We start from the raw sequence: 230,686 nt of genomic DNA on the forward strand, positions 1-230,686 counted from the left end.
GACTTCACCTGGCTGTACGTGTACCGCTTGAGCGCCATACCATTTGGCATCGCTTAACCCAGACACATCCAATTGATATTCTTGTATTTGTTGGGTCTTGTTGATCACTTTTAAGGTGTAAGTGTTCTCAATCAGCCCCTCACTGTTGGTTTTGAATAGCTGGTTGCGATCTCTAAGAACAGTCAAACCGGCCGGATCAACACTGATAACTTGGAATACAAATAGGCCTAGCATGGCAAGGAGCACGACTCCGTAGCCAATGAGTTTTGGTCTGACTACTTTGGTGTGATTACCGGCCAAGCGGTGTTCCGTGGTGTAACTGATTAAGCGAGTTGGGTAACCCATGCGTTCCATGGTTTTGTCACAAGCATCAATACAGGCACCGCAGTTAATGCACTCATATTGCAGCCCATCGCGGATATCTATACCCGTTGGGCACACTTGAACACACAGGTCGCAATCGATGCAGTCGCCAAGGCCTTTCTCTTTCGGATCGGCTTTGCGTGAGCGAGGGCCGCGTGTTTCGCCGCGGTTATTGTCGTAACCCACGATATACGTGTCTTTGTCGAACATTGCTGACTGAAAGCGCGCATAAGGACACATGTGTAAACACACGATAGATCGCATCCACCCGGCATTGGCGTAAGTACAGCCAGCAAAAAAGAGCACCCAAAACGCAGGCCAAAAGCTCGTGTTAAAGGTGACAAAATCCACGACTAGATCGGTGACTGGTACAAAATATCCAACGAAAGTTAACCCAGTAGCAATGGAAATACCCCACCAGGCGAGGTGCTTTAAGGTTTTCCTTACAGCAAGCTTTGCCGTGAGCTTACTTGCATCTTGTTTACGCCGTTTATTGGCTGAGCCTTCTAGCTTTTCTTCAAACCACACGAACATAAATGTCCATACGGTTTGAGGACATAAAAAACCACACCAAACTCGCCCTAAAAAGGTGGTAAGAAAAAATAGGCCAAATGCTGCGATCATAAATAGCAAAGCAAGCAGAGTGAGATCTTGTGGGTAGAGAGTAGTACCGAAAAAGCTAAACTGTTGTTGGCCTATATCTAGCAAAATGGCTTGTCTTTCACCGTATGGAATCCAAGGCACAATCGCAAACATGAGTAGCAAAAACCAACCACCGTAACGGCGTAGTTTTTGGTATGCCCCTTTACTTTCTCGGATATAAATTTGATTACTTGGGTTGAATCTGTCCTTTTTCCCTTTGTGTGTTTTCGGGTTAAAGGTTTTTGGAGTCACATCTTTGATATCGATTTTGTCCTGACTCATACAAAACGGTCCTTATTAAGCTAAGCGAGAAGGTACATTGCCTTCTGGTTATTTATTCCGACATTACTTTCTGCCTGACATGGCAATAGGGAAGTATAACGCTGCCATTAAATAAATTTCTTTAGCGCTATCAAGATTTAGCAAAAATGTTAGTAATCATGAGGAAAGCGTGGTGATTAGGTATATAGAACTGTTGCATTAATGAGAATAAGCAACAAAGCGGTGAGGGGCACCGCTTTTTAGAACGAACATTTCGTTATTCGATGATACCGCGAGCTCTTAAAATGGCGGTCTTAAAATCATCTTCCTGGTCTTTGGCAAGGCCTGGAATCATTTCTTCTTTCTGACTATTGCGCATTTTTAGGTGATAAATGAGTACATCGTCAGTCAGATCTTCGAGTTTTCCCTCGTAGCCAGCTTCTTTAGCGAGCGTTACGATGAATTGCAGTAAGTTCATGTCTGAATCTTTTTGCCACTCAGGGTGGATCAGTTCTATTAACTCATTTACGCGGTGACACTTCATTTTCTTTCTCCATGGACATGATTGCCAATTTAGCGTTAGCAAAGCGGTGTTAGTTTCAGGCAATGCGTGCTTTGGCTATTTGTAAATTTATCTTTATTGATAACTTCATATCGGCGGGTTGAGCGACCCTAGTATGAATGGGGGTAAATTAGCAGATCAATAGAAAAGAAAAAAGCGCAGTATCAAAGACCGCGCTTTTTTATTATGCCGCTTGAGTTACTTTGTTTTGTGTCGGGCTGGTTAGAGCCGTTTGCTTAACTAAGTTTACTTGTGGCGTTGCTTTAGCTGCTACTGGTGCAGCAACAAAGCTGCTACGACGGCGTGACGCACTACAACGAGTGTGCGAAAACCTGACGGAAGTTGGGCGCATTAGTTTACCTAACAGTCAGGCATATCCTTTGCCAAATTAATGGCCTAATTATCGCGTGAGATAAATCTCTTCTGGCAAGTGCCAATCCAAACCATAATTAGGTGTTTAGATATGAAATCATATCCACTAAATAGACTAGCACTTTCAAGTAAATAGGGCGACCGTTTACCCTATTATTTTGTTGGTTTTTTGAACACCACATTAATACTATGCGGGAATGGATTGAACTTGTTTGTTCAACATGCTTAATATGAAGGAGGAAATTAGCTGATCACTGCACTCTTCATCTCGGTAGTGAATTTATGGTGTCAAAACAGGAGTCTTAAATGTCTTTTTTTAAGAAAACGTTAGCCAGCTTTGGAATTGGTAGTGCCAAGGTTGATTCGGTCTTGCAGCAAGAATTTTTAGTCCCTGGCGGGAAAATTAATATTAAAATTCACGTCTATGGCGGCTCTACTGACCAAGCTATCGATAACATTGACCTTAAGTTATGCAGTCAGTATGTGGAAGAGGTCATCGACACTTCTGGCAATGATGATCGCCAAAATCGAACAAAAAGAGTAAAAGTGAAATATGCGCTGGCCAGCTGGACTTTGCCTTATGCATTTACTATTGAATCAGGAAAAGAACGAGAATTTGATGTCGAGCTAGATGTGCCATTAAACACGCCGGTGACCATTGGTGATGCCAAAGTATGGCTTGAAACCAGCCTTGATATTTCTATGGCAGTAGACCCAAGTGATAAAGACGAATTAACCGTTAGACCAGAACCTATGTTAGACGGAATTTTTACCGTTTTAGAAGATCAAGGCCTACGTATTCGCCAAGTGGAGTGTGAAGCTGCAAAAGGGTTCGAATTACCATTTGTACAAGAATTTGAATTTGTACCAACCACTGGGCCTTTCCATGGTCGTTGGCGTGAGCTAGAAATCATTGCCTACCGAAATGAAGAAAAGCTATCGCTTTGGTTTGAAATTGACAGACAAAAGAAAGGGCTTGGTGGCTTGGTAGCAAGCTTACTGGGAACCAGTGAATTGAAGAGACAACTGGATCTGCCTGTTGATCTCAGTGGCGAAGAAGCTGGAAAGCAGGTACTCGAGTTTCTTGACTCAACCAGCGGCTAAACTTGAAAGTTTAAGTGCGTAGATTTGTAAAATATTTCAGCTTACAAGTGTACTCTGAATATGTCATACTGCCATTTATTGAGTTTCAACTCTAGCTTTTAGGGCGTTTATGACAGAGCTATCCATTAATGAATACAGTAAAAAAGAAGAGCTCGCTAATACGATAACTCACGGGGTGGGTTTATTGGCCAGTGTGATTGGTTTGGTTCTTATGTTGGTCAAATCTTTCAGTTATCAAGCGGATATGCTAACGATTTTTAGCATGACGGCTTACGGTAGCAGCATGATTTTACTGTATCTTGCTTCAACGCTTTACCATGCCAACACCAATCCGTCGGCAAAGAGGTGGTTAAAAACTCTCGACCATTGTGCAATTTATTTGCTAATAGCAGGCAGTTATACTCCGTTTCTACTTGTTGGGTTGCGAACACCACTTGCGATGGGCTTAATGGGTGTGATCTGGTTGATTGCACTCGTGGGCATTATTGCAAAAATGGTATTTATCTATCGCTTTGAGCGTTTGTCGCTATACAGCTACCTGACTATGGGCTGGTTGTCACTGATCGTCATTTATCAACTGGCAATTACGATTGATATCGGTGGACTGGTATTGCTCGCTTTAGGTGGCGTGGTGTATTCGTTGGGCGTGATTTTTTACGCAAATGACCGAATTCCATACAACCACGCCATTTGGCATGGTTTTGTATTGGCAGGCAGCGCATGTCATTTCTTCGCTATTTATTTGTTTGTCACACCGATTTAACGACGCCAAAAGGCTGGGAAGAAAAGCACCAGAATGGTCAGTATTTCCAGCCTTCCCATCAGCATTCCTATGCTTAATACCCATTTTGCGCTGTCTGGCAAAGGGGCAAAATTCCCCGTTGGGCCGATGACATCTCCCATTCCAGGACCCACATTCGCGACCGCAGTCACCGCCCCTGAAATGGCGGTAACAGAATCAAGGCCTAGCCCGCTGAGAATAGCGGCAATGACGATAATGGTAATAAAAAAGGTTAAACCAAATGCGACGAGAGACCGAACAATGTCATCGTTAACTTGGCGCTGATTGTACTTTTGTACAAACACACCTGACGGATGAATAAGCCTCATCATTTGTTTGTTCAGTAGGGTTAATGCAATTTGAAAACGAAAGACCTTAATGCCACCGGAAGTCGATCCTGAACACGCGCCAGCCATCATAATAAAGGCAAAAATAACGGTAGGCAGTGCGCCCCAAGCTGAAAAGTCTTCTAAGCCAAACCCTGTCGTCGTGACCACCGAGACGATGTTGAACATAGCGACACGCACAGCATCGATGAAAAGGTAGTTGTTGTGGTAGGTGAGCCACAGTGCCACGATTAAGGTGGTGATGATCACTAGATAGAAAAACCCTCGAACTTGTGCATCACGCCATAGAGCCTTAACTGTGCGCTTTTTAAGAGCGACCACAAACAGCAAAAATGGCAGGCCACCAAGGAACATAAATAGAGTACCTACCCACTGAGAACCGTGAGAAAAGTGATTCATTGACCCATCAGACGTTGAATAGCCGCCTGTCGATAGCGTGGTAAAGGCATGATTGATGGCGTCAAATAAGTCCATGCCAGTCGCGAGATAGCCAACGATACACAGTGCCGTTAGCGTTAGATAAACGTACACAATGTTAATTGCCACGTTTTTCATTCTTGGAGAGCTTTTATCTGACCAATCGGACGATTCGGTTTGGAACAGTCGCATGCCTCCAACATTGAGCATGGGTAAAATCGCGACGCCCATGACAATAAACCCGATGCCCCCCAACCATTGTAAAATCGAACGCCACAGTAAAATGCTTGGTGCCATTGAGTCCAAACCGCTGAGTACGGTCGAACCTGTTGTCGTTATGCCCGACATGGTTTCAAAGTAAGCGTCGGTAAAACTAATATGGTTGATGAACACAAATGGCAGAGCGGCAAACGCACTGGCGATCGTCCATACTAAGGAGGTAATGAGAAACATATCTCTTACCCCTAGCCGAAATGTTGCGGTTCGGCCAATGGTTAAACAGGCAAAAGCCGCCACATGCAAGATGATCAGTGACTTACCAAATTCTAAAAACCCACCGGTACCCGTGATAAATGCAACGATGGTAGGCACGTACATAAACAGCGCTAACTTTGATAGCACAAGTCCAATTACGAATAAAATAGGGCGTAGATTAACCATAACGATTGTTCACCAGCAGGCTTGTTGGTAGTAACTCTAACGCAGGGTTACCACCCCAAAGCATAGCTCGATTATAGGAAGAAAGGACTCGGTTGGAATAGACGTTCAACATCGGGTACGTATTTTTTATCGACTAAGAACATCACAACGTGATCGTCTTGTTCAATAACGGTTCTGTCGTGGGCAATGAGCACCTCTTCACCACGAACAATAGCACCAATGGTCGTGCCCGGAGGAAGTTTAATGTCGCCTACGGCACGGCCCACTACTTTAGACGTGCTTTCGTCACCGTGAGCGATGGCTTCGATGGCTTCTGCTGCGCCACGTCGTAATGACGATACGTTAACAATATCGGCTCGACGAACATGAGTCAGCAGGGCTGAAATAGTTGCTTGTTGTGGTGATATGGCGACATCGATAACGCCACCTTGAACCAAATCAACGTAGGCACCACGTTGGATCAGTACCATTACTTTTTTAGCGCCCATGCGTTTTGCTAGCATGGCAGACATGATGTTGGTTTCATCTTCATTGGTGAGAGCGATGAACACATCAACTTGGTCGATATTTTCTTCTAGTAGCAGTTCTTGGTCAGCGGCGTCGCCACAAAATACGATGGTGTTTTCTAATTCTTCTGATAATTGCTCGGCACGATGAGTGCTGCGTTCGATCAGCTTCACGCTGTATTGCTGTTCAAGTCTTTTGGCAAGGCTAGCCCCGATATTACCACCACCTACAATCATGATGCGACGGTATGGTTTCTCTAGTCTTTGAAGTTCACTCATTACTGAGCGAATGTGATTACTGGCCGCAACAAAGAAGACTTCATCATCGGCTTCAATGATGGTTGTGCCTTGAGGTCTGATAGGGCGACCTTGACGGAATATAGCCGCTACACGAGTATCTATGTGCGGCATATGTTCACGCAAGGCAGATAAAGCGTTACCGACTAATGGGCCACCGTAATAGGCTTTTACCGCAACTAGGCTGACTTTACGTTCAGCAAAGCTGACAACTTGCAGGGCTCCAGGGTATTGAATCAAGCGTTCAATATAGCTTGTGACCAACTCTTCTGGCGCAATGAGGTGATCAACCGGGATGGCACCGGATTGAAATAACGCGTCTTTTTGAGCAAGGTATTGCGGTGAACGAATTCGAGCAATACGGTTTGGTGTATTAAATAGGGTGAACGCCACTTGGCAAGCGGCCATGTTGGTTTCATCGGCATTGGTTACAGCAACCAGCATATCGGCATCTTGAGCGCCGGCTTCCTGTAGCGTATCGGGATGGCTGGCATAACCATTAACCACGCGAAGGTCATACTTATCTTGCAGCTCTCTTAAGCGTTCACCATCGCGGTCAACAACAGTAATGTCATTGTTTTCACCCACCAAGTTTTCTGCCAGTGTGCCGCCGACTTGTCCTGCACCAAGTATGATGATTTTCATCGTTCACCTATGTTATTCGATCAGCGCGAGCTTATGCCCGCTCTGTAGTCTTAGTTGTACTTCGTTGTTTGGTTAGCTGTCTGCACGCTTAGTTAGGACTGCGTAGTAGAAACCATCCATATCTTCATCGCCAGGTAGAATCTGGTAGCCTGGGTTTTCAGGATCAGAGCCTTCTAGTTGTGCATCTTCAGTGCGCTTTAGGAAGGCGATCACTTGGTCGCGGTTTTCCTGTGGAGTTACCGAGCAGGTCGCATACACCATAGTGCCACCTGGTTTCAGCTGGCGCCACATGGCATCAAAGATTTCACTTTGTAATTCAGCCAACGCTTCAATATCAGAAGCACGACGTAGCCATTTGATGTCTGGGTGACGACGTATTACGCCAGTGGCTGAACATGGAGCATCCAGTAAAATTCGGTCAAACTGACCGCCAGTCCACCACTCTTCAGGGTAACGAGCGTCGCCACAAATTACGTCAGCTTTTAGTTGTAGGCGATCTAGGTTGTCGTAGACGCGATCTAAACGATTCACGTCACAATCAATCGCAACCACTTCAGTGTCGTTGGTGTGTTCAAGAATGTGCGCAGTCTTACCGCCTGGAGCGGCACAACAATCTAGGATTAGCTCGCCATCTTGTGGTGCTAAGAAGTCTACAGACAGCTGAGCGGCTGCATCTTGAACCGATACCCAGCCTTTATCAAAACCCGGTAGCGTCATGACATCACAAGGCGCGGCCAATTTTATGGCGTCCTTTGCTTTAGAATGCGCGACGCATTCAATGTTTTCGTTTTTAAGCAGTTCCATATACTCATCACGAGTATGGTGCTGACGGTTCACACGTAACCACATTGGTGCTTTTTGGTTATTGGCTTCTACAATGCTTTCCCACTTATCAGGGTAAGCTGCTTGTAGTGACTTCATTATCCAACCAGGGTGACCATATTTGCCAGCACTGTGGCTAACCGAAATTTCGTCTAATTGTTCTTGGCTACGTTGGTAGTTACGTAGTACCGCATTAATTAGGTTCTTTAAGCGAGGACCACGTAGGGTTTCTGTTGCTTCAACTGTTTCACCCACCGCTGCGTGAGCTGGGATTCGCATGAAGCTGAGTTGATAAATACCCACCAAGATTAGGTGATGGAATACGCGCTGTTTACCTTTTAATGGGGTGTCCATCAATTCATTGGCAATGGATTCTAAGCGAGGTAAATAACGCAGAGCACCGTAACAGATCTCTTGAAGCAACGCGTGATCACGTGGCTTGATGGTTTTCTGCGCCGCTGGAAGAGCGTGAGAAAGAGAGTGGCCTTTGTCTACCACTTGGAAAAGTACGTTTGCTGCTGCTGCGCGAACATTCATGATCAAAACCTAAAATAAATCTAATTGAGATAGGCCAGTAAACGCTGGCCTAAATGATAATGGTAATTTATGGAGCAGGTTTAGCCTAATTGGCTGCCCACTTCAAACCAAGCGGCACGGGAGTTTAAAATATCCTGTACTGACATGGCTTTCTTGCCCGGAACTTGTAATTGTTCAAGGACTAATACGTCTTTGCCTGTCGCGATATAAATACCGGTTTTGTCCGCTTGAATAATGGTGCCCGGCGCTTTGTCGCTAGTGGTGTTTTCTACACGTGTTTGCCACACCTTGATGGTGTTTTCTGCCACCGTGAAATGGCTCATTGGCCACGAATTGAAAGCACGAACACAACGCTCAATGAAGGCTGCGTCTTGCGTCCAATCGATTTTTGCTTCTTCTTTACTTAATTTTTTCGCGTAATTTGCCAGTGCGTCGTCTTGCTTGGTCGCAACGGCTTTACCTGTAGCAATATCAGCAACGCAATCAATCAAAGCTTGCGGGCCAAGATCGGCTAGCTTGTCATACATACTTGCACTGGTATCCGTTGCTTCAATTGGCAAGGTTGCAATTTTGAGCATATCACCAGTATCAAGACCAATGTCCATCTGCATAATGGTTACGCCAGTCTCAGCATCGCCAGCCCATATAGAGCGTTGGATAGGAGCCGCACCACGCCAGCGAGGCAAAATAGAACCATGCACATTGATACAGCCTAAACGAGGGGTATCGAGTACGGCTTGTGGCAGTAATAGGCCGTACGCCACAACAATCATTAAGTCGGCATTTAAGTCAGCAAGTTGTTGCTTGGCTTCATCCGACTTGAAGTTTTCAGGTTGGAATACCGGAATATTACTTTCAAGTGCGATATTTTTAACCGGGCATGCGGTCAGTTTTTTGCCACGACCTGCAGGGCGATCTGGCGGGGTGTAAACACCGATGATTTCGTGCTCCGAAGACAACAACGCCGCCAAATGACGGGCGGCGAAGTCCGGAGTACCTGCAAAGACAATTCTTAATGACTGGCTCAAGGTAACCTCGTTTCTATTTGTTTTTAGCGTTGCTGCGTTGAATTTTTTCTAGCTTATCTTTAATGCGCTTACGTTTTAGAGGCGAAAGGTAATCGACAAATAGTTTGCCTTCTAAATGGTCAAGCTCATGTTGAACACATATTGCTAGTAATTCGTTGGCTTCAAAGCTGAATTCTTTACCATCACGATCAAGTGCCGTAACAGTGACTTCGGCAGCACGCTCTACCAATGCACGAGCACCGGGAACAGACAAGCAACCTTCTTCAATACCATCTTCACCGCGTTTTTCAGTGATTTCAGGATTGATAAGCACCATTGGTTCATCGCGTGTCTCAGACACATCAATCACCACAATGCGTTGATGGATATCGACTTGAGTTGCCGCAAGGCCGATGCCTTCTTCGTCGTACATGGTTTCAATCATGTCATCGACGATTTTTTGGGTCTCTGATGTTACTTCCAACACGGGCTTGGCCACGGTGCGTAAGCGGTCATCTGGGAAAGTTAGTACTTGTAATACAGACATATACACTCGAAATATTGAACTGTGCCGAAACAGCTAAAACCTGGTTGGGTCAATTCTAGACATTTTATGACCTAAATGACAGCATCCTAAGCAAAGATTCACAATGGAGTAGTGGTATGAAAGGAGGATTTTTAAAGACAGCTCTGGTTATTTGGACCGCTGTTTCATGCTTTGCTGTCAGCGGTGTCACAGTGGCTGAAAACTTAGAGCTAAAAACAAATGCGCCATCGGCTTACAAAGTAGTAAAAGGCGATACCTTGTGGGATATCTCAGCACTCTATTTAGATAGCCCATGGTTGTGGCCAAAACTATGGCGAGCAAACCCAACGATCAATAACCCTCACCTCATTTATCCTGGAGACAAGCTGACGCTGATCTGGCGTGATGGACAACCGACGATTGAATTAACACCCGCAGCTAAATTAGACGGTCAGGCAGAAAGGGATTCAGAAAATCAAGCGGTCCCGACTTTGGCTAAATCATTACTGCTACCCTATTTACAGCAAGATAGGTTGCTCTCGGTTGAGGAGCTTCAAGCCGCGAGCAGAATTATTGGTTCTGAAAGTGGTCGTCATTTTTTAACAGCCCAAGACAATATTTATATTCAAGTGAACAATCAAAGTCGTGAATGGGGAGTATACAAAGAAGTTGAAACGCATTATCGCAAGTCAATAAACCAAAGTGCGATTTCATTAAAGTTAGTTGCGTTGGCAAAAACAGTCGAGCAGCCCGCTAATGCGTCTACTGTCAGTGCCATGACAACGCTGAAAATCATGAATCAAACTCAAGAAATCAAAGTGGGCGATATCGTCTTAAGCCAAGAACATCATACGAGTAATCGCTCTTTATCTTTCTTTCCTTCTCCGGCTCCGGTTGAACTCTCATCTTCTCATGGCCAACATTACCCTGCAGAGATTGTAGGCATGATGAATGGCAGTCAGTTCGCTTCGAAAAATGATGTGGTGATCATCAACCGTGGTGAGCAAGATAATCTGATCAAAGGCAATATGTATCAAATCGAGCGTGCGGGTGCTGGGGAGTGGCTTCGCCATGATGGCAAGCAAGAAAATAAAGTAACGCCACCTGCGACGCATATTGGTCAACTCATGGTAATACGAACTTATGAACATTTTAGTTTGGCCATGGTCACTCAAAGTAAAAGGCCGATTGATCGTCGTGTCCGTTTAACTTCTTTGTTAAATACCGTGGTAAGGTAAGTGCATGTCCGATCAAGAGCTATCGGCTTGGCTAATACTCACTAACACCCCGAAAATAGGGGCTGTGGCATTGGGCCGTTTACTGGCATTTGATAGTGCAGTGAATATTGTTGGATCCGATGAAGAGCGTCTGCAGTCTTTTGGACTCACGGCCCCACAAATCTCTCACATTCGTAAAGCTCATCATGAAAAAGTGGACGCTTGTTTAGAGTGGCAAATGCATGACAGCCACCATATCGTAACCTTATTGGATGACGCATACCCTAATCTTCTAAAACAAGTATCGTCACCTCCTCCTGTCATCTTTGTGAAAGGTGATATTGCATCACTTTCAAATCCCCAAATAGCCATGGTAGGAAGTAGAAATGCCAGTGTTGATGGGCTTCGACATGCGACCAATTTTGCCTACGCATTGGCGGAAAGTGGGTTGATCGTAACCAGTGGCTTAGCATTGGGCATTGATGGTCATGCTCATAACGGTGCGTTGCAAAGTGGCAAAACGATAGCGGTGCTAGGTTCAGGTTTGGATTGTATTTACCCGGCTCGTCATAAGAAATTAGCCAGTCGTATTATCGAACAAGGCGCGTTGGTTTCAGAGTTTCATCCAGAAACAAAGCCTCACCCGACTCATTTTCCGCGGCGAAACAGAATTATCAGTGGCTTATCCGTAGGCGTATTTGTGGTTGAAGCGGCGCAACGAAGTGGATCATTAATAACGGCTCGTTACGCAGCAGAGCAAGGGCGAGATGTGTTTGCACTACCCAGCTCAATCGATTCGCCAAATAGCAATGGTGGTAATGGTTTAATTAAGTCTGGTGCCTGCTTAGTTTTGACCCCGCAAGACATTATTGATGAAGTAGAAACGTTGGTTTCATGGTCACTATCGCAACAAACAACTATATTTACATCAGAGACCGAGCAAGAAGCATTGCCATTTCCAAAACTAATGGCTAACGTAGGACAACAAGCAACACCCGTTGATATTCTTGCACAGCGGACCCATATACCTGTGCATGAAGTCATGATGCAACTGCTCGAGTTAGAACTCTCGGGTCGCGTTGCTGCAGTACCTGGTGGCTATATTCGAAAGGGGAGGGGCTAGTTATGATGGACATATTGATGTATTTGTTCGAAACCTACATCCACAGCGATGCAGAACTGATGGTTGATCAGGACGAGCTCGAAGATGAGTTGGTTCGTGCTGGTTTCCACCAAAAAGAAATTTATAAAGCGCTTAATTGGCTTGAAGAGTTAGCGGCATTGCAAGAAAGTGATGGCCAATCTGCGATTACGACGAACTCAACGACTTCGGTACGCATTTATACCAACACAGAAATGCACCGTATTTTTATGAAATGCCGTGGTTTTTTACTCTTTTTAGAGCAGGTTGGTGTGCTTACAACCGAAACTCGCGAAATGGTGATTGATCGAGTGATGGGGATTGAAACAAGCGACTTTCATCTTGATGACCTCAAGTGGATTGTGTTGTTGGTCTTGTTCAATGTTCCAGGAAATGAAAACGCTTATACGCAGATGGAAGAGCTGTTGTACACAACCGAAACCGGCATCCTTCACTAGGTCAGTAGACCTTAATAATAGGCATTTTGTAATTGTCATATGAGCAATAAAATCGATCAGCAGCTTTTTTCGAATCATGAGCATGCACTAGAGCATGAGTCTTGCCCTAAATGTAGTAACGAAGAGGGCGGTGAACTGTCGTTAAAACACGGCAAACACGGCCCGTTCTTGGGGTGTAATCGATACCCTGAGTGTGACTTCATTAAACCACTGCATCAAAACGATGGTCACATCGTTAAAGAGTTGGGGATCCCTTGCCCTGAATGCAGCCATGAAATGGTGTTGCGCCAAGGTCGATATGGCATGTTTATTGGCTGTAGTGCCTATCCTGTGTGTCATCATATTGAATCAATGGATAAACCGACTGAACCGCAAGAGAAGCAGCCGCTATTTGCTTGCCCTGATTGCGGAAAGGGACACCTAGTAGAGCGAAAATCGCGCTACGGAAAAACCTTTTACGCGTGTGATAACTTCCCTAAGTGCAAGTTTGCGTTGAATCAGCCGCCGTATAAAGGTAAATGCGAGTTATGTGGCTTTCCGCTGTTGATTGAAAAAAAATTGGCCAGCGGCGATAAAATTCAATGCGCTGATAGAAAGTGTCAGCATACTCAAAGCGATCTTTCCCTCCAATAATCCCGACTAAATTTAAGTTTGGTCGAAACCTAAGCATCGTCGGAATAGTTGAGATACTGAATGCACAAGTCGTAGAAAGCTTGTGCCTGCGGTGAGATGGTTCTTTCTGCAAGCCGAAATATACCGATTTGACGCTTAAGAGGAGGATCAATCAAAGGCAGCCAGATTAAGCGAGTTTCATTCGTTGGAAAGGCTAATTTTGGTAATGTCGTTACTCCTATTCCTAGCTCCAGCACTGAAAATAATGATGTGATGTTTTCTACTGAGTAGAGGGCCTGCTTACTTAATGCTCTTGCGGGTGTTGGATCAAGTAAGGTGCAGGTTCCATTACGTATAAAGGGTTGTTCAAGTAATGTGTGCCATTCGATGCCCTCTCGTTTGGCGGCAATGGGGTTGTCTCGTAGGCAGACTACTCCGATAGGGTCGGAAATCAGCGGTGTGAAATCGATGACGCCATCGTCGACCTCAGAACAATTGCCTAAAGCCAAGTCTACCTCTCCCGACAACAACCTGGTTTCTACACCGGCTGCGTTATCGTCAATTAAACTCACCTCTACATTTGGGTACTTTTCACAAAAAGCACCAAGTACGCTGGGGATCAATTTAGCGGCTACAGAAGGGACACTGGCGATGCGAACTCGGCCTTGTTGACCTGCTGCCGCGGCTCGTAAGTCATTATCTAATGCTTGATAAACATTAAGAAATTGCGTGACTTTGGGTAAACAAATCTCACCAAATGGCGTTAATTTTGACGTATTGCCAGATTCAAATAGTGGCTGACCAAGTGTTTTTTCCAGTTCCTTTAAAGAGGTTGAAAGTGCCGCTTGAGAACGATTAGCTCGATTAGCCGCGGCGCGAAACCCACCTTCTTCGACTACCATCACAAAATGACTTAATTGTTGGAGCTTGATGCTCATGGGGTTATTTCCTTGTCAGCCCTTTATTCACCTTATGTTTGATAAGGTGATAAGTTTTAATTATCAAATGAACAAAATTTACCGTTAGATTTATCATATCTCAAAGCGCATTATTTAACCATATTGAAACATAGTTGTTACAAGGTTGGATAAGACGTGAATGCCCAAACAATAAAACACCCAGTCAAAACTTCTTTATTTGCTTCTAAGGCGCCACTTGAGTGGGCGATCGTAAATAACGGTACGCTTTATACTGCGCAGATACCGATTGATGAAACCGGTGCTGTTGTCGAGGGGGGGATTGAGGCGCAAACCAGACAAACGTTCAACAACTTAGTACACACATTAGAGTGTGCGGGTGAATCGTTGGACTCAGTTCTTCAAGTTCTTATTTATGTTACCGACCGTGAATATCTTAAAACAGTGAACAGTGTTTACGCTGAGTACTTTAATGCACCTTATCCTAATCGTGCGGCGATGATCGTTGCCGGTCTTGCTCGAGAAGAAATGCTGGTTGAATTTGTTGTGTATGCCGCGTCTTCTGCATCTGAGTGATGCCGTAAACGAAAGAATAGCACTCTCCCAATTTTTACGACTGCCTGACTCAACTGCAGTCCAACTGTTACAAGGAAAGAATGATGACTCATGCAAACAATATCCCATCTGAAAATGCGCTATATATCGCTGGTGAATGGCAATCAGGTGTTAGCACTATCGAAAACATTAACCCATCGGACATTAGTGAAAATTTAGGTCACTTTGCTCAAGCCAGTGAAGAGCAAGTCCATCAAGCTATTTCGGCGGCGAAAGTGGCACAGCCTGAATGGGAAAAAACGCCCATTGAGCGTAAGCAAGCAGTATTGCAAGCCATTGGCGATGAACTGATCGCCCGTTGTGATGAGTTAGGTACTTTGTTGTCTCGTGAAGAGGGCAAACCATTTGCAGAAGGGCGCGGCGAGATATATCGAGCTGGGCAGTTTTTCCAATATTTTGCAGCTGAAGTGCTTCGCCAAATTGGTGACAGTGCGGATTCCGTAAGGCCAGGGGTTTCTGTTGAAGTGACTCGAGAGGCGGTTGGAGTGATTGCTATTATTTCTCCATGGAACTTTCCGACAGCAACAGCAGCTTGGAAAATTGCACCAGCGCTAGCGTTTGGGAATAGCGTGATTTGGAAACCAGCCAATTTAACCCCTGCAAGTGCGGTTGCGCTAACGGAAATTATTCACAGACAAGGGCTTCCAGCAGGCACATTTAACTTGGTGCTGGGCGGCGGTTCTAAAGTGGGCAATACCTTAATCAACTCGAAAGAGATCAATGGGGTGAGCTTTACGGGTTCAGTCGAAACCGGACGTAAAGTGGCGACCGCGACCGCGCCTAATTTTGTCCGTTGTCAGTTAGAGATGGGCAGTAAAAATGCGTTAGTGATTGCCGATGATGCAGATATTCAAACGGCAGTTGATGCGACGATAGCAGGATCATTTTCAGGTGCCGGTCAGAAATGTACCGCTTCATCTCGTTTAGTGGTGATGGATGGTATCCATGACGCCTACGTAGAAGCGCTGATCAAACGCATGAGCGAATTAAAAGTCGGTCACGCTTTAGAAGACGGTGTGTTCATGGGGCCTGTTGTTGATAGTAACCAATTGGAATCAAACTTCAATTGGATCGAAAAAGCCCGCCAGAGTGGCGCTGAACTTGCCTTTGGTGGAGAGCGCTTGAGCCTTGAACATGAAGGTTATTACATGTCACCAACGCTATTTCTAAATACTCAAAACAGCTGGGAAGTAAACCAAGAAGAGGTGTTTGCGCCGATGGCGAGTGTTGTCCGAGTGGCGAACTTGGAAGAGGCCATAGCGACCACCAATGATACGCGCTTTGGTTTAACGGGCGGCATCATTACACAAAGTCTTCGTACTAGTGCCATGTTTAAGCAGCAAGCTCAGACTGGCTGCGTGATGGTTAACTTACCGACCGCTGGAACGGATTATCATGTGCCATTCGGTGGCCGCAAAGAATCAAGCTTTGGACCAAGAGAGCAAGGCCAATACGCGAAAGAATTTTATACCGTTGTGAAAACGGCTTACCAACGTCCTTACTAAGGTCGATTGGCCTGATGGATGAACCATTAGGCCTTTCCAAATAACCAAAGTTATCAAAAGGAGCGGCTATGTATCAGCAACGGATTGTGATTGATGGATTGCAGTACTGCAATTGGAATCGAGAGTACTTTCAAACCCTAAAAGCGAGTGGGATTACTGCGGTGCACGCAACGATGGTGTACCACGAGAATACGCGTGAAACCCTAACTCGTTTTGCTGAGTGGAATTTACGATTTGAGCAGAACTCGGATCTCATCATGCCGATTCACTCAATGGCGGATGTAGAGCTTGCAAAACAAACAGGAAGAGTGGGCATTTTCCTTGGCGCTCAAAACTGTTCACCGATTGAAGATGAAATTGGTTTGATAGAGGTCATGCGCCGCCAAGGGCTGCTTATCATGCAGTTGACTTATAACAACCAAAGTCTACTAGCAACTGGGTGTTATGAACAGAGCGATAGTGGTATTACCCGTTTTGGGAAGCAAGCCATCGCTGAAATGAATCGTGTTGGAATGATCGTTGATATGTCGCACAGTGCTGAGCGTTCAACACTAGAAGCTATCGACCTTTCTTCAAGACCCATATGCATTAGCCATGCTAACCCAACCTTTGCTCATGACGCCTTACGTAATAAATCAAATGAGGTGATCAAAGCACTGACCGCTCGTGGTGGATTGATTGGGTTCAGCTTGTACCCATTTCACTTACCTAATGGTAGCCAATGTACGTTGGAAGACTTTTGCCAAATGGTCGCAACAACAGCAGAAATGGTCGGTGTTGATCACTTAGGTATTGGCAGCGATTTGTGCTTGAACCAACCGCAAGAAATCTTGGAATGGATGAGAAACGGTCGATGGTCAAAAGCCATGGATTACGGTGAAGGTTCCGCAAACAACTCTGGTTGGCCTGATGCATTGCCATGGTTTTGTGGAAGTTCAGGTATGGAAAATATTTATAACGGTTTAATGCGTCACGGATTTAACGAATCTGAGGCGGGCAAAATTCTGGGTGAGAACTGGTTCAATTTCCTACAACAAGGATTAGAGCCTATTTCGTAAAGCTGTAGCCCGAACAAGGAACAGCCTACCCAGCACAACAATAATAGGGTAGGTGTTAAATACACTGCTTGCTGTTGCCACTTAGGTGATAGTACAAAACTCTGGAGTCAGAGCATGTCTGATTTAACCAATAGCGCGAAAGCTTCTAACTTGGCGACTGCATCGAATAGTGCGCAGTCATCAAATAACCAAGCTGCAAGTGAGAAGAGCCTATCCACCTCTAATAGCAATTCCGACAAACTTGGATTGAGTAACCCTGCCTTTTGGTATAGCGGCGGTTTTATTGCTCTTTTCGTCATGATTGCTTTGTATGACGCTAAGTTACTCTCGAGCCTTGTTAACTCGGGGTTTGCTTGGTCGGTCAAAGTGTTTGGCCCTTACTGGCAAGTCCTGTTGTTGCTGACGTTTCTGATTGGCATCGGTCTTGCTGCAGGGCGCACAGGTAAAGTGATACTGGGTGGTATTGATAAGCCCGAAATGGATGCATTTCGTTGGATGGCGATCATTTTCTGTACGTTATTAGCCGGTGGTGGTGTCTTTTGGGCTGCCGCTGAGCCTATCGCCCATTTTGTCAGTCCTCCACCCTTATATGGTGCTCAAGATAATGTTCAGCAAGGCGCGGTGAATGCACTTTCTCAATCATTCATGCATTGGGGGTTTTTAGCGTGGGCGATTGTTGGCAGCTTAACGTCTATTGTTGTGATGCATCTTCATTACGATAAAGGACTGCCGCTTAAACCTCGTATTTTATTGTATCCAGTGTTGGGCGAGCGAGCATTAAAAGGGCATGTAGGTGCGCTGATTGACGCTTGTTGTATTGTTGCCGTTGCTGCGGGAACCATTGGACCAATTGGCTTCTTGGGCTTACAAGTCAGTTATGCACTGAATGCGTTGTTTGATATTCCTGATGGCTTTACCACTCAACTGATCATCATTCTATTTGCCATTGTGCTGTATACCCTATCTGCGTTAAGCGGGCTTAATCGAGGCATGCAGATGCTAAGCCGTTATAACGTTATTCTGGCGATGGCTCTGATGGTGTACATCCTTATTTTTGGCCCTACGAATTTCATTTTTAACGGCTATATTCAAGGTGTAGGTAGCATGTTGGATAACTTCATCCCGATGGCAACATATCGTGGTGATGAAGGTTGGTTGAGCTGGTGGACGGTGTTCTTCTGGGGCTGGTTCCTAGGTTATGGGCCGATGATGGCGATCTTTATTGCTCGTATCTCTCGGGGCCGCAGTATTCGTCAATTGGTGACGACAATCAGTGTGGTTGCGCCATTAGTGACTTGTTTTTGGTTCACGATTGTTGGCGGGTCTGGCCTCGCATTTGAAATCGCCGACCCTGGTAGTGTGAGTAAAGCTTTTGAAGGCTTCAATCTTCCTGGTGCTCTGCTTGCTGTTACACAACAGTTGCCGTTCCCAATGCTGATATCCATCTTGTTTTTGGTTCTTACTACGATCTTCATTGTGACAACCGGTGACTCAATGACCTACACCATCAGTGTGGTGATCAGTGGAGAAACAGAACCTAACGCTGTCATAAGAACATTTTGGGGAGTAATGATGGGGGTAACAGCTTTAATCCTGATATCTCTTGGTTCGGGTGGTATTTCTGCACTGCAATCCTTCATTGTGATTACAGCCGTACCTGTGTCGTTGATCTTATTGCCTTCGCTTTGGAATGCGCCACAAATAGCGATCAAAATGGCAAAAGAACAAGGGCTATAAGCCAATAGACACATCGATAAGGGTGAGCGTACTCACCCTTAATTGAACATTACTACTCTTATAATTAAAAATGGTGGTGAGCAAGATGGATGCACATCGTTCTACTTACACTGAAACGTCTTTGCGAAATGCTGATGTTGTCATGTCGCCAGAAAGGCTAGGTGCAATGCACCAATCTCGAATTAGCTTCGTGAGAACCATGATTCGAAAAATGGGACAACAACAATGGAAAGTCTCTAAGCATCAATGGCAGCTTAGCCCTGATGGGTTTGGCCATGTCATCTACAAACTGGCAACGCCAAATCATACTTATCACTTGGTCGTGTTTTGCGATGAAATTGCTGATGATGAGCGTAATGATCGCGTCATTGCGGAAAAATGGGATGTAACCTTTGCATTGGTTGACGGAGATGTTGATGTCAGCCTATTGGAAAAACTTCGAGCGAACGTCCCTTTGCAAGAAGCAGGTAGAAACCCGAACAATGTGCTGGTGCTGGCACGAGCCAATAAAAGTGTGCGTGTCTTTGACCACATTGTTAGTCGGTTAGCCGACGGCGAGCAACCGAGTTCGAAAGAATTAGCCGATGTGGGTTATATCCTACGTACTACTGCAGTATATGGTAACGGTAAATTTGGCATTGCCGATTTTAAACTATTGGAACGCAATCCGGATTTTGAACAATCTTTCAGTGCCCAAATGTGTGCCGTGTATTTGCTAAGAGAATTCAGCCTCGATTGGGTTAATTATTTAGCAAAACAAAAAGGTGGCGCACAATCGGTGAGTCTTCATCGTCAATTGCAGCGCTATTTAGGGGTCGGTAATGCGACGGGGTTGGGGATGGCTCCTTACTTAATTAACCACCCATGTATCGTTGATCAATGGCTTACTACGCGAGAAAAAGCGTTGTCATCGGTATTAACTTGCACACCAGAGCTGAGCATACAACAATCGTTTCAAAACTTACTGCTTAAAGCGGTCAGCCACCTTCAACAAGTAGTGACGATTAATGAGCAACAAAAGAAACTCAATCAAACGGCAGTGGCCGACTTAAATCAGTGGTTAAAGCAAGAGTTGCCCACCTTGTTAGAGTCGCGTCAAACATGGGCACAAGTCGTAGAACAATCTCAGGGCATGAGTTTAGAAGCTCAAGAAGTGTTATTGGTTTGTTTGTTAGAGTTGTACCCAGATCGTGTCGATGCATTTCAAGAAAAAATGAATTGCGATGAAACACTGTTTATTCCTAGTGGCAAAAAAGTCCAAGATCTACTCGTGACCTTGGAGCAAAACTACCGTTGGGCGATTGATACGGATTTCACTCAGGCCGAGAATAATTATTGGTTTTGGTATCGCTCACAAGATAAAGAAGAGCCACGGCTAGGGGTTCGAGGTGAAGAGCCAGGCGAAGACAGAGAGTTGCCTTTGGATATTGGTCGGCAGATCTATCGTTTACATCAAGCCCTGCAGTCGTTTTCTCCTGACGTGTCTTTGGCTGAGTTTTTTGTTTTACAGCCACAATATCGAGCGATATCCCGTCGAGCCTGGACTCTAGGAAATAAGGCGATGGGTGACATACAGATGAATGTCTTGCATCGGTCTTCATTACCAATGCATTTGCTGCGATGTAAGTTGGCCATATTTGGTGCAACTAAATTTGATCCTCGATCTGATCGCTGGGTACAAGTAACGTTTTTCCAAGGTGCTCCGCTATTGGATGAAATTGAAGATGAATGTCAGCAAGATAATTGGATATTCCCGCTTTTACCTACCGAGAGCGAGTTAATAAATACGCGCAGCACCACAGAAGGAGAGAAGTCATGATTGTTTCTCATAATGAATTAGTGGCTTCGGTGAATAAGGCTTTTCTTGGTATGCGCCGTTGTTGTGGAGAAGCAGATGTTATCGCCACCATGGTAGCAGACCTACAAATGGTCGGCTTGCATGGGGTTCGCCACTTTAATAATGCGAGCCGTTTTATAGGGCTAGAAGAAGATTACCCCGTCGACATTAAACTCGCGACGAGTAAAGGCGTCACGGTTCAGGTTGATTTGCATAAAAGTAGCCTAGCGTGTCATTTGCCGGTGATCATGGATTATGCCGTTGAAAAAATGGTAGGGCATAAGACGCTCAAGGTTGAACTGACAAACTGCCATAATAGGTGGTTAGCTTATAGTGAGTTAGTCAAACTCGCGGCTAAGGGGATTGCGTGTACAGCGAAGTGGAGTAATGGCACTAGCCCTAACCGTATTTTGTATATCTTGAATCGTGGCTGTGTTTCCCCTGAGCTTTTTTACTCTGAGTTAAATGATGTAGCAGAAGAATCACTTCATGACATGACGATAGAGCTTTCAGTCCATGACTTTGATATAGCGTTACTTTCACAACAGTACCCCGTTCATATTACTTCGGAAGAACTATCCCAATCACAAGAAAATGCCTGGCAAAAGGGCATTGAAGTAGAAGACGCAGAATGGGCCGCATTAAAAGAAACGGCCACCGCTATTTTGGTTGAAAACAGTGAACAATCAAAAATGGGGGCTGGTGAGTTAGTATAACTTTCCATCTTTTGTAAAATACGAAAAGGCCGCAGATACGTTTATCTGCGGCCTTTTATTGTTTGGTGTTCTGTAGGCTAGATATTCTTCAGAGCAGGAAACGCATGTTCATCTAGAGTATTTGCCAATACACGAAGTGCTTCAGTGAGTGCTTCATTGCTGTTCGCACAAACATTAATATGACCCATTTTACGACCAGGGCGTTTTTCTTTGCCATACCAATGAACGTGACAACCATCCATCGCAAGTACAGACTCTGGTAATGTATCTTCACCAAGAATGTTGATCATTGCGGTCGGGCGGATGAGTTCGGTGCTGCCTAATGGCATATTGCATACCGCACGCAAGTGGTTTTCAAATTGGCAAGTTTCAGCGCCTTGCTGAGTCCAGTGACCAGAATTGTGTACACGAGGTGCAATTTCGTTAACCAGAAGCTGACCTTGCACATCAAAGTATTCAAGGGCTAGCACACCAACGTAGTCTAGGCTTTCTGCTACAGCGGTGAACATTTGCTTTGCTTGTTGTTGAAGTGCAGGCTCTACAATGGCAGTGGATAAGCTTAATACACCATCGGTGTGCACGTTTTCAGCCAATGGGTAAACAGCGATGTCACCCTGAGCATTACGAGCACCGACTAATGATACTTCGCGGTCAAAAGAGACAAATTCTTCGGCCACAATCGCTTGTGTCGCAGTGGCTGCAATACAGTCTTGCATTTCTGACCAAATATCGTCGGCATTGTCAGTGTCTTTTAAGCGCCACTGGCCTTTACCGTCGTATCCACCTAACGCGCTTTTTAGCACCATAGGTACGCCAACATAGGCTATTGCGGCATCGAAATCTTCACGAGTTTCAATAACGGCGTATTTAGCATTTTTTACGTTGGCATTATCAAGTAAGGCTTTTTCAATGCGTCGATCACCGCCAGCTTTAATTGCATCGGTAGTAGGAAAGAATTTTCCGCTCTTTTCACAGACATCGAGTACATCGTGAGGAATATGCTCGAACTCTGCTGTGATTACGTCCGCTTTCTCAATGGCGTTTTCAAGGCCGTGGCCAAGTAACTGCGCCGTGAGAGGGTGCACAATATTTTCACTGCCAACATCAAAGGCTGAAATCTCAATATTGAGTGGAGCACCGGCTAAAGACATCATGCGAGCAAGTTGGCCCGCACCTAACACCAATACGTGCATGGCGATTAATCCTCTGCAGGGTTTGGGTTAGCTAATACCGTTTCCGTTTGTGTTGCACGGAAAGCTTCAACCTTTGACATCACTTCTTCATCATGAGTACCTAGGATTTGCGCGGCTAAAATGCCTGCGTTTGCCGCGCCAGCTTCGCCAATAGCGAGAGTACCAACAGCAATACCTTTTGGCATTTGAACAATCGAAAGCAGAGAATCCATGCCTTTAAGCGCACGAGACTGAACAGGAACACCTAATACGGGAAGGCTAGTAAAAGCAGCCGCCATACCTGGAAGGTGCGCTGCGCCTCCGGCACCAGCAATGATCACTTTAATTCCGCGATCTTTAGCGCCACTTGCGTAATCGGCTAATAACTGAGGAGTACGGTGTGCAGACACCACTTTGGTTTCGTAAGCAACGCCAAATTGGTCTAGCATTTCTGCTGCTAGTTTCATTGTTGGCCAATCAGACTTAGAACCCATGATAATACCGACTTTCATCTCAAACTCCTTCAAGTGCGTAAATTAGGTGAGCGGATATTTTGCGCGCATTATACGGGTAAAAACGCTTAAGGAAAACGTTTGCGTCGCTAGTGGATGAATATTGATACATTTTATAAACAAATAGCTTTGGGCAACGAGAATGATAGTTTGTACACTTAGCTCATAAAGTGTATTCATTAGGAACTCGGTCATGGACAATTTTAAACATACAATCTCAACCCTACAGGCAGGGGAAGTCATTGCGTACCCGACAGAAGGGGTGTTTGGGGTGGGCTGTGATCCTGATAATATTCACGCAATAAATAAGCTTTTGGCGCTAAAGCAGCGCCCTGTTGAAAAAGGGCTTATCCTTATTGCATCCGATTATGCCCAGTTGTTACCCTATATTGATGAAGCTCAGCTTAATGAAGAGCAACTATCTAGAGTGAAAGCCAGTTGGCCTGGGCCAGTCACATGGATAATGCCTGCTAGCCCAAAAGTCTCACGTCATGTGAGTGGCCAGTTTGACTCAATTGCGGTTCGCGTGACCGATCACCCTTTGGTGCAAAAACTATGTCGAGAATTCGGTAAGCCAATTACTTCCACAAGTGCTAACTTAACGGGCTTGCCCCCGTGCATGACAACACAGGAAGTCCATCAGCAATTAGGTGATAGACTAAACGCTATACTGGAAGGCGCAACGGGTGGTCGAGATAAGCCAAGTGAGATCCGTGACGCAAAAACACTGCAATTGATCCGACAGGGCTAACCTCAGCAAGGAAAACTATGTCTCAAATAGATAAACAAGCCGTAAAAACCTTTTTATTGTCGCTACAAGACAGCATTTGTCAGGAACTAGAACAAGCTGATGGTCATGCCAAGTTTGTTGAAGATGCATGGCAAAGGGAGTCAGGTGAAAAGCTAGGTGGTGGAGGTCGTACGCGTGTGATGAAAGGAGGCCATGTTTTTGAGCAAGGTGGCGTTAACTTTTCTCATGTGCAAGGCCGACAAATGCCTGCGTCTGCTACAGCACATCGACCAGAGTTAGCTGGACGTAAGTTTGAAGCTATGGGGGTTTCGTTAGTGATGCACCCAAACAATCCTTTTGTGCCAACTTCTCACGCTAATGTTCGCTTCTTTATCGCAGAGAAAGAGGGGGAGACGCCCATTTGGTGGTTTGGTGGTGGGTTCGACCTAACTCCATTTTACCCTTTTAAAGAAGATTGCCAACATTGGCACGATACGGCAAAACAGTTGTGTGCGCCATTTGGTGTATCGGTATATGACGATCATAAAGCTTGGTGTGATAAATATTTTTTCTTACCTCATAGAGACGAGACCCGCGGTGTCGGCGGCCTGTTTTTTGATGATTTGAATGAATGGGGCTTTGAGCGCAGTTTCGATTACATTAAGGCGGTTGGGCTTGGATACACTCAAGCGTATCTACCCATTGTAGAAAAGCGCCATTCAACTGAGTTTGCTCAGAAACAACGTGACTTCCAACTATATAGACGTGGCCGTTATGTTGAATTCAACCTGGTCTATGACCGAGGTACACTATTTGGATTACAAAGTGGCGGTCGTACTGAATCAATCTTGATGTCTATGCCACCTTTGGCTCGATGGGAATACCAATATGAGCCGGAAGAAAATAGTGAAGAAGCGAAACTTGAACAATACCTAAAGCCGATAGACTGGTAAGGGTTTTTTCATTGCTTATATAGTGATAGGGTCATTAACAGTGACCCTTTTTACATAGAGGCAAGGACATGGCCCACCAAAATGATCAATACGCCGTTTTTGGCAATCCTATTTCCCAAAGTAAATCCCCATTTATACATACCTTGTTTGCCCGTCAAACGAATCAAAATATAGAGTACACAGCTCAAAGTGCACCTCCTGAAGAATTTGCAGCCGCTGCAAATGCGTTTTTTGAGCAAGGTGGTAAAGGGTGCAATATTACTGCCCCTTTCAAAGAGCAAGCTTATCAGTTCGCCGATCGCTTAACAGAGCGAGCAAAATTAGCAGGCGCTGTGAATACCTTAAAAAAACTTGATGATGGTGAAATTATTGGTGATACCACCGATGGCGCTGGGCTAGTTCAAGACTTGCTTTCGATGAAAGTGCCATTAGAAGGTGCTCGTATCTTACTTATTGGTGCTGGTGGGGCGGCGAGAGGGGTTATTCAATCCATCTTAGAGCAAAAGCCTAAGCTGCTAGAAATTACCAATCGTACTTATGCTAAAGCAGAACTCTTGGCCGATATGTTCCAAGCTTACGGGGCTGTTTCATCTATCGAGATGTCTAAAGTAAAACAACCTTACGATTTGGTTATTAACGCTTCTTCAGCTGGCTTGCAGGGTGATTTACCAAACATAGAGCCTGTCATTTTTAGCACCAGTACCATTTGCTATGACATGGTGTATGGCAAAGGAACCACTCGTTTTAATCAGTGGGCATTAGATAATGGTGCATTAATCGGATACGACGGACTTGGTATGCTGGTAGGGCAAGCGGCAGAAAGCTTTATGCTATGGCGCGGCCTTAGACCTGGCGGTAAGCAAATACTAAGAGAATTACGCAGAAATTTAGAAGGGCAGTAATGAACCAATCAATTTTATTTCCGGATATACAAAGCTGGAAAGCAGACAGCCAACAAATTAGTTTTCCTGCGCAGCAAGCAGGAGCCTTGATTGAGTGTATTGTCCATCAATCGGTTCTTGCCCGTATGTTTGATGGTGAGGTAGCTAATGAAGAACAAGCATTAGCCGCTTTCAGCCAACTTCGTTTTGATTTAGAAGATTTGGCTGAAGAGCTAATAGAAGAAGAGAACTTTAACGGGCTCGGCCAAATAGAGATTATCTAGCTTTCACTTCGTGTACACATACAAGGTAATCGTTTTTGTTCTGTACATAGTTTTTAGCGGACTGTTTTAAAAAAGCGCGTTCTTTTTCTGTTAAGGGGCGCGCCTGCTTTACAGGGCTACCAACATAGAGAAAACCACTTTCAAGCCGCTTATTGGGTGGTACTAAGCTACCCGCACCAATCATGACGTCTTCTTCTATATAGACACCATCTAAAACAATGGCACCCATACCCACTAACACTCTGTCTTTTATCGTGCAGCCATGCAACATAACCTTATGGCCAATAGTAACGTCATTCCCTATTAATAGAGGATAGCCCTCAGGGTTGTCGTCATTTTTATGGGTAACATGCAATACACTGCCGTCTTGTACGTTACTGCGTTTACCAATATGGATATGGTTTACATCACCACGGGCTGCAACATGTGGCCAAATGCTGGAATCATCGCCAATTCGGATGTCTCCAACGACGACGGCGCTGTTATCTATATAGACCCGCTTGCCTAATTTTGGCTGAATGCCTTTATAGCTGCGTATTGAAGTCATGATTATCTCCTTAATCTAGACTCATAATGGCGTGATACTGATGATTTTAGTAGCAGAAATAGCGGTATTTGTTTGAAAAACGCCCAAACGATAAAAAAATGCAAAATATCGTAAAAAAGGGCTTGCCAATGTGACGCTGATCTCTATAATGCGACCTCACTGACACGGAGCACACATCGAAAGATATGAGCAACCAATCAGTAAGGTCTACTAGCTAAGCCAAGTGCTTAAAAAGTTTTGAAAAAAAGTGGTTGACACTAAAACTTAAATCGCTAGAATGGCCGTCCGATTCAAGCATAGCTTAAATCGAAACGCTCTTTAACAATTTAAACCTATCAATCTGTGTGGGCACTCGTTGATGATAATCAAAACGTTTTTACCTCGGTAAAAACAGTTTCTTCGGAAACAACTTTGGTTTCAATGAACTGAGTGACCAATACGAAATTAAGTTTACTTAATTTTGGCACAGTCAATTCATTACCATTCTGTTGGAATGGTAATAGCTTTAATTTACTAAGGTAATTTAAAGTCAGTATTCATTGAGCCGACAAAATCTTAAATTGAAGAGTTTGATCATGGCTCAGATTGAACGCTGGCGGCAGGCCTAACACATGCAAGTCGAGCGGAAACGAGAAGTAGCTTGCTACTTCGGCGTCGAGCGGCGGACGGGTGAGTAATGCCTATGAAATTGCCCTGATGTGGGGGATAACCATTGGAAACGATGGCTAATACCGCATAATGCCTTCGGGCCAAAGAGGGGGACCTTCGGGCCTCTCGCGTCAGGATATGCCTAGGTGGGATTAGCTAGTTGGTGAGGTAATGGCTCACCAAGGCGACGATCCCTAGCTGGTCTGAGAGGATGATCAGCCACACTGGAACTGAGACACGGTCCAGACTCCTACGGGAGGCAGCAGTGGGGAATATTGCACAATGGGCGCAAGCCTGATGCAGCCATGCCGCGTGTATGAAGAAGGCCTTCGGGTTGTAAAGTACTTTCAGCAGTGAGGAAGGGGTGTACGTTAATAGCGTGCATCCTTGACGTTAGCTGCAGAAGAAGCACCGGCTAACTCCGTGCCAGCAGCCGCGGTAATACGGAGGGTGCGAGCGTTAATCGGAATTACTGGGCGTAAAGCGCATGCAGGTGGTTCGTTAAGTCAGATGTGAAAGCCCGGGGCTCAACCTCGGAACTGCATTTGAAACTGGCGGGCTAGAGTACTGTAGAGGGGGGTAGAATTTCAGGTGTAGCGGTGAAATGCGTAGAGATCTGAAGGAATACCAGTGGCGAAGGCGGCCCCCTGGACAGATACTGACACTCAGATGCGAAAGCGTGGGGAGCAAACAGGATTAGATACCCTGGTAGTCCACGCCGTAAACGATGTCTACTTGGAGGTTGTGGCCTTGAGCCGTGGCTTTCGGAGCTAACGCGTTAAGTAGACCGCCTGGGGAGTACGGTCGCAAGATTAAAACTCAAATGAATTGACGGGGGCCCGCACAAGCGGTGGAGCATGTGGTTTAATTCGATGCAACGCGAAGAACCTTACCTACTCTTGACATCCAGAGAAGCCAGCGGAGACGCAGGTGTGCCTTCGGGAACTCTGAGACAGGTGCTGCATGGCTGTCGTCAGCTCGTGTTGTGAAATGTTGGGTTAAGTCCCGCAACGAGCGCAACCCTTATCCTTGTTTGCCAGCGAGTAATGTCGGGAACTCCAGGGAGACTGCCGGTGATAAACCGGAGGAAGGTGGGGACGACGTCAAGTCATCATGGCCCTTACGAGTAGGGCTACACACGTGCTACAATGGCGCATACAGAGGGCAGCCAACCAGCGATGGTGAGCGAATCCCAAAAAGTGCGTCGTAGTCCGGATTGGAGTCTGCAACTCGACTCCATGAAGTCGGAATCGCTAGTAATCGTGAATCAGAATGTCACGGTGAATACGTTCCCGGGCCTTGTACACACCGCCCGTCACACCATGGGAGTGGGCTGCAAAAGAAGTAGGTAGTTTAACCTTTCGGGGAGGACGCTTACCACTTTGTGGTTCATGACTGGGGTGAAGTCGTAACAAGGTAGCCCTAGGGGAACCTGGGGCTGGATCACCTCCTTATACGAAGATTTTCACGATGAGTACCCACACAGATTGATATGGTTTAGAAAAGCAAAAGAGAGAAGAACTCCCAAGTTCTTCAAACAAATTTGATTCTACTTTTTAAAGTGGAAACAAACTTAGTGTCCCGTTCGTCTAGAGGCCTAGGACACCGCCCTTTCACGGCGGTAACAGGGGTTCGACTCCCCTACGGGATACCATTGGGTCGTTAGCTCAGCTGGTAGAGCAGTTGACTTTTAATCAATTGGTCGCAGGTTCGAATCCTGCACGACCCACCATTCTTTCTCCGCGAAGGAATTAAAACTATCGTGGGCGATTAGCTCAGTTGGGAGAGCACCTGCCTTACAAGCAGGGGGTCACTGGTTCGAGCCCGGTATCGCCCACCATTCTCTAAGTATTTTTGGAAGAGATAATCCAAACCACTCGCTGGTTGGATTTTTTGTCGCCGAAAGTCTTTAGAAAATGTGACTTCTTAGGAAGAAACTTTTGCTCTTTAAGAATTTGGAAAGCTGACGAATAACAATGTGATTTCATTGTTATTCAAATTTAAAAGTTCTCAAATCCTATGACTCTTTAAGAGTGATAGGTACCAACACACATTCAAGTGTTCTTGGGTTTTCATGCGAATGAAAACATATTTGAGTCCGGCAAAATCGAACGTCTCTCACTCATAAAATAGAGAGACAACCTTGGTTGTTTGCCATACGCTTGTTTGCTTTCACTTTTCAAAGTGAAGACAAAGAGAAACCTCTTGGGGTTGTATGGTTAAGTGACTAAGCGTACACGGTGGATGCCTTGGCAGTCAGAGGCGATGAAGGACGTATTAACTTGCGATAAGCGTAGATAAGGCAGTAAAAGCCACTTGAGTCTACGATTTCCGAATGGGGAAACCTGGCCGCATAAGCGGTCATCTCTTAGTGAATACATAGCTAAGTGAAGCGAACTCGGGGAACTGAAACATCTAAGTACCCGAAGGAAGAGAAATCAACCGAGATTCCGAAAGTAGCGGCGAGCGAAATTGGATTAGCCCTTAAGCTTTTAATGATGCAGACGAAGACTCTGGAAAGTGTCGCAGTAAAGGGTGATAGCCCCGTAGTCGACGCATCATAATCAGTGAAAACGAGTAAGGCGGGACACGTGATATCCTGTTTGAATATGGGGGGACCATCCTCCAAGGCTAAATACTACTGACTGACCGATAGTGAACCAGTACCGTGAGGGAAAGGCGAAAAGAACCCCTGTGAGGGGAGTGAAATAGAACCTGAAACCGTGTACGTACAAGCAGTAGGAGCCCACTTGTTGGGTGACTGCGTACCTTTTGTATAATGGGTCAGCGACTTAATTTTAGTAGCAAGGTTAACCGTTTAGGGGAGCCGTAGGGAAACCGAGTCTTAACTGGGCGCTCAGTTGCTAGAATTAGACCCGAAACCAGGTGATCTAGCCATGGGCAGGTTGAAGATTGAGTAACATCAATTGGAGGACCGAACCGACTAATGTTGAAAAATTAGCGGATGACTTGTGGCTAGGGGTGAAAGGCCAATCAAACCTGGAGATAGCTGGTTCTCCCCGAAAGCTATTTAGGTAGCGCCTCGGACGAATACTATTGGGGGTAGAGCACTGTTAAGGCTAGGGGGTCATCCCGACTTACCAACCCTTTGCAAACTCCGAATACCAATAAGTAATATCCGGGAGACACACGGCGGGTGCTAACGTCCGTCGTGGAGAGGGAAACAACCCAGACCGCCAGCTAAGGTCCCAAATTACTACTAAGTGGGAAACGATGTGGGAAGGCTCAGACAGCCAGGATGTTGGCTTAGAAGCAGCCATCATTTAAAGAAAGCGTAATAGCTCACTGGTCGAGTCGGCCTGCGCGGAAGATGTAACGGGGCTAAGTAGTAAACCGAAGCTGCGGCTGCACACTTTTGTGTGCGGGGTAGGGGAGCGTTCTGTAAGCGGTTGAAGGTGGTCTGTAAGGGCTGCTGGACGTATCAGAAGTGCGAATGCTGACATGAGTAACGATAAAGGGAGTGAAAAACTCCCTCGCCGGAAGACCAAGGGTTCCTGTCCAACGTTAATCGGGGCAGGGTAAGTCGACCCCTAAGGCGAGGCCGAAAGGCGTAGTCGATGGGAAACGGGTTAATATTCCCGTACTTCTTATAATTGCGATGGGGGGACGGAGAAGGCTAGGTGGGCCTGGTGATGGTTATCCAGGTTCAAGTGCGTAGGCGGATGGTTTAGGTAAATCCGGACCGTTATTAACGCTGAGACACGATGTCGAGCAACTACGGTTGTGAAGTCATTGATGCCATGCTTCCAGGAAAAGCCTCTAAGCTTCAGATTATAAGAAATCGTACCCCAAACCGACACAGGTGGTCGGGTAGAGAATACCAAGGCGCTTGAGAGAACTCGGGTGAAGGAACTAGGCAAAATGGTACCGTAACTTCGGGAGAAGGTACGCTCTTGGCGGTGAAGTCCCTTGCGGATGGAGCTACTAGGAGTCGCAGATACCAGGTGGCTGCAACTGTTTATTAAAAACACAGCACTGTGCAAAATCGTAAGATGACGTATACGGTGTGACGCCTGCCCGGTGCCGGAAGGTTAATTGATGGGGTTAGACTTCGGTCGAAGCTCTTGATCGAAGCCCCGGTAAACGGCGGCCGTAACTATAACGGTCCTAAGGTAGCGAAATTCCTTGTCGGGTAAGTTCCGACCTGCACGAATGGCGTAATGATGGCCACGCTGTCTCCACCCGAGACTCAGTGAAATTGAAATCGCTGTGAAGATGCAGTGTACCCGCGGCTAGACGGAAAGACCCCGTGAACCTTTACTACAGCTTGGCACTGAACATTGACCCTACATGTGTAGGATAGGTGGGAGCCTTTGAAACTTCGTCGCTAGATGGAGTGGAGGCAATCTTGAAATACCACCCTTGTATGCTTGATGTTCTAACGTCGGCCCCTTATCGGGGTTGCGGACAGTGCCTGGTGGGTAGTTTGACTGGGGCGGTCTCCTCCCAAAGAGTAACGGAGGAGCACGAAGGTGGGCTAAACACGGTTGGACATCGTGTGGTTAGTGCAATGGCATAAGCCCGCTTGACTGCGAGAATGACAATTCGAGCAGGTGCGAAAGCAGGTCATAGTGATCCGGTGGTTCTGAATGGAAGGGCCATCGCTCAACGGATAAAAGGTACTCCGGGGATAACAGGCTGATACCGCCCAAGAGTTCATATCGACGGCGGTGTTTGGCACCTCGATGTCGGCTCATCACATCCTGGGGCTGAAGTCGGTCCCAAGGGTATGGCTGTTCGCCATTTAAAGTGGTACGCGAGCTGGGTTTAGAACGTCGTGAGACAGTTCGGTCCCTATCTGCCGTGGGCGTTGGAAAATTGAAAGGGGCTGCTCCTAGTACGAGAGGACCGGAGTGGACGAACCTCTGGTGTTCGGGTTGTCATGCCAATGGCATTGCCCGGTAGCTAAGTTCGGAATCGATAAGCGCTGAAAGCATCTAAGCGCGAAGCGAGCCTTGAGATGAGTTTTCCCTGGCACTTTAAGTGCCCTAAAGGGTTGTTCAAGACTAGAACGTTGATAGGCAGGGTGTGTAAGTGCTGCGAGGCATTGAGCTAACCTGTACTAATTGCCCGTGAGGCTTAACCATACAACACCCAAGGGGTTTTGATTGGACTCAAAGCAAGAACATAATTGAATGTGTAATAAGAACTTTTAAGCAACAGCTTTCCGAATTAAAGAATTTGCTTGGCGACCATAGCGTTGCGGACCCACCTGATCCCATGCCGAACTCAGAAGTGAAACGCAGTAGCGCCGATGGTAGTGTGGGGTTTCCCCATGTGAGAGTAGGACATCGCCAGGCTTTAAATATCGTTTTTAGATTTACATCTAAAAACAAAACTAGATAAAGCACTCAATAAGACTTTATTTAGTAACAGTTTGTGGAGAGATGGCTGAGTGGTCGAAAGCACCGGTCTTGAAAACCGGCAGTCGTTTGTAGCGGCTCTAGGGTTCAAATCCCTATCTCTCCACCACATTAAAAAAACCGCTAATTCGTTAGCGGTTTTTTTTCGTCTCAAGAACGTGTATATCGCACAATGCTATCCGCATCCCATAAAAACTCTCTTCATTAATAAAAGTTAATCTGAGCAAAATCGTGGCTTGACCCTCATTCACGTAGTCTAGTTTCATTGTTAAATATCGAACGAGGACGCAAAGTGAACATACTAGGATATCTACAAAAAATAGGTAAGGCACTGATGGTGCCAATTGCCGTATTGCCTGCGGGCGGCTTAATGCTCGGTTTGGGTTATGCCATTGATCCCTCTGGCTGGGGAGCAAACAGTGCTTTAGCCACCATACTGGTGTATGGCGGTAAAGGTATTATGGATAATCAGGCATGGCTGTTTGCCGTGGGTGTGGCGTATGGATTAGCAAAAGATAATAACGGCGCTGCTGCATTATCCGGCTTACTAGGATTGCTGATCATTGAGATGATTGTAGGAAATGTAGCCGTTATTTCACAGATCACCGGTGTGCCAGTCGATCAAATGAGTAGCTCAGAGTTGATCGCCTCCAAGGCATCTGTCAGCGCATTCACGGGAATTGTGATTGGTATAGTCGCAGCAACACTTTATAACCGATTCCATACCATCAAATTACCTGCCGTATTGGGCTTCTTTGGCGGTCGGAGGTTTGTTCCGATTGTTACTTCACTTTCCGCGATCGCTATCAGTTTGGTTATGGTCTACGTTTGGCCTGCGGTATATGGTGCTTTAGTTGATTTCGGTATTGCGATTTCTGAAATGGGAGCTGCGGGAGCAGGCTTATATGGTTTCTTTAACCGACTACTGATCCCCGTTGGTCTTCACCATGCACTTAACCAAGTATTCATTTTCGATCTCGTGGGAATAAATGACATTTCCAAGTTCTGGTCTAGTACTGGTGAGTTAGGTGTGACGGGTATTTATCAAGGTGGTTTCTTCCCTGTCATGGGTTATGGTTTACCAGCGGCATGTTTGGCAATGTATCACTGTGCTAAGCCAGAGAATAAAAAGAAGGTTGGAGGTATCTTAGGTGCTTCGGCGTTAACTGCTATCTTGACTGGCGTAACGGAACCCATTGAGTTTGCGTTTATGTTTGTTGCTCCAGTTCTTTATGTGATTCATGCCTTTTTAGCGGCCTTATCCTTGTACATCGCAGCTAGCATGCAATGGATTGCGGGCTTTACTTTCAGCGGTGGCTTAATTGATTTTGTTTTATCGTTCAATTTACCATTGGCAGTGAAGCCGTATATGTTGATTGTACAAGGGCTTTGCTTTGCAGCGATATACTACTTTATTTTCCGATTTGCGATTCTTAAATTTGACTTGAAGACGCCGGGTCGAGAAGACAAAGAAGTTGCTGAAATAGATAAACTGGATACGAATGAAAAAGCCGCACAATATCTAAAAGCGTTAGGTGGACATGAGAATTTAACGTCGATAGATTCGTGTATTACTCGTTTGCGTCTTACTTTAAAGGATACGTCTATCGCCAACGAATCGATGCTTAAAGCCATTGGTGCTATGGGGATCGTGAAGATGGGAGATAATAATTTACAAGTGATCATCGGTACGGAAGCGGAAGAGATTGCACACGCAATGAAGCAAATCCCAAAAGATGAAGATCTTACCCAGGTTCCGGCTCCAAATCATTAGGAGATAACAGGCTGAATAACAAAAAAGGCCAAAGCTGATTTTGCTTTGGTCTTTTTTGTTTCTATGACTGGGTCGGTGATGGTGCTTCGAAGAGTCTTAGCCGTTGAAGAAGATCCTAGCTCTAAGGCCGGGCTTATTGTCCCGAAAGATTAAATGAGCATTGTGTTGGCTTACAACGGCATCGACCAAGGATAGACCTAATCCGTTTCCTTGTTCTGAGCGACTTTTGTCTGCTCGATACATTGGGCGGCAAATATGCAGTTTGTCATAATCAGAGATACCAATACCATCATCAGTAACGACAACCCCAAAGTGATCTATGATGACTTCAATTTTGCCTTGGGTTGGTGTGTATTTCACTGCATTTTCTATTAAGTTAAACAGCGCTCTAAACAGTAATGAACGATCACCAATAACCTGACATGGATAATCCTGCATGAATATTAAGGATTGTTGTTTTTGTTCGGCAATTGGGGAAATGAATTCTAACGCATCTTGTGCGACTCTTCCTAAATCGACCTTCTCTGTTTCAATACTAACTTGGCCACTGTTGAGCTTTGCTATTTCTAACATACTATTGAATAGAGAGAGAATAAGCTCAAGTTCATCATGACAGGCAGAAAATTGATGTTGTTGCTTAGTGCTGAGATCCGGTTGAGATAACACCTCTTCTAAACGTAGTTTTAATCGCGCAATCGGCGTGCGCATATCGTGAGCAAGGCCAGTTGTCAGCGATTTTAAGGTTGTTTCATTTTTTGCCATTTGCTCGATCATAAAATTCAAATGAATAGCCAATATATCAAATTCATCATCACGTTCTGATACCGAGATCTTGACGTTTCTTTCCCCACAAAGGACACGATTCATTGCTTTGTTCACTCGTTCTAATCTTTTGAGTATCAATACGGTGAAGAAGAACGCAGCGACTAACATGACTGCAATGGGTAAAATGATGCCTGTAAACACGATGGGAATGAGAGTACTGCGATAGGCATCGATGATCTGAGCATCGACACCAACTTCTAATTTAAAACTGTTACCGATAATAATGTTGGCGGTATCACTGGGTAAGGCACTGATAGGGTAATACTGAGTATTCAAAACCGGCTCGACATGATCAAGTAAACGGTAGTAGAAAGGTGTTTCTGACGCTTTTTTTGTTCGCAACAGCTTTTCTACTTCTTCGCGACTTTGAGAAGCAACGTAATTGAATTCGAGTATCTCTTCATTCAATTGACGAGTAAGTTGTTGACGGTGGAATGCATCGGAATCTTTATATACTTGGTGAATGACGATGATATTAGCCGTGGTTACTAGCAAAAATAACCCAACCAAGGTACGAAAAACGGAAGAGCGCGTCAGCGTGTAATCATCGGCGGAGGACATAACCGGCCCCTCTGACGGTATGGAGTAAGTTTGGGCAACCGGCGTCTTCGAGTTTGCGTCTAAGGTTGGCGACATGAACATCAATCACATTGGTTTTTGGATCGAAATGGTAACTCCAGATGTTTTCAAATAATCTCATGCGAGAGACGACTTGTTCGCTGTGCTCTACGAAGTACTGAATTAGTTTAAATTCTTTTGGCTGTAAGCTGACTTCTTGTTGATGGCATGTGACGCGATGAGCGCGTAAATCGATTTCTAAGCAGTCGTATCGGAGTTGGCTTTGGCTAGGGGCGTGCCAGTTACTGCGGTTGATTATGATGTCTACTCGAGCAATAAGCTCCGCTAACGCAAATGGCTTGATCAAATAATCGTCACTGCCAGCTTGTAAGCCATCGACTCTATCGGCAACACTATCCATGGCGCTCAATATTAAGACAGGCAGTTTTGCTTCTGTCGCTCTAATTGCAGACAGCACTTGCATACCATTAAGGTAAGGCAACATTCTATCCAAGATGACCAGTTGATACTCACTACTCAGTGCCATCATCAAGCCTTTTTTACCGTCTTCGGCCTGATCAACGGTATAACCATGTTCTTGTAAGCCTTTACTGACAAATTCACGCGTTGTTGCATCGTCTTCGATGATGAGTATTTTCATGGTAGACCCCTCTGTGTGGTGGATTATTTTAACGAAATGGAGACGTGAATTAACTGGAAAAAGATCGGCTCGCGTGACTAATGCGAGCCAACACGGCTTTTTCGGGGGATGAGCAGCCATGAATGTAGTTACAGGTATTGTTATGTTTGTCATGACTACTATGACTTGCTCTGCATTGAGGGCAGGTTATGGAAAGATTAAGTATTGTTAACCTTTGAAGCTGTTACGGGATGAATTTGTCTTCGGCTAATTCCCACAGCGCTTTGACTAATGGGTTGTTCATCTGTGCTTGCTGGCAGCAGATACCCAACTTAAATGGTTTAATTGAACTGGTTTTAAGTCTGATTATTTTTTCTCTTACTGGGCTATTGTTTATCACCACATCAGGGGCGATGCCAACACCACAGCCAAGAGCGACCATACTGACAATCGCTTCATGACCTGAAACTTGTGCATATATGTTTGGCTTGATCTTCATCGCTTTGAACCAAGTATTGGCTCTCTCTCTTGCCGTTCCGGATTCTGGAACAATAAAAGGAATATTCGCCCAATTAGGTGGATCTTGTTGCAGCTCTAAAGCAAAGGTATGAATACCGGCTGGTGCAATAACACTTAACGGGATGTCGCTGATGGTTTCAAAGGCCAAACGAGCGGGAAGTACATCCGGTTTGGCTGAAATGGCGATATCCGCTTCATCTTGTAAGACTCGCTCTATGGCTTGTGCGGGATCTCCGGTCGATAGTTTTAGTTCTATATTCGGATAGAGAACACGAAAGTCGCTCAATAATTCGGGTAAATGACTATATGCCGCAGTTACGGAGCAGAAAAGTCGTAGTTCGCCACATAATTCTTCTTCACGTCCAGATAAACTGGTTTGAAATTGTTGCCAGTCGCTGATCATATTGAGTGCGATGGGCAGCAGTTTTTTACCTGCGGGCGTAAGGTCAACACTTCGGTTATCTCTTACTAGAAGATTTTGCCCTATTTCATGTTCAAGTTTTTGAATTTGACGACTTAGAGCCGAAGGACTGATGTGCATTGCTGACGCCGTTTTACTGAAATTTCGGCTGCTGCATAAATGTGTAAAAAGCTGTAATGATTTTATATTCATGATGTTAGTCTGCTGTGTTGCAAATAACGCAATTACTAATTGTGAATATATCACTTTTCGCAAGCTTACGCCTGAATTAGTATGTGGTTATACGGTTTGAAACAACCGACCAACGGAAGAATACTCAAGGAATTAAAAATGGCTAACTACTTCAATACTTTAAATTTACGTGAGCAACTAGACCAATTAGGCCGTTGTCGCTTTATGGACCGTGAAGAATTTGCAACAGAAGCAGATTACCTGAAAGGTAAGAAAGTGGTTATCGTTGGTTGTGGTGCGCAAGGCCTTAACCAAGGCTTGAACATGCGTGATTCTGGCTTAGATGTATCGTATGCACTTCGCCAAGCAGCAATTGATGAGCAACGTCAATCGTTTAAAAACGCACAAGAAAATGGTTTTGAAGTAGGCAGCTACGAAACTCTAATCCCACAAGCGGATCTAGTCGTTAACTTAACGCCTGACAAACAACACACTAACGTTGTTGAAACGGTAATGCCATTGATGAAGCAAGGTGCTGCTCTGGGTTATTCTCATGGTTTCAACGTTGTTGAAGAAGGCATGCAAATCCGCTCTGACTTAACCGTTGTCATGGTTGCACCTAAGTGCCCAGGTACTGAAGTTCGTGAAGAGTACAAGCGTGGCTTTGGTGTTCCAACACTGATTGCGGTTCACCCAGAAAACGATCCACAAGGTGAAGGTTGGGATATCGCAAAAGCTTGGGCGGCAGGTACAGGTGGTCACCGTGCGGGTTGTCTTGAGTCTTCTTTTGTTGCTGAAGTTAAATCAGACCTAATGGGTGAGCAAACTATCCTATGTGGCATGCTTCAAGCGGGTTCTATCGTATGTTATGAGAAGATGATTGCTGACGGCATCGATGCTGGCTACGCGGGTAAACTTCTTCAGTTCGGTTGGGAAACCATCACTGAAGCACTGAAGTTCGGTGGCATCACTCACATGATGGACCGTCTATCTAATCCTGCGAAAGTGAAAGCGTTTGACCTTTCTGAAGAGTTAAAAGACTTAATGCGTCCGCTTTACAATAAGCACATGGACGACATCATCCAAGGTGAGTTCTCAAGCACTATGATGGCTGATTGGGCTAATGATGACGTGAATCTGCTAGGTTGGCGTGAAGAGACAGGCGAAACAGCATTTGAAAACTACCCAAGCACAGACGCTGAAATTTCAGAGCAAGAGTACTTTGATAATGGCATCCTAATGGTTGCGATGGTTCGTGCGGGTGTTGAATTGGCATTTGAGGCAATGACGGCATCAGGCATTGTTGACGAGTCAGCTTACTACGAGTCTTTGCACGAGCTGCCATTGATTGCAAATACGGTTGCACGTAAGCGTCTATACGAGATGAACGTAGTAATTTCTGATACTGCTGAGTACGGTAACTACCTGTTTGCTAACGTAGCAACACCACTACTGCGTGAGAAATTCATGCCATCAGTGAATACTGACGTGATTGGTAAAGGTTTGGGCGAGTCGTCTAACTACGTAGATAACGCGAAACTGATTCAAGTGAACGACGTTATTCGCAATCATCCTGTTGAATACATCGGTGAAGAGCTACGCGGTTACATGACTGACATGCAACGTATCGCCGTTGGTGGTTAAGTTCTACCAGTAGATTAAAAAAACCCGGCTAATTGAGTAAATTAGCCGGGTTTTTTAGTATCTGAAATAGTGAATAGCAATACGTTATGATCATCAATTCTTGATTGTGTTAAACATAAGCTATTGAACAATAAGAAAAGCCCCGATACTTGCGTATCGGGGCTATAGTCTTACTCGCAGCAATCCGGCTACTAAAGATGCTCCATGCATCAAATCCTTGATAGTTGCCAAATCCTTTAGCTTATTCCGTTCTTCGCTATCCTAGCGGTGTCCTAGTCTTCCTGACAACTAACTATCCTAGTTAGTTCACTTCACTTGGTCCGTGAGCGGTGTCCTTTACATCATCCTGATGTTTGTTCCATGCCTCATCCAGAGGTGTCCATTTCAATCCTTTGTCGCTACCATCCTAGTAACGATTGAATCCATTCATTTCCACTTCCATGAGATTGTTCATCCTGAGCAATCTTTCTTCATCCTGAAGAGTCAAAAATCCGTTAACTTCCTAATCCATGTCGATGTCCTGTCGACAAGGAAGATATTACGCTGATCCGGATTTATCACAATGCAGTTTAAGTAAAAAAAGAACCGTGCATACGTCACATTGTATATTTATCTATTTAAAAACAGTAGCTTGAGATTGTTGAGGTGTGTATCGCTACAAAGAAAAGCGCTGTGGCTTACACCTTTGTGAGATATCTCTTACAAAGCCAGTATCTAAAGGCTCAGAGTGCGTTTATGACGTGAAAACGGAAGCCAGTATTCCGCCGCCAATAAGGCAAAAAACCACACCACATAGGCCATCTATATAAATAGCAGCTTGCATCATTTTCTTTTGTAATCGAGCAGTAGAGAGCAACCACGCCAATGCGCTAAACCATGCGAAAGAAAGTGAAAACAAGATCAATAAAGCGAAGAACTTGCCTGTTAACGACATGCCAGCAGGAACTAAGCTCGACATTAAGCTGACAAAGAAGACGACGGCTTTCGGGTTGAGGATATTGGTGGTGAAACCTCGTAAAAATGCCTGGCGTTTGTTCTTGAGTAACTTCTGAGGTTGTTCGAGAGGGTTACTTCGCTGTTGCCTCAAAGACCGCAGTGCGCCAATACCTAAATAGAGTAAGTAACTGCCGCCAATCAGTTGTAGGGCAGCAAAGAGGGTTGGATGTTGGTGAACAATATAGCTTACCCCAGTTAGGCTTAGCAGTGAGTGCAATAAAATACCAACAGACAATCCAGCAGCAATGGCAATCCCTGTTGAGCGGCCGTGACGACTAGCATTTTGTACCACTAAAGCAACATCAGGTCCTGGGCTCATAAGAGCAATAAAGTGAACACTGGCTAAAGTAGCCAAGATGGCGAATTCATTCATGTAATTTCCAAAGGATTAAACGATAAGGCAGCAGTGTGCCAAGGTCGGCTAAGCTTTGCTTGTAAATTTATGACACTCATACTTTTGGAGGTAGGTGAGCGGGGGATTAGACTTGGGAAGGGGTAATACCATAACAAGTCTTAAATGCTCTAACAAAATGAGCTTGGTCATAAAACCCGACTAACATAGCCACATCGGTACTGCTTCTTCCTTGTAATAATAAACTGAGCGCTTCTTCCATTCTAAGGCGGCTCAGCCAAGCGTAAGGAGGCATTGCCATCTTACTTTTAAACTGGCGTTGAAATTGTGAAGGGCTTAATTGGCACAAAGACGCTAGCTCATTTAATCGAATAGGCTGATCTAAATTTGCCATGATGTAATCACGTAAAGACTCTATCGATTGGCTGCCTAATGAAACGGATTGTTTTATTTTACTGTTTGCGTATCGATCTACGATCATTTCGAAACAATCTAAAGGCAGGCAGTCTTGAGTTAATTGGCTGTATTGACTACTAATCATTTGACCATGAAGAAAGTTCAAGCGAGTAAATAGCTCTGAGTCATCAATGATCAGTTGTTGAAAATCAGGAATAGTCTGGATAGACGGTTGATCTAGATAGTCGTTAAACCACTGAGGATCGATGCTAAATACTTTGGTTTCATAACCTTCGTCGAGTTTTGTTTGCCCGTCGTGCAACTCGTCAGGAGGCATAATAACAAATTGACCAGCATTAGCATGATGCTGACTTCCCTTGAAGATAAAATCTTGGCTGCCTTTTGTTATCAGGCCGATATGCACATCAAGATGATAATGGCGATGGAAAGCAAACTCATGGTAATGAGCTTCAATGAGTTGGATGCCATCGTATTGGCTTTGAAAGAACCGAACGTTTTCCACAAAAATACACGACTAAAAAAAGGTTATGCTGACTACAACATAACCATTCTGGAAGGTCTTGTAAAAAAATGACAGTAGAGAATTAACGGTTTTTCTTACGGCTATTACGAATACCATCAAAACTAAAGACCACTAGAGCGCCCCAAATAAACGCAAAAGTAACCGCTTTGTCAGCCGTGAAGTTCTCACCGTATACAATAACAGCCAGCAAGAACATCAGGCTTGGGCCTATGTATTGGAAGAACCCTAAAGTAGATAACTTCAAACGAGTTGCTGCACCAGTAAAGCAAAGTAGTGGCACGGTTGTGATGACACCAGCCGCCAATAGTAATGAATTCAGCTGCATTGAATTTACAGATAGATCGGACGTGGGTGTATCGGCAATAAAGCCAAGAAATATAGCGGCAACAGGAAGTAGGACTAGAGTTTCAATGAATAGTCCAGTTTGAGCATCCAAGTTAACTTTTTTACGCAATAGTCCGTAGAGACCAAAGCTGCATGCCAAGGCAATAGCGACGACAGGAACAGAACCAAACACAAATAATTGAACAAGCACACCAGTGGCAGCGAGTGCGACAGCAAACCACTGTAATTTCCTTAGCCTTTCGCCGAGAAAAATCATCCCAAGCAAAACATTGAGTAGTGGGTTGATGTAATAACCTAAACTGGCATCTAACATGTGATTGGCATTGACCGCCCAGATGAAAATAAGCCAATTGCTACCAACTAAAAGGCTAGTGCAGATCAGAATAAGCATTTTCTTTTTATCTGCCATTGTCTTGGCGACAGAGCGCCAACGGCGACCAAGAAAAAGTAAGCCCGACAAAAAGACAAAAGACCAGATAACCCTATGGCTTAAAATTTCTAACGCACTGACACCTTCTAGGGCTTTAAAATAAATAGGGGCGATCCCCCACATGGTGTAGGCCAAGATTGCTAGAATTACGCCTTTTTGTGCTTGTTGTTGCTCGTCTGTCATATTAAAGATCGCTTATACGACATCATGTCGCTTGGTTTATTGCATAAAGTGCGAGTATATCGGGCTACAAGCACTAGACCTAATAATTTGCGGTTTTATTCACCATCAAACCCCACTACAATGTGACGCCTTGCCATCACCTGTTGGTAGAACCGCGAATAGGAACCTCATGACGAACACTTTGTTAGCCGAACAACTCGATACACCACAGCCAGATGCCAAGCAGGTACTGAGTGAGGTATTTGGTTATCAAGAATTTCGTGTTGGTCAACAAGAGGTGATCGAAGCTGCAAACGCAAACCTAGATAGTGTGGTGATCATGCCGACTGGAGGCGGAAAGTCTCTTTGCTATCAGATCCCAGCTTTGATCAAAGAAGGTCTAACGCTCGTTATCTCTCCTTTGATTTCCTTAATGAAAGATCAAGTTGATCAGTTGAAAGTAAATGGTGTGGCTGCCGATTGCCTTAATTCTACTATGGATAGGGATGACGTGATCTCAGTGTATAACCGCATGAATGCGGGTACATTGAAATTGCTGTACGTTTCACCAGAACGAGCATTAACGCGTGACTTTTTAGATAGACTTGAAGATATAAAGTTAGCACTGATCGCTATTGATGAAGCGCATTGTATTTCTCAGTGGGGTCATGATTTTCGTCGCGAATATGCCGCTCTCGGAGAACTGAAGCAACGTTTTCCATACGCCCCAATGATGGCGTTAACGGCCACCGCCGACGATGCAACTCGAAAAGACATCATTTCTCGCTTGCAGCTTGAAGAACCGCTTGAGTACTTGGGCAGCTTTGACCGCCCTAATATTCAATACACCTTGGTAGAAAAGCATAAACCCGTTTCACAAGTGATTCGGTTTTTGGGTGACCAGCAAGGACAGTGCGGCATCATATATTGTGGAAGCCGCAAGAAAGTAGAGATGCTAACAGAAAAGCTATGCGCTAATCATATTCGAGCTGCGGGTTACCATGCTGGTATGGATCATGATGAGCGTGCTTATGTGCAGGAAGCGTTTCAGCGTGATGATATTCAAATAGTGGTCGCGACGGTTGCCTTCGGTATGGGGATTAACAAATCTAATGTGCGTTTTGTATTGCACTTTGATATCCCAAGAAACATTGAATCCTATTACCAAGAAACTGGAAGAGCGGGAAGAGACGGTTTACCAGCAGAAGCGGTAATGCTGTATGATCCTGCCGATATGGCGTGGTTGCGCCGTACGGTAGATGAGAAAGAAGACGGCCCGCAAAAACAAGTTGAAGCTCACAAATTAAATGCGATGAGTGCTTTTGCTGAAGCACAAACTTGCCGTCGTCAGGTATTGCTCAATTACTTTGGTGAGTACAGTGAAAAGCCATGCGGAAACTGCGATATATGCTTGGATCCACCGAAACATTTTGATGGAGTGGAAGCGGCGCAAAAAGCACTGTCATGCGTTTATCGCGTTGAGCAAAGCTTTGGTATGGGATACGTAGTCGAAGTTTTACGTGGGATGCAGAACATTCGTATTCGTGAAAACGGACACGATCAACTTACTACGTACGGCATAGGCCGCGAACACAGTCATGATTACTGGGTCAGTATTGTGCGTCAGCTTATCCATAAAGGGCTGCTGACTCAAAACATCACGCGTAACTCAACACTCCAATTAACACCAGAGTCTCGACCTGTTTTACGTGGAGAGTTGCCTTTGCAGTTAGCGGTTCCACGTTTAGATACGTCCGTTCGTAGTGCGAAAGCAGAGAAACTGATCAGTCGTCATTACGACAAAAAGCTGTTCGCCAAATTACGTAAATTACGTAAGTCGATTGCCGATGAAGACGGATTACCTCCATACGTGGTATTCAGTGATGCGACATTGATTGAAATGGCTGACATTTTACCAACTACGAATGGAGAAATGTTAGCGGTTAATGGCGTAGGGCAGCGTAAGTTAGATAAATATGCCGACGCTTTCCTTAATTTGATACAGGAGCACTTAACTGATCATGGCTAGTTTTGGTTTACAGCAGTACATATCAGAGAAAGGAATGTTGATTCTTCAAGCGCCATCATTTGATTTTGATAGCTTTCCACTGTTAGGGGAAACATTGGTCGATCTACTTTCGGCTTCTGTAGTAGAAAAGCAGACTGACGCCGATGTGCACTCTTGGCTTATTGATTTTGAAGGATGTCAGTTGTTCCTTCGAGCAGAGCATTACAGTGAGTGTATGTGGCTTGAAGCTCTCGACGTCACTCGCAGTAGGGAAGAGTTGGATTATCTGGCTCAGCTTTTTGAGCGTGGCTTTTAAGCCTAATTTGAATAGTTTACAAAATAGTATAAAAAATTGGTTGACTAAACGTTTGCGTATTAGGAGGCCGTTGCTCGTTAAATTGATTAATGTATAATCAGCCGCCGCTCCTTTGAGCATTTATCGATCATTAATCAGAAGCATATTGCTTCAATTTGGGTTCCCTCGCCCCCAAAACAAACCAAAAAGGTACAATATGAGTAACTTTACCCCTGCGCAAATGCGCAAAGCGTTAGCATTGCTAGCGGCGTTCCACCTTACTATTATTGCTTCTAGCAATTATCTCGTTCAGCTCCCATTTACCATTTTTGGTCTCCATACGACTTGGGGCGCATTTACCTTTCCTTTTATCTTCTTAGCAACTGACTTAACCGTTAGGATTTTTGGCGCGAAAATGGCAAGAAAAATCATTTTTGTAGTGATGCTGCCAGCTCTTGCGGTTTCTTATATGTTGTCGGTGCTGTTTTTTGAAGGTCAATTTCAAGGTTTTGCCCATTTAGGTGAATTTAACCTTTTCGTTGCTCGAATTGCGGTGGCCAGCTTTATGGCTTATCTATTGGGTCAAATTCTCGATGTGCATGTGTTTAACCGTTTACGCCAAAAGAAAGCGTGGTGGGTTGCTCCGACTTGTTCAACATTATTTGGTAACGCATTGGATACCTTAGCTTTCTTTGCTATTGCCTTTTATCAAAGCCCAGATGCTTTTATGGCGGAACATTGGACTGAGATTGCCCTAGTCGATTATGGTTTCAAATTGATCATCAGCTTAGGTTTGTTTGTACCGATGTACGGCATGTTACTTAACTTCTTGATTAAAAAGATCACGTCAGTAAACCCAGACTTTAAAGCTCAGGGGATGCCAGAAAAAGGCGCAGAAGCGTAAATGAGAGAGAAGCTATTCAGCTAGCAATAAAAAAGCCTCGCAGATGAATGTGAGGCTTTTTTGTATTTGGTTGGTGATGGTTTAGGTCACAATGCTCGTTAGCAAGCATTAATGGTTAAAGGCCACCCCATGTCCGATTGACGGTGAGCTTCTATTTCTAATTCAGCTCGGGTCAGCGGGTTTTGTTCTAGCCACGATTTAGCAACGCACAACGATAAATTATCAGCTTCTGCTTTTAATGTGACCACGGGTTGCAATGTTGATGAGCGTCTATGGGTTAGAAGTACTGCAAGGCGTAATAGCCTAAGTACTCGTTTCGCGCTAGATCCAGAAAGTGCATGTTGTTCTGGCAATGAGCTTAGTTGCTCTTTATAGCGACGAGTCAGTTCGCCAAGTAGATGCTTTTGGGCTCGAGTGTAGCCAGGTAAATCTAAATGCTGCAATAGATACGCACTGTGTTGACCACCTTGCTTGTAGTCAATCGTTAGGCCTATTTCATGCAATTGAGCTGCGCTTGATAACAAATATTGAGCTTGTGGTTCCGCTATCCAGTTTTCGTTACCGCATTGGTTGAATAATGCCAAGGCGAGTTTTTCAACTAACTGGCCGTATTCAACATCTAATTGGTAGCGAGTTTGCACGCTTTGGATAGTGCGGCTACGAATGTCATCTTGACGCATCTCATCGATCATCTCGTAGGCGAGGCCTTCGCGTAGCGCACCACCTGCAAGAGTCATGGAATCGATTTCGAGTAACTCAAAAATAGCAATTAAGATAGATAGCCCACTAGGGAACACTAATGCTCTTTCTAGAGTCAAGCCATCTATCTCAAGTTCTTCTAAGTGATCGGCGAGCATCGCTTGTTTTTGTAAGCGCTTGAGCTTGGCATGAGTGATGATCTCATCCATACCCTGTGCCAGCATAATTTCTTGTAGCGCTTGTGCTGTACCACTGGCACCAACACACACATCCCAGCCTATATTTCGATACTGCTCTAAAATAGGTGCAACGGTGATTTTAGCGGCTTCAATTGCCCGATCAAAATTAGCAGCACTCAGTTGTCGATCTTTAAAGTGCTGCTCTAGCCAAGTAACACAACCCATCTTCAAGCTAGTGAGCGCTTTGGCGTCAAAACCCTCTCCAATGATGAGCTCTGTACTTGCTCCACCTATATCAACCACAAGGCGACGGCCTAAACCGCCCGAAGTATGTGCGACACCCTTATAGATGGTTGCCGCTTCTTCTTCGCCTGCGATCACTTCAATCTTGTGTCCTAGTATCTGGTTTGCTTTTTCCAGAAAAAGGTCGACATTGGTAGCGGTTCTTAGTGTTGCAGTTCCGACAATACGGATATTTTGCGCTTCAATATCTTGTAAGCGCTCAGCAAACAGACTCAAACAGTCCCAACCTCGCTGCATGGCTTCGGCACTAAGTTTATTATCCTTATCTAACCCAGCGGCTAATCGAACCTTACGTTTGATTTTGGCCATGGTTTGAACGCTGCCATCAATGTGACGCACAACGAGCATATGAAAACTGTTCGACCCAAGGTCGATTGCAGCGTACAAAGGCGATGATCCTGTCTGACTCATTATTTACTAATCCAATCCCTATTGTGGACGTGGTGCTCTTGGGCGACGTTTGCGGTTGCCACCTTGCTTGTTGCCACCGGTGTTTGTACGACGATTTTGTGGATTACGAGGACGCATGCGTAATGGCGCAGGTAAGTCTTCAAGTAATGCTGTTGCATCGTAGTCTGAAACCGGAACAACGTGCTCGATGTACTCTTCAATCGCCGTTAGGTTGATTGCGTAGTCTTCACAAGCAAAGCTGATTGAGTGGCCACTTTCACCGGCACGACCAGTACGGCCAATACGGTGAACGTAATCTTCACAGTCATCAGGCAGGTCGAAGTTAAATACGTGAGTCACTTGAGGAATGTGTAGACCACGAGCCGCAACATCTGTTGCCACTAAGATATCAACCATACCTTGAGTAAATTGCTCAAGAATACGTTCACGTTTCTTTTGTGGTACATCACCGGTTAACAAACCAACACGGTGTCCGTCAGCAGCCAAGTGGCCCCAAACTGATTCACATTTGTGTTTTGTGTTAGCAAAGATGATTGCACGATCTGGCCATTCTTCTTCAATTAGCGTTTGAAGTAGCGGCATTTTGTGTTCATTTGAAGGGTAGAACAACTCTTCTTGAATACGGTGACCTGTTTTACGCTCTGGCTCTACTACAACATGCTCAGGGTTGTGCATGTGTTCGAATGCCAACTCTTGAACACGGTAAGAAAGCGTTGCTGAGAACAGCATGTTCAAACGCTCTTTTGGTTCAGGCATACGGCGGAACAAGAAGCGAATATCTTTAATGAAACCAAGATCAAACATACGATCGGCTTCATCTAGAACAACTGCTTGAATGTTGTTTAGGTTAAAGATCTTTTGCTTGTAGAAATCAATGATACGGCCAGTAGTACCGATCAGGATATCCACACCTTGCTCTAGTGCGGCAAGTTGCTTATCGTAGCTTTCGCCACCGTAGGCAAGTGCTGCTTTAACACCAGTGCTTTCTACTAAAGGCTTAGCATCGTTATAGATCTGAATCGCTAATTCGCGAGTCGGAGCCATAATGATTGCACGCGGCTGGTTATGCTTGCGGCCTTCATGTTCCGGTGTTGTCAGTAGGTGATTAAAAGTAGCAGTGAGAAACGCTAAGGTTTTACCAGTGCCCGTTTGGGCCTGGCCTGCAATGTCTTGGCCGGTGAGCAGTACCGGCAACGCCAAGGCTTGGATAGGGGTACAAAATTCAAACCCTTTTTTGTCCAATCCTTCAATGATTTGGGGGTGTATTTCCAAATCGGCGAACTTTTGCTCTGTGATATGCGTCTTTTTCATGACTATAGAATATCAGCTTAAGCTTGCAATACGAAAGTAAATACATTCCAATAGGGCATCTATTTACTGGTTATCATCCAACCAGTTCCTAAAATACACTTTGGAGTGGAAGATGAGTGACAAGATTTTGCAGCTAACAGACGATGGTTTTGATAACGATGTAATCCAAGCTGCAGGCCCAGTGCTAGTTGATTTTTGGGCTGAATGGTGTGGTCCTTGTAAAATGATAGCGCCAATTCTTGATGAAATCGCTGATGAATATGAAGGCAAACTGACGATCGGTAAGCTGAATATTGACCAAAATGCGGGTACACCACCTAAATTTGGTATTCGTGGTATCCCTACATTGCTTCTTTTTAAAGATGGTAGTGTTGCTGCGACGAAAGTTGGCGCACTGTCAAAAACTCAACTTAAAGAGTTTTTGGATGCAAACCTATAATTAGGTCTGCACTAAAAAATCAAAAAAACCGTGCACCAAATCTATTTGCACGGTTTTGATTTTTTTAAAATCTAGACTAGGCTTATTTTTAGTGCTAGTTTATCGCACGATATATAAACAAATGTTCATTTCTTGGTCGACCCTGTGACCAAATCCCTCTAACTAACCACAACGATCCTATTTTGACTAATAAAGCATCCACAACTATGAACCTAACTGAACTTAAGAACAGACCTGTGTCTGAACTTGTGAAACTAGGTGAGAGCCTTGGTTTAGAAAACCTAGCGCGTCTACGAAAACAAGACATTATTTTTTCCACACTAAAAGCGCACGCGAAGAGTGGTGAAGATATATTCGGCGACGGGGTTCTGGAAATTCTTCAAGATGGATTTGGTTTCTTACGTAGCGCCGATTGTTCATATCTTGCAGGTCCTGATGACATTTACGTATCACCGAGCCAAATTCGTCGTTTTAACTTACGTACAGGTGACTCAATAGCCGGGAAGATTCGTCCACCTAAAGACGGTGAACGTTATTTTGCCCTTCTAAAAGTCAACACTGTCAACCACGACAAACCAGATAACGCTCGTAATAAAATCCTTTTTGAAAACTTAACACCACTTCACGCTAACGAACGTATGGTTATGGAAGTCGGTAATGGCTCAACAGAAGACATTACTGCTCGAGTTCTAGATTTAGCATCGCCAATTGGTAAAGGTCAGCGTGGTCTGATTGTTGCTCCGCCAAAAGCGGGTAAAACCATGTTGCTGCAAAATATCGCTCAAAGTGTTGCGCGTAATCACCCTGAATGTGAGTTGATGGTTCTACTGATCGACGAACGTCCGGAAGAAGTGACAGAAATGCAGCGCTTAGTTAAAGGCGAAGTGATTGCATCTACGTTTGATGAGCCAGCGTCTCGTCACGTACAAGTTGCAGAAATGGTTATCGAGAAAGCAAAACGCTTAGTTGAGCATAAGAAGGATGTTGTTATTCTTCTTGATTCAATCACTCGTCTTGCTCGTGCATACAACACCGTTATCCCATCTTCGGGTAAAGTGTTGACTGGTGGTGTTGATGCAAACGCACTTCATCGTCCAAAGCGCTTCTTTGGTGCTGCACGTAATGTCGAAGAGGGTGGTAGCTTAACCATCATCGCAACGGCGCTAGTTGATACGGGTTCTAAAATGGATGAAGTCATCTACGAAGAATTTAAAGGTACAGGTAACATGGAACTGCACTTGAACCGTAAGATTGCTGAGAAACGTATTTTCCCTGCTATCGACTTCAACCGCTCTGGTACTCGTCGTGAAGAATTGCTGACAAAATCTGATGAACTTCAGAAAATGTGGATCCTACGTAAAATTGTTCACCCTATGGGTGAGTCTGACGCGATGGAATTCCTCATTGATAAACTGGCAATGACGAAGACGAACAACGAATTTTTTGACGCAATGCGTCGTCAGTAGTTGATACTGGTTTAAAATTTTAAACGCCACCCACTTCGGGTGGCGTTTTTGTTTGGCTTTCCTAAGTTCTGCAACCATAATGACTACAGGCTAGATAGATTGTCACGGAACCGACAAGCACTTAGCCGTTTTTTTTCATTTTAAGGAATACACTATGCGACACGGATTGTTAGCATGCCTCATTTCTCTTCCCTTATTGTTGAACCCCATAGCAAGTTGGGCGAAAGAGATCACCGAACAACAAGCGTCAAAGTGGCTTGAAGACAGTTTAATTCTGGATCGTGCTGATGATATGTATCAACTGATCTTGGCGGATGATATCAGTAGTTTGGAATTTTCATTGCAACGACTAGCGCTTCCTCAACAAGAGGTTGTCCGTTACCTGTTACTTCAGCATATGGAAGACCAAGAGCTGATTTTATCTGAACCTGTGGCTCGGTTTGTTCAAGCTCAGCTCGGTGTCATTGCTACTTACCAGATCAAAGAGCAAGGTGATGGTTATGAAATAGTGGTTCCTGCCTTTAATAGCAGTGTGATTGCAAGTCGGCTGATAAAACGCCGAGAAAAAGACAAAGGGGTACTCGACTTTATTCTCGCCGCAGAACAGAAAAAATTGAACCTAGAACATTGGCTAACGGGTGAGGAATATCAAGTTAGCGAAAAAGAGAAACTGCTGATTGCAGAGTTGGATGGTTTGTCGCCAAGAGCGCTTGATGCATTAACTCAGCAATTAACCCAAGAAGCGATCACTCACTGGCTTCCATCTAGCTCTGTTGTAACTCGTATGGCACAGGTAAGCAAAGATCCTGAAATGTATGCGCTGCTCTGGCGAATGCGAGCGGATAATTACAGTCACAATGAGATTAAGAGGCTAGGCAAAGAAGCTGATCCATTCTCAATAGAGCAATTACTTGCCGCAACAAGTAACCCTTCGTTAAAAGCGCAAGCTACAGCAGAACTCACCAAGCTAAATCCGTTACCGATAGAAGTAAAAACCTATCTAGTGAACGAATTGAGACTTGAAGAAGACGAGCAGACCCAATCTATTGCTAGGCAGCTGGTGGATCATGGGCATCGCTCTTGGCTTGAGCAGGTTGTGAGCAGTAAACGAGGCGTGAATTCAAATATTTTGTTGCAAGTATTGTCGGTAAGTAAAGAGAACTGATCGATTTCTCTACTTTTTGCTATACTACGCGCAGTTTAATTAGCCATTAGAAGCCCTATGAGTTTTAAGGATTTGCGCGATTATGTCGATCATTTAGAGAAATCTGGTCGGCTCAAACGTATTACTCACCCAGTTGACCCTCATTACGAAATGACGGAAATCAGTGATCGTACTTTACGAGCTGGTGGCCCTGCCTTGTTGTTTGAAAACCCAATTGGTTACGACCTTCCAGTACTGACCAATCTTTTTGGTACCGCAGAGCGTGTCGCCATCGGGATGGGAAGATCGGAGGTGAGTGAACTGCGTGAGGTTGGAAAGTTACTCGCTTATCTAAAAGAGCCTGAACCACCGAAAGGCTTTAAAGATGCCATCGATAAGCTGCCAGTATTTCGCCAAGTTTTAAACATGCCAGCAAAAAGGCTAAGAAAAGCAGCCTGTCAGCAAGTTGTTTGGCAAGGTGATGACGTCGACTTAGATAAAATTCCCGTGATGAGTTGCTGGGCGGGCGATGTTGCTCCTTTGCTTACTTGGGGGTTAACCGTTACGAAAGGCCCCAATAAGAAACGCCAAAATCTGGGAATATACCGCCAGCAAAAGTTAGGCAAAAATAAAATCATTATGCGCTGGCTTGCCCACCGTGGTGGTGCGCTCGACTTAAGAGATTGGATGGAAACGCATCCGGGTAAACCTTTTCCTGTGTCTGTTGCTTTTGGCGCCGATCCAGCGACGATACTTGGCGCAGTGACACCAGTGCCAGATACCTTATCTGAATATGCCTTCGCGGGCCTATTACGTGGCAGTAAAACAGAGGTCGTTAAATCTCTTAGTAACGAGCTAGAAGTGCCAGCAAGTGCAGAAATCGTGATGGAAGGGTATATCGACCCTGCTGAGTTTGCCGACGAAGGACCATATGGTGATCACACTGGCTATTATAATGAAGTAGAAAAACATCACGTCTTTACCATTACGCACATTACCATGCGTAAAGACCCGATTTATCACAGTACTTACACTGGTCGCCCGCCAGATGAGCCTGCGGTTCTTGGTGTCGCACTTAACGAAGTGTTTGTTCCTATATTACAAAAGCAGTTTCCTGAAATAGAAGACTTTTACTTACCACCGGAAGGGTGTTCCTATCGGATGGCTGTTGTGACCATGAAAAAGCAATATCCTGGTCATGCTAAAAGAGTCATGATGGGAGTTTGGTCTTTCCTAAGGCAATTCATGTACACCAAATTTGTTGTTGTGTGTGATGAAAGCGTAAATGCGCGAGATTGGGAACAAGTGACTAAAGCGATGAATGATCACATGGTACCCGCTAGGGATACAGTGATGATTGATAATACCCCGATAGACTCTTTAGATTTTGCTTCCCCGGTGGTTGGTCTTGGCTCAAAGATGGGCATAGATGCGACGATAAAATGGGATGCTGAGTTAGCGATCGCAAATCACATCAGTGCAACGCTGCCTTTATGGGAAAGTGAAACCATAGTCGATGTCTGCTCGCAGATAAAAGCAGAGTACCCTGAAATAGTAGAATTGCACATTCCATCAGCTGAAAGTTCAAGTAAGTTAGCTGTCGTGACAATTTGCAAAAGTGTCGAAGGGCAGGCTATCAAAATTATGAAAGCCGTGTGGTCTCGTTTGCACCAGTATGCTTACATCAAATTTATGATCGTTTGTGATGATGATGTTAGCGCGAAAGACTGGAATGATGTTATTTGGGCTATTACCACTCGCATGGATCCTTCACGCGATACGATAATGCAGGAATCTGAATACGGTTCTCAAATGGGAATGGATGCGACCAATAAAATGGGCGCTGAAAACCAGCGTGAGTGGGGAACTCCTATAAAGAAAGATCCAGCGGTAGTCGCTAAAGTAGATGCCATGTGGGATGAATTGAATATCTTATGAGTTATCGAGTGACTTTGCTACCTAGCAATATAGAATTCGAAGTACAAGAACAACAAACGATACTGGAAGCGGCGCTCAATAATAACATTAGCTTCCCGCATCGTTGCCAAGTAGGTGCATGTGCTATGTGCATGTGCCGCAAAATAGAAGGCAAAGTTAGCTATAAGCTAGAGCCTATGCTCACAGAGAAGGAGCAGAGACGAGGATGGATATTTCCTTGTCAGGCGTTTGCCGACAGCCATTTAGTACTTACTTTTGACGAGTAAGTTAGAGGAAGACCATGACCATAAAATGTAAAGTGAAGTCGATAGAGCCTTTAGCATGTAATACCTTTGAAATTCTATTGCATCCTGAAGCTCCCGTAGCCTTTCAAGCAGGGCAGTACCTGTTAGTTGAAATGGGTGAAAAAGATAAACGCCCATTCTCTATTGCGAGCAGCCCTTGTCGCCATGAAGGTGAATTAGAGCTTCATATTGGTGCTGCTGAAGAAAATGCTTACGCACATGAAGTCGTGGAAGCAATGAAACAGGCGTTAGCAAATAATACAGATATTAATATCGATGCCCCACACGGTGACGCAGCAATAGTCGATAGTTCTGAACGACCAATGTTATTGGTCGCTGGTGGTACTGGATTTAGCTATGTGCGCTCTATATTAGATCACAGCATTAGTCAAAATAGACAGAACAATATCTACCTCTACTGGGGAGCTAAAGATGAATGTCAGCTTTACGCTAAACAAGAGTTGCTAGATATCGCGAATAGCCATAGCAACATTCACTTTATTCCTGTGGTTGAGCAAGCTGCAAAAACCTGGACAGGTAAAGTAGGTAATGTGCTGCAAGCAATAGAAGCAGACTTTGAAAGCTTGGAAGATTACGACATATATATAGCAGGCCGCTTTGAAATGGCAGGTGCAGCGCGTGAAAGATTCGTCGAGCACCGTCAGGCGAAGCGTGAACATATGTATGCGGATGCGTACGCTTTTATTTAGTTGTAATTAAAATGTTGCCCAAAGGAGAGTATTTATACTCTCCTTTGTCGTTTTTGGTCTAAAAAACAGCAAACAAACTCTTTTTGGTGAAATCTACAAAAAAGGGGTTGCGCCTGCAGTGAATCTCCCTATAATGCCCAACTCCAGACAGCGAGGGCTTATTATAAAAGGCTTCGCAGGCTGAGAAAGATTTCCCGGTGTTTTGTGATTAACTTCAAAAAGTGTTTGACACGACGAGTTAACTCGCTAAAATGACCGCCTCTTCAACGAGAAAGTCGAAAGGCTTCAAAGTTAGAAGAAAAGCTCTTTAACAATTTAAACCTATCAATCTGTGTGGGCACTCGTTGATGATAATCAAAACGTTTTTACCTCGGTAAAAACAGTTTCTTCGGAAACAACTTTGGTTTCAATGAACTGAGTGACCAATACGAAATTAAGTTTACTTAATTTTGGCACAGTCAATTCATTACCATTCTGTTGGAATGGTAATAGCTTTAGAATTACATGTTTACTTCGGTAAATATTAGTTTTGAAGTCAGTATTCATTGAGCCGACAAAATCTTAAATTGAAGAGTTTGATCATGGCTCAGATTGAACGCTGGCGGCAGGCCTAACACATGCAAGTCGAGCGGAAACGAGAAGTAGCTTGCTACTTCGGCGTCGAGCGGCGGACGGGTGAGTAATGCCTAGGAAATTGCCCTGATGTGGGGGATAACCATTGGAAACGATGGCTAATACCGCATAATGCCTTCGGGCCAAAGAGGGGGACCTTCGGGCCTCTCGCGTCAGGATATGCCTAGATGGGATTAGCTAGTTGGTGAGGTAATGGCTCACCAAGGCGACGATCCCTAGCTGGTCTGAGAGGATGATCAGCCACACTGGAACTGAGACACGGTCCAGACTCCTACGGGAGGCAGCAGTGGGGAATATTGCACAATGGGCGCAAGCCTGATGCAGCCATGCCGCGTGTATGAAGAAGGCCTTCGGGTTGTAAAGTACTTTCAGCAGTGAGGAAGGGGTGTACGTTAATAGCGTGCATCCTTGACGTTAGCTGCAGAAGAAGCACCGGCTAACTCCGTGCCAGCAGCCGCGGTAATACGGAGGGTGCGAGCGTTAATCGGAATTACTGGGCGTAAAGCGCATGCAGGTGGTTCGTTAAGTCAGATGTGAAAGCCCGGGGCTCAACCTCGGAACTGCATTTGAAACTGGCGGGCTAGAGTACTGTAGAGGGGGGGAGAATTTCAGGTGTAGCGGTGAAATGCGTAGAGATCTGAAGGAATACCAGTGGCGAAGGCGGCCCCCTGGACAGATACTGACACTCAGATGCGAAAGCGTGGGGAGCAAACAGGATTAGATACCCTGGTAGTCCACGCCGTAAACGATGTCTACTTGGAGGTTGTGGCCTTGAGCCGTGGCTTTCGGAGCTAACGCGTTAAGTAGACCGCCTGGGGAGTACGGTCGCAAGATTAAAACTCAAATGAATTGACGGGGGCCCGCACAAGCGGTGGAGCATGTGGTTTAATTCGATGCAACGCGAAGAACCTTACCTACTCTTGACATCTACAGAAGCCAGCGGAGACGCAGGTGTGCCTTCGGGAACTGTAAGACAGGTGCTGCATGGCTGTCGTCAGCTCGTGTTGTGAAATGTTGGGTTAAGTCCCGCAACGAGCGCAACCCTTATCCTTGTTTGCCAGCGAGTAATGTCGGGAACTCCAGGGAGACTGCCGGTGATAAACCGGAGGAAGGTGGGGACGACGTCAAGTCATCATGGCCCTTACGAGTAGGGCTACACACGTGCTACAATGGCGCATACAGAGGGCAGCCAACCAGCGATGGTGAGCGAATCCCAAAAAGTGCGTCGTAGTCCGGATTGGAGTCTGCAACTCGACTCCATGAAGTCGGAATCGCTAGTAATCGTGAATCAGAATGTCACGGTGAATACGTTCCCGGGCCTTGTACACACCGCCCGTCACACCATGGGAGTGGGCTGCAAAAGAAGTAGGTAGTTTAACCCTTCGGGGAGGACGCTTACCACTTTGTGGTTCATGACTGGGGTGAAGTCGTAACAAGGTAGCCCTAGGGGAACCTGGGGCTGGATCACCTCCTTATACGAAGATTTTCACGATGAGTACCCACACAGATTGATGTGGTTTGTAAAATCAAAAGAGTTTGATTGTTGGGGATGTCGCTCATCTGGGTAGACCGCTCGCATGATGAGCGGGAGGTAGGTGGTTAGAGTCCACTCAGACCCGGCCATTTCTTTCTCAATAGTTATTGGCAATGACGTTGTAGATCCGGGGCTATAGCTGAGGTGCGAGAGCGCCGACCTCGCCCGCAGGAGATGTGCGGTTCGATCCGGCACAGCTCCGCCATATTTTTAAGCATAAGTGATAGCGTTTTTAAAAAGAGTTTCGATTAGAAACGTTTACTCTTTAACAATTTGGAAATCTGAAGAATTACAATAACTTGTTTGTTTACATGAAAGGATGTTAATTAAATTTAAAAGTTTTCAAATTCTAAGACTTTTTTAGAATGATAGGGACCCACCCCCCTTCAAGTGGTTTTGGGGTTTCAAGGGAAAGAAAACATATTTGAATCCGGCAAAATTGAACGTTTTTCCCTTATTAAAAAAAGAGACCACCTTGGTTGTTTTCCAAACATTAAGACCTCTTGGGGTTGTATGGTTAAGTGACTAAGCGTACACGGTGGATGCCTTGGCAGTCAGAGGCGATGAAGGACGTATTAACTTGCGATAAGCGTAGATAAGGCAGTAAAAGCCACTTGAGTCTACGATTTCCGAATGGGGAAACCCGGCCGCATAAGCGGTCATCTCTTAGTGAATACATAGCTAAGTGAAGCGAACTCGGGGAACTGAAACATCTAAGTACCCGAAGGAAGAGAAATCAACCGAGATTCCGAAAGTAGCGGCGAGCGAAATTGGATTAGCCCTTAAGCTTTTAATGATGCAGACGAAGACTCTGGAAAGTGTCGCAGTAAAGGGTGATAGCCCCGTAGTCGACGCATCATAATCAGTGAAAACGAGTAAGGCGGGACACGTGATATCCTGTTTGAATATGGGGGGACCATCCTCCAAGGCTAAATACTACTGACTGACCGATAGTGAACCAGTACCGTGAGGGAAAGGCGAAAAGAACCCCTGTGAGGGGAGTGAAATAGAACCTGAAATCGTGTACGTACAAGCAGTAGAAGCCCACTTGTTGGGTGACTGCGTACCTTTTGTATAATGGGTCAGCGACTTAATTTTAGTAGCAAGGTTAACCGTTTAGGGGAGCCGTAGGGAAACCGAGTCTTAACTGGGCGCTCAGTTGCTAGAATTAGACCCGAAACCAGGTGATCTAGCCATGGGCAGGTTGAAGATTGAGTAACATCAATTGGAGGACCGAACCGACTAATGTTGAAAAATTAGCGGATGACTTGTGGCTAGGGGTGAAAGGCCAATCAAACCTGGAGATAGCTGGTTCTCCCCGAAAGCTATTTAGGTAGCGCCTCGGACGAATACTATTGGGGGTAGAGTACTGTTAAGGCTAGGGGGTCATCCCGACTTACCAACCCTTTGCAAACTCCGAATACCAATAAGTAATATCCGGGAGACACACGGCGGGTGCTAACGTCCGTCGTGGAGAGGGAAACAACCCAGACCGCCAGCTAAGGTCCCAAATTACTACTAAGTGGGAAACGATGTGGGAAGGCTCAGACAGCCAGGATGTTGGCTTAGAAGCAGCCATCATTTAAAGAAAGCGTAATAGCTCACTGGTCGAGTCGGCCTGCGCGGAAGATGTAACGGGGCTAAGTAGTAAACCGAAGCTGCGGCTGCACACCTTTGGTGTGCGGGGTAGGGGAGCGTTCTGTAAGCGGTTGAAGGTGGTCTGTAAGGGCTGCTGGACGTATCAGAAGTGCGAATGCTGACATGAGTAACGATAAAGGGAGTGAAAAACTCCCTCGCCGGAAGACCAAGGGTTCCTGTCCAACGTTAATCGGGGCAGGGTAAGTCGACCCCTAAGGCGAGGCCGAAAGGCGTAGTCGATGGGAAACGGGTTAATATTCCCGTACTTCTTATAATTGCGATGGGGGGACGGAGAAGGCTAGGTGGGCCTGGTGATGGTTATCCAGGTTCAAGTGCGTAGGCGGATGGTTTAGGTAAATCCGGACCGTCATTAACGCTGAGACACGATGTCGAGCAACTACGGTTGTGAAGTCATTGATGCCATGCTTCCAGGAAAAGCCTCTAAGCTTCAGATTATAAGAAATCGTACCCCAAACCGACACAGGTGGTCGGGTAGAGAATACCAAGGCGCTTGAGAGAACTCGGGTGAAGGAACTAGGCAAAATGGTACCGTAACTTCGGGAGAAGGTACGCTCTTGGCGGTGAAGTCCCTTGCGGATGGAGCTACTAGGAGTCGCAGATACCAGGTGGCTGCAACTGTTTATTAAAAACACAGCACTGTGCAAAATCGTAAGATGACGTATACGGTGTGACGCCTGCCCGGTGCCGGAAGGTTAATTGATGGGGTTAGACTTCGGTCGAAGCTCTTGATCGAAGCCCCGGTAAACGGCGGCCGTAACTATAACGGTCCTAAGGTAGCGAAATTCCTTGTCGGGTAAGTTCCGACCTGCACGAATGGCGTAATGATGGCCACGCTGTCTCCACCCGAGACTCAGTGAAATTGAAATCGCTGTGAAGATGCAGTGTACCCGCGGCTAGACGGAAAGACCCCGTGAACCTTTACTACAGCTTGGCACTGAACATTGACCCTACATGTGTAGGATAGGTGGGAGCCTTTGAAACTTCGTCGCTAGATGGAGTGGAGGCAATCTTGAAATACCACCCTTGTATGCTTGATGTTCTAACGTCGGTCCCTTATCGGGGTTGCGGACAGTGCCTGGTGGGTAGTTTGACTGGGGCGGTCTCCTCCCAAAGAGTAACGGAGGAGCACGAAGGTGGGCTAAACACGGTTGGACATCGTGTGGTTAGTGCAATGGCATAAGCCCGCTTGACTGCGAGAATGACAATTCGAGCAGGTGCGAAAGCAGGTCATAGTGATCCGGTGGTTCTGAATGGAAGGGCCATCGCTCAACGGATAAAAGGTACTCCGGGGATAACAGGCTGATACCGCCCAAGAGTTCATATCGACGGCGGTGTTTGGCACCTCGATGTCGGCTCATCACATCCTGGGGCTGAAGTCGGTCCCAAGGGTATGGCTGTTCGCCATTTAAAGTGGTACGCGAGCTGGGTTTAGAACGTCGTGAGACAGTTCGGTCCCTATCTGCCGTGGGCGTTGGAAAATTGAAAGGGGCTGCTCCTAGTACGAGAGGACCGGAGTGGACGAACCTCTGGTGTTCGGGTTGTCATGCCAATGGCATTGCCCGGTAGCTAAGTTCGGAATCGATAAGCGCTGAAAGCATCTAAGCGCGAAGCGAGCCTTGAGATGAGTTTTCCCTGGCACTTTAAGTGCCCTAAAGGGTTGTTCAAGACTAGAACGTTGATAGGCAGGGTGTGTAAGTGCTGCGAGGCATTGAGCTAACCTGTACTAATTGCCCGTGAGGCTTAACCATACAACACCCAAGGGGTTTTGATTGGACTCAAAAGCAAGAACATAATTGAATGTGTAATAAGAACTTTTAAGCAACAGCTTTCCGAATTAAAGAATTTGGGGGGCGACCATAGCGTTGCGGACCCACCTGAACCCATCAAAAGGGGTCAGAAGTGAAACGCAGTAGCGCCGATGGTAGTGTGGGGTTTCCCCATGTGAGAGTAGGACATCGCCAGGCTTTAAATTTGAGAAGCCCGTTGGAAAACGGGCTTTTTTCAGTCCATTTGACTGAACAGCAAAATTAAGTGTGCTGGTATGGCTCAGTTGGTAGAGCGCACCCTTGGTAAGGGTGAGGTCCCCAGTTCGACTCTGGGTACTAGCACCATTTATTTTGTTTGGCGACCATAGCATTGTGGACCCACCTGATTCCATGCCGAACTCAGAAGTGAAACACAATAGCGCCGATGGTAGTGTGGGGTTTCCCCATGTGAGAGTAGGACATCGCCAGACTTCTATTTCGTTTTATCTTTTTTAAAGATAAACAAAAAATAGCGATAAGCTGAATAGACACTGCGGAGTGGTAGTTCAGTTGGTTAGAATACCGGCCTGTCACGCCGGGGGTCGCGGGTTCGAGTCCCGTCCACTCCGCCACTTATATTAAGCCCAAGTCTTACGACTTGGGCTTTTTTACGTTTGTGGTCTTCTATTACGCTACCTTGCTCGAACGGGTCGAAATTGCAGTAGCAACGGCATCTCCTAGTTCTTGAGTAGAAGCGACTCCTCCCATGTCTCTAGTCCGAAGTTTTTCGTGTTGAGTAACGTCTTCTATTGCATTGATTATACTGTCGTGTACCGAAGTAAGCCCAAGATGCTCCATCATCATAGCGCCTGCCCATATCGCACCTATTGGGTTTGAGATGTTTTGGCCGTAAATGTCTGGAGCTGAACCATGAACGGGTTCAAACATACTAGGGAACTCACGCTCTGGATTGACATTAGCGGAAGGTGCAATGGCGATCGTCCCTGTGCAAGCCGGGCCAAGATCAGACAATATGTCTCCAAAGAGATTTGAGCCAACGATAACGTCATAACTTTCCGGTTTAGTCACTAAGTTTGCGGAAAAGATATCGATATGGAATTTGTCGGTTGTTACTCTTGGGTAGTCTCGGGCGATAAGATCTACTCTGGAGTCCCAATAAGGCATACTATGAAACAAGCCATTTGATTTCGTTGCTGAACTCAGGTGTTTTCTCTGACGTTGATTCGCGAATTCAAATGCATATCGAATAATCCGGTCTGTTCCTTTCCGGGTAAATATACTTTGTTGGACACAGACTTCGTCATCGGTACCTTCATATTGAATTCCGCCAATATTTGAGTATTCACCTTCCACATTTTCTCGGATCACATAGAAATCAATATCACCGGGCTTTTTGTTGGCAAGTGGAGACTCGATCCCCTTAAATAGGCGTACTGGTCGAATATTCGCATATTGATTAAATGCTCTTCGAATCGGTAATAACAACCCCCAAAGTGATATGTGATCGGGCACTCCGGGGAAACCAACGGCGCCGAGATATATAGCATCAAAGTGGCTAAGGGTTTCAATGCCGTTATCTGGCATCATTTTTCCCGTTGAATGATAGGTTTCGCAACTCCAATCAAAGTAAACCCATTCAATGGTGATTGGCATATGGCTGATCGCAGTTTCAATTGCTTTTATGCCTTCAGGGATAACTTCTTTGCCTATACCATCACCTTCAATGACTGCTATTTTAATATGTTTCACTTAAGCCGGTCCTTATAGATACATGTTTGTTATATGATGACTTTTAATAAAAATATAGCGTTCAAAAAAACAGACAAGCCACATTGCCACGAACTATTTGATGGGCAATGTGAACTCGACTGATTTATTTAGTGACTATTTTAAGTGGTTGTTAATTCAGCGACTTTCTCCGTGTGTTGTTCTACCTCAACCACCACCATTCCTTCACCATCCAGCACAACGTGCTTTTGGGTAGAAATTTCAGGGAAGTCTTGTTTAAGCATTCGAAAGAAAGAGACGACCATAATCAATATCACAGGGATCATTGGAAGCGCTGCGACCAAAGTGGATGTTTGCGCTGACTTTAAGCCACCTACCGTCAGCAAACCAACGCCGACAAATGCTAAGGTTAATGTCCAAAACGCACGATTCATTCGTGTTGGTTCTTCATTAATCTTAATTTTTTTGGATGTGATTAGCGCCAATGTATAGGCTGAAGAGTCGACGGTTGTCGCCAGGAAAATGAAACATAAAATGATGAATAATGGCGCAATTATTGATGACCATGGCAAGTTGTTTACTATGGCCGTTACGGCTTTCGGTATGCCCTCTGAATTTAAAATATCGGCGACAGCAAGGGTGCCAGTCATATCTAAATGCAAAGAATACCCGCCCCAAACCATAAAGAACACGCTCGTTCCAGCGGCACCCCAAAGTACTCCGTTTAAAATAAACTCACGAATGGTTCTGCCTTTAGAAATCGTAGCGACAAAAATACCCATCATAGGTGCATAAGCGACCCACCACGCCCAATAGAAAATAGTCCAGGCACTAGGGAAGGAGTCCTGATCTATCGGTGAAGTCCAAGTGTTTACTCTGAAGAAGTTATCGAGAAACAGACCTAAACTATTGGAACTCAGTTGTAGGATAAATAATGTTGGTCCTGCAAATAAAACAAAGGCCAATAGCAGCAGCGCTAATACCATATTGATATTAGATAATATTTGTATTCCTTTACCTAGTCCTGAATAAACGGACCAACCGATCATGACAATCCATGAAGCCAACACCATGAATTGAACAAATAGAGAGTCGCCAATACCAAACATTGAATCAAGCAAACTGGTTACTAAAGGAACCGATAAACCTAGTGAGGTACCCACAGCACCAATGATTGATATGATCACAATCAGGTCGATGACTTTTCCAATAGGGCCATCGACTAAGCCTTTTAAAACGGGTCTACAGGCTTCACTAAATCGCATGATAGGCACACGTCGAACGTAAAAGTTATAGGCCATCGGTAGTGCAGGAAGAAGATAAATAGCCCATGGAACCACGCCCCAGTGTAGTAATGGATACATCGCACCCCATTCAATTGCGGCTGATGTGCCTGCTTCGATATCAAGTGGTGGCGAGGCCATAATATAAATTGGCTCAATAAAGGCCCAGTTACACAGTGAAATGCCGATACCTGCGCAGAACAACATTGATATCCATGAAGACTTTTTAAAGTCCGGAGTATCATTTTCTCTTCCCAAGCGTATGTTCCCATAGCGAGAAAATGCGAGATAAAGCATAACGCCTAAGCAACTTATTCCGGTTAAAAGATAAAGCCAGCCAAAGTTTGATGTGACCCAGCCAAACAGTAGGTTGATGATCTCACCAGCAATCATGGGGTTCATTGCTAAATAAGCGCAGCTTGAAAATACAATGATAATAGAGGGTATGAGCAAGCTCACGTCCATGTTCCACTTACTAAAAGATTTCACTTTTATCTCCGGTTGTTTGTTAACTGTTAATTTACAGATTTGAAAATAACGCAACAAAAGTCAAATTTGATCGAGTTTGGGATTTCTCTCGAAATAATTATTTATTTATTTGATTTATATAAGTTTAATTGGTTTTTAGATGTGTCTTTATGGTGTTTTTATGGTGAATTTAGTTAATAAATTGTTAATAATTGTGATTGTCATCGTCTTTTGGTTATTGCTTGTTAAGGGGAATAAACCGTATATTGCAAACCACTGGTTAACAACTTTGAGTTTGGACATAACATGAAATTTTCAACCGATATCATTCCTGAGCACCATGAAGATCTGGCTAATGCGTGGACAATTCCTTCAAGGTTTTACACTGATGAGTCTATCTTCGAGAAAGAAGTCGAAGCCTTTTTTGTGAATAGTTGGGTTTGTGTGGCTCACGTTAGTGAAGCGAGTAGCAAAAACAGTTTCATTCGTCGCGAAATGTTTGGAGAAAGCCTCGTAGTGGTACGCGGTAGAGACTCAGTGCTGCGCGGGTTCTACAACGTATGTCCCCATCGTGGGCATCAATTGATATCGGAAGAAAGTGGAAAGACGAAGAATGTTATTACGTGTCCTTACCACGCATGGGCGTTCAAGCTTGATGGCGAGTTAGTTCATGCGACTAACTGTGAAAATGTGAATAAATTCGAAAAAGATGTCTTGGGCTTATCCGCCTTTCATGTAGTGGAATATGCCGGCTTTATATTTATCAACTTATCAAAAGAAGAGCCGAATCCAATTGAAGAGCAGTTACCGGGTTTGGAAGAAACGGTACTAAAACACATGCCTAGAGTGCATGAACTCAAGCGAGCAGCTCGTTTTGTCTCTAAAACACCCGCCAACTGGAAGTCTATCGTAGATAACTATATTGAGTGTTATCACTGCCCAACCAATCACGTTAGCTTTGCTTCATCCGTTGACGTTACACGTTATACACAAGAGTTTAATCCTAACTGGACCTTACAAATTGGCCATGCTGTTTCTTCTGAGCAGTCGTTCAAATTTAATGAAGGCACGATCGATCCTAAGTTTCTTGGGTATTGGTTGTGGCCATGCACCATGTTTAACATGCCTCCGGGCGGTGACTTTATGACGGTTATCTACGAGTTTCCGATAAGCGCGAATGAGACGCTTCAATTTTATGAGATCTATTTCTTTAACGAAGTGCTTACGGATGAACAGAAAAAACTGGTCGATTGGTATGAAAACACATTTCGACCAGAAGACCTGAGATTGGTTGAAAGTGTTCAAAAGGATTTAAAATCAAGAGGATATCGAGGTCAGGGGCGCATTATGACTTGTTCTGAAGGTTCGGGTATTACCGAAGAAGGTTTAGCATATTTTCACAAAACCCTAGCAAACAGATACCTAGAAGAGGGTGGTTTCAATGATTAATCAACTCAAAGATCGCACGCTTTTTAAGCAGGCTTGTTTTGTCAATGGTCGCTGGGAGGACGCGACTTCGGTGACCAAAGTGACGAATCCAATTGATGACAGTCTGATCGGTTATGTGCCTGATTTAAATAAGAATCAAGTGCTTGAGTCGATAGAACTTGCCTCAAAGGCAATGGCGACTTGGAGTGCAACGACAGCTAAAGAAAGAAGTTCAATACTGCAACGTTGGTACTCGCTTATTATCGAAAATGTGGACGATTTGGCGTTAATCATGACATCGGAGCAAGGTAAGCCTTTATATGAAGCTCGTGGTGAAATTACGTACGCGGCGTCGTTTATCCAATGGTTTGCAGAGGAAGGGAAGCGCATTTATGGGGATGTCATTCCCGCTACGATTGCCTCGAATCGTATCCACACGATTCAACAGCCGATCGGTGTGTGTGGGGCGGTTACCCCATGGAATTTCCCTGCGGCCATGATTACTCGTAAAGCGGCGCCTGCATTGGCCGCTGGTTGCTCTATCGTCATTAAGCCAGCCACAGAAACCCCTTTTACTGCTCTGGCATTGTGTGAATTGGCGTCACGAGCGGGCTTACCGGATGGGTTGATCAATGTCATTACGGGCAATTCTCGAATGATCGGAGAACAATTAACAACACATCCTTTGATTGCCAAATTCTCATTCACCGGTTCTACGGAGGTCGGTCGCATACTTCAGGCTCAATGTGCATCCACAATTAAGAAAACGTCGATGGAACTAGGGGGCAATGCGCCTTTTATCGTATTCGATGATGCAAATATTGAGAAAGCCGTTGATGGCCTAATGGCAGCGAAGTTTCGTAATGGCGGGCAAACATGTGTTTGTGTGAATAGAATTTATGTCCATGAGAAAGTCTACGATGAATTCTATCAAGCGTTTAAAGATAAAGCCTCACAACTTGTTGTGGGTAAAGGGACGGATATCGGTGTGACTGTTGGCCCGATGATCAATCAAGCCGCCATAACCAATATGACGAGTCTGCTAAAAGATGCGCAGAGCAAGGGCGCGACTGTTGAGCCCGTTGGTATCTTACGGGAATCGGGCGGAAACTACTTTTCTCCCGTCCTTGTTTCCGATGTGACCGACGACATGAACCTAGTTCACGATGAAATCTTTGGCCCAATCGCATCCATTATAAAGTTCTCTGATGAAGAAGAAGTCATAAAGCGCGCCAACAATACTATTTTTGGGCTCGCGGCTTATTTCTATACCACAAATATCAATCGAGTTTATCGTGTTTCCGAGAAAATAGAGTCGGGTATGGTCGGTGTAAATACCGGAATCATATCCAACGAAGTTGCGCCTTTTGGTGGCGTCAAACAGTCAGGTTTGGGTAAGGAAGGCTCTAAGTATGGAATTAGTGACTATCTAGAAATCAAATATGTCTGTGTGGATTTAGAGTAAATAACGATGAAAAATACAGTTAGAGTAGCCGAGATTAATGATGTCACTGAGCAGGTTAGGCAGTTTACATTACAACCAACGGCCGGTGGTCCCATCTCGTTTAGTGCCGGTGGCCACATAAGTGTCACGATGAAAGAGGGCATTACGCGTGCCTATTCATTGATTAATCATGAAACAGATGGCCACTACCAAATTTCGGTTCAATTAGAAAAGGAATCGAAAGGTGGCTCGAAATATATGCATGACTCTGTTGCGGTTGGCGATGAGTTGGTCATTGAGTCCAGTGACAATTACTTTCCATTGCAGAATGCCGCTAATGACAAGCATGTTTTTGTCGCGGGAGGGATTGGAATTACGCCATTTTTATCCTATTTGGCGCAGCCCTCTCTGGGTGAGTTGAATTACGAACTGCATTTTTGTTACAGCAATGCGCAGCATGCACCTTACTTAGCGCAGTTAAGAGAAAAGCTGGGAGATAGGCTATTTACTTACGAAAGTTGCCAAGATGAACGGCTAGATGTAGAGGCACTAATGACGAGTCAACCAGCGTCTACTCATGTTTACGTTTGTGGGCCAGAGAGGCTGATTAACGCAATCGATGAACACGGTTCCAATGCGCTAGGTAAGGAACGTATTCACTTTGAGAGCTTCACAGAAGCAACCTCATCAGGTGAGGCTTTTGAGGTAGAACTCCATCAGTCTGGCTTTACTCTGCGGGTAGCAAGCGATCAAAGTATCTTGCAAGCCATAGAGGCTGACGGCCGAATCAGTGTTGATTGTATATGTCGAAATGGCGTATGCGGCTCGTGTGAAACCGACATTATTGAAGGTGAGGCGGACCACAGAGACAGCTATTTTGATGAGGAAGAAAAAAACGCGCAAACCTCTATGCTGGTGTGCGTTTCAAGAGCGAAATCAAAGAAAATTATTCTAGATTTGTAAGGCTGTTGTGTTGCTCATCTAAGGGGGCGCACAGTGAGATCGGCGAAAGAGCCGGTGGTCTATTTAGAATAATGAATGCCCAGTTTTTCTGGGCATTCATTTTGGTTAGGTTTCAAAGTAGAAAACAAATAGACCATCACATTGAGTTATGACTGCGTTTGTCCCGTCCCAAATCATGGTGTGTTCATCGGCGGGTGAACGTTCAAATTGGCTAACAACGGACTTAAAATGATTAGCGATTAACGACTCGAACCGCAGCTTTTGTTCCAGGTAATCTTGGTTAGCCGCTTTGAGATTACAGTGGATAAATTCGCCGTTCTTACTTGTAATGAACACCGCGTGAGGGTGTTTATCGAGGATGAAAAAAAAGAGTGTTTGATATCGGCTTGCCTTGTACTCAGCCTCAACCCTCATCGTATTATCCATACTGATACCAACGATTTTTTTTATCAAATCATCTTCTGTAATACCGGTCGCTCGTGACGTGATCCATTTGGATTCGTTATTCACTTGGATCTGAAAGTCCATTTCAGTTGATCCGCCAAACTGAATAAGGCGTTCATAGATACGATTAACTTCTTCTTTATCACTTGGTTTGAGCAGTGAAAAGAAATCGTCATTACAGTGGATATCTATGCCATAGACTTCTTTTACGTTGTCAGAGTAACTCACGGTATTATGAGTAACATCCCACTCCCAAGAAACAATCTGGGCCGCATCTGGGTTGATAATAATGGATTCTATGCTTTTTTCGTCGGTATTGTCGGCGACACTAAAAGCGGTTTCTCCGTACCTTAACCAGTTTGGGGTGACCGAAAAGAAACTCGCAATTTTGTCGACATTAGATTCTTCAATACTGCCCCCCTTCACCCATTTGCTCACCGCGGCACGAGATACCCCACAGGCTTTGGCTAAATCGGCTTGAACGATTTGATTCACTTTGATGAGGTGTAAGATTCGGGTGGAAATACTATCCATTGTCATGCTGTGTCGTTCTCTAAAGGAATAAATAATCGATCCATGAGTGAATGAAATTCCTGATTATTCATTCGATTACTGGCAAGTTTGAAGCGGTTAAGATACCGAGATAGGAACACAAAAGATAGTCGCGCTCTGGCATTTCTCTTACTATTAGACGTTTTGGGAGGCAGTGCTCTTTGCGTCGTGGTGGTATTGAATGTTGTGAAGAGGCACAAAGGGAGAAAAAAGCCAGTAGGTTTTTCTACTGGCTTATCAGTGACGGAGAGTTAGGTGGTTTCCATTAACGCTAACGCTTTGCGTGAGACATCATTCGCCGCTTGGGTCAGCTTCTGTTTTTCTAATACATCAGCTAAGTAAGCGTAGTCCGAAACATGAGGGCGTTGCTTCAGAGCATTTTCAAGATGCTGTTGAGCTTCCGGCCACTTTTCTTGGCGCATCAGCAACTGAGCTAAGGTACTGTGTGCTGCGGCGTTATTTCCATCTTTTTGCAGTGCGGCTTGTAGAAGAACAATGGCAGGGTGTATATCCGGTAAGTTCATCTCTGCAATAACATGGTAAAGCTCATCACTTTGATATTTCTTAAGGCTATCACGAACAACGATATAAGCTTGAGAGTCAGCTTTACGAGCTATTAACTGCTTCACTAAGCATAAAATCAGTTCTGGCTCTTGTTTCGTTTTACGAGGGAGGCGATTCCAGTGTGCTAATAGCCCTTCACTGCCTTGTTGCTCCGAGATCTCTTTCATCGCTCCGCCTTGAGCCGCTAGGTTGAGCTGATCAAATTCTTGCTGCGCGATGAGTTTTGATTTTTTAAGCTTAGGTAACAATTGAGTGAGAAGTTGCCACTTGCCTAGGTTTTGGTAAGTGACTTTTAACAGCTCTAGCGTGATTGGGTTATCTGGAGTATCAGATTGCAATTCATCTAACGTAACCAGAGCAAGATCATATTGGCTATCTGCAACCAGCAGTTTGGCTCTTGTTAGAGCAACGGCTAGTTTTGAATCTTGTTGCTCAGCAGCCAGTTCTAGGTATTGATCTCTTTTTGCTCTATTACCAGAGCCTTGAGCGGCTTCAGAAGCGATCAGGTAGCACAATAACGGCATATCATGGTGCTTAGCAGAGCGCAGTACTTTCTTTTCTGCACCTAGCCAGTCACCTTCGAGTAATAAAACCATACCGTCATTAGTATCTTTACGAGCTCGTTTCAGTTTTCGGACACCAAACCAATTCCATGTTGCACTGCTAGCACGTAGAACCTTTTTAATAAGATACTCTAAGCCGAAAAGAGCGGCTAATAACGCTACGATAATGAGAACTAACGTAGTGACACTCATTTCTATCGTTTTGTTTGCGATTGAAATGAGCACATAACCTTGCTGACCTGAAAACTGCGTACCTGCGTAAAGGCCAGCACCGATTAGAATGAAGAGAATTATCAGACGAATCATTATTGCTCCTCCGATACTAAGGTGGTTACTTCTCTACGAAGGCGGTCAGTGATTACGTCCGAAAGTTGCTGCTGAGTCTCAAGCTTTTGTGGGTAATTCACGTTTATGTTTTGTTTTGAGAGTTGCTCTAGGCGTTGTTGGAATTTGGCAACACTGGCGTCGTCTTGAGTGAAGAACATATGAGACCATTCATTCGCGACCTTAACGGCGGTTTGGTAGATTTCACCTTGTTCAACGTAGACGCCTTTAATTGCAGTTTCCAATTTGGCTTTGATGTTTTCTCTTAAATAAAAATGTTGCTCTGGTGAAAGAAGCGGAACGACATCGCCGTCACGAGTTCGGAAGGTAATAAACTGCTCGGAGAAATCTTTCAAAGAGGTTGTTAGGTTATTTTGCCAATCATTGATGTCTTCAGATACAACCTGTTCTATCACTTCGGGCGCATCCGGTAATATAGCATTAGCTAGTGGTAGCTTATCGACTTCTTGCTGAAGACTAGTGAGCGCTAGAACTAAGCCTTCACGGTCGATCAATGGAAGTGAGCGTAGTTGGGTAATGTCGTTGGCCATTGATTTACGCAGTGTCACTAGACTCGGGTCATTTAACGCAGCAATTCGCTGATCGGCGCTCTCCATTAAGCGAGTTGCGCTCACAACATCGTGCTCTAAAAACAGTTTTCTACCTGCCAATTTAACTAAGTAATCAGCTTCAGCAAGTAGCCAATCATTCGGTCTTCGGCCTTTTACGTCAGCAAGAGCAACTTGTAAGCTCTCTATACTGGTTTGTTGTTGATCAAGCAAGACTTGGCTACGGTGTACCATTTGCTCGGTTTGAGTTAGCACATCTTGTTTTACTGAATTCAGCTCTTGATTGGTACTATTCGTTAATTGCGTCATTTCGCTTTTTAGTGAATTGATCAACGCTAAGTGTTTTTCGTTTTGCTGTTGGATGTGATAAGTCAGCCCGCCACCAAACAGTAAGCTCAAAATAATGGCGATGGTGCCTAGTTTCTTACCGCCATCTTTTTTCTTTTCGGTTTCATTATTATCAGATGACGATTTAGATATAGAGGATTCTTTTGAATCGGTTACTTTTTTCTCTGTAGGAGTATCGGTGGCGTCCACGGAGGCGTCAGCAGAGTTAGAAAGGGTTGAGGTTTCTTCAGGTTCAATATGATCATTATTGTTTTTTTTACTTGTCATGCTCTTGTCCTGTTATTAACGGTTACTTAGTGCCCTAAGTAAGTCTGGGTTTGCTGCGCCTTGTGAATTAATAATATGTTGAAATCCATGTCGTTGGGCCATCTCTACAATCCTTTGACTTGGTACAACTAGGCACAATTGTTGTAGCCAGGCTAAATGCTTTGGAGAAAGGCTACGGACAAACTGGTTTAATTGTTCTCCGCTGGTGACTACGAGTGTGTCGATACCGAACTGTTGCCACTGCTGAGTGGATTTATCTACATTGAAGGCGACGTCTATACGTTGGTAAGCTTCGCAGTGTTGAACCAAAGCTCCGTGTTCTGCCAAAGTGCTGTAGATCAAATCACGACCGCCATTACCACGTAGGATCAGTACTTGTTTTTGCCCTACATCGGTAAGTTCGGTCATAGCCAGAAGATGTTCACTGTCGCTGACTTCTGGATATTGTACTTTTTGTTGTGATGCTTTGCTTAATTTGTGTGCTGTTTTTTGACCGATGGCAACATATCTGCTTGAAGTTGGCCACTTTTGTCCCACTTTTTCAAGAGCATGATTTGCCCAATAGACGGCATGTTGGCTTACGGCGATGATGATTTGAGCTTGTTGGATCAGATCAACAAGCTCAGAATATTGGCGACCTGCTTCAATTCTAATGAGCGGTTGGTGTAATGCTGGGATTCCATATTCGGATAGCGAATTACACAAATTTTGGCCTTCAGGTGAAGGTCTCGTCACTAAGCAGGTCGGCATTATTACTCATGCTCTTGATATAGTTTTTCCAGTATTTCTTTTGCGCCTTCACTCAGGAGTTGTTGTGCGAGTTCGACGCCCAGTTTCTCGGCATCGGTACGCAGACCTGATATCTCTCCTCGAATAATTTCAGAGCCGTCGGGCTCGCCAACCAGTGCGCGTAGCCAAATCTTATCGCCATCGAGCAATGCATAGCTTCCGATTGGAACCTGGCAACCCCCTTCAAGCGTTAAATTCATGGCGCGTTCACACATTACACGGTCTGCCGTATCGGCGTGGTTCAGTGGTTCGAGTAGTTTTATCAGTCTTTGGTCATCTAAACGACATTCAATCCCAACAGCACCTTGACCTACCGCAGGTAAGGATTGCTCAGGTTCTATATAGCTTTGAATACGTTCTTCAAGTTCTAAGCGCTTTAGACCAGCAGCCGCTAAAATGATCGCATCGTAATCACCATTGTCTAGCTTTCCTAGGCGCGTACCCACATTGCCGCGCAGTTCTTTGATGATGATATCGGGTCTGGCTTCTTTAATTTGGCATTGTCGGCGTAAGCTACAGGTACCAACAATAGAGCCTTCTGGTAATTCATCTAGATTGTTGTAGGTATTGGAAACAAATGCATCTCGCGGGTCTTCGCGCTCGCAGATGGTGACAAGTCCAAGGCCTTCAGGAAAATCGACGGGCACATCTTTCATTGAGTGAACAGCAAGATCGGCACGACCTTCAAGCATGGCTACTTCAAGTTCTTTAACGAATAAACCTTTACCGCCCACTTTTGCTAATGGTGTATCTAGGATGATGTCGCCTTTGGTCACCATTGTAACCAGTTCCACTTCGAGGCCCGGATGCGCAGCTTGCAATGCGTCCCTGACATAATAAGCTTGCCAAAGAGCTAGAGGGCTTTTTCGTGTTGCAATTCGAATTGGAGAGCTGTGTGACATAATGGTTCCATCTGAAGTAAATAACTGACTAATCCTACCACCGAGCAGGCCAAAGTATTACTGTTTCATCGCACGGCAATGCTATCAAGTTCAGATTCTTAGGATTGAGAAAAAAATATGTGAGCAACGTCCCAAATGTAGAGTGGTCTATTATTAGTATTAGGTGAAAAAGGAAGACACTATGGGCGTTGCCATAGAAGTGTCAAAGACGGTTAGGATTGGACGCTTCTCACGCTATTTCTTTACCCTTGTGATTAAAAGTGTTAAATTGATCACGTTTTTAAAGTTATTGTGAACACACTTTAAGCGAAAACATCAAATTAATCAGAGATCAAGGATCGCCCTTTGCCGGCATTTACTCAAACATTGATACATCGATTAGACTCGCTTAACCAGCAGCGAATCGAGCGTGCACTTGCCTTAATGGACGTGCAAGGCCAGCGTGTATTCCAGTTGTTACCTGTTCTCCTACATTATAATCACCCTTCTATTCCGGGTTATTACGATCGCACGGTTCCTTATGGTGTTGTTGATCTAGAGCTGACTGCTGAGCAGCAGCAATTTGTCGATGACACTGAGTTAACCAGCGGTGGTCCGCTTGCTACCTTAGAACAGCCCGCTATTCTTGGTTTGTACACCATGGGAAGCACTTCCTCTATTGGTCAAAGTACATCAAGTGATTTGGATGTTTGGGTATGTGTGTCACCTTCGATGTCATCGAATGATCGCTCCAGCCTTAGCAACAAGTGTTTACTGATCACTGATTGGGCAAAAAACATGGGTGTTGAAGCGAACTTCTTCCTTATGGATGAAGAACGTTTTCGTAGCAATCAATCGGAAGAAATGACCGGAGATAATTGTGGTTCTTCACAGCATCTACTGTTATTAGATGAGTTTTATCGTTCCGCAGTCAGGCTAGCAGGCCAACGTCTTCTTTGGCAGATCGTTCCTCCAGAGATGGAAGAGTGCTATGACGATTATGTCCGTCAATTATGCGAAGAAGGTAAGATAGACTGTAGCCAGTGGATAGATTTTGGGCAAATAGACCGAATTCCCGCTGAAGAGTACTTTGGTTCAAACTTGTGGCAGCTCTACAAGAGTATTGATGCGCCGTATAAATCTGTTCTCAAAGCTATCTTACTTGAAGCGTATTCTTGGGAATACCCGTCTACTCAGCTTCTTTGTATTGATTCAAAGCGCCGTTTTTTCTCTCATGAGCCTGATTTATATGGGATGGACGCCTATTATTTGATGCTTGAGAAAGTAACGCGCTATCTTGAACGAGTGCAAGATGAGAAACGTTTGGATTTGGTGCGTCGCTGCTTTTATTTGAAGACTCACGAAAAACTATCTCGAGTGCCGGATGTCGGTTCTGTCGCATGGCGACGAGAAGCGCTAACGGATATGGTACAAAAATGGCAATGGTCCGATGCGGTTATTGAAGAGTTAGATGATCGTCGTAATTGGAAAGTGGAACAAGTTAAAGTTGTCCATGACCAATTGCTTGATGCGTTGATGTTGAGCTACCGAAATCTGATTCAATTTGCTCGTCGCAATGAAATTACCTCTGCGATTAGCCCTCAAGATATCAGTATATTGGCGCGTAAATTGTACGCGGCTTTTGAAGTATTACCGGGTAAAGTGACACTGCTTAATCCTCAAATCTCCCCTGATTTGCATGAGTCAGACTTAAGCTTTATCCAAGTTGGAGCCGGACGCACTAACCGTGAAGGTTGGTATTTGTATAAACAACCGATAGATCCTGTCAGTATCTTAGGTCGCCCATATTTAGAACATAACGAATACTTGAGTAAGCTAGTGGCATGGTCATTCTTCAATGGCATGATCACGGAGTCAACTCGCTTACATTCGGTTGTACGTCAAGCTGATCTCGACATTGATAAGTTTTATCAGATGGTCAGCGATCTACGTAATACCTTCTCGTTGCATAAACGTCGCCCGAGTATGCAAGCTTTGGCCAGTCCATGTGAGATTAGCCAATTAGCGATGTTCATCAATTTTGAAAATGATCCGACGACAAAATTGCATGGTAAAGCACTAAAAGTTGATCTGAAGAATATCGATATATTCAGCTTTGGCGAAGAAAACTTGAGCCTAGTGGGCAGTGTTGATTTGGTGTATCGAAATTCTTGGCACGAAGTACGTACTTTACATTTTACTGGTGAAACCGCCATGTTAGATGCATTAAAGACGGTGCTTGGAAAAATGCATCAAGACGCGTTGCCTCCTGAGTCGGTGGATGTGTTCTGTTATAGCAAGAACTTACGTGGTGTGATGCGTAACTTGGTGTATCAATTGCTCGCGGAATGCATTGAATTGCGCTTGAAACCACTAGAGCAAGAAAAACGTCGTCGTTTTAAAGCGATCCGTATTAGTGAACAAGTTTACGGCCTGTTTTTTGAGCGTCGTGGTGTTTCGGTACAAAAACTTGAAAACTCAGTCGACTTTTATAGCAGTATCTCGACGAATAAATTGAATGGTTCGCCTTTGATGATGCTGGATAAAGACCAAGATCATCCATTACCAGAATTGGTAGACAGTTTTGCGAGCGAAGGACTGATTCAGTTTTTCTTTGAAGATGTTAAGAACGGTTTCAATATCTATGTATTAGATGAATCAAATCGAGTGGAAGTGTATCACCAGTTCAGTGGTAACAAAGATGAAATGGTTGCTAGCGTAAATCGGTTTTATACGTCTTACCAAGATGATCTAGAAATTAGTGCGACCTTCATTAATTTCAATTTGCCGCAATACTATCAAATTGTCACCCCTGAAGAAGGCAGTAGCTATGTCGTTCCGTATCGCAGTGATACTTCTCATCAGCAACGGGCTCGAGCTGTAAATCTGTAGCGAGCACTCTTCTTATTCAACTTGACTAGAATGTTAAAAAAAGGCGCCTTACTCGGCGCCTTTCTTGTTTTTATGTTGTTAAACCCAGTCAATCTTTTCTTGAGCCTGCTTTTCACATTCAGCTTTCACTAGGCTGATCAGTTCCGACCCTGTTTTAGAGCAAATCCATGCTTCTCCGTTGTGCTTGAAATGAAACCCACCCGATTTTGAGGCTAGCCATACTTCATGCATGGGCTCTTGGCGGTTAATTATAATTTGGCTACGGTCTTCAAATTCCAGAGTCATCACATTACCAGATGTCTCAAAATCAATATCCGCGCCAGAGTCATCAATGGCTTCTTCGATGTTTTGTAGAGTGACATCGACCAATTGATGAAATTCAGTATCATTCATCGTGCTCTATCCTATTGCTTTTCCTGATTGTGGTGCGATTATAGGAGGCATTGAGTTATTAATCACGAATTGCAAAATGAAAAAGTCACTTATCGCACTTTTTTTGTTGTCCATACTCGGTTTAGCGGGTTGTGGGCAATCGGGCGCACTTTATTTGCCGGACGAAGCTCCACCAACAGAGCAGCCTCAACAGTAACTATTTAATTACAGGGAATGAACATTGGACTACTTTAACTATCAGGATGATGGCCAACTTTGGGCCGAGGGTGTTGCACTGACCGAGCTTGCTCAAAAATATGGCACACCACTTTACGTGTATTCACGAGCAACGCTAGAGCGCCATTGGAAGGCATTTGATAGCTCTGTTGCTCAACATCCGCACCTTGTATGTTATGCCGTTAAAGCGAACTCAAACATAGGCGTATTGAATGTGCTTGCACGCTTAGGCAGTGGCTTCGATATTGTGTCTATGGGTGAGCTAGAACGTGTATTAGCCGCGGGAGGCGATCCAGCGAAAGTCGTCTTCTCTGGTGTCGGCAAAACAGCGCTAGAAATGAAGCGAGCTCTAGAACTGAATATTAAGTGCTTTAATGTAGAATCCGAACCTGAATTAGAGTTGCTTAACCAAGTTGCGGGTGAAGTGGGTGTGGTTGCGCCAATTTCTTTACGAATCAACCCAGATGTCGATGCAAACACGCACCCATATATCTCAACCGGTTTACGTGATAACAAATTTGGCATTGCCTTTGATCGCGCTCCAGAAGTTTACAAGTTCGCACAAAGCTTACCGAACCTGAACGTTCAAGGTATTGATTGCCACATTGGCTCTCAACTCACTGACATTGAACCGTTTATCGATGCAACGGATCGTCTGCTTGCTTTAATTGATGAATTATCAACGCAAGGTATAAAAATCAAGCATCTTGATGTTGGTGGCGGCCTTGGTGTTGTTTACAAAGATGAGTTACCTCCACAACCGTCGGATTACGCTAAGGCACTGCTTGCGCGTCTTGATAAGCATCCAGAGCTTGAATTGATTTTTGAGCCGGGTCGAGCGATTGCGGCCAATGCCGGTATTTTAATGACTCAAGTTGAGTTCTTAAAGCATACTGAGCATAAAAACTTTGCCATTATTGATGCGGCGATGAATGATTTAATGCGTCCTGCCCTGTATCAAGCGTGGCAAGACATTGTTCCTGTCGTGCCTCGTGATGGTGAGGCGACAAGCTACGATTTAGTTGGACCTATTTGTGAAACGGGTGACTTCTTAGGTAAAGATCGTGAGTTAGTGTTAGAGCAAGGTGATTTACTTGCTGTACGTTCCGCCGGAGCTTATGGTTTTGTGATGTCTTCAAATTATAATACTCGTGCGCGAGCAGCAGAAGTGATGGTTGATAACGATCAGTCTTATGTTGTGCGTCAGCGCGAAGAACTTGCTAGCCTTTGGCAGTTAGAGCAAGTACTACCGGAGTAAAGTGTCTTACTATGCATTTTCATTTCTCTAAAATGCACGGGTTGGGTAACGACTTTATGGTCGTAGATTGTATTACCCAGAACGTGTTTTTTTCTCCAGACCTGATCCGTCGCTTGGCGGATCGCAATACCGGAGTTGGTTTCGACCAACTCTTGGTCGTTGAAGCACCATACGATCCTGAAAGCGACTTTCACTACCGAATTTTTAACGCTGATGGCAGTGAAGTAGAGCAATGTGGCAATGGCGCCCGTTGTTTTGCACGTTTTGTTCGCATGAAAGGCTTAACCAATAAGCACACTATTAACGTCAGTACCAAAAAAGGCAAAATGGTGTTGTACATTGAAGATGGCGATATGGTCACCGTGAACATGGGGGAGCCAGTCTTCGACCCTGGAAAAATTCCGTTCAAAGCGAAACAGGTTGAGAAAACCTATATTCTTCGCGCTGGTGAGCACACCCTATTTTGTGGTGCGGTAAGCATGGGCAATCCACACGTTGTTACCGCTGTTAGCGAAATCAATGAAATGGACATGGAAACTCTTGGGCCATTATTGGAATCTCATGAACGTTTTCCAGAGCGTGTTAATGCTGGTTTCATGCAGCTACTCTCTCGTCATGAAATTAACTTACGTGTGTATGAGAGAGGAGCCGGGGAAACTCAGGCTTGTGGCAGTGGTGCATGCGGCGCCGTAGCGGTTGGGATTCATCAAGGCATTCTGGATGAAGAAGTTACGGTACATTTACCGGGCGGCGATCTTGAAATTCGCTGGAAAGGCGTTGGTCATCCACTATATATGACAGGGGCTGCGACATACGTTTATGACGGCCAGTTAAGTTGCTAGTGCATGAGCTTAACCAGTAAAACAAAGAAATAAGAGGAAGAGTTTTGTCACACCCAGAGGCTGATGCCCTAACGGCTCAAGTGGTCGCCGATTATCTGCGCGACCACCCAGATTTTTTTCATCATAACCAAGACTTAGTTGCGCGTTTGTCCATTCCTCATAGAGAGCAGGGCGCAGTGTCCTTGGTGGAAATTCAATTAAAACGCCAACGCACGCGCATTGAAGAACTAGAAGAAGAAATCACTCAATTGATGTCTTTAGCGGCGAATAACGATCGAACGTTTCATGACTTTATGCAGTTGCAAGAGCAAGTCTTAGGCTGTTCTCAGTTGAGTGATGTTGTGGCTTATGTAGAGCAGACCGCACGATCACTGGGTCTAAAAGGTTATTTAAAGTTGTTCGATGCACCGACAGATGCGAATACATTGAGCAGAGAAAGCTACAGCCGTTTTGCAACCAATCACTTAAATGGTAAAGACGCTTATCTTGGCCGTATGAAAAGTGCCGATCGAGAGCTTCTTTTTTCTGGTCAAAAAGTACCAGAGTTGGGTTCTTTTGTGGTATTGCCTATTATTAGAAAGAAGCCATTAGGTATAGTGGCTTTTTCCAGTGACGATGGTGGTCATTTTCAGCCTAATTTGGATACGTTATTTTTACGCCACCTTACCTTAGTGCTTAGCCAGTTGGTGGAGCATTTGCCTTGGCACAAAGAATCGGAAGCTCATGTCGTCTGCACCTCTGCCTAGTGATCTAGCGAAACCGTTAGAGCGTTTCTATCAATATCTCCATAGTGAGCGAGGGTTGAGCTTGCACACCCAACGCAACTATAAACTGCAGTTATCTCATATGGCTGGGCAGTTGGTTGAGCTGGGTGTGAGTGACTGGAAACAAGTTGATGCTGGTTGGGTTCGCCAGTTAGCCAGTAAAGGCATGCGTGAAGGAATGAAGGCGAGCAGCATTAGCACTCGTTTATCATCGTTGCGTAGTTTCTTTGATTTCCTTATTTTGCGCGGTGTTTTACAGGCTAACCCTGCAAAAGGGGTCTCAGCACCTCGTAAACAGCGACCGTTACCAAAGAACATCGATGTGGATGAAGTCGGTCAGTTGTTGGAAGTGAATGAAGACGATCCATTATCCATTCGTGACCGAGCGATGATGGAATTAATGTATGGGGCAGGTTTGCGTTTGGCTGAACTGGTCAGCATTAATGTGAAAGACATTTCCTTAAGCCGCGGTGAGTTGCGAGTTATTGGTAAAGGAGATAAAGAAAGAAAAGTTCCTTTTGCTGGTAAAGCTCGTGAATGGGTAGGCCAATGGCTCAAGGTTCGTAATGAACTTGCAAGTTCTGATGAAGCCGGTTTGTTTGTGTCTAAGCTGGGCCAACGGATATCACATCGTAATGTGCAAAAGCGCATGGCCGAGTGGGGGCAAAAGCAAGGGGTTTCTAGTCATATCAGTCCGCATAAATTACGTCACTCTTTTGCAACGCATATGCTTGAATCTAGCGGCAACTTAAGAGCAGTTCAAGAGCTATTAGGGCATGAGAACATTTCTACTACTCAAATCTATACTCACTTAGATTTCCAGCACCTTGCGCAGGCTTACGATCAAGCGCACCCTCGAGCCAAGAAAAAATAACGAATAACTAAGGTTTCTATTTATGCGTTTTTACCGTCGAGTTCCTACCATCAAAGCCATGACATTTGATTTGGATGATACCTTATACGACAACTATCCAGTGATCATGCGGGTAGAAAAAGAAGTCGCGGATTGGCTAAAAGCGCAATACCCTCAATGCCAGCAGCTCAGCATGGCGCAATGGCATCACATTAAAAAGCAGCTAATCATTGAAGATCCAGCCTTAGCTCATGATGTGACATTATGGCGTTGGAAACAAATAGTCACTGGGTTGGTCTTATCGAGTTATACCGAATTACAGGCGAAAGATGCGGCTAATGAAGCCATAGAACAAGTTCAGTATTGGCGTAATTTAGTTGACGTCCCGCGTAACACTCATGATGTGTTAGAGCAGCTTGCCCACGCGATGCCTCTCATTGGTATTACTAATGGCAATGTTGACCCTGAAAAAATAGGTTTAAACCAGTATTTTTGCCATGTGTATCGAGCGGGCCGAGATGGCCGTTCAAAACCTTATCCTGACATGTTTCAACTCGCTCAGCAGCAGCTAAATATTCATTCTTGTCATATTTTGCATGTTGGCGATCATCTTCGTAGCGATGTGTTGGGCGCCAAACAAAGTGGTTACTCCGCTTGTTGGCTGCCTTACGGCGCTCAGTCTCTTAAACATGCAGTGACATTGCCTGATGTAGAAATATCGGAATTGAGCCAACTTTTAAACTTTATCCGGTAACGAATAATAATTCACAGAATAAGAATAACCTCTGTTTTATAAGGCGTATTCAGCCAAATTGTTTCAAATACTAAGCTCAATATACGAGCGGCCTCACAACACGGCTATTTGGTTTGGGCTAAATGAGCAAAAGTTGATCATAGGTGTTTTTCAGTCAGTGACTCTGGCGCTATAGTGATTCACCTTAAATTCTGTTCATAATATGTAATATGCGCTGTCACTCAATATTGGTACAAGACTTACCACAACTGCATGCCGAATTAAAAAGCTTCGCGGTGGATAATAATGCCACTTATTTAGTACAAATATTTTCTACACAATCGGCCGATATTGCGGTTGAGTACAGTCGCGTCTTAAATCAGACTTTCGAACGGGTCACCGTTATCGGTCAAAGCTCCACGCACACCATTAAAAATAGCAGCGTCGTTAACCTAGGCACATTGATTATTATTACAGAGTTGATGGCGACTCATATTACCTCTAGTGCCGTGTTTTATACTGGTGATCAAAAGCGAGACAGCCAACATTTGGTTGAACAATTATTAGTCAATCGAACCACAAAAGTCGCGATCAGCTTCGCTGATCAAGTGGATGCTAACGACTACCCGCTATTCAGTGCATTCAATCAGTTGTCTTTTGACCTTCCTGTTGCTGGTGGCTTATCACATGCGAATTTATTTGGCCGTTGGGTCATGCTTAATCAGCAAATCTATCAGCATGCATGTGTTGCGGTAGCGCTGCACAATGAAAACTTACAAGTGTGGCGTAATGCTTATGCAGAGTGGAACCCTGTTGGTCGCAAGTTTCGGATTACGGAAGCGAACAATGGCCGACTTGTCAGCCTAGACCACAAGCCCGTCCAAGAAATTTATAATCGATACTTAGCTGACGGTAACGCGGTGACTTTCGAACAGCTGCAAGATTTCCCTTTAATGCGCGGCGAGCAAAGTCATCAGTCTGTCCACTTACCAAGGGAGTTGTACTCTGACGGTAGCATTGAATTTAATGCAGATTGGAAAGTAGGCGATGAAGTGCGTTTTTGCTACAACCACCCTTCCTTGACTCAAGAGCAGGTGCGTTTAGGGGCTGAGCAACTATTCGTGCACCATCCTGAGAGTGTTTTTATCTACAATTGCGCATCTCGACTCGATTTTATGGACGGTGCCGATGAACTGACGCCATTTTCTGAATTTGCTAACGCGAATGGTGCTTATTGTATGGGAGAGCTGTTCCGAGATGATAAAACGCAGCTGATCATGCACCACAGCTTAACTTATCTCGCGATGCGAGAAACAGCGCTAGAAAAGCCTACGCTTGAACACATGAAGCGCCATCAGCCTCACTCTGTTTCCCCTTTATTTTCTTTGATCCGTAATGCCATTGCAGATGTGGATGAAATGAACAATAACATGGAGCAGAAGCTGTTAGAACAAGCGCACAAGCTAACGGAAAGCTATCGTTTTGATCGCCGAACCGGTTTGCTTAATCGTACCGTTTTAAAAGAGCGGTTAACTAAGATAGTACAAAGCGAGCACTTGCTAACGCTTAAACTGACTAATTTTAATCAGGTGAATGAAAAGTATGGTTATCAAGTGGGTGACCAATTACTTCAGGACTTAAGTCAGTATTTTCAAGAGCAGTTATGGCAGCGCTTTGGTGGCAGTTCTGAACTGTATAGTATTGGCATTGGTGAATGGGCTGCCGTATTTTCTTCAGAGCGTACCAGCGCATTTATTCGTCAGCGCTTTACCGAATTCGTGGATGAAATTGAACATGTAAACTTTGAACCTTATGGTTTGCCAGATCTTGATTACCTATCGGTTTCACTGTGTGGGGGGCTCGCGAGTCGTCGAGACTTTCCTGATATAGGCATTGAGGAGTTGTTGCTTAAATCTATAGAAGCGCGTCGTCATGGCATGAAAAATAATCGCCACATGTGTAATGCAAAGCTACTCACGGGTGAAGAAGAAGCTAGGCAAGCGCAATTGAGCTGGTTATCTTGCGTGAGCCGGGCGGTATTAAACCGGAATGTTATTGCCTATTCTCAGCCAATATTTGCAGCTCACTCTCATAAAAAAGTATCACAAGAGTGCTTGGTTCGAATTCAAGAAGACGATCAGATCATTCCACCGGGTAAGTTCTTGCCTATCATCGAGGATACTCACCTGTATACTCGGCTTAGTCGTCAGATGATTAAGCATACGTTTCATTGCATGGCGAGCAGCGATGAATCATTTTCCATTAACCTATCACCACAAGATTTAATGAGTGATAAGACTCTTTATTTGTTAGAGGGTGCGATACAGGGCTTAAAAATGCCGACCCGCGTTGGGTTGGAAGTGTTGGAAAGCGAGCAGATCAAAGACTATTCCAGAATGATTGAAGTGTGTAATCACTTTAGAGGGTTAGGCGCTCGGATTATCGTCGATGACTTTGGTTCCGGGTATTCAAATATCGATGAAATCATCAAGTTAGAACCTCAGATTATTAAACTCGATGGCAGTATTATTCGTAATATTGATAAAGATAAGCGCCAACGACAGATAGCCCAACAATTGGTTAGGTTGTGTAATGTCTTTGAGGCGAAAACAGTGGCAGAGTTTGTTCATAATGAACAAGTCTGCCGAATTGCTGAAGATATTGGTGTTGATTATCTGCAAGGGTTTTATTTAGGTGAGCCTGAGCTACTAAAAGCGCCATCTTTAGAGCTTTGCCAAAGGTGACCACTTTTGTCTGCCTGAAACACTTGTAAGTAGTGCTGGAAAAACTCGTTAAGGCTGTCGGCAGCTTGTGGGTTATGGGTTGCTTTAAGCAGGTGAATCCCCACTTCGCAGGTACATAAATTCCCTTGTTTTTGATTGCGCCTTAGCGGGTAGCTAGAGGCTTCCGTTATTGCTAAATGACAGTGAGGTAGTGCTTGCAGCCAACTGCTTCGATTATGCATTTTCTTGGCTTCCTGCCACGTCCCATCCAATAAAATAAACAGCCAAGTTTTGTCATCTTCCTCATGAGTCTTGGTTGCGAGTAGCTGACTGGTGTCGCTGGGAAATAACACCACTGGTTTTAAATTGGGATCCTGCATGTAGTGAAGTAGTTGGGCTGGCGGCTCTTTTCTATGCCACTCCATCACTTCACAATTACCTATGCTGGTTGCTAACAATTGCCCAGTGTTGGTGTCTCTGCGAAATTCGTTAGGGTGCGTTAATAGCACCAAGCGCCAGTTGGGTGTTAGCTTTGGTCTGATCTTGCAAACGCACTGATGCTTTAATCCGCAAGTTGAACAGCCATTATTACTCATTATTGAAAGCTCTCACTTTGCTCTGAGACCATTGGCATTAATTCTGTATTGAACAGTTTCATTCCGCCGCCGTGAAGAGGGTAAATTTTATCGTTTATTTTCTCTTCTTTGGTGATTAGCCCGTCGCCATCGAGAGTAAAAATTCGCTGCGCAATTAAGTACTGTTGCTGGTGGTGCGTCATGGTCACTTGAATCTGCTGGTCATTGAGCTGTTGCCAGAATCCAACCTCAACGCGCGTAGGTTCACCATTTTGATAGTGATAGCGAGTGGTCGCGCTATGATCGCCGTTGAGTTGCAAAGCAACTTGGAAGCTCTGATTTTCGGTCGATTGAGCGCGATACTTACCTACCCAGCGTCGACTTGAGTCAAGGTTGCTTAACATAGCGCAACCTTGGAATTCTTTATTATCAAGGGTTAGCGTAGACTGCCAGCTGAAAATATCACCGCTCATGGTATCGGAGCAGTGTTGTTTCGTAAGCTTTAAATGGCCATTGTCCAGCTGGTATTCTCGAATAGAACTAGAGATGTGACTACTTTGGCGAGCTGACTGAGTTGTCTCGGCTCCTGGTTGACGAAATTCTACATTCTGTTTAGTTAGTTGAGCATTCCAAAAAGGCTCATTGCCCATCGCTTGGGTTGGATGCGCGGGACGATGACATGCGTTCGCGGCTTCAACACTGAGGCGATTGACTTGGGTGACGACAAACGTGGCGTCGTAGTCTGCTGCGAATCCATCCAGAGGTGGTGGAACTAAATAACCAATTAACTCCCCATATAGAGGCTGGTAGGCCTCATGCATCAGCTTTTGCGCTCGTTCAAATTCACCACTTGGTAAATGAACCCAGTATTGTTGGCTGCTGTTGCACGGTTGAATAGATCGCGCTTCATGACCTATGACGACTTCACCACGCAGAATGAAAGTTTGTGGCTGAGTTTGCTGACTTAGATTAACAAGAGCGTCAGGCTTAGCGGTTTGTTTAGGTGGTGGGGATTGGCTACAGCCTGATAATACGATACTGGCTGCCGCGAGTGCGATCATTGTACGTAGGGTCATGAGTCATCCTGAGACTTAAAGGGAAGTAGGGGTATTTTACCTCAATTTGTTGTGTAGACCGCAGTCGATTTGTTTAATTCCGGGCAGCGTGTCGGTTATCGTGCGATTTCGATGGGGAGTAATAAAAAAGCCGCTCATACATAAGCGGCTAATGAATATGGTGGGAGTCGCTGTTATAACAGGTGTTCGCGTAAGTAATGAGCGACGGCATCATCGGCATGGCTACCAATGATCTCATTGCTTGGTAATGCTTTTTTCACTTTATCGTGAGAGGTTTCCATAACCAGCCCTTTACCTGCCATAGACAGCATTTCAACGTCATTCATGCCATCACCAAATACGATGCAGTTTTCCAACGTTAGGTTCAGTTTTTCGGCTACCGCTTTGAGTGCTTCGCCTTTGGATACTTCCGCAGCCATGACTTCTAAACACCATGGCGTTGAGAATACGACATTAAGTAGGCCTTCAAATTTTTGATTGAGCTCTTGTTCGTATTTCACCAAGTATTCGTGATCTGGGTAGGTGAAAAAGAGCTTTGCGACTCCGGTAGTCGGCGCATTATCAGCGTCAAATAGCTGATAAGAGAAGCCAGATTCTTCATGAAAATTCTTTAGGCGCTCGTCTTCACGATCGAGTAGCCAAAGCTCATCTTGGTAGATATGAATGATCACTTCAGGGTCAGCCTTGATGACATCGACCACACCTTGTACCAACTGCTCTGGAACGTTTTGACTGTACATCAAGTTATCATTTTCATCATGAACACGAGCACCGTTTGATGTGATCATGTGAGCCGGAATACCTACTTGTCCACGAATGCCTGCTACATCGACATGATGTCGCCCTGTTGCAAACACAAAATGAAATCCTTGTTGGTGCAAGTCTTTCAATGTTTGTTTAGAAAATTCGGTTAACTGATGGTTTGGAGCGAGAAGGGTGCCATCCAGATCAGAGGCAACAATGTTAAATGAAGCATTACTTTTCACTTGGGTCATAGCGTTCTCAAATTAATACAAATAGGGTGCTCAAATTAATACTGATTCATTTTAGGGGATAACAAGATTAAAAAAGAGGGTAAACCCGCATTTCCCCTTTTAATCGACGCTTTCTAACGATGTACTTCGCATTGAGCAAGGTGCGTGAACAATGAATGCAGTGCTGGAGTTCGAATGGCGTCTATTTCAAATAAAATCTCGTGCCTCGCGTTAGGGATACTTTCTAATCTGACATGCGGTCCGGACATTTTAGCAAAGCGTACGTGGGAAGCATTATCAACGATTTGATCGCATTGCGCCTGCATCAGTAAGGTTGGCGTTTGCAGCATGCTTGCATTGTCTACGCACTGTTGTGCAGCATTTAAGCTCTCGGCTACCCAGTGTGTACTCGGGCCACCAAGCTTCAATTGGGGTAACTGTTCATACAGGTCACGAAACCACTGATAACGAACAAGGCTTTGGGTTAAGCGGTTGTCGTCGAATGGTTTTGGATAATAATTACGATGACCCGGGGCATATTTGGGTTGAGACGCTCTGGCTGCCATCAATTGAGCCATTTTTTGCGCTATTGGGCGAAAATACCAAGGCAGTGCTACGCCAAACATAGGTGAGCTTAAGGTCAGTGAGTCAAATGGATGATGTTTATGCTGTTGTAGGTATTGAGCGGCAATGGCTCCACCCATTGAGTGGCCGATCAAGTGGCAGTGCTGATATTGTTTTAGAGGCCAGTGATTAACAAGCAGCGCCATATCTTTGATGTAGTCGTCAAACTCGTCAACAAACCCCATTTCAGGATCATGGCAGAGGCGTTCTGACGCTCCTTGACCGCGATGATCATAAGAAAAAATGTCATAGCCCTGAGAGTAAAGGTCGAAGAACAGCTCTTGGTATTTCCAGACACTTTCAATACGGCCATTAATAAAAACAATTGCTTTGGTGTTTGTTGGTGCAGTCATGGACGACCAGTAGAGAGATGAGCTCTTCGTTCCGGTTAAAAAACCGTCTTGCCTTTGTTGCCAAAAAGGCGCAATCTTGCCCTTAAAGAAGGCTTGATAATCGGCCTCTTGGCTAAATGTGAAGTCGGCAGTCGGATCGTTTGGCATGAGAGTTCTACTTAATACAGGTGCAAATTAGTGCTTAGGTTCAGTATATGCGAATGCACAAGAGTGTCTACGCTTAAGCCAGTGAGAGAGTGATTATGGATTTACAGATTTGGTTAGCTTATGTACTAACCGCCATTGTGTTTAGTTTAGCGCCAGGGTCTGGCACAGTAAATTCAGTGAGCAATGGCATCAGTCATGGCATGAAAAAATCATTACCTGCCATTGCTGGATTGCAAATCGGCCTAATGATTCATATTGCTTTTGTAGGGGCTGGTATTGGCGCCTTGGTTGCTCAATCTGCTACTGCTTTCACCATCATTAAATGGGTGGGTGTCGCGTATCTAATTTGGCTTGGTATCAATAAGTGGCGCGACTCATCGTCATTATCTGTCAGCGAAGCGGGTGATGAAAAGTCAGGTTTACAGTTATTGCGCAGCGCCGTCGTTATAAATTTAACAAACCCTAAATCTATCGTGTTTTTGGTGGCGTTGTTTCCTCAATTTATAGACCCTACAGCCACTCAATTGCCTCAATTAATGATATTAGGCGTCACAACAGTCGTTATCGATACGGTTGTTATGCTCTTTTATACTGGGTTAGCGTCTCAGTTAGGTCGATTTATTCGTTCAGAAGCGATGATGGCAAGGCTAAATAAAGTCTTTGGCAGTATGTTTGTTGGTTGCGGTCTATTACTCGCGACTGCTCGCGCATAATCTAAGGTATGGCATTGCTTTTTGTTGGTATTCGCTATTAAATGTGTACTCAATTCGTCAATTAATAAAGACATCTCAGAGCTTTAGCAGGTTTTCGGTATGTATACCTATGTCGCAAGACAACCGATTCTTAACAGCAAGTGCCACACCATTGGTTATGAGTTGTTATTTCGTGATGGTGAAAAAAATGCCTACCCTGAACATGTGGGATCAAACCGTGCGACGTACCGTTTAATTGCCGAGAATTTCCTCTCTTTTCAGTCTTTAACGACCAGCCGTCAATCGAGCTATTTCATTAATTTCCCTCAAGAGAGTTTGATTCGCTTGTTGCCTATGGCTTTGCCTAAAGAGCACATCGTGGTCGAAATACTAGAGACGTGTGAGCCGACGGACGAGCTATTGCAAGCTGTACGTTATTTGCATCGTAATGGTTATGTTATCGCACTTGATGATTTTGATCTTGGCGTGGAATGGGAGCGATTTGTCCCCTATGCCCGAATTATCAAGATCGACTTGATGCAAGTCGGCGTTGAAAGAGCGTGTCAGTATGTGCAGGAGCGAACCAAGCAAGGCAGTAAAAGTCGCTTCTTAGCCGAGCGGGTCGAAACTCAGCAAGAATTTGATATGGTTAAAGGGGCGGGTTTTCACTTGTTCCAAGGTTACTTTTTTAGTAAGCCAGAAGTCGTCAGAAATCATGCTATCAAGCCAGAACAAGTGCTGGCGATGCAGTTATTTCATGAAGTATGTAAAGTCGATGTCGACTATAACAAGGTCGAGCTCCTTATTTCGAGTGACGTTAGCTTAAGCTATCAATTACTTAAGTTTGTGAATGGCTTCTCTACTCGCATAATGGTGCCGATTTCGTCCTTTAAGCAGGCTTTGGTTTATTTGGGTCAAGATAAGCTAAAGCAGTTTGTCTCTCTAGTGGTTGCGTCTTATGTTTCCGTTAGCAAGCCGGGGGAGCTACGCAAGCTCTCTTTGCAACGGGCTCGGTTTTGCCATTTGATGACGCGATACCAACCTTTTTCTGAACAGCGTGATCATGCATTTTTGCTCGGCCTATTTTCACTGCTCGATTCATTTTTAGATCATTCAATGGATCATTTATTAAAGCAGTTACCATTGAGCACTGAGATTAACATTGCATTATTGGAGCGACGCGGCCCATTGGGGTTGTTGTTAGCGATAGAAGAATGCTTTGAACAAGCTGACTGGCAAGGTGTTGAAAAGCTTTGTATTACCCTGCGTCTCGAAGTGGATGACGTTCGGCATGAACTGGTAGAAGCAATGACTTGGAGTGAGCAAATACAAAGCTCTTTAATTGAATCCTCTTCATGAAGAATTTGTGACAATAGAAACACGCGTATTGACGCGTGTTTTTTTTTATCTAATATATATGGATATGCGTATATGAGGTTTTATTGTGATGTTACCCAATCAGTTTTTTAAGTTGTTATCGGATGAAACGCGTTTGAGATGTTTGCTTCTTATTGCCAGAGAAGGCCGCTTATGTGTCTGTGAATTGACGCAGGCGCTACAAGAGAGTCAGCCTAAAATCTCACGCCACCTCGCACAATTACGCCAGTCAGGTGTGCTCAAAGATGAAAGACAGGGTCAATGGGTATATTACGATGTGGCAGATTCATTGCCTGGGTGGATGCGTAAAGTCATAACCGGCTTGCAAGAATCAAATTGTTTGGCAACACAATATGAGCAAGATACATCACGTTTACTTCAGGCCGAAAAGCCAGTGTGCAGTTAGGTTCCAATTTACAATTAATTCAATTTACAAAGAGAGATGTAATGACTATCAAAGTAGGTATTAATGGTTTTGGTCGTATTGGCCGCTTAGCACTTCGTGCTGCATTTAATTGGCCTGAAGTTGAGTTTGTGCGTATTAATGATGTAGCCGGTGATGCTGCAACGTTGGCTCACCTGTTAGAGTTCGATTCAGTTCAAGGGCGCTGGGAGCACGCTGTTACCTCTCAAGGCAATAGTATTCAAGTGCTTGACCATCGTATCGCGACAACACAAGAGAGTGAAATATCAGCAGTTGATTGGTCGGATTGTGATGTTGTAATTGAAGCAACTGGCGTTAACCGCGATATTAGTAAACTGAATCAATACCTCGAACAAGGTGTTGGCCGTGTCGTTGTTTCTGCGCCAGTGAAAGATGCCAATGTCGCCAATGTGGTTGTTGGCGTTAATGATGCGATTTTTGCACCTGAAAAGCACCAGATTGTAACGGCAGCGTCGTGTACGACGAACTGTATTGCACCTGTGGTTAAGGTGATTCACGAGAAACTGGGCATAGCGAATGCGTCGTTTACGACGATTCATGATTTAACCAATACTCAAACCATTCTTGATGCCCCTCATAAAGACTTGCGTCGCGCACGAGCTTGTGGAATGAGTTTGATCCCGACCACAACGGGCAGTGCTAAAGCGATTATTGAAATTTTCCCAGATCTTGACGGTAAGATTAATGGCCATGCCGTACGTGTTCCTCTCGCGAATGCTTCTTTAACGGACATTGTGTTTGAAGTAGAAAGAGACACAACAGTAGAGGAAGTGAATGCGTTACTTAAAGAAGCATCACAAGGTGAGTTAGCTGGTATTTTAGGCTTTGAAGAGCGTCCGTTGGTTTCTATTGATTATCGTGGCGACAAGCGTTCTACGATCGTAGATGCGCTGTCTACGATGTTGGTTGGTAAGCGAATGGTTAAGATTTACGCTTGGTATGATAATGAAATGGGTTATGCGACTCGTACCGCTGAACTCATGCGCACTGTCGGTTTGGCTGAAGGAAAATAACCATGGAACATCCAGTCTGGAGCCTGGCAACAGGCCAACAACAAGCGGCATTGATTTTAACGCCATGCCCTGGAACAAAAGGTGTTGAGTTGGCTAAATCGTTAGGTCAACTAAAAGCACAAGGTGTTAAAGCGGTTGTAACGGCCATTAATAATGAAGAAATGCAGAGTAAAGGGGTGCGTGAACTTGGTGCGCTAACAGAAGAGCTGGGGATGGCTTGGCATCATATCGTTATTGAGGATGATCAAGCTCCGGGGGAAGATTTTTCTGCTAAGTGGCAACAAGCTAGCCCTAGCCTACAAGCTCTATTGGCGAACGGTGATAAAGTCGCACTGCATTGCATGGGAGGATCTGGCCGTACTGGTCTTCTAGCCGCCCATTTATTATTGGAACAAGGTTGGCCGCTAGACAAGATTATTTCTCAGGTGCAAGCATTACGCCCAGGTGCATTTACCAAAGCGGTACAACAAGACTATATTCAGTCTGTAGCTAACTCAAAGTAACCGAATAGAGCTTTAGGAACATCATGATCCTAAAGCTTGAATACCTTTCTCTTCATCATTAGAGAGTGACCCTCGTATGTTTGCAAACTTAAGCCATAGTGTGCGTCAGTACATGTTAGTGACTTTTAATTATTGGAATTTTACTCTTACCGACGGCGCTTTACGCATGTTGGTTGTGTTGTATTTTCACGACTTGGGTTACGGGACATTAGCGATCGCTTCACTGTTTTTGTTCTATGAATTTTTTGGTGTAGTGACTAATTTAGTCGGAGGTTGGCTAGGCGCTCGCCTAGGTCTTAATCGGACCATGAACGTTGGTTTAGTGATGCAAGTCCTGGCGTTGCTCATGTTGGCCGTTCCCAGCGTTTGGTTAACGATTCCTTGGGTCATGGCTGCGCAAGCTTTATCTGGTATTGCTAAAGATCTGAATAAAATGAGTGCTAAGAGTTCAATTAAGGCACTAGTACCAGATGAACAGCAAGGGGCTTTATATAAGTGGATTGCGATCCTGACGGGCTCGAAAAATACCTTAAAAGGTGTTGGGTTCTTCATGGGGGGGGCGTTGTTATCGTTAGTGGGATTCCAATATGCGGTATTAGGCATGGCTGCTGTTCTGTTTGTGGTGTTCATGGCAAGCTTGATAATGCTTGATGGTGATATGGGGAAGGCAAAATCAAAACCCAAATTTACACAAATGTTCTCTAAGTCTGACAGTATTAATCGGTTATCGATTGCTCGCATGTTCTTGTTTGGTGCTCGCGATGTGTGGTTTGTCGTGGCACTGCCAATCTATCTCGGTAGCGTATTTGGCTGGGATCATTTTTGGGTTGGTGGCTTTTTGGCGGTTTGGGTCATGGCATACGGTGTTGTGCAAGGTTTTGCTCCTAAAATCACTGGCAAAGCAGAAGGTAAAGTTCCAGATGGACGCTCTGCTCTCTACTGGGTGAGTATTTTAGCCGCTGTGACGGGGACAATTGCATATTTGATGCAGTTAGGTTGGCAACCTGAGTGGGTGATCACTATCGGCCTATTAGTCTTCGGTGCCGTCTTTGCGATCAATTCCTCTCTGCACTCCTATTTGATCGTTAGCTATGCTAAAGGTGATGGTGTCTCGCTGGATGTCGGTTTCTACTACATGGCCAATGCAATGGGAAGATTGGTCGGTACTATATTGTCTGGTTGGGTGTTTCAAGAAGCCGGTTTAGTGGCGTGTTTGTGGGTTTCTTTCGGGTTTTTGCTCATTACGGTATTGGTTAGTATTCGGTTACCTCGCCGGCTAAACGCGAAGGATGTGAGCGCGCGTCAAGGTTAACAGGAAATTTACCTGAATTTGTCCTGCATCTTATAGGCTTGTTGTTATGCTTAGTATGGTCTATTGATGATAGGAGGCCATGTGACTCAACGAGTTTTATTTTTTGACCTATTACGTTGCCTTGCGGCAATTGCTGTTGTCTTAATTCATGCTTTAGGTCCATATCGCCACTTAATGGGTGATATCCCCTTTGAACACTGGTCTATAGCGGTTGGCTTAAACAGTGTGAGCCGCTGGGCTGTTCCTATTTTCATTATGATCACCGGGGCTCTTTTACTGAGTGATGCTCGACCTTTCCAAGCTAAGGTGTTTTTTCAAAAGAGATTTGCAAAAGTGCTGATCCCATTCTTTGTTTGGTCGGCTTTTTATGCAGTATTCTCTGGCTGGACGAGCGGTGGTTTTGATTGGCAGCCCGTCACTCAGGCGCTAGGTGAATTTATACATCACGAAACTTATTATCATCTCGGCTTTTTCTACTATTTCTTACCGCTTTATTTCTTAGTCCCAATTTATCGATGGATTATCACCCAGCATGGTGAAACGGGGATCTGGCTATTTATTGCAATTTGGTTGTTTACGACAGCCTTGTTTTTGTTGGATGTCGATGGACCTTGGTCAAATCAGATCTGGTTGTTTTCTGGTTATTTAATGCTTGGGTATGCTTTGTATCAAGTGACTCCCCTTACCGGCCGTAACTTGTCGTTGGCGGTTTCTTTCGGTGTCTTTAGTTTGTTAGCAACGATTTATTGGGTCATTGCTGGCAGTGTAGAAAATGGAGAGTATACAGTAGGGCGGTGGCTTTCGTATAAAACGCTTAATACCGTTCTGGCTGCTAGCATGATCTTCATTATGTGCCGAAAATTTGCGGATGGTCTATCGAGATCAGCCTTGAAGGTTATCGCGTTTATCAGTCGTTATAGTTTGGGGATTTATTTACTTCATCCGATCTTTTTGTGGCCGCTATATCAACTGGAGTTACCGCTACTCCATCCTTTGGTTGGTTTGCCGTTATGGGTCATATTCAGTGGGGGAGCGGCTCTATTTTCTAGCTGGTGGCTTTCAAAATACAAAGCCACCGCTTGGTTAGTGCCTTAAGAGCGTTTTAAGGCAAAATGCATGAACTTATCACCTTGATAGGTGAGCATGCCTTTGTCTCCGGGGTTCAATGCTGAAAAATAGTGTATGCCAACTTGAAACTCTCGTTTAGGGCCAACTCGGCCCTTTTGCACGTAAATCCAATATTCTTGATCTTCTTCACCAGGTTTGGTGTTTTCAATTTCAATGGATTGTTTATCTAATATGGTTACAAGCGCTGTCTGCTCTGGAGCATCTTCACCAAAAGTGTGCTTGCGTTGGAAGCCAACAAAAAACCAGCCAGCACCAATAGCCAGAAGCAACATGAGTCCAAAAATAGAAAGTGGCATGTGTTATATCCTTATAAATTCAAGATCAGTTTACCTAGAGCGGAAGTCTGGGAACAATGCAGTCATGGATTTCGTGATCCAGTTATTGATTTTATTGAGCTAAATTTAGGGTATGTTGGTCTGAAAGTAAGTGCATGAAAATAAAGAATCGGTTATGACAATACAGGAGGTGCTGAATGTCTGATATTGAAAAGGTAGTCACTCGGACTCGCCAAATAGAAAAACTGTTGCGAGTGCAATATCACGCTTCGGGCAAAGGACTGCATCAGTTGATAACCAGTACTGAAGAACGTTTGCCTCATGATGTCATCAAGAAACTGCGATATGTAGCAACCATTCGAAACAAGATTGTTCACGAAGAGGACTTTGTTCTTGAAAATCGAAAGGAATTTTTGAAAGTCTGCGATGAATGCGAAAAAGAGCTAACACCACGAAGTGGGCGGTTTGTTTGGGGGGTGGCGTTGACATTGATGGGGTTAATTACATTGGCGGCGTTAAGCTTTTATTACGTCCATTGGAATGAGTTAAGTAAACATTTGTAGGGATTGATTTATTTAGCTAATTGAACAACATATCTTCATTTTTTGACAAATCTGAGCGTTAAATAGGCACAAATAAAAAAAGGGACGCATTAAGCGTCCCTTTTTTTAAAAAGGTCTTTTGTGATGTTGATTAGTACATCATCGGCAGTGTCATTAAACCAACTACTACCGCAATCATCACAAGTCCTTGTTTTTGAGAGGAAGAAATCATAACACTGCTCCTAAATTCTTTGCTATAAACCGTTGACAAAAAGAATAGCATGGATTTTGGTGTTTGATCAAGTAATATCTTCTCTGGCCTCTGAAAGTGCAGCTTTACATGATGGTAATTGGTGTTTTTTGGTCAGGTTTGTGTCATGTTTTGATTGTTTGATTATCAAGCATATGTCACAAATTGTCATTTATGTGCACTTAACCTGTTGATATATATATATTTTAATGTCGATCTGCATTGTTCATTATTTGTAATATTTAAAATGATCGATTTTTTGCGTTGGGTATATCTAGCTTCAATAAAACGCTGTTTGTTTTGTTTTTATGCTGCTTGAATTTGCTGGTGGAGGGGGTGAAGGTAATATAATGCTGTTTTATTCTTCCTTTTCTCCTTGTGTGGGATTCCTGGTTGGGTGAAGCTTCGGGATGGGTTTAAATCCCATTTTTTAATTTAAGTTATTGTTTTAAAGTTATTTATTTCCTGCGTTTTTCATTGTTTGTCTAAAGTGGCAAACGGTTGCTTTTTGATGGTGTTGAGTTGTGCGCAACGACGGTTGTTTTCGGTGGGCTTGAACAGTGAAAGTTTATTGAAGTTATCATTAAGGCTGATTTTTAGTGGTTGAAAGCACTTTGATGAAACTGTGCCATATCCTTACAGAGATCCAATTATTTGGTATTGTTGCTGGACTTAAGTTTTGCCAACACTAAACTGTGCAAATTACTAAATAAGCATGACCATTTAGTGGGGGATTCATTAGTGGGAATATCAAGTTTGATTTCTACATCAACTAACCAGGTATTGGCGTCGAGTTTGACTCGGTTTCGTTTAAGTAGCATTGCTTTGTTATTCAGCCTGTTGATATTTTTTGAACCATTTTCCTCTACAAATGTGTGGATGTTGCTGGGTTTAGGGTTGTTGGCGATGAGTGAAATGTGCAATGCATTCTTGCCGACCAAGAATACAATCTCCTTTACTATCGCAATGTTCGCTTTTACGTGTTTGAGTAAATTCTATTGGCTGCAGCTGCATAGTGATATTGTTTGGTGGCTACCCGCTTTATTGGTAGCAACGGGTGTTATCTTGTTGCTGCTCTTTCTACCTCTGCTTGATTCTCTTATCTTCCCCGCCACCATTATGGGGGCAATACTGCTCCAACTGTCCTGGGCGTCTGGTGAGGTTTGGTTAACGGAAAATAGCTCATTAAGTTTGGCAGGTTTTGTTGCTTGTCTTATTATGCTGGTTTCTAAATTATTGTTTGCTATTCACCATTGTCGTAAGCCGTTTCGATACGGCGAGGTGATGATATCTGGCCTGTATGTCTTTTCGTTGACGTTAATGGCGTGTGCGGCAATGATGGCTTAATTCTTTATTTTAGGAGCCAAGTGCTTATGTCGAACTCAACCCACGGCCACAGAGTGATGGAGTTGTTGCGTGATAGCACGCTTACTCTTGAGGCGCTGCAGCAAGAAGTGAATCATCGTTTTGGCGCATCTACACGTTTTCATACGTGCAGCCAACAAGATCTTACTTTGACACAGCTAATGACTTTTCTCATAAGCAAAGAAAAAGTCGTTGAAGTAGATGCGGGTCTGACATTGAATCAAGAAAAAATCTGTCATCATTAATCCCAGCTTGTCTAATACAGAGCGTTGCGCTTTAAACGACTAGAAAACTCAAAAAAATGCGATAACCACTTTAGTGATTATAATCATTAGAGTGGTTGTTTTATTTATGCGCTTACCAAAATGTAGAGAGTAAAAATGGAGATAATTTCCGCAGCGGTGATGCTGTTTTTGATAATGGATCCACTTGGCAATTTGCCAGTATTGTTATCGATACTAAAACATCTAGAGCCTAAAAGACGTCGTTTTGTCTTGGTGAGGGAGCTAATCTTTGCGCTGATTATTTTGATGTTATTCCTCTTTGCAGGGCAAAGTATTCTTAACTTTCTTCATGTTCAGCCTGAGACCTTGAGTATATCCGGCGGTATCATTCTGTTTATTACAGCTATTACCCTTGTAAATATAACTTTCACTATCGAGGAATATTCAGGTTTTTGTTTTTTAAGTAGTTTTAGAGGCAAAAAAAATGTTACACATAATATTTATGCATAACATTTTTGGTTCTGAATCATAAGGTAATATAAAAACTATTCTATTGAGCGATAGCCCCGATTTGCTGAAAGTAACTCTCGATACCATTTAAAAACATCTGTACCGCAATCATTAGCAACAACATCCCCATAAGCCTTTCTAGGGCTTTAAGAATCTTATCTCCGACGATTCTCTCGATAAGCTCACCACCACCTAAAATCAAGGCAGAGGCAAACCAAGCTAAAAAAACGGCTAGAGACCAGTCATACATGCGGCTCGTGTCTTGTTGGGCGAGTAAGATGAGCGTAGCGATTAAACTTGAACCTGCAAGCAGAGGGGTAGCAAGAGGCACTATAAATGGATCTTCACCTGCAGCTACTATTGGAGAGCTTGAAGATGGGAAAATCATTTTTAATGAAACCATCAGTAGTATTAATGCACCACTGATGGAAACAGCTTGAGAACTTAAGTTTAGAAATTTAAGTATTGAATCTCCTGCCCATAAGAACGTCATCATGATTGCTAAAGCAATTAATAGCTCTCGGATTAAGATAATTCTACGTTTTTTAGGAGGTATGTGCCTCAAGACAGAACTAAAAATTGGAAGGTTACCAAACGGGTCCATGATCAGGAACAGCATTGTAGTAGCGGCGATAATATCCATGAGGACTCCGTATTGTTGTTAGCTTATAGGGTTTAGCGGGGCGCTATTCTAGCTTAGCAACAATGACTTATACACAACTCTATGAACTCGAGTTATTCGGAGTAGATGGCGTAGACTAGTTCGGTAGGATACCTAGATATTTTGAGCTTTTATGTGTTTGTTTTTTGAAGGTTAGAAATAAAGTCCATAAGTACCTTTCTTTCCTCGATAGATAGTTTTGATATAGCTATAGCTAGATCTGCTGAAGTTTCATCTTCACAGAAAAAGTAATTCAAAGGCACACCAAGTTCATCAGCAATTTTTTTTAATGTGCTGACGTCAGGAGTATGTCGGCCTTTCTCATATTGATTCATTCGTGCGCTTGCCGAGCTCTCATCTATACCAATTTTTACTCCTAACGCTTTTTGCGAGAGTTTAGCTTTCTTACGAACATCTTTAAGCCGCTGCGGTATGGGGTTGTCGATTGACATTTCACTTTCATAATTTTTTCAACTCATAACTAAGATTTTCTTAGTTTTACTGATTTCTGTATACTAAGCAATACTTAGCTTTTTATGGTGTGCGGTCGATATATGAAACCTTCTAAAAAAATTAGTGCGGATATGCATAAGCTGTTGATAGAGAAAAGAATGGATGGTTTTTCAATTGTTGAGGCCAGAGAAGCGTCACTATCTGGGAAAGCTATGCCAAATGAACTAGGTAAATACCACCAACGAATTTATCGTCAAATATGGCAACTTGAAAAGAAAAACTGGCTCAGAAGTGAAGGGTATGGGAAGAGTAAAAGATACTTCAAGACAGCAGTCTTTGAGAGCTTCCAATTTCATTTGAAGACAAATAATAAACGCTCTTATGCTGCTGAAAACATAAATTCAAACTACTCAGTTTTAGTGTATGAACGGAATGAAGCTCAAGGAGAACTAGAGGTGGTTTTAGGTGAGATCGAAGAATACCGCTCACTCAAGAATCGCTTTCCAGAACTAGAGTCTAGATTAACCCCCTTCCAAGAGGATGCTACAGAGCGATCTGCTCGATTGTTAAGTAGGGTCAACGTACTAACGAAAGTACTGAAAACACTTACGGAAGGTGCCAAAGAGTGTTAAGGCAGTGGCAGATTGAATGTTCAGAAAAAGCTCTACAAAAATATCACTCGAATGAAAGACATTTTTTTTGTCAAGCAACTCCGGGAGCTGGAAAAACGGTATTAGCTGCGACTATTGCTTCTAGGCTTATATCCGAAGGTATGATCGACCTTGTCTTATGCTTTTCACCATCTTTAACTGTTTCAAATGGTATAAAAAAAACGTTCGCGAAGACTCTGAACTGTTCATTCAACGGGGGATTAGGTTCAATTGGAAAATCACTTACATACCAATCCATACAATTTCTAAATGATGAATTTTGGGAGACATTGAGAAATCACCGTGTATTTGTGGTTTTTGATGAAATACATCATTGCTCTGGATCTGAGGTTGAAAGTGCAAATGTTTGGGGGCAGCAAGTCCTTACTAATATTCAAGGATTAGCAACATATACATTGGCTTTATCAGGAACGCCTTGGCGTTCAGATGCTATACCGATCGTTATGAGTGACTATAGCGAGCCTAGTGGAATGGTGTTTGTTGATTATCAATATAGTTTAAAGCAAGCCGTCATAGATAAAGTATGTAGAACTCCAAAGATAGTGTTGGTTGATAGCGAGTATTTGGCAGTAAGAGATGGTAATGAGAAAGCATCTTTTTCTTCTATATTAGAAATGCTCAAGAACACTAAGACATCCTATCAAAGTGTAATTCATAACAAAGAAGCGATGTTGTACATACTGGATTTAGCTTGTGAAAAACTAAAAGCGATAAGAGTTCAATCTCCAAATGCAGGTGGGTTAGTTGTTGCTTCTTCTGTTGAACATGCTGAACAAATTTTGCATCTTTTATCTCAAGAATATGGTCAAACAGTTTCGATTGTTACGTATCGCCATGAAGAACCAATAACTGAGATTGAGCGATTTCGCCAGAGTACTACTCAGTGGATTGTAAGTGTTGGGATGATTAGTGAAGGGACTGATATTCCTCGGCTTCAGGTTTGTTGTCATATGAGCTCAATAAAAACTGAGTTGTTTTTTAGGCAGGTGTTAGGGCGTGTCCTTCGTGTAAATAATTCTCTGAATCAAGAAGCATGGCTTTTTACGTTCGCTGAGCAGAGTTTTATCGATTTTGCTGAACGAATTGAACAGGACATCCCTGACGTGTGTGCTTTTTCCAAAATGGCTCCCTTTTTAGAAAGTGCGTATTTCGGAGCATTGCGATCACCTATTTCGGCATTATCCGATCACCTGTTTCGGTTTAAACCGATCGCTCATTCCGCAATAATCCGATCACTTTAGCCCAAACTCCGAAATGGGCGATCGGAATAGCGAAATCACTGATCGGATACTCCGAAACCCTCCCTTTTTCTCTTTTAAATCAACCAGTCGCTATCCTTGTTAGTAGTCGTATACAACTAGGAAGTGATGATGCCAAAAAAGAGAACACCAATGACAAAAATCAAAGAGGTTTACGCCTTAAATTCGAGTGCGGATTGTCACACAGAAATATCGCTTCCTGTCTGAAAATTGGTTGTGCGACCGTATCTGAAATCATCAGTCGTTTTAATCAAAGCCAAATAGGTTGGCCGCTCCCTGATAGTTGTTCAGATACAGAGTTAACCAATGCGCTTTATCACCCAAAAGGAGCGAATAAAGCCAAAGCGATGCCAAACTTCGCTAACTGTTGTACGGAACTAAAAAGAAAAGGCATGACGAAACTGCTGTTGTGGGAAGAATATTACGAGCAATATCAGGAGCGAGCCTACGCTTATACTCAGTTCTGTGAACATTACATGCGTTGGTTAAAGAAGCAGAAGCGTAGCATGCGACAGACCCACATCGCAGGTGACAAGCTGTTCATTGATTACTGTGGCCCAACGATCCCAGTCGTTAACCCTGACACGGGAGAGATCCGTCATGCCCAGGTTTTTGTTGCCACTCTTGGTGCATCCAATTATACCTACGTGGAAGCAAGTGAGAGTCAAAAACTAGAACACTGGCTGGAAGCCCATGCCAATGCCTTCGAACACTTCGGCGGGGTTCCAAGGTTGTTAGTCCCTGATAACCTGCGTTCGGCTGTCACTAAACATGACCGCTATGAACCTCAGCTCAACGATAGTTACCAGAAACTATCTAACCATTACCAGACGGCTGTCATGCCTGCTCGACCATACAAACCTAAAGACAAAGCAAAAGCTGAAAATGCAGTGCTCATTGTTGAGCGTTGGATAATGATGCGACTACGACACAATACCTTCCACACGTTCAAAGAGTTAAACCTAGCCATCCGTGAGCTAATGAATGATTTGAACCAAAGGGAAATGAAACAGCTAGGAGCCAGCCGTCAGGCACTGTTCGAGCAGTTAGATAAACCAGCATTGAGACCACTTCCAATCCAACGCTACATCTATACCGAAACTAAGCGGGCGAAAGTTGGGCCTGACTACCACATAGAGTACAGAAAACATTACTACTCTGTGCCTCACCAGTTAGTGGGACAACATGTTGAACTTGAAGCCACTTCCCGCTTGATACGCATTTATTATCAAGGAAACCTAGTCTCACAACATCCATGTAGCCCAAAAGAACGAGGGATAAGCACTTACCCCGAACACATGCCCAGCAACCATCGGTATCAGAAATGGTCTCCTGAACGATTATTGCGCTGGGGAGAACATATTGGCGCTGCAACTCGTGAAATGGTGAATGTTCAATTGATGAAAAAGGCACACCCTGAACAAGCTTATCGTAGCTGTCTTGGCTTATTGAACCTGAGTAAAAAATACGGTGATGTTCGTCTAGAGCAAGCCTGTAAGGATGCGCTTCTAATCAATAAACCCTATCTTAAGTTCGTCAAAAACTTGTTAGTAAACCATCGGGAAGGCCAACTCTCATCAGAAACTCAAACCACACCCAACATAGAGCACAGCAATGTTCGTGGCCCTGACTTTTACCACTAGGAGTACGTAATGAACCAGATAAATGAACAACTAAAAGCACTTCGCCTTGGTCATGCAGCACAAGCTTTAGAGCAGCAACGTGAGCAGCTATCCACTTACGCAGAGCTAGCGTTCGAAGAAAGGTTAAGCTTACTTCTAGAGAGTGAGTTGCTTAACCGAAACCAAACTAAGATCCAAAGGCTCAAGCGACAAGCCAAGCTCAGAGTAGATGCGCAGGCAAGCCAAATTATTTACAAAGAAGGGCGAGGTCTAATGCGGAGTCAGATGAGTGAACTTCTGACAGGAATCTATCTGCACAAACATCAAAATATCTTGATCACTGGCCCTACAGGAGCAGGAAAAACCTATATCGCTTGCGCTTTATCGGCTCAGGCTTGCGAGCAGCAACATAGCGTTCGATATTACCGTTTGAGTCGCTTACTGGATGATCTAAGTTCAGGCCGTCTTGACGGCACATATCAAAAACAGCTACTGGCACTATCGAAAAAAGGCTTACTCGTCCTAGATGACTGGGGAATGGAAAAGCTCACTCAGGATCATGCAGGTCATTTACTGGAGTTACTTGAAGACAGATATCAGGTCAGCAGCACGATGATGATAAGCCAACTTCCTGTAAAAGAATGGTACAACATGATAGGTAACGCCACGGTTGCTGATGCTGTTTTAGACCGATTAATCCATAACAGCCACCGATTAGAACTAGGAGGGGAATCAATGAGAAAACTGGCGCAATCCGATCAGTTAGAGTAAAACTAGAGGTAGAGAAAAACGGCAGGGTCAGGTGATCGGATTAAACCGAAACGCCCGATCGGAATCGCCGAAATACGCAAGAAAGGAGGAGGGAAGAGCTAATTAACTATTTAAAGAGTGGAGACGACGTCAAAAGCGATGACAATCTAAGTTTAACTTTTTCTGAAAAGACTGTGTTGAGTTGTAATGAGCGTAGAACTGGTAGCTCTTCTACTACGATAAAAAACCTTGAGTTAGATAGGTTTAAGCAGAGAGTTATTTCTGCTTTTACCTTATTAGGTGAAAAAGCAGAAATTTAATTGTTCATGTCTTTTATATGCGGCCCTAACTTTTATGTTGGATATGTTTTATTTGTCTTAAAAAGTGGTAAACAATTTATCTTTAGGCGAGTATAATCGGCCGGTATTTTATTGTATTTATTAAAAATCAAGCGCTTAGGTCAATTATGAATGGTAAACTCATATTAAAAATCGTTGAGTCGGCGTTAGCTGGGCGCTCTGATGAGTTAAAAATGTTAGTAAATGTCCTGAGTCACGAGGTTAGTCGAACTAATCCAGATTTGAGTCGGGAATTAAGTAAGCTTGTCTTGTCGAAGGGCAGTTTAAGAAGTAAAGCACAAAGGGTTAACCCTAATTTACTGGAGCCTAAAAAATCAGGCCTGATAGAAAACAGCTTAGTGAACATAAACCCTTTCCCATACTTAGAAAGTGCGCCGGTTTTGCCGGACTCAATCAAAGATACTTTTGAACAAGTTATTGTTGAACATAACAATAAAGCTAAGTTACAAAAAAATGGATTGGAACCAGTAAAGACCCTTTTATTTGAGGGGCCGCCAGGCGTAGGGAAAACTATGTCTGCTCAATGGCTAGCTCAAAAATTAGATGTACCATTACTCGTTTTAGATTTGGCAACCGTAATGAATAGCCAATTAGGTAAAACAGGTAACAACCTAAAGTCCGTAATAGAGCATGCAGCCTCTCAGTCATGTATTTTGTTGTTAGATGAGTTTGATGCGATTGCTAAGAAGCGTGATGACGAAGGGGATGTCGGAGAGCTTAAACGACTAGTTACTGTATTACTGCAATCAATAGATGCTTGGCCTAGCTCATCGATCCTTGTTGCTGCTACAAACCATGCTGAATTGCTTGATCCGGCAGTTTGGCGTCGATTTGAAGAGAAATTTGTTTTCTCTCTTCCTAATGATGTGCAGGTTAGTGATTACTTAGAAAGTATTACTGGAAATAAGCATGTAGCAGCTCTGTCACTTTTGTTTCGAGGGATGTCATACAGTGATATAAAAACTTTGATACTCAAGTATAAGAAAATTAGTTTAATTCATGATATACCACTTGTTGAACAGTTAATAGCTGCGCATGTGTCTAATATTTGTTTAGAAAAACTATCGATTAATGAAAAGAAGCAACTAGCAGTGGCCTTAATCGGTGCGAAACTTTCACAACGAAAAGTTTCTGAACTTTTGAATATATCAAGACAAACAATCAAAAAGGCAATCGACAACGTCGAATCTAATTAGAAGCGAAACTTGAATGAGTCCCAAAAGACCTATTTTGTCCAAAGCAGAGGCCTACTCACAAGCAGTGGTCAGAAAGAATCCACCTCCAGGTGATAAATTGGTTCCATATACTTACTTTCAAGCTAAGGGAAGAATAGGACGACAGCTTACAGAAACAATTTCTAGAATTGATACATTGCCACCGGATACTACTCCGAATGAAGAAGTTGTTACGAAGTTAACTTTACATCCTAGCTTTTTGGCCAGGTCATTTTTTCCTAAGAGCATTCTGGAAAAATATGAACTGAAATGTGTCGGTAGTAAGGAAGTTTTCATTACTCCTGAAATGAAAGCAACAAAAACACAAGAGGAGCAGGGTGTTCTCTCTAGTTCATTATTATATGTTGCTGGCCAAAAAGAACAGTTTAGTAAGTTACTTGATGATATTGCTTGTGATGTTCTTGATGACGACTCTTTAGATGATTTAATCAAGTTAGAGGATATTTCACTATTTGAAAGCTTAGAGAAGTTGGCTCCTTCAACTGAGACAGGACCTTCAACCTCTGAATTAGTGTATGAGATAGTCCTACATGCATCCTCATCTCAAGACTATATTCTTGAGAGCTTTTGTCGATACATTGATAACTTAGGTGGGCATGTTTACAAAGATAAAACTAGAACTGTCAAAGGTTTAACTTTTTGTTTTGTTAAAACTTGCGCGAGTAATATAACTCCACTCGCTAATTTTGCGTATGTACGAGTTGTAAGGCCGATACCTGAACTGACTATTAGCGAGCAAGGCTCAGATTTTAAAAAAATAGATAGTTTGAGTTTTGGGACTGAGAAAGATTTAAGCTCTGGTCCACATTCTAATATTGCGATTTTTGATGGGGGGCTTTTTCAAGGCGATTGTAATAACCCTTATATTCGATATTTTGACCTTACACACCAACATGTTGATATAGAAGATAATTACTTGCATGGTTCTCGTGTTACGTCAGCCATTGTCTATGGTGACGTAGGTGATACCGATTCTCAATCGCGTAACATTTTATCTGTGGATCATTATAAGGTTTATTGCCACCAAGATAACCTTGATGTCGGTTTAGTTGATGTTCTTGATAGGCTTGTAAACGTCTTGAAGTCGAGGAAATATAAGTTTGTAAATATTAGCTTGGGACCTAAAGTCCCATGTCCTGATGATGAGCCTAGTTTGTGGACCTCAACACTAGACGAGCTAGCGGCTACAGGTGAAACACTGTTTGTAGTTGCAGTAGGAAATGAAGGTATATATCTAAATACTGATTTAAAGGGGCTTGCTCGAATCCAACCTCCGGCCGATATGTTAAATGGATTAAGTATCGGAGCTGCAAACTCAAGAAACAAGAACTGGGAGAGAGCTTCATATAGTTGTGTAGGTCCCGGTCGTCGTCCAGGTTATATCAAACCTGACGCATTGTTTTTTGGTGGGGAAGAAGACGAAAAAGTTAAGTTACTGTCTTTAAGTGATTATTCTACGAATGAAATCACGGGCACTTCTATTGCTGCTCCGCTCGCACTTCGTTTAGCTGCATTGATTGATATGACAACTAATGGCGAGCTAAATGTAGCGACTATTCGAGCTTTGCTTATCCACTCAACTGGAAAAAATGACGTTGATAGGAAAGAGTGTGGCTGGGGAAGAATCGAAAGCAACATAGAAAATATACTGTATTGCGATGACAATAAGGTGACTTTCATCTATCAAGGGGTGTTAACGAAGAGCAGTGGTATTCGAGCTTCAGTACCATGCCCGCAGAATACTCCTTATATCGGTGGAATGATCGAGATGGATGCGACAGTGTGCTTTTATACCGATATAGATCAGCAGCATACGGTTAGCTATACCAGGGCTGGATTGGAGATCACTTTTAGACCAAATTTTGAAAAGTTAGGAAAGGATAGCTCTGAAGCGAAAACTAGGTCTCTTTTCAATAAAAAGAATATCTTAGGTGATGAGCCGACTTTTAGGCGCGATGCCCATCTATGGGAGACGTGTTATAAGGTACATGATAGAATGAGGGCATCTTCGTTGAAAGAACCTATGCTAGATATCAAGTATTTAGCCAGAGACGAAGGGCACTCTCGCTCAGCTGCGGAGATGCGTAAGCTTCCGCCACTTTACTACTCATTGATCGTTACCGTACAAACTAATACTGAATATGATTTGTACGGTGATGTTGTGAATGAATTTCAACTATTAACACCCTTAGAGGTAGATTTAGATGCTATTGTTAACGTATAGAGAGTGCCGACAACTATGAGGGGGCAGCTAGCTATGAATAGATCTGAAATACATAATTTTTCCTCTTTGAGGACCGCTGATACCAGAGCAGATCATGACTTTTTTAAGCAACTATCTGATAAAACAGTCATAAATATCGATAGGTTAGGCGCTCAAGGAACAGACGGGGTTTCATTGTCAACTTTGAAGTCTTATATGGGTATTAACTATCAAGTGCTTACTAAAGTAATTAAAACACTGCACTCGAAGAAGTTGGTTGCATTACGTCGACGTTCTGGAGTCGAAAGCGCAGACTCTACTACGTCAGATGACATTATCCTTAAGTTAACTGCTGAAGGTAGTACGTATGTGCGTAATGTCTTGTATGCGATGCAAATAACAGAATAATCCTAATAAAACTATTTAGTTGGCTACCTTACGTGCTTGAGATTCTTAAAAACGTGCTTGAAACTCTTAAAAAACTATTCACTAATCACATCACAAATGTTGTCGTCATTGTTCATATCGCTGTTGTTTACGGAATTTACAATTACGACCCAACTCTTTACCCAGACTTTTTTATAGTTTGGTTTGCCGGCATTATTTTAAGTGCGGTTGAGCTTGGTTCTAGATACAAAGATGAGCCAAGCTCAGTTTTGACAAGCTCTCCAGGTGTAATGTACTTGGTCATTAATGGACTTATTTGTTGTTTTGGCTTCTTCTTGATCCAGAACTTTAGTTGGCATTTCGAAGTTGATGAAATCCTTCCTCTGATGGCTCAGCGTACGATGGATATAATGCAGGCTGCTTTAGGCAGTATGATGATTATGCGAAGCTCATTCATTAAACTAGGTAACGATTCCCAGACTGATCTTGGCCTAAATATTGTTCTCAAAAAGCTCCTCGCAATGGTAGATCGAGAAGTAGATAGGGTTCGAGCGACCAAAAGAAGCAAAGATGTTACCGCCCTTTTGAAGGGTACAAGCTATTCTGATACCCGAAACAAAGTAATTACATATTGCCTTGATGTGATGCAGAACATCTCACCAGATGAACGCAGGAAGTTAAAGTTTGAGTTGAATGCTATTGATGCACAAGATGAGTGTGTAGACCGCACCACAAGGAAATACTCGGCAGGACTACTGATATACAATATTGTCGGGCAAAGTGTCTTAGAAAGTGCTGTGCGTGATCTGGGGCTATATAGCTCTGTCGAATGTAAAGAGAGTGAACTTTCGGTTGACCCTCAAGAAGAGTTTGAATCTGTCCGAGATACTTTTGAGGATATGCTTGATACTCCGTCTCCACCTCCTAATGGCAATTCAAAGTCTGTTGAAGAAGGCTCGGAACCTACTGAAACTCAGGCAGATAAAGCGATTGAATAAAATATTTATCACCTATTTAGCAACCTTCTTGCTGTCAGCTCTATCATTTCGCTCTTTTGCTATGGTCGATATAAGAGTTGTTGATGTTGGCCCAGGTTTATGTGTTCTCGCGACTGATACTGTGAACGATAAGCATGTTCTGTATGATGCTGGACGCTGGACCAATAGTTATTGCTATGACTATGTTGTAGATAAAGTCGAAAGAGATATATCTCTAGTTGTGATTAGTCACTTGGATTCGGATCACTTTAGTAACTTGCCAGATATATTAGAACAAAAGAAAGCTGAACTTATTGTTCATACTGGATATAAACGAAGAAAGACAACTTGGCATGCTGCAAACCATGCAATCGCTATGGGAGCGAAGAGGGGCTCTACGGTTATTAACTTGCAATCTACCTCATTAGATATGATGGTATCTCCAATAGTCATTGGTGATATGACTATCGATTTTGTGTACGGGCTAGGTGAGTGGGATGTGAACAAAGGACGACTTTCAGAAAGTCATTTACGTAATGCTCTAAGTATTGTCGTTAGGTTGTCTGCTCATGGTAAAGAAGTTCTTTTGGCTGGAGATACAGTCGGTAGACATGATGGAGACCCTCAAGATTCATGTTTGTATGCTGAACAAGATATGGTTACAGCTGTTACACGTGACAAATTAGAGGCTGATGTTCTTATTGCTCCTCACCATGGTGCAGATAATGCGAGCTCAAGTTGTTTTCTGGAAGCAGTGAGCCCTACATATGTGATTTATTCTGCTGGTCATAGCTATAAGCACCCCAGAGAGGTAACTGCTAGAAGAACATTAACAACTCTTGGAATTCCTCAGACTAATATGTTTAGAACAGACAGAGGCGATGATGAGGGAGACTTAGAATGGGATTTTCAAAGGATTCCTGGCTGCTCAGACCAAGCTGGTGATGACGATGTTGCCATAGAGCTCTCGGCTACAAGTTTACACGTTTCTTATGTAAATCCTCTTAATGAATGTGGATAATCTGGCAGTAAATGGTCAACTTGAGGCATGTTGTAGCATCATGGGGTTGTCGTATTTCATAAGATAACCAAGCCCTAGTTCTCTTCACTGTTGTTTAATTTGAGTGTTTTTTCGATAGCACTAAAAAAGCCCGGCTTAAAGATTACAAAATCGTTCATGTCTAAAATTTCACCAAATTCGCCAGTTTTGAGACCTTTCATATCAAGGTATTTAGGGTCTATTGATGATTTTAAGGCGTTAGCTTCTGAACTAGTAAGTGTAATGGTATTTGATAATTGATTAAGCTCACTGTGAAGGGGGGCGGTATCAAATACTTGAACCGGTACTTCAGCATTCAATAAGTCCACTTTTAACTGATTCACTTCCGCAATCAATTTACTCTTGTCAGCTATCAAATCTCGCACAAGCCACCTTGCAGATGGACTCTCAATATCATTGACCCAACTATGCTCATTTAGACGAGAGTTGAACGTTGGTTCTTTCTTGAATGTTTCTGCGTATGTTTTTATTAAGCTATGGTATAGATGCCCTGATTTGTTGCGAATAGCCTGTGTTGAAGGGCCTAAACTCTTTGCTGAAAGCTCCCCAATATTGATGATGGAAAAGTTCTTTTGTCCGGTTTGTAATTGTTCTAAACAAACCTGGTTAATGATCTTTAGGCTTTGCTTAGCTTTCTTTGATTTTGCTTCTTTCAATAATGTCTCATATACCTTCTTAATATCGTTCAAATGGTTCATTTACTCTTCCTCCAATAGTTTAGTCTTTGCAAGAATCATCTGAATCTCCTCAGATAAAGGCACTAATTTGTCACTTTCTTGTAGGGATATTGAGTCTATGGGTCTCTTACCATCAAGCACATGATTGAGTTCTCCCCAACCTCCTAATCGAGCAAGCATTAGCTGAGTCATTTGGTTGCCAACCTTTAGCTGATTGTCTTCGCTTAAATGGATAAATTGTGCAGGGAATCCATTACGCAATAACATCTTGTCTAAACTGGAACTTCTACGAGGGAGTGCTGTATTTGAGTCTGCAGATAAGAATATTTCAGCGTTCTCACAGACTTCCGCTAGTGCTTGATGATGTGATACTTCTTCCAGGTTGATTGATAAACTGTTGGTGTTTAGAACTAGGGGAACTTTGCTCTTTGATTGCTCTTCCTTATCAAACAAAGTTAACGTTTGTCTTAAGAGTTTGAATATCGATAAAATATCGCAGCCCAATGCATCGTGGCGTACTTGCTCCTGTTCTAGTAAGTTGCTTAAACGTTTGTGCTTGAGTCTAACTTCAGGGGAAACAACTTGTCCTTTTGATTCTAGTTTGTAGATCATCACATCCATATGCTCAATTTTTGAATTGAGACTGCACACTTTATTTGAGACGTATTGTCTTGCTTCAGCGATTTCATTTCCTTTTGCTAGCAGCCCGATGTAAAAAGGGATACCTGTAACAAAATGCCTACACCTGAAGCAGTTCTGTTTACCTAAATAGCCAGCTGAAACTGCGGAGTATGCGGGGGTACTTTTTGAGGAAGAGGAAACATCTCTATCACCGCCGTTCGAACATTCAGTTGCTCCATATGGACAAAGGCCATAATCAAAAAATAGGACTGATGATTGTGGCCAATCGGGGTTCTTTAGAGCGGAGTTAACAGGAATTACAAGCTCTTCTTTGTGTTCGTGAATTTTGTTTTCCATCATCAATGCTTGTTTATGTTCTGCCGAACGCTCTAGAGCTTTTTTCTCTCCAATCGTGAGTACACTTGCCATATTGGAATGTGTCATTTTTGTATAGTGCAATGTCATCATGATTTGAGAGTGACCAACTACTTTCATTAGAATATGTAAGGGGACATCACCATAAAGAACTAGCGATGTAATAAGACTTACGCGCATCGTATGAGGGCTATATATCGATGTATATTGAGAACCCCTTTTTCTAGCTAAAGGAGTTTTATCATCCTGAATTTCATAAAGAACTTTAGCAAGTGAGTTGGCGAATATGTTCTGTTTTAACGGCTGGTAGTTGTTTGTGTCAGTGTTTCTATTCCCAGCCCCTGGATTTCGAAATAAGAAGCATTGTGTCCCGCGGTTTGTGAGCACTGCATTCGATGGCTTTATATGTTTATCAAAATGTACGTCAGTCCAACGGGTTGGTTCTTTGATAGGGTTGTACTTCGTTTGCCAATCTCTTAATCGGATAAGCCATGGCACAAGTCTTTCTGGGATATATGGAGAGTAGTATGGCTTACCTGTTTTGTTTGTGTTGACGAACATAACGAAGTTATCTCCATCTTTATGTAATACACCTTGATTGTCTGTTTTTTGAAGCCCTACAAGAGGGTTATCGTTTTTGACCCATTTAAAGTCAGGCACAATATGAGATTTATCATCTAATTCTATAGACTTGTAGCCGTTACAAATTAGTTTGAATTTATCTGCCTCACCTGAATCTAACCAAAGGATTTGCTGCCCTCTTGTAGGCAGGTTAAATAAGCAATACAACGCAATAGCCCTTGCTGGAGACCACATTTCAAATATAGTTTCTCGGTAGCACCTACTCCCCTTATTTCTTTTTAGCTTAACTGCTTTTCGCCATACACAATTGGGGTCGTTTTTATCTATCAGGGCTTCATCGACTTCATACCAATCTGATTTGTTTAACTCATGAGCTACTGTTAGTTGATTAAAATTTTCACAACGTATTTTTCCTGAGTTGTTGTAACGATCTATAAATTCGGGAATGAGGTGATTACGTCCTTTTACAACGTATTCATATGGCAAGGATGGTTTATGTGTTTCACTTTGATTGACTTTGTTGTTTTCAATAACGTGGTTGATATAGGGTATTTGGTATAAGCCTATTTTGGGTATTGGTTTTCTTTTACCTGTCGCTTTATCTTCTACAAAAAAAAGTATCGCTATAAACTGATTTTAGAAATCCTGCTATCTGATTTTTTGTAGAGTTGCGTTGTAGGCTTTCGGGTAATGTTGATAAATACTTATCCATTGATGGAGGCGGGTTTTTACGCTCAAAGAATGGAGAAATGTTATTTGAAGCATTGATATTATGAATATGAGAGGAGCAGTACTTTAGGTAGTGGTTTAGTCGCAACTTAGTGGCTCCAACACTTCTTCTAAGTTTCATACAGTAGTTGCTAGCAAGTGCTGCCCATCCGAGACTGTCTCAATTTCTGTGTAATTGCCTAAACTAAGCCTTAAAGGCTAAGGATAGGCAATATGAACAAGAAAGAGCTTGAAGCTTTCGCCAAGGAAGCAGCAAAAGGAATTAAAACCCCTGAGGACTTAACTGAGTTCAGCCAAATGCTGAAAAAAATTACGGTTGAGGCCGCACTCAATGCGGAAATGGATGAGCATCTTGGCTATGAAAAACACCAACCCTCTAGATCGAATAATAGCCGCAATGGAAAGAGTAGCAAACGCGTAAAAACCGAAGATGGCGAGTTTGAACTCGATACACCTCGGGATCGCCTTGGCTCGTTTGACCCCAAGCTAGTCAAAAAACACCAATCACGATTTACCTCTATGGATGACAAAATCTTGTGGCTCTACGCCCAAGGAATGAGTACGCGCGACATCGTAAACGCTTTCGATGAGTGGTACGGTGCGGAGATATCACCCAGCCTCGTATCGCGCGTCACAAATGCGGTGATAGAAGAAATAGTGGAGTGGCAATCAAGGCCACTCGATGCCATTTATCCTATCGTTTATCTCGATTGTATTGTGGTCAAGATCCGTCAAGACAAGCGTATCATCAATAAGTCGATTTTCCTTGCTTTAGGTATTAACACCGATGGTCAGAAAGAGCTAATGGGCATGTGGATAGCCGAAAACGAGGGGGCTAAGTTTTGGCTGAGTGTTCTAACTGAACTCAATCAACGTGGTGTTGAAGATATCCTTATTGCGTGTGTAGATGGATTGAAGGGCTTTCCTGACGCTATCAATACTGTCTTCCCCCAAACGCATATTCAGCTTTGTATCGTCCATATGGTGCGGAACTCATTGAAGTATGTGTCTTGGAAAGACTATAAGGCGGTGACTGCCGACCTGAAACGAGTGTATCGCTCTACTACAGAAGATGAGGCTCTACTCGAACTGGAGCGCTTTGGCGAAGTCTGGGATGGGCAATATCCGCAAATATCTAAGTCCTGGCGCAATCACTGGCAGAACCTCAACACGCTCTTCAACTACCCAGAAGATATCCGTAGAGCCATCTACACAACCAATGCTATTGAGTCTCTCAATAGCGTGATCCGTAAAGCACTAAAAAAGCGGAAGATCTTCCCTAACGATGAGGCCGCAACCAAAATGGTGTACTTAGCAATCAAAGACGCCAGCAAGAAATGGACGATGCCCATTCAAAACTGGCGTCAGGCTATGAGTCGGTTTATTATCGAGTTCGAGGAACGTCTCGATAAACACGTTAACTAAATGGCAGTTACACAGAATCTGTTACAGCCTCGCCCATCCTTCCATTTCCAGATCTATCAGATTCTGAAAATCATGAGCTTTCCACAATATATCGTTAGCATTCTTATACTGGTCAATCTGTGTTGGGTTGACTTTTAATCTAGGGTGGTTGCGTGCATGGCTTTTGTACTCTCCGAGATTACGAATTCTTTTCAGGGCACAATACTGCCTAGTTTCTGCTAGTGAAAAGTAGTGCAGTTTTAGAAGTTCAGCATAAGACTTATGGCCATAGAAATTAACAGGCCGTTTAGGTAACTGATTGTTATATTTTGCCTTTTCTAAATAGCTTTTGAGTGTCCATAATTCGTGCTCATAACAATAATCAATAAGCTCTGCTTTCGAGAGAGCTTGGGGGATAGGCTGAGCTAAAAAGGTGCTCCAACCCGGGAAGTCTGAATAATGTTTATCTGGATTAGATGGAAGTTTTGGGTCTTGCTTATAGTGTTCAATATAACGAGATTTTGTTAAAGGATACTTCTTTAGAAGGTATAAAGCTGCTTTAGATGCCTCTTGCCAAGATTGATAAAAACGTTGCCATAAGAATGCTTGCCAATGAGGTAGGTTATATTGAAGTTCAGGATCTTTGGGGAGTTTTGTGTCTAACTGGTAGATGGCTAAGTATGCTGATTTAGTTGGCTTTGCCTTGCCTATTAGGTTTCTAAAACTCTCAAGTGTTTCTTTTGCTGTTGGATAACTTTTATCTGTGCCTAAGAATGTCAGCCATGTATTGAAATCAGTGTAATAGGTCTCGGGACTCGAAGGTAATTTAGGGTCATTTTTGTAATGTTGCCTATAGCTCGAGGCCGACCGTTTATGAATAGACAGGTTATCTAAGAGCTTGATAGCAGCAATGGACGCCTCTTCTATAGTTTTGTATTTGTTATTCATTTTGAGCCTGCATTTTATTTTCTGCTTTGAGCATCCTTTCTTTGATTGAATCGTGAGAGAGTTCTCCATAATCATTCTGAGAGTTAATGTTTTTATGATGCATCATTGATCTTATGTACATAGGTTCTAAGCCTAATTCATTTAGTTCTTGTTTATACAAGTGCCGCAGTCCGTGAGGTGTAGTCCCTTCGCTTTTAGAGCTTATTAACCCAACTCTCTCAACGGCTCTCTTTTGACCATCTAGGAGAGCTTTGTAAGAAAGGGGTTGTCCATCTCTTAGGTTCGAAAAAGCGAAAGGATGACTCTGATTTTTTGGTGCTTGAAACTTTAAGTATAATTGCCAATAAATTAGGAAAAGTTCTGCCGCATGAGAGTTATTGAAGTATGCAATCATATAGAACTTTCTGGGGATTAAGACTGGATTCTTCCATCCGGTGTACAACCTTTTAGGGCTGTTCTTGTTGCTCCTGGGAAGCATACTATATTCAGTTTTTAAGAATTCATCTCTGCGGGCATATGGTTTGTTGTATGCCTTACGCCATTCATTTGGAGCAATCCCTTTCTCAGGATGGTGTACTTTTATAAGTGGTATTTTTTTATCTAGATGAATCTTCGTTTGAGAGGGGTCAAGAGAGATGTCTGATATATATAGGTTGGGCACTTCTGATATCCTCAATCCACAAAAGCGCATTAGTAAAAACGCTAAGACTTTAGCTAAATCTAAGCGTTTATATAAAGGTTCGTTTGCTTTAGCCCCCCGAATAACAAAACCTTTTTCTACTACGTCCCAAGTTCTTTCTTTTGGGAACGTATATGTCATTTGAAATGTTTGAGGCTCTCTATGCTTTGAGATGAAAGGTGTACGTTTTGCGTCTTTATATGCTTGAGAATCGTCATGGGTATGCTTTAGAAAAGAGTTGTTCTTTCGATGATGGTAAGCCGCCAAGTTGAGCATTTCTTCATATGGAGTGGCTTTGACCATTGGATTCAACAAGGCATTTTCTCCTCCTGTTTTTTCCAATAAGAACTCAGAGTATGTGGATATGTATCTGACTAGCTTGTTAGTCTGTTTGGCTGTGCGAGGTTGCCATCTCAAGTCTGTGTGGTCTTCACCTGTTTCTTGAACTGTTCCGGAGAATAGTGCATTTGAAAAAGCTTCGAACATAAGTCTTGGAGATTGGAATACCCCTCGGGTAGCCTGCCAATAATCAAGAAGTAGACATAATGCTTGTGCATTTTCACGATGCCAGCTTTTCCCTTTGTTTTTCCTTGCCAACTGGTAGAGCAAAAATGATTCAAGTATAAATCCATTAATACTAATCACTCTTAGTTTAATCACTTGGAACCCACTTTGTGCTACGTATCTATCTCTACAGACAATTGTATATTTACCCATTGGTACACTCGCAATTGTTATAAATATGATCATCCATAGGGGTAGTATAGGTATGTATTGCTTACTTTGTGAACGATGTTGATGTGTTTGTGGGTAGAGTAATCGCATAAATAGTACATTTTAAAAGGGGTATCTTTCATTGCAATTAAGATGATCTTTCCTCAGCCCGGTGGCGTTACTGGCCTTGCTGCCGGTGAGGAGCCCTATATTGTGCCTATTGCGATTCCAATGATTGCAGGCCCATCGGTGATTGCTTCTTTGCTCTTGTTATCGAACCAGCAGCCAGATCGTATGATGGATTGGTCGTTAGCTGTATTGTTAGCTTGGGGAGCTAGCTTCCTGATACTGATGTTCTACGACTTCTTCCATAAGTTATTGGGAGAGCGAGGACTGCGTGCTGTAGAGCGTTTGATGGGATTACTTTTAGTGATCATCTCGATTCAAATGCTACTCAATGGCGTGAGCAGTTATTTTAAGCTCGCCTAAGCCAAATGTTCGCTGTCTAGTTTGTTAGATTGAATATAAAAAAAGAGCCCAAAGTGCTATTCGACTTTTTGGGCTCTTTTTGTATCTGGTGTTGAGATCAATACAGGGCTTAAACTCAGTGCTGAACTAGGTCATGTATTTTCTACGAATGTCTAGCATGGCAAAAATACCAAAAATTAATATCGACCATTTCTCCCAACTAGTGATTTTGACTTTGTCTCCAAATGCACCAAGGAAAATCAGCATTTGAAGTGCATGCATAAACAGTAGAAACGCGGTCATGATGTACAGTGCGATAGCCGCTTTTCCCGGAAATGGAGAGAAGATATTCACTAAGAGAACAAACCAAACAAAAGCAACCGCGGCTTTTGCTAATATCAGCAGAATTTTCATTGAACTTTCCTTTCAAATAAACGGTAACTGACTTGCCCAGCAGTTTTTTCTCTATGGGCGTACCAGTGTGGTGGTAGTGAATCGATAGCGAGTGCTTTCTCTGTCTCGATATAAATCATAGCATTTGGTGCTAACCAGCCATTTTGCTCTAAAAGTATGATAACTTCGCTCAATAGGCCTTTGTGGAAAGGTGGGTCGATAAAAACCACGTCGTAGGCTTCGCCTTGTTTGGCTAAGTACTGCAAAGTGTCGGTTTTTATCACATCGATATTATTCGCCTTTAATGCTTGGCAGTTATCGCATAATTGTTGATATGCCTTTGGATTCAATTCTAACATGGTGACAAGTTCAGCTTGACGCGAGGCAGATTCAAAACCAAGACCGCCGGAGCCTGCAAATAGATCCAAGCATTTGGCGTGAGGGATATCCTGAGCTAGCCAATTAAAGAGTGTTTCTTTAACGCGATCTGTCGTTGGTCTCAATCCTTCGGCATCATGAACAGGAAGTTTTCGACCACGCCACAAGCCGCTAATGATGCGAACAACGCCTGTAGAGTTTTTATTTTGTGATGGGTTTTGCTGACGACGTCTTTGCATAGATTTTTTGACCGCAAATAAAGTGATAGTATAGATAAGTTTTGTACCGCTAAAGTGTACCAGAAAAGTTTTCTCAGTTTGTTGCTCAAGTTATTGAGTGACCAATAAAGTAATGTTTAGGATTTTCGATGACAGAAAAGAAAAAGCGCGGATTGTTGTCTTGGCTTGGTTTTGGTGATGAAGACCAAACTGATAAAAAAGAATCAACGCAAGAGAACAGCCAAGAAGCCGAAAACACGGTAGAAGCCATTGATGCTGACATTAACGTAGCCTCTGCCGACGTCGCTTCTCCAGCAGAAGAGCATGTTGAAACTCCAGTAACCGTTGATGAAGTAGTGGAGCAAGATAACCTGACCGCTGAAACGGAGCCTGAAGCTGAAACCGAAACAGCAGAGCCAGAGCGCGTACAAGAACAAGAAAAGCCAATGGAAAGCTTCTTTACTCGTTTAAAGCGCAGCTTAAGCCGCACCAAAGAAAATATTGGCGCTGGCTTTTTTGGTCTATTCAAAGACAAAAAAATCGACGATGACTTATTTGAAGAGTTAGAAGAGCAACTATTGATTGCTGATGTAGGTATGGACACCACGGTTAAGATCATCGAAAACTTAACAGATAAGGCCAACCATCGAGATCTAAAAGATGGTGAAGCCCTATACGGTTTATTAAAAGAAGAAATGGCCGACATCCTTAGCCATGTAGAAAAGCCTCTGGAAATTGATACCACTAAAACGCCTTACGTTATTTTGATGGTGGGCGTGAATGGTGTGGGTAAAACAACCACCATTGGCAAGCTGGCTAAACAATTCCAAGGCCAAGGTAAAAAAGTTATGTTAGCGGCGGGAGATACTTTCCGAGCAGCAGCTGTTGAGCAATTACAAGTTTGGGGTGAGAGAAACCAAGTTCCCGTCATTGCACAACATACAGGTGCAGACAGTGCGTCTGTTATCTATGACGCGATCGAAGCAGCCAAAGCTCGTGGTGTTGACGTTGTTATCGCTGATACAGCAGGTCGTTTGCAAAACAAGAGCAACTTGATGGAAGAGCTGAAAAAGATTGTTCGTGTTATGAAGAAAATCGACGGCTCAGCACCTCATGAAATCATGCTAACCTTGGATGCAGGCACCGGACAAAATGCGATTAGCCAAGCGAAGTTGTTCAGTGATGTGGCACCGATTACCGGTATTACTCTGTCTAAGCTCGATGGCACAGCGAAAGGCGGCGTGATCTTTGCGATAGCCGATCAATTTCAGATCCCAATTCGTTATATTGGTGTAGGTGAAGGTATTGAAGACCTTCGTCCGTTCGTTGCACAGGATTTTGTCGACGCGTTATTCAGTCGCGAAGAGTAAGGGTTTCATCGTGATTAATTTTCAGCAAGTCAGTAAAGCATATCGTGGTGGTCGCCAAGCCTTACAAAAAGTGGATTTTCACTTACGTCGTGGCGAAATGGCATTTCTTGGTGGGCACTCTGGTGCGGGTAAAAGTACCTTGCTGAAATTAATTTGCGCCATCGAGCGCCCGACCGATGGAAAAATTAGCTTTAATGGTCACGATATTACTCGGATCAGCGGTAAAGATATTCCCTTCCTAAGGCGAAATATTGGCATTGTGTTTCAAGATCATTGCTTGTTAATGGATCGCTCTGTTTATGACAATGTCGCCCTACCGATGCGAATTGAATCTGTGTCTGAAAATGAAATTAAACGCCGTGTGTCTGCGGCGCTTGATAAAACGGGGTTACTGGACAAAGCTCGTTGCTTACCTAACCAGCTATCTGGCGGTGAACAGCAACGTGTTGGGATCGCTCGTGCGGTAGTTAATCGACCGACGCTCTTACTCGCTGATGAACCAACGGGTAATTTAGATCAAGAACTTTCAAACCGTGCATTGAGCTTATTTGATGAATTTAACCGTGCAGGTGTGTCAGTTTTATTTGCTACACATGATGTTGATTTAATGAATACTCGCCCGCACGTTCGTCGCTTAGAGCTCAATCAAGGCTTTTTAAGTGAGGTATCAAGTAATGGGCAATAAAAACAAACCTAAAAAAGACGGTTTTTTGGCTGCCCACATTAAGCAAGCTAAACGCTCTTTGTATGAATTAACCCAGCGCCCGCTAGGAAATTTACTCACACTTGCGGTGATCTCCGTTGCATTGACTCTTCCTGCTTGTTTATATCTGGTAGGTAAAAATTTGAGTGTGGCAGCAGACAGCATGAGTGCTTCTTCGCAAATTAATGTGTTTTTGGTAGAGCAAACGCCAGAAGCTCGTATCATGGTCATGAAAGACGAAGTAGAAGGTTGGAGTGAAATCCAACAAGTTGAGTATATTTCATCTCAGCAAGGCCTTGCTGATATGAGTGAGCATGCTGGTCTTGAGCAAGCCCTGTCTATATTAAGTGATTATGCATTGCCGGCGGTTCTGGTCATTACCCCGACAACGGACAACAACGCAGATTTGCAATTACTGACCACCAAATTGCAGTCGCTTCCAGCGGTAACTGATGTACGCATGGATGAAGACTGGCTGGAGCGTATCAGCGCAATTAAACATGTCGCGATGGGCTTAGCCGTTGCACTTGGTGTACTGATGCTAGGTGCGGTATTCCTTATTGTCGGTAACACACTTCGTTTCAATATTATGGAACATAAAGAAGAAATCAAAGTGATGAAGCTAATAGGTGCAACCGATAGCTTTATCTTACGACCGTATTTGTATACGGGGATGTGGTTTGGTGGATTAAGTGCCATATCTGCATGGATTTTGACAGCAGCGGTGACGATCTTATTAAATGGCGCTGTGGAAGATTTAGCTAATTTGTATGACAGCCCATTTAGGTTGATTGGAATGAATTGGGATGAAACCGTCGTTCTTTTAGTGATTGGAACGTTATTAGGGTTGATCGCAGCAAAACTGTCAACGCAGCGTCACCTAAAAGAAATTGAACCTGTCTAAGATCTTTCGGTCAAAAATGGAGATTACGTCCCATAGGTAACACGTTTGTTACTTGAATGGGGCGGATATCTATGGATAATGTCCTTCCCTTTCTTGAAAGCTGTTCATTTTCAGTTCAAGATAGATGGGGTAGATTACATATTCGCTTTACAGTTATAAAGAATCGAACGAGGAATTGAATGGCAAAGGCAGCGTATCCAATGGCTCTAGTGACACAAGATAGCTTAGACAGCTACATTCGTTCAGCAAATAGCTACCCAATGCTAAAGGTTGAAGAAGAACGTGAACTAGCCGAAAGATTACACTACAAAGGCGAAATCGATGCTGCAAAGGGGTTAATCCTTTCACATCTTCGATTTGTCGTTCATGTTGCACGTGGATATTCAGGCTACGGCTTACCTCTGGCAGATTTAGTTCAAGAAGGTAATATCGGCTTGATGAAAGCGGTGAAGCGCTTTAATCCTGAAGTGGGTGTTCGCTTGGTTTCCTTTGCCGTGCATTGGATCAAAGCTGAAATTCATGAATATGTGTTACGCAACTGGCGCATCGTGAAAATCGCGACCACCAAAGCGCAACGCAAACTGTTCTTTAATCTTCGTAAGAATAAAAAGCGCCTGGGTTGGTTTAATAACGGTGAAGTAGAAACAGTAGCAAGAGAGCTAGGTGTTGAGCCTTCAGAGGTTCGTGAAATGGAATCTCGTTTAGCCGCTCAAGATGCTGCGTTTGAAATGCCAACAGAAGACGATGATTCAAGTGCTGCTTATTCTGCGCCAGTTTTATACTTGGAAGATAAGCAATCAGACATCGCCGACAATATTGAAGCGGATAATTGGGAAAAACACACCAACAACCGTTTAAGCAGTGCTCTTTCTACATTAGATGATCGTAGCCAGCATATTGTACGTTCTCGTTGGTTGAATGATCAAAAGTCAACATTACAAGAATTAGCGGATGCCTATGGTGTATCAGCTGAACGTATTCGACAGCTAGAAAAGAACGCAATGAAGAAGCTTAAATTGGCCGTTGGCGAATTTTAATCTCTTAGATTCAGAACACGAAAGCCGAGATCAAATGATCTCGGCTTTTTTATTATCTGATGATCTTAGCGGCAAAAAATATTGTGGATAAGTCTGTGGGGTAATTATTATTAACAGAGGGTAGAACCGCCTATAACGGGGCATTGCGCCCAAGTGACGCGTGGGGATACTTTTTGGTTTACACACAGATAAACAAAGATCATTACTACATGTAGTGGATCTAAGATCCTAAACCTACTTTATCAACGCAATCCACAGTGTTATCCACAAATGCCTAACTTTTGCACAGCCTTATTCAGGGGTAACTTAGGCATTCACGTTCAGCCTCTGGATACGTTACAATGGCCGTCACTTATATGAATGAAATTAGGGATAAAGATGGAAACTTTTCAGCACATTGATGTAACAGCGGCATACAAGCTAATGAGCGAAAAAAATGCTGTATTGGTGGATATTCGAGATCATCAATCTTTCACGTTATCTCATCCTGAAAATGCCTTTCAATTGACTAATGAATCTATGGCGACGTTCATGGCACAGCATGACTTTGAGCAGCCTGTATTAGTGCTGTGTTATCGCGGGATCAGTAGTCAAGGACTTAATTAATCAAGGTTATGATGAGGTCTACAGTGTCGATGGTGGCTTTGATGCGTGGCAAAAGCTAGAACTTCCGATGGTGACCCTAGCTTAGGAGGCAGTATGATTCGACTGATTGCGATGAATAATCCAAGAGTTGCTCAAGCTTTTATTGATTATATGGCATCTAGGCAGATAGAAATCGATATGATGCCTGAAGGTGAGGGTAATTTTGGGCTTTGGCTCAAAGACAGCCAATACCAAGTCGAAGTTGAATCTGAACTGACTCTGTTTTTGGACAACCCAACCGCCAGTAAATACCAAGCGGCGTCATGGGATATGGCAGAAAGTCGAACCCGCCAGTTTAATTACCCAATGCCGAGCTTTTTGGCGATGATAAAAAACAAAGCAGGGCCCGTCACTATATTGGTGATGCTGCTGTCTATTGTGGTTTATGGTCTACTGCAGTTTAGCAGCGCTCAATCGATATTGAATTTATTGCATTTTCCGGCTTACGAAGGCCAGAAATTTGAACTTTGGCGCTGGGTCTCTCATGCGATATTGCATTTTTCAGTAACCCATATCGTATTTAATTTACTGTGGTGGTGGCAGTTTGGTGGAGACATCGAGCAGCGCATCGGCAGCGGAAAGTTGGTACAAATATTTATGGTGTCAGCGGCGCTTTCTGGTGCGGGGCAGTTCTGGGTTGAAGGTGCTAACTTTGGCGGCTTATCCGGTGTTGTTTATGCATTGATGGGCTATTTGTGGATGTTGACTATTAAGGCTCCTCAAAAAGGTTTGCTCATTCAAAAACCGATCATTGGGTTTATGCTGGTTTGGTTAGTGTTGGGGTATGTACAACCTTTCATGGCGATTGCTAATACCGCTCACCTTGTTGGTTTGTTGTCGGGAGTAGGGCTTGGGTTGTTTGATGCTCAGCGTTTTAACTCTCAGAGTACGCACTCATAGTGTAAAAGCTAAATACCAAAATATAATCATTAAAAAAGACGACATGAAGTCGTCTTTTTGCTAACTGAAGTCCGTTTGAATGTAGTACCCAGCTATTGGTATAAATACTTGGTAAACAACAAATCGGCAATGAGCGTTTTTCCTGTTTCCGCCAACAAAATTTCATTTAGCTGGTCGATCATTTTCTTTCTAAGCTCTTCGCGGCCAGAAAGAGACTTAACGACGTCTTCAGTTTGTCTACCTAACATATCCACAACCGCATCACGAATAAGTGGGTTGTGTTGTTCTAGTAACGGAACAAATGTTGTGTCGTTAACCATTATATCAATGCGAACTTGCAAGTAACCCAGCTTTTTTCCGCTGGTATGAAAGTTAGTCGTGAGATCCGGTTGCAATGTGTAGTAGGCGAATTTAGGCCCAGCGGCTTCTTCTTCCGCCATACTTGGAAAAGAAATTAAGGCGATAAAAACCAGTAAAATTTTTGCGAGCAATTGTCGATGCATAATTGTGTCTTTTGTTTGTGCCAATGACGACATTCGAATAGGATTTGTCTGTTACAATAGTGAGTCAACAGTGACGAAATTGAAAGAAAATTCTCTTAAATAGTACGTTATTGTAAACCAGATCGTGATGAATAGAATATTGGTATGGATGAGTTGAAATCGTTGTACTTTACCGCGCTCAAGAAAGTGAAATGGCAGCAGCCCGAAACATTTTCGTTTGAAGATGAAAAATCACGTTTGTGGTTATTAGAGGAAGGCTCGCTTTCTCGCCTTTTGGCAAAAGAATGCAGCAAATTGAGTGTGAACCTGCTGAAAAATGAAACCATCAACCACGCTCAAGTATCTGAGCACGAAAGAGGTTGTTTGGTTCAGGAAGATTATTTGCTTCGAGAAGTTATTTTATCAGGGGATGAACATGAGTGGGTACTTGGCCGAACACTCATTCCGCTGTCTTCGTTGGAGGGTCAGCAACATGATTTGACTCGCCAAGGTGATATTCCATTAGGTCTAACAGTGTTTAATGCCGAGTATGTTAAGCGAGATGAGCTGGAAGTAGGCTGGGCTGAAGTACCAGAAGGCCGATTGTTAGCTCGGCGCTCACGATTATGGATGAACCATAAACCCATGTTAGTGGCAGAGTTATTTTTGCCAAATTCTCCTATGTATTCTTGTTCGGTGGTAATGAAATGACAATGGCGAAGGCGCGTGCATACCTTCAGTTAATGAGACTTGATAGGCCAATTGGTACTTTATTATTAATGTGGCCAACGTTATGGGCGTTACTGCTGTCGGCTGGTGGTATCCCAAAGATTGATGTCTTAGTCGTGTTTGTTGCTGGTGTTTTTTTAATGCGCTCGGCAGGTTGCGTTATCAATGATTACGCCGATCGTAATTTTGATGGTCATGTTGAACGTACTAAAGCACGTCCGTTGCCTTCTGGTTTGGTTTCAAGTAAAGAAGCGTTGATCTTATTTTTGGTTCTTGCGCTGCTCTCTTTTGTCTTGGTGTTGAGCATGAACACGCTCACTATTCAGTTGTCATTTGCGGGTATAGTGTTAGCGTTTATCTACCCATTTATGAAACGCTTTACTCATTTACCTCAGTTATTCCTAGGCCTTGCGTTTAGTTGGGCGATCCCGATGGCGTGGGCGGCACAATCAAATGAGTTGCCGCCACAAGTGTGGTTAGTCTTTCTGATTAATGCGTTATGGACGATCGCTTACGATACTCAATATGCCATGGTGGATAGAGACGATGACCTGAATATTGGCATAAAGTCGACCGCGATTTTATTTGGTCGTTCGGACAAGCTCATTATAGGTCTTTTGCAACTAGCGGTGATTGCTTTATTGATCGTGCTGGGAGGTTGGTTGTCACTGGGTAGTGGGTTTTATTGGGGAGTACTCGTTGCTGCCGCTCTTTTTGTTTATCAACAACATCAAATTCGTAGTCGAGAGCGCCAACCGTGTTTTCATGCATTCCTTAATAATAACCACGTAGGCATGGCGATTACGCTAGGGATTTTAGTGAGCTTCTGGTGGTGATATCTCTCTAACTCAATATCCGTTTACTATGTATAAAAAAAGCGACCTCATGTATGAAGGTCGCTTTTTTTGAGAGCCAAGTTTAGTTGTCGGCTTGAGAAGCTATCTCAATCAACACTTACTTCTCATTATCCAAGTGAATGCTCTCTTGAATCGTTAATTTCACTTCAGTTGAAACCAATGCAGAAAGCATATCGGCCAGTTGCTGAGATTTTGCTAAATCGCAGCCACCATCTTGATTAACATAGCCCTCTTGCTTAAGTGTGCTAAATAGCGCAGAGAAGACTCCTTTGTCGAAGAACTCCGGCGCATTCACCCCATGCAATTGACCTAAACGCTGGGCGACAAGTTGGCTCTTGAGTTCCAAATCCGCTTTGCCTAGATCGGGTTCCGCCACTAACTGGCAAACAGCAATAGAATAGCGCTGCAGCGTTTCCAATATCGTGCGAGAAAGCAACATTAATGATTGGATGTGTGCTTGATTTAGGCTTATGTTTTGCTCGGCTTTAGTCACTAAGCCCTGTGCTGATAGCTCATCAATCGTTTTGCTGACGACATCATTGATGTCTTGCAGTTCATAACGTAAGAAGAGCTCTTTTTTCAAGAACGGATAAAGCGTGGTCACCGCGCGCTGAATTTCAGTAATCGTCAGAGTCTGATGTTGAATGACCATCTGAGCAATCAAAGAAGGGATAGCGAATAAGTGAATGATGTTATTTCTATAGTAAGTCATCAATATTGATTGCTGACGATCAAGAGAAATAATGTCACCCATGCTATCGGCTTCTATAACAAACTTATCGAGTGACTCTGCATGCTCTACTAGTTCAGATGCCGTTTTGTCTGGCAATGTTGACGTCTGTGAATAAGGAACATTCTTCAGTAGTGACATGTAGCATTCGATCTGAGCGACCAAAGTATCTCGTGATAATGCTCGTTGGCGCGATGCCAAGAGAGCTGTGGCACAAAGCGTAAGAGCATTGGCTGCCGCCGCATCATTAATGTGCGTCATCATCTTGTCTGCAAGTGAAGTCACCACCGGATTCATCCATTGTGGTTTTTGTGTTTCTACAGAATCAATGTCGTTAGTCCAATTAGGCGCATGTTCATTCAAGTACTGGTTTAACTGAATGGGCGCACCAAAGTTGACATAACCTTGGCCAAAATTGCGTAACTTACGAATGGTGCGAATGACCAAACTCGCGTTTTCTTTTTCTTTGCGCTTGCCACGTAACTCTTTAGCGTAAGTCGAGACCTCCATTACGTGTTCGTAACCGATGTAGACCGGAACTAAGGTAACAGGGCGGTTCAAACCACGTAGCATCGCTTGAATGGTCATCGCCAGCATCCCGGTTTTAGCCTGCAATAATCGGCCTGTACGAGAGCGACCCCCTTCACTAAAGTATTCAACCGAGTAGCCTTTCGCGAACAACTCAGCCAGATATTCACGGAAGATAGTGGAATAAAGTTTATTGCCTTTGAAGCTACGACGAATAAAGAACGCACCGCCACGACGGAATATTGGGCCAGCAGGGAAAAAGTTTAAATTTATGCCTGCTGCAATGTGTGGTGGCACCATGCCTTCACGATAAAGGACGTAAGACAGCAGTAAGTAATCCATATGGCTGCGGTGACAAGGTACATAAACAATTTCATGACCATCTTGTGCAAGTTTACGCACAGTAGAGGCATTACTGATATTCAGGCCTTGATAAATGCGATTCCAAAGCCAACCAAGAATGCGTTCACCATTTTTGACCAATGAGTAAGAGAAGTTCGCCGCCACTTCATCCATGATGGATTGCGCCTCTTTCTGCGCTTTCTCTATGCTGATGTCTTTGCTTTTCGCTTCTTCTTCAATGGCTTTTTTGATGGCTTCTGATTTCAACAGGCGGTCAAATAAAACCTGGCGATTGGGTAAGCTAGGGCCTGATGCTGCAATTTTCTGACGAGAGAAGTGAATTCGAGCAACACGAGTCAGCTTATGAGCAATGCCTTTATCAACCCCATGATTATCGGCCATGTAACGCAAAGAGACGACAGGGCTAAAACGAACCAAACAGTCACGACCGGCAAAGGCGATAGCGGCCATTTTTTGTAAGCCGTTCATTGCTTCAAGATAAGGCTTCTGTTTTTCTTCTTTTCCAGGTTTTCTTCCCCACATCACAGTAATAGGCAACACTTGAATATCTAAGTCATTGTCTTGTCCGTGAAGTTGCAATAAGTCTGAAAATAGTTCGATAGACTCGTGTGGTGCATCACTGTCACTTTGCAGTAATGTTGGGCGGGAAGTAATAAATACAAACCGTCCAAACGCTTTGCCGTTTATCTCAAGCGGAGATAGCGGGTCAGGTAATCCAAACTCCGATGCGTATTTTTGCAATGTGACTAAATCCACATTAGAGCGGAAAGGCAATGCATATACGATAGGCTTGGTAATATCGATGCCTAGGTCGGTAACCGGATTCGAAGGGATCGTGGTGCCTTTTACCAAAACGGCCAACGGCAGTTTCAGTAGTGAGCGGGAAAAAGTGTCTCCAGAAGACATAACAATAACTGCCTCAGCGGTGTGTAAATTTTGCTTTAACGTTTCAAACGCTATTGCATCACTAGATTTTGCGCTGCAAGGATATCAGAAACTGGTCTAACCTTTTATCAATAATGCGCAAAAACTGATCTGTTTGTTGTGACGATAAAGGCCGACTCATTAAGAATAGGAGCAAAGCGTGACTTAGGCGGCTCTATGAATTCAAAATGCGTTAAAAAATAAACAATTGTGTTTGATCTATTGCTGTTACTGGATATACTCACAGTTAACTGTATAAACAGACAGGTGACCTAATGAAGCCTTTAACGGCGCGACAACAACAAGTCTTCGAGCTTATTAAAGATAAGATCGAAGTATCAGGAATGCCTCCAACGCGAGCAGAAATCGCGAAAGAGTTAGGTTTTCGCTCCGCTAATGCGGCAGAAGAGCACCTAAAAGCACTGGCTCGTAAGGAAGTGATTGAAATTATTCCTGGCGCTTCTCGTGGTATTCGAATTCTGCTAGAAGATCAATCCGAAAGCGGCTTGCCATTAATTGGCCAAGTGGCAGCGGGTGAACCTATTTTGGCGCAAGAGCACGTAGAGACTCACTATCAAGTAGATCCATCGATGTTTAAGCCTCAAGCCGACTTTTTACTACGAGTTAATGGCATGAGTATGAAAGACATCGGTATTATGGACGGCGATTTACTTGCAGTACACAAGACTGAAGACGTGCGCGATGGCCAAGTTGTCGTTGCTCGTGTTGACGATGACGTAACGGTAAAACGTCTAGAGCGTAAAGGTGCGACGGTTCTATTGCATGCTGAAAACGAAGAGTTCGAACCGATTAAAGTTGATTTAACGTCTCAACACCTTGCTATTGAAGGCATCGCTGTTGGGATCATTCGCAGCGGCGATTGGATGTAACCTGGTTTAAGAAAATAAATCAGGACAAGAGTAAATCGTTTCTTGCAAAGTTAAATGATAGTCATTATCATCTTTATAGTATTATAGGGAAGATGATAATGACACAATTGAAATCCCCTCCTAAAGCGCAGTACCAGATCCCCAAACATCTATTACAACCTATGTGGCTTAGAAGCCGAGAAAGCATGGTTGATGGTGGCTTGGTGTTTGATCCTATTGCTGCCAATGCTTGTCGTCGTTGTCATCTCGCCCCAGACTGTTTGGCCGGAGACATCGATCAACAGCAACTTCTTCATGCTTCTCTTACTCAACTATGCGACGATGCCGTCCGCAATTTTCTTCACCGCCACCCCGATGCATGGGTTCTCAATGTTGGCGCTGGATTGGATACCCGATTCTACCGATTAGACAATGGCCGCTGTCATTGGTTGGAGTTGGACATCAGTGAAAACCTACTGTGGCGGCAAAGGCTGTTTCATCCAAGTGAACGTTACCAACTTCGTTGTGGCAGTGTGACTCAGACCGAGTGGCTTGATGAGCTAGCCATTCCTGAAGATGCACCTGTCTTGATTGTGTCGGATCACGCATTGCTCAATTGCAGTGAATCCGAAATTGGTAAATTTATGTGCATGCTTGCAAGGCGCTTTATTCATGCTCAAAGCTGTTTTGTTGTCGCCGGAGATAAAACGCAATCTTGGTTGGGTAAAAAGTTGGGGACAACGGAATATCAGTACGGCTTTGCCAATCCCGCCGAGCGTTTTGGCAAATGGTTACCCTGGTCTCAATGGATAAAAGTACAATCGCCAGTAGAAGGGCATTGTATGCGCTGGAAGATGTGGCAAAGATGGCTTGCTAAAATGCCAACCAGTCACAGTTATACGCCTCTTGTTTTGCAAATGCGTTGGTGACCGCACCTAACATAGGGTGATTGCAACTGACATAGATAGTGGTTAACCTCATCAGATCTACTGATGAGGTTAACGTGAACAAATCCCTTTTATCATCCCTTTCGAATCTGTCGCTTCATAAGCAAGTACTCTTACTTGCTATTCCTATGGTGCTATCTAACATTACCGTGCCCTTGTTGGGTTTGGTGGATGCCGCGGTGATTGGCCATTTAGAGCATTCTTGGTATTTAGGTGGTGTCGCACTCGGTGGCACTATGGTCAGTGTGACATTCTGGTTGCTTGGCTTTTTACGTATGGCGACAACAGGGCTTACCGCGCAAGCTTACGGGGCAAAAAGCAAAGAAAAACTTGCACAGGTGGGTATGCAAGGCATGCTGATGGCAATGATCTTTGCGTTGATATTTCTAATATTTCACCAACCGATCGCTCACGGAATCTTTGCGTTAAGTGATGCCAGTGAGCAGGTAAAGACATATGGATTGCAATATTTCAGCATAAGGGCTTGGAGTGCCCCAGCGGCGCTAGGTAATTTTGTCATTCTAGGCTGGTTACTCGGGACTCAAAATGCCAAAGGTCCAATGTGGATTGTTATCATTTCCAACCTAGTGAATATCCTACTTGATGTTGTTTTTGTACTTGGTTTTGATTGGAAGGTGGAAGGGGCTGCGTTAGCGTCAGTTATTGCAGATTATTCGGCGCTGTCTCTTGGTTTGTTCTTTGTATGGCGTACATGGCGACGATTAGAGCTGCCTTCTCCGCTACAGCATCGTTCAGGGGTAACTCAAGGTTTAGCGAGATTCGTAAAACTGAATCGGGATATCTTTTTACGTTCACTATGCTTACAAGCCGCCTTTAGCTTCATGACCTTCCAAGGCGCGAGCTTTGGTGACGATACCGTTGCGGCTAATGCGGTGTTGATGAGTTTCTTGATGATCATTTCGTATGGCATGGACGGATTCGCCTATGCGATGGAAGCCATGGTGGGTAAAGCCATTGGTGCAAAGAATCGCGAAGCGTTGTCAGAAACACTGATAGGAACAACCTTTTGGAGCTTAGTGATCACTATGATCCTAACGCTCATTTTCTGGCTGTTTGGCCACAACTTGATCGCGTTGATCACCAGTATCGATATTGTCCAACATGAAGCTGCCCGTTATTTACCTTGGTTAATCGCAATGCCGTTAGTGTCTATGTGGTGTTTTTTACTTGATGGTATTTTTATTGGTGCAACGAAAGGACGAGAAATGAGAAACAGCATGTTTGTGGCGTCTGGTGCGTTCTTTGTGGCTTTCTTTGCATTTGAGCATATGGGCAATCACGCGTTATGGATAGCCATGCTCAGTTTTATGGCCATGCGTGGCATTGGTTTAGGCGTGTTGTTCTTCCATCAATGGCGAGCCAATACGTTTCTCGTGTAAGTATGTTAACAAGCGTGAAACTGTATTTTCGTGCTGGTGAGTGTTAAATGGCTACAAACCAAAGGAGTACCGATAGCGATCGGTACTCCTTTTTTAGTTCGTTTCAGTGTTCAGTTCGCTAAAACAAGCGGTTTAAGCCATTTAACGCCGCAACACGATAAGCCTCAGCCATGGTTGGGTAGTTAAAGGTGGTTTGAACGAAATACTCAATGGTATTCGCTTCACCTTTTTGTTCCATGATGGCCTGGCCAATGTGAATGATTTCAGCAGCCCTTTCACCAAAGCAGTGGATGCCAAGGATTTCTTTTGTTTCTCGATGGAACAGTATTTTCAATGAACCAAGGTCTTTACCTGCAATTTGAGCTCGAGCAAGGTGTTTGAATGAAGAGCGACCTACCTCATATGGTATCTTGGCTGCAGTGAGTTCTTGTTCTGTCTTACCAACGGAGCTGATTTCTGGAATCGTGTAGATACCTGTTGGAATGTCTTCAATCAAGTAATTGTAAGCTTCACCTTGAGTGGTTATAGCCTGTGCGACAAATCGACCTTGATCGTAAGCTGCGCTGGCAAGGCTTGGGTAGCCGATAACATCACCTACTGCATAAATGTGTTCACACGCAGTTTGGTAGTTATTATTTACGCTAAGCTGCCCGCGTGAATCGGCTTTTAGACCAGCGGCTTCCACATTGAGCTTGTCGGTATTCCCCGTTCGTCCATTGGCATAAAGAATGCAGTCTGCTCGCATCTTTTTACCAGACTCTAGGTGTACGACGACCCCATCTTCTGTGGGTTCTATCTTTTCGTAAGTTTCGTCATTGCGAATGATCACACCACTGTTCCAGAAGTGATAAGAAAGCGCATCGGAGGTTTCGTTATCAAGGAAAGAAAGCAGTCGGTCACGGGTGTTGATGAGATCGGTTTTAACACCTAAGCCTCGGAAAATTGAAGCGTATTCACAACCAATAACCCCTGCACCATAAATGATGATGTGTCTAGGGTCGTGTTCCAGAGACAGAATTGAATCACTGTCATATACGCGAGGGTGGTTGAAATCGACATCTGCAGGTTGATAAGGACGAGATCCTGTCGCAATAACGAACTTGTCGGCTGTGTAGTGGTCTACACTTCCATCGGCTTGTGTAACAGCAACAGTATGTGCGTCGATAAATTTGGCAGCACCGAAGATTAATTGGCACTCATTGCGGTCATAAAAACCTTGGCGCATTCGAGTTTGTTTGTCTATTACGCTCTTAGCATGATCCAAAATGGTAGAAAATGTAGCGTGGAGGCTGCTGTTGTTATGGCAGAAAAGTGGGTTGTTATTGAATTCAATGATGCGACTAACTGCGTGGCGCAATGCTTTTGAAGGTATGGTGCCCCAATGGGTACAACCACCACCAACATTAGGTTCACGTTCGATGATCGCAACATTGAGCCCGGCTTTGGTGAGACCCATAGCAGCACCTTCGCCTCCTGGGCCACTGCCAATTACAATTGCGTCAAAGTGAGTCGAGGTCATAGTTCTGCCTTTTGCTTAGTGCTTAACAATATATTATCTTTATCTTAACCTATTCCTTTGATGGATAAATGTTTGTGCTATCAGACAGTGGAAGGGATCACGTTGCTTCTGCAATAGAAATTGTGAAGTGGCTAATAACTCCTGCTGTTGAATCAGCAATTCTTACAAAAATCCGTAAAGTAGTCGTTGCCTACAAATGGACAGCCGTTACTTTCACGGTATAGTAATTGGATGCGCGACAGTGCGTGTGCAAAATTACTAAAGACAAAGTAGAAAATTCATGGGAATCCGAGCTCAACAAAAAGAAAAAACTCGCCGTTCATTGATCGACGCGGCCTTTCGACAGCTAAGTGCTGATCGCAGCTTTTCAAATTTAAGCTTGCGTGAAGTGGCCAGAGAAGCGGGAATCGCTCCAACTTCTTTTTATCGCCACTTTAAAGACATGGATGAACTGGGTTTGACGATGGTCGACGAAGGAGGCCTTTTGTTACGCCAACTAATGCGCCAAGCAAGGCAGCGCATTGTAAGAGAAGGCAGTGTTATTCGGACTTCAGTGGAAACATTTATGGAGTTCATTGAAAGTAGCCCTAACGTATTTCGTTTATTGCTACGTGAGCGCTCAGGCACATCCGCGGCTTTCCGTGCAGCAGTTGCTCGTGAGATGCAGCATTTCGCAGCCGAATTAACAGAATATTTGGTGTCAACGGGCATGGCTCGAGAAGAAGCGATTGTTCAAGCTGAAGCGTCTGTAACGTTAGTATTCAGTTCTGGGGCGGAATCACTAGATTTAGACTCAGAATCAAGAAAGGAACAAGTTGAGCGCTTAGTCGTTCAACTAAGAATTATTGCAAAAGGTGCATTCTTGTACCGAAAAGAACGTGAATCAACTAAATAGTAAGGCAGGTTAAACAATGTCTAATGAAGCAACTCAAAAAGACTTCGGCTCAGAAAAGAAAACGCTACTTTTAGCTTTGGTAGCAGGTATGTGTGGTAACGCATTATTAGCAGGATTAACAGTTAGCGAAGTTTCGTTCTCTATTTTTCCTCTGATCGCTTTGGTTTTGGCTGTTCAAAGCTTATATCAAGAGTACTTACGTAATCCGGTTGCAGAAGAAATCCCATTAGTGGGCTTAGGTTGTTTCTTCGTAGGTGCATTTGGTTACTCGGCATTCTTAAAAGCTCAGTATCCAGATACAGGTTCGAATTTCTTTGCCATTCTAGTTACCTTGATATTGATGCTTTGGGTGGGTAAAAAACTGGGTTATATAGTCAAACAAGGCTAGCCGTGTAAATAAGCTTAGCTAAGTACACAACAAGAATGAAAAAAGCCGCTATCACTAGCGGCTTTTTAACATCTGCATTTTGCGTTTTCAGTTTATGCTTTTCGTTCTAAAAATACGCCCGCTTCCATGTGGTGGGTATATGGGAACTGATCAAATAAAGCAAAACGGGTGATGTTGTGGGTCTCACCAAGTACGTCTAAGTTCTCTTTTAGTGTTTCAGGGTTACAAGAGATGTACATAATACGCTCGTATCCTTGCACCATTTTACAGGTGTCAATGTCCATACCAGAGCGAGGTGGATCAACAAAGATGGTGTTGCAGTTGTAGCTGCTTAAATCGATGTTTTGCTGTTTCAAGCGGCGGAACTCTCGTTTACCTTCCATTGCTTGAGTAAAATCTTCTGCTGACATGCGAACAATCTGAACGTTGTCTATTTTATTAGCCGCAATATTAAATTGTGCTGAGTCAACGGATGGTTTCGCCAGTTCAGTCGCCAGAACGCGTTCAAAATTTTGCGCAAGAGCCAGAGAAAAGTTGCCATTGCCACAGTAAAGCTCAAGTAAATCGCCTTGACTGTCTTGGGTGCAATCGACAGCCCACTCCAACATCTTCTGAGCAACGATGCCATTAGGTTGAGTAAAGCTGTTTTCTACTTGTTGGTAGATGTAGCTGTCACCGTTCACGTTGAGCTTTTCAATCACGTAGTCTTGATCGAGTACGATTTTCATTTTACGAGCACGGCCAATCAAATTCAAATTGAAGCCTTCGTCGTTAAGGCGCTGTTTTAGTGCTTTAGCATCGGCGATCCAAGCATCATCCAACTGGCGGTGATAAAGCAGTGACACAAGGATCTCACCGCTTAATGTCGATAAGAAATCCACTTGGAATAATTTATGACGTAGGGTCGGGTTGTCTTTCATCGCATCAATGATCAGTGGCATTAAGTCATTAATAAGACGACTTGCGGCAGGGAATTGATCAACGCGATACTTTTCCTTGGTTTCTTGATTGAACATGGCGTAGTACATGTCGTCACCGTCATGCCAAACACGAAATTCAGCGCGCATGCGATAATGTTGTTCTGGTGATTCGAAAACTTCTAATTCAGGCACGTTATAAGGTGCAAACATCTGCGTAAGACGTTCGGTTTTCTCTTCCAGTTGCTCGCGGTAGCGGTCTGGGTTCACATCAAGTGTTGCCATGAGGTCATGCCTATTGGTTTCTAGAAACAAGGAGCGCAGATTTTATTCAATCCACTTCGTTTGTCCAGTTTTGCGTGATTTTAGTGTCTAAATTCAACATATAGACGGGTGCAGTTAACATAATAGCTTATAGCAATAACATCTAGACAACAGACACAGGTCACACTACTATCCGTACCCATGCTGGTGGCCCATAGATGAACATTGTTTCAATGCTTCAGATTGTGAGCCTGAAAAGGGAATCTGGTGAAAATCCAGAACTGACGCGCAGCGGTAATAGAGAACGAATACCTTGGGTAAGACCCGAACACTGTTTAGCTTGCTAAGTGGGAAGTGAGGTACTAGGCGCTTATAGTTTATAGGCATGCTCTTAAGTCCGAATATCTGCCAGTAAATAAAAACACCTAATGTACCTATAAAAAAACAATTAACGGGCATTGGGTGAGGATTTCTCGCGAATTTAGGACTCTAAATAATGAACAAAACAGTTTTAGCGGCCGCAGTGGCGTCGCTGATGACACACATCCCTACATCTTTCGCACAAGAAGCGGCAGATTCCACTCCAAAATCTCAAACTCAAGAAACCATGGTCGTGACAGCGAACCGTTTTGAGCAGCCAGTAGGAAAAGTGACTGCAACAGTCGAGTATGTCACCAAAGATCAACTTGAAAACCTTCAAATAAAGTCTCTGTCAGAGGCTCTTGCGCTTTTGCCCGGAGTACAGGTTGCTCAGAATGGTGGCCGAGGCCAATCAAGTTCTGTTTATATTCGAGGCAGCGCATCTAATCATGTAGTGGTTCTTTATAACGGTGTACGAATAGGCAGCGCTACGACAGGAAGTGCTAACTTTACCGCGATACCTCTTGCTGGTGTAGAGAGAATCGAATTAGTTAAAGGTGCTAGAGCAGCAGTTTACGGAGCAGATGCTATTGGCGGTGTTATAAACATTATTACGAGCTCTGGTGCTAGTGAAAATACTGCAATTATTAAAGCGGGGCTGGGGTCAGACAAATATCGTCAGGCTGGTGCTGGATATAGCGGTAAGCTAGGGGATAAATCGTGGCTTAATCTGTCCGTAAATACTGAAGCGGCTGAAGGGTTTGATGTAGGCGGGACAGGACCAAGCCAACCAGATAACGATGGTTATAGTCGTAAGGACGTAAACTTTGAAGTCGGAACTCTTATTTCTGATTCTTGGTCGGCCAATTTTATGGGCTTCTATCATCATAGTAATAGTGACTATGAAAGCTATGATGGTAAGGCTCCTGATGAGCAAGAATCAGAGCTTTATAATTACGCAGGGTCAATTACTTACGATATAGGTCGCTTTAGTTCGGTTTTGTCGTTATCGACCAACAAAGATAGCAGTGATAATTTTGGTGGCACGACAAACGGAAGCCATCTTGTGACTAAAAGGCATGCTGCTAGTATCGTTAATATATATCGGATTAACGCTCAGTGGGTTATGAATGCAGGCTTAGATTTTACTCAGGACTCAGTCGCAGACTCAAATATTTATAGCAGCGGTAAGTATCAAAAATACGGAAAAACGGGTAGAAGTAATCAAGCTATATTTGTTTCATCTCTGTGGGGTTTTGATAGTACTCAGCTAGAAGCGAGTATTCGCCAAGATGGAAACAGTGTTTACGGTCAGAATACTACTTGGCAGTTAGGTGCGGGTTATCAGCTAAACCAAAATATTAGATTTGTAGCATCAGGCGGAACAGCATTCCAAGCACCAACCTATAATAATTTATATTGGCCTGGTTATGGGAATGAGGATTTACAGCCTGAAGAGTCACTTAACTTTGAAGCTGGCGCGGAAGTGTACACTGAATTAGCTGATTTTCGAGTGATTGGATACTCAAATACAATCACTAACTTGATTAATTATCAGTCTAAAGGTGAAGACCTTAAAAACTCCGACGCACATATTAAAGGAATCGAACTCAGTTCTACATTTGATACGGGTAATTTAAGTCACTCAGTATCAATGGATTTCTTAGATCATAAGAATAAAGTGAACGTTGCAGGCTGGGGCAAGCCGGAAGACATTCAAACTAAGAAGCTTAATCGCCGAGCAAATTTCGTGGCGAAGTGGTTTGTTAGCTATGAATATAATGCTATTCGGACGGATTTATCTTACCAATACCAAGGTAAGCGATTTGATGATACCAAAAACACAACGGAGCTAGCTCCTTATAGCTTGGTTAATTGGTCCTTGTCTTACCAAGTCGACCCTAATTGGGTAGTTCGAGCTAAAATTGATAACTTACTTAACGAGCAGTATGAAACAGCTTATAAGTATAACACTCAAGATCGTGCTTACTACTTAAATACAGCTTACCAATTCTAATTCGACCTAGAATATCAAAACCGCCTACGGGCGGTTTTTTCCTAAATGGAGATACCAAATGACCAAACCAAAAAGAGTGATCGTGAGCTGGTCATCAGGTAAAGACTCAACATTAACGCTGATCAAGCTACTAGAAGATCCGTGTTATCAGGTTATTGGGCTATACACCACTTATGTTGGTAACGAAGTCCCCTTTCAAGTAACGCCCATTGATGTCGTTGCAATGCAGGCTAAATTGACTGGCTTACCATTGATCACCATCGAATTACCTGAAGTCTTCCCGTCTAACGAGATCTACCAAACCAGCGTTGTTGAAGGTCTAGAACATTCGGGACTTGATATAGAAGCCGTCGCATTCGGTGACATGTTCTGCAATGGCATTGTGGAATACCGAAAGAGCTATATAGAAAAAGCGGGTTGGAAATGTGTATTTCCATTGTTAGGAATAGATAGCCAGCAACTCGCGAATGAAATCATAGATAGAAACATTAAAACCTTTCTCGTTACTACGGACAATGAGCGGTTACATAGGAGTTTCTGTGGGCAATGGTATAGCAAAACACTTCTTGAAGACTTACCTAGTGAAGTTGACTCTTGCGGTGAAAATGGTGAGTTTCACACATTAGTTACCAGCGCACCGTGTTTCGATGGCCATTTGAATGTTGTCTTCAATAACCTAGATTCTGGTGAACGCTTTACTCACCAAAGATACACGGCAAAGATTGGCGAATAGATAGTGAAGCAGTATGATTAGCTCGAATATTAAGAGCGAGTATAAAAGTGGCCACTCAAGATAGTAAAACTGTATTGGTGTTTGATTCAGGCGTCGGAGGGATTTCTGTATATCAGGAATTGTCACAGCTGCTTCCTCAGCTTAATTACGTCTATTTATTTGATAATGCCGCGTATCCATACGGTGAACTAGACCAATCGATATTGATTGAGCGAGTTTTGAAGCTTGTCTGTGAATTTGTTCGAGAACATAAAGTAGATATTGTGGTAATTGCTTGTAATACCGCGAGCACAATCGTACTGCCTCACTTGCGTCGTGAGCTCTCTATTCCTGTGGTTGGTGTTGTACCTGCAATTAAACCTGCGTCTCTTCTTTCTTCAAAGTGTATTGGTGTTATTGCTACTCCAGCAACCGTGACTCGACAATATACCCATGACCTAATTAAGAACTTTTCAGCGAATAAACCCGTCAAACTTGTAGGTTCGACAAGGCTGGTGGATCTAGCTGAAGAAAAGCTCAGAGGAAAAGCCGTCTCTTTAGATGAGCTGAGAGACATTCTTTCTGAACTCCAAGGAACCATTGATGTTGCGGTACTTGGCTGTACTCATTTCCCATTATTAAAAGAAGAAATTGGATTGGTACTAGGGCCTGACGTTGCTTTGATTGATTCGGGTGCTGCAATAGCAAGAAGGGTCGCTGAATTATTAGATATAAAGAGTGGTGGTAAGCAGGAATTAGAACATTTGATTTTTTCCAGTGCACCACCCTGGGAGAGTGATGCACTGAATCATGCATTAAAGCAAAGAGGATTCTCTAAGATTCAGATTCTTCCGACTCTGGATGTTTAGGATCGTTAGCAACGCGAACTTTTAAAGTGCGCTCCATATAATCCTTTTCATTTAAGCTAGAGATTATGTTCTTGGTGTCGTTACTAGCAACAACCACAAAACCAAATCCACGTCGCTTTCCTGTACGTTTATCTTTCATAAGGCGAACAGCGAACACTTGCCCATATTCAGAAAACAATTGGCGAACGTGAGATTCGTTTGCTTTATAAGGTAAGTTACCTACATATAGCGTGGTGGTAGCTGGTTTATCATCTTGTTCTTTCTTAGAAGAAGATGCAGGAGTTGAAAGTGAGAGAATAAGAGCGCAGGTAAATACACCAATAACAAAAGTTATTGCGGGAGACACTGCGATCTTGGAGAAAGCCACTGCACCTAGTACAGCGAGTGCGATGACGAGTAAGTACGATTTTTTTGAGTTCATATTCGAATACTACATTAGATTGTAAATTAAGAAGACGTATGCACTATTAACAAAATAGACACATGAATCTTACGTTTAACCTCGATGAAATTCCAACCAATTGATGTGATAGCCTTCAAATGTTGAAATTTTATTCGATAAACAAGCGATTGGTCTCTTTTTGACCGAACAGAATAAGATTTTAAAAAAAGGGTTGTCATCTTTTTAAAGCTCTCTATAATGCCGCCTCACTGACACGGAATGAGGCGCGAGTCACATTACGAAAGTCAGGGAGAGAAAAAGAAATCGAAAAGAATTCTTGACTCTCAAAATGGGAAGCGTATTATTCGCACCCCTAGCGGCAAGGCTTCAACGCTGAAATCGCTAAGCTCTTTAACAATTTAAACCTATCAATCTGTGTGGGCACTCGTTGATGATAATCAAAACGTTTTTACCTCGGTAAAAACAGTTTCTTCGGAAACAACTTTGGTTTCAATGAACTGAGTGACCAATACGAAATTAAGTTTACTTAATTTTGGCACAGTCAATTCATTATCGTTCTGTTGGAACGAAGCAACACGCCTCATTGCGCCCGCTCATCTCGACATGGCTTGCCATTGCTTCTAACGCTATCTTGGGCTTGAAGGCCGATGACAACCGGCGCATTTGGGTCATCATGGATGAGATGCCAAGTTTACATAAACTGCCAGAGCTGGATAACATCATCTCAGAGGTGCGTAAATTTGGGGGGTGCTATGTGATTGGTCTCCAGTCTTACGCTCAATTGGTTAAGACTTACGGCAAAAACACCGCGGATGTGATTTTTGATTTGCTCAACACCCGCTTCTATTTTCGCGCACCGTCGGCGCAAATGGCGCAGATTTCCTCTAAAGATTTAGGGGAGCAAGAAGTTGACGTATCAAGAGAAAACATCTCTTATGGTGCTAACGCCTTGCGTGACGGGGTCTCCATTGGACATCAGACCGTGACTCGCCCGGTGGTGTCGAGCAGTGAAATACAAGCCATGGATGATTTACAATGTTACTTGCGCGTACCAGGAAGCAGCTTCATCACTCAACTGGATTTACACTTTGATAAGAGGCGCGATGTCACGCCCGCGTTCATCAAGCGAAATTACACGCTCTCGCCTGCGATGATACGGGCGTATCAAGAAGCGGTGTATTGTGAATGTGTGGCGCCTGGACTGTTTCTTAATGAAGAAGACCGGGATGTACTGGCAAAAAGGCAATCTGAGCAGTTTGATACGCCCGAAGAGATGACGCTTGAGACCGACCAAATCAAAGCGGCCACTCAAAGTGACGCAGTCAAACACCTCGCAAGCGAAGAAGCCGCTAAACTCAACGTCGAGAGTGACTATCAAGAGCGCGCTCAGGCAGAGCTTGAAGAGTCTGCGATATCTCAAGATATCGAGATGGAAACAGGAGAAATGATTGAGTGAACCATGATGACGTCGTACTTAATAACAAGTCCTCTTTTTTAACTGAGATCAATACAAGGAAGTTCACATGGTAAAACAGCCCTTACAAGATCATCAACGCATCACCATTAAATCCAAATCAACTCACAGTGAGTCTCCCATCAAACCCTTATCAGAAGGAAAAAAAAGTGAACACAAAGTGCGGCGGCGCATTGAGGATTTACTGGACGAGCAAGCTTTTCACCAATTATGGGACACATTTGAATAAGCATTGACACCTCAAACGATAATGATTATCATTTATCTCGACATTGCTCACATTGCTTCCAGTGTGATTTGGGCGCGGCTGAATATAACGCCCCAACCTTGCTCCATTTAACGACGCCACTTGGCGTCGTTTTTTCTGCTCCGCATCGCGTATCCTATCCCTTGTCTTTTTTCATTCCTGTTTTGCATGGGAGGCCACATGAAGCCAAGAAAACACCAACAAAAAAACCAAAGACAACATCAGCCCCGTCCCGCATCATCTCAAAAAGAGATCCAAGCAAAAGCGTTGTTCGTGCTTGATATGCTCGATGGCAATGACTGGCGACACCTGACATTGACGCATGAAGCCGCATTAAAGCTCATTCGACGAACCAATCACCGAGGGTATACCTTGACCCCTTGCACGCCCGCCGATTAATCACTCCAACACCAAGCCTTGCCATCGCAAGGCTTTTTTACGACACGCAGCCAAAACGCGCCATTTCACACATTTTACCGACCGACTCGCCGCTCAGCTTTGCTGCTAGCGGCGATTTGCGTTGCATAAGGAAAATACTCATGCTTTCTATTAGCCCATTAAAATCCGCCTCTGGCGCTGCCAAATATTACCTAAGCGAAGAAAACCCAAAAGACCTACCTGACGTCTCTTTAGAAAAAGACGTCGGTGACAACTACTACCTCAAAGAAAAAGACCAGAGGAGAACACCTTTTGGCATGGCAAGCTCGCCATCGAAGCGGGACTGGCGGGCAAAGCCGTAGAGCAAGCCACCTTAGAATCGGTACTCTCAGGCAACCTAGGCGGTGAAACCATTAAAGGGAAACGAGATGACCATAAGTGCGGTTTAGACCTTACCTTGTCAGCCCCAAAAGGATTCTCCATTTTAGCATTAGGGGGCGGTGACACTCGTTTAAGGGATGTTCTCAAAGACGCCGTCAAGTTTGTGGCCGATGAGATTGAAAAAGACACCGCGCAAGTGACGGCCATCAATAAAGAAGGCGAACGTGAATATCACAACACAGGCAACATGATTTTCGCAGCCATCGGTCACAAGACCAGCCGTGAAAATGACATGCAACTGCATTACCACTTGTTGGCTCCAAACATGACGCGAGACCAAGAGGGGCAACTGCGCTCACTCGCTTCAACCATTAAACAAAAAGGGGGCGTCATCAATGGCACAGGTGAACGCATCTACACCTTCCAAAAATATTACACCGCACTCTTTCACAGCAAGATAGCGAATGAAGTAGAAGCCATTGGTTATCAAACTCACGGACTGGGCAATGGCCAGATAGACATATCGGGCGTACCACAAACGCTTATTGAGGCTTCGTCCACCCGTAAACAACAAATTGACCAGCAAGCCCTCAATTTTGGTGACACGCAAGCGGCAAGAGACACCGCCGCCCTTGATACCCGTAAAACCAAAACTTATGAGACAGACAGTGCGCTCAATACAAAGTGGCAGCAAAAAATTAAAGAGGTGGGGTTTAAGCCAGAAGAGTTAGTGAAAAACGCGCAGCAACTCACCAAACAGGAACAACAACCGACCTTGATTGCTCAAGAAGCGTTAGCACGAGCCGTTTCTCACCTTGAACAAAACAATACCGCCCTTCATGTAGAAAAAATCATTGAACTTGCCGCGTCTGATTTTACCAAAGGAGGCGTTCAAGCCAATGCGATTGAGCTTAAAGCCACCCTAGACCAACAGATAAAAGAGGGCGCGCTTATTCCTTTAGCCGATAAAGGGCAATACACCACCCAAACCCTGATTGATAATGAGCAATCACTCATGAAAAGCACCCAAGGACGGGCGCACCACATGCGCACCCACGTTGACCCCTCGCTCTTACATCGCCTTGATATTCCAGCCAACCAGCAACAAAAGCTCACCGACCTATTTCAGTCCACCAAGCAGTTTCATGTCGTCAATGTGCATGGCTCATCACAGGGGATCGCGCAGCAACTGCTTAATGTCGGCAACCACAGCGGCAAACGGGTTCAGTTCGTCTCCCAAACCGCCAAAGCCAAATCAGAAGGCGTGGAGAATATTCAGCGCCACAGCCACACCTTAGGCGCATGGATAGCCCATCACTTTTCACCTGAGCAGCGCCACACTACCCAAAGCTTGCTCCAGGGCGCAACGCCGTTCACCAACAAAGACATCTTGCTCATCGACGACGCCAATAAGATGAGCGCTAAGGAGCTGATGAGTCTCACCAACCAAGCCAAGCAATCCAACACCAAGGTGGTGATGCTGAACCGCGTCTCCAGTCGTCAAGGCTTTAAAGCCAACAACGCCATTGAACTGTACCGCAAAGGCAACGTAGAGCGTCATACATGGGCGGGTGGGAAAAGCGCCCCCACCGACATCAAGCTGCATGACAACGACACCGATAGGATAGCAAGGGTCTATGCTGACTTGCCGGACAAAGCCAACACCCAAGTGATTGCCACCTCCGGCGTCGAGCAGCGGCGATTAACCGAAGCAATACGAGGGCAGTTAAAAAACACCGGCGCCCTCTCTCGTCATGAAACCACCCTATTCACTCAAACCCCTCACTCTCTCTCCAAAGCGCAGCAACCGCTTGTCCAACACTACAAACCCGGCATGACCCTCACCCATTGGGAGAAAAACAAACCTCAGAGTTTTGTCATCGCCAGTATCGACAAAGAGAGCAACACCATGACCGCACTCAGCAAACGCGATGGACAGTCACACCGCTTTGACCCGTCCAGTCGCGCCTTTAAGAATATGAAGATGCAAATCAATAAACCGCAAAGTCTCAACATCGCCCAAGGCGAACGCCTTCGCACACTGGGTAAGCACTTTCCTTCTGGCTTAGAGGGCAACCAAAGTTACCTTGTCACTAGCGTGAATAAAGAACACATCACACTGGAGAATCAAGGTGATAGTCAAGGTAAGTCACAACACCTACGCCTAGAGAGTCTAAAAGACGCACCCCTGCAATACGATTACGTTCACGGCGCCAACCATATTGAACAAAAAGCCCATACTTTACTGTCAGGAAAAGCGTTTACTCTGTCTAAACCCCTGATAAACGACCTGACCGAAAAAACAGCGCGCCTTGATGTCTTCACCGACAAGCCAAACAAAGCCCAAAGCGCCCTAGAAAAAGAGCAGGTGTCCCCGTCAGCCATTGAGCGCGTCTTGCACACGCAAAACGTCAACGACCGCTACCTAAGCGGCGCCACCCAAGCCTTGTTAACACAAGACGTCAGTCAGGCGCTTTCCGCCTTGGCAAAAGCGCAAAACGCCCCACTGATTGAAAAAGCGGTCAGCTTTGCCTTAAATCATTTATCTGAGCGTGAAGCGGGATTTAGCCAAAAAGCGTTAGTGGTGGAGGCGGTACGCTACGCCTTTGAAGAAGCCGGTGGCGTTATTACCAAAGACCAGATTGACACGGAGCTTACCAAGCGACGTGACACCCTTTCAGCGGAGTACAGTGACGGCACGCGCTGGACAACACACGCTGCGCTGGAGACTGAAAAACGCATCTTGCAAAACATCACCGATGGCAAGGGCCAACATCCGCCTTTTTCGACAACCAAGCAGGTGCAAGCCTTTCTTGAGACCAAGCCTCGCCTCACTCAAGGACAACAAGGCAGCCTTACCCTGATTTCAACCACCCAAGACAGCTTTGTCGCCATTCAGGGCTTAGCCGGTACGGGGAAATCCACTATGCTCGAGTCCAACATTGAACTTATCCAGTTAGCAAAACAAGTCAGCCAACAACCCGAGCAAAACGTCATTGGTCTTGCCCCCACTCACGCCGCCGTTTCTGAGCTGGAAAGCAAGGGCGTGAAAGCGCAAAGCCTAGAGAGCCTACTCAGCGACGTCCGACAAGGCAACCACCAAGCCAGTGACTATCAAGGCACTTTGTTCTTTCTCGATGAAAGCTCCATGGTCAGCAACAAACAAGCCGATGAATTCACGGCGCTGGTCAATGCCAGTCAATCCAAAGCCGTACTGTTAGGGGATAAAGAGCAGTTGTTATCTTTAAGCGCCGGTAAACCCTTTGAGCTGGCCATGCGTCAAGGTCGCCTCGATACCGCTTACATGACCGACATCATTCGTCAGCAAAACGACACCCTACTCAATGCCGCGCAAAACACCATTGATAAGCAGCCCGAAAGCGCCTTGGACAAACTCCAACGCCAAGCGCCTGACGCGCAAGGCAATCACCAACATGTCATCTCTACGCTGGATGAAAACAATAAAGACCGACGCCAAGCGCAATTAGAAGCGACTGAAAAGCTGCCCTTTGTCGTAGCAAAGGATTATCTAGCGCGCACACCTGAAACCCGCGAAAACACGCTCATCATCGCCTACACCAACCAAGAGCGTGATGACATCACGGCCTACCTCCGGGTTGGCTTAATGAAAAACAAGGAAATCGGCAAAGAGAACATTGTCGCCACGAGATTACGCTCCATCGGCGCGACGGGTGAAGAGCTCACCACCATGATGCCGTACCAAAAAGGCTTAGTGCTGAGCACCAAGCCAGGTGAGTACGCCACCATTACCCACGTGGATTCGGAGCACGGCGTGGTGACGCTTGAAGACGCCAGCACAGGCAAGACAAAGCCGTTCTTACCGCGTAACCGTGACCATCGTTTCACGACGCTTTTCAGTGTGTCAGAAAAGCCGCTGTCTACCGGCGATAAGATTGTCACTCGCTTTACCGACAAAAGCCGCGACATCAAAGCCAATGTGGAGTACCGCATCACCCAAGCAAGCCCGGACAGCATCATCGCGCAATCAAAAAGTGGCCAAACGCTCACCATCAACCCGAATGAGTTAACAGACAGTCATTGGGATTACGCTTACAGCCGAACCGCGGATATGGCGCAAGGGGCCACGTACCCACACGTCATTACGGCCATCAAAAGCAAAGGCGCATTAACCAACCTAAGACGTGCTGGCATTGATGTCACGCGCGCCAGCCAGCACGTGAGGCTCTATACCGATAACACAACACGCCTGCTCAAAAGCTGGTTATCCACAGAAAGCCATAAAGCCAGCGCGATAGAAACCGCCAACCAAACCCCAAGACACCACCTACTTTAACCGCAACGCCCTGCCCCATGAGGACGTTCGCTTCCAAAATAAAAGCGGTGACTTTGACTACAACACCTTTAAGGAGCACATCAATACACAACTCCCAAAATACACCGAAAGCCTAGCCATGCACTTATTAGGCAAGCCCAACCAGTCCAAATCCGACCGCGACTATTTAACCTTTGGCATTGGCAAATCCGCCATTAAAGTGACCCTAACAGGCGAGCATCGTGGTTATTTTAAAGACTACACCACGGGCGAGAAAGGCTCACTGATTAACCTCATCATGAGCCACAAAGACATGGGCTATAAAGAGGCCATGAAGGAAGCCAATAACCTGTTAAATGAGCCAGATAAATACCAACTGGAGGAAAACAGCAAACATGATAAATTGCTCAATACCACCCCAAAACATATTGCGCAATTTGAAGAGAGAGCCAAGGAATACATCAGTCAGAGTAAACCGATAGAGAACACACTGGCCCAAACTTACTTAAACAAGCTAGGGGTAAATCACACCCACAATGACCAAGTTAAATTCCACCCGGCAGTCTACTCGTCCGAAGACAAACTCTTCCATCCGGCCATGGTTACCAATATTCACAACAAACAAGGCGAAACCAAAGCCATTGAAGTGACCTACCTTGACCATCAGGGAAATAAAGACGATGCCTTAGACATTAACCCAAGAACGCTGGGGACAAAATCCAAACAATTAACGACCTTCCATCAAGGGGAGCATGTAAACACCACCCTCATCAGCACGTCGATTGAAAACTCGTTTTTAATACGCGAGCACACTCAAGGCCAAATGGACATTATTAACGTCAACCACAAGAACGACATTCAAAATATACCCACGGATGAATTAAGACAGAATGTCATTGTTGTCTTAAACCAAGGCAACCACGATTTAAACCCGAACAACATCGAGAAGATTGTTGAGAACTTTAATGGTCGAGACATTCAATTCATGTCAGACGACCATTTAAAGGAGGACATTAAAACCTGCATAGATAAATTAGACCGCGATAACCGCGCGCATGATATCGAATTAAGCGAACCCCATCCCACTCATCAAGAAAGAGAATTAAACGCACTGAACATGGATGAGAAAAAAGAACGGGACAGTCAATCCCTTGAACACTTTGAAACCAAAGCGCCGTCACCTCAACACGAGATGGATTTTAATCATCCAGAGAAAGAGAGCGATTGGGAGAGCAGAGAAATAGACAGAGAGTTAGAGCGATAATAGAGGGTAGCCATAGGGCTACCCTTTTTTTTCGCCGGTAAGATAATCCTCGACACTTTTATCAACCAAGGCCGTATTGGATTTTCTTTGCTCAATGGAATCGGCTTTATTTTTGTAATACCTCTCACCATCAAAGCTATGCGCTAAATTTAAATTTAATACCCCTTGAACTTGCCTAACTCTGCGATACGTCTCTTCCATCAACTCACGGTTTGATGGACGATCGTCATCGCTATCATTAAGTTTGATCCGCAACGCCAACGTCAAAAGCTGGCGAGCGGCTTCTGCATCACTCAACTTCTCTCTCTTTTTAAACTTAACGAAATCTTGCTCTAACTTCCCATTAAGGGAAGTTTGTAAAGGGTAAGAACGCGACATAATTTACCTTTTTTCCTTCAATGAATGTCAATGAACGCTTACTTTTAGCCTCAATGAACCCCAATTAAATCACAATGAAAATGCATTGTACATGACCATTATCATTCACTCTAGACCCACAGCATAAAAGGGATGAATATCAATCCAATCAAATACCATTGATATTACATTGAAATCACTCACAAGCCTTTTCCTAAAAGGCATCAATTAGAATTCATTCTATCTGCATGTTTTTTAATTGGGATTTCAGCGGCTAATTAATTGAGATTTTGAAAATTTTTCTTACCTATATAGACGCACCATAAATCAATTTAAGTTGTTGTTTTTAGTGTTTTTATATTTTTAACAGACAACCATTCTCATTGAAATCAATGCGCCGTGGGGTGTGGTAACTTTCAGAGAAAGTAAAAAGTCGGGGCGGCTTCATCAGCTAGAGTGGGTAGAGCTTGAGGAAATAAAACCAGGGCAAAGCAAAAAGACGAACCCATGGCGACTGAATCGGGGATGCAAAAAGGGATGAACTGGCAAGAGCAAAGAGGAATGAGAACGTTGGACGGCAAGACGCATTGCACCAGAGTGGTGCAATGCGGGTTATTTTACGTTTTGCGAATAATAAACAGATTGGACTTTTTGGATGTATATTTTTCTGGCGGTTTCGGTACGTTTGGAAAACCCTGCGTTATATGCCCCCACGCTGTTCCAGTTATAACCGTGACTGGCAAAGTTCGCGCTTAATACCCATGCACCTAATGACACGTTAAAACACGGTTCATAAACATTCTGATCATTCACATTAAAATCAGAAAGCTTGTCGAACCAGATTGAGTTAATTTGCATTAGGCCATAATCGCGGCTCACGACCTCACCGACGTTATTTTTATTTTCATTGATAGCCTTAGGGTCTAAGTTACTTTCAACGGTTGCAATGGCTCTGAGTAAATCTGGTGACACATTATAATGGTTGCCAGCCTCATTAAAACAAAAAGCAAACACGGGGAAAGGGAAAATAAGTGCCCATAAAAATAGTGTCTTCATATCCTCTCTCTATTAATAACAATCCAGCCCGAAGGCTGGATGATAACACGATAAATAATGACCGTTAGTATTCGAACGGGAATAATACGGTGGTCACACTTCGATCACCTTCGGTAATAATCCAAATCCTTTGATTGCAAATTTGATAACCTGACATGATACGAGCGCCTATTTTTGTCGCTTCATCATTGGCAATTTTATCTTCTATTGGCATATTCCCCCAATCCCCATTTTGATGACGCATTAAGTAAATACGTAAATTGGCTCCGATGTTGTCACTCAATAACATTTTTACGCCTTGTGTCATCACCACCGCTCCCAATTCAAAAGGTTGGGCGCTGCACACATACGGCTCTACTTCCATTTTTTTATCTTCTATTGTAAACTCTAGTTCGCTCATTATTGGTTTTTCCTTTAGGTTTATATAATGGGTCGCGCCTTGATATTTATTACCGTTGATATCAAGGCGTTTTTTATTGGCTGATTAACACACCTTTTCGGTCTGGCAAATGTGGCGATAGACTTGATGAATATCATCAAAGCAATAGCCGTACTCGGTGAGGTTTTCGACGCAATCCATAATGTCCCCGCTATAAAAGCATTCGTAGTTAAATAGCTCACGGCGAATAATGGCGTCTTTCCCATTTTCTTTGATGTCTTGCTTAATTCCTTCTTGGTTAATGGTGGCGAGACGGTTAATTAATTGTTTGGCTCTGTCGGTAGGACAAATTAATCCAGCCCCTATTGAGACGTATTCAATCCCTTGTTGTTTTGCTTTGGCAAACTGCTGATTAGAAAAAGCAAAAAAAGCCCCTGCGTCATTAAACGCTTGCGTTTGTTTATCTTGGATGTAATGAGATAACGATTTCATGGTTTTAATATTCCTTGTCTTAATTAAAAACATCGCCCGTCATTAAAACGGGCAACGGTCAAATGAATAAAGGGTTTCAAAAGGCGTAGACACATCCAGCACAACAAAACAGTCCGTTAACGTCCCGATTTGAAATTGGCGCATGATAAGGGCGCGTACCTCTGCCAGCGTGAACGGGAAGTACTGAGCCTCACGCTGAACAAACCCTGCGGCCTTGAGTTCTTCTGCTGTAATATCACTCCAAGGCGCAATCGAAAATCCTTGCGGTGCGCTCTTGCTTTGCTCTAAAGAGACATCATGTTTTGGTGAGCTTTCGCCCGCCAGCGGCGAGACGCTGGTCGCTGTTTGGCATGTAGAGAGAGTTAGGGTTGAGTTTTGTTGCGCCATGGGGAGTTTCCTTTTTGTTTGAGTATCACCTTTCGGAGCCGCTTAGCTGTCCATCGGGCTTTCATGGTTCTCAATAACAAGGGCGCGAAGCGTTCATATACCCTTGTTATTGAGGTTCTGAAAGGTCATGGTTAACAGCTTGCGAGTCCGTAAGGTGATGCGAGTAGAAAGGAAAATCGGCGCATAAAAAACTCGGCCCTTACTCTGTCTTAATGCCATGCAGTGAAAGGCAACGAGGAAGAATGACGAGGCGTAGCGAACGCAGTGAGTGGAGGCGTTGGGTGATTGTTCGCAGGAACGCAATGGCACATCGAGCTTTGCTCGATATTCGTGTCATGCGTTATCGCGGGAGGAGCGAAGCGACGGAATGAACGGAGCGAAGCGAGAACGCCCAAGAAAACGGCCAACTCTGCCTAACCCCGCCTCCCCTGAATGCACGCCTTACTCATAAACAAAGACCGCCCCATAAAAACCCGCACTGGGACAGCGCTTGCTCGTGTTAACGAGCCTTTCTTTTGCTTTCTCTGATCTTATTACGGGTAAAGGCGCACACACGGTTGGGGGTATGCAGTCCGTCAGGACTGCATATTGAGGACATTAAAAGCCAACGGGCATCCACTGAGCGAAATGTGCTCTCTGTGGCTCTGTCAGTGAGTTGTCTCCCCCATTAAGCCAGATATCCAATTGCTTCACCAAATCACTCTTCTTGAGCGATTGGGCGCTCTGTAACCACGTTTCTGACATCACGGGACGGGCAATATCAATCAGCGCTTCTTTATTGATGCGTTTGATGAAGCTGTCCGTGGTTGGTCGCCAGTAATCGGGGGCATCAAAGGCCAACGTTTGATAGAGGAAATCATGAGTGGAGCGGTTATCCCCAACCAGACAAGGCACGAGCATTAATGACGTGGCGAACGCTACTTGCTTGTGTTTTTCTTCACTATCGAGGGCAACGAACGCTTGAAAGCGTTCGTGCTCACCGCTGGCCTCATACCACGTCATGTCCAAGCTTTGCTTATGCTGCTCGATACGCTCAAGTGCTTTGTTCTCATTAAAATCCCCTTGCTTTGGCTCAACAGCGCTGTGATTTAGGGAGACATTAATGGGCGCACTCAAGTACTGATTTTGGGCTTTCATGCACAAAGAGAAGTGAAGCGCATCGAGCGCAAGTGACGTATTTTGCATCAAGGCATGTTTTGCGATAACAAGGCGGTGCGCGTTTAAATCGTCAGTAAGTGCGCCGGAATAGGGTGGCTCTGACGCGACAACGTCACTTAAACTCTCTCCTCGTTCGGCATCCTCTTCACGGTTTGCTTTCTTGGCGTATTCGGCTTGCAAGGCTTTGAGCGCTTTACGTTCGGATTTCGCCACCAAACCTTTAATGATGCAGATATCCCCGTTGTGGCCTAACGCGAGAATGCACCCTGCTAACGCTTTCTCGGCTTTCTTATATTTACCTTGATTCCCCGTCAGTTCAACATAGCCACGCGATTCATCGTGAGTACGCGTGAGCAGTATTTCGGTCCATTTCCAGCCCTGCGCGGTCAGTTTATCCGCTTCAAGTTGTATCTTAGCAATCGCCAGCGACTCCATTAAGGAACGATCTTCAAAATAGATTTTGTCAGAAAACAAGTCCGTGGTGACGATCCCCCCTGCTTGTTCGTAAGACGCTTGACCAACAAACGTGACGAGTCCGCTTGACGCTTCCAATGCGGATTCTTTGAGCATGTGGCGTACTTGATGATCAGAATACCAAGACTTCTCTTTCATTTGTTCCCACACGTCACGTTGACGTTCTGGACTGGCAAGGGTGAATAACATGACACGCTCAAGAGAAACGCTGCCCTCACGGTATGCCCCAAGGATAGCCGACTCGATCGCAGCTAACTTCAGGCGCTGATGGACGTAAAGTTGTGTTTTACCAAAGCGTTGTGCAACCTCGGCCACGGTTGCGCCGTCTTCGACTCTTTTTGAGTACGCCTCAAACTCATCGACTGGGTGCATCGAGGCGCGTGTGACGTTTTCAGTCAATGCGATTTCAGTGGCATCGTGCGACACGGTGGACGCATTTAAGATTTTAACGGGCACAAGGTGCTCAGGGGTGATTTTCTTTAATTCAACCAGCGCTTGGAGTTGAATTAAACGACGCCCCCCACTGATGACAGGATACCGACCTGACTCACAAGGCAGCGCGACCAAATTTTGGATGATGCCATGCGCCAAGATGGACGCTTGTAGAGATTCATCATCGGCTTTACTGGCTTTGCTCTTTCGCACGTTTAAATCCGACACCACCAATTGGTTAACAGGCAGCATCACAATAGAAACATCATTTTGTGCAATTGCCTGAGTGTCCAGCGGCGATACGCTGGTCGCGTCTTGACGGTTAGAGGGCGCTGAGATTGGGTTGATTGCGTTCATAACGGTTTTCCTTTTTGGTTCGTTGAGTATCACTTCGCTTATTGCCTGATTTCATCGACTCAACTTGAAAGACCGCTTTGACAAGGGCGCGAAGCGGCGCAGCCTCCCTTGCAAAGAGGGCGAACGTTGAGAGATTAAGAAATCAGCGCGGGTAAGCAAGTGAGCTCAAATCAAAAAGTAAAACAAAATGAACGAAGCACCGAAGCGATGACGCCCTCTTAGCGTAAAGGCGTGAAATAGAGCGGAGTGCGTCGCTTCAGACGCCTAACGACGCGTTTGCGTGAGGGATTGTCTATCTGGAACTTAGAAGCGCATTGAGCTTGCTCAATATGGGCTTCAAGTTAGCGATAGGAGGAGGAACGACGAAAAGCCCGACCGCTTGCGGTCACGCCCTGACGGGAACGGCTGCAGGAAGAGCATAAAGTGTGTTCATTTTGAGCGTCAGTTGAATCGTTAGAGAGTGGCTGGCCAACTCATTCTGCCCTTTATCAGACAGAGTAATTACTCATTAACAAGCCATTCATTTACATTTCCCTTACTAAAAATTATCCGGTGTTTAATAGATATAAGCCCTGAACATTTCAGGCCTTATATTAGCTAATCTCAGGCTTGTTATTGTGTGGGCCAAGAAATGGATTTGAAAGCTTTCCCAGAATGAAGATAGGAAAGTATGATTCGGCATGAAAACGGTAATTTGTGTATGATTTTTGTTTGGCGACTAAACCATATCACCTACTACCGTTTTTGTTTTTAGTTCCCGCTAGTCCGCGATGAACCAAAATTAACTCTATTGAAAAGCTATCTATTGAAAAAGTAAAAGTTGCCCTGCATTTAAAGAGCCTAAATCAGAACCTAAGAAAGACAGAGACCCAAACAAGCGGTGCGGCATGTACCAAATGTGCAATCAGATATCAGAATAACTCTCTCCACTCTAGGTTAAAAAAAGCCCACCTCTCGCGAAGTGAGCTTTTTATCATTTAAGCGCTATTTTTTGGTTCTGCGTGCTTTTAGCGCAGCAAAGTAAGCCTTTAGCTTCTCGAAATCATCTGCAACTTCCGCAAAGTCAGGCACGCCTTCATGCAGCTCAGGCGCTTGGTCATGTCCATACATAAAAGTACTGCACTTCGACATGCCTTCCTCGATGGCAGCATAGTCTTCTGGGGTGATACCTCCCTTTTCGACAACATCCTTGAGGCTTTGTGTTTTCACACTTCGGCCAAATCTTTCAACGACTTTCTTGAATAGCCATTCCTCAACAAGCCTTTCCCATGTTTCACGCATCTTGTTATACGTTAACTTGGCCATAGCTTCGTAGCCGTCAACATCTCCGGCATCTTCAAGCTGCTTCAAAGGAACCATTATCTTGTTTAGATCTTTGACTCGTTCGCCTGTTGATTTAACATCCCACGGCGGCTCAGATGTAGGAAAACCAGCAAGCTTCCCACGTTTAACAATTGAAATAGCCGAGTACTTCGAATTGGCCTTTTTAGTTGCCTCTCCGAGCATGACTAAAAATGACATGTCATGGGTAAATACAATGACCTGACGGCTTTGTGCTTCCTCTGCGATGCGGGCAACAAACTTTCTTCGCCACTTATGATCGAGAGAGTTAATTGGGTCATCAAAAACAATCGCTGATTTTCGGTCATCCACAATAAGTTCAGCCATGAACCCAGCCAAAGCAACGCACTTTTGCTCGCCTTCACTGGCGATGTCAGAAATGTTGTTTCGCTTGCCTGTCATACTAAACTTTAACATTTGCTTGCCGCGAGAGCCGCGGGTTTCAGTACCTACATCGAAGTTTCTAAACTCAAGTTTCTTCAACTCAGCCTCAAACACTTTGCTAAGCTCGCCAATAGCACCCATTTTGGCAATGTTATTTGTTTGAGTGGTTATGATTGTTGATAAGCAAGATTGAGTGACAGCGTTATATAAACCAATCATTCTCAGGCGATCAATCTCGTGGAGAATGTTTTGCTTAGATAATGTAAACAGCTTTCTATCATCAAGTTCGTTAATAGCCTGTGACGCAGTAACGATCTGCTTAGTTAAACCCTCATTGGTATTAACTGCATCTTCTTTGGCCTTTAAGGAGACAATTTGCCCGTTGATCCAATCTAGCGCTTTGTAATCAATTGGAACAATAGAGAAGTCCGGCACCTGTTTAGTAAGATTCGAACAGAGAACCTTGAACGACTCTTCCAGTGCGATAAAACTCTTACTGATTTCTGGATTAAATTCAGCCACCTTGCCTAGCATAAACTCATAAGGCTTTATGTTGAATGATAGTAGCCTTAGAGCCGTAATTGAACTGTCAAATTTAACTTTGGCCTTGCCGGCTTCCATCTGAGTTTTATCTTGCAGATAGTCGTTAAATAGCTTTAGTTTTTCGGCAGATGCTACCGAGACAGGTTGCAAGCAAGTAGGGCAGGCTTCGCCCGCTGCTGCTGGGAACGATAATTCCGCATTATGTTTTAGTACGAATGTCTGAACGTGATTCCACATCTCTCTCCACTCAGGTGAGCAAATGCCTGATAGTTCGTGACCTTCAATTGCCTGCTTGCGAGCTATCTCTGCTGCTGCCTGTTTGGTTTGATAGTCATCGTAATTGAGTTTTATCGTCTCAAACTGCTTTTCATCGAGTTTGGCTCTTAGTTGATTAAAGTAAGTACTAAGAGGGGTTAGCTCTTTTCGACTGTCACTAAACCCTTTTCTAAGTTGCTCAGGTGTACTGGTCTGCAGTTTAACAAGCTCTGCTTTTAATACTGGGATTGATTCATCTTCTTCTTTGCTCAGACAGATGGCATCAACGGCCTCTGATTTTGTGGCGCCAGACAAGCCAGATATAAACGCTGCTGTTTTACCTCCAGGTCTACATTGAGGTAACGGAACGGCAACGTTATATGGTCTTTTCTCTGACTCGTTTGCGGCTCTAACATGATCACAAGCCCTCATTAGTTGAGACAATAATTTCATTCCCGCAGGCTTGTAATCAATCGAGTCCTCGTTAGAGATGTAATGTGCCGCCGAAGTGTTGTCAAAAATTCGAATCGACTTTAAATCTTCATGTGAGTTTCCAGAGAGAATCCATGGAATGTCGTGCTTATCCTCGCCAATAAAAAGAGAGATGTCCGCAGCAGGCTCACCGGTTTGAGTGTCGTAGATGTTCGAGAGGATTTTTGGAGTACTACCGCGAGTAAGACAGGCGTTCTTTAAAATCTTTGCATAGCTAGATTTACCCGAACCATTATCGCCATAAACTGCGGTCAGTCCTTCGCTTTCAAATGCAATAGATTTGTTCGGGGCAAGCGCTGAAACATTAGCAACGTTGCTAATACATGCCAATTTTACTGGATGCTTTTCTTCGCCAAAGCCTGCTAGATCTAGCAAAGCTATGCTGGCCGCATAAGCATCACTTTGTGGTTGCAAACCTGCTTCTTCTTTAGAAAGAGCAAACAGTAATTACAAATCACCGTCATCAAGTTCGCCTTTATTTGCTGCCAATCTGAGAGCGTGACGCCACCAGAAGCTCTTCTTTAGCTTGTTAGCCCAACCAACAACGCTTTCTATCGACATATTATTCTCCAAACAGGTTATGTTTCGGGAATATATACGCCTATTTTCATTATAGTCAATTGGTTGCAATCACCTTTGAGGCAATCGGACACAAGGAATATTCAGCCAGTGCGACATAGATCCCACACTTGTAGTGTGAGGATACTACGCTTTGCTCTAATTGATACCCCATTTTGATATTGTTATAGTTCTTAAGCGGTTAGGGGATGATTAATCACTAGACCTGTTTAGCTGCCGCGATATATGCAACAGAGGTAACTAGACCGCAGCCACTTATTTCAAAAAATCACCTCATTGAATACGACGGTAAGATGACCACAACTCACAAATTGTGGCAGCAAAAAATGCTGTAGGGAAGCTAATCGACAAGCGAGGAGCTACCACCAAAACAGCAAAGCTATCACCCAGGGAGGTGATTAGCATTTACGTGACATTATTTAGAAAAGAGAAAGGTCAAGCGGTGTTAGCTACAGAGTTTGATGTTCTATTAGGGAAAGAGTTAATTGAGTAAATTGTCTTGTATAGGATGTATTAGGTAGCGCTTCTCTTTATCTTCGTTGGACGTCAAGTTCAGCTATTTGCCTTACTTTTAATTATTCATTAATCGCTAATATTCAATTCTCTGAAACTAATTTTTGTCCAGAGGCTGCTGACCAAAAAGGCTGCAATTAAGCGGCCTAGTTTAAAGTCTACAAATCAAATTAAAGCATCAACTTGAAGCTCTTTAAGTGTGAGACGAAGCTTGGGAGTCTCTGTTTTTGTAAGCAAGCTAAGAACTCGTCTTGGCTCATTGGTGGTCTTTTTAATGAAGCTCTTTGTTGCTGAGCAGCCTTAACGCATGCGCTACTGTCCAATTCAAACATATCGCACAGGAACTCGTCTGGATGTATCGCTGATAGACCTAAAGGCTCGAGTTCGCTAGAAGGAAAGTCTTTTAGGTTGAACGTAATGATAGACTCAGCCTGACCTTTAATAGCGGCAGCTACAACATGTCTATCATTAACATCGGGTAAAGTAAGGCCATCAATTAAAGGCTCAAACCCTTCAATCAAACAGTCTGGAACATTCGCGTTCATTAACTGTCGAGTTCTGTGCAGTTGTTCTGCATTTAGCTCTGGCCTATTTTTCAGTAGATTTCGAGTCCATTCATCATGTATTTGTTCTGTCCATCGCGCTCTAAACAGGCCAGTATTGGCCAAGAACATTAGGTAGCTTCGGAGTGGAGCTGGGTACATTACACATGCGTCTAGAATTACTGTATATGACGCCATTAATATCCCATATCCATTTCTTGGTCTAATGCAGATAGTTCAGCAAGAGCAGCTAGTCTATTCTCTTCTAGGCAGTTCTTGTACTCCATAAGATCAGCATAAGCTACCTTTCTACGGTTGCCAGTACGACTAAACGGAATATCACCTGAATCAAGAAGCTTAATGAAAGTAGGACGAGACATGTTTAGCATATCAGCACCTTCTTGCGTTGTGAGTTCCGCATGAATAGGTGTGATGCTAACAGAGTTGCCTTGACCTAATTGAGTAAGCACCTCGATCATCATATTTAATGCGCTTGCTGGAATAGTTACCTCGTGAGTCTTACCAGACTTATCGACAACATTAATCCTTTGAGCTTCACCATTAATTTCTATAACGGCTGACAACTCTTGGCTACCAAGCTTAGCCAGTGCCATTTCTTCAGCGCTTGGCAATTTTGTAGCAGTATTCATTGTGTTTCTCTCTAGTTTTTAGTTTCTGATGTCATGGTATACAAATCTGCATACCATGATATTATCCGAAATATTCGAAAAAAAGTCAACATTCGAAATATTCGAAAACAAAAGAGTGTCACATTATCGTTGGACTTAGTGCTCGTAGTCGGCCTAGTTTAAGGTCTATCAACGCATGCTTAACTATCTTTAATCATAGTACTTCGATATGTAGTGGATGAGTAAAACTAACCACTAGTTCGTAGGTGTTTTGAATAAATCACCTTAGCAATACTTATCCAAGACCTCACAATCACCACGGATTCGTAACAAGGTTTTGTCCAAAAATTAGCTAGAAATTGAGCATTGCTTAATTTTTATCATGTTCTTGCTCCTCTCGGCGGTGACACGTCATAACTGACCGATCCAAGCGAGTTTGACGTCCTTGATGATTCGATATGAATGACTGCACAGCCAATCGCCCCACATGGAATAGGTCTCCACAAAATAGAGTGTTTTTTTATCAACGCAGGACACGTTTAAGCGCAAATAGATGTGCGTTTGGTATTCGCTTGACCAATTTATGACATTACAGGCTTCGCCGTTATCATAGATATCAAACCGACGTTTAGGGGTGATCACTGCTTGTTTTTTAAAGTCACGAGCCGTGAGCTCGGAAAGTGCGACAAAATGAGTCGGCGTTTTCATCGGATGCTCCTTATTCATGGATCCAATGGATGAGGGTATGCACACTGTTCAATCCTTTTTGACACAAGATGTCTTGCACGTTATTACGCGCGATACCTTGGCTCCAATAAGGAAGATGAAGCGGAGTGCGATCAATATGATATGAATCACGATGGGTTGGCGAGCACCACCATGACGTGCTTTTACTAAGACCAACGCACCAGTCACAAAAATAGGGGGATGGGCTGTTCCATTTTTTCTCCATGACAATCAGATTAAGAATTAAGGCTAAGATGCCAGACGGATATCAAAGTTGAACCCGCGACAGTGGTAGCGCTCACCCTGCTTTTGAAAACGCAAACCAGGGAAAACAGAGCCATAAGAGGCATACACAATGACTTCTTCACAGCTTTCTCGTAAACGCCACTCACCAAGTCCAATACGGCTATCGAGATCCAGTAAAAGCTCATAGAAGTCATGATGCTGAAACGTTTTCTGTCCGATGCCAGGGAACTGAGTGTTGATGGCCTCCCGGACCCTTTGTTCTTTTAATTGAGCGATATCATCCAATTGCTCAGGAGTCTGACCACGACTGAACATTTTCAGGTGTTGCACGCGCTGCACAATCGCGTGACGCTGTGGTGATAGGGTTGGCGCCGATGGCGCTCCCATTCCCTTAATCGACTGACGCAACGCCTTCACTTGGCAGCGAAGCGCCACTGGCTCTATCGTACGGCTTGATTGTTGTTTCATGTGAGCGCCCTCTGGTTAACATTCCGACGTGCCAATCCAGCGACCGTCGCTATCAAAGGCATCCCATGGTTCGGTCGTCGTGTCGTTCTCTTCCCATTGCTCGGCCAGCCCTTCCCAACATGGCTTGATAGACACCGGCTCTTGATCCGTCAGTTGGTTGAGGTAACACTTAGCCAGGGCCTCTTTAGGGAGCGCACAAAAGAATTTCGTGGGATGAACATGATCCGTTTGCGCCACAAACTGCATGGTCACCTGCTCGCTCATGTTCCACACATACTTTTCTAGATACTCAAAAGAGACCTCATCATTTGAGCCTTCACGCTGCGCTAAGATCTGTTTTGAATCGGAGTCAATCAGTTGAATGAAGCCCCTTTCGCCCTCGGACAAAGAGACATCATGTTTTGGTGAGCTTTCGTGCTCCAGCGTCTCGCCGCTGGTCGCTGTTTGGCATGTAGAGAGAGTTAGGGTTGAATTTTGTTGCGCCATGGGGAGTTTCCTTTTTGTTTGAGTATCACCTTTCGGAGCCGCTTAGCTGTCCATCGGGCTTTCATGGTTCTCAATAACAAGGGCGCGAAGCGTTCATATACCCTTGTTATTGAGGTTCTGAAAGGTCATGGTTAACAGCTTGCGAGTCCGTAAGGGGATGCGAGTAGAAAGGAAAATCGGCGCATAAAAAACTCGGCCCTTACTCTGTCTTAATGACAGGCAGTGAAAGACAACGAGGAAGAATGACGAGGCGTAGTGAACGCAGTGAGCGGAGGCGTTGGGTGATTGTTCGCAGGAACGCAATGGCACATCGAGCTTTGCTCGATATCCGTGTCATGCGTTATCGCGGGAGGAGCGAAGCGACGGAATGAACGGAGCGAAGCGAGAACGCCCAAGAAAAGGTAAGGATTTGCGAAAAGATCTCTCAAAAAACACCGCATTGATGCTTGAGAATTCTCAGCCCCACCTTAGACAAACGGGGTTGTTGCAAAAAAATCAGCCAAGACTCAGAATTCAGTTCTGTCTTTTCTGATCTAGTGACTCAATGACCAATCCCGCATTCAAATGGAAACACTTTGCCCCTGAAATCATTCTTTGGTGCCTTCGTTGGTATGGTTCGACCCCAATGAGCTACGCCAATCTCAGCGACATGCTGGCAGAACGAGGGGTTTCGGTTAATCGCTCGACCATTTATCGTTGGTTCATTGAATATGCCCCAGCATTACGCAAGAAGTTACGCCGCCATCAGTTCATCCGAACAGACTCTTCGTGGCAGCTCGATGAAACCTACGTCAAGGTGAAAGGGAAATGGCACTATCTGTATCGAGCTATCAACAAGCAAGGCGAAACACTGGACTTCTATTTCTCCCAAAAACGTAATAAAAACGCGGCTTATCAGTTCTTGAAACGGTGCCTAAGATACTATGATGTAGACACTCAGCCTAAGACCTTGAACACGGACAAGCATTCCTCGTATGCTCATGCTATTTCGCGCCTGAAGAAGGAGGGGCGGCTGCGAGCGGATGTCGAGCAACGGCAAGTGAAGTATCTCAATAATGGTATCGAGTCCGATCACGCCCCCATCAAGAAGCTCGTTGTCAACACAGGCGGTTTTAAAATACGAAAGCGAGCCTGGTCAACCCTCGAGGGATTCGAATCACTTCGAATGTTGAACAAAGGCCAGTTTGATTTTTGGCTTCGTCATGATGAACGTAAAACCCTTGTTCGGGAGAGATCTGCATTCTCTGATTAGTTGCAACAGCCCCCTCTCTGATTAGTTGCAACAAGCCCGTTAGGGATGCCCAATAGCTACCGAGTCGCTTGACCACCTAGGTTGAGCACAGCAACAAAGCCTCTTGCATTCGATTTACTTCCTGTTTGTTATCAATTTGAAAATTTCACCATCAATTCCTTTTTCCTTTTTTTATCTTTATGCTCTTTTTCTATGCAAGAAGGAAGTAGCATTTCCGCTTGTTTGGGAGACAGTATAAAAATGCCATCATCATCTCCTAGCACAATATCACCTGAGTTTATCCTATTACCTGCTATTTCAATGGCCGTATCAAATGTACCATACGGCGCTTTGGCATTGGAGTGAGTTGTTAGAGCACTGACTCCAGCTGAAAATATTGGCAACCTTAATTCTTGAAGCGCATGTAAATCAGTGACTTTTCCGGATATGACTATCCCAGAGAGCCCTTTAATTTGTGCGGCCAAGGTACGCAGCTCTCCCCAGCAAGCATAATCAGTATTTCCGGCACATTCAATAACCAAAATCTCATTCGCTTTTGCTTGGACGAGTGCCTCTCTAAGCACGTTAGCATTAGGTAGGTGTATTTTGGCAGTGCGAACACTGCCAACCAATTTAACGCTTGTCACTATTGGACGAATACCTGAAAGGTAGCCATCACTTGTGAGATGTCCCAGAGTTGAAGCCGATATGGCTTTAAAGGCTTCAACTAGCTCATCTGTCGTGGGGTTATGCGGGTATGGCATCTGAAGATTCTCTTTTTACTCTTAATGTTTTTGCGCGTATGAATGGATTTACTACGTCACCTTTTCCAAAAGGCATACTACCGGGCCCTCCTGCGCGATCTATCATAGGGCTCAGGAGATATTTTTGTGGCCAAGTCTCTTTTTCAAACAGCGTTTCAATAATTATACTCCTAATTCTGTCACTGAAATCAATGACATTGATTTGCTCCAAAATGCAGTTTTCCATCAATGTCCAAAGCTTTGACTCTTCAATGTTATAAGTTAGTGAGAGTGTTTCAATTATTGAACGCATGTTGACTTGAATACCAAGCGTTTGAAGCCAAAACAGCAAAGCTTCTGGTGTATCGTGATAAAGGGTATTTGCATGACCGGGTTTAATACAATATTTAGGGTCTTCCAAGCCATTATTTTCTAATTCAGGCACACAGATCCGAAGTGAATCATGATCACGTAGTAATAAACCAGTTGTTTGACCTTTCTTAAAGACAAGCACTGCGTTTTGCCCATGAACTTCAGCTACCATACCCAGTTTGAACATTCTCAGGTTGACTTCAAAGAAACAATGACACAATTCGTTGAACAACAAAGACACATTACGTGTATTTACTTCTAATTGACGATAAGCCAGCCACTCATTAAAAAAATGGTCTTTATTGCCTAAAAGCTGTGTACCCAAGGCCGCCATAGGAAGCAGTTTGGTATCTGTATCATTTAGAAGTGGTTGTGGGTAACGTCGGACCATTGCTGATAAATGTCGTGGCGCTTCATCAAACAAGGTAGCGTTTGGCGGCATAAATGCCCACCACCTTCCTTCCTCACATAAATGCATTTTATTTGCCAATGCAGAGTCACGTTTCTGGGCTTCTCTCAAAAGGGACTCACTAAATTCACCATTTATCATTTTAACGGCTGGTAAATAGCGAGATGCCCCGAGAGAATATATCGCCATAGGGAGTTTCAAATGGTCACAACTGTCGAAGCAAGGAGTCATTGAACGCAGTGACGACGTGGCAAAGAAGTTGTCGGATGAATAATCCAATCGAATACAGGTATTGTTTGAAAAATGCTCCCCTAACTGCTGTTCTAATATATTGTCGTATTGCCAAGGGTGTACAGGCAATGCTACGTGACTGGAATCAATTTCCTTTTTGTTCAGTTCGGCATCCAACACCGCTAGCTGATCTGATGGTAAAAGAAAGTCTTTTGGGGTATAGGGTTGAGCATCATTTAACTCTGTGCCTTTTCTAAGCCAATCTTTACGAACGGCTACCCAGTTTAAGGTTATGGGTTCACCGAATTCAGCTTGGTAAGTCAAATAGTCAGCATCACATAGACCTTGTTTAGCCTTAGCTAATGGGTGGTACGGACGGTCTCGAAGAGAGGCCCATTGTTCCATGGCTAGGAAAAAACCGGCATTGTTTTTTGACAATAAATGAGTACTAGAAATATTGTGCTGCTGTGAGAGCGCTGTTTGGCGAAGGCTGATAGCAAGCACATCTTTAAATAGTTTCATTCCTTTCGCGTTGTCTTGATATTTATTTTGTACCCCTTGAAGGGCAAGCTCTAAGAAAACCTGAGGAGAAATCTCTTCAATCGCTTGGTTGTCTCGGCAAAGGTAGACGGGTGTGCCAGCAATACGCTTCCATCGCTGAGTAATGGCCGGTTGCAAAGCCACAATGATTGATTTCGCTCCCGCAAGATCGAAGTTCCATTTCCAAATAGACTCTGTGATTGATGGGTATTTTACGTCTAAATGACGATAATCAGAGGTAAATGATGATAGTGTAAAGAGCGCCAACTCCCCAAAAAATTCTTCAGCCAATAGACAATCGATCAAATCCTGTGTCACTTGCTCTATTGCATAGTAGTTAAACATACGTTTCTCCTTTATTTTTTTAGAATGTCTATTTTTTGTCGTAGTGCCCTAAACGCTGTACCACGTTCGTCACCGAGTACGAATACGTTCATTCCTTCGTCCTTCCATGTGTTGTGGTCTTGAGGTGTTCGGGGGATAACGCCATACCAAATCTCGCCCTTTTTTCCTGCCTTCCGACAATACTGCAGTGCGTCGTTAACTTTGGGGTGCGAGGTTTCCCAAGGTACCCCCAGAGATTGAGAAAGATCGGCGGCGCCTTCTAGAATCATATCTAACCCTTCGGTTGATACGATTTCTTCGATATTTGATACGCCCGTAGCACTTTCAATCATAGCGATAAGCATGATTTCATCGTTAATTTTCTGTATGTACTGCTTCAGAGAGTGATGGCCAAACGATCCCGGTCGTCCCGCATTTAAGCTTCGATGTCCTACTGGGTGATACTTGCAGGCTTGTATAGCATTGAGTACTTCGGTCGCGTTTTTCACATCAGGCAATACGATACCTTGTGCGCCGCCATCCAAGAGCCGAAGGATTGTTTTTACGTTAAAATCGGCGACTCGTACCAATGGGGTGATCGAATAGCTTTCGGCGATGCGGATCATATTTTCAACCGTTTCTGGATTGATAAGTACATGTTCCATGTCGATGATGACGAAGTCATAGCCCGCTTCAGCAATCAACTCAATCATTGCAGGTGCCGGAATCGAACAAATGATCCCGTACACCGTTTCATTATTCTTGAGCTTCTGCTTTAGTTGATTTTCTCTAAGCATTTGACTTCCTGAACTTGTGTAGTGGGTTTAGAACCTGCTTAAAGCGACGCTCACCATCACCGAGTAATCGTCGTTTCGTGAGTTCTTCCACTTCATATGTGGAAGCAAAGAGATCAAATAACTCAAAGCGCTCAACCAGCTCTGGGTGGTTTTGTTGGTAGGTATATATCACGTCTGCGACTTGCTCCCAGAATAGCGACTCTGATAGTTCAAAGTATTGCTTAAGGAAAATGGCTAGATCGGAGAGGCAAATAAAGAAGAAACAGTCACAAGAAAAGTCTCTAACCGCGTCCACATCATCGGTAATAATGAAAGAGTTGCGGTTTAGCTTTTTGTGGCTTTCCGGCATATCGACAAGTGTTGGGGCGAGTTCAGGACGAGATAAGTGTTCGGTAGAATAGCGAACTCCATCATGAAAATCTTTTAATGCGATTCTTGTCGGGACACCATCACGCATGATCAGAACAATATTTTGACCGTGAGATTCCATGCCAATACCTTCAGCGTACAACATATGTACGATAGGTTGCACGGTGACATTCAACAGTTGACTAACCCAGGTACTGAGCCCGTGTTTTTCTATCCAAGGCGCAATAAACGGTGCTGAATCGGAATCATTATATTGGTTGTCGAGATGACTCAATCCATTGAATGGAACAGCAGACTCTCCTTCATCCAAATATGAGTGAATGCTTTCTCGCCAGATAGCGCCAAGCGAACCATAGGTTTGGGGTTTTCGTGTATCATTGATTTGATCTTGATTGAAGCTGATCCCTGCAATTTCTTTCAAAATAACGAATCTGAGATTTCTGGCGGTATCATTGGTTTCAATGAGTGTTTGTAGCCAATCGGTGATTATTGGACCGTTTAATACAGTGTGATTGGCGAGTATTCGAGTACTTGATGTGTTCGTGAGGTTCATCGAGAGTTTCAGATATTCTTTCGCCGGATCATGGCTATTTTGGAGTGTTCGAATGGATTGCTGAGCTTGATATTTCTCGTTTGACTCACCTAGGTAAATAAGTTCGCCACTGGACAGTTCATGAGCAAAATTCGAAATGATCGCTTGCTCCCATTGCCAAGGGTGCACGGGAATTAATCGATAATCGGTGGTGTTTTTTTTATGTGCATTCAACCTTTCTTCAAACAATTTTTTTATTGAGTGGTCGACCGTATCAAGGAAAAAACGGTCAGCATTAAGTTTATGAGACACTTTACAGTCAGAACGTGTTTTGCTGATAGCCAGCCAAACAACGTTGAAAGCGTGACCAAACTCAGGACCGTATAATTGGTTATCACTGAGAGAAAATCCCATGCGTGACTTGTAGCAAGGGTGGTAACTATGGGCATCCATGAAATGACGTTCTAAGTCTTCTGGTGATAATTGAGTAGCAGGGATTGAGGGGTGGTATTTTTGCACTCGTGACTGTACATCTTTAATGAAAGTTTGCTCTAGTTCTGCTACAAAGCTAGCAAAATTCGGGCTCTGTTTTTCTTTATCTAATAACTCTTCCAACATTTGGTGAAGATGAGCTGGCGACTTTTCTCCTGAGCTGGATACACGAACCAAAGTCGTATGGTATAAACGAATCAATTGAAAGCTCTCGCTCAACAAGCCAGAGCACTCATAGATGACGGTATCTCCGTTATCATCAACGCCCATGGCCTGAAAAGTAGTGCCAGAATTTAAATGACAAACTTTATAGTTCACGATCTCTTCATACAGCAAAGTTTGCAATAATTGGCCTAAGAGTCGATATTCAACGATGAGCCGTTGTGTGTTTTCTTGTGCAGAAAAAAAACAATGCGTCTCTGGGTTGCCAACTCTTGTTTGTTCTATGGGCATAAGTAAAAATCCTAATCTATTTATGATTACGAGTCGTAGCGACAAGTGAATTGGTATTTAAGTGAGGTTGAATTGTTTTCTGTATCGTGTTGGCTGGAAAGCGCCATGCGAGTGGAATTACAGCGATGCATAAGACACCGACGATAATAAACACGTCGCTGATTGCCGAAGCATATCCTGTACTTTCTGGTATATGATTAGGCTTTGTCCCGAGCTCTATCCATAAAGCGCCAGCGAGCAAAGCGATGGACGAGCAGAGTCGTCGAGATAGGTTATTCATGACAGCACCTTGCGTGATCATTTCCTCAGAAAGCGTGTTGATGCCTGCTGTGGTTATAGGGATATAAGACAACCCGACGCCGGCTCCTCGGATGAAAGCGAGGACGCCGAAAATCCAAAATGGGACATCTTTGGTGACAAAGCCAAAGCCAATGGTTCCCAGCCCTGTCATCAGTAAGCCAATTGAGACCAGTTTATTGGGCCCGTTTTTATCCAATCGTTTCCCACCAAGTTGACCAAATGTGCTTGCACTGAGTGCGGTGATCAATAAAACCACGCCGGTGAATATTGGGCTATAACCCAAAACAACTTGTATCAATAACGGAAGAAGAAATAGGGTTTCAAACATTCCAATTGCCTGAGTGGTCGCGACGAGAACGCTGCTACGGTATCCCTTGGTTTTGAAAAGCCTTACGTTTAATAGCGGGACTTCGGTATTCAGTGATTTGAAGACAAATCCCCCTAAGCACATCAAGCCGAGCAAAAAAGGCGCAATAACGGTGGGTTCAGAAAGCGCATTTACCGTCGTGATTCGTCCTGTTGTCACCAATATAGCGCCTAGACCAAGAGCAATCAGAAGGTACCCAATCCCATCAAAAGGAGGCGCCTCCTTGTTGTTTGAAGACGGCAGTATTTTCAAAGCCACAATGATCGTGATGAGTGAAATAGGAAGGTTGAAAATAAACAGTCCATGCCAGTCATACACAGTCAAGATAAGGCTACCGACTAACGGACCAAAAGCGGGGGCTAACATGACGGCCGCCCCCCACAACCCTGTAATGCTGCCTCTTTTGTCTTTGGGGTACACTGAGTAGATAATGGCAAGTGAAAGCGGAATCATCAGCCCACTGGCAACACCTTGAATCCCTCGCGAGATAAGCAGTTGTTCAATGGATTGAGCGTAAGCACCAATAACTGAACCGACGAGAAATAGCGAACACCCAATGATGTAAATCCATTTTCTATTCCATTTGGTCGCAAAGTAGCTAGTTAGGGGCATGGTCATTCCCATGGTGGTCATGAAAACAACGACGATCCATGTAGCAAGTACAGTGCTCAAATTAAAGTGGTCAATAAATATTGGTATGGCGGGGTTAACCATACTGTTGTTTAGACTGACGGTCGTTGTGCCTAACATGACACAAATGACAACCCAGATGGGATTGTTCATGCAGTTTCCTTATGACTACGTTCAACCGGCAAATAGCGAATTTGAGGTTGGGGATGACATAAAAAGTTTATATGCGAAATGTTGTACCCATAAGCGCCTGCAAGTGGTAAAACCAAGACGTCACCAATGTTGACATTGTTCAATTGCACGTTGCGGCTCAAAATGTCTTTTGGAGTGCACAATTGCCCGACAACCGTCCATGAAGATTCGAGGGGGACTTCGTAGATGTTTGATGGTTCACATGCGAGGTGCATGATTGGGTGATTGTGGCCTTGTGCTGCGGGTAAGCGGAACTGGTGAGTTCCACCTCGACAAACGAGAAATGCTTGCCCATGACTGGACTTTTTATCCAGTACTTCTATTACATAGTAACCGCAGAACGCCGTGATGAATCGACCTGGCTCAAAACGCAATATTGGAATATCTGTCATGATCGCTAAAGCGTTGTCTAAATATTGGCAGAAATCGAACCAATTAAATTGCTCTTCATTTAAATAATTAACACCCATCCCTCCACCGACATTAAGGTGTGTGATATTTTTTGGTTGTGTCGACATCGCCTTCCATTCTGGCCAACGGGATAAATAGAAGTCGATCAGTGTTTTGTGTTTATCCAGCGATTGTTGATGGGACATGGCATGGATGTGAAAGCCTTTCAGCGAAAGGTTTTTGGAATCCTCAACCGCGTCAATCGCCCTTTTAAGATCCACTTCATCAATACCAAAAGGTGTTGCTTTCCCTGCCATGGTGAGTCTGCTTTGTAAGGTACCTGGAAGAGTCGGGTTGATTCTTATAAACACTTCTTGTGTTTTATTTAAACGAGCAGAGATCGTTTGTAATCGTTTTATTTCACTTAAACTTTCAATGTGTATTGCCTGAACGTTATTTGTAATGGCATCTTCAAGTTCAGAATCTAATTTTCCAGGCCCTGAAAAAACGAAGGGTACGGCCTGGTTACACTGAGATATTTGATGGATCTCTCCTCCAGACGATATTTCAAAACCGTTTACCCATGGTGCGAGAGTATCCAGAATTTGTTTGTCGCTGTTGGCTTTAATGGCATAGTAAAGCTCGACGTTTTCAGGTAGGTGACTCATCAATTGGCGAATATGATCTTGCAAATCAGCTAAATCATAAATAAATAGTGCGATTGGGTCTGAACTTGTTTCTTTTACGTCCAAAATTGCGTGTTTTATTTTATGAGGTACATTAGGCATAAACCACCTCCTTAGACCAAGGTGCTGTAAGGGGGACATATTGAACTTGCTTGTCAGCTTGGGCTGCGAGTCTTACTTTAAAATTGCATTTACAAGCGACTTCCCCTGTTGCAATCAGCTCATCAATTTCTGGAGCTGGCTTAGACAAGCTTGACTTGAGACTGATAAGCTCATTTTTCACCATGTCCCACATAATCCTTTCAAGTTCAGGTGCATCCCAAGTTAGGGATAGAATCGCCTCACTAATGTTGTTGATGAAAAGGCAGTAGGAAATTCTTTGCCACCCTTTGTGCCTTGAGTAAACAAGAGCGTCTTTAACCTTCTGATTTAATGGTGTATTAACGTGATGAATACCTAATTCATCGGTAAGCTTTACGCCTTCAAAATCTCTTAATAATAGAGAGATCGGCGTACCATCATTATGGGCAAAAACCGTATTCTGTAGGTGTGGCTCGGTGACGATACCATAGTCAAAAAATAGGCTGAGTACTGGCTGCAAAAGGAGTTGTTGATATTTTTTGAACCAATCTAAACGTTTTTTTTTGGTCGCGTCGTGACCAATTAATGACCCGATCATCGGTTTTAATTGGTGATCCCGTGCAAATGCAGTTGCTGCGATTGCAAATTGAGTTTCAGGGTTTGTCGAGCAGAAATTCTCACGAAGAATGACGCTTGTTTGTTCTTTGAACCAGACCTTATCTTCTTCACTTGCATTCTCCGGCATCCAACTTAGCACGGCTGGTTCTGCTGCAATCATTGCGCCTCGAAATGCTGAAGGGGTATGTTTCATTATGCGACTAAACAGTTTGTCTATAACTAGAGTGCTTTCCAATTCATACCATGAATTCTTTCTCACACAGTTGGTGATCCGTATATTCAAAGAACCTTTAATGAAATAAGGCATCTCTTCAAGGTACCAAGTTCGAATGGACGCTGTTGGTGCGGCTGAGTACCCAGATAAACCCAAATCGCGAACCTCGCCGTTGTTGAGCAAGTGTTGCATTCTCGAGTCTTTTTTTATTTGTTCGGCTTGCGCGGGGTGCATTGCAATGATTGCATGTCTTTCTGTGGCAGAAACCTGTGAAGCGAGCGCATTGATCGCGTCTACTTTGGATAGGCCATTTGTCTGTATGCAAAGACCGTTTTCGGGTACTTCAAACTGATAAAGCGGAGTACTTGCCTGAAACTCCGGAGTGACGTCTTCTTGTGGAATGCTATTTGGCCATACCCTAGCTTTGGGAGCTGGGTGTGACGGGTGTCCAAACCATAGGCTTTGCTCACTCGCAATGTAGGATGAAAAAGGGGGGGGCGGTGGATTTTGACCATGAAACGTGAGAATTTTTTCAACCAGGTTTCGGCTTGAATCGATTTGTTCATGGAGTTCTTGATTATCCACCGTACCGTGAGATGAATATGCTTCAAGAATAATACTAGCCAATTCTTTAAATGGGTAATGTGTCCAGCCTTTCTGTTTATTTTTTAAATAGACATTGGATAGGTAACGTTGGCTTCCTACCGAGCTTTTTCGATCAACCAGTACAAAGATTTGAGTATGTTTTGGCAAAGTGATTAGCATTGGGGTTGCTCTTAGGCTTAATTCAGACAAGTGACTGTCCGTATCAAGTTCGTTTCTTTTTTCAGGCCATTGATACTGTATGTCTTGATTAGGCAATGCATATTCTTTTGTTAGGCAGTTTAAGAGTGCGTGTGTCATCGCAAGGTCACTGACGATTTTGGGGAGTATATTGATGGCACTTTTCATTATTTTACCTCCTCAGGAAGAGGGTTGTTTCGTATCTGTTTTATGGCGGAGGAGAGTGATTTTGTAAATCTGGTAACGACTTCACTGCATTCATGTTCATTAATCGTTAGTGGCGGTAGGAATCGAATGACGTTACCGTTTTGGCCTCCTCGCTCTACAATCAACCCCTGATTGATACAGTGCGTTTGTATTGATTCAGCTAGTTCAGAATCTTCTGGGTAGGCACCTGAGGTGTCTGGCTTTGCTTGTTCATCTACGATTTCTAGGCCTAACATTAGACCTTTACCTCGGACTTGTGCAACGGCTGGAAATTGTGCGCTTAGTTGAGTTAAAGCCTCAATGAGTTGTTCGGATCGAGCGGCAATATTCTGAGTAATCTCTGGTGACTTTAACATTCTGATTGTTTCAAGGCCGGCTGCCATCGCAAGCTGGTTGCCACGGAACGTTCCCGTGTGATCTCCGGGTTTCCAAACATCGAATTGTTTTTTTATTCCTAGTAATGCGAGGGGAAGCCCGCCACCAACCGCTTTCGACATTACGATAATATCAGGCTCTATTCCGGACTCCTCGAAGGCGAACATTGAACCTGTTCGGGCAAAACCAGTTTGCACCTCATCAACGATCATTAAAATGCCGTACTCTTGGGTAAGCGCTCTGATTTTTTTTAACCATTGCAATGGAGCCGGGTTGACGCCTCCCTCTCCTTGAATAATCTCTAGAACAACGGCTGCTGGTAAGGAGGCGCTTTGTTCAAGTTCCTCGAAGGATTGTTGGATGTCGTCTATTAGTGAATTAATACTATTTTCATCTATTTGCTTGGCAGTACTGCGGTATAAATTTGGATAGGGTAAAAACTGAACATTGGGCATCAGGCCCTGAATGTTTTCTTTTGGAGAGCGATTACTTGTGACGGCGAGTGCACCGTGAGTCATGCCATGGTATCCACCTGAAAAACTCAGAATATGACGACGACCTGTGTAACGCTTCGCTAGTTTTAATGCGGCTTCAATGGCATCGGCACCTGATGGACTACAGAACTGCAAACAGTAGTCGCGTCCAGAGTGAGGCAAGAGGGATAAAAGGGATTCACTAAAAGCGTCTTTAACCGGTGAGGTTAAATCGAGCAAATGCATTGGCAGCCCAGACTCGAGAAAAGACCGAATTGCCGCAAGGATATTGTCATGATTATGCCCAAGAGCGAGAGTGCCTGCACCAGATAAACAATCTATGTAGGTTTTACCTTCAACGTCCGTTACCCAAGCGCCTTTGGCGTGCGCTATGGCCAATGGTATTCGGCGAGGATAGCTTCGAACGTTTGATTCAAACTGTGATTGCCGATTGAGAAAATATTGATTTTTCGCGGGGATTTTCTGGCCCAATATTTCTTGAGTAGTCAGAGTCATAGATTCATCCTTGGTGTGGTTAATTACATTGTTAATGATAATCACTCTCATTTCATTATGCTACTCATTGATCAAGTTCATTTCAATATAAAATTATTGTGCGTGTTTCTTGTGCAAGTAATCAGCATGGACAATGCCTATAGGAGTGCTTAATGGACAGCGAGAATTGGTGTGGGATCTGGGAGGTAAGGAGGAACTCGCACTGGAAAGGTTTCTTCGTTGCAAGTCTTTATTACGAATTTTGAGAACGAATGAGAAGTTTAAGTATACAAAACTCTTGTTATGATTATGATAATAGGTATCATTTGCATTAGTTTGTTTTTTGGAGGTTGGCTTTGTTACTTTCTGTTCTTAAAAGAAAAAAAGTATTTTTCTGTCTACTGTTTTGTTTATCTTGGCTAGTAAGCACCACATCAAATGCGTCCTCTGAGCACACTCGTTTAATCGAGCACTCTATGGGGCAATCGGCTGTTCCATTGAAAGCTAAAAGGGTCGTCACCTTGTTTCAAGGAGCAACAGACAGTGCTGTCGCCTTAGGTGTAAACCCCGTAGGAGTAGTTGAGTCTTGGGCAGAAAAACCGATGTATACGTACTTAAGAGAGGCTCTTGGGGAGGTAACGTATGTGGGATTAGAGACTCAGCCTAATTTAGAAGAAATTGCTACGCTGAAGCCGGATGTCATCATAGGAACGAAAGCCCGACACGAAAAAATATTTGAACAATTGCAAAAGATTGCGCCAACGGTTCTAGCAACCAATGTTTACGATTTTAAGTACTCTCTTGAATTAACGGCGGAAGCCACAGGGAGACAACAACAGGCCGATGAAATCTGGAATCACTGGCAACAACGAATTCAATATGTACAGAAGCATCTTCGCCAAACACTACCTAAATGGCCTCTTACCGCATCCATTTTGAATGTTCGAGCCGATCACTTACGTCTATATCTACACAAAAGTTTCCCAGGTGCGGTGTTGAATGAGATAGGTTTCCAATTTCCTATTGAAGATAATCGTCGTTTTGGGTGGGGGATGAAAATCAAAACAAAAGAAGCACTACCCAGTGTGAATGCTGACGTCTTTTTTGTATTTCTTCATTCCGAGCAGCCTTTGGTTGAACAAAACTATCAGTCTTGGCTATCTCACCCACTGTGGAATATCTTAACGGCTCCAAAGAATAAACAGGTTCATACTGTTGATAAAGTGACATGGATTTTATCTGGTGGGATTTTAGGTGCCAACCAAATCCTTGACCAGCTCGTTGAGATTTATCAAGTGCCAGAACGCGAACAAGAGTAACGGATGTTACTCGCTAAGGAAAATAACCAAGCACGTTGGGGAATGGTGGTACTCTCCATTTTCGTGCTCGTGTTGGCTTTCATTTCCAGTATGACATTTGGCCAATACCCTATCTCATTCGGGAATGTTATTTCTGCAGTTTTTCAACCTGAACCTACGTCGATTGAATATGTGATTATTACAACGACTCGGTTGTCTAGAAGCCTTGTCGCTCTTTCCGTGGGCGGTGCCTTAGCGGTGGCAGGTACGTTAATGCAATCACTCACACGTAACCCTCTGGCTTCACCTGCGATATTCGGGGTAAATGCTGGAGCCATATTTTTCATCGTATTACTTTCTCAAGTGTTTATTTTAGATTCCCCCAATGCCCTGTTTTGGGGGGCGATGATTGGAGCGGGAGTGGCGGGATCACTGGTTTATGGTTTAGGAACGATGGGCCGAGATGGGGCGTCACCGGTAAGAATTGTGTTAGCGGGGGCGGCGATATCAGCGCTATTCATTTCCTTTACTCAAGGTATTTTGGTAGTAGGGCAGGAGGGCATTGATAGCATTCTCTTTTGGATCGCAGGGTCGGTCTCGGGTCGAGAACTAGATGTAGTCATACCGGTATTGCCCTATTTAGTGGTTGGACTTATTTGTGCTCTGTTGCTCGCGCCACATATCAATGTTCTTTTATCTGGCGATGATGTTGCGACAGGGCTAGGACAAAATACCGCTCTTCTAAAAATTGCGATAAGTGTTTTGATCATTGGTTTGGCGGGTACGTCTGTCGCTATGGCTGGCAATATTGGGTTTATTGGTCTAGTTGTCCCGCATATGGTTCGAGCATTCGTTGGGAATGATCATAAATGGTTGATATCGATCAGTGCTCTTTGGGGCGGAATTCTGTTGCTATTTTCTGATGTTATAGGGCGTTCCTTGTTGGCTCCTGAGGAAGTGCCTATCGGCGTGATGACGGCGTTGCTAGGCGCGCCTTTTTTTGTTTACTTGGCTCGGCAAGGAGGAAAGAGTGAATAAGCATATCGTCATGCGGACGTCATGGTTGTCTTTTTCCGTTATGCCCAAGTCCATCTTCGCTGTTCTGGTCATCCTGGCGATTACTTGCGTAACGATCCTTGCATCACTTTCATTGGGCTCTCAATGGCTAAGTCCTTCGAGTGTCCTATCAGAATTATTCTTAAATACCCATTTAGACAATCATATTATTCTAGATACCTTTCGGTTACCACGCACCTTGATGGCTGTGATAGTGGGGGCTGCACTCGGAACGTCTGGGCTGATTCTTCAATCGGTTATTCGGAATCCATTGGCATCGCCAGATGTTGTGGGGATGACAAGCGGAGCGTCGGCATTTGCTATTGCATTTTTGGCTTTTTTTCATCCTCATTACAGTATTGATTGGCTACCAGTCTTTGCTATTGCAGGGGCGCTTTTAGCAACGGGCCTTGTTTATTTACTCGCCTGGCGAAACGGCGTTAACCCGATGAGGATGATACTAGTCGGTATCGGTATTTCGGCCGTTATGGGAGCCGTGTCTACGTTTATTATCGCCATCAGCCCGACAACAACGAGCATCTCGGCTTACATCTGGTTAACAGGCAGTGTCTATGGAGCAAGTTGGTGTGATGTGAAATCACTCTTACCTTGGTTGAGTGTGAGTTTAGTCGTTGCTCTTTTTTTTGTTCGTCACGTTAACGCGTTAGAACTTGGAGATAATTTGGCGACCGGGCTCGGTGTCTCTGTCCAAAAAACTCGTTTGGTACTCATTCTACTTAGTGTCACCCTTGCAGCTCCGGCTATTGCGTACGTTGGCACAATCGGATTTGTTGGACTGATTGCTCCCCATATAGCAAGACGTTTAGTGGTTAGAAGCTTTGTATTGTTAATGCCGGTCAGTGCATTTGTTGGCTCTTGCTTGGTTGTGCTCGCCGATCTTTGTGGACGTATGTTGTTTCAGCCGCTGGATGTCCCTGCTGGTGTGTTTGTTTCCGCTATCGGTGCGCCTTTTTTTGTTTACTTGTTATTTCGTCAACGATTATAAATATGGAAAAACACGCAATGTTTAGCCCTTTGGCAACACAGAATCTCGTCCTTGGTTATCACAGTGATATTATTATTAAATCACTTGATCTAAACATTAAACCGCATCAGATAACGGTTTTAGTTGGGGGCAATGGGTGCGGTAAATCTACGCTACTAAAATCCCTAGCCAGACTATTAAAACCAAAGACTGGCGAGGTCACTTTGCACGGCAAGGACATTAATCGACAGTCGGGTAAACATGTTGCGCGTCGTTTGGCCATTTTGCCCCAAGGGCCAAAAGCACCCGAAGGTTTAACGGTCGAACAGTTAGTCAGGCAGGGGCGCTATCCACATCAACATTGGTTGCAAAATTGGACCGAGAAAGATGAAGAATTGGTAGCCCGAGCGCTCTCTTCGACGAACATGTCAGAGTTGGCGCAACGGTCAGTTGACACCTTATCTGGAGGCCAAAGGCAGCGAGCTTGGATTGCCATGGCATTGGCACAAGATACCGATATCCTTCTACTTGATGAACCCACTACGTATCTAGATTTAACTCATCAAATTGAAATTTTGGATCTACTCTTTGAATTAAATCTGAATAATAAAACGACCATTCTTATGGTATTGCACGACCTCAATCTTGCTTGCCGTTACGCTCATCAAATGATTGCCCTAAAAGAGGGGGAAATCTTTAAGCAAGGCGCTCCAGAAGACATCATGGATGTTGAGATGATAGAAGCGGTTTTTGGTATGGAGTGCTATCTTGCTCGTGATCCTCTTTTTGGTACACCAATGTGTGTCCCAAAAGGCAAAGGTAGAAAGGTATCGTGAACCAATGAGTAGCGCCTCAAATAATGGAACGCTATCCGATATTGAGTGGGAAACGCTTACTCAATTAGGATTGAAAAAATATCGCTCAGAATCCGTTCATCCTCTTCATATATCATCACGGCTTCTGTTAGATAAAAAAGAGTGCTTATCCATTCTAAATGCCATTATGCCAGAACTTGGAGCGCCCGATCTTAAAGTGACGGCCTCACTTGTTATCAAGCGGATGGCCTTTTTGGTCCTTGCTCCAACACTCTATGCGATGTCGGTTTACAATAAAGGACTGAACCTAACCATCGATAATAGTGTGTTTGAATACCCGTTGAATGAACGAATTTGGCAAAATGGAATGCCCATATTTGATACCCAAGTGAGCCTAGCACTAGATGAGCGAGCCCCGTGGCGAGAGGGGGTGCTGCGTCAGGCTTTTTCTGAACATTTAACGCCACTAGTCAATGTGTTTAACGAAGTGACTGGGGTTTCAAAAAGAGTTCTCTGGGAAAATGTAGCGGTTCGTATCTTTAGTGTCTATGAACGGCGAATATTACCTAACGTTGCGAATGAGCTTAAAGCGGTGGTAGAGGATGACTTGCGGTTTATCGTCAATGCGCAGACGCACGGTATTTTTTCTGTTGAAGAAAACCCGGTAACTCGTTTTTATGGAAAAAGAAAGCCATTGGCTGAGCCCGCAGACCCCGTCAGAATGCGAAGGACTTGTTGTTATTATTATAAGGCAACGTCACCTGAGGTTTATTGCTCGAACTGTCCATTGCTTCTAAAGAAAAAACACAGCTAACGCTGTGTTTTTTCTAATCGTGGTCTACTAAAAATCTAACTTATAGGCCAATGTGAACGTTCGGCCTCTTCCTTTGAAGTAAAAGTTGTCGTTCTTGTAGGCACTTTGAGAGTAATAAGTGAAGTAGTCTTCATTGAGTAAGTTGGAAACAGAAGCATTCAGTTTTCCGACCGGTAACTGGTAAGATAATGTCGCATCAAACAATGTATAACCTTGAAATTCTAGCTCTTTATCATCAAATGTTCTGCTAAAGGCATGATTGGCTTGAATCATGGATGTTAACCCATGGTCCCATTGCGCTGTCCATGCCAACCTTAGCTTGTTCGCTGGAATATCGGCACCAGTTAGCTTAGTGTCAACGTTTCCATCGCCATTGGTGTCGGAAAATCCTTTAATGTATGAGTAGCCAGCATCTAGATTGTGAGAGTCACTAAGACTATACCCAAGTGAGGTTTCAAACCCCTGAATCTCTTTTTTCTCTCGTTTTACGGTGTAAAGCCCGTTATTTTCAACGATTCGGCTGCCAAGATCGGAATTCGATAGGTAGTAACTGATTTCAAAATCAACATCGCCATTATTAAAGCGAACCCCACCTTCATAGTTGTCCGTTATGATGGGAGATAAGTCGATAAGCTCGTTCACCTTTTGGCCTGGTTTATTCACGCCTCTTAGTACTCGTCCCACATCTGGCATACCAAACCCTTGAGAGTAGTTAGCAAATAGTCGAACGCTTGGTGTAAGCTCAAACACAGCACCAGCGTTGTAGACCATTTCGCTAAATGACGGTTTTCCGCCTTGAACCGTTACCCCGTTTCTAGCAGCGACAGTCTGATACGTGTTGATATCCAGTTTTGCATTTTCATAACGAGCACCGGCTTGCACAGACAACCTTTCAAGTGGATTGAATGTTAGCTGAATAAATGGTGCGTAATTAACATAAGATGTCTTAGGTACATAGGTTCGATTCGTCAAAATAAGTTTTTGACTGGTTGTATCTTTGAGCAAGTCTAAACCGGCAGTCGCGTTCAGTTTTCCGTCAAAAAGATTGCTTTTCGAAACACTGAACTTAGCGCCTATCTTCTTAGATTCATTTTGTGACTGGTCGTAAATGGTTTCTGCTGTATTTGGGTCTTGGAAACTGCGTGAAGTAGAGGCTCCGTATCTTCCTGAAAAATCTTGAAGGAACCCTTGAGAACTTAGCTTCATTCCAAAAAAGTCGTTGTGGGTATAGGCGACGTTAAACGTTTGGACAATGTTTGAAGGAGCAGCCCCTTTGGGTGTCCCTTTTACTGAAGACGTGGCCACGCCCTTGTCTCGGTCCCCTTTTACGGATGCGTAATTCATTTGACCTTTAAGTTGATAACGATTGTATAAAAACTTGATATCTTGCTCATCGTCTATCCAATAACCTATTTTGGTCATAAAATCATAACTTCGAGAGTCCATAATGTCGCCCCTAACGGTTGCTGCACCAACGTACTGTCCGTTGGCATCAAGGTAAACACCCTGGACTTCACCTGTTAGTCCGACCAAATAATCTAAACGCTCTGTCGCACCTTCTAATTGGTAGCTGGCTTTATAAGATAAAGTGTCTGTGCTTACACTGGTCGTAGGAGAAGTCAATTGAATGCTGGCATGTTGATTGACATCGTCAGAGCGGTTGGTTTTGGTGATGAAGTTAATTATTCCTCCCGTTGCACCAAGACCATGAATGGCACTTGCCCCTTTAATTACTTCGATTCGTTCCACCATAGAAAGGTCTATTGTATGAGCAGCACGACTGCCTTTACGTAAAGAATTGGATTGTGGAACACCATCGATCATATACAGTACATCTCTACCTCTGAAGGTTTGGCTGCTATTGTTCAGCTTCTGTGTATTCAGGGCATATCCAGGTAGCAGGTTCGATAATACTTGTGAACTGTCGGTTGATATTGATAGCTGCTGTTCAATTTGTTCTCTGGTGATGATGGTGACCGATTGCGGAGAGTCTTCTTTACGGATATCAATACGACTTGATTCGACTACCATTATCTCTGTTTCTGAGGCAAAGGAATGTGACATTTGTACAGCTAAAATGAATGGCACCGCATATAAAATTTGTTTTGTGTAAAGCATAATTTATTCGCTGAGTTATGAGTTATGAGTTATTCCTTACATTATCACAAATGATAATAACACGCATTACCATTGATGTGTGGTTGATTTGAATATCCACATAGAACTAGGCTTTGTTGCAATACTCAATCTAGGTGGTCTTTTAATACGGTTAAGCGACTCGGTAGTTATTGGGCATCCCGAGCTAAGGGAAACAATTTGAAATGGCATTGTTGCAACACTAAAACTTTGTGGTCTTTTGATACGGTTAGGCGACTCGGTAACTATTGGGCATCCCGAGGTGAGTAAAGCGATTTAAAATAGAACAACCGAGTAACATTTCTTTTGACTGATTTTCAAACTCCCTGCTGTGTAATGTATTGCCGATTATCTTTTTGTAACGTTGCATGGCTGTTTCTGAGATATTCCTTTTTCCGTATTGCCGCACGCTCTGCCAACCTATAATACCAAGGGCGAAGCAACCTATCAGGTTGCTCATCCTCTTAGGATGATGAGCCTCATCGGCAAACGTATTATCTTTCGGCGGAATAACAATCTCAGCATTCGGGAAATGATTTTCTAATGTTTGGTACACCGCATTGGTATCATACATTTTATCGGCACTGACGTGCTCGACATCCGTAATGATGGACTGACATAACACCCCGACAACCTGATCATCCATCGTTTTTTTATCGGTGAGGACTGCGCCTTGAATGAAGTGAGCTTCATCAACAGCAAAGTGCGCCTTTCGCCAGCTTCGTTTTGCATTAACCTTATGTTTTTCCTGGAGCCATTCATCCATACCAAACCGTTTGAGTCCCGTTGAATCAATGGCTATAGCTGCAATTTTGTCATCTGGCCTTTCATGCTTTCTAAAGCGTGGCGCCGTGAAATTGAGCTGCTTCAGCCGTTTTGACAGCAGCGTATAATCAGGGCATTGAAGGCTGGTCATGCCAAGCTTCGTCAGTAAACATTCAATCAGCCCCTGAGCTTGACGTAAGGGAAGTTTATACACCAATCTGATGTAATGGCAGGCTTCGATGGTGCTGTCAGGATACTTAACGGATGAGCCGGTACCGTCATAAACGCGTTCGTCGTGTTGCCAATTATTGATAATATCTTCAGATATCCAAATATCAAACCGCCCGCGTTGCTTGAGAGTCTGATTGTACTCACCATAGTTATTTAAGGCGTAGGTATGCTTCTTAAAATGATGGTGTTTGGCGTCATTGTATTTGTAAGGCATTTGTTAATCAGCCAACCTAAATGAAAGACTGACGATGATAACTGAATTCAAATGTTATGGAAATAATTGAGTGTTATCTGAACGATTCCACAAAGCCAAAGGAGAATGGGCAACGTTAGGTATTACATGATTTTTAAGCAAAATATGAAACTCAAAGATTATATGGCAGTCACCCAACATATTTTTCAACTAGTAAGCTTCCAATGAAACCAACTTGATTTTTGGAAAAATTAGGTGGCTGGTTCCAATTTATATCAAAAAATTGGAGAATCTCCCCCCATGTCCTTGTTGCGTAAATCATTTATCGGGTAAAAACCCCCCTTCAGCAATTGTGAGAGAACCGATTCCCTGGTAGGGGTTTGTATTTTTTCTTCGCAATCAAAAGGTGTTTTTACTCAATATTTCTCGTGAATCGAAACCCCAGTGTAAATAAATATCTATGTTGTTTTTGTATATATTACTTTTCTAATTTGTGTTGTTTAGAAACCCGTTCTTTTGTGGTTTTGTACACATAGTTATTAGCTTCTTTTTGGCTATTTATTTTAAAACCCTTGTACTTGGTATTATATAGTCAACTATTCTAATATTCTCTCTTTTCTATATTATCTTGGGTTCCTGTTGTTTTTTCGCTGATTATATACCAGATAACTGCGAATATATCTATTGGGGTGCAATAGCACTTTTTTTACTATTCTTATGTTTTCGTTCTCCTTTGCCTTCTATTATTGATATTACATCTCTCCTTTTCTTTTACTTAGCTGTTAACATAATCGTTCTATCTACTCTGATATCTTTCTTTATATTCGATACATATTTTTCTTTTTCTTGTCAGTACATTTTGTTGATAATCGTCTCGAATTATGATTAAACGTTCAAGCCAATGCGATTGAGCTTAAAACCATCCTAGACCAACAGATAAAAGAGGGCGCGCTTATTCCTTTAGCCGATAAAGGGCAATACACCACCCAAACCCTGATTGATAATGAGCACTCACTCATGAAAAGCACCCAAGGACGGGCGCACCACATGCGCACCCACGTTGACCCCTCGCTCTTACATCGCCTTGATATTCCAGCCAACCAGCAACAAAAGCTCACCGACCTATTTCAGTCCACCAAGCAGTTTCATGTCGTCAATGTGCATGGCTCATCACAAGGCATCGCGCAGCAACTGCTTAATGTCGGCAACCACAGCGGCAAACGGGTTCAGTTCGTCTCCCAAACCGCCAAAGCCAAATCAGAAGGCGTGGAAAATATTCAGCGCCACAGCCACACCTTAGGCGCCTGGATAGCCCATCATTTTTCATCGGAGCAGCGCCACACTACCCAAAGCTTGCTCCAGGGCGCAACGCCGTTCACCAACAAAGACATCTTGCTCATCGACGACGCCAATAAGATGAGCGCTAAGGAGCTGATGAGTCTCACCAACCAAGCCAAGCAATCCAACACCAAGGTGGTGATGCTGAACCGCGTCTCCAGTCGTCAAGGCTTTAAAGCCAACAACGCCATTGAACTGTACCGCAAAGGCAACGTAGAGCGTCATACGTGGGTGGGTGGGAAAAGCGCCCCCACCGACATCAAACTGCATGACAACGACACCGATAGAATAGCAAGGGTCTACGCTGACTTACCGGACAAAGCCAACACTCAAGTGATTGCCACCTCCGGCGTCGAGCAGCGGCGGTTAACCGAAGCGATACGAGGGCAGTTAAAAAACACCGGCGCCCTCTCTCGTCATGAAACCACCCTATTCACTCAAACCCCTCACTCTCTCTCCAAAGCGCAGCAACCACTTGTCCAACACTACAAACCCGGCATGACCCTCACCCATTGGGAGAAAAACAAACCCCAAAGTTTTGTCATTGCCAGTATCGACAAAGAGAGCAACACCATGACCGCACTCAGCAAACGCGATGGACAGTCACACCGCTTTGACCCGTCCAGTCGCGCCTTTAAGAAGATGAAGATGCAAATCAATAAACCGCAAAGTCTCAACATCGCCCAAGGCGAACGCCTTCGCACGCTGGGTAAGCACTTTCCTTCTGGCTTAGAGGGCAACCAAAGTTACCTTGTCACACACATTAACAAAGAAAGCCTCATGCTTGAGAGCAAAGGTAAAACGCAGCGCCTAAGTTTAGAGAGTCTAAAAGACGCACCATTGCAATACGATTACGTTCACGGCGCCAACCATATTGAGCAAAAAGCCCATACCTTGTTATCAGGAAAAACCTTTACTCTGTCTAAACCGCTGATAAACGACCTGACCGAAAAAACAGCGCGCCTGGATGTCTTCACCGACAAGCCAAACAAAGCCCAAAGCGCCCTAGAAAAAGAGCAGGTCTCCCCGTCAGCCATTGAGCGCGTCTTGCACACGCAAAACGTCAACGACCGCTACCTAAGCGGCGCCACCCAAGCCTTGTTAACGCAAGACGTCAGTCAGGCGCTTTCGACCCTGGCAAAAGCGCAAAACGCCCCACTGATTGAAAAAGCGGTCAGCTTTGCCTTAAACCATTTATCTGAGCGTGAAGCGGGGTTTAGCCAAAAAGCGTTAGTGGTGGAGGCGGTACGTTACGCCTTTGAAGAAGCCGGCGGCGCTATTACCAAAGACCAGATTGACACGGAGCTTGCCAAGCGCCGTGACACCCTTTCCGCGGAGTACAGTGACGGCACACGCTGGACAACACACGCGGCGCTGGAGACTGAAAAACGCATCTTGCAAAACATCACTGATGGCAAGGGCCAACATCCGCCTTTTGCGATAACCAAGCAGGTGCAAGCCTTTCTTGAGACCCAGCCTCGCCTCACTCAAGGACAACAAGGCAGCCTTACCCTGATTTCAACCACCCAAGACAGCTTTGTCGCCATTCAAGGCTTAGCCGGTACAGGGAAATCCACCATGCTTGAATCCAACATTGAACTTATCCAATTAGCGAAACAAGTCAGCCAACAACCCGAGCAAAACGTCATTGGCCTTGCGCCCACCCACGCCGCCGTTTCTGAGCTGGAAAGCAAGGGCGTGAAAGCGCAAACCCTAGAGAGCCTACTCAGTGACATCCGACAAGGCAACCGCCAAGCCAGCGACTATCAAGGCACTTTGTTCTTTCTCGATGAAAGCTCCATGGTCAGTAACAAACAAGCCGATGAATTCACCACGCTGGTCAATGCCAGTCAATCCAAAGCCGTGTTGTTAGGGGATAAAGAGCAGTTGTTATCTTTAAGCGCCGGTAAACCCTTTGAGCTGGCCATGCGTCAAGGTCGCCTCGATACCGCTTACATGACCGACATCATTCGTCAGCAAAACGACCCCCTACTCAATGCCGCGCAAAACACCATTGATAAGCAGCCCGAAAGCGCCTTGGACAAACTCCAACGCCAATCGCCTGACGCGCAAGGCAATCACCAACATGTCATCTCCACGCTGGATGAAAACAATCAAGACCGACGCCAAGCGCAGTTAGAAGCCACTGAAAAGCTGCCCTACCTGGTAGCAAAGGATTACCTAGAACGCACACCTGAAACCCGCGAAAACACGCTTATCATCGCCTACACCAACCAAGAGCGTGATGACATCACGGCCTACGTTCGTGTTGGCTTAATGAAAAACGAGGAAATCGGCAAAGAGAACATTGTCGCCACGAGATTGCGCTCCATCGGCGCCACCGGTGAAGAGCTCACCACCATGATGCCGTATCAAAAAGGCTTAGTGCTGAGCACCAAGCCCGGTGAGTACGCCACCATTACCCACGTGGATTCGGAGCACGGTGTGGTGACGCTTGAAGACGCCAGCACAGGCAAGACAAAGCCGTTCTTACCGCGTAACCGTGACCATCGTTTCACGACGCTTTTCTCTGTATCAGAAAAACCACTCTCAACAGGCGATAAGATTGTCACTCGCTTTACCGATAAAAGCCGCGACATCAAAGCCAATGTGGAGTACCGCATCACCCAAGCAAGCCCGGATAGCATCATGGCGCAATCAAAAAGTGGCCAAACGCTCACCATCAACCCGAATGAGTTAACAGACAGTCATTGGGATTACGCTTACAGCCGAACCGCGGACATGGCGCAAGGGGCCACGTACCCGCACGTCATTACGGCCATCAAAAGCAAAGGCGCATTAACCAACCTAAGACGTGCCGGCATTGATGTCACCCGCGCCAGCCAGCACGTGAGGCTCTATACCGATAACACCACACACCTGCTCAAAAGCTGGTTATCCAAAGAAAGCCATAAAGCTAGCGCGATAGAAACCGCCAACCAAACCCCACCCCAAGACACCACTTACTTTAACCGCAACGCCCTGCCCCATGAGGACGTTCGCTTCCAAAATAAAAGCGGTGACTTTGACTACAACACCTTTAAGGAGCACATCAATACACAACTCCCGAAATACACCGAAAGCCTAGCCATGCACTTATTAGGCAAGCCCCAAACAGTCCCAATTCCGACCGCGACTATTTTAACTTTTGGCATTGGCAAATCCCGCCATTAAAGTGAACTTTAACAAGGCGGAGCATTCGTGGTTTATTTTTAAAAGACTAACACCCAGGGGGCGGAGAAAAGGTTCTTTGAATTAACCTTTATCTTGAGACCCCAAAGAAACTTGGGGTTATAAAAGGGGGCCGTGGCCGGAAGGCCAATTAACCCTGTTTAAAATAGAACCCAAAAAAAAAATTTTTAAACCGGGGGAGGAAAAAAAACAGAAAAAAATATTTAAAAAAAATTTTCTCTTACACCCCCCCCCCCCCCAAAAAGGCAAAATTATTTGTGCCGGCAAAATTTTTTTGGAAAAAAAAAAAAGAAGGCGCCCCCAAAAAAAGAAAATATTACTCTCTTCTTTCTTTGTGGTTTCACAAATGAGGCGGGGCGAAAACAAAAAAAAAAAGGGTGACCACACACCTTTTAAAAAAAACACCCCCCCCCCTTCCCTCCTCTCTTGTTTTTAGGGAAAAACTTCCCCTTTTTTTTTCCGCGGGGGGTTTTTGTTTTTTTCTCTTGGGGGCAATATATTTCGCGGCTTTGGCCAAGAGGGCTTTTGAAGGGCCCCTTTCAAAGGTTTGCGGAATTTTTTTCCCCACCCCAAAACCCTTTAAAATAAAAACAAAAAATTCCCCCGTGTTGGGCCCAAACCCGGAGAAAATCCCCCCCCGGCTAAACCCTTTTTTCGGCTTTCCTTAAAATTTTACCTTGAATTTGGCCGTCAGTTTTCAACAAAAGCCACGCGAATTCATTGGGAAGTGGGTTGTAACCAGTATTTTGGGTCCCATTCCCAGCCCTGCCGGGCTCAGTTTATTCGTTTCAAGGTTGTTTCTTAGCCCTCGCAAGCGATTCCATTAAGGCGCGGTCTTCAAAATAGATTTTGTCAGAAACAAAATCCGTGGTGACCATTCCCCCTGCTTTTTCGTAAGACGCTTGACCAACAAACGTGACGAGTCCGCTTGACGCTTCCAATGCAGATCCTTTGAGCATGTGGCGTACTTGATGTTCAGAATACCAAGATTTCTCTTTCACTTGTTCCCACACGTCTCGTTGACGCTCTGGACTGGCAAAGGTGAATAACATGACACGCTCAAGAGAGACGTTGCCCTCGCGGTATGCTTCAAGGATAGCCGACTCGACCGCCGCTAATTTCATGCGCTGATGCACGTAACGTTGTGTTTTACCAAAGCGTTGCGCGACTTCGGCCACGGTTGCGCCGTCTTCGACTCTTTTTGAGTACGCCTCAAACTCATCGACTGGGTGCATCGAGGCGCGTGTGACGTTTTCAGTCAATGAGATTTCAGTGGCATCGTGCGACACGGTGGACGCATTCAAGATTTTAACGGGCACAAGGTATTCAGGCGGGATGTTATTTAATTCAACCAGCGCTTGAAGTTGAGTTAAACGACGACCCCCACTGATAACAGGATACCGACCTGACTCACAAGGCAGCGCGACCAAGTTTTGAATGACGCCATGCGCCAAGATGGACGCTTGTAGAGATTCATCATCGGCTTTACTGGCTTTGCTCTTTCGCACGTTTAAATCCGACACCACCAATTGATTAACAGGCAGCATCACAATAGAGGCATCATTTTGTGCAGTTGCCTGAGTGTCCAGCGGCGATACGCTGGTCGCGTCTTGACGGTTAGAGGGCGCTGAGATTGGGTTGATTGCGTTCATAGCGGTTTTCCTTTTTGGTTCGTTGAGTATCACTTCGCTTATTGCCTGGTTTCATCGACTCAACTTGAAAGACCGCTTTGACAAGGGCGCGAAGCGGCGCAGCCTCCCTTGCAAAGAGGGCGAACGTTGAGAGATTAAGAAATCAGCGCGGGTAAGCAAGTGAGCTCAAATCAAAAAGTAAAACAAAATGAACGAAGCACCGAAGCGATGACGCCCTCTTAGCGTAAAGGCGTGAAATAGAGCGGAGTGCGTCGCTTCAGACGCCTAACGACGCGTTTGCGTGAGGGATTGTCTATCTGGAACTTAGAAGCGCATTGAGCTTGCTCAATATGGGCTTCAAGTTAGCGATAGGAGGAGGAACGACGAAAAGCCCGACCGCTTGCGGTCACGCCCTAACGGGAACGGCTGCAGGAAGAGCATAAAGTGTGTTCATTTTGAGCATCAATTGAACCGTTAGAGAGCGATCACAACAGTTAGACCTTTAACTCTAAGAAGGTTTTGCCCCAAAATCGTTCAGAGCTAAAGCTCTACACATTTTAGGGAACGTGCGTTTTCCCTACCAAATCTAATCGATGAAAGAGGGTAAGAGCATGCTCATTTTAGTTTGAGCAGGCGAAAAATCATATTGCTCAGACACCGCTGGAATTATACGGAAATTTTCGGCAATTTCTGAAGTTCATATCTTAGACGCTAGGCAGAACAGGCTTTCGATTGAGCGTGAGTATAATTAGAGTTGACTGATGATTGGTTGCATATAATTAAAGAATAAATCCGTTTAATAAGCGTCATAGCTCAAGTCAGACTTACTGCTCCAAAAATTATAGCCACGTTAATCACGTATAGTTTTGCTATCTGTACGTTACTTGCGTATACTTTGCGTATGAGAAGTATATTTGTCGAATCGACCATATTTGAAAAGTACCGTTATGAATATCTCAGCGATGATGAGTTTAGGCTTTTTCAAGCTGAGTTAATGTCTAACCCGAAGCAAGGTGACGTGATTCAAGGTACAGGTGGTTTGCGAAAGATTCGAGTTGCAAGTAAAGGTAAGGGCAAGCGAGGTGGCTCTCGCGTTATCTATTACTTCCTCGATGAGAAACGTCGTTTCTACTTGCTGACGATTTACGGCAAGAATGAAATGTCCGACTTAACCGCAGACCAAAAGAAACAACTAAAGGCTTTTATGGAGGCGTGGCGTAATGAGCAATCGTGATCTATTTGCGGAGCTAAGTTCAGCACTTGTTGAGGCTAAAGAGCATTCAGAGGGCAAGCTTACCCTTAAAAATCATCAATTTAACGACATCAGTGAGTTAAATATCTCACCTGATGAAATCATGAGAATTCGAGAGCATTTTAATATGTCTCGTGGTGTTTTTGCTCGTTTGTTGCACACATCATCTCGTACGTTAGAGAACTGGGAACAAGGGCGTAGCGCACCAAATGGACAAGCAGTAACCCTTCTAAAATTGGTTCAGCGCCACCCAGAAACTCTGTCGCACATCGCTCAGCTATAAAGTTTGTTAGCTTTTCCTCTGTCAGTCCACTTGGCAGAGGTGATGCGAACCGACTATAGCAAACACGCTTTGCCCCATTCCTTCTCAGCGCGAATATCTACTCAAAATCTTAGACTGTACGTTTGCCTTATCTGTAGTTATTCGATGAAGTGCCGAATTAAGCTTTTTAAAAATTATGCGTCATTTGGCGGTCTAATACTCAACACATCTCATTAACTTATTGATTGTTAATTGAACTTTGATTGGAAAGGCTGCATTATAGGACGATAAAAGACGACCAAAAGTCGTATAGAAAGCGTTATGTTAATTGTCGCTCAATATTGAGGTGAATTTCAATAGGTTGAGTATTAACTTGAGAAAGAAATTACATTGCGTATCATATGTTTGCGTCGGTTTTATAAACTAGGTAAATAATATGAAAGATAATGTTCCTGCTAAAATGAGCGATTTGTACGAATACTCAGGCTTTTGGCCTCGAGTTGGTGCTAGTCTAATCGATACTGTGATAATTTGTGTCCTTACATACCCGATTCTAGTAGCAGTTTATGGCTGGGCATATTTTGACAATGATGCATTAGTGCAAGGTTTCGCTGACCTGATTTTAAGCTGGATTTTTCCATTGGTAGCGATCATCGGTTTCTGGCTTTATCGTCAAGCGACTCCAGGCAAAATGGCTATATCAGCTAAAATTGTAGACGCTAAGACTGGCGATAAACCTACCCTTCAACAGTATATTATAAGATACCTTGGGTATATCCTAGCGACAATCCCTCTTGGTCTAGGTATATTTTGGGTTGCGTGGGATAAGCGTAAACAGGGGTGGCACGACAAACTCGCCAATACTGTAGTTATATGCGAAAAAGATCGCAATATACCTCAAGAAGTTGAGTTCTCGTCAAAAAATTAACATAACAAGATAATTGGACTCCCCACCTACTCAGTCTATTCTGAACCGTGAAGTGTTTAAGGGAGTCTAATTATGAAAAACTGATCTGCTCCAATCAGACTGGGCATTCACTAAGCGACTTTCCCATACCTGACGTTATCTGTATTTCCCTAATTTAAGCAATTGCTCTAAGTAATTTTTGCCCCAAAATCATTTAGTGCAAAAGATCATACACATCCTATTAATACGTATTTTCCCTACCAACATTTATCCGAAAGGGGTGTGCTACGAGCATGGAAAGAAATTATGCCTCATGTCGAATCTAACCATCACTTCGTCATGCTAACTTATTGATTGTCAATTAACTGCTGAATGAAAGACGGCATCTGCGTATTTCGGAGCATTGCGATCACCTATTTCGGCATTATCCGATCACCTGTTTCGGTTTAAACCGATCGCTCATTCCGCAATAATCCGATCACTTTAGCCCAAACTCCGAAATGGGCGATCGGAATAGCGAAATCACTGATCGGATACTCCGAAACCCTCCCTTTTTCTCTTTTAAATCAACCAGTCGCTATCCTTGTTAGTAGTCGTATACAACTAGGAAGTGATGATGCCAAAAAAGAGAACACCAATGACAAAAATCAAAGAGGTTTTACGCCTTAAATTCGAGTGCGGATTGTCACACAGAAATATCGCTTCCTGTCTGAAAATTGGTTGTGCGACCGTATCTGAAATCATCAGTCGTTTTAATCAAAGCCAAATAGGTTGGCCGCTCCCTGATAGTTGTTCAGATACAGAGTTAACCAATGCGCTTTATCACCCAAAAGGAGCGAATAAAGCCAAAGCGATGCCAAACTTCGCTAACTGTTGTACGGAACTAAAAAGAAAAGGCATGACGAAACTGCTGTTGTGGGAAGAATATTACGAGCAATATCAGGAGCGAGCCTACGCTTATACTCAGTTCTGTGAACATTACATGCGTTGGTTAAAGAAGCAGAAGCGTAGCATGCGACAGACCCACATCGCAGGTGACAAGCTGTTCATTGATTACTGTGGCCCAACGATCCCAGTCGTTAACCCTGACACGGGAGAGATCCGTCATGCCCAGGTTTTTGTTGCCACTCTTGGTGCATCCAATTATACCTACGTGGAAGCAAGTGAGAGTCAAAAACTAGAACACTGGCTGGAAGCCCATGCCAATGCCTTCGAACACTTCGGCGGGGTTCCAAGGTTGTTAGTCCCTGATAACCTGCGTTCGGCTGTCACTAAACATGACCGCTATGAACCTCAGCTCAACGATAGTTACCAGAAACTATCTAACCATTACCAGACGGCTGTCATGCCTGCTCGACCATACAAACCTAAAGACAAAGCAAAAGCTGAAAATGCAGTGCTCATTGTTGAGCGTTGGATAATGATGCGACTACGACACAATACCTTCCACACGTTCAAAGAGTTAAACCTAGCCATCCGTGAGCTAATGAATGATTTGAACCAAAGGGAAATGAAACAGCTAGGAGCCAGCCGTCAGGCACTGTTCGAGCAGTTAGATAAACCAGCATTGAGACCACTTCCAATCCAACGCTACATCTATACCGAAACTAAGCGGGCGAAAGTTGGGCCTGACTACCACATAGAGTACAGAAAACATTACTACTCTGTGCCTCACCAGTTAGTGGGACAACATGTTGAACTTGAAGCCACTTCCCGCTTGATACGCATTTATTATCAAGGAAACCTAGTCTCACAACATCCATGTAGCCCAAAAGAACGAGGGATAAGCACTTACCCCGAACACATGCCCAGCAACCATCGGTATCAGAAATGGTCTCCTGAACGATTATTGCGCTGGGGAGAACATATTGGCGCTGCAACTCGTGAAATGGTGAATGTTCAATTGATGAAAAAGGCACACCCTGAACAAGCTTATCGTAGCTGTCTTGGCTTATTGAACCTGAGTAAAAAATACGGTGATGTTCGTCTAGAGCAAGCCTGTAAGGATGCGCTTCTAATCAATAAACCCTATCTTAAGTTCGTCAAAAACTTGTTAGTAAACCATCGGGAAGGCCAACTCTCATCAGAAACTCAAACCACACCCAACATAGAGCACAGCAATGTTCGTGGCCCTGACTTTTACCACTAGGAGTACGTAATGAACCAGATAAATGAACAACTAAAAGCACTTCGCCTTGGTCATGCAGCACAAGCTTTAGAGCAGCAACGTGAGCAGCTATCCACTTACGCAGAGCTAGCGTTCGAAGAAAGGTTAAGCTTACTTCTAGAGAGTGAGTTGCTTAACCGAAACCAAACTAAGATCCAAAGGCTCAAGCGACAAGCCAAGCTCAGAGTAGATGCGCAGGCAAGCCAAATTATTTACAAAGAAGGGCGAGGTCTAATGCGGAGTCAGATGAGTGAACTTCTGACAGGAATCTATCTGCACAAACATCAAAATATCTTGATCACTGGCCCTACAGGAGCAGGAAAAACCTATATCGCTTGCGCTTTATCGGCTCAGGCTTGCGAGCAGCAACATAGCGTTCGATATTACCGTTTGAGTCGCTTACTGGATGATCTAAGTTCAGGCCGTCTTGACGGCACATATCAAAAACAGCTACTGGCACTATCGAAAAAAGGCTTACTCGTCCTAGATGACTGGGGAATGGAAAAGCTCACTCAGGATCATGCAGGTCATTTACTGGAGTTACTTGAAGACAGATATCAGGTCAGCAGCACGATGATGATAAGCCAACTTCCTGTAAAAGAATGGTACAACATGATAGGTAACGCCACGGTTGCTGATGCTGTTTTAGACCGATTAATCCATAACAGCCACCGATTAGAACTAGGAGGGGAATCAATGAGAAAACTGGCGCAATCCGATCAGTTAGAGTAAAACTAGAGGTAGAGAAAAACGGCAGGGTCAGGTGATCGGATTAAACCGAAACGCCCGATCGGAATCGCCGAAATACGCAGGCATCATAGCAATATAGAAAACGGCTGGCAGCCGTATAGAAAGCGTGATGAGTTAGAGGTAATTATGGAATCTTCAGCAAAGCAAGGATTTAGATTTGCTCGCTTTATGAGGCTACTTCCCGTAGGCGAAGATAAGGTCTTAGTTGTCCTTAAAGGGCATTTATTAATCGAAGAACTTTTGAGTGATATTTTAACCCTCCACCTGAGCTTAGATAATCCTCTAGGTATAAAGATCACTAATAATATGATGTTCGCCAAAAAATTAGAGTTATGTTGGGCCCTATCGAAATCTACAGAGTTACCCGATGAGTTCTGGGTTGCAATAAAAAAGCTGAATACGATTCGAAACAAATATTCGCACAACATTTCACCTTCAGGGATTGATGTAACAATACAAGACTTCACTTGTGAAGTTGAGCGACTTGACCCCTTTGGTTATATAAAAGATGGTGGAGACTCTAAGTTTGAAATTTCAATCAGTTGCTTATACATTATGCTAAATGAGCAATTAGGTGCTTTGCGAAACTCATAACAAGAGCTAAGGCAGATTCCCAACCCTTGGCATTCTCAGTTCAAGGTTGGGTTTTGGGTTAAGGTGCAATAGGTTAGGTGGTGGCGTTGCAACTTAACGCGACTAGCCTTCTTAAGGAGTATATAAATCAAATGTCAGTTCAAAAAATGCATGGTGGGGCGACCCATACAGCTGAAGAGTTTGTGTTAGCGGGTTTAGAGGCCTCAAAGAGTGTTGAAAATAATCGTTTAGTAGCTCCTGTTATGGTCTGTTTTGCTTTTGCATCAGAGTTATTCCTTAAGGGGGAGTTAGCAAATCAAGGAATTGACCCTTGTAAGGAACATAGCCTTTGGAGCTTGTATAAACTACTTCCAGAAGATAGGAAAAACTGGGTAAGACGAATGTATGTTCACCTAGTTGGTGATATTGAAAAAGCTAGTTTTGAAAGAGAAATACAGCGTTGGTCTAAATCATTTATAGAGATTAGGTACTGGCATGATCAAACATCAAAAGAGCAGGCATATTTTGATTTTTCTAACTTCATACCAAATCTCGCGATCAGTTTATATAACGCTTACTCACACATAGACGAATTTCCAATATTTGAGTTTCCGCAACTTCGAGGAAAACATATCAAATAACAGAATGCTAACAAGCGTTTAGATTTTCAAGATACTTTTCCTAATCAATTGAAGTAATTTTGTCCAATGTCACTAAATTACTTCTGTCCAGAGACGTGCCAGCACGATCACTGCTAGAACGTTTATGCCCCAAAATCAGCTAGATCAAATACTCTAACGCACTTAAGCCTGCAATCTTTCTCAGCTTCCTCACTGCATAACCATTCAATTTATCTCCTCTAAACTTAATAAGGCCACTTCTAAAGTCATACTGGAGGTCAATTATGTGGACAAAGAAAGGTCATTTAACAGGGCAGAAAAAACCCTTCAAACTTGAAGATATCTGGCGAATTCGCACTAGACTCGAAATCGAAGGAAACATCATGGAACTGGCCTTGCTCAATCTCGCCATAGACTGTAAGTTACGTTCTTGTGACTTGCTTAGAATGAAAGTGAGGGATATCTCTTCTGGTGGTGTGATTCAAGATCGCGTGCTTTACAGCCAGAGTAAAACTGGTAGAGAGGTCCAGTTTGAGATCACATCTCGTACTGCACAGTCATTGGCTCAATGGATAATGAAGAGCCAAATATCCGCATCAGATTACTTGTTCCCTAGCCCTCGCAAGCAGGGTAAGCCCATGAGTTATAGTCGTTACGCAACCATCATTCGTCGTTGGGCCACTGAACTCTGTTACGACCCATACCTTTACGGCACACATTCAATGCGTCGAACGAAAGCGACATTAATCTATGCTCGCACCAAAAATATCCGTGCAGTTCAATTACTACTTGGTCACGTAAAGCTCGACAATACCATTCGTTATCTAGGTGTCGAAATTGAAGATGCGCTCAATATTTCAGAGGGGATAGACTCTTAATGTAGGTCAAAGCTTCCTTTTCTTTATGGTGCCACGGATGAGGTGTTGGTTTATTTTAACTTATAACAATCACTTATGTTTTTTGATCTTATTTTAATACCGCTTTCTTTCAACGCACAGTGCCGTATTTATTCCTTGTTAAAATAAGTTGAGTTATACTGTTTTGAATTAAAGTTAGGAGGTTCAAATGACTGCGGCAGATCGTATTTATCAGAATATAAAGCGTTCAAGACGCTATGTCTTTGAACGCAAAGACTTTGATGGGTTTGCCAGTTATGATCAAGTAGGTAGAGCATTGAGGCAATTAGTAAAGCAAGGTGAACTAATGAAGCTTGGCTATGGTTTGTATACCAAAGCAAGGGTTAATAGCCTTACAGGAAGACCCATGCCTACCAACCCTGGTGGTAGCGATGCCCTTATCCGGGAAATATTAAAAATGAAGGGCGTTGACTTTGAGATGGATAGTTTGTCTCTACAGAGCTTTTCAGGTGAAAGCACACAAGTACCATCATCCGTTCATTATTCATGGAATCCTAAGCAGTTTAATCGCAAGCTGGTAGTAGGTAATCGAGTACTGAATTCTCCGAGTTAACGATGAAAAAACTAAAACAACAATTCCTTGAGGTTTCCGATGCTTTAGCGCTAGGAAACCCAGCCATTATTGAAAAAGATTACTGGGTTGTTGCTCTGCTTGCTGAGCTAGAAAAACTTACCTTTGAAACTCACCAATTGGTTTTTGCAGGTGGTACGGCATTAGCCAAATCTAATGTCAAAATCCTACGGATGTCAGAAGACGTTGATATTAAACTGATCCCAAGTAAAGAGTTTGATGCGTTGAGTCGTGGTAAAAAGAAAACCGCACGTAAAATGCTTATCGAGCAAATAGAGCAGGTGATTGCGCGATCTCAGCAATTTACAGTTGAAAGCCGACTTGTTCGTGATGAATACCGTTATGTGGAGTATGAACTTAAATATCCTCAACAATTCAACCAAGCTCCATGCTTGCGACCAATCATCAAATTAGAGCTGATGGAAACTATTCCGCTTCTAGAAGTAGAAGACCGAGGAATTCAATCGTTAGTTGCAGAGCTTTATAAGCAACCACAAGAGGTCAGCGCATTCGCTTGTGTTTCTGTTTACGCAACATTAGTGGAGAAAGTACTTTCTATGTTACGTCGTACTATGTTGGTTAAGCGTGACACCGAACGTAAAGATGATGTCACGTTGGTCCGTCATATCTACGACGTTCATTGCATTGATACAGCGCAGACGCTAGATATTGAGTCACTAACCTCATTATTTCTCACAGTATTGAAAGAAGATATCGACCGCTTTGGTAACCAGCATGCTGAGTTTGTCGCTGCCCCTATTAAGGAGCTACGCCTTGGCTTACAAGAGCTAGAAGACAACCCGATTTTCCGCCAACGCTTTCAAGACTTTGTTACGCCAATGGTGTTTAACACCGAACCCCATGATTTTGATACCTGCTTTGCCTCATTTAAACGCATCGCTGAATCATTGATTAAAACAATTTGAGTAGATAATGAATAAACAACAACTTGCCGCCAAAATTTGGGAATCGGCAAACCAAATGCGTTCTAAAATTGAAGCGAACGACTACAAAGATTACATCTTGGGTTTTATCTTTTATAAGTTCTTGTCAGATAAGCAAGTTCAGTTTCTGATCAATAACGAATTTGATGAACAATCAATCAAAGAACTCAACGAGCAAGACGAAGACACCCTGAATTATGTACGAAATGAGATTGGCTATTTCATCGCCTACGACAATCTGTTTTCTACTTGGGTAGAAGACGGACAAGATTTCGACATTGCCTACGTCCGTGATGCATTATCAGCGTTTGGTCGCTTGATTAACCCTGCCCATAAAGATCTGTTTGAGGGCATCTTTAACACGCTAGAGACTGGCCTTAGTAAGTTAGGGGAAAATGCCGCATCACAAACTAAAGCGGCGAGAAGCTTGATCCACTTGATCAACGACATCCCAATGAAAGGCAAGCAAGACTATGATGTACTCGGCTTTATCTACGAATACTTAATCAGCCAATTTGCTGCTAACGCGGGGAAAAAAGCCGGCGAATTTTATACGCCTCACGAAGTCTCGGTACTGATGTCAGAGATCATGGCTGACCACCTTAAGGACCGAGAAAAAATTCAAATTTACGATCCAACCAGTGGCTCAGGCTCGTTGCTGATCAACATCGGTCAATCGGTAGAAAATCGTCTAGGTGGTGAGAATAACATTCGTTATTTTGCCCAAGAGCTCAAGAAAAACACCTACAACTTAACCCGTATGAACCTATTTATGCGTGGGATTTTGCCTAACGACATCATCACCCGCAATGCAGATACGCTAGAAGATGACTGGCCAATTGATAGCAATAAAACCCATGAGCCGCTGCGAGTGGATGCCGTCGTTTCAAACCCGCCTTATTCACAAAAGTGGGACCCGGAGTTTAAAGATAAAGATCCGCGTTATTCGCCATTTGGCCTTGCGCCAAAAACCAAAGCGGATTACGCCTTCTTGCTGCATGACCTATACCACATAAAACCCGATGGCATCATGACCATTGTATTGCCTCATGGGGTACTGTTCCGTGGGGGGGATGAAGGTAAAATTCGTGAAAACCTAATAGAAAAGAACCACATTGACGCCATTATCGGGCTGCCTGCCAATGTTTTCTTTGGTACGGGTATTCCCACTATTGTTTTGGTGCTCAAGCAAACCCGAAACAACGATGACGTACTCATCATTGATGCCTCAAAAGGCTTCGTTAAAGAAGGAAAAAACAACAAGCTACGTGCCTGCGACATCAAGCGCATTGTGGATACCGTGGTTAGCCGCCAATCTCAGCTAAAATTTTCTGCACTGGTCAACCGACAGACGATCCGAGAGAACGGTTACAATCTGAACATTCCACGTTATGTCGACTCATCTGATGAGGCTGAAAGCTGGGATATCTACGCATCCATGTTCGGGGATATCCCCAACAGCGAACTTGCGGCGTTAAGCCCCTATTGGCAGGCAATGCCAAGCCTTAAAGCGAGCTTGTTTACTGCAACCTCTAGCGAATACTCCGCACTAAGCGTGGAAGATGTGAAAGCCGCCATCACCGCCCATGAGGACACCCAACGGTTTAACGGCCAATATAAACAGGCGTTCGGCGACTTTGAAGCCTACCTAAAGCAAAGTTTGATCACCGAGTTATTACAGGTAAAACGTTCGCGACAGCGAGGTATTATCAGTGATGAGATCTTCCGCCGTTTGCAAGGCATTGCCTTGATTGACAAATACGACGCCTATCAAATGCTGGATGCCAAATGGCAGCAGCTTGGGGCAGATTTAGAGATGATCCAAACCGAAGGCATGGACACCTGTAAAAAGGTGGAGCCTAAGATGGTTACCAAAAAACAGAAAGGCAAAGAGGTACAAGTACAAGAAGGCTGGCTTGGTCATATCTTTCCTTTTGAGTTAGTTGAGAAAACCTACTTTAAGGAAGAGTTAAAACACATTCAAACCATCAGCGAACGTCTGCAAACCATTAATACCGAGATTGAAGAACTCTTTAATGGCTTGAGTGAAGACGATAAAGAGTCCGCTTGCGTCAATGAAGATAAAACGGCTTTTGTGAATGTTGAACTAAACAAAGAAGTGAAGCAAATCAAAGCTGATAAAAAGCGTGGTGAAACCTTTGCTAAAGACGGCTTTGAGAACACATTGTTAGCCGTTTCAAAGCTGCAAAGTGAAGAAAAAACGCTGAAAAAGAGCCTTAAAACTGCAGATGAAACCTTGCTAGAAGCGACTAAGAAAAAGATCACTGAATTGACTAAATCAGAAATCGAGCACCTACTGCTACTTAAATGGGTGCAACCCATCGTACAGTCATTAGCACAGTTGCCACAACAGCTCATCCAACGCTTAACTAATAAACTGCAAGCGTTAGCAGACAAATACGCCCAAACCTATGGCGATATAGCCAATGAAACCCAGCAAGTCGAGCAGCAACTAGCTGAAATGATGGGTGAGCTACAAGGGAGTGATTTCGATATGCTGGGCATCAAAGCGTTAAAAGGCTTCCTGCAAGGTAAAGCATTAGCAGGTGGACAGCATGAGTAAAGGAAAACTCGCTTTACCTACTATACGTTTTGAAGGATTTGAAGATGAGTGGGAAGAAAAGCCACTTGGAGACGTTTTATCATTGGCAAATGGCTATGCGTTTAAAAGTGAGTATTTCTGTAAAGATAAAACTGGTTATGAAGTATTGACACCGGGAAGTGTGCATATTGGTGGGGGTTTTCAATATGGGAAAGGTCAAAATTATAAACTAGAAGGGAAAACACCCCAAAAGTTTATATTTGCAGCTGGTGATGTTTTCATCACGATGACAGACCTAACTCCAACTGCACAAATGTTAGGGCTTCCCGCTATTGTCCCTGATGATGGAACGACTTACTTACACAATCAGCGTTTGGGTAAGTTAATTCAATACAAAGGTGACTATGGATTTCTTTTTTATCTTTTAAGTACGGACACATATCGAAACCAAATAGTTGCAACATCCTCTGGCACGACTGTTAAGCATTCTTCACCAGATAAAGTAAAAAGTAGCAAGTTTTTTTTTCCAAACAAAGTTGAGCAAACATCCCTAGGTTATTATTTTCAAAATGTCGACAAGCAACTAAAGCTACACCAAGACAAGTTCGCCAAGCTGCAACAGCTAAAGAAAGCCATGCTGGGTAAAATGTTCCCTAAAGCTGGACAGACGGTGCCTGAACTGCGTTTTGCTGGGTTTAGTGAGAAATGGGAAGTTGAGCCTTTGGGAACAAATGCCAGCTTTAACAAAGGAAAGGGGTTTACAAAAGGCGACTTGAATACGTTTGGAGTCCCTATCGTGCTGTATGGTCGTTTATATACCAATTATCAAACAATCATCACAGAGGTCGATACATTTGTTAGCTCTGAGAGCAAAGGTATTATGAGTAAAGGAAGAGAGGTCATCGTACCTGCGTCAGGGGAAAGTGCGGAAGATATTGCTCGTGCTTCAGCGGTTTTACAACCTAATGTAATACTGGGTGGAGACTTAAATATAATTTATCCAAATAATAAAATTCTACCTAGCTTTTTGGCACTCATCATAACTTATAGTTGTTGTCAGGCTGAGCTAGCGAAAAAAGCTCAAGGAAAATCAGTTGTTCATGTTAGAAATAGTGACATAAAAGATTTACTTGTTCCTATGCCTACTATAAAAGAACAAACCAAAATCGCTGAGTATTTCCAAAACCTTGACCGTTTGATCAACCTACAACAGCAGCAGATAGATAAGCTGAAAAATCTGAAACAGACGTATCTGGCAAAGATGTTTGTGTGATGATTTTCATCCATTAAGTTTAATCGCTTGAATCTCAGCGCCCTCACATCAAATCTGGTGTAAGCGCACAAACAGACCAGCATAAAATATATATTTAGCCCCTCGCGTCAACCTCTGCAAATAGACGGCGGATTGCGAGCCAACGTCAGCAAGGACAGGTTGTGACCTACACCAAAGAAGCTTTATTCGAACAGGATGTAATTACCGAACTTTGTAAAAAAGGCTGGGAAGATACTGTTCTAAAAAACCTCACTGAAGCGGATTTACTGCAAAACTGGGCAGATATTCTCTTTCAAAATAACAATAGCATTGATCGCCTCAATAACGCACCGCTAACCGGCAGCGAGATGCAGCAGATTGTTGAACAGATAACCTCGCTTAAAACGCCTTTAAAACTCAATGGCTTTATTAACGGTAAAACCGTATCCATAAAGCGAGATAACCCCGACGATGCGCTGCATTATGGCAAAGAGATCAGCCTGCATATCTACGACCGCCAAGAGATCGCGGCGGGTAAGAGCCGGTATCAAATTGTTCAGCAGCCAAGATTTAACCGCAAAAGTGCCGTGCAGCATGACCGCAGAGGCGATCTGCTATTGCTGATTAACGGCATGCCTGTCATCCATCTGGAGCTAAAACGTTCCGGTGTACCCGTGATCGAAGCGTGCAACCAAATAGAGAAATACACTCATGAAGGCCACTTTAGCGCAGGCATTATTGCACTGGTGCAAGTATTTGTGGCGATGACCCCAGACCACAGCCTCTATTTTGCCAATCCCGGCAAAGATGGCCGCTTTAATCACGATTACTACTTCCAATGGGCAGATTTTTCTAACGAGCCGGTGAACCATTGGCATAAAGTGATTACTGATCTGCTTTCTATCCCTATGGCACACCAGTTAATAGGTTTTTACACTGTGGCCGACAATGCTGATGGCGTATTAAAGGTGATGCGCAGCTATCAGTACTATGCCACTAACGCCATTTCCAGCAAGATAAGTGGCCTTGACTGGTCGGTGAAAAACAAAGGTGGTTATATCTGGCACACCACAGGCTCTGGTAAAACCATGACCAGCTTTAAATCCGCGCAGCTTATCGCTAACTCAGGGGATGCCGATAAAGTCGTATTTCTGATGGATCGTATTGAGCTGGGCACTCAGTCGTTGGAAGAGTATCGCAGTTTTGCCGATGCCACGGATGAAGTTCAGGGCACGGAAAATACCCATGTATTAATCACCAAGCTAAAAAGCACCAAGCCTGGCGATTGCCTCATTGTTACCTCTATCCAAAAAATGAGTAACATTCAGGATGAAGGTCAGTTAAAAACCGCCGATATTGAGAAAATTAACCAAAAGCGTATTGCCTTTATTGTTGACGAAGCGCACCGCTCTACCTTTGGCGATATGCTAACTGACATTAAAAAAACATTCCCTAATGCGGTGTTTTTTGGCTTTACTGGCACCCCGATTCAGGAAGAAAACCAAAAGAAAGACAGCACGACCAGTACGATTTTTGGCGATGAACTACACCGTTATAGCATTCGCGATGGCATTCGTGACGGCAACGTGCTGGGATTTGATCCCTATAAGGTGATGACCTACAAAGATAGCGATTTACGGAGCGCTGTTGCCCTCGAAAAGGCCAAAGTGAATACACATGCGGAAGTGTTTGGCGATCCAGTAAAAGAAAAAGCTTACGATAAGTACATGGACAGTGCACGAGTGCCCATGGCTACGTCCGAGATTAACGGCAAAACCGTGCGTGGCATTGAGGCATTGCTGCCAGCCAGTCAATATGACCGCATCGAGCATAAGCAAAAAGTGATGGATGACATACTGGGTAACTGGACACGATTCAGCCGCGCCAACAAGTTTCATGGTATTTTTGCCACCCATAACATTCCCGAAGCGCTGGAATATTATCGCCTATTTAAGCAACAAGCCCCTCATTTGAAGGTTACAGCTCTGTTTGACCCGAATATTGACAATAAAGGCGGCGCGATAGCAAAAGAGGCCGGCTTAACCGAGATTATTGAAGATTACAATAACACCTACAACACCACTTATACCCTGCCAACCCATGCGCAGTTTAAAAAGGATATCGCGGCACGACTCGCCCATAAAAAGCCTTACCAACACGCAGAGCAGCAACCAGATCAACAATTGCACCTGTTGATTGTCGTTGACCAAATGCTGACGGGGTACGATTCAAAATGGGTGAATACCCTCTATCTGGATAAGACGCTGGAATACGCCAATATCATTCAGGCGTTTTCACGCACTAACCGTCTGTTCGGTTTGGATAAACCTTTCGGGAATATCCGTTATTACCGTAAACCACATACCATGGAGCAGAACATCAATAAAGCGCTCAAGCTTTACTCTGGGGATCGTCCTTTTGGTGTCTTCGTCGATAAGCTGGAAGATAATCTTAATCACCTCAATGAGGTGTTCGCAGACATTGAAGTGCTGTTTAACAATGAGCAAATCACGTACTTTGGGCAGCTGCCGAAAGACGAGGCTGTTCAAGCTAAGTTTGCGAGCTTATTCAATGAGTTCAATAAGTATTTAGAAGCGGCCAAAGTGCAAGGATTCGACTGGCAGGAAAGCAGCTATCAGTTTGAGGATACGGGCAGTGCGGTAGATGTGGCCTTTACCGAATCGCAGCATCAAACCCTATTGCAGCGCTATAAAGAGCTATCATCTGGTGGTGACGGTGGGGGGAATGAGCCCGCCGTACCTTACGCCATTTGGGGTTATTTGACAGAGCAAAACACGGGGCGAATTGATCATAACTATATGAATGCACAGTTTTCTAAGTTTCTAAAACAGCTTAGCCAACCCAATGTTACGCCTGAGCAGATGCAGCAAACACGAGATGAGCTACACAAATCTTTTGCGAGTTTAAGTCAAGATGAGCAAAAGCAAGCCCATAAACTGCTTATTGATGTACAAGCAGGTAACTTGATTATCGAATCCGGGAAAACATTGCAGGACTACATTACTAGGGCGCAAGTAGAAGAAGAAAATGAAGCTTTGCAAATTATTGTCGATGCGTTGGGGCTAGATGGGCAACTGCTAAAATCACTGAAAACAGGTCAGGTTACTGCTGCAAACCTGAATAACTTCGGACGCTTTGACACACTGAAAGCCAGTGTCGATAAAGCCAAGGCAAAGGCTTATTTGGAAGCAAAGTTAGATAAAACGTTACCGCCACCTAAGGTGAACATCGAGCTGGATAAGCTTCTAAGAGAGTTTGTTTTACAAAAAGAAGATTAAAGTACAATTCCATATAATTTTTATGCAAAAAACAGCCTATAAAATCACATGTACTTGTTGGCGGAAAAATAAAGCCCGAGTAAACATATTTACTTGGGTTTTTACTCTAACTGATAATTGTCCAGAGACGTGCCAGCACGATCACTGCTAGAACGTTTATGCCCCTTTTTGCGTTAGAACAAATGCTCTACACCCTCTAGGGAGCGTGCGTTTTCCCTATCAAATCTAATCCGATGCAAGAGCGTTAGGCCGAGCTTATTTTGGGCGTTTGTAGGTTGAAAATCGTATTGCTTGCTCAGAATCCGCCGGAGTTATACGAAAACTTTCGGCAATTTCTGAAGTTCACATCCTAGTCGCTAGGCAATACGGGCATTAGATTGAGCGGGAGTATAATTAGCGTTATGATTAGTCGCATATAATCAGAAAAAATGCATCTATATAGCGTTAAATGGATTTGATTTGATTTATCTTGCACCAGAAAAGCGAAAAGCACCCCGCGGGGTGCTCTCTAGAGTGCTCAAGTCAGAGTCATTGGCGAGAATTTTATTACCAAAACTTTAGTCTGACGAGCTAGTGACTGAATTATGATACATAGTGGCTCTAGTGTCAACTATACAACTCCAGGTAGGATTGTAACGACCCCACGCTTGCCCACGATCTCGTATACTTTTGAACTTTTTATGATGGAGTTAAACTGTCTTTTCGCTTGAGTCGGTGTAAGCATATTACTATAAGAAAGTGATTTATATACATTCAACGCTTCTAAACTAGTTAGCCAGTCAAAATGAGCTTTGTAATGAGATTCGAGGTAGTCATTCTTCCTATCTTCAGAAATCCAACCTAACAATCTGCACATTCTGTCATTAAGCGTTCTCATGCGTTGCATGCTTTCTTCTGGTGTTGATGCTGCAGGATAAATTACGGTGTTTGTACGATGATGCTTAACTTCTGTAAATTTCCATATAGGTTCATGATGAGCAATACGATTCCTCAGCTCATTTACTTGGCTTAAACGGTTGAGAAAATCGTCTATTGCATCTTGAGTCCAATAAGTTGAGTGCACTGCAAAGTGCCCCTTTAGTCCATTAAATAGAACATTTTTCCAGTCAACAGTGTTATTTCCTACAGTATGAGTAATCAAAAAACTCCAAAAGCCAAAGCTTTGTGCCGCAATCACCTTTCCCGGTGTGGGAACTGGGTGTTTGGCAGTTAACCTTCGTCTTCTCGATTTTAGGTGAGTCACCTTTCTAATTAGATCTATAGTTTTTGGGTGTAAATGATTTTGTGCAATTAGGTGCTCATACCAATCATTGTCAAATACGTGCCCTTGTTGGCGATTTGCTTCAAGTTGACGAGACAGCTCTCTATGAATAGTATTTCGCAAGGCTACTTCAAATATACTAATTAGCTTAAAAAATGATGCTGATAGTGCATCATTCCACAAGTATACACCTAAGCATTCCTCATCTGATGCGAGGTTAAAGTAATTACGATAACTGTTAAGGCGATCTGATGATATCGTATTGATGGTTTCACTAATATTGTTAGGTTTCATATGCTTGTGGTTAGAGAGCAAAAGGAACATTATATGCCAGTTATGCAAAGGCGTCTAAATGCATTTAACAGATAAGGATTAAGCGCCGCGTAGCCAACGTTAAATCCCAAGTGTTGAATAAGCCCGAGCCTCTATAAAAGTAAATTGAGCGATCTGCTCTAGAAGGGTGGCGGCCTTAATACTTTTCTCAGGCGAGTGCGGTCTTCGTAAGGTAGATGTTTCGACACATCATCCGGTGCGTCCTGCACGTCAATTGTGCTATTTGCCACACCTGTAGTTATTCATGATTTGCTAATGTATGGTTTTCCGAAACTGATTTATGCCCCAAAGTTTGTTTCGACCACTAAAGAAGACATTACTAAACCTAATAGTAAGCATCTCCAATAACGATGATGCTCTATAGTTCTGTATAAACTTTACTTTGGGTTGATACGCATTCGATTCCATAGTTTAATATACGGAATTGATCCGCAGATAAATCGTTAGTTGCTAAGGTTTCAATATTAGTCATCATGTTTTCTGTTCTTAATGGTTGGTTAGAATTTAATAAAAATAAAGATAGGTAGTAGAATGAATCAAAAAATTATAGAGTTAAAAAAATTATTTCTTGAGAAGGTGTCGTTAGGTAACGACGTTGATGAAGATATACTAAAAAAATAGATGAAATATTATATTTAATTAATGGATCAGAAGTTGATGATTTAAGACAAATGTCTGCTAACTTATCACATGAACTTCATGAGATAGGTTCTAACTCTGTCCCTTATTTACTGATGTTGCTTCTTAATAAGGTCGAAGCTGTTAGCTATAAACCTAATTATAAAGGAAGCAATGTATCACATGAAATTGATATGGAACTATTCATAAGCTTTTTTAAAAGGTGTTTTGGAACGTGTGAAAAAAGGTATAAGAATACTAAATTTTAAACTACCATATTTAGATGAAAGTGAGAAATTAAATATATATTGTTGCACAAGATCTATGCTGGATAAGTATGTTAGTGAACCAATAGATGTTAGTGAACTAAATGCAGAGATGCCTCCAAGAGCTATTTGCCTAGGGATATCTAAAGTCCTATCAAAAAAATATGATTGTCAACACGAGTTTTTTATACAGTTTAGTTCTATTTTGGAAAAATTAGAGTGGACGCGGGCTATCTGCCAAGAAGCCCGGGTTCATGCAGAGGAGACATATTGATTTGCTCTCATGCTGATGACGTTTTGTATTATGGTCATTACGCTAGATTTTCTATTTATACTAGCCAGACTAATGTTATAGATTCACTATTAAATGGTTGTCTACTTTTTACGTCACTGTGCAATGAAGAATCTATTTGTGCAGAATTTATGGAAAAGGCTTATATTACAATATTTTTAGCCTTAAGAACTTTTCAGTTTTTCGAATTGGCAAGAAGTATATACAAAAGATATATATCAGATCTAAATCTCGATGAATATAATAAACAAAAGCTAGATCTTGCTAATTTTTACATGCAAATAATGGAAAATAATTCAAGCGTTGTTAAAGACACTGAACGATATCTTGGTGAAAATAAAGATAAAATATTAGAATTTGGCAAGTCCTCCTTGATACCATGGTACGCACTAATTTGTAATATGAATACACTCTTCAATCAAGAGTATAAAACAACAAAAAATATTATAGAATTTGAATCTATAGTTGAATCTAAACTTACAAGCCAAGAAATTCAAGGCCTTAGAGCGAAGATTTTAAAGGGGAACTCAGAAGGGAAAGCTGCCTTGATTGAAGGGCTTGTTAACCTATCTCGCACAAGGAATAAGGCAGACTATGTCCATGAAGTAAATCAGTTAATCGTTACGGCTAATCGAGTGATTGAAAGTGCATTTAAATAAATCTGACATTGAAGGTCGTCTAATTGGGACATCAAATAAATTTCAGATGCAGTAGTTCGGTTTTGTCGGTAAATCCCATAAGAATTCTGGTTAGTTGCAATCAATCCCTTCAAACTTTTAAATCCAAGAAAGGTAAAAAAATTCATTTAAGATTTAAAAAAAATTTTTTAAACGTTACATTTTCCGGATAAAAATTGCCCAGGAAATTAAATTCCCCTAATTTGTTGAATGGCCCTTGGGGCCTTAGAAAAAATTGCAACCCAGGTTTTTAAACCCCTTTTTGGGTTTTTTGGGAGGAAAATTGGGAGAGAGAAATTCTCCCCCGCCTTTTCTTGGGTATATTTTTTACCCTTTTTGTGAAAGAGTTCCCAGACCAAAAATGAAAAGAAAAAAAAAAGGGGGGGGAAACAATACCCCCCCCCTCCCCCGTGGGGGTTTTTAAAACACCAACATTTCCCCCCCCCCGCCCGTTGCCCCCAAAAATTCCCCCAAACAACAACCCGGGGGGGCAATAAAAAAAAAGGGGCCCGGCCCCACTGGGTTTTGGGTGTGGTTGCGGGGGGGGTTTTTTTTTACCCCATTTTGTTTCTGCCCCCCCCCCTTTTCCCAAACCAAGGGGCTGAAAAAAAAACCCGGGTTCTAGTTTCGGTCAATTGGGTTTGAAGTAAAAATTTAACAAGGGCCCTTTTTAGGGAGGGCCACAAAAAAATTTGGGGGGAAGGAACCTAATCCGTTTGCGCCACCAACAGCAAGGGCGACTGCTTGGCTCATTTTCCACAGGGATTTTTCTAGATACTCAACAGAGGCTTCATCATTTAAACCTTCCCGGATGCGCTTAGATCTGTTTTGAATAGGAGTTAATCAATTGAGTGAAGCCCCTTGCGCTCTCGGACAGAGAGACATCATGTTATGCTGAGCATTCGTGCTCTAGTGGCGAGACGCTAGTCGCTGTTTGGCATGTAGAGAGAGTGAGGGTTGAGTTATGTTGCGCCCATGGGGAGTATCCTTTTTGTCTGAGTATCACCTTTCGGAGCTGCTTAGCTGTCCATCGGGCTTTCATGGTTCTCAATAACAAGGGCGCGAAGCGTTCATATACCCTTGTTATTGGGGTTCTGAAAGATCATGGTTAACAGCTTGCGAGTCCGTAAGGTGATGCGAGTAGAAAGGAAAATCGGCGCATAAAAAACTCGGCCCTTACTCTGTCTTAATGACAGGCAGTGAAAGGCAACGAGGAAGAATGACGAGGCGTAGCGAACGCAGTAAGCGGAGGCGTTGGGTGATTGTTCGCAGGAACGCAATGGCACATCGAGCTTTGCTCGATATTCGTGTCATGCGTTATCGCGGGAGGAGCGAAGCGACGGAATGAACGGAGCGAAGCGAGAACGCCCAAGAAAAGGTCAGGATTTGCGAAAATATATCTCAAAAAACAGCGCATTGATGCTTGATAATTCTCAGCCCCTCCTTAGACAAACAGACCTAGACCTAGACCTAGACCAGTATGAGGTGAATAGTAGACAACATTAAGATTCAGAAAAAAGCCACTCATCAGCTTCATTAAACGCTTGCTCAACAATGTTATTTGCGAGAGTTTTTTTATCTTTATGTGCATAAATATCGAGTCGATTACTCGTGCCAGCACGTACACGGACTTTTGCATCAGGAAAGATCCCATGCAGCCTTTTCTCTAACTCAACCGTGATCAAAGAGAGCCCGTTTTTAGGTAACTTATCCTTTTGAACCATCATTTCAACTCGCATAATTAACGCCTCCAGAGCCACACGTAATACTGTATGAAAATACAGTATCATACCGCGTATTTTTATGTAAAGCGCTTTAATATTTGCCTATTAATCTCAAAAAACCTGCCCGTTCCTTTTGAACTGTCTGGAGAGCGGATCAGTCGCTCTCCAAAAGCTCGACCAGTTTAATGTATTCATTTATGGTCAGCGGCTCCGGTGACTGTAGAACGGTTTTTCTGATCAGCTCTTTAGTCATATCAAGAGAGCCATTAAGATATTGCTGAGTAACAAAGAGAAGTCGCTTGAAAATCACCGTTGTTGGCAGGAACGCAATGGCACATCGAGCTTTGCTCGATATCGGTGGCATGCGTTATCGCGGGAGGCGGGAGGCGGGAGGCGACGGAATAAACCGAGCGAAGCGAGAACGCTAAGAAAAGGCAAGGCTTTGCGAAAAGAACAAAAAACACCTCACTGATGCTTGAGTATTCTCTGCCCCAAAGCCAAAGCCAAAGCCAAAGCCAAAGCCAAAGCCAAAGCCAGCATGCACCGAGTTCAATTTTTATCCGTAAACGAACCAAAAATAAGGATTTGAATCGCCATAGGCACTAGAATAGTGCTGGTTCGTGTAAACGAACCCTTCTTTTCGCTTTCCCCAGGGGATCCGCAGCGCCAAGAGCGCCATAGATAGAGAGTCAGACCAGCAAGCATGCAAATAAAACGCGATTTTAATTACTATTATCATTTACACGACACGGTGACGCACGCGTTACTTCACTTGTTCTTTCAGATATCAACGACGACCCGTTATGTTCCGGTGAATCGCCGTAATGAGATACTGATTAAATATCTCAAGCCTAAATTAAGCGACACATCGTTATCAAGCATTAAGAAAGACATTAAGCTCATGGTAAACTCAGCCAGAAAGAGCGGAGGGAACTTAGAAATGAAACTGCATGAGTTAAACGCCCTGGCGAAGCAATCTAAGCTTAAAGGAGCGGAGAAGCTTTATCACTTGTTGGTCTGCCTTTATGATGAAGAAGGCATCGAGTCTCAACTGTTTGAAAAAGGGATGCAAACCAAGCCCGGCATACTGTATTTACTTGAAGAGCAATTAGAGCAGGGCTTTGATGCTGAGTACCGGCAAGTGAGCCCCATTTCAATGCTCATCGAGTTAGAGCGCGCGCCTGAGCTGATTGAGTGCATCAACCGACACGGTTTATTTGTGGCGGAGATGAAAGAATGGAATGAGAAGACACACCAAGCGCACCTTTTGGTTCATCCTTTAGACATCAATCTGGTTGAAGGCTAACGGGAAGTGCGATGAACGTATCACATTAACAATGAGATAACGCAACGATGGCAACGAACAACCCTCACGACGGTTTATTTAAATCCTTTTTAACGCTGCCTGAGGTGGCAAAGGATTTTCTAGAAATCCACTTACCGCCCGACATTCAGGCATTGTGCGATCTTTCCACGCTGCAACTGAAATCGACGTCGTTTTTGGGGGCTGTTGCAACTAATCAGAGAATGCAGATCTACCCAGTAATGTGCGTAACTGAAGAGGCGATTCATGAAGGCGGATCTCTCCCGAACAAGCGTTTTACGCTCATCATCACGTAACCAGAAATCAAACTGGCCTTTGTTCAAAATTCGCAGTGATTCGAATCCCTCGATGGTTGACCAGGCTCGCTTTCGTATTTTAAAACCACCGGTGCTGACGACGAGCTTCTTGATGGGGGCGTGATCGGACTCGATACCATTATTGAGATACTTTACTTGCCGTTGCTCGACATCCGCTCGCAGCCACCCCTCTTTCTTCAGGCGCGAAATAGCATGAGCATACGAAGAATGCTTGTCCGTGTTCAAGGTCTTAGGCTGAGTGTCTACATCATAGTATCTTAGACACCGTTTCAAGAACTGATAAGCCGCGTTTTTATTACGTTTTTGGGAGAAATAGAAGTCCAGTGTTTCGCCTTGCTTGTTGATAGCTCGATACAGATAGTGCCATTTCCCTTTCACCTTGACGTAGGTTTCATCGAGCTGCCACGAAGAGTCTGTTCGGATGAACTGATGGCAGCGTAACTTTTTGCGTAATGCTGGGGCATATTCAATGAACCAACGATAAATGGTCGAGCGATTAACCGAAACCCCTCACTCTGCCAGCATGTCGCTGAGATTGGCGTAGCTCATTGGGGTCGAACCATACCAACGAAGGCACCAAAGAATGATTTCAGGGGCAAAGTGTTTCCATTTGAATGCGGGATTGGTCATTGAGTCACTAAATCAGAAAAGACAGAACTGAATTCTGAGTATTGGCTGATTTTTTTGCAACAACCCCGTTGCAACAGCCCCATCCGAATTGCAATCTAGATGAACATATAGGCTGGAATATTAAAGCGTTCCGACAAGGATTTAATATGTCGGAGAGTCAAAGAACGTGAACCACTCAGAATCATTGATACTGTAGATTTTGCTCCAATTTCATCTTTAAAATCTGATAGAGTCATTTCATTTTGATCAATGATCACTCTGAGCATTGCTAACCCAGGCTCTAACTCACCAACAACACGGTTGAATTCATTGAACTCTTCAGATTCAGATTCATATCTTTCGATAACGGGAAATAAAAGGTCAATAAGCACTTGATTTCCTTCGTAGTCTTCGACCAACTCATCCATTAACTCGATGAGTTGGTCGTATTCATCAGAAGTAGAGATACCATTAATCCAAGGCATAACTTCAATCATTTGGTTAGAAAACTCTTTCATTCGTGTAATATTCATGAGGTCCCCTACTTTTTCTTCTCACTTCGATAAGATTTAATTATCTTGTCATACTCCGCATGAGTAACAATATGCTTTACGTAAAATCGCCCTTGCGTAAATTCAATGTAAGCCATCAATCGCAATTTGTTACCGCCAATGTCAATAACATACAACTTATCCCTGTACTTACAATTATCTAATGATGGAAACAAAGCTTTTAATTCCTCCGGTGTTTTAGCTCGACTTATACGCAATACTTTATATGCTGCATCCAAAGCTTCGGCACACGTAGGAAAATTTTTCTTAGCATCATTAAATGGTCTTTTACTTATTACGTGCATCAAGCTACCCAACATTCACATTATGTGAACAGTATAAACCAAAACAACCGCGTTCACAATTAGTGAACCAGTCCAAATTAAGTATACTTAATGCGAACTAGTGTTTAACGACCCAATATTAGTTCGCATATTGTTGATTTATAACCCTATGCGAACTAATATTATAAACCAGACTCAAAACAGACCAAGACTTAACATTATGTTCATAAGAGCCTACCTAAGAGCATCAACTGGTGAGCAAGACGCTAATCGTGCAAAATCTGAACTTATCCAATTTACAGACCAAAAAGGTGTACGGATAGCAAGTTTCTATACTGAGAACCAATCAGGTTCAAAATTAGAGAGAGCCGAGTTATCGCGCTTAATTGAGGATTCACATAAAGGAGATATATTGCTCATCGAAAAGGTGGACAGGCTGTCACGTTTACCTTATGAACAATGGAACCGGCTCAAAGACCATTTAGTTGAAGCTGGCTTACATATCGTAGTCGTCGATCAACCAATGACGCATGGTGTACTCAATAGTAATGATGAAAGCTCAATGCTCTCAAAAGTGCTGACAGACTTCATGATCGACTTAGCCGCGGCAATGGCGAGAGATGATTATGAGACACGGCGAAAACGTCAAGCTCAAGGGATAGAAAAAGCCAAGAAATTAGGGAAATATCGGGGTAGGAAGCCAGACCATCAGCTAAGAGAAAATATCTCTTTACTACTAAGCGAAGGAAAAAGTTGGTCGCAGGTTCAGGAGCTACTTGGGTGTAGCCGTTCAACGGTCGCTAAAGTAAAGAAACTAAGCGAGCCTAATTAACCATCCAAAAATTCGAGTCACTACGAATGTTGAACAAAGGCCAGTTTAATTTCTGGTTACGTCATGATGAGCGTAAAATGCTTGTTCGGGAGAGATCCGCCTTCATGAATCGTCTCTTCAATGTTGAGGTAGCTTACCAGTAATCGTTAAGCCCATGACTGGGTAGATCTGCATTCTCTGATTAGTTGCAACAAGCCCGATTAAACATAATGGGGTTCTACGCCGAAACCGACGAAATTTCCGATATTGAGCCAAAGAATATATAAGCAATTGATTGCTATAATATTTATATTTGATTGTGCACTCTAATATCATTGATAACGAGTGACCTCGATATAGAAGGTAACGAATCATCTTTGTTTTCTCACTCTGATTTTGGGAGAAGCTGTTGCCAAACTTTTTTGCTTTAAGGCAAATCTCAAACCAATTACATCGGTATCTTCAAGCTCTTGTTCTATCACTAAGGACTCGAGCCTTTTTGCCTTAATTCTTGGTTAATACGAGAGACCCCATGGTATTTAATTGCTTTGCGATTTCCTTTTCTGTCAACCGAACGTCATCGAGATAATGGAGTTCCGGCGCAGAACCCCATCATATGATCTCTTATTCAATAATTCGCGATAGAATTAAACATTAATGAAATGGTTGATAAATGTACTGATTGTGAGATATGTATCACTAATTGTTTTTGTTTTTGAGGTTTTTTCACTGAAAAAAACGATTCTATGATTTATTTTGATACGTAAATTTACTATCAAAAATAATAAGGTGTAAAAATGAAATTAACAAGCATTGCTGCGGTTATAGGGTTTATAGTTCTTTCCTCTTCAACTTTAGCTTTTGATCGCCTCATGGATGGTCCTGCAGATACCAATAGTATTCGTGTTGGGTCATATAACATAATGGCCTCTAGAATGGGGAGTACTGATGCCATTGTAGAAGCAATTCGTAAAATGAATGTTGATATTATTGGACTGCAAGAAGTTGATAACATGACTGGGCGTTCTGGTAAGAACTTTAGTAAAGAGGGTTCTAACCCAGTTAGTCAAGCAGAGTATATAGCTAACAAGTTGGGAATGAATTATTACTTCTGCAAGGCTATAGATCATGATGGTGGGGAATATGGTACAGCAGTGCTGTCTAAGTATGATTTGAAATTGAATAAAAGGATGGAACTACCTAACATCAAAGGTGCGGAGCAAAGAGCGGCTTGTGCTGTAGAAGTTGATGTCCCTAATTATCCTGCGCCTGTTATGTTAGTAACTACTCATTTGGACTTCACTACGCAGCCATTACGAGCAGAGCAGGTAAGAACTCTTCAAACAAAATTCTCTTCTTGGCAGTTTAAAAATGCACTTCCAATTATAGTGGGTGATCTTAATTTACCACCTCAATCAACAGAATACTTAGATTTGACAGCATGGTTCAATGACACTGATAAGGAATTGAAGTACACAGCACCGTCATGGAATCCAGACAGGAAAATTGATTATATACTTACATCAAATGCTCAAAAATGGGACATTAAAGAGGTATATATTCCTAAACCATCAGATAGAGCAACCCCTGAAAGTAAGCCATATGCATCTGTCTCAGATCATTTACCTTTACTTGTCGAAATGAAGTTAACTGAACAATAATTCGGATAAGGGGTTCTGGGTTCTACGCCGGAACCGCCTAAATTTCCGATCTGATATTTTAATGATCTTTAGGAACTTCAATTACACCATCAACAATACCCTACGCCAACCGTTCCATCGGGGTTGTTGCAAAAAAATCAGCCAAGACTCAGAATTCAGTTCTGTCTTTTCTGATCGAGTGACTCAATGACCAATCCCGCATTCAAATGGAAACACTTTGCCCCTGAAATCATTCTTTGGTGCCTTCGTTGGTATGGTTCGACCCCAATGAGCTACGCCAATCTCAGCGACATGCTGGCAGAACGAGGGGTTTCGGTTAATCGCTCGACCATTTATCGTTGGTTCATTGAGTATGCCCCAGCATTACGCAAGAAGTTACGCCGCCATCAGTTCATCCGAACAGACTCTTCGTGGCAGCTCGATGAAACCTACGTCAAGGTGAAAGGGAAATGGCACTATCTGTATCGAGCTATCAACAAGCAAGGCGAAACACTGGACTTCTATTTCTCCCAAAAACGTAATAAAAACGCGGCTTATCAGCTCTTGAAACGGTGCCTAAGATATTATGATGTAGACACTCAGCCTAATACCTTGAACACGGACAAGCATTCCTCGTATGCTCATGCTATCTCGCGCCTGAAGAAGGAGGGACGGCTCCGAGCGGATGTCGAGCAACGGCAAGTGAAGTCTCTCAATAATGGGATCGAATCCGATCACGCCCCCATCAAGAAGCTCATTGTCAGCACAGGCGGTTTTAAAATACGAAAGCGAGCTTGGTCAACCATCGAGGGGTTCGAATCACTGCGAATGTTGAACAAAGGCCAGTTTGATTTCTGGTTACGTCATGATGAGCGTAAAACGCTTGTTCGGGAGAGATCCGCCTTCATGAATCGTCTCTTCAATGTTGAGGTGATTTATCAGTAATAGTTACGCCCATGACTGGGTAGATCTGCACTCTCTGATTAATTGCAACATACCCTAACTGACCAAAAATCCCATTGTTCAGATAACCTAAGCATTTGAAAATCTATAGGGGACCACATATAAACATGGAGTACGGATCTAGCTTATAATCATGACATACATACGTTGCCATCAATCTGAGAGACTGATAATTCGCACAAACGATTCTGGGTATCTTCCCCTAGAACCGCAATCAATTATCATAGCAAGCTCATTCATCCTGACGACTGACGAACACACGTCCCACAAATCCCACGACCCCCAACTCCATCAGTGTTGGATGCAAAACATCACCCTAGATACCTAAGGTCAGTACAATCCGGCTCACACGACCACCTCAGTAACCCATTCTTCAGATATCTGAAGACATCATTCCTCACTGACAATACAACGAAGTCGTTACTGATATAGCCAGCTCACCCCTAAAGCTCCCAGACTCCACCATCTGAGCCCGCAAATAAGCGCATCCGTTTATCAACTCCCCTACATACAGAGCACAGCCATATGGAACTCCAACAGACAACCTAGACATGACCGCTCTTTATTTCCATAATTATACCCTATTGAAACAACTGAGAACCAGCTTAAAATCACAGGAGAACCTGTTGTCTTTTTTTTTAAAAAGTTTTAATAACAAAGTGGTATCGAATGAGCCTTATTTTCTTCCGGACCTCAAAAAAAAAAAGGATGGGTTGGGCCACAAGTAAAAACACAAACCTTAAAATAAAAATTAATTTTGGGCCAACACCCCCAGATCCCCGGGAACAAAAAAACACCAAATCCCTCTCTTAGGGTTATATCCTTTTTTGTTTTAAAAGCCACAAAAGGGAGAGGGGCGGGCCGGCGGGGATGTTTTAGTTTATCTCCCCAAGAGCCAATTAAATGTTTCTTCTTATAGTGCGGGGGTCCCCACACAAACACCCTCCCCCTTCCCCCAGAACCAAAAATATTTATTTTTATTGTTGGGAAATATTGTGTTTTAAAAAAAAAAAAAACACACACCCAATGGGTGTGTGGCACCTCCCCCCAACAGCAAATCCCCGCGCGCCGCTAATTTTTTTTTTCCTACTATTATTCTGGATTTGTCGAGAAAAAAAAAAGAGAATCAGGAGGAGAGAGGGGGGGGGGATGTTGGTTCTTATTCCTTATTATTTTATTGCTCAATCAACATTAACTACCACACCATCAACATTATCAAATACATACACCTCAGTGATCGTAAACCGCATGGTCACACAAACACAGACAGTTTACTATTATTAAAACATCAAACCTTATCGTCGAATAGTATCAAGAAAAAAATAACCAAGTAACAATTTGTATGCATTCTAAGTCTAACATCATGACAAATCTAATAAGATATAACACATCTCCTACAACACACCATGCATAGCCAACAAACACACACAAAACGTCACACCTACTAAAACTCCCACAGCTGACCTAACGCCCTCCCCTCAATACTTCATCGCGCAACGAAAACATTAACCTGGGGGCTCTAGAACAATAAATAATAAGTCTCGACGATTGTATCTCTATGCACAGGTGGAAGAATTCATCACCTATACATACCTCCCTGAACCCTCCCCCCCTCCTCTCTTATACAGCCGGTCACCTTATAACAGTGCCCGCAAACTATAAATAAAGTATAAGACAACACACACCAGACATTCTCAACAGACTAATGAAACCAACATACTCATCGTTCACTTTTTCCCTTCAATCATGCGTTTAATCGAGTTTTCAATACAATTATAGTTACTGAATAACCCAGGGTTCGTCTTTTCTCCTGGTGTATTTGGATTCCACTCCATTGACCCACGGCTTATTTCCGAATGGTATAAAAGAAATTCCAATCTGTCCCACCAAGACCGGGCGAGTGAGTGATGTTAGCTGGGGTCCGAACCATCCCCATGATCACACTAAATCATTTATTCGGCTGCATAATGGTTTTTATGTAACGCGGGCAAGGGTCGGTGAATCTTTTCTCCCCCCACGATAGGGGAGAAATCGGAGTCCAGGGTTTCTCCTTGCAACAAAACCGCTCGAAACAGATAGCGCCGTGTCCCTTTGACCTTGAAGTAGGTTTTACTAAGCATCCTTGAAGAGTCAGATCGGAAGAATTGACGGTGCCGTAGCTTCACCCGTAACCCAGGGTCATATTCAATGATCCATCAATAACTGGTCGACAGATTAACCGAAACCCTTCGTTCTGCCAGCATGTCGCTGAGGTTGCGGTAGCTCATTGGGGTCGAACCATACCAACGAAGGCACCAAAGATATGATTTCAGGGGCAAAGTGTTTCCATTTGAATGCGGGATTGGTCATTGAGTCACTAGCTCAGAAAAGACAGAACTGAATTCTGAGTCTTGGCTGATTTTTTTGCAACAACCCCCAATTTAATGACCTCCAGCCGTGTTCGTTTGATGAACATCGTCCAAATTCGATTTTGTTCGTATTTTAGATGATTGCTCTAAGGTTCTTAATGCCTTAGCTACTTGGTCTGTATTTCTAGCTGAGAAAACAAACTCTGAAGCTTTTCCGTTACTGTCCTTGTATTTAACTGCGTATTGCTTCGGCATTGTCTTGTTTAGAGTAGTTCGAGTGAAGGCTCTCACTAGCGTAACAATAAACGGGTACGCAATGATGAGTCCTATCACTATCACTGTACCTGTATCCATAAAAAGCCCTTACTGGTCAACATGCCAGTGTTTATTTACTTTATGTATGGTATATGTGTTAGTTTTTCTTACACCTTTTCGTGTAACGTCCTTTTCGAGTAAGACTTCCATCTTGTCTTTTGTTCGGAATGTAACTGCACCTTGATCAATGCGATTTTGAAACGCTTCATCAACCATTGTAGCTGTTACTGCACGTTTGTGACCATGCACGTATACTCGCCATTTGCCTTCGGGAGTCAACGATACTTGCTCCACAGAAACAAGGTGATCTAATGTCCAATTATCTAACTGCTCTTCAGTTGCACCTTCAAAAAGAGTTTCAGCCCTAGTTTTAGGGAACGCAATGGTCGTTTGGTTGTTTTGAGACACGAAAACCCTATCTAGATCTAGGCGCTCAAACGGTTCAACAAATATCCTCTGAAGCTGGGCGGTGATTGTACTATCAGAAGAAAGCTTTACAACCTCATTCGTTGTTTTTTTAACCTCTCCTGAATCTAAGTCTTTTACTTCGACTTCACCGTTTTCACCCTTTATGACGTCTAGGTTTTTTCGTCCTTTTCTCCAGTCAATGTAGCCTAGAATACCGCCATGACCGATAGCAGTGATACCAATAAGCCCCATTAAATGAGCAGCAGTTATTTTGACACCACCCAAGATAGCCAGTTCAATAGCAAAACAACCTTCTTTGAAAGCTTGGACATCGACGACAATATCTTCATCTTTATCTGTTTTTTACTTACTCGCTGAACAAGGATATCTAGCGCACTAAGTACATCCCTTGTAACAGAAATATCCATTGAATGATTTTCAGTAGCATTACCTTCATAGTGCAGTTCAAAGTGATCTGGTTGCATCAAAAAAACAGTTCCTTGTATCCACAATTTATATGCATCTATATTAGATGTGGCCAGATAATAAAGATAGTAGATAAGTCAAAAAGTTAGCGAAGGAATACTGAAAAGTGTATAGGAAATCTGAGAGTTTACAGGCTGATGATTTCGAATCGCTTTATTGAACATAACTACACTTAATCCGTACCAAAAATCAAACCTCCAGCACGAGCAGTTTACTGCTCGTGCTAGCTCTTCAATCATGTGAGCGAATCGGATGAAGTTGGTAATGATAATTTCTTAATTCTTCACTGACTTGATACTGCTCGAATTTAAAGTAACGTTGATCTGTTAAGCAGTGAGTAAACTTGCCTAATTCATTGGTATGTATGAACAACGAGATTGGTGCAACTTAGCGATTATCATCATCGAAGCAATAATCAATGTGTGCTCTATCGAGATAAACAACGTCTCTATCCTGAGTCGGCGTCTCTTCAACAAGTTTTGTCTTTTCTGGTTACGTCATGATGATCGTAAAACGCTTGTTCGGGAGAGATCCGCCTTCATGAATCGTCTCTTCAATGTTGAGGTGATTTACCAGTCATGGTTACGCCCATGACTGAGTAGATCTGCATTCTCTGATTAATTGCAACAGCCCCATGACTTAATTCCTTGAGTTTTTAATTAACCGAAAACACTTAACCCTTTGTCGGATATACGCCAATAGATTTTGGCCGTGTTTCTTTGGTAGCTATCACCAATAACGACTTGGCCATCTTTATCTAACACTCGTCGCTCAATAAAACCCGCATCGAGTAGGAAATAGAGCACCTTATGAGAGTTACTAAGACTCGGCACATCGAGTAGTTGCTCTTTCAGTGAATTAGCCTCATAGAAAAAGGTTTCATCATCTGATTTCAATCGTTCGACCTTGCCATTATCCAAGTTGTGATAACAAAGATTCATGATCGTTAAAAGCTGAAAGCACAACGATTGTCTAGGCAATTGAGAAAGCTCATGTAAGTACTTAATTCTTTGTTCATATGAAAAACTCATGACGGATTCTCTTGTTTTTGTTTTTTGATGTCATTCACTGCATTAACGCAAACCTTAAGCCACTGCTAACCTAATTCACCTTCTAGGTTAGCAGGGAGGCTTTGACTCAGAGCCTCATAACTTGGTGTATCACCACCAAACTCACGAACGTAAAAGGCCAACATCACAAACCATTCACTGTTTTTCGTAGGAGTCCAGTTTCTAGCCATAAGGCAAATAGTATGCAGATTTAGCTATCCATTGGGGTAGGTGCTTATATTTTAGAGGTTGGTAAACACGATTGCACAACCAATCCGCACTCATTGATTCTTTGTCAGAGAGTGATTTGGATTTAGCCATTTCAAACAGCATACAGGCGCTAAGTTCGCGGTCTTCACGTTACTCTCAACGGTATTAAAAAATGCCACAACTAATGTACGGTATTCATCTTTAAGAGTTTCATTGTAGTTATTCGTATTCATCTGAGTTCTCTTTTTGTGCTTGCTTGGCAAGTTCTAACCACTCGCCTAATAACGCTTTCCAACTTTCATTGATTGGGTAGTCATTCAAGAGAAGAAAGCGAGCTGCAATAGCTTTTTCAATATCAGTATTTGGCAACCAATTAAGTTCAATCAACAAGTCAAAGGTGGCTCTACAAGCCCATTGAGGAGCACGACTTTCAATAACCCAAGCTTTCATTACTTCACCCGGGGGAGGCGGCCTATGACTAACATAGGCCCGTTCAACCGCTCTCGTCGTTATTTGTTCAATGGCTTGAGTAGCGCTGCCTTCAAAGTTTAATGAGTACAACTTAATTAGTTTGGCTCGATGTGTATTCACGACTCGAGCCAACTTCTTTTTATTAGTAGACATGCTCTATCGAGTGATACCCAATCACTGAGATATCTCTGGCTGGTACGGTCAATTTCCCAGGACTAGCATCAAGTACAATAACGATTTGTCCACTTTCAGCTTGGCCATTGAGATCAATGAAGCCTTGCTCCCCCTCAAACGATATTCTTATTCCATTATTTTGCGGAGTAGGCGTAGCACCTGATACTGTCGTTTGAGTGACTTCATTTAAAGGCGTCTCATTCGTTACTTCTTGATGTTCAGGGGAGGATTGTTCTTCATCAGCTTGTTTTGATTTAGCCTTTTTCTTAGAAGCCTTTAGGCTTTTTACAAGCTCTTTAGCTTCTTTACGTGAAACAGGGGATTCAAGAAGTTTCTTTGTTTCTAACTCGCTGAGTTCTCCTGCAATACGTAGAGAGTTGACCGTATCAACATCACGGATAATACCATTGTGATAAGCAAGCTCAATATAAGGAGGACATTGAGCCGCCTTTCGAAAAGCGCTAATACGAGACTCAGATAAGCTCACAACATTGGCTAGATCTTTGTTCTCAACAATCCCTTGTTCTTCCATTAGCAGCTCTAAAGCGCGGCCTGTTTCAAAAGGGGTAAGGTCGCTTCTATGAAGGTTTTCTGATAGTTGTGCTAATACTGTTCCCGCGTCACGCACCAAACATTCTACGTGAGTGATTTTGTCACTCAGGTTGGCCGCCCTCCAACGACACTCACCCACTTGTATTTTGTAGCCACGAATATCTTTACGAGTCACAACAATGGGTTGAAGCTGGCCAATATCGTCCATGTTTTTAGACAGATCGGCAATGTACTCTTTATCAAAGAATTTGCGTACCTGTTCGGATGAATAAATCTCCTCTTTAGGAATCAGAACAACGCTCTCACCAGGTTTTACCTCGTTGATTTCTTCATCGAGCAACGATTTGGACTTGTTTTTCATTAAGGCTTTAAAGTCTTTTTTATTACTCATGACAACACCTCCGCTTTCAACTCAAACTCTTGCATCAAAGCATCGATATTGATGTATTCAGCTTTTTTCGCGTCATATTCAATAATGCTTTGCTTGAACGCTGAGGCTTCTGAAACCCTAGTTGTATGGATCACCTGAGTCTTGAATACCAGATCGCCATAATCCTCAGATAACTTAGTAGCGAAGTAATCTTGCAATTGAGTTGGGACTTTTTTCACCATGTTTAGATACATACCTAATACAGATACATCCAAACCATAAGTGCTTTTGATACGCGCTACAGATTTAAGGATCTTCGATACACCTTGAAAACTGTCTTCTTCTGCTGTGGTAGGAATCAATAAACCATCACACCCGATAAGGGCCGAGTATTGCAGGTTTCCAACAGAAGGGGCGGTGTCGATAAATACGTAGTCGTATTGTGCAGCCAGTTTATTGATGTTTTGGGCAAAGAAACCAATTTCATCATTTGTACAGTTGTTAAGACTGCTGATGTTGAAAGTAGCACCAAAGATATGAAGATTAGAATTGAGTTCGACAGGCTCACCATAGAACTCTTCATCAAAGAATGAAATGACATTCGCCTCACCGACTTTTCGAGTGATAGAGGCGGGTTTCGCTTTACTCTCATCATTTTGGTCAAAATACTTATCCGTCAAATTACATTGCGGGTCCATATCTACAACCAACACTTTTTTATTGCGCACATGAGAAAAGTAGTAAGCTAAATTCACAACAGTAGTCGTTTTACCGACTCCACCTTTTTCATTACCGATTGCGATGATTTTACCCATTGTATTACTCCTTTGAGACTGGCGTTAACGCCTGATTACAAGGGTCATACTACGGGGAAAACATAAAAGGTCAATAAGAAAAAACAAGATTTTGCATGCAAAAATGAACTTGAGCCCCCTATGATAATTTCATAAATGTCCTTTCTAACACAGTAAACATTGAAGTAGCCTAACTGCAGAATAAAATAAATACGGGTCTTGGTGTTACTGAACTGCGCCAGAGCCGTCCGTTCAAACTGCGTCAGTGTGAAATAAAGACGTCGTTCATGGGCATTGAACTCCGGCCGCACATAAAGCTCTTCAAGACGGAAGCGGGAGCCACCATTGGGCAACTGGCCCGGGAATTCAGGCTGGGAGAAGCCTCAATCTACCGGGCACTTAGCACGGTCAGGCAATCGAGTATTGAGCCGGAATTGAAGACGACCAAAGTGATTCTCTGGTTACAGGTGGAAAACAACAGCAAATTGGCTATTTTTGCCCATCCCCCGATATAGTTCATTCTGAATGTAAAGCAAACGGTCGTTTAAATTACAATGAATTTTTGAAGGTTTAGCTTTAGGTATTCTGTCAATTAACCCGTTAATTAATCAATGTGTAGTAAACGTTAAGCTAGTCTGGTCGATATCGGAGGTTGGGCAAAAATGACCATTGGTGCTCAAACCCCTTAACTGGAGAGTACCGTTGGCCAAGCCCTTAGCGTGGGATAATTTACAAATTCCCTGTCTACCCTTCAAACCCCATCTAGCGATTAACACATTACACTGTAACATTGAGAGTAATGTAGCATTCAGCAGCAAAACCTTTCATTTGTTTAAGATCTGAACAGATCAAACTTGATCTTGTGCTCTGTCCCTTTTTATTTCATGAGTCGCTGTGCGACGAATACCAGAAAGCGCGAGCGAAGCGAGTAAGAGAGGTGATGAAGCGTCCGCCATTTCTTTTTTATCGCATGATTCTCCCCCACAAAAAAAGACCTCGGCCCTGCTAAGCCTGATGAGCGGTTTAGGTTGACGGGAATAAGGAGCTTAAGGATTGGTTTCACAAGAGTGGGCGTATGAGTGAGAAAGGTTCCTGTCGTATGACAAAAGAAAGATCCAGCGCAGCCAGCTAAGAATAATAAGGTGGCTTTAACGATGTCTTCATGCTGGCTGAGACAACTTTGGAGCGAAGCGACGGTTTAGGATCGATCAAGTAAGCTGTGGGGGATGAGACTGACGCGCTAACGCTTGTCGGGTTTGCACTGTCTCTACATGCAAGCATATAGCAGCCAGTACAAACCTTGAGTAGAGAAATCGAATTAAATGAGGTTACATTATCAGTATATACGTAGTGTAAGTACGGAGTACTCCTAACCGCAGTCCAATATACAGAGCCTTTTTAAGGGTAACGTCTACCCTCCATTTCTTGCACCCTCTTTGTAAAAAGAGCCTATGATTACACACGTTTGTCTAAATACAGTTCAATTGTTCCGCTAAAACCTAAGACATAACGCCGTAAAAGTCCTCGTTAGCTCACTTTTTTACCCCAGATTAAACGCCAGACGTGACAAATCCTCCGCCGTGAAGCGGATACCGGTTCTAATTTAATGCGGGGAAAGGTGAGCTTGGCTACGCTGAGAGGGTAAGAACCAGCCCGAAACTAAAGACGCCGTCTTATTTAACTTGTCGGCATTAAAGATCTCTTGAACGCCCGCAGCGATGGTACGAAACGCAAGCCATTCAAACCTCAAGCCCTTCTTTTCCATCCGTTGCCGACTGGCCATGATGAGATCAGAAATGTTGCGGTAACTGACGACTTTTAAATCTCTGAAAAACGTCGCGGTAAACTGCTTATACGCGGCCGCGCTGCGAACCGTGCCCTCATCACTGTCCACACACACATTAATGCGCTCAGAGGTGAGATAAGACGCTCGTTGCAAGTATTTCACGACTTTAGCAAACGCCTTAGGAGAAATAAACTCCCCCCAACGCAACGCATAATCTTCTTGCAATTGATCATAACTGATGGTTTTTAAGCCCGCTTCGGTCGGTAAACCGATGCGGCCACCAATCAAATCCGTGTTTGGCATCATGCACGCCAACACCTTCGCTATCAAAGTGCGGCACTGGACATTATGAATGGCCGCGCCCCCCCATGCAAACAAACTGGCAAACCGTTGTGGGTTGGTAATGAAATCCTGGCACGACTTTAAGATCACCGCATACTCAGGCGGCAATTTGACAATCTCACCACTGCGAAGCAAACGATAACATCGAAATCCAATGGTAAAATCCGGAGACTCTTCTTGTTTTTGTGTCACCACCGAGTGGCACAGCGCAATCAGCTCATGCTTACGCGCTTTGCGTTTGGCGCGATACGCTTTGTCGTATTCCGGTTTGGTGAGGCTTGAGGCGTTGTTATCGGCAAACATGAGACTCGCCCTCAAGTTCATCACCGAAACGGGCATCACACGGAATGCCATCGTCATTATCGGTCATTACTTGGGTGCTGAGTCTCAAGGGAGCTTGCGCAGGGCAAGACAAAATAAAGCGATTCATAGTTTGATTCCAGAAGATTTTTAGGGTTGCTTGGTTCTCACACCAAACAATGAGCCTTTAATTTACACAAGATCCGATGAAAGATCAAATGCTTAAATTTCAGGCACAAAAAAGCCGTTCACTTCTGGGAGAACGGCTTTTTGCGAATGCTATGTGGTTAGATTGAGAGTCCAACACATTCTGCTTTAACTAAGAACACTATACAGAATCTTCTATATAGCGAGTGCTCTATATAATGCACTATGTTGCTAAAGTTGACTTCATTATAAGAAATCCCGCCTCAGTTATCAAGAACTCAATGTGTGATAAGTCACATTTTCACTTTTGCATTTAACACTATGTGCATTATACGCATTGAAATCAATCACTTAAGTGCCAAGTCGTCCAATCTGTGATTTGTCATCACATATTGTACGACTTGGCAAAAAAAGAACAGTTTTTTTACATTCTATTTTTTCGCAGATACGCCCTTGATTATCAAAAGCATAGAAATTAATCATTTTTAATCAACCACTTACATCGGTAAAGTGTTTCCATTTGAATGCGGGATTGGTCATTGAGTCACTAGCTCAGAAAAGACAGAACTGAATTCTGAGTCTTGGCTGATTTTTTTGCAACAACCCCCTCAAAAGTGCTGACAGACTTCATGATCGACTTAGCCGCGGCAATGGCGAGAGATGATTATGAGACACGTCGAAAACGTCAAGCTCAAGGGATAGAAAAAGCCAAGAAACTAGGGAAATATCGGGGTAGGAAACCAGACTATCAGCTCAGAGAAAATATCTCTTTACTACTAAGTGAAGGAAAAAGTTGGTCGCAGGTTCAGGAGCTACTTGGGTGTAGCCGTTCAACGGTCGCTAAAGTAAAGAAACTAAGCGAACCTAGTCAACCAACCAAAAATTCGAGTCACTATGAATGTTGAGGTGGTTTACCAGTAATCGTTAAGCCCATGACTGGGTAGATCTGCATTCTCTGATTAGTTGCAACAAGCCCAACCAAACCATGTATTGTTGTGGCAGGGTTAACAGTGTTATGTGTTAATTATTTTTTTGTTACTAATCGCATGTATGACCGGGATTATTTGCTACTTTTAAAAGACAACAACAAAAGTAAAAGATATAAAGGTTTTTCTTGTTAACGGAGTAAATAGAATGAGTTTAGACAATATATCAATCTCCAAGAAGCTTTCAATTTCCCCCGCGGTATTAATCACAATTTTGATTGCAATGGCTGTCATCAGTTCAAATTTGTTGAGTAACCTATCCGACGGTATGAAAAAAATATCGTTTGATTTAGCACCAGATACAGAATTGGCCGCAGAACTAACTGATGCGGTGTATGGAATGAGGCTGACAGTAAAAAATTACATTAAAACAGGTGACGAAAAGTTCGTTGATAAGTTCAATGAACAAGCGGCTTTGTGGTCTAAAGACCTAGAGAAAGCCTATAGAGAAATCCAAAATCCTGAACGTGTGGCTCTATTAAAGTCGATAGACAACATGAAAAAGGAGTATTTTGGCACCTTTACGGGAACCGTTATCTCAAATATGCGGAGCCGTAACGAGTTGGTTCAGGGAAGCTTGAATATAAATGGGCCGGAAATAGAACGTAAACTCACTCAGGTGATGGATTCAGCCAAGAGAGACGGTGATGTTGTGGCCGCTTATCATGCAGGCTCGGCGGTTCGCGCTTTATTACTATCCCGTCTGTATGTATCTAAATATTTAGTTGAGAACCAGCCTGATCAAGTTGAACGTTTTAATAAAGAATTTGCGGCTTCTGAAGAAGAAATGGAAACGTTATTAAGTACCTTGGAAAATCCGGGCCGACGTCGATTAACAGAAGAAGCAAAAACACTGCTGAATCAATATGAATTGGCGTCTAATAACGTCGCGGCCATGATTTACGATCGTAACGAAGGCATTCAAACTCTCGATACGCTTGGCCCTCAAATTGCTGGCAAAATCGCTGTTCTAAGGGCTTCTATCAGCGCATCGATGAAACTTGCCGCCACGACTTCTCAAAAGCATACAGAAGAATCAACATCTATGTTGTTCACCATTGCCGCTGGTGCCATCTTATTAGGGATTGTGGTGTCGTTCATGGTGACAAAAGCGATTGTGACGAAACTTGCGGGAACGAATAACGTCTTGGCAGGCATCGCGCAAGGTGAAGGCGATTTGACCATCCGAATACCGGAACATGGGCGCGATGAGTTAGCGCAATTGGCTAAAAACTACAATACTTTCGCAGATAAATTGCAGAACACAGTGAGCAAACTCAATACGGCGTCCGGTAGTATGTTAACGTCGGCGCGCGAACTTACAGACAAAGCCAATAGCACCCAAGTAGAAGTCCGAGAGCAACAGTCTCAGGCACAACTGGCCGCGTCAGCCATGACACAAATGTCGGCCAGTGCGCAAGAAGTGAGTAATAGTGCCGTTCAAGCTTCTGAATTATCCCAGTCGACCGCTAATGCCGCAAGTGAAGGAACAAAGGTTATGGTAGAAGCTGCGACCTCAATGCAAAACTTGTCTGAGCAGATATCAGATGCAAGTGACACGGTAGAGCAACTGCGCGCGGACAGTGAGCAGATTGGCTCGGTGTTGGACGTCATCAGGAGTATTGCTGAACAGACTAACTTGTTGGCCTTGAATGCGGCGATAGAAGCAGCGCGTGCAGGGGAGCAGGGCCGTGGGTTCGCAGTGGTTGCCGATGAGGTGCGTTCGCTTGCCTCTCGTACTCAAGAATCAACGCAAGAGATCCAAAATATCATCGTTAGCTTGCAACAACGTTCTGAAACGGCCAGCCAAGCAATGACCAAAAGCCGCGCAAGTGCAGAAGAAACAGCCGCACAGGTACAATCAGCAGAAGAGTCGTTAACATCCATTGATGGCTTTGTTGCCCAAATTAATGACTCGATAGGTCATATATCAAGTGCCGCAGGGCAGCAAGCAACGGCAGCGGATGAGGTAAGTATCAACGTGAATACTATGTCTGATATTTCCGATAAAACATTGGCTCAGTCGATAGAAACAACAGAGTCGGCAGAACAACTTAACCAAGTGGGTACGGAAGTAAGCGGGTTACTTGGGCAGTTTAAAGCTTAAGCACTGTTAAGCCTGTTTCATTGCTAGTGCAGTAAAAAAGGGCTTGTTGCAACTAATCAGAGAGTGCAGATCTACCCAGTCATGGGCTTAACGATTACTGATGTGGTTTGTTGTTAGTACCATAGCGCCAGCACTCACGGCCTGCACGAAGTGCAGCCAGTAACATAATGTGCATAATGAGTTACAAAGAATCTCCCCTTAATTGATAATGTTTAAGTTAAACGTTATCAATTAAGAAGTTTTCTTTGAAAAGTAGGGAAAACTTTACTATGATCACAGAGGTAAGATGATTGATTTTTACATCATGTCATTACAGAAAATAGGTGTAGTAATTCTAACGTCACCACACCTGTATAGTTTACATAATTTTAAGTAATGCTTTGATTAGACTCGTAACTGCGATTACAAGTTTTGTCAAAACGACTAACAATGGTAGCTATTTTATAAGTATTCCTTATTTTTGGTTGCTGTTTAAGCAAGTATTGAAACCTAGTCGCCAAACTCATTTTCATACTTTGCTCGATTATGACGGTCATTCTTTTAGTAAGAATGACCGTTTTCTTGTTTATAAGTATCCTTCTTAGGGTAGCAGTAGGGCAATTACTTTTTTCCCTAAGTTGACCCCTAGACCCCCTTTAATAGTTATCTGAATATCTGCTATGTATTTGAATCATCAATGAATTTGCATCCGTATTTCGAGGATGCCCGATGCTTGCGAATCCCCTCATAATTAACCATAAAAATAATGAGGTAGACGCGCACCGCCGCCTTTGATCTAATGAATATCGCCAAACACACATTTTGATCAAATGGGCTCATGATGCGCGATATTCAGATTCTACAGCAAACCTTACAAAACCAATGTCCCTCGATTCACAAAAAACGGCTTAATTCTCTGATACTTGCCACAAAGAGCATGCTTGATGGCTCTGATTTAACGCTCACTAAGCTAGGTCGACAACTAGAAACGAATACCACGGTAAAGCATGCAATTAAGCGTGTTGATAGTCTACTTGGAAATCGCCAACTACACCGTGAAAAAGACCTTATTTATAGGGGTTGTTGCAAAAAAATCAGCCAAGACTCAGAATTCAGTTCTGTCTTTTCTGATCGAGTGACTCAATGACCAATCCCGCATTCAAATGGAAACACTTTGCCCCTGAAATCATTCTTTGGTGCCTTCGTTGGTATGGTTCGACCCCAATGAGCTACGCCAACCTCAGCGACATGCTGGCAGAACGAGGGGTTTCGGTTAATCGCTCGACCATTTATCGTTGGTTCATTGAATATGCCCCCGCATTACGCAAGAAGTTACGCCGCCATCAGTTCATCCGTACAGACTCTTCGTGGCAGCTCGATGAAACCTACGTCAAGGTGAAAGGGAAATGGCACTATCTGTATCGAGCTATCAACAAGCAAGGCGAAACACTGGACTTCTATTTCTCCCAAAAACGTAATAAAAATGCGGCTTATCAGTTCTTGAAACGGTGCCTAAGATATTATGATGTAGACACTCAGCCTAAGACCTTGAATACGGACAAGCATTCCTCGTATGCTCATGCTATCTCGCGCCTGAAGAAGGAGGGACGGCTGCGAGCGGATGTCGAGCAACGGCAAGTGAAGTATCTCAATAATGGGATCGAGTCCGATCACGCCCCCATCAAGAAGCTCGTTGTCAGCACAGGCGGTTTTAAAATACGAAAGCGAGCCTGGTCAACCATAGAGGGATTCGAATCACTGCGAATGTTGAACAAAGGCCAGTTTGATTTCTGGTTACGTCATGATGATCGTAAAACGCTTGTTCGGGAGAGATCCGCCTTCATGAATCGTCTCTTCAATGTTGAGGTGGTTTACCAGTAATGGTTACCCCCATGACTGGGTAGATCTGCATTCTTTGATTAGTTGCAACAGCCCCCTTTAGTTTGGGTTATATCTAAATTTGCTTACAAAAATTTATGTAACACGACTTATATATAGTTAGTCACATTGCCCTTACTTATCATTATGTTAAGGTTGCTGTAGTTAAACCTTATGGTTCAAAGGAAATACAGAATGGCTTTAGATGAAGTTAATGTGAAACTTGCTCAAATCGCATTAGATAATAGCGAGGGATTCCCTTTTGAAGATTTCGCCAATGATTTTTTGGCTGCTTTTGAAGAAAAAGATTTTATCCCTGTAGGCGGAACTAATGATGGCGGAGCCGATGGCATTAGAGAACCCGGCTTATATAGTGTGGACAACAATAAAATATTTTATCAAATATCTATCGAAGAAAATCACCGTTCAAAGATAAAGAAAACAATTGATCGCTTAGAAGAGTTTGGGCGAGCACCTAGACGACTGACTTACGTTACATCTCAGACAATTCGAGTATTTGACCAAGAAGAAGAAACTCTGACTGATAAGCACGATGTATTTGTGCGAATCAGAGATGCAAAATGGATTATCTCTCACATTAACCATAGCGAAGCTACTAAAAAAGCTTATTACACTCACTTGGCCCGATTTACCGACTTTTTGAAAGATATTGATAACGGTAAAAGTATTAGGAAAACTGAGCACGTAGAACACCCATCAGTCTATGTTTTTTTACAACAACAAGTAGAAAACAGAGAGCAAGATAAGCACTTAACAAAAACTGTCGCTGATAGTCTCATATTATGGGCATTAAATGATACTGACCCTGACCAAAATTTATTCATGACCCGTGAGCAAATAGTAGAATTTATCAGAACAAACATTCCTTGGGCTAATAACATTGTCGGTGGGTTACTAGATTCACGCCTTAAAGAATTAGTCGACAAAGGCAGTGTTGGTGGTAAAAAAATCAACGTTCATAAAGAACCCATTCAGGCAACACTTGGACGCAAGAAAACTAAAAAATACATAAATAAGTATTGCCTTCCTTTTGAAACTCGAAGCAAAATTGCAGAAGAAAAGGCAATAGAAGAAAGTCTTCACCTAGATGTCGAAAATGAAATAGTAGCAATGGGGCTTCTTTTTGATTTGACTCCCTCTCACAGAAAATTGGTTGCTTCTCTTACTATTCGCGTGGCGCAGCTATTTTTTGAACGAGAGGGACTTAACTGCTCAAGTTTCCTTAATGGTAGTCAATTAGAAAAAGAATTTGACTCTCTAATTGAGAACTCAGTCTTTGACCGAGTAAAAGATGCAATAGAGGAAGCGAATATAGACCATAGAATAAAAGGCATTATAGAGTGCGTATTTCGGCGATTCCGATCGGGCGTTTCGGTTTAATCCGATCACCTGACCCTGCCGTTTTTCTCTACCTCTAGTTTTACTCTAACTGATCGGATTGCGCCAGTTTTCTCATTGATTCCCCTCCTAGTTCTAATCGGTGGCTGTTATGGATTAATCGGTCTAAAACAGCATCAGCAACCGTGGCGTTACCTATCATGTTGTACCATTCTTTTACAGGAAGTTGGCTTATCATCATCGTGCTGCTGACCTGATATCTGTCTTCAAGTAACTCCAGTAAATGACCTGCATGATCCTGAGTGAGCTTTTCCATTCCCCAGTCATCTAGGACGAGTAAGCCTTTTTTCGATAGTGCCAGTAGCTGTTTTTGATATGTGCCGTCAAGACGGCCTGAACTTAGATCATCCAGTAAGCGACTCAAACGGTAATATCGAACGCTATGTTGCTGCTCGCAAGCCTGAGCCGATAAAGCGCAAGCGATATAGGTTTTTCCTGCTCCTGTAGGGCCAGTGATCAAGATATTTTGATGTTTGTGCAGATAGATTCCTGTCAGAAGTTCACTCATCTGACTCCGCATTAGACCTCGCCCTTCTTTGTAAATAATTTGGCTTGCCTGCGCATCTACTCTGAGCTTGGCTTGTCGCTTGAGCCTTTGGATCTTAGTTTGGTTTCGGTTAAGCAACTCACTCTCTAGAAGTAAGCTTAACCTTTCTTCGAACGCTAGCTCTGCGTAAGTGGATAGCTGCTCACGTTGCTGCTCTAAAGCTTGTGCTGCATGACCAAGGCGAAGTGCTTTTAGTTGTTCATTTATCTGGTTCATTACGTACTCCTAGTGGTAAAAGTCAGGGCCACGAACATTGCTGTGCTCTATGTTGGGTGTGGTTTGAGTTTCTGATGAGAGTTGGCCTTCCCGATGGTTTACTAACAAGTTTTTGACGAACTTAAGATAGGGTTTATTGATTAGAAGCGCATCCTTACAGGCTTGCTCTAGACGAACATCACCGTATTTTTTACTCAGGTTCAATAAGCCAAGACAGCTACGATAAGCTTGTTCAGGGTGTGCCTTTTTCATCAATTGAACATTCACCATTTCACGAGTTGCAGCGCCAATATGTTCTCCCCAGCGCAATAATCGTTCAGGAGACCATTTCTGATACCGATGGTTGCTGGGCATGTGTTCGGGGTAAGTGCTTATCCCTCGTTCTTTTGGGCTACATGGATGTTGTGAGACTAGGTTTCCTTGATAATAAATGCGTATCAAGCGGGAAGTGGCTTCAAGTTCAACATGTTGTCCCACTAACTGGTGAGGCACAGAGTAGTA

191 protein-coding genes, 6 tRNA genes, 7 rRNA genes, 13 pseudogenes and 1 riboswitch (2 of these 218 running past the window's edge) are annotated in these 230,686 nt (G+C 43.7%); of the genes and pseudogenes, 126 read left to right on the forward strand and 91 right to left on the reverse strand.

Annotated elements, in window-relative coordinates; genetic code table 11:
* From ccoG to VTAP4600_RS25960, 3 genes are all read right to left on the reverse strand, one after another.
* Positions 1–1,287, reverse strand: the 5' portion of a protein-coding gene (gene ccoG, locus VTAP4600_RS15540; RefSeq protein WP_102523615.1) for a cytochrome c oxidase accessory protein CcoG. It extends 132 nt beyond the left edge of the window; the window shows 1,287 of its 1,419 coding nt (coding positions 1–1,287); it begins with the start codon at positions 1,285–1,287; its stop codon lies off the left edge, out of view.
* Between the two features lie 256 nt (positions 1,288–1,543).
* The gene (locus tag VTAP4600_RS15545) at positions 1,544–1,810 is read right to left on the reverse strand and encodes a YihD family protein (protein WP_102523616.1); all 267 of its coding nucleotides are present in this window, start codon (positions 1,808–1,810) and stop codon (positions 1,544–1,546) included.
* Between the two features lie 202 nt (positions 1,811–2,012).
* Positions 2,013–2,180 carry a hypothetical protein gene (locus VTAP4600_RS25960; RefSeq protein WP_172443129.1) on the reverse strand — a complete coding sequence of 56 codons (168 nt, stop codon included), beginning with the start codon at positions 2,178–2,180 and terminating at the stop codon, positions 2,013–2,015.
* 326 nt (positions 2,181–2,506) lie between these two features.
* On the opposite strand from VTAP4600_RS25960, the gene VTAP4600_RS15550 reads away from it, so the two are divergent.
* Both VTAP4600_RS15550 and trhA read left to right on the forward strand, forming a co-directional pair.
* A complete protein-coding gene (locus VTAP4600_RS15550; RefSeq protein WP_102523617.1) occupies positions 2,507–3,304 on the forward strand; it encodes a sporulation protein in 798 nt (265 codons plus the stop codon).
* A gap of 109 nt (positions 3,305–3,413) precedes the next feature.
* A complete protein-coding gene (gene trhA, locus VTAP4600_RS15555; RefSeq protein ID WP_102523618.1) occupies positions 3,414–4,067 on the forward strand; it encodes a PAQR family membrane homeostasis protein TrhA in 654 nt (217 codons plus the stop codon).
* Here trhA and VTAP4600_RS15560 read toward each other — a convergent pair.
* The 5 genes from VTAP4600_RS15560 to def form a co-directional block, all read right to left on the reverse strand.
* Positions 4,064–5,509, reverse strand: coding sequence for a TrkH family potassium uptake protein (locus VTAP4600_RS15560; protein WP_102523619.1), 1,446 nt, complete (start codon positions 5,507–5,509; stop codon positions 4,064–4,066). The genes trhA and VTAP4600_RS15560 overlap by 4 nt on opposite strands.
* A 71-nt stretch (positions 5,510–5,580) precedes the next feature.
* A complete protein-coding gene (gene trkA / locus VTAP4600_RS15565; protein WP_102523620.1) occupies positions 5,581–6,957 on the reverse strand; it encodes a Trk system potassium transporter TrkA in 1,377 nt (458 codons plus the stop codon).
* A 72-nt stretch (positions 6,958–7,029) separates the two neighbouring features.
* On the reverse strand, positions 7,030–8,316 hold the full coding sequence (gene rsmB, locus VTAP4600_RS15570) for a 16S rRNA (cytosine(967)-C(5))-methyltransferase RsmB (protein ID WP_102523621.1): 1,287 nt from the start codon (positions 8,314–8,316) through the stop codon (positions 7,030–7,032).
* An 80-nt stretch (positions 8,317–8,396) separates the two neighbouring features.
* A complete protein-coding gene (gene fmt / locus VTAP4600_RS15575) occupies positions 8,397–9,344 on the reverse strand; it encodes a methionyl-tRNA formyltransferase (RefSeq protein WP_102523622.1) in 948 nt (315 codons plus the stop codon).
* Positions 9,345–9,357: 13 nt separating this feature from the next.
* Positions 9,358–9,870: a peptide deformylase gene (def, locus tag VTAP4600_RS15580; RefSeq protein WP_231897818.1), complete on the reverse strand. Its 513-nt coding sequence runs from the start codon at positions 9,868–9,870 to the stop codon at positions 9,358–9,360.
* Positions 9,871–9,986: 116 nt separating this feature from the next.
* Here def and VTAP4600_RS15585 point away from each other — a divergent pair, with 116 nt between their 5' ends.
* The 4 genes from VTAP4600_RS15585 to VTAP4600_RS15600 are packed head-to-tail and all read left to right on the forward strand — an operon-like array spanning position 9,987 to position 13,298.
* Positions 9,987–11,087 (forward strand): LysM peptidoglycan-binding domain-containing protein, encoded by a 1,101-nt coding sequence (locus tag VTAP4600_RS15585; protein WP_102523623.1) that lies wholly within the window; start codon positions 9,987–9,989, stop codon positions 11,085–11,087.
* A gap of 4 nt (positions 11,088–11,091) precedes the next feature.
* Entirely contained in the window at positions 11,092–12,189 is a 1,098-nt protein-coding gene (gene dprA, locus VTAP4600_RS15590) for a DNA-processing protein DprA (protein WP_102523624.1), read from the forward strand.
* 2 nt (positions 12,190–12,191) lie between these two features.
* A complete protein-coding gene (locus VTAP4600_RS15595) occupies positions 12,192–12,665 on the forward strand; it encodes a DUF494 family protein (RefSeq protein WP_102523625.1) in 474 nt (157 codons plus the stop codon).
* 39 nt (positions 12,666–12,704) lie between these two features.
* Positions 12,705–13,298, forward strand: a complete 594-nt coding sequence (locus VTAP4600_RS15600; RefSeq protein ID WP_102523626.1) for a DNA topoisomerase family protein — start codon at positions 12,705–12,707, stop codon at positions 13,296–13,298.
* A gap of 29 nt (positions 13,299–13,327) precedes the next feature.
* Here VTAP4600_RS15600 and VTAP4600_RS15605 read toward each other — a convergent pair whose 3' ends face one another.
* Positions 13,328–14,215, reverse strand: a complete 888-nt coding sequence (locus VTAP4600_RS15605) for a LysR family transcriptional regulator (protein WP_102523627.1) — start codon at positions 14,213–14,215, stop codon at positions 13,328–13,330.
* 156 nt (positions 14,216–14,371) lie between these two features.
* On the opposite strand from VTAP4600_RS15605, the gene VTAP4600_RS15610 reads away from it, so the two are divergent.
* The 6 genes and pseudogenes from VTAP4600_RS15610 to VTAP4600_RS15635 all read left to right on the forward strand — a co-directional run bounded on the left by VTAP4600_RS15610 (position 14,372) and on the right by VTAP4600_RS15635 (position 21,662).
* Positions 14,372–14,770, forward strand: a complete 399-nt coding sequence (locus tag VTAP4600_RS15610; RefSeq protein WP_102523628.1) for a RidA family protein — start codon at positions 14,372–14,374, stop codon at positions 14,768–14,770.
* Positions 14,771–14,853: 83 nt separating this feature from the next.
* A complete protein-coding gene (locus VTAP4600_RS15615) occupies positions 14,854–16,314 on the forward strand; it encodes an aldehyde dehydrogenase family protein (protein WP_102523629.1) in 1,461 nt (486 codons plus the stop codon).
* 68 nt (positions 16,315–16,382) lie between these two features.
* Positions 16,383–17,372, forward strand: a complete 990-nt coding sequence (locus VTAP4600_RS15620) for a membrane dipeptidase (protein WP_102523630.1) — start codon at positions 16,383–16,385, stop codon at positions 17,370–17,372.
* 231 nt (positions 17,373–17,603) lie between these two features.
* Positions 17,604–19,109: pseudogene (locus VTAP4600_RS15625) on the forward strand (BCCT family transporter); the annotation flags it as partial.
* An 85-nt stretch (positions 19,110–19,194) separates the two neighbouring features.
* Complete coding sequence (locus VTAP4600_RS15630; RefSeq protein ID WP_231897819.1) at positions 19,195–20,928, forward strand: hypothetical protein; 1,734 nt, start codon at positions 19,195–19,197, stop codon at positions 20,926–20,928.
* Positions 20,925–21,662 carry a DUF3726 domain-containing protein gene (locus VTAP4600_RS15635; RefSeq protein WP_102523633.1) on the forward strand — a complete coding sequence of 246 codons (738 nt, stop codon included), beginning with the start codon at positions 20,925–20,927 and terminating at the stop codon, positions 21,660–21,662. Before VTAP4600_RS15630 ends, VTAP4600_RS15635 begins: the two co-directional genes overlap by 4 nt.
* A 77-nt stretch (positions 21,663–21,739) precedes the next feature.
* Here VTAP4600_RS15635 and VTAP4600_RS15640 read toward each other — a convergent pair whose 3' ends face one another.
* Positions 21,740–22,855 carry a 5-(carboxyamino)imidazole ribonucleotide synthase gene (locus VTAP4600_RS15640; protein ID WP_102523634.1) on the reverse strand — a complete coding sequence of 372 codons (1,116 nt, stop codon included), beginning with the start codon at positions 22,853–22,855 and terminating at the stop codon, positions 21,740–21,742.
* Between the two features lie 5 nt (positions 22,856–22,860).
* Positions 22,861–23,346: a 5-(carboxyamino)imidazole ribonucleotide mutase gene (purE, locus tag VTAP4600_RS15645; RefSeq protein WP_102523635.1), complete on the reverse strand. Its 486-nt coding sequence runs from the start codon at positions 23,344–23,346 to the stop codon at positions 22,861–22,863.
* Between the two features lie 193 nt (positions 23,347–23,539).
* On the opposite strand from purE, the gene tsaC reads away from it, so the two are divergent.
* The 4 genes from tsaC (at position 23,540) to VTAP4600_RS15665 (ending at position 26,194) form a co-directional block, all read left to right on the forward strand.
* A complete protein-coding gene (gene tsaC / locus VTAP4600_RS15650) occupies positions 23,540–24,097 on the forward strand; it encodes an L-threonylcarbamoyladenylate synthase type 1 TsaC (protein ID WP_102523636.1) in 558 nt (185 codons plus the stop codon).
* A 17-nt stretch (positions 24,098–24,114) separates the two neighbouring features.
* A complete protein-coding gene (gene hemF, locus VTAP4600_RS15655; protein ID WP_102523637.1) occupies positions 24,115–25,029 on the forward strand; it encodes an oxygen-dependent coproporphyrinogen oxidase in 915 nt (304 codons plus the stop codon).
* A gap of 68 nt (positions 25,030–25,097) precedes the next feature.
* Positions 25,098–25,931, forward strand: coding sequence for a shikimate dehydrogenase (gene aroE / locus VTAP4600_RS15660; protein ID WP_102523638.1), 834 nt, complete (start codon positions 25,098–25,100; stop codon positions 25,929–25,931).
* Positions 25,931–26,194, forward strand: a complete 264-nt coding sequence (locus VTAP4600_RS15665) for a DUF1488 family protein (protein ID WP_102523639.1) — start codon at positions 25,931–25,933, stop codon at positions 26,192–26,194. Before aroE ends, VTAP4600_RS15665 begins: the two co-directional genes overlap by 1 nt.
* Here VTAP4600_RS15665 and VTAP4600_RS15670 read toward each other — a convergent pair.
* A complete protein-coding gene (locus tag VTAP4600_RS15670; protein WP_102523640.1) occupies positions 26,187–26,741 on the reverse strand; it encodes a gamma carbonic anhydrase family protein in 555 nt (184 codons plus the stop codon). The genes VTAP4600_RS15665 and VTAP4600_RS15670 overlap by 8 nt on opposite strands.
* Positions 26,742–27,298: 557 nt before the next feature.
* Between VTAP4600_RS15670 and VTAP4600_RS15675 the strand changes: the two genes are divergently transcribed.
* The 8 genes from VTAP4600_RS15675 to nagE all read left to right on the forward strand — a co-directional run bounded on the left by VTAP4600_RS15675 (position 27,299) and on the right by nagE (position 34,547).
* Positions 27,299–28,843, forward strand: a 16S ribosomal RNA gene (locus VTAP4600_RS15675).
* 124 nt (positions 28,844–28,967) lie between these two features.
* Positions 28,968–29,043, forward strand: a tRNA-Glu gene (locus VTAP4600_RS15680).
* Between the two features lie 2 nt (positions 29,044–29,045).
* Positions 29,046–29,121, forward strand: a tRNA-Lys gene (locus tag VTAP4600_RS15685).
* A 32-nt stretch (positions 29,122–29,153) separates the two neighbouring features.
* Positions 29,154–29,229, forward strand: a tRNA-Val gene (locus tag VTAP4600_RS15690).
* 377 nt (positions 29,230–29,606) lie between these two features.
* Positions 29,607–32,497: ribosomal RNA gene (locus VTAP4600_RS15695) — 23S ribosomal RNA — on the forward strand.
* A gap of 97 nt (positions 32,498–32,594) precedes the next feature.
* Positions 32,595–32,710, forward strand: a 5S ribosomal RNA gene (gene rrf / locus VTAP4600_RS15700).
* Together the 16S, 23S and 5S rRNA genes with 4 tRNA genes alongside form the textbook arrangement of a ribosomal RNA operon.
* A gap of 81 nt (positions 32,711–32,791) precedes the next feature.
* A tRNA-Ser gene (locus VTAP4600_RS15705) sits at positions 32,792–32,882 on the forward strand.
* 183 nt (positions 32,883–33,065) lie between these two features.
* A complete protein-coding gene (gene nagE / locus VTAP4600_RS15710) occupies positions 33,066–34,547 on the forward strand; it encodes an N-acetylglucosamine-specific PTS transporter subunit IIBC (RefSeq protein WP_102523641.1) in 1,482 nt (493 codons plus the stop codon).
* 96 nt (positions 34,548–34,643) lie between these two features.
* Here nagE and VTAP4600_RS15715 read toward each other — a convergent pair whose 3' ends face one another.
* The 3 genes from VTAP4600_RS15715 to ilvY all read right to left on the reverse strand — a co-directional run bounded on the left by VTAP4600_RS15715 (position 34,644) and on the right by ilvY (position 37,702).
* Positions 34,644–35,933 carry a sensor histidine kinase gene (locus VTAP4600_RS15715; protein ID WP_102523642.1) on the reverse strand — a complete coding sequence of 430 codons (1,290 nt, stop codon included), beginning with the start codon at positions 35,931–35,933 and terminating at the stop codon, positions 34,644–34,646.
* Positions 35,917–36,591, reverse strand: a complete 675-nt coding sequence (locus VTAP4600_RS15720; protein ID WP_102523643.1) for a response regulator transcription factor — start codon at positions 36,589–36,591, stop codon at positions 35,917–35,919. The genes VTAP4600_RS15715 and VTAP4600_RS15720 overlap by 17 nt, the downstream gene beginning before the upstream one ends.
* A gap of 223 nt (positions 36,592–36,814) precedes the next feature.
* Complete coding sequence (ilvY, locus tag VTAP4600_RS15725) at positions 36,815–37,702, reverse strand: HTH-type transcriptional activator IlvY (RefSeq protein ID WP_102524019.1); 888 nt, start codon at positions 37,700–37,702, stop codon at positions 36,815–36,817.
* 138 nt (positions 37,703–37,840) lie between these two features.
* Between ilvY and ilvC the strand changes: the two genes are divergently transcribed.
* Positions 37,841–39,325: a ketol-acid reductoisomerase gene (gene ilvC, locus VTAP4600_RS15730; protein WP_102523644.1), complete on the forward strand. Its 1,485-nt coding sequence runs from the start codon at positions 37,841–37,843 to the stop codon at positions 39,323–39,325.
* 733 nt (positions 39,326–40,058) lie between these two features.
* Here ilvC and VTAP4600_RS15735 read toward each other — a convergent pair.
* The 3 genes from VTAP4600_RS15735 to rarD all read right to left on the reverse strand — a co-directional run bounded on the left by VTAP4600_RS15735 (position 40,059) and on the right by rarD (position 42,571).
* On the reverse strand, positions 40,059–40,694 hold the full coding sequence (locus VTAP4600_RS15735; protein ID WP_102523645.1) for a LysE family translocator: 636 nt from the start codon (positions 40,692–40,694) through the stop codon (positions 40,059–40,061).
* A 106-nt stretch (positions 40,695–40,800) separates the two neighbouring features.
* Positions 40,801–41,592 carry a helix-turn-helix transcriptional regulator gene (locus VTAP4600_RS15740; protein ID WP_102523646.1) on the reverse strand — a complete coding sequence of 264 codons (792 nt, stop codon included), beginning with the start codon at positions 41,590–41,592 and terminating at the stop codon, positions 40,801–40,803.
* 82 nt (positions 41,593–41,674) lie between these two features.
* Positions 41,675–42,571 carry an EamA family transporter RarD gene (gene rarD, locus VTAP4600_RS15745; RefSeq protein ID WP_102523647.1) on the reverse strand — a complete coding sequence of 299 codons (897 nt, stop codon included), beginning with the start codon at positions 42,569–42,571 and terminating at the stop codon, positions 41,675–41,677.
* A gap of 169 nt (positions 42,572–42,740) precedes the next feature.
* On the opposite strand from rarD, the gene recQ reads away from it, so the two are divergent.
* The 3 genes from recQ (at position 42,741) to VTAP4600_RS15760 (ending at position 45,757) form a co-directional block, all read left to right on the forward strand.
* Entirely contained in the window at positions 42,741–44,579 is a 1,839-nt protein-coding gene (gene recQ, locus VTAP4600_RS15750; protein ID WP_102523648.1) for an ATP-dependent DNA helicase RecQ, read from the forward strand.
* Positions 44,569–44,874 carry a DUF3630 family protein gene (locus VTAP4600_RS15755; protein WP_102523649.1) on the forward strand — a complete coding sequence of 102 codons (306 nt, stop codon included), beginning with the start codon at positions 44,569–44,571 and terminating at the stop codon, positions 44,872–44,874. The genes recQ and VTAP4600_RS15755 overlap by 11 nt, the downstream gene beginning before the upstream one ends.
* A 196-nt stretch (positions 44,875–45,070) precedes the next feature.
* A complete protein-coding gene (locus VTAP4600_RS15760) occupies positions 45,071–45,757 on the forward strand; it encodes a 7-cyano-7-deazaguanine/7-aminomethyl-7-deazaguanine transporter (protein ID WP_102523650.1) in 687 nt (228 codons plus the stop codon).
* A gap of 98 nt (positions 45,758–45,855) precedes the next feature.
* Here VTAP4600_RS15760 and gppA read toward each other — a convergent pair whose 3' ends face one another.
* On the reverse strand, positions 45,856–47,349 hold the full coding sequence (gene gppA, locus VTAP4600_RS15765) for a guanosine-5'-triphosphate,3'-diphosphate diphosphatase (RefSeq protein ID WP_102523651.1): 1,494 nt from the start codon (positions 47,347–47,349) through the stop codon (positions 45,856–45,858).
* A gap of 18 nt (positions 47,350–47,367) precedes the next feature.
* Positions 47,368–48,660 (reverse strand): ATP-dependent RNA helicase RhlB, encoded by a 1,293-nt coding sequence (gene rhlB / locus VTAP4600_RS15770; protein ID WP_102523652.1) that lies wholly within the window; start codon positions 48,658–48,660, stop codon positions 47,368–47,370.
* 112 nt (positions 48,661–48,772) lie between these two features.
* Here rhlB and trxA point away from each other — a divergent pair, with 112 nt between their 5' ends.
* From trxA to VTAP4600_RS15830, 12 genes are all read left to right on the forward strand, one after another.
* Positions 48,773–49,099, forward strand: a complete 327-nt coding sequence (trxA, locus tag VTAP4600_RS15775) for a thioredoxin TrxA (RefSeq protein WP_102523653.1) — start codon at positions 48,773–48,775, stop codon at positions 49,097–49,099.
* A 206-nt stretch (positions 49,100–49,305) separates the two neighbouring features.
* Entirely contained in the window at positions 49,306–50,565 is a 1,260-nt protein-coding gene (rho, locus tag VTAP4600_RS15780) for a transcription termination factor Rho (protein WP_102523654.1), read from the forward strand.
* Between the two features lie 154 nt (positions 50,566–50,719).
* Positions 50,720–51,730, forward strand: coding sequence for a hypothetical protein (locus VTAP4600_RS15785; RefSeq protein ID WP_102523655.1), 1,011 nt, complete (start codon positions 50,720–50,722; stop codon positions 51,728–51,730).
* A 57-nt stretch (positions 51,731–51,787) separates the two neighbouring features.
* Positions 51,788–53,647, forward strand: coding sequence for a 4-hydroxy-3-polyprenylbenzoate decarboxylase (ubiD, locus tag VTAP4600_RS15790; protein ID WP_102523656.1), 1,860 nt, complete (start codon positions 51,788–51,790; stop codon positions 53,645–53,647).
* Positions 53,644–53,913, forward strand: a complete 270-nt coding sequence (locus VTAP4600_RS15795; RefSeq protein WP_102523657.1) for a 2Fe-2S iron-sulfur cluster-binding protein — start codon at positions 53,644–53,646, stop codon at positions 53,911–53,913. The genes ubiD and VTAP4600_RS15795 overlap by 4 nt, the downstream gene beginning before the upstream one ends.
* A gap of 14 nt (positions 53,914–53,927) precedes the next feature.
* The gene (fre, locus tag VTAP4600_RS15800) at positions 53,928–54,641 is read left to right on the forward strand and encodes an NAD(P)H-flavin reductase (protein WP_102523658.1); all 714 of its coding nucleotides are present in this window, start codon (positions 53,928–53,930) and stop codon (positions 54,639–54,641) included.
* A gap of 563 nt (positions 54,642–55,204) precedes the next feature.
* Positions 55,205–56,749: ribosomal RNA gene (locus VTAP4600_RS15805) — 16S ribosomal RNA — on the forward strand.
* Positions 56,750–57,323: 574 nt separating this feature from the next.
* A 23S ribosomal RNA gene (locus VTAP4600_RS15810) occupies positions 57,324–60,215 on the forward strand.
* Between the two features lie 98 nt (positions 60,216–60,313).
* Positions 60,314–60,431 (forward strand): 5S ribosomal RNA (rrf, locus tag VTAP4600_RS15815).
* A gap of 71 nt (positions 60,432–60,502) precedes the next feature.
* A tRNA-Thr gene (locus VTAP4600_RS15820) sits at positions 60,503–60,578 on the forward strand.
* Positions 60,579–60,587: 9 nt separating this feature from the next.
* A 5S ribosomal RNA gene (gene rrf, locus VTAP4600_RS15825) occupies positions 60,588–60,703 on the forward strand.
* Positions 60,704–60,767: 64 nt separating this feature from the next.
* A tRNA-Asp gene (locus VTAP4600_RS15830) sits at positions 60,768–60,844 on the forward strand.
* A gap of 55 nt (positions 60,845–60,899) precedes the next feature.
* On the opposite strand, the gene VTAP4600_RS15835 is transcribed toward VTAP4600_RS15830, so the two are convergent.
* Together VTAP4600_RS15835 and VTAP4600_RS15840 are read right to left on the reverse strand one after the other, a co-directional pair.
* Positions 60,900–61,982 carry a tartrate dehydrogenase gene (locus VTAP4600_RS15835; protein WP_102523659.1) on the reverse strand — a complete coding sequence of 361 codons (1,083 nt, stop codon included), beginning with the start codon at positions 61,980–61,982 and terminating at the stop codon, positions 60,900–60,902.
* 140 nt (positions 61,983–62,122) lie between these two features.
* Positions 62,123–63,733: a BCCT family transporter gene (locus VTAP4600_RS15840; RefSeq protein WP_102523660.1), complete on the reverse strand. Its 1,611-nt coding sequence runs from the start codon at positions 63,731–63,733 to the stop codon at positions 62,123–62,125.
* A gap of 285 nt (positions 63,734–64,018) precedes the next feature.
* On the opposite strand from VTAP4600_RS15840, the gene VTAP4600_RS15845 reads away from it, so the two are divergent.
* The 3 genes from VTAP4600_RS15845 to VTAP4600_RS15855 are packed head-to-tail and all read left to right on the forward strand — an operon-like array spanning position 64,019 to position 67,547.
* A complete protein-coding gene (locus VTAP4600_RS15845; RefSeq protein WP_102523661.1) occupies positions 64,019–65,161 on the forward strand; it encodes an aromatic ring-hydroxylating oxygenase subunit alpha in 1,143 nt (380 codons plus the stop codon).
* Positions 65,154–66,605 (forward strand): NAD-dependent succinate-semialdehyde dehydrogenase, encoded by a 1,452-nt coding sequence (locus VTAP4600_RS15850; protein WP_197708645.1) that lies wholly within the window; start codon positions 65,154–65,156, stop codon positions 66,603–66,605. The genes VTAP4600_RS15845 and VTAP4600_RS15850 overlap by 8 nt, the downstream gene beginning before the upstream one ends.
* A 6-nt stretch (positions 66,606–66,611) precedes the next feature.
* The gene (locus VTAP4600_RS15855; RefSeq protein ID WP_231897820.1) at positions 66,612–67,547 is read left to right on the forward strand and encodes a PDR/VanB family oxidoreductase; all 936 of its coding nucleotides are present in this window, start codon (positions 66,612–66,614) and stop codon (positions 67,545–67,547) included.
* A gap of 105 nt (positions 67,548–67,652) precedes the next feature.
* On the opposite strand, the gene VTAP4600_RS15860 is transcribed toward VTAP4600_RS15855, so the two are convergent.
* From VTAP4600_RS15860 to hemC, 5 genes are all read right to left on the reverse strand, one after another.
* The gene (locus tag VTAP4600_RS15860; protein WP_172443130.1) at positions 67,653–68,525 is read right to left on the reverse strand and encodes a helix-turn-helix domain-containing protein; all 873 of its coding nucleotides are present in this window, start codon (positions 68,523–68,525) and stop codon (positions 67,653–67,655) included.
* A 269-nt stretch (positions 68,526–68,794) separates the two neighbouring features.
* Entirely contained in the window at positions 68,795–69,976 is a 1,182-nt protein-coding gene (locus VTAP4600_RS15865; protein WP_102523664.1) for a heme biosynthesis HemY N-terminal domain-containing protein, read from the reverse strand.
* Positions 69,976–71,178 carry a uroporphyrinogen-III C-methyltransferase gene (locus tag VTAP4600_RS15870; protein WP_102523665.1) on the reverse strand — a complete coding sequence of 401 codons (1,203 nt, stop codon included), beginning with the start codon at positions 71,176–71,178 and terminating at the stop codon, positions 69,976–69,978. Before VTAP4600_RS15870 ends, VTAP4600_RS15865 begins: the two co-directional genes overlap by 1 nt.
* 15 nt (positions 71,179–71,193) lie before the next feature.
* The gene (locus tag VTAP4600_RS15875) at positions 71,194–71,928 is read right to left on the reverse strand and encodes a uroporphyrinogen-III synthase (protein WP_102523666.1); all 735 of its coding nucleotides are present in this window, start codon (positions 71,926–71,928) and stop codon (positions 71,194–71,196) included.
* 2 nt (positions 71,929–71,930) lie between these two features.
* On the reverse strand, positions 71,931–72,869 hold the full coding sequence (gene hemC, locus VTAP4600_RS15880; protein ID WP_102523667.1) for a hydroxymethylbilane synthase: 939 nt from the start codon (positions 72,867–72,869) through the stop codon (positions 71,931–71,933).
* Positions 72,870–73,214: 345 nt separating this feature from the next.
* Between hemC and VTAP4600_RS15885 the strand changes: the two genes are divergently transcribed.
* Positions 73,215–75,740 (forward strand): class I adenylate cyclase, encoded by a 2,526-nt coding sequence (locus VTAP4600_RS15885; protein WP_102523668.1) that lies wholly within the window; start codon positions 73,215–73,217, stop codon positions 75,738–75,740.
* Between the two features lie 78 nt (positions 75,741–75,818).
* Here VTAP4600_RS15885 and cyaY read toward each other — a convergent pair whose 3' ends face one another.
* Entirely contained in the window at positions 75,819–76,133 is a 315-nt protein-coding gene (gene cyaY, locus VTAP4600_RS15890) for an iron donor protein CyaY (RefSeq protein WP_102523669.1), read from the reverse strand.
* A 76-nt stretch (positions 76,134–76,209) separates the two neighbouring features.
* Between cyaY and lptM the strand changes: the two genes are divergently transcribed.
* The 7 genes from lptM to VTAP4600_RS15925 all read left to right on the forward strand — a co-directional run bounded on the left by lptM (position 76,210) and on the right by VTAP4600_RS15925 (position 83,543).
* Positions 76,210–76,329, forward strand: a complete 120-nt coding sequence (gene lptM, locus VTAP4600_RS26705) for an LPS translocon maturation chaperone LptM (RefSeq protein WP_415239665.1) — start codon at positions 76,210–76,212, stop codon at positions 76,327–76,329.
* Positions 76,330–76,353: 24 nt separating this feature from the next.
* A complete protein-coding gene (gene lysA / locus VTAP4600_RS15900; protein WP_102523670.1) occupies positions 76,354–77,607 on the forward strand; it encodes a diaminopimelate decarboxylase in 1,254 nt (417 codons plus the stop codon).
* A gap of 11 nt (positions 77,608–77,618) precedes the next feature.
* On the forward strand, positions 77,619–78,449 hold the full coding sequence (gene dapF / locus VTAP4600_RS15905) for a diaminopimelate epimerase (protein ID WP_102523671.1): 831 nt from the start codon (positions 77,619–77,621) through the stop codon (positions 78,447–78,449).
* Positions 78,450–78,493: 44 nt separating this feature from the next.
* Positions 78,494–79,195 carry a DUF484 family protein gene (locus VTAP4600_RS15910; protein ID WP_102523672.1) on the forward strand — a complete coding sequence of 234 codons (702 nt, stop codon included), beginning with the start codon at positions 78,494–78,496 and terminating at the stop codon, positions 79,193–79,195.
* Positions 79,173–80,087 (forward strand): tyrosine recombinase XerC, encoded by a 915-nt coding sequence (gene xerC, locus VTAP4600_RS15915; RefSeq protein WP_102523673.1) that lies wholly within the window; start codon positions 79,173–79,175, stop codon positions 80,085–80,087. The genes VTAP4600_RS15910 and xerC overlap by 23 nt, the downstream gene beginning before the upstream one ends.
* Positions 80,088–80,109: 22 nt before the next feature.
* Entirely contained in the window at positions 80,110–80,820 is a 711-nt protein-coding gene (gene yigB, locus VTAP4600_RS15920; RefSeq protein WP_102523674.1) for a 5-amino-6-(5-phospho-D-ribitylamino)uracil phosphatase YigB, read from the forward strand.
* A gap of 209 nt (positions 80,821–81,029) precedes the next feature.
* Complete coding sequence (locus tag VTAP4600_RS15925; RefSeq protein ID WP_102523675.1) at positions 81,030–83,543, forward strand: bifunctional diguanylate cyclase/phosphodiesterase; 2,514 nt, start codon at positions 81,030–81,032, stop codon at positions 83,541–83,543.
* On the opposite strand, the gene VTAP4600_RS15930 is transcribed toward VTAP4600_RS15925, so the two are convergent.
* The 4 genes from VTAP4600_RS15930 to VTAP4600_RS15945 all read right to left on the reverse strand — a co-directional run bounded on the left by VTAP4600_RS15930 (position 83,486) and on the right by VTAP4600_RS15945 (position 87,271).
* A complete protein-coding gene (locus VTAP4600_RS15930) occupies positions 83,486–84,118 on the reverse strand; it encodes a tRNA-uridine aminocarboxypropyltransferase (RefSeq protein ID WP_102523676.1) in 633 nt (210 codons plus the stop codon). The two genes, VTAP4600_RS15925 and VTAP4600_RS15930, sit on opposite strands and share 58 nt — an antisense overlap.
* Positions 84,118–85,173: a COG3650 family protein gene (locus VTAP4600_RS15935; protein ID WP_102523677.1), complete on the reverse strand. Its 1,056-nt coding sequence runs from the start codon at positions 85,171–85,173 to the stop codon at positions 84,118–84,120. Before VTAP4600_RS15935 ends, VTAP4600_RS15930 begins: the two co-directional genes overlap by 1 nt.
* 173 nt (positions 85,174–85,346) lie before the next feature.
* A complete protein-coding gene (locus tag VTAP4600_RS15940; protein WP_102523678.1) occupies positions 85,347–86,168 on the reverse strand; it encodes a Cof-type HAD-IIB family hydrolase in 822 nt (273 codons plus the stop codon).
* Positions 86,169–86,281: 113 nt separating this feature from the next.
* Positions 86,282–87,271 carry an alpha/beta fold hydrolase gene (locus VTAP4600_RS15945; RefSeq protein ID WP_102523679.1) on the reverse strand — a complete coding sequence of 330 codons (990 nt, stop codon included), beginning with the start codon at positions 87,269–87,271 and terminating at the stop codon, positions 86,282–86,284.
* A gap of 95 nt (positions 87,272–87,366) precedes the next feature.
* Between VTAP4600_RS15945 and rhtB the strand changes: the two genes are divergently transcribed.
* From rhtB to VTAP4600_RS15980, 7 genes are all read left to right on the forward strand, one after another.
* Complete coding sequence (gene rhtB, locus VTAP4600_RS15950; RefSeq protein ID WP_102523680.1) at positions 87,367–87,984, forward strand: homoserine/homoserine lactone efflux protein; 618 nt, start codon at positions 87,367–87,369, stop codon at positions 87,982–87,984.
* Positions 87,985–88,083: 99 nt separating this feature from the next.
* Positions 88,084–89,322 (forward strand): EAL and HDOD domain-containing protein, encoded by a 1,239-nt coding sequence (locus VTAP4600_RS15955; RefSeq protein WP_102523681.1) that lies wholly within the window; start codon positions 88,084–88,086, stop codon positions 89,320–89,322.
* Between the two features lie 88 nt (positions 89,323–89,410).
* On the forward strand, positions 89,411–89,746 hold the full coding sequence (locus VTAP4600_RS15960) for a metalloregulator ArsR/SmtB family transcription factor (RefSeq protein ID WP_102523682.1): 336 nt from the start codon (positions 89,411–89,413) through the stop codon (positions 89,744–89,746).
* Positions 89,747–89,787: 41 nt separating this feature from the next.
* Positions 89,788–90,798 carry an ArsJ-associated glyceraldehyde-3-phosphate dehydrogenase gene (locus VTAP4600_RS15965; protein WP_102523683.1) on the forward strand — a complete coding sequence of 337 codons (1,011 nt, stop codon included), beginning with the start codon at positions 89,788–89,790 and terminating at the stop codon, positions 90,796–90,798.
* A gap of 2 nt (positions 90,799–90,800) precedes the next feature.
* Entirely contained in the window at positions 90,801–91,301 is a 501-nt protein-coding gene (locus VTAP4600_RS15970) for a cyclin-dependent kinase inhibitor 3 family protein (RefSeq protein WP_102523684.1), read from the forward strand.
* 76 nt (positions 91,302–91,377) lie between these two features.
* Complete coding sequence (gene arsJ / locus VTAP4600_RS15975; protein WP_102523685.1) at positions 91,378–92,613, forward strand: organoarsenical effux MFS transporter ArsJ; 1,236 nt, start codon at positions 91,378–91,380, stop codon at positions 92,611–92,613.
* 81 nt (positions 92,614–92,694) lie between these two features.
* Positions 92,695–93,708 (forward strand): acyltransferase, encoded by a 1,014-nt coding sequence (locus VTAP4600_RS15980; protein ID WP_102523686.1) that lies wholly within the window; start codon positions 92,695–92,697, stop codon positions 93,706–93,708.
* Here the strand turns inward: VTAP4600_RS15980 and VTAP4600_RS15985 are convergent.
* The gene (locus tag VTAP4600_RS15985; protein ID WP_102523687.1) at positions 93,705–94,037 is read right to left on the reverse strand and encodes a DUF2500 domain-containing protein; all 333 of its coding nucleotides are present in this window, start codon (positions 94,035–94,037) and stop codon (positions 93,705–93,707) included. The genes VTAP4600_RS15980 and VTAP4600_RS15985 overlap by 4 nt on opposite strands.
* A gap of 176 nt (positions 94,038–94,213) precedes the next feature.
* On the opposite strand from VTAP4600_RS15985, the gene VTAP4600_RS15990 reads away from it, so the two are divergent.
* The 4 genes and pseudogenes from VTAP4600_RS15990 to VTAP4600_RS16010 all read left to right on the forward strand — a co-directional run.
* Complete coding sequence (locus VTAP4600_RS15990; protein ID WP_102523688.1) at positions 94,214–94,579, forward strand: DUF4145 domain-containing protein; 366 nt, start codon at positions 94,214–94,216, stop codon at positions 94,577–94,579.
* Positions 94,580–95,564: 985 nt separating this feature from the next.
* Positions 95,565–96,155, forward strand: coding sequence for a lysoplasmalogenase family protein (locus VTAP4600_RS16000; RefSeq protein WP_172443131.1), 591 nt, complete (start codon positions 95,565–95,567; stop codon positions 96,153–96,155).
* Positions 96,156–96,181: 26 nt separating this feature from the next.
* Positions 96,182–96,418 carry a YecH family metal-binding protein gene (locus VTAP4600_RS16005; RefSeq protein WP_102523690.1) on the forward strand — a complete coding sequence of 79 codons (237 nt, stop codon included), beginning with the start codon at positions 96,182–96,184 and terminating at the stop codon, positions 96,416–96,418.
* 135 nt (positions 96,419–96,553) lie between these two features.
* Positions 96,554–96,814 (forward strand): annotated as a pseudogene (locus VTAP4600_RS16010) (MarC family protein); the annotation flags it as partial.
* A 133-nt stretch (positions 96,815–96,947) separates the two neighbouring features.
* Here VTAP4600_RS16010 and VTAP4600_RS16015 read toward each other — a convergent pair.
* Both VTAP4600_RS16015 and VTAP4600_RS16020 read right to left on the reverse strand, forming a co-directional pair.
* Positions 96,948–97,550, reverse strand: a complete 603-nt coding sequence (locus tag VTAP4600_RS16015; protein ID WP_102523691.1) for a YhgN family NAAT transporter — start codon at positions 97,548–97,550, stop codon at positions 96,948–96,950.
* A 149-nt stretch (positions 97,551–97,699) separates the two neighbouring features.
* Positions 97,700–98,020, reverse strand: coding sequence for a helix-turn-helix domain-containing protein (locus VTAP4600_RS16020; protein ID WP_102523692.1), 321 nt, complete (start codon positions 98,018–98,020; stop codon positions 97,700–97,702).
* Positions 98,021–98,122: 102 nt separating this feature from the next.
* On the opposite strand from VTAP4600_RS16020, the gene VTAP4600_RS16025 reads away from it, so the two are divergent.
* The 9 genes and pseudogenes from VTAP4600_RS16025 to VTAP4600_RS16065 all read left to right on the forward strand — a co-directional run bounded on the left by VTAP4600_RS16025 (position 98,123) and on the right by VTAP4600_RS16065 (position 108,505).
* Complete coding sequence (locus VTAP4600_RS16025) at positions 98,123–98,653, forward strand: VspR family transcription factor (RefSeq protein WP_102523693.1); 531 nt, start codon at positions 98,123–98,125, stop codon at positions 98,651–98,653.
* The gene (locus VTAP4600_RS16030; RefSeq protein ID WP_102523694.1) at positions 98,647–99,933 is read left to right on the forward strand and encodes a DEAD/DEAH box helicase; all 1,287 of its coding nucleotides are present in this window, start codon (positions 98,647–98,649) and stop codon (positions 99,931–99,933) included. The genes VTAP4600_RS16025 and VTAP4600_RS16030 overlap by 7 nt, the downstream gene beginning before the upstream one ends.
* 129 nt (positions 99,934–100,062) lie before the next feature.
* Positions 100,063–101,594 (forward strand): annotated as a pseudogene (istA, locus tag VTAP4600_RS16035) (IS21 family transposase).
* A 9-nt stretch (positions 101,595–101,603) separates the two neighbouring features.
* A complete protein-coding gene (istB, locus tag VTAP4600_RS16040) occupies positions 101,604–102,344 on the forward strand; it encodes an IS21-like element helper ATPase IstB (RefSeq protein ID WP_012397030.1) in 741 nt (246 codons plus the stop codon).
* A gap of 445 nt (positions 102,345–102,789) precedes the next feature.
* Complete coding sequence (locus VTAP4600_RS16045; protein WP_102523695.1) at positions 102,790–103,878, forward strand: AAA family ATPase; 1,089 nt, start codon at positions 102,790–102,792, stop codon at positions 103,876–103,878.
* Between the two features lie 34 nt (positions 103,879–103,912).
* A complete protein-coding gene (locus VTAP4600_RS16050) occupies positions 103,913–106,141 on the forward strand; it encodes a S8 family peptidase (RefSeq protein WP_172443132.1) in 2,229 nt (742 codons plus the stop codon).
* A gap of 195 nt (positions 106,142–106,336) precedes the next feature.
* Positions 106,337–106,528 (forward strand): hypothetical protein, encoded by a 192-nt coding sequence (locus tag VTAP4600_RS25795; protein WP_145958582.1) that lies wholly within the window; start codon positions 106,337–106,339, stop codon positions 106,526–106,528.
* A 32-nt stretch (positions 106,529–106,560) separates the two neighbouring features.
* Positions 106,561–107,505 (forward strand): hypothetical protein, encoded by a 945-nt coding sequence (locus VTAP4600_RS16060; protein WP_102523698.1) that lies wholly within the window; start codon positions 106,561–106,563, stop codon positions 107,503–107,505.
* Complete coding sequence (locus VTAP4600_RS16065; RefSeq protein ID WP_172443133.1) at positions 107,498–108,505, forward strand: ComEC/Rec2 family competence protein; 1,008 nt, start codon at positions 107,498–107,500, stop codon at positions 108,503–108,505. The genes VTAP4600_RS16060 and VTAP4600_RS16065 overlap by 8 nt, the downstream gene beginning before the upstream one ends.
* 74 nt (positions 108,506–108,579) lie before the next feature.
* On the opposite strand, the gene gmtX is transcribed toward VTAP4600_RS16065, so the two are convergent.
* Both gmtX and VTAP4600_RS16075 read right to left on the reverse strand, forming a co-directional pair.
* Complete coding sequence (gmtX, locus tag VTAP4600_RS16070; RefSeq protein WP_145958583.1) at positions 108,580–109,200, reverse strand: gamma-mobile-trio protein GmtX; 621 nt, start codon at positions 109,198–109,200, stop codon at positions 108,580–108,582.
* A gap of 42 nt (positions 109,201–109,242) precedes the next feature.
* Entirely contained in the window at positions 109,243–111,285 is a 2,043-nt protein-coding gene (locus tag VTAP4600_RS16075) for a VPA1269 family protein (RefSeq protein WP_145958584.1), read from the reverse strand.
* A 456-nt stretch (positions 111,286–111,741) separates the two neighbouring features.
* Here VTAP4600_RS16075 and VTAP4600_RS16080 point away from each other — a divergent pair, with 456 nt between their 5' ends.
* Positions 111,742–112,953 (forward strand): IS256 family transposase, encoded by a 1,212-nt coding sequence (locus VTAP4600_RS16080; protein WP_102521929.1) that lies wholly within the window; start codon positions 111,742–111,744, stop codon positions 112,951–112,953.
* A 21-nt stretch (positions 112,954–112,974) separates the two neighbouring features.
* Here VTAP4600_RS16080 and VTAP4600_RS16085 read toward each other — a convergent pair whose 3' ends face one another.
* Positions 112,975–113,880 carry an integrase repeat-containing protein gene (locus VTAP4600_RS16085; RefSeq protein WP_172443134.1) on the reverse strand — a complete coding sequence of 302 codons (906 nt, stop codon included), beginning with the start codon at positions 113,878–113,880 and terminating at the stop codon, positions 112,975–112,977.
* Positions 113,873–115,276 carry a gamma-mobile-trio recombinase GmtY gene (gene gmtY, locus VTAP4600_RS16090; protein WP_172443135.1) on the reverse strand — a complete coding sequence of 468 codons (1,404 nt, stop codon included), beginning with the start codon at positions 115,274–115,276 and terminating at the stop codon, positions 113,873–113,875. The genes VTAP4600_RS16085 and gmtY overlap by 8 nt, the downstream gene beginning before the upstream one ends.
* Before the next feature lie 138 nt (positions 115,277–115,414).
* Between gmtY and VTAP4600_RS16095 the strand changes: the two are divergent.
* Positions 115,415–115,762 (forward strand): annotated as a pseudogene (locus VTAP4600_RS16095) (MarC family protein); the annotation flags it as partial.
* Between the two features lie 126 nt (positions 115,763–115,888).
* Here VTAP4600_RS16095 and VTAP4600_RS16100 read toward each other — a convergent pair.
* Positions 115,889–116,155 (reverse strand): DUF1145 domain-containing protein, encoded by a 267-nt coding sequence (locus VTAP4600_RS16100; RefSeq protein ID WP_102523704.1) that lies wholly within the window; start codon positions 116,153–116,155, stop codon positions 115,889–115,891.
* On the reverse strand, positions 116,152–116,751 hold the full coding sequence (gene rsmD, locus VTAP4600_RS16105; protein WP_102523705.1) for a 16S rRNA (guanine(966)-N(2))-methyltransferase RsmD: 600 nt from the start codon (positions 116,749–116,751) through the stop codon (positions 116,152–116,154). The genes VTAP4600_RS16100 and rsmD overlap by 4 nt, the downstream gene beginning before the upstream one ends.
* Positions 116,752–116,879: 128 nt before the next feature.
* On the opposite strand from rsmD, the gene ftsY reads away from it, so the two are divergent.
* The 6 genes and pseudogenes from ftsY to glpG all read left to right on the forward strand — a co-directional run bounded on the left by ftsY (position 116,880) and on the right by glpG (position 122,289).
* Positions 116,880–118,100 (forward strand): signal recognition particle-docking protein FtsY, encoded by a 1,221-nt coding sequence (ftsY, locus tag VTAP4600_RS16110; RefSeq protein ID WP_102523706.1) that lies wholly within the window; start codon positions 116,880–116,882, stop codon positions 118,098–118,100.
* A gap of 10 nt (positions 118,101–118,110) precedes the next feature.
* A complete protein-coding gene (ftsE, locus tag VTAP4600_RS16115) occupies positions 118,111–118,785 on the forward strand; it encodes a cell division ATP-binding protein FtsE (RefSeq protein ID WP_102523707.1) in 675 nt (224 codons plus the stop codon).
* Entirely contained in the window at positions 118,775–119,707 is a 933-nt protein-coding gene (ftsX, locus tag VTAP4600_RS16120) for a permease-like cell division protein FtsX (protein WP_102523708.1), read from the forward strand. The genes ftsE and ftsX overlap by 11 nt, the downstream gene beginning before the upstream one ends.
* A gap of 179 nt (positions 119,708–119,886) precedes the next feature.
* Positions 119,887–120,744, forward strand: coding sequence for an RNA polymerase sigma factor RpoH (rpoH, locus tag VTAP4600_RS16125; RefSeq protein WP_102523709.1), 858 nt, complete (start codon positions 119,887–119,889; stop codon positions 120,742–120,744).
* A 378-nt stretch (positions 120,745–121,122) separates the two neighbouring features.
* Positions 121,123–121,435, forward strand: a pseudogene (glpE, locus tag VTAP4600_RS16130) (thiosulfate sulfurtransferase GlpE).
* Between the two features lie 8 nt (positions 121,436–121,443).
* Positions 121,444–122,289, forward strand: coding sequence for a rhomboid family intramembrane serine protease GlpG (gene glpG, locus VTAP4600_RS16135; RefSeq protein WP_102523710.1), 846 nt, complete (start codon positions 121,444–121,446; stop codon positions 122,287–122,289).
* A gap of 92 nt (positions 122,290–122,381) precedes the next feature.
* Here the strand turns inward: glpG and VTAP4600_RS16140 are convergent, their stop codons facing one another.
* The gene (locus VTAP4600_RS16140; RefSeq protein ID WP_102523711.1) at positions 122,382–122,792 is read right to left on the reverse strand and encodes a flagellar basal body-associated protein FliL; all 411 of its coding nucleotides are present in this window, start codon (positions 122,790–122,792) and stop codon (positions 122,382–122,384) included.
* A gap of 144 nt (positions 122,793–122,936) precedes the next feature.
* Here VTAP4600_RS16140 and VTAP4600_RS16145 point away from each other — a divergent pair, with 144 nt between their 5' ends.
* A complete protein-coding gene (locus VTAP4600_RS16145) occupies positions 122,937–123,482 on the forward strand; it encodes a chorismate lyase (RefSeq protein WP_102523712.1) in 546 nt (181 codons plus the stop codon).
* Positions 123,479–124,336 carry a 4-hydroxybenzoate octaprenyltransferase gene (gene ubiA, locus VTAP4600_RS16150; protein ID WP_102523713.1) on the forward strand — a complete coding sequence of 286 codons (858 nt, stop codon included), beginning with the start codon at positions 123,479–123,481 and terminating at the stop codon, positions 124,334–124,336. The genes VTAP4600_RS16145 and ubiA overlap by 4 nt, the downstream gene beginning before the upstream one ends.
* Positions 124,337–124,454: 118 nt before the next feature.
* On the opposite strand, the gene plsB is transcribed toward ubiA, so the two are convergent.
* Entirely contained in the window at positions 124,455–126,884 is a 2,430-nt protein-coding gene (plsB, locus tag VTAP4600_RS16155; protein ID WP_102523714.1) for a glycerol-3-phosphate 1-O-acyltransferase PlsB, read from the reverse strand.
* Between the two features lie 293 nt (positions 126,885–127,177).
* Between plsB and lexA the strand changes: the two genes are divergently transcribed.
* From lexA to dinF, 3 genes are all read left to right on the forward strand, one after another.
* Positions 127,178–127,792, forward strand: a complete 615-nt coding sequence (gene lexA / locus VTAP4600_RS16165) for a transcriptional repressor LexA (RefSeq protein ID WP_102523715.1) — start codon at positions 127,178–127,180, stop codon at positions 127,790–127,792.
* A 98-nt stretch (positions 127,793–127,890) separates the two neighbouring features.
* A complete protein-coding gene (locus VTAP4600_RS16170) occupies positions 127,891–128,700 on the forward strand; it encodes a class I SAM-dependent methyltransferase (protein WP_102523716.1) in 810 nt (269 codons plus the stop codon).
* 74 nt (positions 128,701–128,774) lie between these two features.
* Complete coding sequence (gene dinF / locus VTAP4600_RS16175) at positions 128,775–130,118, forward strand: MATE family efflux transporter DinF (RefSeq protein ID WP_102524021.1); 1,344 nt, start codon at positions 128,775–128,777, stop codon at positions 130,116–130,118.
* 118 nt (positions 130,119–130,236) lie between these two features.
* Here dinF and sthA read toward each other — a convergent pair whose 3' ends face one another.
* A complete protein-coding gene (gene sthA, locus VTAP4600_RS16180; RefSeq protein WP_102523717.1) occupies positions 130,237–131,637 on the reverse strand; it encodes a Si-specific NAD(P)(+) transhydrogenase in 1,401 nt (466 codons plus the stop codon).
* Between the two features lie 280 nt (positions 131,638–131,917).
* On the opposite strand from sthA, the gene fabR reads away from it, so the two are divergent.
* Entirely contained in the window at positions 131,918–132,532 is a 615-nt protein-coding gene (gene fabR / locus VTAP4600_RS16185; RefSeq protein ID WP_102523718.1) for an HTH-type transcriptional repressor FabR, read from the forward strand.
* 16 nt (positions 132,533–132,548) lie between these two features.
* Positions 132,549–132,920, forward strand: coding sequence for a YijD family membrane protein (locus VTAP4600_RS16190; RefSeq protein ID WP_102523719.1), 372 nt, complete (start codon positions 132,549–132,551; stop codon positions 132,918–132,920).
* 92 nt (positions 132,921–133,012) lie between these two features.
* Here VTAP4600_RS16190 and trmA read toward each other — a convergent pair whose 3' ends face one another.
* Positions 133,013–134,122, reverse strand: coding sequence for a tRNA (uridine(54)-C5)-methyltransferase TrmA (gene trmA, locus VTAP4600_RS16195; protein ID WP_102523720.1), 1,110 nt, complete (start codon positions 134,120–134,122; stop codon positions 133,013–133,015).
* Between the two features lie 167 nt (positions 134,123–134,289).
* Positions 134,290–134,528: riboswitch (cobalamin riboswitch) on the forward strand.
* Between the two features lie 69 nt (positions 134,529–134,597).
* Between trmA and VTAP4600_RS16200 the strand changes: the two genes are divergently transcribed.
* From VTAP4600_RS16200 to murI, 3 genes are read left to right on the forward strand one after another with little or no spacing between them, the layout of a single operon-like run.
* The gene (locus VTAP4600_RS16200) at positions 134,598–136,478 is read left to right on the forward strand and encodes a TonB-dependent receptor domain-containing protein (RefSeq protein ID WP_102523721.1); all 1,881 of its coding nucleotides are present in this window, start codon (positions 134,598–134,600) and stop codon (positions 136,476–136,478) included.
* A gap of 58 nt (positions 136,479–136,536) precedes the next feature.
* A complete protein-coding gene (locus VTAP4600_RS16205) occupies positions 136,537–137,211 on the forward strand; it encodes a Dph6-related ATP pyrophosphatase (RefSeq protein WP_102523722.1) in 675 nt (224 codons plus the stop codon).
* 47 nt (positions 137,212–137,258) lie between these two features.
* Positions 137,259–138,059 (forward strand): glutamate racemase, encoded by an 801-nt coding sequence (gene murI, locus VTAP4600_RS16210; RefSeq protein ID WP_415239666.1) that lies wholly within the window; start codon positions 137,259–137,261, stop codon positions 138,057–138,059.
* On the opposite strand, the gene VTAP4600_RS16215 is transcribed toward murI, so the two are convergent.
* Positions 138,025–138,480, reverse strand: a complete 456-nt coding sequence (locus tag VTAP4600_RS16215) for an RNA recognition motif domain-containing protein (RefSeq protein WP_102523724.1) — start codon at positions 138,478–138,480, stop codon at positions 138,025–138,027. The two genes, murI and VTAP4600_RS16215, sit on opposite strands and share 35 nt — an antisense overlap.
* A 547-nt stretch (positions 138,481–139,027) precedes the next feature.
* Here VTAP4600_RS16215 and VTAP4600_RS16220 point away from each other — a divergent pair.
* The 4 genes and pseudogenes from VTAP4600_RS16220 to traI (VTAP4600_RS16235) all read left to right on the forward strand — a co-directional run.
* Positions 139,028–139,918, forward strand: a pseudogene (locus tag VTAP4600_RS16220) (type IV secretion system DNA-binding domain-containing protein); the annotation flags it as partial.
* 67 nt (positions 139,919–139,985) lie between these two features.
* Positions 139,986–140,165 (forward strand): hypothetical protein, encoded by a 180-nt coding sequence (locus VTAP4600_RS16225; RefSeq protein WP_102523725.1) that lies wholly within the window; start codon positions 139,986–139,988, stop codon positions 140,163–140,165.
* Positions 140,166–140,363: 198 nt separating this feature from the next.
* Positions 140,364–140,582 carry a hypothetical protein gene (locus tag VTAP4600_RS16230; protein WP_102523726.1) on the forward strand — a complete coding sequence of 73 codons (219 nt, stop codon included), beginning with the start codon at positions 140,364–140,366 and terminating at the stop codon, positions 140,580–140,582.
* Between the two features lie 140 nt (positions 140,583–140,722).
* A pseudogene (traI, locus tag VTAP4600_RS16235) lies at positions 140,723–146,500 on the forward strand (conjugative transfer relaxase/helicase TraI).
* Between the two features lie 18 nt (positions 146,501–146,518).
* Here traI (VTAP4600_RS16235) and VTAP4600_RS16240 read toward each other — a convergent pair.
* The 12 genes from VTAP4600_RS16240 to VTAP4600_RS16300 all read right to left on the reverse strand — a co-directional run bounded on the left by VTAP4600_RS16240 (position 146,519) and on the right by VTAP4600_RS16300 (position 158,796).
* Positions 146,519–146,878: a hypothetical protein gene (locus VTAP4600_RS16240; RefSeq protein WP_102523727.1), complete on the reverse strand. Its 360-nt coding sequence runs from the start codon at positions 146,876–146,878 to the stop codon at positions 146,519–146,521.
* 591 nt (positions 146,879–147,469) lie between these two features.
* Positions 147,470–147,913, reverse strand: coding sequence for a lytic transglycosylase domain-containing protein (locus VTAP4600_RS16245; RefSeq protein ID WP_102523728.1), 444 nt, complete (start codon positions 147,911–147,913; stop codon positions 147,470–147,472).
* A 64-nt stretch (positions 147,914–147,977) separates the two neighbouring features.
* Positions 147,978–148,313: a type I restriction endonuclease subunit M gene (locus VTAP4600_RS16250; RefSeq protein WP_102523729.1), complete on the reverse strand. Its 336-nt coding sequence runs from the start codon at positions 148,311–148,313 to the stop codon at positions 147,978–147,980.
* 84 nt (positions 148,314–148,397) lie between these two features.
* The gene (locus VTAP4600_RS16255) at positions 148,398–148,784 is read right to left on the reverse strand and encodes a DUF7659 family protein (protein ID WP_102523730.1); all 387 of its coding nucleotides are present in this window, start codon (positions 148,782–148,784) and stop codon (positions 148,398–148,400) included.
* 42 nt (positions 148,785–148,826) lie between these two features.
* Complete coding sequence (locus VTAP4600_RS16260) at positions 148,827–149,171, reverse strand: hypothetical protein (RefSeq protein ID WP_102523731.1); 345 nt, start codon at positions 149,169–149,171, stop codon at positions 148,827–148,829.
* Between the two features lie 597 nt (positions 149,172–149,768).
* Positions 149,769–151,592 carry a ParB/RepB/Spo0J family partition protein gene (locus VTAP4600_RS16265; protein WP_102523732.1) on the reverse strand — a complete coding sequence of 608 codons (1,824 nt, stop codon included), beginning with the start codon at positions 151,590–151,592 and terminating at the stop codon, positions 149,769–149,771.
* Positions 151,593–152,576: 984 nt separating this feature from the next.
* Positions 152,577–155,021, reverse strand: a complete 2,445-nt coding sequence (locus VTAP4600_RS16270) for an AAA family ATPase (protein ID WP_231897821.1) — start codon at positions 155,019–155,021, stop codon at positions 152,577–152,579.
* Positions 155,022–155,869: 848 nt separating this feature from the next.
* Entirely contained in the window at positions 155,870–156,439 is a 570-nt protein-coding gene (locus VTAP4600_RS16280) for a PIN domain-containing protein (RefSeq protein ID WP_102523734.1), read from the reverse strand.
* On the reverse strand, positions 156,439–156,891 hold the full coding sequence (locus VTAP4600_RS16285; RefSeq protein ID WP_102523735.1) for a helix-turn-helix domain-containing protein: 453 nt from the start codon (positions 156,889–156,891) through the stop codon (positions 156,439–156,441). The genes VTAP4600_RS16280 and VTAP4600_RS16285 overlap by 1 nt, the downstream gene beginning before the upstream one ends.
* Before the next feature lie 390 nt (positions 156,892–157,281).
* Positions 157,282–157,578, reverse strand: a complete 297-nt coding sequence (locus VTAP4600_RS16290; RefSeq protein WP_102523736.1) for a hypothetical protein — start codon at positions 157,576–157,578, stop codon at positions 157,282–157,284.
* A 267-nt stretch (positions 157,579–157,845) separates the two neighbouring features.
* Entirely contained in the window at positions 157,846–158,310 is a 465-nt protein-coding gene (locus VTAP4600_RS16295; RefSeq protein ID WP_102523737.1) for a hypothetical protein, read from the reverse strand.
* Positions 158,311–158,325: 15 nt separating this feature from the next.
* Positions 158,326–158,796, reverse strand: a complete 471-nt coding sequence (locus tag VTAP4600_RS16300) for a hypothetical protein (protein WP_102523738.1) — start codon at positions 158,794–158,796, stop codon at positions 158,326–158,328.
* A 544-nt stretch (positions 158,797–159,340) separates the two neighbouring features.
* Between VTAP4600_RS16300 and VTAP4600_RS16305 the strand changes: the two genes are divergently transcribed.
* Positions 159,341–160,048, forward strand: coding sequence for an IS6 family transposase (locus VTAP4600_RS16305; RefSeq protein WP_102523739.1), 708 nt, complete (start codon positions 159,341–159,343; stop codon positions 160,046–160,048).
* Positions 160,049–160,179: 131 nt separating this feature from the next.
* Here the strand turns inward: VTAP4600_RS16305 and VTAP4600_RS16310 are convergent, their stop codons facing one another.
* The 8 genes from VTAP4600_RS16310 to VTAP4600_RS16345 are packed head-to-tail and all read right to left on the reverse strand — an operon-like array spanning position 160,180 to position 171,121.
* Positions 160,180–160,791 (reverse strand): RraA family protein, encoded by a 612-nt coding sequence (locus tag VTAP4600_RS16310; RefSeq protein WP_102523740.1) that lies wholly within the window; start codon positions 160,789–160,791, stop codon positions 160,180–160,182.
* A complete protein-coding gene (locus tag VTAP4600_RS16315; protein WP_102523741.1) occupies positions 160,775–162,667 on the reverse strand; it encodes an IucA/IucC family protein in 1,893 nt (630 codons plus the stop codon). The genes VTAP4600_RS16310 and VTAP4600_RS16315 overlap by 17 nt, the downstream gene beginning before the upstream one ends.
* Before the next feature lie 11 nt (positions 162,668–162,678).
* Complete coding sequence (locus tag VTAP4600_RS16320) at positions 162,679–163,443, reverse strand: HpcH/HpaI aldolase family protein (RefSeq protein ID WP_102523742.1); 765 nt, start codon at positions 163,441–163,443, stop codon at positions 162,679–162,681.
* Complete coding sequence (locus VTAP4600_RS16325) at positions 163,436–165,289, reverse strand: IucA/IucC family protein (RefSeq protein ID WP_102523743.1); 1,854 nt, start codon at positions 165,287–165,289, stop codon at positions 163,436–163,438. The genes VTAP4600_RS16320 and VTAP4600_RS16325 overlap by 8 nt, the downstream gene beginning before the upstream one ends.
* A 16-nt stretch (positions 165,290–165,305) precedes the next feature.
* Positions 165,306–166,739: a DHA2 family efflux MFS transporter permease subunit gene (locus VTAP4600_RS16330; RefSeq protein ID WP_102523744.1), complete on the reverse strand. Its 1,434-nt coding sequence runs from the start codon at positions 166,737–166,739 to the stop codon at positions 165,306–165,308.
* The gene (locus tag VTAP4600_RS16335; RefSeq protein WP_197708646.1) at positions 166,736–167,920 is read right to left on the reverse strand and encodes a type III PLP-dependent enzyme; all 1,185 of its coding nucleotides are present in this window, start codon (positions 167,918–167,920) and stop codon (positions 166,736–166,738) included. Before VTAP4600_RS16335 ends, VTAP4600_RS16330 begins: the two co-directional genes overlap by 4 nt.
* 28 nt (positions 167,921–167,948) lie before the next feature.
* Positions 167,949–169,718, reverse strand: coding sequence for an IucA/IucC family protein (locus VTAP4600_RS16340; protein ID WP_102523746.1), 1,770 nt, complete (start codon positions 169,716–169,718; stop codon positions 167,949–167,951).
* Positions 169,718–171,121 (reverse strand): diaminobutyrate--2-oxoglutarate transaminase family protein, encoded by a 1,404-nt coding sequence (locus VTAP4600_RS16345; RefSeq protein ID WP_102523747.1) that lies wholly within the window; start codon positions 171,119–171,121, stop codon positions 169,718–169,720. The genes VTAP4600_RS16340 and VTAP4600_RS16345 overlap by 1 nt, the downstream gene beginning before the upstream one ends.
* Before the next feature lie 335 nt (positions 171,122–171,456).
* Here VTAP4600_RS16345 and VTAP4600_RS16350 point away from each other — a divergent pair, with 335 nt between their 5' ends.
* The 5 genes from VTAP4600_RS16350 to VTAP4600_RS16370 are packed head-to-tail and all read left to right on the forward strand — an operon-like array spanning position 171,457 to position 176,068.
* The gene (locus tag VTAP4600_RS16350; protein ID WP_197708647.1) at positions 171,457–172,419 is read left to right on the forward strand and encodes an ABC transporter substrate-binding protein; all 963 of its coding nucleotides are present in this window, start codon (positions 171,457–171,459) and stop codon (positions 172,417–172,419) included.
* A gap of 3 nt (positions 172,420–172,422) precedes the next feature.
* Positions 172,423–173,436 carry a FecCD family ABC transporter permease gene (locus tag VTAP4600_RS16355; RefSeq protein ID WP_172443136.1) on the forward strand — a complete coding sequence of 338 codons (1,014 nt, stop codon included), beginning with the start codon at positions 172,423–172,425 and terminating at the stop codon, positions 173,434–173,436.
* Positions 173,429–174,460 (forward strand): FecCD family ABC transporter permease, encoded by a 1,032-nt coding sequence (locus VTAP4600_RS16360; RefSeq protein WP_197708648.1) that lies wholly within the window; start codon positions 173,429–173,431, stop codon positions 174,458–174,460. The genes VTAP4600_RS16355 and VTAP4600_RS16360 overlap by 8 nt, the downstream gene beginning before the upstream one ends.
* Positions 174,461–174,462: 2 nt before the next feature.
* On the forward strand, positions 174,463–175,275 hold the full coding sequence (locus tag VTAP4600_RS16365; RefSeq protein WP_231897822.1) for an ABC transporter ATP-binding protein: 813 nt from the start codon (positions 174,463–174,465) through the stop codon (positions 175,273–175,275).
* 4 nt (positions 175,276–175,279) lie between these two features.
* Positions 175,280–176,068, forward strand: coding sequence for an IucA/IucC family C-terminal-domain containing protein (locus VTAP4600_RS16370; RefSeq protein WP_102523749.1), 789 nt, complete (start codon positions 175,280–175,282; stop codon positions 176,066–176,068).
* 27 nt (positions 176,069–176,095) lie between these two features.
* Here VTAP4600_RS16370 and VTAP4600_RS16375 read toward each other — a convergent pair whose 3' ends face one another.
* Together VTAP4600_RS16375 and VTAP4600_RS16380 are read right to left on the reverse strand one after the other, a co-directional pair.
* Positions 176,096–178,099 (reverse strand): TonB-dependent receptor, encoded by a 2,004-nt coding sequence (locus tag VTAP4600_RS16375; protein WP_197708649.1) that lies wholly within the window; start codon positions 178,097–178,099, stop codon positions 176,096–176,098.
* 334 nt (positions 178,100–178,433) lie between these two features.
* On the reverse strand, positions 178,434–179,414 hold the full coding sequence (locus tag VTAP4600_RS16380) for an IS5 family transposase (RefSeq protein ID WP_102523751.1): 981 nt from the start codon (positions 179,412–179,414) through the stop codon (positions 178,434–178,436).
* An 870-nt stretch (positions 179,415–180,284) separates the two neighbouring features.
* On the opposite strand from VTAP4600_RS16380, the pseudogene traI (VTAP4600_RS16385) reads away from it, so the two are divergent.
* Positions 180,285–183,896 (forward strand): annotated as a pseudogene (traI, locus tag VTAP4600_RS16385) (conjugative transfer relaxase/helicase TraI); the annotation flags it as partial.
* A gap of 815 nt (positions 183,897–184,711) precedes the next feature.
* Here the strand turns inward: traI (VTAP4600_RS16385) and VTAP4600_RS16395 are convergent.
* Positions 184,712–185,575, reverse strand: a complete 864-nt coding sequence (locus VTAP4600_RS16395; RefSeq protein WP_102523753.1) for a ParB/RepB/Spo0J family partition protein — start codon at positions 185,573–185,575, stop codon at positions 184,712–184,714.
* Between the two features lie 880 nt (positions 185,576–186,455).
* On the opposite strand from VTAP4600_RS16395, the gene VTAP4600_RS16400 reads away from it, so the two are divergent.
* The 13 genes from VTAP4600_RS16400 (at position 186,456) to VTAP4600_RS16460 (ending at position 201,631) form a co-directional block, all read left to right on the forward strand.
* On the forward strand, positions 186,456–186,788 hold the full coding sequence (locus VTAP4600_RS16400) for a type II toxin-antitoxin system RelE/ParE family toxin (protein ID WP_102523754.1): 333 nt from the start codon (positions 186,456–186,458) through the stop codon (positions 186,786–186,788).
* Entirely contained in the window at positions 186,775–187,089 is a 315-nt protein-coding gene (locus VTAP4600_RS16405) for a helix-turn-helix domain-containing protein (RefSeq protein ID WP_012397027.1), read from the forward strand. Before VTAP4600_RS16400 ends, VTAP4600_RS16405 begins: the two co-directional genes overlap by 14 nt.
* A gap of 415 nt (positions 187,090–187,504) precedes the next feature.
* Positions 187,505–187,996 (forward strand): RDD family protein, encoded by a 492-nt coding sequence (locus VTAP4600_RS16410; RefSeq protein ID WP_012397028.1) that lies wholly within the window; start codon positions 187,505–187,507, stop codon positions 187,994–187,996.
* Positions 187,997–188,591: 595 nt separating this feature from the next.
* Positions 188,592–190,124 carry an IS21 family transposase gene (gene istA / locus VTAP4600_RS16415; RefSeq protein WP_102521770.1) on the forward strand — a complete coding sequence of 511 codons (1,533 nt, stop codon included), beginning with the start codon at positions 188,592–188,594 and terminating at the stop codon, positions 190,122–190,124.
* A gap of 9 nt (positions 190,125–190,133) precedes the next feature.
* On the forward strand, positions 190,134–190,874 hold the full coding sequence (gene istB, locus VTAP4600_RS16420) for an IS21-like element helper ATPase IstB (RefSeq protein WP_012397030.1): 741 nt from the start codon (positions 190,134–190,136) through the stop codon (positions 190,872–190,874).
* A gap of 144 nt (positions 190,875–191,018) precedes the next feature.
* A complete protein-coding gene (locus VTAP4600_RS16425; RefSeq protein WP_012397031.1) occupies positions 191,019–191,486 on the forward strand; it encodes a hypothetical protein in 468 nt (155 codons plus the stop codon).
* 131 nt (positions 191,487–191,617) lie between these two features.
* The gene (locus VTAP4600_RS16430; RefSeq protein WP_131825470.1) at positions 191,618–192,106 is read left to right on the forward strand and encodes a hypothetical protein; all 489 of its coding nucleotides are present in this window, start codon (positions 191,618–191,620) and stop codon (positions 192,104–192,106) included.
* A gap of 263 nt (positions 192,107–192,369) precedes the next feature.
* Positions 192,370–192,963, forward strand: a complete 594-nt coding sequence (locus tag VTAP4600_RS16435; protein ID WP_012397033.1) for a tyrosine-type recombinase/integrase — start codon at positions 192,370–192,372, stop codon at positions 192,961–192,963.
* Between the two features lie 187 nt (positions 192,964–193,150).
* Positions 193,151–193,555 (forward strand): DUF6088 family protein, encoded by a 405-nt coding sequence (locus tag VTAP4600_RS16440; RefSeq protein ID WP_012397034.1) that lies wholly within the window; start codon positions 193,151–193,153, stop codon positions 193,553–193,555.
* A gap of 2 nt (positions 193,556–193,557) precedes the next feature.
* A complete protein-coding gene (locus VTAP4600_RS16445; RefSeq protein ID WP_012397035.1) occupies positions 193,558–194,499 on the forward strand; it encodes a nucleotidyl transferase AbiEii/AbiGii toxin family protein in 942 nt (313 codons plus the stop codon).
* A gap of 7 nt (positions 194,500–194,506) precedes the next feature.
* Positions 194,507–197,101 (forward strand): type I restriction-modification system subunit M, encoded by a 2,595-nt coding sequence (locus VTAP4600_RS16450; protein WP_012397036.1) that lies wholly within the window; start codon positions 194,507–194,509, stop codon positions 197,099–197,101.
* Positions 197,094–198,353: a restriction endonuclease subunit S gene (locus VTAP4600_RS16455; protein WP_012397037.1), complete on the forward strand. Its 1,260-nt coding sequence runs from the start codon at positions 197,094–197,096 to the stop codon at positions 198,351–198,353. The genes VTAP4600_RS16450 and VTAP4600_RS16455 overlap by 8 nt, the downstream gene beginning before the upstream one ends.
* 161 nt (positions 198,354–198,514) lie before the next feature.
* Positions 198,515–201,631, forward strand: a complete 3,117-nt coding sequence (locus tag VTAP4600_RS16460; protein WP_012397038.1) for a type I restriction endonuclease subunit R, EcoR124 family — start codon at positions 198,515–198,517, stop codon at positions 201,629–201,631.
* A 610-nt stretch (positions 201,632–202,241) separates the two neighbouring features.
* Here VTAP4600_RS16460 and VTAP4600_RS16465 read toward each other — a convergent pair.
* Positions 202,242–203,186, reverse strand: a complete 945-nt coding sequence (locus tag VTAP4600_RS16465; RefSeq protein ID WP_228445020.1) for an Abi family protein — start codon at positions 203,184–203,186, stop codon at positions 202,242–202,244.
* A 1,193-nt stretch (positions 203,187–204,379) separates the two neighbouring features.
* On the opposite strand from VTAP4600_RS16465, the gene VTAP4600_RS16475 reads away from it, so the two are divergent.
* On the forward strand, positions 204,380–205,060 hold the full coding sequence (locus tag VTAP4600_RS16475) for a hypothetical protein (protein ID WP_172443137.1): 681 nt from the start codon (positions 204,380–204,382) through the stop codon (positions 205,058–205,060).
* 1,520 nt (positions 205,061–206,580) lie between these two features.
* Here the strand turns inward: VTAP4600_RS16475 and VTAP4600_RS16480 are convergent.
* Positions 206,581–206,817: a DinI-like family protein gene (locus VTAP4600_RS16480; protein ID WP_102523757.1), complete on the reverse strand. Its 237-nt coding sequence runs from the start codon at positions 206,815–206,817 to the stop codon at positions 206,581–206,583.
* Between the two features lie 139 nt (positions 206,818–206,956).
* The gene (locus tag VTAP4600_RS25800) at positions 206,957–207,166 is read right to left on the reverse strand and encodes a hypothetical protein (protein ID WP_012397048.1); all 210 of its coding nucleotides are present in this window, start codon (positions 207,164–207,166) and stop codon (positions 206,957–206,959) included.
* 339 nt (positions 207,167–207,505) lie between these two features.
* On the opposite strand from VTAP4600_RS25800, the gene VTAP4600_RS16485 reads away from it, so the two are divergent.
* Both VTAP4600_RS16485 and VTAP4600_RS26710 read left to right on the forward strand, forming a co-directional pair.
* On the forward strand, positions 207,506–208,108 hold the full coding sequence (locus VTAP4600_RS16485) for a DUF2913 family protein (RefSeq protein ID WP_102523758.1): 603 nt from the start codon (positions 207,506–207,508) through the stop codon (positions 208,106–208,108).
* Between the two features lie 47 nt (positions 208,109–208,155).
* Positions 208,156–208,422, forward strand: coding sequence for an Rpn family recombination-promoting nuclease/putative transposase (locus VTAP4600_RS26710; protein ID WP_415239667.1), 267 nt, complete (start codon positions 208,156–208,158; stop codon positions 208,420–208,422).
* Here VTAP4600_RS26710 and VTAP4600_RS16495 read toward each other — a convergent pair.
* The 3 genes and pseudogenes from VTAP4600_RS16495 to VTAP4600_RS16505 all read right to left on the reverse strand — a co-directional run.
* Positions 208,357–209,073, reverse strand: a pseudogene (locus tag VTAP4600_RS16495) (IS6 family transposase); the annotation flags it as partial. The gene VTAP4600_RS26710 and the pseudogene VTAP4600_RS16495 sit on opposite strands and share 66 nt — an antisense overlap.
* Positions 209,074–209,168: 95 nt before the next feature.
* Positions 209,169–209,585, reverse strand: a complete 417-nt coding sequence (locus tag VTAP4600_RS16500) for a helix-turn-helix domain-containing protein (protein ID WP_012397051.1) — start codon at positions 209,583–209,585, stop codon at positions 209,169–209,171.
* An 8-nt stretch (positions 209,586–209,593) separates the two neighbouring features.
* On the reverse strand, positions 209,594–209,908 hold the full coding sequence (locus VTAP4600_RS16505) for a type II toxin-antitoxin system HigB family toxin (RefSeq protein ID WP_102523759.1): 315 nt from the start codon (positions 209,906–209,908) through the stop codon (positions 209,594–209,596).
* Positions 209,909–210,107: 199 nt separating this feature from the next.
* On the opposite strand from VTAP4600_RS16505, the gene VTAP4600_RS16510 reads away from it, so the two are divergent.
* The 4 genes and pseudogenes from VTAP4600_RS16510 (at position 210,108) to VTAP4600_RS16525 (ending at position 213,283) form a co-directional block, all read left to right on the forward strand.
* Positions 210,108–210,719: a recombinase family protein gene (locus VTAP4600_RS16510; protein ID WP_102524025.1), complete on the forward strand. Its 612-nt coding sequence runs from the start codon at positions 210,108–210,110 to the stop codon at positions 210,717–210,719.
* A pseudogene (locus tag VTAP4600_RS26310) lies at positions 210,719–210,862 on the forward strand (IS6 family transposase); the annotation flags it as partial. The gene VTAP4600_RS16510 and the pseudogene VTAP4600_RS26310, both read left to right, overlap by 1 nt.
* Before the next feature lie 633 nt (positions 210,863–211,495).
* Positions 211,496–212,359: an endonuclease/exonuclease/phosphatase family protein gene (locus VTAP4600_RS16520; RefSeq protein ID WP_012397054.1), complete on the forward strand. Its 864-nt coding sequence runs from the start codon at positions 211,496–211,498 to the stop codon at positions 212,357–212,359.
* A 186-nt stretch (positions 212,360–212,545) separates the two neighbouring features.
* The gene (locus tag VTAP4600_RS16525) at positions 212,546–213,283 is read left to right on the forward strand and encodes an IS6 family transposase (RefSeq protein WP_102523760.1); all 738 of its coding nucleotides are present in this window, start codon (positions 212,546–212,548) and stop codon (positions 213,281–213,283) included.
* A 2,042-nt stretch (positions 213,284–215,325) separates the two neighbouring features.
* Here VTAP4600_RS16525 and VTAP4600_RS16530 read toward each other — a convergent pair.
* From VTAP4600_RS16530 to VTAP4600_RS26715, 12 genes and pseudogenes are all read right to left on the reverse strand, one after another.
* Positions 215,326–215,650, reverse strand: a pseudogene (locus VTAP4600_RS16530) (IS6 family transposase); the annotation flags it as partial.
* Between the two features lie 71 nt (positions 215,651–215,721).
* Positions 215,722–216,003, reverse strand: a complete 282-nt coding sequence (locus VTAP4600_RS16535) for a hypothetical protein (RefSeq protein WP_012397060.1) — start codon at positions 216,001–216,003, stop codon at positions 215,722–215,724.
* 9 nt (positions 216,004–216,012) lie between these two features.
* The gene (locus VTAP4600_RS16540) at positions 216,013–216,657 is read right to left on the reverse strand and encodes an LAPAL motif-containing putative phage structural protein (RefSeq protein WP_102523761.1); all 645 of its coding nucleotides are present in this window, start codon (positions 216,655–216,657) and stop codon (positions 216,013–216,015) included.
* Positions 216,639–216,857 (reverse strand): hypothetical protein, encoded by a 219-nt coding sequence (locus tag VTAP4600_RS16545; RefSeq protein WP_012397062.1) that lies wholly within the window; start codon positions 216,855–216,857, stop codon positions 216,639–216,641. Before VTAP4600_RS16545 ends, VTAP4600_RS16540 begins: the two co-directional genes overlap by 19 nt.
* 232 nt (positions 216,858–217,089) lie before the next feature.
* Positions 217,090–217,344: pseudogene (locus tag VTAP4600_RS26315) on the reverse strand (DUF2913 family protein); the annotation flags it as partial.
* 173 nt (positions 217,345–217,517) lie between these two features.
* The gene (locus VTAP4600_RS16555) at positions 217,518–217,889 is read right to left on the reverse strand and encodes a hypothetical protein (RefSeq protein WP_012397063.1); all 372 of its coding nucleotides are present in this window, start codon (positions 217,887–217,889) and stop codon (positions 217,518–217,520) included.
* Positions 217,890–217,954: 65 nt separating this feature from the next.
* Positions 217,955–218,098: a hypothetical protein gene (locus tag VTAP4600_RS26320; RefSeq protein ID WP_228445029.1), complete on the reverse strand. Its 144-nt coding sequence runs from the start codon at positions 218,096–218,098 to the stop codon at positions 217,955–217,957.
* 90 nt (positions 218,099–218,188) lie between these two features.
* A complete protein-coding gene (locus VTAP4600_RS26325) occupies positions 218,189–218,350 on the reverse strand; it encodes a hypothetical protein (RefSeq protein ID WP_231897823.1) in 162 nt (53 codons plus the stop codon).
* Positions 218,337–218,741, reverse strand: coding sequence for a hypothetical protein (locus VTAP4600_RS16565; protein ID WP_012397064.1), 405 nt, complete (start codon positions 218,739–218,741; stop codon positions 218,337–218,339). Before VTAP4600_RS16565 ends, VTAP4600_RS26325 begins: the two co-directional genes overlap by 14 nt.
* Entirely contained in the window at positions 218,731–219,705 is a 975-nt protein-coding gene (locus tag VTAP4600_RS16570; protein WP_102523762.1) for a ParB/RepB/Spo0J family partition protein, read from the reverse strand. Before VTAP4600_RS16570 ends, VTAP4600_RS16565 begins: the two co-directional genes overlap by 11 nt.
* On the reverse strand, positions 219,702–220,499 hold the full coding sequence (locus VTAP4600_RS16575; RefSeq protein ID WP_012397066.1) for a ParA family protein: 798 nt from the start codon (positions 220,497–220,499) through the stop codon (positions 219,702–219,704). The genes VTAP4600_RS16570 and VTAP4600_RS16575 overlap by 4 nt, the downstream gene beginning before the upstream one ends.
* A gap of 44 nt (positions 220,500–220,543) precedes the next feature.
* Positions 220,544–220,789, reverse strand: coding sequence for a DUF4158 domain-containing protein (locus VTAP4600_RS26715; RefSeq protein WP_172443138.1), 246 nt, complete (start codon positions 220,787–220,789; stop codon positions 220,544–220,546).
* Here VTAP4600_RS26715 and VTAP4600_RS26330 point away from each other — a divergent pair.
* Positions 220,766–220,993 (forward strand): helix-turn-helix domain-containing protein, encoded by a 228-nt coding sequence (locus VTAP4600_RS26330; protein WP_012397067.1) that lies wholly within the window; start codon positions 220,766–220,768, stop codon positions 220,991–220,993. The genes VTAP4600_RS26715 and VTAP4600_RS26330 overlap by 24 nt on opposite strands.
* Before the next feature lie 1,088 nt (positions 220,994–222,081).
* On the opposite strand, the gene VTAP4600_RS16590 is transcribed toward VTAP4600_RS26330, so the two are convergent.
* On the reverse strand, positions 222,082–222,909 hold the full coding sequence (locus VTAP4600_RS16590; protein ID WP_102523763.1) for a hypothetical protein: 828 nt from the start codon (positions 222,907–222,909) through the stop codon (positions 222,082–222,084).
* Positions 222,896–223,036 (reverse strand): hypothetical protein, encoded by a 141-nt coding sequence (locus VTAP4600_RS25965; protein WP_172443139.1) that lies wholly within the window; start codon positions 223,034–223,036, stop codon positions 222,896–222,898. The genes VTAP4600_RS16590 and VTAP4600_RS25965 overlap by 14 nt, the downstream gene beginning before the upstream one ends.
* A gap of 598 nt (positions 223,037–223,634) precedes the next feature.
* On the opposite strand from VTAP4600_RS25965, the gene VTAP4600_RS16595 reads away from it, so the two are divergent.
* From VTAP4600_RS16595 to VTAP4600_RS16615, 5 genes and pseudogenes are all read left to right on the forward strand, one after another.
* Positions 223,635–223,958: a helix-turn-helix domain-containing protein gene (locus VTAP4600_RS16595; RefSeq protein WP_231897824.1), complete on the forward strand. Its 324-nt coding sequence runs from the start codon at positions 223,635–223,637 to the stop codon at positions 223,956–223,958.
* Positions 223,959–224,187: 229 nt separating this feature from the next.
* Positions 224,188–226,146: a HAMP domain-containing methyl-accepting chemotaxis protein gene (locus tag VTAP4600_RS16600; RefSeq protein ID WP_102523764.1), complete on the forward strand. Its 1,959-nt coding sequence runs from the start codon at positions 224,188–224,190 to the stop codon at positions 226,144–226,146.
* Between the two features lie 820 nt (positions 226,147–226,966).
* Positions 226,967–227,257, forward strand: a pseudogene (locus VTAP4600_RS26615) (IS4 family transposase); the annotation flags it as partial.
* Positions 227,258–227,268: 11 nt separating this feature from the next.
* Positions 227,269–228,006 carry an IS6 family transposase gene (locus tag VTAP4600_RS16610; RefSeq protein ID WP_102523765.1) on the forward strand — a complete coding sequence of 246 codons (738 nt, stop codon included), beginning with the start codon at positions 227,269–227,271 and terminating at the stop codon, positions 228,004–228,006.
* Positions 228,007–228,198: 192 nt separating this feature from the next.
* Positions 228,199–229,404 (forward strand): hypothetical protein, encoded by a 1,206-nt coding sequence (locus VTAP4600_RS16615; RefSeq protein ID WP_102523766.1) that lies wholly within the window; start codon positions 228,199–228,201, stop codon positions 229,402–229,404.
* Positions 229,405–229,444: 40 nt separating this feature from the next.
* On the opposite strand, the gene istB (VTAP4600_RS16620) is transcribed toward VTAP4600_RS16615, so the two are convergent.
* The gene (gene istB / locus VTAP4600_RS16620; protein ID WP_012397030.1) at positions 229,445–230,185 is read right to left on the reverse strand and encodes an IS21-like element helper ATPase IstB; all 741 of its coding nucleotides are present in this window, start codon (positions 230,183–230,185) and stop codon (positions 229,445–229,447) included.
* A gap of 9 nt (positions 230,186–230,194) precedes the next feature.
* On the reverse strand, positions 230,195–230,686 hold the final stretch of the coding sequence (gene istA / locus VTAP4600_RS16625; protein ID WP_102521770.1) for an IS21 family transposase. It continues 1,041 nt past the right edge of the window; the window shows 492 of its 1,533 coding nt (coding positions 1,042–1,533); its start codon lies off the right edge, out of view; its stop codon occupies positions 230,195–230,197.

This window comes from Vibrio tapetis subsp. tapetis (assembly GCF_900233005.1).
In the GTDB taxonomy this organism is placed as follows: Bacteria; Pseudomonadota; Gammaproteobacteria; order Enterobacterales; family Vibrionaceae; genus Vibrio; species Vibrio tapetis.

Excerpts from the sequence above, each read along its gene's own strand:
- VTAP4600_RS15545 (WP_102523616.1), bottom strand. The coding sequence starts at position 1,810 with ATGAAGTGTCACCGCGTAAATGAGTTAATAGAACTGATCCACCCTGAG.
- VTAP4600_RS25960 (WP_172443129.1), bottom strand. The coding sequence starts at position 2,180 with ATGCGCCCAACTTCCGTCAGGTTTTCGCACACTCGTTGTAGTGCGTCA.
- VTAP4600_RS15550 (WP_102523617.1), top strand. The coding sequence starts at position 2,507 with ATGTCTTTTTTTAAGAAAACGTTAGCCAGCTTTGGAATTGGTAGTGCC.
- trhA (WP_102523618.1), top strand. The coding sequence starts at position 3,414 with ATGACAGAGCTATCCATTAATGAATACAGTAAAAAAGAAGAGCTCGCT.
- VTAP4600_RS15560 (WP_102523619.1), bottom strand. The coding sequence starts at position 5,509 with ATGGTTAATCTACGCCCTATTTTATTCGTAATTGGACTTGTGCTATCA.
- trkA (WP_102523620.1), bottom strand. The coding sequence starts at position 6,957 with ATGAAAATCATCATACTTGGTGCAGGACAAGTCGGCGGCACACTGGCA.
- rsmB (WP_102523621.1), bottom strand. The coding sequence starts at position 8,316 with ATGAATGTTCGCGCAGCAGCAGCAAACGTACTTTTCCAAGTGGTAGAC.
- def (WP_231897818.1), bottom strand. The coding sequence starts at position 9,870 with ATGTCTGTATTACAAGTACTAACTTTCCCAGATGACCGCTTACGCACC.
- VTAP4600_RS15585 (WP_102523623.1), top strand. The coding sequence starts at position 9,987 with ATGAAAGGAGGATTTTTAAAGACAGCTCTGGTTATTTGGACCGCTGTT.
- dprA (WP_102523624.1), top strand. The coding sequence starts at position 11,092 with ATGTCCGATCAAGAGCTATCGGCTTGGCTAATACTCACTAACACCCCG.
- VTAP4600_RS15595 (WP_102523625.1), top strand. The coding sequence starts at position 12,192 with ATGATGGACATATTGATGTATTTGTTCGAAACCTACATCCACAGCGAT.
- VTAP4600_RS15600 (WP_102523626.1), top strand. The coding sequence starts at position 12,705 with ATGAGCAATAAAATCGATCAGCAGCTTTTTTCGAATCATGAGCATGCA.
- VTAP4600_RS15605 (WP_102523627.1), bottom strand. The coding sequence starts at position 14,215 with ATGAGCATCAAGCTCCAACAATTAAGTCATTTTGTGATGGTAGTCGAA.
- VTAP4600_RS15615 (WP_102523629.1), top strand. The coding sequence starts at position 14,854 with ATGACTCATGCAAACAATATCCCATCTGAAAATGCGCTATATATCGCT.
- VTAP4600_RS15620 (WP_102523630.1), top strand. The coding sequence starts at position 16,383 with ATGTATCAGCAACGGATTGTGATTGATGGATTGCAGTACTGCAATTGG.
- VTAP4600_RS15630 (WP_231897819.1), top strand. The coding sequence starts at position 19,195 with ATGGATGCACATCGTTCTACTTACACTGAAACGTCTTTGCGAAATGCT.
- VTAP4600_RS15635 (WP_102523633.1), top strand. The coding sequence starts at position 20,925 with ATGATTGTTTCTCATAATGAATTAGTGGCTTCGGTGAATAAGGCTTTT.
- VTAP4600_RS15640 (WP_102523634.1), bottom strand. The coding sequence starts at position 22,855 with ATGCACGTATTGGTGTTAGGTGCGGGCCAACTTGCTCGCATGATGTCT.
- purE (WP_102523635.1), bottom strand. The coding sequence starts at position 23,346 with ATGAAAGTCGGTATTATCATGGGTTCTAAGTCTGATTGGCCAACAATG.
- tsaC (WP_102523636.1), top strand. The coding sequence starts at position 23,540 with ATGGACAATTTTAAACATACAATCTCAACCCTACAGGCAGGGGAAGTC.
- hemF (WP_102523637.1), top strand. The coding sequence starts at position 24,115 with ATGTCTCAAATAGATAAACAAGCCGTAAAAACCTTTTTATTGTCGCTA.
- aroE (WP_102523638.1), top strand. The coding sequence starts at position 25,098 with ATGGCCCACCAAAATGATCAATACGCCGTTTTTGGCAATCCTATTTCC.
- VTAP4600_RS15665 (WP_102523639.1), top strand. The coding sequence starts at position 25,931 with ATGAACCAATCAATTTTATTTCCGGATATACAAAGCTGGAAAGCAGAC.
- VTAP4600_RS15670 (WP_102523640.1), bottom strand. The coding sequence starts at position 26,741 with ATGACTTCAATACGCAGCTATAAAGGCATTCAGCCAAAATTAGGCAAG.
- VTAP4600_RS15715 (WP_102523642.1), bottom strand. The coding sequence starts at position 35,933 with ATGTCCTCCGCCGATGATTACACGCTGACGCGCTCTTCCGTTTTTCGT.
- VTAP4600_RS15720 (WP_102523643.1), bottom strand. The coding sequence starts at position 36,591 with ATGAAAATACTCATCATCGAAGACGATGCAACAACGCGTGAATTTGTC.
- ilvY (WP_102524019.1), bottom strand. The coding sequence starts at position 37,702 with ATGAATATAAAATCATTACAGCTTTTTACACATTTATGCAGCAGCCGA.
- ilvC (WP_102523644.1), top strand. The coding sequence starts at position 37,841 with ATGGCTAACTACTTCAATACTTTAAATTTACGTGAGCAACTAGACCAA.
- VTAP4600_RS15735 (WP_102523645.1), bottom strand. The coding sequence starts at position 40,694 with ATGAATGAATTCGCCATCTTGGCTACTTTAGCCAGTGTTCACTTTATT.
- rarD (WP_102523647.1), bottom strand. The coding sequence starts at position 42,571 with ATGACAGACGAGCAACAACAAGCACAAAAAGGCGTAATTCTAGCAATC.
- recQ (WP_102523648.1), top strand. The coding sequence starts at position 42,741 with ATGACGAACACTTTGTTAGCCGAACAACTCGATACACCACAGCCAGAT.
- VTAP4600_RS15760 (WP_102523650.1), top strand. The coding sequence starts at position 45,071 with ATGAGTAACTTTACCCCTGCGCAAATGCGCAAAGCGTTAGCATTGCTA.
- gppA (WP_102523651.1), bottom strand. The coding sequence starts at position 47,349 with ATGAGTCAGACAGGATCATCGCCTTTGTACGCTGCAATCGACCTTGGG.
- rhlB (WP_102523652.1), bottom strand. The coding sequence starts at position 48,660 with ATGAAAAAGACGCATATCACAGAGCAAAAGTTCGCCGATTTGGAAATA.
- trxA (WP_102523653.1), top strand. The coding sequence starts at position 48,773 with ATGAGTGACAAGATTTTGCAGCTAACAGACGATGGTTTTGATAACGAT.
- rho (WP_102523654.1), top strand. The coding sequence starts at position 49,306 with ATGAACCTAACTGAACTTAAGAACAGACCTGTGTCTGAACTTGTGAAA.
- VTAP4600_RS15785 (WP_102523655.1), top strand. The coding sequence starts at position 50,720 with ATGCGACACGGATTGTTAGCATGCCTCATTTCTCTTCCCTTATTGTTG.
- ubiD (WP_102523656.1), top strand. The coding sequence starts at position 51,788 with ATGAGTTTTAAGGATTTGCGCGATTATGTCGATCATTTAGAGAAATCT.
- VTAP4600_RS15795 (WP_102523657.1), top strand. The coding sequence starts at position 53,644 with ATGAGTTATCGAGTGACTTTGCTACCTAGCAATATAGAATTCGAAGTA.
- fre (WP_102523658.1), top strand. The coding sequence starts at position 53,928 with ATGACCATAAAATGTAAAGTGAAGTCGATAGAGCCTTTAGCATGTAAT.
- VTAP4600_RS15845 (WP_102523661.1), top strand. The coding sequence starts at position 64,019 with ATGAAATTTTCAACCGATATCATTCCTGAGCACCATGAAGATCTGGCT.
- VTAP4600_RS15850 (WP_197708645.1), top strand. The coding sequence starts at position 65,154 with ATGATTAATCAACTCAAAGATCGCACGCTTTTTAAGCAGGCTTGTTTT.
- VTAP4600_RS15855 (WP_231897820.1), top strand. The coding sequence starts at position 66,612 with ATGAAAAATACAGTTAGAGTAGCCGAGATTAATGATGTCACTGAGCAG.
- VTAP4600_RS15860 (WP_172443130.1), bottom strand. The coding sequence starts at position 68,525 with ATGGATAGTATTTCCACCCGAATCTTACACCTCATCAAAGTGAATCAA.
- VTAP4600_RS15865 (WP_102523664.1), bottom strand. The coding sequence starts at position 69,976 with ATGATTCGTCTGATAATTCTCTTCATTCTAATCGGTGCTGGCCTTTAC.
- VTAP4600_RS15870 (WP_102523665.1), bottom strand. The coding sequence starts at position 71,178 with ATGACAAGTAAAAAAAACAATAATGATCATATTGAACCTGAAGAAACC.
- VTAP4600_RS15875 (WP_102523666.1), bottom strand. The coding sequence starts at position 71,928 with ATGCCGACCTGCTTAGTGACGAGACCTTCACCTGAAGGCCAAAATTTG.
- hemC (WP_102523667.1), bottom strand. The coding sequence starts at position 72,869 with ATGTCACACAGCTCTCCAATTCGAATTGCAACACGAAAAAGCCCTCTA.
- cyaY (WP_102523669.1), bottom strand. The coding sequence starts at position 76,133 with ATGAATGATACTGAATTTCATCAATTGGTCGATGTCACTCTACAAAAC.
- lptM (WP_415239665.1), top strand. The coding sequence starts at position 76,210 with ATGAAAAAGTCACTTATCGCACTTTTTTTGTTGTCCATACTCGGTTTA.
- dapF (WP_102523671.1), top strand. The coding sequence starts at position 77,619 with ATGCATTTTCATTTCTCTAAAATGCACGGGTTGGGTAACGACTTTATG.
- xerC (WP_102523673.1), top strand. The coding sequence starts at position 79,173 with ATGTCGTCTGCACCTCTGCCTAGTGATCTAGCGAAACCGTTAGAGCGT.
- yigB (WP_102523674.1), top strand. The coding sequence starts at position 80,110 with ATGCGTTTTTACCGTCGAGTTCCTACCATCAAAGCCATGACATTTGAT.
- VTAP4600_RS15925 (WP_102523675.1), top strand. The coding sequence starts at position 81,030 with ATGCGCTGTCACTCAATATTGGTACAAGACTTACCACAACTGCATGCC.
- VTAP4600_RS15930 (WP_102523676.1), bottom strand. The coding sequence starts at position 84,118 with ATGAGTAATAATGGCTGTTCAACTTGCGGATTAAAGCATCAGTGCGTT.
- VTAP4600_RS15935 (WP_102523677.1), bottom strand. The coding sequence starts at position 85,173 with ATGACCCTACGTACAATGATCGCACTCGCGGCAGCCAGTATCGTATTA.
- VTAP4600_RS15940 (WP_102523678.1), bottom strand. The coding sequence starts at position 86,168 with ATGACCCAAGTGAAAAGTAATGCTTCATTTAACATTGTTGCCTCTGAT.
- VTAP4600_RS15945 (WP_102523679.1), bottom strand. The coding sequence starts at position 87,271 with ATGCCAAACGATCCGACTGCCGACTTCACATTTAGCCAAGAGGCCGAT.
- rhtB (WP_102523680.1), top strand. The coding sequence starts at position 87,367 with ATGGATTTACAGATTTGGTTAGCTTATGTACTAACCGCCATTGTGTTT.
- VTAP4600_RS15955 (WP_102523681.1), top strand. The coding sequence starts at position 88,084 with ATGTATACCTATGTCGCAAGACAACCGATTCTTAACAGCAAGTGCCAC.
- VTAP4600_RS15960 (WP_102523682.1), top strand. The coding sequence starts at position 89,411 with ATGTTACCCAATCAGTTTTTTAAGTTGTTATCGGATGAAACGCGTTTG.
- VTAP4600_RS15965 (WP_102523683.1), top strand. The coding sequence starts at position 89,788 with ATGACTATCAAAGTAGGTATTAATGGTTTTGGTCGTATTGGCCGCTTA.
- VTAP4600_RS15970 (WP_102523684.1), top strand. The coding sequence starts at position 90,801 with ATGGAACATCCAGTCTGGAGCCTGGCAACAGGCCAACAACAAGCGGCA.
- arsJ (WP_102523685.1), top strand. The coding sequence starts at position 91,378 with ATGTTTGCAAACTTAAGCCATAGTGTGCGTCAGTACATGTTAGTGACT.
- VTAP4600_RS15985 (WP_102523687.1), bottom strand. The coding sequence starts at position 94,037 with ATGCCACTTTCTATTTTTGGACTCATGTTGCTTCTGGCTATTGGTGCT.
- VTAP4600_RS15990 (WP_102523688.1), top strand. The coding sequence starts at position 94,214 with ATGTCTGATATTGAAAAGGTAGTCACTCGGACTCGCCAAATAGAAAAA.
- VTAP4600_RS16005 (WP_102523690.1), top strand. The coding sequence starts at position 96,182 with ATGTCGAACTCAACCCACGGCCACAGAGTGATGGAGTTGTTGCGTGAT.
- VTAP4600_RS16015 (WP_102523691.1), bottom strand. The coding sequence starts at position 97,550 with ATGGATATTATCGCCGCTACTACAATGCTGTTCCTGATCATGGACCCG.
- VTAP4600_RS16020 (WP_102523692.1), bottom strand. The coding sequence starts at position 98,020 with ATGTCAATCGACAACCCCATACCGCAGCGGCTTAAAGATGTTCGTAAG.
- VTAP4600_RS16025 (WP_102523693.1), top strand. The coding sequence starts at position 98,123 with ATGAAACCTTCTAAAAAAATTAGTGCGGATATGCATAAGCTGTTGATA.
- istB (WP_012397030.1), top strand. The coding sequence starts at position 101,604 with ATGAACCAGATAAATGAACAACTAAAAGCACTTCGCCTTGGTCATGCA.
- VTAP4600_RS16045 (WP_102523695.1), top strand. The coding sequence starts at position 102,790 with ATGAATGGTAAACTCATATTAAAAATCGTTGAGTCGGCGTTAGCTGGG.
- VTAP4600_RS25795 (WP_145958582.1), top strand. The coding sequence starts at position 106,337 with ATGGGTATTAACTATCAAGTGCTTACTAAAGTAATTAAAACACTGCAC.
- VTAP4600_RS16080 (WP_102521929.1), top strand. The coding sequence starts at position 111,742 with ATGAACAAGAAAGAGCTTGAAGCTTTCGCCAAGGAAGCAGCAAAAGGA.
- VTAP4600_RS16085 (WP_172443134.1), bottom strand. The coding sequence starts at position 113,880 with ATGAATAACAAATACAAAACTATAGAAGAGGCGTCCATTGCTGCTATC.
- gmtY (WP_172443135.1), bottom strand. The coding sequence starts at position 115,276 with ATGGGTAAATATACAATTGTCTGTAGAGATAGATACGTAGCACAAAGT.
- VTAP4600_RS16100 (WP_102523704.1), bottom strand. The coding sequence starts at position 116,155 with ATGAAAATTCTGCTGATATTAGCAAAAGCCGCGGTTGCTTTTGTTTGG.
- rsmD (WP_102523705.1), bottom strand. The coding sequence starts at position 116,751 with ATGCAAAGACGTCGTCAGCAAAACCCATCACAAAATAAAAACTCTACA.
- ftsY (WP_102523706.1), top strand. The coding sequence starts at position 116,880 with ATGACAGAAAAGAAAAAGCGCGGATTGTTGTCTTGGCTTGGTTTTGGT.
- ftsX (WP_102523708.1), top strand. The coding sequence starts at position 118,775 with ATGGGCAATAAAAACAAACCTAAAAAAGACGGTTTTTTGGCTGCCCAC.
- rpoH (WP_102523709.1), top strand. The coding sequence starts at position 119,887 with ATGGCAAAGGCAGCGTATCCAATGGCTCTAGTGACACAAGATAGCTTA.
- glpG (WP_102523710.1), top strand. The coding sequence starts at position 121,444 with ATGATTCGACTGATTGCGATGAATAATCCAAGAGTTGCTCAAGCTTTT.
- VTAP4600_RS16140 (WP_102523711.1), bottom strand. The coding sequence starts at position 122,792 with ATGCATCGACAATTGCTCGCAAAAATTTTACTGGTTTTTATCGCCTTA.
- VTAP4600_RS16145 (WP_102523712.1), top strand. The coding sequence starts at position 122,937 with ATGGATGAGTTGAAATCGTTGTACTTTACCGCGCTCAAGAAAGTGAAA.
- ubiA (WP_102523713.1), top strand. The coding sequence starts at position 123,479 with ATGACAATGGCGAAGGCGCGTGCATACCTTCAGTTAATGAGACTTGAT.
- plsB (WP_102523714.1), bottom strand. The coding sequence starts at position 126,884 with ATGTCTTCTGGAGACACTTTTTCCCGCTCACTACTGAAACTGCCGTTG.
- lexA (WP_102523715.1), top strand. The coding sequence starts at position 127,178 with ATGAAGCCTTTAACGGCGCGACAACAACAAGTCTTCGAGCTTATTAAA.
- VTAP4600_RS16170 (WP_102523716.1), top strand. The coding sequence starts at position 127,891 with ATGACACAATTGAAATCCCCTCCTAAAGCGCAGTACCAGATCCCCAAA.
- sthA (WP_102523717.1), bottom strand. The coding sequence starts at position 131,637 with ATGACCTCGACTCACTTTGACGCAATTGTAATTGGCAGTGGCCCAGGA.
- fabR (WP_102523718.1), top strand. The coding sequence starts at position 131,918 with ATGGGAATCCGAGCTCAACAAAAAGAAAAAACTCGCCGTTCATTGATC.
- VTAP4600_RS16190 (WP_102523719.1), top strand. The coding sequence starts at position 132,549 with ATGTCTAATGAAGCAACTCAAAAAGACTTCGGCTCAGAAAAGAAAACG.
- trmA (WP_102523720.1), bottom strand. The coding sequence starts at position 134,122 with ATGGCAACACTTGATGTGAACCCAGACCGCTACCGCGAGCAACTGGAA.
- VTAP4600_RS16200 (WP_102523721.1), top strand. The coding sequence starts at position 134,598 with ATGAACAAAACAGTTTTAGCGGCCGCAGTGGCGTCGCTGATGACACAC.
- VTAP4600_RS16205 (WP_102523722.1), top strand. The coding sequence starts at position 136,537 with ATGACCAAACCAAAAAGAGTGATCGTGAGCTGGTCATCAGGTAAAGAC.
- VTAP4600_RS16215 (WP_102523724.1), bottom strand. The coding sequence starts at position 138,480 with ATGAACTCAAAAAAATCGTACTTACTCGTCATCGCACTCGCTGTACTA.
- VTAP4600_RS16225 (WP_102523725.1), top strand. The coding sequence starts at position 139,986 with ATGGTAAAACAGCCCTTACAAGATCATCAACGCATCACCATTAAATCC.
- VTAP4600_RS16230 (WP_102523726.1), top strand. The coding sequence starts at position 140,364 with ATGAAGCCAAGAAAACACCAACAAAAAAACCAAAGACAACATCAGCCC.
- VTAP4600_RS16240 (WP_102523727.1), bottom strand. The coding sequence starts at position 146,878 with ATGTCGCGTTCTTACCCTTTACAAACTTCCCTTAATGGGAAGTTAGAG.
- VTAP4600_RS16245 (WP_102523728.1), bottom strand. The coding sequence starts at position 147,913 with ATGAAGACACTATTTTTATGGGCACTTATTTTCCCTTTCCCCGTGTTT.
- VTAP4600_RS16250 (WP_102523729.1), bottom strand. The coding sequence starts at position 148,313 with ATGAGCGAACTAGAGTTTACAATAGAAGATAAAAAAATGGAAGTAGAG.
- VTAP4600_RS16255 (WP_102523730.1), bottom strand. The coding sequence starts at position 148,784 with ATGAAATCGTTATCTCATTACATCCAAGATAAACAAACGCAAGCGTTT.
- VTAP4600_RS16260 (WP_102523731.1), bottom strand. The coding sequence starts at position 149,171 with ATGGCGCAACAAAACTCAACCCTAACTCTCTCTACATGCCAAACAGCG.
- VTAP4600_RS16265 (WP_102523732.1), bottom strand. The coding sequence starts at position 151,592 with ATGAACGCAATCAACCCAATCTCAGCGCCCTCTAACCGTCAAGACGCG.
- VTAP4600_RS16280 (WP_102523734.1), bottom strand. The coding sequence starts at position 156,439 with ATGGCGTCATATACAGTAATTCTAGACGCATGTGTAATGTACCCAGCT.
- VTAP4600_RS16285 (WP_102523735.1), bottom strand. The coding sequence starts at position 156,891 with ATGAATACTGCTACAAAATTGCCAAGCGCTGAAGAAATGGCACTGGCT.
- VTAP4600_RS16290 (WP_102523736.1), bottom strand. The coding sequence starts at position 157,578 with ATGAAAACGCCGACTCATTTTGTCGCACTTTCCGAGCTCACGGCTCGT.
- VTAP4600_RS16295 (WP_102523737.1), bottom strand. The coding sequence starts at position 158,310 with ATGAAACAACAATCAAGCCGTACGATAGAGCCAGTGGCGCTTCGCTGC.
- VTAP4600_RS16300 (WP_102523738.1), bottom strand. The coding sequence starts at position 158,796 with ATGGCGCAACAAAATTCAACCCTAACTCTCTCTACATGCCAAACAGCG.
- VTAP4600_RS16305 (WP_102523739.1), top strand. The coding sequence starts at position 159,341 with ATGACCAATCCCGCATTCAAATGGAAACACTTTGCCCCTGAAATCATT.
- VTAP4600_RS16310 (WP_102523740.1), bottom strand. The coding sequence starts at position 160,791 with ATGCCATACCCGCATAACCCCACGACAGATGAGCTAGTTGAAGCCTTT.
- VTAP4600_RS16315 (WP_102523741.1), bottom strand. The coding sequence starts at position 162,667 with ATGTTTAACTACTATGCAATAGAGCAAGTGACACAGGATTTGATCGAT.
- VTAP4600_RS16320 (WP_102523742.1), bottom strand. The coding sequence starts at position 163,443 with ATGCTTAGAGAAAATCAACTAAAGCAGAAGCTCAAGAATAATGAAACG.
- VTAP4600_RS16325 (WP_102523743.1), bottom strand. The coding sequence starts at position 165,289 with ATGCCCATAGAACAAACAAGAGTTGGCAACCCAGAGACGCATTGTTTT.
- VTAP4600_RS16330 (WP_102523744.1), bottom strand. The coding sequence starts at position 166,739 with ATGAACAATCCCATCTGGGTTGTCATTTGTGTCATGTTAGGCACAACG.
- VTAP4600_RS16340 (WP_102523746.1), bottom strand. The coding sequence starts at position 169,718 with ATGAAAAGTGCCATCAATATACTCCCCAAAATCGTCAGTGACCTTGCG.
- VTAP4600_RS16345 (WP_102523747.1), bottom strand. The coding sequence starts at position 171,121 with ATGACTCTGACTACTCAAGAAATATTGGGCCAGAAAATCCCCGCGAAA.
- VTAP4600_RS16355 (WP_172443136.1), top strand. The coding sequence starts at position 172,423 with ATGTTACTCGCTAAGGAAAATAACCAAGCACGTTGGGGAATGGTGGTA.
- VTAP4600_RS16365 (WP_231897822.1), top strand. The coding sequence starts at position 174,463 with ATGGAAAAACACGCAATGTTTAGCCCTTTGGCAACACAGAATCTCGTC.
- VTAP4600_RS16370 (WP_102523749.1), top strand. The coding sequence starts at position 175,280 with ATGAGTAGCGCCTCAAATAATGGAACGCTATCCGATATTGAGTGGGAA.
- VTAP4600_RS16375 (WP_197708649.1), bottom strand. The coding sequence starts at position 178,099 with ATGGTAGTCGAATCAAGTCGTATTGATATCCGTAAAGAAGACTCTCCG.
- VTAP4600_RS16380 (WP_102523751.1), bottom strand. The coding sequence starts at position 179,414 with ATGCCTTACAAATACAATGACGCCAAACACCATCATTTTAAGAAGCAT.
- VTAP4600_RS16395 (WP_102523753.1), bottom strand. The coding sequence starts at position 185,575 with ATGAACGCAATCAACCCAATCTCAGCGCCCTCTAACCGTCAAGACGCG.
- VTAP4600_RS16400 (WP_102523754.1), top strand. The coding sequence starts at position 186,456 with ATGAGAAGTATATTTGTCGAATCGACCATATTTGAAAAGTACCGTTAT.
- VTAP4600_RS16405 (WP_012397027.1), top strand. The coding sequence starts at position 186,775 with ATGAGCAATCGTGATCTATTTGCGGAGCTAAGTTCAGCACTTGTTGAG.
- VTAP4600_RS16410 (WP_012397028.1), top strand. The coding sequence starts at position 187,505 with ATGAAAGATAATGTTCCTGCTAAAATGAGCGATTTGTACGAATACTCA.
- istA (WP_102521770.1), top strand. The coding sequence starts at position 188,592 with ATGCCAAAAAAGAGAACACCAATGACAAAAATCAAAGAGGTTTTACGC.
- istB (WP_012397030.1), top strand. The coding sequence starts at position 190,134 with ATGAACCAGATAAATGAACAACTAAAAGCACTTCGCCTTGGTCATGCA.
- VTAP4600_RS16425 (WP_012397031.1), top strand. The coding sequence starts at position 191,019 with ATGGAATCTTCAGCAAAGCAAGGATTTAGATTTGCTCGCTTTATGAGG.
- VTAP4600_RS16430 (WP_131825470.1), top strand. The coding sequence starts at position 191,618 with ATGTCAGTTCAAAAAATGCATGGTGGGGCGACCCATACAGCTGAAGAG.
- VTAP4600_RS16435 (WP_012397033.1), top strand. The coding sequence starts at position 192,370 with ATGTGGACAAAGAAAGGTCATTTAACAGGGCAGAAAAAACCCTTCAAA.
- VTAP4600_RS16440 (WP_012397034.1), top strand. The coding sequence starts at position 193,151 with ATGACTGCGGCAGATCGTATTTATCAGAATATAAAGCGTTCAAGACGC.
- VTAP4600_RS16445 (WP_012397035.1), top strand. The coding sequence starts at position 193,558 with ATGAAAAAACTAAAACAACAATTCCTTGAGGTTTCCGATGCTTTAGCG.
- VTAP4600_RS16450 (WP_012397036.1), top strand. The coding sequence starts at position 194,507 with ATGAATAAACAACAACTTGCCGCCAAAATTTGGGAATCGGCAAACCAA.
- VTAP4600_RS16455 (WP_012397037.1), top strand. The coding sequence starts at position 197,094 with ATGAGTAAAGGAAAACTCGCTTTACCTACTATACGTTTTGAAGGATTT.
- VTAP4600_RS16465 (WP_228445020.1), bottom strand. The coding sequence starts at position 203,186 with ATGAAACCTAACAATATTAGTGAAACCATCAATACGATATCATCAGAT.
- VTAP4600_RS16480 (WP_102523757.1), bottom strand. The coding sequence starts at position 206,817 with ATGCGAGTTGAAATGATGGTTCAAAAGGATAAGTTACCTAAAAACGGG.
- VTAP4600_RS25800 (WP_012397048.1), bottom strand. The coding sequence starts at position 207,166 with ATGCCACCGATATCGAGCAAAGCTCGATGTGCCATTGCGTTCCTGCCA.
- VTAP4600_RS16485 (WP_102523758.1), top strand. The coding sequence starts at position 207,506 with ATGCAAATAAAACGCGATTTTAATTACTATTATCATTTACACGACACG.
- VTAP4600_RS26710 (WP_415239667.1), top strand. The coding sequence starts at position 208,156 with ATGGCAACGAACAACCCTCACGACGGTTTATTTAAATCCTTTTTAACG.
- VTAP4600_RS16500 (WP_012397051.1), bottom strand. The coding sequence starts at position 209,585 with ATGAATATTACACGAATGAAAGAGTTTTCTAACCAAATGATTGAAGTT.
- VTAP4600_RS16505 (WP_102523759.1), bottom strand. The coding sequence starts at position 209,908 with ATGCACGTAATAAGTAAAAGACCATTTAATGATGCTAAGAAAAATTTT.
- VTAP4600_RS16510 (WP_102524025.1), top strand. The coding sequence starts at position 210,108 with ATGTTCATAAGAGCCTACCTAAGAGCATCAACTGGTGAGCAAGACGCT.
- VTAP4600_RS16520 (WP_012397054.1), top strand. The coding sequence starts at position 211,496 with ATGAAATTAACAAGCATTGCTGCGGTTATAGGGTTTATAGTTCTTTCC.
- VTAP4600_RS16525 (WP_102523760.1), top strand. The coding sequence starts at position 212,546 with ATGACCAATCCCGCATTCAAATGGAAACACTTTGCCCCTGAAATCATT.
- VTAP4600_RS16535 (WP_012397060.1), bottom strand. The coding sequence starts at position 216,003 with ATGGATACAGGTACAGTGATAGTGATAGGACTCATCATTGCGTACCCG.
- VTAP4600_RS16545 (WP_012397062.1), bottom strand. The coding sequence starts at position 216,857 with ATGCAACCAGATCACTTTGAACTGCACTATGAAGGTAATGCTACTGAA.
- VTAP4600_RS16555 (WP_012397063.1), bottom strand. The coding sequence starts at position 217,889 with ATGAGTTTTTCATATGAACAAAGAATTAAGTACTTACATGAGCTTTCT.
- VTAP4600_RS26320 (WP_228445029.1), bottom strand. The coding sequence starts at position 218,098 with ATGGCTAGAAACTGGACTCCTACGAAAAACAGTGAATGGTTTGTGATG.
- VTAP4600_RS26325 (WP_231897823.1), bottom strand. The coding sequence starts at position 218,350 with ATGAATACGAATAACTACAATGAAACTCTTAAAGATGAATACCGTACA.
- VTAP4600_RS16565 (WP_012397064.1), bottom strand. The coding sequence starts at position 218,741 with ATGTCTACTAATAAAAAGAAGTTGGCTCGAGTCGTGAATACACATCGA.
- VTAP4600_RS16570 (WP_102523762.1), bottom strand. The coding sequence starts at position 219,705 with ATGAGTAATAAAAAAGACTTTAAAGCCTTAATGAAAAACAAGTCCAAA.
- VTAP4600_RS16575 (WP_012397066.1), bottom strand. The coding sequence starts at position 220,499 with ATGGGTAAAATCATCGCAATCGGTAATGAAAAAGGTGGAGTCGGTAAA.
- VTAP4600_RS26330 (WP_012397067.1), top strand. The coding sequence starts at position 220,766 with ATGGGCATTGAACTCCGGCCGCACATAAAGCTCTTCAAGACGGAAGCG.
- VTAP4600_RS16590 (WP_102523763.1), bottom strand. The coding sequence starts at position 222,909 with ATGTTTGCCGATAACAACGCCTCAAGCCTCACCAAACCGGAATACGAC.
- VTAP4600_RS25965 (WP_172443139.1), bottom strand. The coding sequence starts at position 223,036 with ATGAATCGCTTTATTTTGTCTTGCCCTGCGCAAGCTCCCTTGAGACTC.
- VTAP4600_RS16600 (WP_102523764.1), top strand. The coding sequence starts at position 224,188 with ATGAGTTTAGACAATATATCAATCTCCAAGAAGCTTTCAATTTCCCCC.
- VTAP4600_RS16610 (WP_102523765.1), top strand. The coding sequence starts at position 227,269 with ATGACCAATCCCGCATTCAAATGGAAACACTTTGCCCCTGAAATCATT.
- VTAP4600_RS16615 (WP_102523766.1), top strand. The coding sequence starts at position 228,199 with ATGGCTTTAGATGAAGTTAATGTGAAACTTGCTCAAATCGCATTAGAT.
- istB (WP_012397030.1), bottom strand. The coding sequence starts at position 230,185 with ATGAACCAGATAAATGAACAACTAAAAGCACTTCGCCTTGGTCATGCA.